General features: G+C 60.1%; 213 protein-coding genes, 7 tRNA genes and 2 pseudogenes (1 of these 222 cut by a window edge). 154 read left to right on the top strand and 68 right to left on the bottom strand.

The window, feature by feature from the left end:
* From ilvB to IPM27_04565, 7 genes are all read left to right on the top strand, one after another.
* A protein-coding gene (ilvB, locus tag IPM27_04595; protein MBK9160829.1) for a biosynthetic-type acetolactate synthase large subunit crosses the window boundary here: on the top strand, positions 1 to 128 show its 3' portion. It extends 1,582 nt beyond the left edge of the window; 128 of the gene's 1,710 nt are visible here — the last part of the coding sequence; the start codon falls outside the window, past its left edge; the stop codon is at positions 126 to 128.
* Between the two features lies 1 nt (position 129).
* Entirely contained in the window at positions 130 to 621 is a 492-nt protein-coding gene (ilvN, locus tag IPM27_04590; protein MBK9160828.1) for an acetolactate synthase small subunit, read from the top strand.
* A 37-nt stretch (positions 622 to 658) separates the two neighbouring features.
* Positions 659 to 1,675 carry a ketol-acid reductoisomerase gene (gene ilvC, locus IPM27_04585; protein MBK9160827.1) on the top strand — a complete coding sequence of 339 codons (1,017 nt, stop codon included), beginning with the start codon at positions 659 to 661 and terminating at the stop codon, positions 1,673 to 1,675.
* A gap of 88 nt (positions 1,676 to 1,763) precedes the next feature.
* Entirely contained in the window at positions 1,764 to 2,411 is a 648-nt protein-coding gene (locus IPM27_04580) for a phosphatidylserine decarboxylase (protein MBK9160826.1), read from the top strand.
* A gap of 12 nt (positions 2,412 to 2,423) precedes the next feature.
* A complete protein-coding gene (gene pssA, locus IPM27_04575; GenBank protein ID MBK9160825.1) occupies positions 2,424 to 3,167 on the top strand; it encodes a CDP-diacylglycerol--serine O-phosphatidyltransferase in 744 nt (247 codons plus the stop codon).
* A 191-nt stretch (positions 3,168 to 3,358) separates the two neighbouring features.
* Positions 3,359 to 4,894 carry a 2-isopropylmalate synthase gene (locus IPM27_04570; GenBank protein ID MBK9160824.1) on the top strand — a complete coding sequence of 512 codons (1,536 nt, stop codon included), beginning with the start codon at positions 3,359 to 3,361 and terminating at the stop codon, positions 4,892 to 4,894.
* 75 nt (positions 4,895 to 4,969) lie between these two features.
* Positions 4,970 to 6,016, top strand: coding sequence for a pentapeptide repeat-containing protein (locus IPM27_04565; GenBank protein MBK9160823.1), 1,047 nt, complete (start codon positions 4,970 to 4,972; stop codon positions 6,014 to 6,016).
* A 66-nt stretch (positions 6,017 to 6,082) separates the two neighbouring features.
* On the opposite strand, the gene IPM27_04560 is transcribed toward IPM27_04565, so the two are convergent.
* Both IPM27_04560 and wrbA read right to left on the bottom strand, forming a co-directional pair.
* Positions 6,083 to 6,775 carry a pyridoxamine 5'-phosphate oxidase family protein gene (locus IPM27_04560; protein MBK9160822.1) on the bottom strand — a complete coding sequence of 231 codons (693 nt, stop codon included), beginning with the start codon at positions 6,773 to 6,775 and terminating at the stop codon, positions 6,083 to 6,085.
* A 10-nt stretch (positions 6,776 to 6,785) separates the two neighbouring features.
* Positions 6,786 to 7,388: an NAD(P)H:quinone oxidoreductase gene (gene wrbA / locus IPM27_04555; GenBank protein MBK9160821.1), complete on the bottom strand. Its 603-nt coding sequence runs from the start codon at positions 7,386 to 7,388 to the stop codon at positions 6,786 to 6,788.
* A 29-nt stretch (positions 7,389 to 7,417) separates the two neighbouring features.
* Between wrbA and IPM27_04550 the strand changes: the two genes are divergently transcribed.
* The 3 genes from IPM27_04550 (at position 7,418) to IPM27_04540 (ending at position 9,726) form a co-directional block, all read left to right on the top strand.
* Positions 7,418 to 8,629, top strand: coding sequence for a YihY family inner membrane protein (locus IPM27_04550; protein ID MBK9160820.1), 1,212 nt, complete (start codon positions 7,418 to 7,420; stop codon positions 8,627 to 8,629).
* A gap of 66 nt (positions 8,630 to 8,695) precedes the next feature.
* Complete coding sequence (locus tag IPM27_04545) at positions 8,696 to 9,262, top strand: YqhA family protein (GenBank protein MBK9160819.1); 567 nt, start codon at positions 8,696 to 8,698, stop codon at positions 9,260 to 9,262.
* Positions 9,263 to 9,264: 2 nt separating this feature from the next.
* A complete protein-coding gene (locus IPM27_04540; protein MBK9160818.1) occupies positions 9,265 to 9,726 on the top strand; it encodes a TlpA family protein disulfide reductase in 462 nt (153 codons plus the stop codon).
* On the opposite strand, the gene IPM27_04535 is transcribed toward IPM27_04540, so the two are convergent.
* On the bottom strand, positions 9,719 to 10,309 hold the full coding sequence (locus IPM27_04535; protein ID MBK9160817.1) for a lytic transglycosylase domain-containing protein: 591 nt from the start codon (positions 10,307 to 10,309) through the stop codon (positions 9,719 to 9,721). The two genes, IPM27_04540 and IPM27_04535, sit on opposite strands and share 8 nt — an antisense overlap.
* A gap of 68 nt (positions 10,310 to 10,377) precedes the next feature.
* Positions 10,378 to 12,093 (bottom strand): proline--tRNA ligase, encoded by a 1,716-nt coding sequence (locus tag IPM27_04530; GenBank protein ID MBK9160816.1) that lies wholly within the window; start codon positions 12,091 to 12,093, stop codon positions 10,378 to 10,380.
* A 147-nt stretch (positions 12,094 to 12,240) separates the two neighbouring features.
* Here IPM27_04530 and IPM27_04525 point away from each other — a divergent pair, with 147 nt between their 5' ends.
* From IPM27_04525 to IPM27_04515, 3 genes are read left to right on the top strand one after another with little or no spacing between them, the layout of a single operon-like run.
* Complete coding sequence (locus IPM27_04525) at positions 12,241 to 12,753, top strand: RNA pyrophosphohydrolase (GenBank protein MBK9160815.1); 513 nt, start codon at positions 12,241 to 12,243, stop codon at positions 12,751 to 12,753.
* A gap of 27 nt (positions 12,754 to 12,780) precedes the next feature.
* Entirely contained in the window at positions 12,781 to 13,377 is a 597-nt protein-coding gene (locus tag IPM27_04520) for a CBS domain-containing protein (protein MBK9160814.1), read from the top strand.
* A 31-nt stretch (positions 13,378 to 13,408) separates the two neighbouring features.
* Positions 13,409 to 14,455, top strand: coding sequence for a PEGA domain-containing protein (locus tag IPM27_04515; protein MBK9160813.1), 1,047 nt, complete (start codon positions 13,409 to 13,411; stop codon positions 14,453 to 14,455).
* Positions 14,456 to 14,520: 65 nt separating this feature from the next.
* Here IPM27_04515 and dut read toward each other — a convergent pair whose 3' ends face one another.
* Together dut and coaBC are read right to left on the bottom strand one after the other, a co-directional pair.
* Positions 14,521 to 14,976, bottom strand: a complete 456-nt coding sequence (gene dut, locus IPM27_04510; GenBank protein ID MBK9160812.1) for a dUTP diphosphatase — start codon at positions 14,974 to 14,976, stop codon at positions 14,521 to 14,523.
* Positions 14,973 to 16,184 carry a bifunctional phosphopantothenoylcysteine decarboxylase/phosphopantothenate--cysteine ligase CoaBC gene (gene coaBC, locus IPM27_04505; GenBank protein ID MBK9160811.1) on the bottom strand — a complete coding sequence of 404 codons (1,212 nt, stop codon included), beginning with the start codon at positions 16,182 to 16,184 and terminating at the stop codon, positions 14,973 to 14,975. The genes dut and coaBC overlap by 4 nt, the downstream gene beginning before the upstream one ends.
* A gap of 453 nt (positions 16,185 to 16,637) precedes the next feature.
* Here coaBC and radC point away from each other — a divergent pair, with 453 nt between their 5' ends.
* The 3 genes from radC (at position 16,638) to IPM27_04490 (ending at position 30,630) form a co-directional block, all read left to right on the top strand.
* Positions 16,638 to 17,312, top strand: coding sequence for a DNA repair protein RadC (radC, locus tag IPM27_04500; GenBank protein MBK9160810.1), 675 nt, complete (start codon positions 16,638 to 16,640; stop codon positions 17,310 to 17,312).
* 128 nt (positions 17,313 to 17,440) lie between these two features.
* Positions 17,441 to 19,030 (top strand): DUF560 domain-containing protein, encoded by a 1,590-nt coding sequence (locus IPM27_04495; protein ID MBK9160809.1) that lies wholly within the window; start codon positions 17,441 to 17,443, stop codon positions 19,028 to 19,030.
* A 23-nt stretch (positions 19,031 to 19,053) separates the two neighbouring features.
* Positions 19,054 to 30,630 carry a FecR domain-containing protein gene (locus tag IPM27_04490; protein ID MBK9160808.1) on the top strand — a complete coding sequence of 3,859 codons (11,577 nt, stop codon included), beginning with the start codon at positions 19,054 to 19,056 and terminating at the stop codon, positions 30,628 to 30,630.
* Positions 30,631 to 30,714: 84 nt separating this feature from the next.
* On the opposite strand, the gene purB is transcribed toward IPM27_04490, so the two are convergent.
* From purB to IPM27_04470, 4 genes are all read right to left on the bottom strand, one after another.
* Positions 30,715 to 32,088 carry an adenylosuccinate lyase gene (purB, locus tag IPM27_04485; protein MBK9160807.1) on the bottom strand — a complete coding sequence of 458 codons (1,374 nt, stop codon included), beginning with the start codon at positions 32,086 to 32,088 and terminating at the stop codon, positions 30,715 to 30,717.
* Positions 32,089 to 32,128: 40 nt separating this feature from the next.
* The gene (mnmA, locus tag IPM27_04480) at positions 32,129 to 33,214 is read right to left on the bottom strand and encodes a tRNA 2-thiouridine(34) synthase MnmA (GenBank protein ID MBK9160806.1); all 1,086 of its coding nucleotides are present in this window, start codon (positions 33,212 to 33,214) and stop codon (positions 32,129 to 32,131) included.
* Complete coding sequence (locus IPM27_04475; GenBank protein MBK9160805.1) at positions 33,207 to 33,653, bottom strand: NUDIX hydrolase; 447 nt, start codon at positions 33,651 to 33,653, stop codon at positions 33,207 to 33,209. Before IPM27_04475 ends, mnmA begins: the two co-directional genes overlap by 8 nt.
* 48 nt (positions 33,654 to 33,701) lie before the next feature.
* Positions 33,702 to 33,788, bottom strand: a tRNA-Leu gene (locus IPM27_04470).
* 475 nt (positions 33,789 to 34,263) lie between these two features.
* Here IPM27_04470 and queA point away from each other — a divergent pair.
* From queA to IPM27_04435, 7 genes are all read left to right on the top strand, one after another.
* On the top strand, positions 34,264 to 35,286 hold the full coding sequence (gene queA / locus IPM27_04465; protein MBK9160804.1) for a tRNA preQ1(34) S-adenosylmethionine ribosyltransferase-isomerase QueA: 1,023 nt from the start codon (positions 34,264 to 34,266) through the stop codon (positions 35,284 to 35,286).
* 110 nt (positions 35,287 to 35,396) lie between these two features.
* Entirely contained in the window at positions 35,397 to 36,500 is a 1,104-nt protein-coding gene (gene tgt, locus IPM27_04460; GenBank protein ID MBK9160803.1) for a tRNA guanosine(34) transglycosylase Tgt, read from the top strand.
* 59 nt (positions 36,501 to 36,559) lie between these two features.
* Positions 36,560 to 36,886 (top strand): preprotein translocase subunit YajC, encoded by a 327-nt coding sequence (yajC, locus tag IPM27_04455; GenBank protein MBK9160802.1) that lies wholly within the window; start codon positions 36,560 to 36,562, stop codon positions 36,884 to 36,886.
* Positions 36,887 to 36,971: 85 nt separating this feature from the next.
* Positions 36,972 to 38,783, top strand: a complete 1,812-nt coding sequence (secD, locus tag IPM27_04450) for a protein translocase subunit SecD (protein MBK9160801.1) — start codon at positions 36,972 to 36,974, stop codon at positions 38,781 to 38,783.
* Positions 38,784 to 38,794: 11 nt separating this feature from the next.
* Complete coding sequence (secF, locus tag IPM27_04445; protein MBK9160800.1) at positions 38,795 to 39,727, top strand: protein translocase subunit SecF; 933 nt, start codon at positions 38,795 to 38,797, stop codon at positions 39,725 to 39,727.
* 3 nt (positions 39,728 to 39,730) lie between these two features.
* Positions 39,731 to 40,378, top strand: a complete 648-nt coding sequence (locus tag IPM27_04440; protein MBK9160799.1) for a DedA family protein — start codon at positions 39,731 to 39,733, stop codon at positions 40,376 to 40,378.
* 329 nt (positions 40,379 to 40,707) lie between these two features.
* Positions 40,708 to 41,229, top strand: coding sequence for a glycine zipper 2TM domain-containing protein (locus IPM27_04435; protein MBK9160798.1), 522 nt, complete (start codon positions 40,708 to 40,710; stop codon positions 41,227 to 41,229).
* A gap of 74 nt (positions 41,230 to 41,303) precedes the next feature.
* Here IPM27_04435 and pstB read toward each other — a convergent pair whose 3' ends face one another.
* From pstB to pstS, 4 genes are all read right to left on the bottom strand, one after another.
* Entirely contained in the window at positions 41,304 to 42,077 is a 774-nt protein-coding gene (gene pstB, locus IPM27_04430; GenBank protein ID MBK9160797.1) for a phosphate ABC transporter ATP-binding protein PstB, read from the bottom strand.
* Between the two features lie 15 nt (positions 42,078 to 42,092).
* On the bottom strand, positions 42,093 to 42,947 hold the full coding sequence (gene pstA / locus IPM27_04425; protein MBK9160796.1) for a phosphate ABC transporter permease PstA: 855 nt from the start codon (positions 42,945 to 42,947) through the stop codon (positions 42,093 to 42,095).
* Positions 42,944 to 43,906 carry a phosphate ABC transporter permease subunit PstC gene (gene pstC / locus IPM27_04420; protein MBK9160795.1) on the bottom strand — a complete coding sequence of 321 codons (963 nt, stop codon included), beginning with the start codon at positions 43,904 to 43,906 and terminating at the stop codon, positions 42,944 to 42,946. The genes pstA and pstC overlap by 4 nt, the downstream gene beginning before the upstream one ends.
* A gap of 71 nt (positions 43,907 to 43,977) precedes the next feature.
* Positions 43,978 to 45,021 (bottom strand): phosphate ABC transporter substrate-binding protein PstS, encoded by a 1,044-nt coding sequence (gene pstS, locus IPM27_04415; GenBank protein MBK9160794.1) that lies wholly within the window; start codon positions 45,019 to 45,021, stop codon positions 43,978 to 43,980.
* Positions 45,022 to 45,252: 231 nt separating this feature from the next.
* On the opposite strand from pstS, the gene rpmB reads away from it, so the two are divergent.
* Complete coding sequence (gene rpmB / locus IPM27_04410; protein MBK9160793.1) at positions 45,253 to 45,489, top strand: 50S ribosomal protein L28; 237 nt, start codon at positions 45,253 to 45,255, stop codon at positions 45,487 to 45,489.
* Between the two features lie 12 nt (positions 45,490 to 45,501).
* Positions 45,502 to 45,657 (top strand): 50S ribosomal protein L33, encoded by a 156-nt coding sequence (gene rpmG, locus IPM27_04405; protein MBK9160792.1) that lies wholly within the window; start codon positions 45,502 to 45,504, stop codon positions 45,655 to 45,657.
* Positions 45,658 to 45,724: 67 nt separating this feature from the next.
* On the opposite strand, the gene phoU is transcribed toward rpmG, so the two are convergent.
* A complete protein-coding gene (phoU, locus tag IPM27_04400) occupies positions 45,725 to 46,432 on the bottom strand; it encodes a phosphate signaling complex protein PhoU (GenBank protein ID MBK9160791.1) in 708 nt (235 codons plus the stop codon).
* Positions 46,433 to 46,585: 153 nt separating this feature from the next.
* On the opposite strand from phoU, the gene IPM27_04395 reads away from it, so the two are divergent.
* Positions 46,586 to 47,488 carry a zinc dependent phospholipase C family protein gene (locus tag IPM27_04395; protein ID MBK9160790.1) on the top strand — a complete coding sequence of 301 codons (903 nt, stop codon included), beginning with the start codon at positions 46,586 to 46,588 and terminating at the stop codon, positions 47,486 to 47,488.
* On the opposite strand, the gene IPM27_04390 is transcribed toward IPM27_04395, so the two are convergent.
* The 6 genes from IPM27_04390 to IPM27_04365 all read right to left on the bottom strand — a co-directional run bounded on the left by IPM27_04390 (position 47,419) and on the right by IPM27_04365 (position 51,961).
* Complete coding sequence (locus IPM27_04390; protein MBK9160789.1) at positions 47,419 to 47,949, bottom strand: phosphatase PAP2 family protein; 531 nt, start codon at positions 47,947 to 47,949, stop codon at positions 47,419 to 47,421. The genes IPM27_04395 and IPM27_04390 overlap by 70 nt on opposite strands.
* On the bottom strand, positions 47,915 to 49,129 hold the full coding sequence (locus tag IPM27_04385; protein MBK9160788.1) for a glycosyltransferase family 1 protein: 1,215 nt from the start codon (positions 49,127 to 49,129) through the stop codon (positions 47,915 to 47,917). The genes IPM27_04390 and IPM27_04385 overlap by 35 nt, the downstream gene beginning before the upstream one ends.
* 62 nt (positions 49,130 to 49,191) lie before the next feature.
* Positions 49,192 to 49,671, bottom strand: a complete 480-nt coding sequence (locus tag IPM27_04380; GenBank protein ID MBK9160787.1) for a diacylglycerol kinase — start codon at positions 49,669 to 49,671, stop codon at positions 49,192 to 49,194.
* Positions 49,640 to 49,987: an STAS/SEC14 domain-containing protein gene (locus tag IPM27_04375; GenBank protein MBK9160786.1), complete on the bottom strand. Its 348-nt coding sequence runs from the start codon at positions 49,985 to 49,987 to the stop codon at positions 49,640 to 49,642. Before IPM27_04375 ends, IPM27_04380 begins: the two co-directional genes overlap by 32 nt.
* On the bottom strand, positions 49,984 to 50,838 hold the full coding sequence (locus IPM27_04370) for a DMT family transporter (protein MBK9160785.1): 855 nt from the start codon (positions 50,836 to 50,838) through the stop codon (positions 49,984 to 49,986). Before IPM27_04370 ends, IPM27_04375 begins: the two co-directional genes overlap by 4 nt.
* Before the next feature lie 22 nt (positions 50,839 to 50,860).
* Positions 50,861 to 51,961, bottom strand: a complete 1,101-nt coding sequence (locus IPM27_04365; protein ID MBK9160784.1) for an aromatic ring-hydroxylating dioxygenase subunit alpha — start codon at positions 51,959 to 51,961, stop codon at positions 50,861 to 50,863.
* A gap of 139 nt (positions 51,962 to 52,100) precedes the next feature.
* Between IPM27_04365 and IPM27_04360 the strand changes: the two genes are divergently transcribed.
* From IPM27_04360 to IPM27_04165, 40 genes and pseudogenes are all read left to right on the top strand, one after another.
* Positions 52,101 to 52,361, top strand: a complete 261-nt coding sequence (locus IPM27_04360) for an exodeoxyribonuclease VII small subunit (protein MBK9160783.1) — start codon at positions 52,101 to 52,103, stop codon at positions 52,359 to 52,361.
* Positions 52,361 to 53,251, top strand: coding sequence for a polyprenyl synthetase family protein (locus IPM27_04355; GenBank protein MBK9160782.1), 891 nt, complete (start codon positions 52,361 to 52,363; stop codon positions 53,249 to 53,251). Before IPM27_04360 ends, IPM27_04355 begins: the two co-directional genes overlap by 1 nt.
* Positions 53,252 to 55,105, top strand: a complete 1,854-nt coding sequence (dxs, locus tag IPM27_04350) for a 1-deoxy-D-xylulose-5-phosphate synthase (protein ID MBK9160781.1) — start codon at positions 53,252 to 53,254, stop codon at positions 55,103 to 55,105.
* A 60-nt stretch (positions 55,106 to 55,165) separates the two neighbouring features.
* Complete coding sequence (locus IPM27_04345; GenBank protein ID MBK9160780.1) at positions 55,166 to 55,969, top strand: GTP cyclohydrolase I FolE2; 804 nt, start codon at positions 55,166 to 55,168, stop codon at positions 55,967 to 55,969.
* Between the two features lie 89 nt (positions 55,970 to 56,058).
* A complete protein-coding gene (locus IPM27_04340) occupies positions 56,059 to 56,766 on the top strand; it encodes a type 1 glutamine amidotransferase (GenBank protein ID MBK9160779.1) in 708 nt (235 codons plus the stop codon).
* A gap of 344 nt (positions 56,767 to 57,110) precedes the next feature.
* Entirely contained in the window at positions 57,111 to 57,425 is a 315-nt protein-coding gene (locus tag IPM27_04335; GenBank protein ID MBK9160778.1) for a PsiF repeat-containing protein, read from the top strand.
* Between the two features lie 124 nt (positions 57,426 to 57,549).
* A complete protein-coding gene (pcnB, locus tag IPM27_04330) occupies positions 57,550 to 58,899 on the top strand; it encodes a polynucleotide adenylyltransferase PcnB (GenBank protein MBK9160777.1) in 1,350 nt (449 codons plus the stop codon).
* On the top strand, positions 58,899 to 59,393 hold the full coding sequence (gene folK, locus IPM27_04325) for a 2-amino-4-hydroxy-6-hydroxymethyldihydropteridine diphosphokinase (protein MBK9160776.1): 495 nt from the start codon (positions 58,899 to 58,901) through the stop codon (positions 59,391 to 59,393). Before pcnB ends, folK begins: the two co-directional genes overlap by 1 nt.
* Positions 59,380 to 60,021: a deoxynucleoside kinase gene (locus IPM27_04320; GenBank protein MBK9160775.1), complete on the top strand. Its 642-nt coding sequence runs from the start codon at positions 59,380 to 59,382 to the stop codon at positions 60,019 to 60,021. Before folK ends, IPM27_04320 begins: the two co-directional genes overlap by 14 nt.
* Positions 60,021 to 60,815 (top strand): 3-methyl-2-oxobutanoate hydroxymethyltransferase, encoded by a 795-nt coding sequence (panB, locus tag IPM27_04315; protein MBK9160774.1) that lies wholly within the window; start codon positions 60,021 to 60,023, stop codon positions 60,813 to 60,815. Before IPM27_04320 ends, panB begins: the two co-directional genes overlap by 1 nt.
* Before the next feature lie 53 nt (positions 60,816 to 60,868).
* Positions 60,869 to 61,948 (top strand): DUF2157 domain-containing protein, encoded by a 1,080-nt coding sequence (locus tag IPM27_04310; GenBank protein ID MBK9160773.1) that lies wholly within the window; start codon positions 60,869 to 60,871, stop codon positions 61,946 to 61,948.
* Positions 61,945 to 62,772 carry a DUF4824 family protein gene (locus IPM27_04305; GenBank protein ID MBK9160772.1) on the top strand — a complete coding sequence of 276 codons (828 nt, stop codon included), beginning with the start codon at positions 61,945 to 61,947 and terminating at the stop codon, positions 62,770 to 62,772. Before IPM27_04310 ends, IPM27_04305 begins: the two co-directional genes overlap by 4 nt.
* A 12-nt stretch (positions 62,773 to 62,784) precedes the next feature.
* Positions 62,785 to 63,618: a pantoate--beta-alanine ligase gene (locus tag IPM27_04300; protein ID MBK9160771.1), complete on the top strand. Its 834-nt coding sequence runs from the start codon at positions 62,785 to 62,787 to the stop codon at positions 63,616 to 63,618.
* 41 nt (positions 63,619 to 63,659) lie between these two features.
* Entirely contained in the window at positions 63,660 to 64,040 is a 381-nt protein-coding gene (locus IPM27_04295) for an aspartate 1-decarboxylase (GenBank protein MBK9160770.1), read from the top strand.
* Between the two features lie 86 nt (positions 64,041 to 64,126).
* Positions 64,127 to 64,891 (top strand): triose-phosphate isomerase, encoded by a 765-nt coding sequence (locus IPM27_04290; GenBank protein MBK9160769.1) that lies wholly within the window; start codon positions 64,127 to 64,129, stop codon positions 64,889 to 64,891.
* 43 nt (positions 64,892 to 64,934) lie between these two features.
* Positions 64,935 to 65,279 carry a preprotein translocase subunit SecG gene (secG, locus tag IPM27_04285; protein MBK9160768.1) on the top strand — a complete coding sequence of 115 codons (345 nt, stop codon included), beginning with the start codon at positions 64,935 to 64,937 and terminating at the stop codon, positions 65,277 to 65,279.
* Between the two features lie 20 nt (positions 65,280 to 65,299).
* Positions 65,300 to 65,384: transfer RNA gene (locus IPM27_04280), tRNA-Leu, on the top strand.
* A 110-nt stretch (positions 65,385 to 65,494) separates the two neighbouring features.
* Positions 65,495 to 65,851, top strand: a complete 357-nt coding sequence (locus tag IPM27_04275) for an NADH-quinone oxidoreductase subunit A (protein MBK9160767.1) — start codon at positions 65,495 to 65,497, stop codon at positions 65,849 to 65,851.
* A complete protein-coding gene (locus IPM27_04270) occupies positions 65,842 to 66,318 on the top strand; it encodes an NADH-quinone oxidoreductase subunit B (GenBank protein ID MBK9160766.1) in 477 nt (158 codons plus the stop codon). The genes IPM27_04275 and IPM27_04270 overlap by 10 nt, the downstream gene beginning before the upstream one ends.
* Before the next feature lie 8 nt (positions 66,319 to 66,326).
* Entirely contained in the window at positions 66,327 to 66,926 is a 600-nt protein-coding gene (locus IPM27_04265) for an NADH-quinone oxidoreductase subunit C (protein MBK9160765.1), read from the top strand.
* Between the two features lie 3 nt (positions 66,927 to 66,929).
* Positions 66,930 to 68,183 (top strand): NADH-quinone oxidoreductase subunit D, encoded by a 1,254-nt coding sequence (locus tag IPM27_04260; GenBank protein ID MBK9160764.1) that lies wholly within the window; start codon positions 66,930 to 66,932, stop codon positions 68,181 to 68,183.
* Positions 68,183 to 68,662, top strand: a complete 480-nt coding sequence (gene nuoE, locus IPM27_04255; GenBank protein ID MBK9160763.1) for an NADH-quinone oxidoreductase subunit NuoE — start codon at positions 68,183 to 68,185, stop codon at positions 68,660 to 68,662. Before IPM27_04260 ends, nuoE begins: the two co-directional genes overlap by 1 nt.
* Positions 68,659 to 69,924: an NADH-quinone oxidoreductase subunit NuoF gene (gene nuoF, locus IPM27_04250; GenBank protein ID MBK9160762.1), complete on the top strand. Its 1,266-nt coding sequence runs from the start codon at positions 68,659 to 68,661 to the stop codon at positions 69,922 to 69,924. Before nuoE ends, nuoF begins: the two co-directional genes overlap by 4 nt.
* A gap of 21 nt (positions 69,925 to 69,945) precedes the next feature.
* Positions 69,946 to 72,282, top strand: coding sequence for an NADH-quinone oxidoreductase subunit G (locus IPM27_04245; protein ID MBK9160761.1), 2,337 nt, complete (start codon positions 69,946 to 69,948; stop codon positions 72,280 to 72,282).
* Positions 72,283 to 72,296: 14 nt separating this feature from the next.
* On the top strand, positions 72,297 to 73,319 hold the full coding sequence (gene nuoH / locus IPM27_04240) for an NADH-quinone oxidoreductase subunit NuoH (protein ID MBK9160760.1): 1,023 nt from the start codon (positions 72,297 to 72,299) through the stop codon (positions 73,317 to 73,319).
* A gap of 17 nt (positions 73,320 to 73,336) precedes the next feature.
* Entirely contained in the window at positions 73,337 to 73,825 is a 489-nt protein-coding gene (nuoI, locus tag IPM27_04235; protein ID MBK9160759.1) for an NADH-quinone oxidoreductase subunit NuoI, read from the top strand.
* A gap of 12 nt (positions 73,826 to 73,837) precedes the next feature.
* A complete protein-coding gene (locus IPM27_04230) occupies positions 73,838 to 74,449 on the top strand; it encodes an NADH-quinone oxidoreductase subunit J (protein MBK9160758.1) in 612 nt (203 codons plus the stop codon).
* 23 nt (positions 74,450 to 74,472) lie between these two features.
* Complete coding sequence (gene nuoK, locus IPM27_04225) at positions 74,473 to 74,778, top strand: NADH-quinone oxidoreductase subunit NuoK (protein MBK9160757.1); 306 nt, start codon at positions 74,473 to 74,475, stop codon at positions 74,776 to 74,778.
* 5 nt (positions 74,779 to 74,783) lie between these two features.
* The gene (nuoL, locus tag IPM27_04220; protein ID MBK9160756.1) at positions 74,784 to 76,802 is read left to right on the top strand and encodes an NADH-quinone oxidoreductase subunit L; all 2,019 of its coding nucleotides are present in this window, start codon (positions 74,784 to 74,786) and stop codon (positions 76,800 to 76,802) included.
* A gap of 11 nt (positions 76,803 to 76,813) precedes the next feature.
* Positions 76,814 to 78,304, top strand: coding sequence for an NADH-quinone oxidoreductase subunit M (locus tag IPM27_04215; GenBank protein MBK9160755.1), 1,491 nt, complete (start codon positions 76,814 to 76,816; stop codon positions 78,302 to 78,304).
* 25 nt (positions 78,305 to 78,329) lie between these two features.
* Positions 78,330 to 79,781 carry an NADH-quinone oxidoreductase subunit NuoN gene (nuoN, locus tag IPM27_04210; protein MBK9160754.1) on the top strand — a complete coding sequence of 484 codons (1,452 nt, stop codon included), beginning with the start codon at positions 78,330 to 78,332 and terminating at the stop codon, positions 79,779 to 79,781.
* 114 nt (positions 79,782 to 79,895) lie between these two features.
* A complete protein-coding gene (locus IPM27_04205) occupies positions 79,896 to 80,312 on the top strand; it encodes a hypothetical protein (protein MBK9160753.1) in 417 nt (138 codons plus the stop codon).
* Between the two features lie 35 nt (positions 80,313 to 80,347).
* Positions 80,348 to 81,253 carry an SPFH/Band 7/PHB domain protein gene (locus tag IPM27_04200; protein MBK9160752.1) on the top strand — a complete coding sequence of 302 codons (906 nt, stop codon included), beginning with the start codon at positions 80,348 to 80,350 and terminating at the stop codon, positions 81,251 to 81,253.
* Position 81,254: 1 nt separating this feature from the next.
* Complete coding sequence (locus IPM27_04195) at positions 81,255 to 81,800, top strand: NUDIX hydrolase (GenBank protein MBK9160751.1); 546 nt, start codon at positions 81,255 to 81,257, stop codon at positions 81,798 to 81,800.
* Between the two features lie 165 nt (positions 81,801 to 81,965).
* A complete protein-coding gene (locus IPM27_04190) occupies positions 81,966 to 83,183 on the top strand; it encodes an ammonium transporter (protein MBK9160750.1) in 1,218 nt (405 codons plus the stop codon).
* An 855-nt stretch (positions 83,184 to 84,038) separates the two neighbouring features.
* Positions 84,039 to 85,910: pseudogene (locus IPM27_04185) on the top strand (peptidase domain-containing ABC transporter).
* A 53-nt stretch (positions 85,911 to 85,963) separates the two neighbouring features.
* Positions 85,964 to 86,203, top strand: coding sequence for an AbrB/MazE/SpoVT family DNA-binding domain-containing protein (locus IPM27_04180; GenBank protein ID MBK9160749.1), 240 nt, complete (start codon positions 85,964 to 85,966; stop codon positions 86,201 to 86,203).
* Positions 86,200 to 86,595 carry a type II toxin-antitoxin system VapC family toxin gene (locus IPM27_04175; GenBank protein MBK9160748.1) on the top strand — a complete coding sequence of 132 codons (396 nt, stop codon included), beginning with the start codon at positions 86,200 to 86,202 and terminating at the stop codon, positions 86,593 to 86,595. The genes IPM27_04180 and IPM27_04175 overlap by 4 nt, the downstream gene beginning before the upstream one ends.
* Positions 86,596 to 87,151: 556 nt before the next feature.
* Entirely contained in the window at positions 87,152 to 88,519 is a 1,368-nt protein-coding gene (locus IPM27_04170; GenBank protein ID MBK9160747.1) for an HlyD family type I secretion periplasmic adaptor subunit, read from the top strand.
* A gap of 90 nt (positions 88,520 to 88,609) precedes the next feature.
* Positions 88,610 to 88,963: a hypothetical protein gene (locus tag IPM27_04165; protein ID MBK9160746.1), complete on the top strand. Its 354-nt coding sequence runs from the start codon at positions 88,610 to 88,612 to the stop codon at positions 88,961 to 88,963.
* Between the two features lie 24 nt (positions 88,964 to 88,987).
* Here the strand turns inward: IPM27_04165 and IPM27_04160 are convergent, their stop codons facing one another.
* Positions 88,988 to 90,157, bottom strand: coding sequence for an IS4 family transposase (locus IPM27_04160; GenBank protein MBK9160745.1), 1,170 nt, complete (start codon positions 90,155 to 90,157; stop codon positions 88,988 to 88,990).
* A gap of 191 nt (positions 90,158 to 90,348) precedes the next feature.
* On the opposite strand from IPM27_04160, the gene IPM27_04155 reads away from it, so the two are divergent.
* The 25 genes from IPM27_04155 (at position 90,349) to IPM27_04035 (ending at position 125,800) form a co-directional block, all read left to right on the top strand.
* Positions 90,349 to 90,729 (top strand): hypothetical protein, encoded by a 381-nt coding sequence (locus IPM27_04155; GenBank protein MBK9160744.1) that lies wholly within the window; start codon positions 90,349 to 90,351, stop codon positions 90,727 to 90,729.
* A 151-nt stretch (positions 90,730 to 90,880) separates the two neighbouring features.
* Positions 90,881 to 91,537: a hypothetical protein gene (locus tag IPM27_04150; GenBank protein ID MBK9160743.1), complete on the top strand. Its 657-nt coding sequence runs from the start codon at positions 90,881 to 90,883 to the stop codon at positions 91,535 to 91,537.
* Positions 91,538 to 91,558: 21 nt separating this feature from the next.
* Complete coding sequence (locus tag IPM27_04145; protein MBK9160742.1) at positions 91,559 to 91,816, top strand: hypothetical protein; 258 nt, start codon at positions 91,559 to 91,561, stop codon at positions 91,814 to 91,816.
* Between the two features lie 33 nt (positions 91,817 to 91,849).
* A complete protein-coding gene (locus IPM27_04140; GenBank protein MBK9160741.1) occupies positions 91,850 to 92,581 on the top strand; it encodes a transposase in 732 nt (243 codons plus the stop codon).
* 14 nt (positions 92,582 to 92,595) lie between these two features.
* On the top strand, positions 92,596 to 93,090 hold the full coding sequence (locus IPM27_04135; protein ID MBK9160740.1) for a hypothetical protein: 495 nt from the start codon (positions 92,596 to 92,598) through the stop codon (positions 93,088 to 93,090).
* Complete coding sequence (locus IPM27_04130) at positions 93,087 to 93,800, top strand: hypothetical protein (protein ID MBK9160739.1); 714 nt, start codon at positions 93,087 to 93,089, stop codon at positions 93,798 to 93,800. Before IPM27_04135 ends, IPM27_04130 begins: the two co-directional genes overlap by 4 nt.
* Positions 93,801 to 93,810: 10 nt before the next feature.
* Positions 93,811 to 95,004 carry a hypothetical protein gene (locus IPM27_04125; GenBank protein ID MBK9160738.1) on the top strand — a complete coding sequence of 398 codons (1,194 nt, stop codon included), beginning with the start codon at positions 93,811 to 93,813 and terminating at the stop codon, positions 95,002 to 95,004.
* Entirely contained in the window at positions 95,001 to 95,657 is a 657-nt protein-coding gene (locus IPM27_04120; protein ID MBK9160737.1) for a hypothetical protein, read from the top strand. Before IPM27_04125 ends, IPM27_04120 begins: the two co-directional genes overlap by 4 nt.
* Before the next feature lie 159 nt (positions 95,658 to 95,816).
* A complete protein-coding gene (locus tag IPM27_04115; protein ID MBK9160736.1) occupies positions 95,817 to 107,717 on the top strand; it encodes a tandem-95 repeat protein in 11,901 nt (3,966 codons plus the stop codon).
* Positions 107,718 to 107,970: 253 nt separating this feature from the next.
* Positions 107,971 to 108,726 (top strand): zinc-dependent peptidase, encoded by a 756-nt coding sequence (locus IPM27_04110; GenBank protein MBK9160735.1) that lies wholly within the window; start codon positions 107,971 to 107,973, stop codon positions 108,724 to 108,726.
* Positions 108,727 to 108,861: 135 nt separating this feature from the next.
* Positions 108,862 to 109,287 carry a nucleoside-diphosphate kinase gene (ndk, locus tag IPM27_04105; protein ID MBK9160734.1) on the top strand — a complete coding sequence of 142 codons (426 nt, stop codon included), beginning with the start codon at positions 108,862 to 108,864 and terminating at the stop codon, positions 109,285 to 109,287.
* A gap of 10 nt (positions 109,288 to 109,297) precedes the next feature.
* Entirely contained in the window at positions 109,298 to 110,473 is a 1,176-nt protein-coding gene (locus tag IPM27_04100) for a radical SAM protein (GenBank protein MBK9160733.1), read from the top strand.
* A 22-nt stretch (positions 110,474 to 110,495) separates the two neighbouring features.
* Entirely contained in the window at positions 110,496 to 111,263 is a 768-nt protein-coding gene (pilW, locus tag IPM27_04095; GenBank protein MBK9160732.1) for a type IV pilus biogenesis/stability protein PilW, read from the top strand.
* Positions 111,260 to 112,183: a helix-turn-helix domain-containing protein gene (locus IPM27_04090; GenBank protein MBK9160731.1), complete on the top strand. Its 924-nt coding sequence runs from the start codon at positions 111,260 to 111,262 to the stop codon at positions 112,181 to 112,183. Before pilW ends, IPM27_04090 begins: the two co-directional genes overlap by 4 nt.
* Positions 112,184 to 112,185: 2 nt before the next feature.
* Positions 112,186 to 113,430, top strand: a complete 1,245-nt coding sequence (ispG, locus tag IPM27_04085) for a flavodoxin-dependent (E)-4-hydroxy-3-methylbut-2-enyl-diphosphate synthase (protein ID MBK9160730.1) — start codon at positions 112,186 to 112,188, stop codon at positions 113,428 to 113,430.
* Positions 113,431 to 113,492: 62 nt separating this feature from the next.
* Positions 113,493 to 114,767: a histidine--tRNA ligase gene (hisS, locus tag IPM27_04080; protein ID MBK9160729.1), complete on the top strand. Its 1,275-nt coding sequence runs from the start codon at positions 113,493 to 113,495 to the stop codon at positions 114,765 to 114,767.
* A 3-nt stretch (positions 114,768 to 114,770) separates the two neighbouring features.
* Positions 114,771 to 115,409 carry a tetratricopeptide repeat protein gene (locus IPM27_04075; protein ID MBK9160728.1) on the top strand — a complete coding sequence of 213 codons (639 nt, stop codon included), beginning with the start codon at positions 114,771 to 114,773 and terminating at the stop codon, positions 115,407 to 115,409.
* Positions 115,406 to 116,557, top strand: a complete 1,152-nt coding sequence (gene bamB / locus IPM27_04070) for an outer membrane protein assembly factor BamB (protein MBK9160727.1) — start codon at positions 115,406 to 115,408, stop codon at positions 116,555 to 116,557. The genes IPM27_04075 and bamB overlap by 4 nt, the downstream gene beginning before the upstream one ends.
* A gap of 141 nt (positions 116,558 to 116,698) precedes the next feature.
* Positions 116,699 to 118,114 carry a ribosome biogenesis GTPase Der gene (der, locus tag IPM27_04065; GenBank protein ID MBK9160726.1) on the top strand — a complete coding sequence of 472 codons (1,416 nt, stop codon included), beginning with the start codon at positions 116,699 to 116,701 and terminating at the stop codon, positions 118,112 to 118,114.
* 33 nt (positions 118,115 to 118,147) lie between these two features.
* Positions 118,148 to 118,918: a SapC family protein gene (locus IPM27_04060; protein ID MBK9160725.1), complete on the top strand. Its 771-nt coding sequence runs from the start codon at positions 118,148 to 118,150 to the stop codon at positions 118,916 to 118,918.
* Between the two features lie 42 nt (positions 118,919 to 118,960).
* Positions 118,961 to 119,362, top strand: a complete 402-nt coding sequence (locus IPM27_04055; GenBank protein MBK9160724.1) for a DUF2946 domain-containing protein — start codon at positions 118,961 to 118,963, stop codon at positions 119,360 to 119,362.
* Positions 119,363 to 119,471: 109 nt separating this feature from the next.
* On the top strand, positions 119,472 to 120,704 hold the full coding sequence (locus tag IPM27_04050; GenBank protein MBK9160723.1) for a TolC family protein: 1,233 nt from the start codon (positions 119,472 to 119,474) through the stop codon (positions 120,702 to 120,704).
* On the top strand, positions 120,701 to 122,341 hold the full coding sequence (locus tag IPM27_04045; protein MBK9160722.1) for an efflux RND transporter periplasmic adaptor subunit: 1,641 nt from the start codon (positions 120,701 to 120,703) through the stop codon (positions 122,339 to 122,341). Before IPM27_04050 ends, IPM27_04045 begins: the two co-directional genes overlap by 4 nt.
* On the top strand, positions 122,322 to 125,639 hold the full coding sequence (locus IPM27_04040; protein MBK9160721.1) for an efflux RND transporter permease subunit: 3,318 nt from the start codon (positions 122,322 to 122,324) through the stop codon (positions 125,637 to 125,639). The genes IPM27_04045 and IPM27_04040 overlap by 20 nt, the downstream gene beginning before the upstream one ends.
* An 11-nt stretch (positions 125,640 to 125,650) precedes the next feature.
* Positions 125,651 to 125,800, top strand: coding sequence for a hypothetical protein (locus IPM27_04035; GenBank protein ID MBK9160720.1), 150 nt, complete (start codon positions 125,651 to 125,653; stop codon positions 125,798 to 125,800).
* A gap of 23 nt (positions 125,801 to 125,823) precedes the next feature.
* Here the strand turns inward: IPM27_04035 and IPM27_04030 are convergent, their stop codons facing one another.
* Complete coding sequence (locus IPM27_04030) at positions 125,824 to 126,321, bottom strand: cyclic nucleotide-binding domain-containing protein (GenBank protein ID MBK9160719.1); 498 nt, start codon at positions 126,319 to 126,321, stop codon at positions 125,824 to 125,826.
* A 101-nt stretch (positions 126,322 to 126,422) separates the two neighbouring features.
* Between IPM27_04030 and IPM27_04025 the strand changes: the two genes are divergently transcribed.
* Entirely contained in the window at positions 126,423 to 127,307 is an 885-nt protein-coding gene (locus tag IPM27_04025) for a DUF3025 domain-containing protein (GenBank protein MBK9160718.1), read from the top strand.
* On the opposite strand, the gene IPM27_04020 is transcribed toward IPM27_04025, so the two are convergent.
* The 11 genes from IPM27_04020 to IPM27_03970 form a co-directional block, all read right to left on the bottom strand.
* Positions 127,232 to 128,629 carry an FAD-dependent oxidoreductase gene (locus IPM27_04020; protein MBK9160717.1) on the bottom strand — a complete coding sequence of 466 codons (1,398 nt, stop codon included), beginning with the start codon at positions 128,627 to 128,629 and terminating at the stop codon, positions 127,232 to 127,234. The genes IPM27_04025 and IPM27_04020 overlap by 76 nt on opposite strands.
* A gap of 53 nt (positions 128,630 to 128,682) precedes the next feature.
* On the bottom strand, positions 128,683 to 129,048 hold the full coding sequence (locus tag IPM27_04015; protein ID MBK9160716.1) for a DUF559 domain-containing protein: 366 nt from the start codon (positions 129,046 to 129,048) through the stop codon (positions 128,683 to 128,685).
* Positions 129,049 to 129,098: 50 nt separating this feature from the next.
* On the bottom strand, positions 129,099 to 129,932 hold the full coding sequence (gene hpnD / locus IPM27_04010) for a presqualene diphosphate synthase HpnD (GenBank protein MBK9160715.1): 834 nt from the start codon (positions 129,930 to 129,932) through the stop codon (positions 129,099 to 129,101).
* Positions 129,933 to 129,938: 6 nt separating this feature from the next.
* Positions 129,939 to 130,751, bottom strand: a complete 813-nt coding sequence (gene hpnC, locus IPM27_04005; GenBank protein ID MBK9160714.1) for a squalene synthase HpnC — start codon at positions 130,749 to 130,751, stop codon at positions 129,939 to 129,941.
* The gene (gene prmB, locus IPM27_04000; GenBank protein MBK9160713.1) at positions 130,751 to 131,653 is read right to left on the bottom strand and encodes a 50S ribosomal protein L3 N(5)-glutamine methyltransferase; all 903 of its coding nucleotides are present in this window, start codon (positions 131,651 to 131,653) and stop codon (positions 130,751 to 130,753) included. Before prmB ends, hpnC begins: the two co-directional genes overlap by 1 nt.
* A complete protein-coding gene (locus tag IPM27_03995) occupies positions 131,653 to 131,850 on the bottom strand; it encodes a hypothetical protein (protein ID MBK9160712.1) in 198 nt (65 codons plus the stop codon). Before IPM27_03995 ends, prmB begins: the two co-directional genes overlap by 1 nt.
* Entirely contained in the window at positions 131,847 to 132,977 is a 1,131-nt protein-coding gene (gene dapE, locus IPM27_03990) for a succinyl-diaminopimelate desuccinylase (protein ID MBK9160711.1), read from the bottom strand. The genes IPM27_03995 and dapE overlap by 4 nt, the downstream gene beginning before the upstream one ends.
* The gene (locus IPM27_03985; protein ID MBK9160710.1) at positions 132,974 to 133,321 is read right to left on the bottom strand and encodes an ArsC family reductase; all 348 of its coding nucleotides are present in this window, start codon (positions 133,319 to 133,321) and stop codon (positions 132,974 to 132,976) included. The genes dapE and IPM27_03985 overlap by 4 nt, the downstream gene beginning before the upstream one ends.
* Positions 133,318 to 134,487 (bottom strand): PilT/PilU family type 4a pilus ATPase, encoded by a 1,170-nt coding sequence (locus IPM27_03980; GenBank protein MBK9160709.1) that lies wholly within the window; start codon positions 134,485 to 134,487, stop codon positions 133,318 to 133,320. Before IPM27_03980 ends, IPM27_03985 begins: the two co-directional genes overlap by 4 nt.
* Positions 134,488 to 134,563: 76 nt before the next feature.
* Positions 134,564 to 135,385, bottom strand: a complete 822-nt coding sequence (gene dapD / locus IPM27_03975; GenBank protein ID MBK9160708.1) for a 2,3,4,5-tetrahydropyridine-2,6-dicarboxylate N-succinyltransferase — start codon at positions 135,383 to 135,385, stop codon at positions 134,564 to 134,566.
* A 19-nt stretch (positions 135,386 to 135,404) separates the two neighbouring features.
* Positions 135,405 to 136,706: a pyridoxal phosphate-dependent aminotransferase gene (locus IPM27_03970; GenBank protein MBK9160707.1), complete on the bottom strand. Its 1,302-nt coding sequence runs from the start codon at positions 136,704 to 136,706 to the stop codon at positions 135,405 to 135,407.
* Between the two features lie 43 nt (positions 136,707 to 136,749).
* On the opposite strand from IPM27_03970, the gene IPM27_03965 reads away from it, so the two are divergent.
* Both IPM27_03965 and IPM27_03960 read left to right on the top strand, forming a co-directional pair.
* Positions 136,750 to 137,652, top strand: coding sequence for a DMT family transporter (locus tag IPM27_03965; GenBank protein ID MBK9160706.1), 903 nt, complete (start codon positions 136,750 to 136,752; stop codon positions 137,650 to 137,652).
* Positions 137,653 to 137,719: 67 nt separating this feature from the next.
* Positions 137,720 to 138,634: an HD domain-containing protein gene (locus IPM27_03960; GenBank protein ID MBK9160705.1), complete on the top strand. Its 915-nt coding sequence runs from the start codon at positions 137,720 to 137,722 to the stop codon at positions 138,632 to 138,634.
* Positions 138,635 to 138,656: 22 nt separating this feature from the next.
* On the opposite strand, the gene IPM27_03955 is transcribed toward IPM27_03960, so the two are convergent.
* The gene (locus IPM27_03955; GenBank protein ID MBK9160704.1) at positions 138,657 to 139,466 is read right to left on the bottom strand and encodes a GGDEF domain-containing protein; all 810 of its coding nucleotides are present in this window, start codon (positions 139,464 to 139,466) and stop codon (positions 138,657 to 138,659) included.
* 294 nt (positions 139,467 to 139,760) lie between these two features.
* On the opposite strand from IPM27_03955, the gene IPM27_03950 reads away from it, so the two are divergent.
* Complete coding sequence (locus tag IPM27_03950) at positions 139,761 to 140,045, top strand: acylphosphatase (protein MBK9160703.1); 285 nt, start codon at positions 139,761 to 139,763, stop codon at positions 140,043 to 140,045.
* 73 nt (positions 140,046 to 140,118) lie between these two features.
* Here IPM27_03950 and IPM27_03945 read toward each other — a convergent pair whose 3' ends face one another.
* Positions 140,119 to 140,913: a DUF3014 domain-containing protein gene (locus IPM27_03945; GenBank protein MBK9160702.1), complete on the bottom strand. Its 795-nt coding sequence runs from the start codon at positions 140,911 to 140,913 to the stop codon at positions 140,119 to 140,121.
* A 31-nt stretch (positions 140,914 to 140,944) separates the two neighbouring features.
* Positions 140,945 to 141,991, bottom strand: a complete 1,047-nt coding sequence (locus IPM27_03940; GenBank protein ID MBK9160701.1) for a class I fructose-bisphosphate aldolase — start codon at positions 141,989 to 141,991, stop codon at positions 140,945 to 140,947.
* A gap of 92 nt (positions 141,992 to 142,083) precedes the next feature.
* On the opposite strand from IPM27_03940, the gene purT reads away from it, so the two are divergent.
* Both purT and IPM27_03930 read left to right on the top strand, forming a co-directional pair.
* Entirely contained in the window at positions 142,084 to 143,352 is a 1,269-nt protein-coding gene (purT, locus tag IPM27_03935; GenBank protein MBK9160700.1) for a formate-dependent phosphoribosylglycinamide formyltransferase, read from the top strand.
* Positions 143,352 to 143,723, top strand: a complete 372-nt coding sequence (locus IPM27_03930) for a VOC family protein (GenBank protein MBK9160699.1) — start codon at positions 143,352 to 143,354, stop codon at positions 143,721 to 143,723. Before purT ends, IPM27_03930 begins: the two co-directional genes overlap by 1 nt.
* Here IPM27_03930 and IPM27_03925 read toward each other — a convergent pair.
* The 3 genes from IPM27_03925 to IPM27_03915 all read right to left on the bottom strand — a co-directional run bounded on the left by IPM27_03925 (position 143,720) and on the right by IPM27_03915 (position 146,966).
* Entirely contained in the window at positions 143,720 to 145,000 is a 1,281-nt protein-coding gene (locus IPM27_03925; GenBank protein MBK9160698.1) for a protein kinase, read from the bottom strand. The two genes, IPM27_03930 and IPM27_03925, sit on opposite strands and share 4 nt — an antisense overlap.
* A 141-nt stretch (positions 145,001 to 145,141) precedes the next feature.
* The gene (locus IPM27_03920; protein MBK9160697.1) at positions 145,142 to 145,930 is read right to left on the bottom strand and encodes an arylesterase; all 789 of its coding nucleotides are present in this window, start codon (positions 145,928 to 145,930) and stop codon (positions 145,142 to 145,144) included.
* A 1-nt stretch (position 145,931) separates the two neighbouring features.
* A complete protein-coding gene (locus IPM27_03915) occupies positions 145,932 to 146,966 on the bottom strand; it encodes an NADP(H)-dependent aldo-keto reductase (protein ID MBK9160696.1) in 1,035 nt (344 codons plus the stop codon).
* 73 nt (positions 146,967 to 147,039) lie between these two features.
* Here IPM27_03915 and IPM27_03910 point away from each other — a divergent pair, with 73 nt between their 5' ends.
* The 5 genes from IPM27_03910 to IPM27_03890 all read left to right on the top strand — a co-directional run bounded on the left by IPM27_03910 (position 147,040) and on the right by IPM27_03890 (position 151,113).
* Complete coding sequence (locus tag IPM27_03910) at positions 147,040 to 147,822, top strand: dioxygenase (protein ID MBK9160695.1); 783 nt, start codon at positions 147,040 to 147,042, stop codon at positions 147,820 to 147,822.
* Between the two features lie 148 nt (positions 147,823 to 147,970).
* Positions 147,971 to 149,419, top strand: a complete 1,449-nt coding sequence (locus tag IPM27_03905; protein MBK9160694.1) for a circularly permuted type 2 ATP-grasp protein — start codon at positions 147,971 to 147,973, stop codon at positions 149,417 to 149,419.
* Positions 149,416 to 150,408: an alpha-E domain-containing protein gene (locus tag IPM27_03900; GenBank protein MBK9160693.1), complete on the top strand. Its 993-nt coding sequence runs from the start codon at positions 149,416 to 149,418 to the stop codon at positions 150,406 to 150,408. The genes IPM27_03905 and IPM27_03900 overlap by 4 nt, the downstream gene beginning before the upstream one ends.
* 89 nt (positions 150,409 to 150,497) lie before the next feature.
* Positions 150,498 to 150,686, top strand: a complete 189-nt coding sequence (locus IPM27_03895) for a hypothetical protein (protein MBK9160692.1) — start codon at positions 150,498 to 150,500, stop codon at positions 150,684 to 150,686.
* On the top strand, positions 150,625 to 151,113 hold the full coding sequence (locus IPM27_03890) for a hypothetical protein (GenBank protein MBK9160691.1): 489 nt from the start codon (positions 150,625 to 150,627) through the stop codon (positions 151,111 to 151,113). Before IPM27_03895 ends, IPM27_03890 begins: the two co-directional genes overlap by 62 nt.
* A 318-nt stretch (positions 151,114 to 151,431) precedes the next feature.
* On the opposite strand, the gene IPM27_03885 is transcribed toward IPM27_03890, so the two are convergent.
* Positions 151,432 to 151,908, bottom strand: a complete 477-nt coding sequence (locus tag IPM27_03885) for a hypothetical protein (GenBank protein ID MBK9160690.1) — start codon at positions 151,906 to 151,908, stop codon at positions 151,432 to 151,434.
* Positions 151,909 to 152,140: 232 nt separating this feature from the next.
* Entirely contained in the window at positions 152,141 to 153,175 is a 1,035-nt protein-coding gene (mnmH, locus tag IPM27_03880; GenBank protein MBK9160689.1) for a tRNA 2-selenouridine(34) synthase MnmH, read from the bottom strand.
* Positions 153,176 to 153,195: 20 nt separating this feature from the next.
* Between mnmH and selD the strand changes: the two genes are divergently transcribed.
* Positions 153,196 to 154,236 carry a selenide, water dikinase SelD gene (selD, locus tag IPM27_03875; GenBank protein ID MBK9160688.1) on the top strand — a complete coding sequence of 347 codons (1,041 nt, stop codon included), beginning with the start codon at positions 153,196 to 153,198 and terminating at the stop codon, positions 154,234 to 154,236.
* A 47-nt stretch (positions 154,237 to 154,283) separates the two neighbouring features.
* On the opposite strand, the gene IPM27_03870 is transcribed toward selD, so the two are convergent.
* Together IPM27_03870 and IPM27_03865 are read right to left on the bottom strand one after the other, a co-directional pair.
* The gene (locus IPM27_03870; GenBank protein MBK9160687.1) at positions 154,284 to 154,661 is read right to left on the bottom strand and encodes a MarR family transcriptional regulator; all 378 of its coding nucleotides are present in this window, start codon (positions 154,659 to 154,661) and stop codon (positions 154,284 to 154,286) included.
* A 2-nt stretch (positions 154,662 to 154,663) separates the two neighbouring features.
* Positions 154,664 to 155,056, bottom strand: a complete 393-nt coding sequence (locus IPM27_03865; GenBank protein MBK9160686.1) for a hypothetical protein — start codon at positions 155,054 to 155,056, stop codon at positions 154,664 to 154,666.
* Between the two features lie 243 nt (positions 155,057 to 155,299).
* Here IPM27_03865 and IPM27_03860 point away from each other — a divergent pair, with 243 nt between their 5' ends.
* The 3 genes from IPM27_03860 to IPM27_03850 are packed head-to-tail and all read left to right on the top strand — an operon-like array spanning position 155,300 to position 158,877.
* Entirely contained in the window at positions 155,300 to 156,223 is a 924-nt protein-coding gene (locus IPM27_03860; protein MBK9160685.1) for a MoxR family ATPase, read from the top strand.
* A gap of 30 nt (positions 156,224 to 156,253) precedes the next feature.
* Positions 156,254 to 157,528: a DUF58 domain-containing protein gene (locus IPM27_03855; protein MBK9160684.1), complete on the top strand. Its 1,275-nt coding sequence runs from the start codon at positions 156,254 to 156,256 to the stop codon at positions 157,526 to 157,528.
* The gene (locus IPM27_03850) at positions 157,525 to 158,877 is read left to right on the top strand and encodes a hypothetical protein (protein ID MBK9160683.1); all 1,353 of its coding nucleotides are present in this window, start codon (positions 157,525 to 157,527) and stop codon (positions 158,875 to 158,877) included. Before IPM27_03855 ends, IPM27_03850 begins: the two co-directional genes overlap by 4 nt.
* A gap of 33 nt (positions 158,878 to 158,910) precedes the next feature.
* Here the strand turns inward: IPM27_03850 and IPM27_03845 are convergent, their stop codons facing one another.
* From IPM27_03845 to gloB, 5 genes are all read right to left on the bottom strand, one after another.
* Positions 158,911 to 159,840, bottom strand: coding sequence for a nucleotidyl transferase AbiEii/AbiGii toxin family protein (locus tag IPM27_03845; protein MBK9160682.1), 930 nt, complete (start codon positions 159,838 to 159,840; stop codon positions 158,911 to 158,913).
* Complete coding sequence (locus tag IPM27_03840) at positions 159,837 to 160,439, bottom strand: type IV toxin-antitoxin system AbiEi family antitoxin domain-containing protein (protein ID MBK9160681.1); 603 nt, start codon at positions 160,437 to 160,439, stop codon at positions 159,837 to 159,839. The genes IPM27_03845 and IPM27_03840 overlap by 4 nt, the downstream gene beginning before the upstream one ends.
* Positions 160,440 to 160,865: 426 nt before the next feature.
* Positions 160,866 to 161,915, bottom strand: coding sequence for a Fic family protein (locus tag IPM27_03835; GenBank protein ID MBK9160680.1), 1,050 nt, complete (start codon positions 161,913 to 161,915; stop codon positions 160,866 to 160,868).
* A gap of 442 nt (positions 161,916 to 162,357) precedes the next feature.
* Positions 162,358 to 162,448: transfer RNA gene (locus IPM27_03830), tRNA-Ser, on the bottom strand.
* Positions 162,449 to 162,698: 250 nt separating this feature from the next.
* Positions 162,699 to 163,460: a hydroxyacylglutathione hydrolase gene (gene gloB, locus IPM27_03825; protein MBK9160679.1), complete on the bottom strand. Its 762-nt coding sequence runs from the start codon at positions 163,458 to 163,460 to the stop codon at positions 162,699 to 162,701.
* A 23-nt stretch (positions 163,461 to 163,483) separates the two neighbouring features.
* Here gloB and IPM27_03820 point away from each other — a divergent pair, with 23 nt between their 5' ends.
* The 8 genes from IPM27_03820 to arsB all read left to right on the top strand — a co-directional run bounded on the left by IPM27_03820 (position 163,484) and on the right by arsB (position 170,248).
* Complete coding sequence (locus IPM27_03820) at positions 163,484 to 164,227, top strand: methyltransferase domain-containing protein (protein ID MBK9160678.1); 744 nt, start codon at positions 163,484 to 163,486, stop codon at positions 164,225 to 164,227.
* Between the two features lie 6 nt (positions 164,228 to 164,233).
* Positions 164,234 to 164,689, top strand: a complete 456-nt coding sequence (gene rnhA, locus IPM27_03815; protein ID MBK9160677.1) for a ribonuclease HI — start codon at positions 164,234 to 164,236, stop codon at positions 164,687 to 164,689.
* Positions 164,682 to 165,380 carry a DNA polymerase III subunit epsilon gene (gene dnaQ / locus IPM27_03810; protein ID MBK9160676.1) on the top strand — a complete coding sequence of 233 codons (699 nt, stop codon included), beginning with the start codon at positions 164,682 to 164,684 and terminating at the stop codon, positions 165,378 to 165,380. The genes rnhA and dnaQ overlap by 8 nt, the downstream gene beginning before the upstream one ends.
* 90 nt (positions 165,381 to 165,470) lie before the next feature.
* Positions 165,471 to 166,718, top strand: coding sequence for an NAD(P)/FAD-dependent oxidoreductase (locus tag IPM27_03805; GenBank protein MBK9160675.1), 1,248 nt, complete (start codon positions 165,471 to 165,473; stop codon positions 166,716 to 166,718).
* A gap of 66 nt (positions 166,719 to 166,784) precedes the next feature.
* Positions 166,785 to 168,299: a CHAD domain-containing protein gene (locus tag IPM27_03800; GenBank protein ID MBK9160674.1), complete on the top strand. Its 1,515-nt coding sequence runs from the start codon at positions 166,785 to 166,787 to the stop codon at positions 168,297 to 168,299.
* A gap of 85 nt (positions 168,300 to 168,384) precedes the next feature.
* Complete coding sequence (locus IPM27_03795) at positions 168,385 to 168,699, top strand: helix-turn-helix transcriptional regulator (GenBank protein ID MBK9160673.1); 315 nt, start codon at positions 168,385 to 168,387, stop codon at positions 168,697 to 168,699.
* A gap of 20 nt (positions 168,700 to 168,719) precedes the next feature.
* Positions 168,720 to 169,220: an arsenate reductase ArsC gene (locus tag IPM27_03790; protein MBK9160672.1), complete on the top strand. Its 501-nt coding sequence runs from the start codon at positions 168,720 to 168,722 to the stop codon at positions 169,218 to 169,220.
* 2 nt (positions 169,221 to 169,222) lie between these two features.
* Complete coding sequence (gene arsB, locus IPM27_03785) at positions 169,223 to 170,248, top strand: ACR3 family arsenite efflux transporter (GenBank protein MBK9160671.1); 1,026 nt, start codon at positions 169,223 to 169,225, stop codon at positions 170,246 to 170,248.
* 37 nt (positions 170,249 to 170,285) lie between these two features.
* On the opposite strand, the gene IPM27_03780 is transcribed toward arsB, so the two are convergent.
* Positions 170,286 to 170,360: transfer RNA gene (locus IPM27_03780), tRNA-Val, on the bottom strand.
* A gap of 114 nt (positions 170,361 to 170,474) precedes the next feature.
* Between IPM27_03780 and gltX the strand changes: the two genes are divergently transcribed.
* From gltX to hypB, 19 genes are all read left to right on the top strand, one after another.
* Positions 170,475 to 171,866 carry a glutamate--tRNA ligase gene (gltX, locus tag IPM27_03775; protein MBK9160670.1) on the top strand — a complete coding sequence of 464 codons (1,392 nt, stop codon included), beginning with the start codon at positions 170,475 to 170,477 and terminating at the stop codon, positions 171,864 to 171,866.
* 70 nt (positions 171,867 to 171,936) lie between these two features.
* A tRNA-Ala gene (locus IPM27_03770) sits at positions 171,937 to 172,012 on the top strand.
* Between the two features lie 20 nt (positions 172,013 to 172,032).
* Positions 172,033 to 172,108 (top strand) — tRNA-Glu (locus IPM27_03765).
* 111 nt (positions 172,109 to 172,219) lie between these two features.
* Positions 172,220 to 172,765, top strand: a complete 546-nt coding sequence (gene greB / locus IPM27_03760; protein ID MBK9160669.1) for a transcription elongation factor GreB — start codon at positions 172,220 to 172,222, stop codon at positions 172,763 to 172,765.
* Positions 172,766 to 172,870: 105 nt separating this feature from the next.
* Positions 172,871 to 173,749 carry an ankyrin repeat domain-containing protein gene (locus IPM27_03755; protein ID MBK9160668.1) on the top strand — a complete coding sequence of 293 codons (879 nt, stop codon included), beginning with the start codon at positions 172,871 to 172,873 and terminating at the stop codon, positions 173,747 to 173,749.
* Positions 173,750 to 173,833: 84 nt separating this feature from the next.
* Complete coding sequence (locus IPM27_03750) at positions 173,834 to 174,172, top strand: P-II family nitrogen regulator (protein ID MBK9160667.1); 339 nt, start codon at positions 173,834 to 173,836, stop codon at positions 174,170 to 174,172.
* A 90-nt stretch (positions 174,173 to 174,262) separates the two neighbouring features.
* Complete coding sequence (gene guaB / locus IPM27_03745) at positions 174,263 to 175,723, top strand: IMP dehydrogenase (protein ID MBK9160666.1); 1,461 nt, start codon at positions 174,263 to 174,265, stop codon at positions 175,721 to 175,723.
* Between the two features lie 82 nt (positions 175,724 to 175,805).
* Positions 175,806 to 177,389, top strand: a complete 1,584-nt coding sequence (guaA, locus tag IPM27_03740) for a glutamine-hydrolyzing GMP synthase (protein ID MBK9160665.1) — start codon at positions 175,806 to 175,808, stop codon at positions 177,387 to 177,389.
* Positions 177,390 to 177,545: 156 nt separating this feature from the next.
* Positions 177,546 to 179,348 (top strand): NAD(P)H-dependent oxidoreductase subunit E, encoded by a 1,803-nt coding sequence (locus tag IPM27_03735; protein ID MBK9160664.1) that lies wholly within the window; start codon positions 177,546 to 177,548, stop codon positions 179,346 to 179,348.
* On the top strand, positions 179,345 to 180,076 hold the full coding sequence (locus IPM27_03730) for a (2Fe-2S)-binding protein (protein MBK9160663.1): 732 nt from the start codon (positions 179,345 to 179,347) through the stop codon (positions 180,074 to 180,076). Before IPM27_03735 ends, IPM27_03730 begins: the two co-directional genes overlap by 4 nt.
* Before the next feature lie 140 nt (positions 180,077 to 180,216).
* Positions 180,217 to 180,762 (top strand): NADP oxidoreductase, encoded by a 546-nt coding sequence (locus IPM27_03725; GenBank protein ID MBK9160662.1) that lies wholly within the window; start codon positions 180,217 to 180,219, stop codon positions 180,760 to 180,762.
* A 150-nt stretch (positions 180,763 to 180,912) separates the two neighbouring features.
* Positions 180,913 to 182,409, top strand: coding sequence for a Ni/Fe hydrogenase subunit alpha (locus tag IPM27_03720; GenBank protein MBK9160661.1), 1,497 nt, complete (start codon positions 180,913 to 180,915; stop codon positions 182,407 to 182,409).
* Positions 182,409 to 182,864, top strand: coding sequence for a hydrogenase maturation protease (locus tag IPM27_03715; GenBank protein ID MBK9160660.1), 456 nt, complete (start codon positions 182,409 to 182,411; stop codon positions 182,862 to 182,864). The genes IPM27_03720 and IPM27_03715 overlap by 1 nt, the downstream gene beginning before the upstream one ends.
* A gap of 35 nt (positions 182,865 to 182,899) precedes the next feature.
* Positions 182,900 to 183,481, top strand: a complete 582-nt coding sequence (locus IPM27_03710; protein ID MBK9160659.1) for a 2-oxoacid:acceptor oxidoreductase family protein — start codon at positions 182,900 to 182,902, stop codon at positions 183,479 to 183,481.
* Positions 183,474 to 184,727: a pyruvate ferredoxin oxidoreductase gene (gene porA / locus IPM27_03705; GenBank protein ID MBK9160658.1), complete on the top strand. Its 1,254-nt coding sequence runs from the start codon at positions 183,474 to 183,476 to the stop codon at positions 184,725 to 184,727. Before IPM27_03710 ends, porA begins: the two co-directional genes overlap by 8 nt.
* Before the next feature lie 10 nt (positions 184,728 to 184,737).
* On the top strand, positions 184,738 to 185,739 hold the full coding sequence (locus tag IPM27_03700; GenBank protein ID MBK9160657.1) for a pyruvate ferredoxin oxidoreductase: 1,002 nt from the start codon (positions 184,738 to 184,740) through the stop codon (positions 185,737 to 185,739).
* 1 nt (position 185,740) lies between these two features.
* Positions 185,741 to 187,366, top strand: a complete 1,626-nt coding sequence (locus IPM27_03695) for an NAD(P)-binding protein (protein ID MBK9160656.1) — start codon at positions 185,741 to 185,743, stop codon at positions 187,364 to 187,366.
* 13 nt (positions 187,367 to 187,379) lie between these two features.
* Positions 187,380 to 187,721, top strand: a complete 342-nt coding sequence (gene hypA / locus IPM27_03690; GenBank protein ID MBK9160655.1) for a hydrogenase maturation nickel metallochaperone HypA — start codon at positions 187,380 to 187,382, stop codon at positions 187,719 to 187,721.
* Positions 187,721 to 188,677: a hydrogenase nickel incorporation protein HypB gene (gene hypB / locus IPM27_03685; protein ID MBK9160654.1), complete on the top strand. Its 957-nt coding sequence runs from the start codon at positions 187,721 to 187,723 to the stop codon at positions 188,675 to 188,677. Before hypA ends, hypB begins: the two co-directional genes overlap by 1 nt.
* 276 nt (positions 188,678 to 188,953) lie before the next feature.
* Here the strand turns inward: hypB and IPM27_03680 are convergent, their stop codons facing one another.
* Complete coding sequence (locus IPM27_03680; GenBank protein ID MBK9160653.1) at positions 188,954 to 191,635, bottom strand: bifunctional acetate--CoA ligase family protein/GNAT family N-acetyltransferase; 2,682 nt, start codon at positions 191,633 to 191,635, stop codon at positions 188,954 to 188,956.
* Between the two features lie 75 nt (positions 191,636 to 191,710).
* Here IPM27_03680 and IPM27_03675 point away from each other — a divergent pair, with 75 nt between their 5' ends.
* Positions 191,711 to 192,634 (top strand): histone deacetylase family protein, encoded by a 924-nt coding sequence (locus IPM27_03675; protein MBK9160652.1) that lies wholly within the window; start codon positions 191,711 to 191,713, stop codon positions 192,632 to 192,634.
* 56 nt (positions 192,635 to 192,690) lie between these two features.
* On the opposite strand, the gene IPM27_03670 is transcribed toward IPM27_03675, so the two are convergent.
* Both IPM27_03670 and map read right to left on the bottom strand, forming a co-directional pair.
* Positions 192,691 to 195,249: a [protein-PII] uridylyltransferase gene (locus IPM27_03670; protein MBK9160651.1), complete on the bottom strand. Its 2,559-nt coding sequence runs from the start codon at positions 195,247 to 195,249 to the stop codon at positions 192,691 to 192,693.
* On the bottom strand, positions 195,221 to 196,015 hold the full coding sequence (gene map / locus IPM27_03665) for a type I methionyl aminopeptidase (GenBank protein MBK9160650.1): 795 nt from the start codon (positions 196,013 to 196,015) through the stop codon (positions 195,221 to 195,223). Before map ends, IPM27_03670 begins: the two co-directional genes overlap by 29 nt.
* Before the next feature lie 199 nt (positions 196,016 to 196,214).
* On the opposite strand from map, the pseudogene IPM27_03660 reads away from it, so the two are divergent.
* A pseudogene (locus IPM27_03660) lies at positions 196,215 to 196,337 on the top strand (glycine zipper 2TM domain-containing protein).
* A gap of 253 nt (positions 196,338 to 196,590) precedes the next feature.
* On the opposite strand, the gene IPM27_03655 reads toward IPM27_03660, so the two are convergent.
* Positions 196,591 to 198,900, bottom strand: a complete 2,310-nt coding sequence (locus IPM27_03655) for a bacteriohemerythrin (protein MBK9160649.1) — start codon at positions 198,898 to 198,900, stop codon at positions 196,591 to 196,593.
* 144 nt (positions 198,901 to 199,044) lie between these two features.
* On the bottom strand, positions 199,045 to 202,449 hold the full coding sequence (mfd, locus tag IPM27_03650) for a transcription-repair coupling factor (GenBank protein MBK9160648.1): 3,405 nt from the start codon (positions 202,447 to 202,449) through the stop codon (positions 199,045 to 199,047).
* Between the two features lie 66 nt (positions 202,450 to 202,515).
* Here mfd and IPM27_03645 point away from each other — a divergent pair, with 66 nt between their 5' ends.
* The 5 genes from IPM27_03645 (at position 202,516) to IPM27_03625 (ending at position 205,800) form a co-directional block, all read left to right on the top strand.
* Positions 202,516 to 203,193 carry a 2-C-methyl-D-erythritol 4-phosphate cytidylyltransferase gene (locus IPM27_03645; protein MBK9160647.1) on the top strand — a complete coding sequence of 226 codons (678 nt, stop codon included), beginning with the start codon at positions 202,516 to 202,518 and terminating at the stop codon, positions 203,191 to 203,193.
* Positions 203,194 to 203,235: 42 nt separating this feature from the next.
* Entirely contained in the window at positions 203,236 to 203,712 is a 477-nt protein-coding gene (locus IPM27_03640) for a 2-C-methyl-D-erythritol 2,4-cyclodiphosphate synthase (GenBank protein MBK9160646.1), read from the top strand.
* 159 nt (positions 203,713 to 203,871) lie between these two features.
* Positions 203,872 to 204,570 carry a tRNA (adenosine(37)-N6)-threonylcarbamoyltransferase complex dimerization subunit type 1 TsaB gene (gene tsaB / locus IPM27_03635; GenBank protein ID MBK9160645.1) on the top strand — a complete coding sequence of 233 codons (699 nt, stop codon included), beginning with the start codon at positions 203,872 to 203,874 and terminating at the stop codon, positions 204,568 to 204,570.
* Positions 204,567 to 205,052 (top strand): ribosomal protein S18-alanine N-acetyltransferase, encoded by a 486-nt coding sequence (gene rimI / locus IPM27_03630; GenBank protein MBK9160644.1) that lies wholly within the window; start codon positions 204,567 to 204,569, stop codon positions 205,050 to 205,052. Before tsaB ends, rimI begins: the two co-directional genes overlap by 4 nt.
* A complete protein-coding gene (locus tag IPM27_03625) occupies positions 205,039 to 205,800 on the top strand; it encodes a uracil-DNA glycosylase (GenBank protein MBK9160643.1) in 762 nt (253 codons plus the stop codon). Before rimI ends, IPM27_03625 begins: the two co-directional genes overlap by 14 nt.
* A gap of 27 nt (positions 205,801 to 205,827) precedes the next feature.
* Here the strand turns inward: IPM27_03625 and IPM27_03620 are convergent, their stop codons facing one another.
* A complete protein-coding gene (locus tag IPM27_03620; GenBank protein ID MBK9160642.1) occupies positions 205,828 to 207,180 on the bottom strand; it encodes a TrpB-like pyridoxal phosphate-dependent enzyme in 1,353 nt (450 codons plus the stop codon).
* A gap of 51 nt (positions 207,181 to 207,231) precedes the next feature.
* Positions 207,232 to 208,458, bottom strand: a complete 1,227-nt coding sequence (gene lplT / locus IPM27_03615) for a lysophospholipid transporter LplT (protein MBK9160641.1) — start codon at positions 208,456 to 208,458, stop codon at positions 207,232 to 207,234.
* A 344-nt stretch (positions 208,459 to 208,802) separates the two neighbouring features.
* Here lplT and IPM27_03610 point away from each other — a divergent pair, with 344 nt between their 5' ends.
* The 8 genes from IPM27_03610 to IPM27_03575 all read left to right on the top strand — a co-directional run bounded on the left by IPM27_03610 (position 208,803) and on the right by IPM27_03575 (position 215,424).
* Positions 208,803 to 209,174 (top strand): GxxExxY protein, encoded by a 372-nt coding sequence (locus IPM27_03610; protein MBK9160640.1) that lies wholly within the window; start codon positions 208,803 to 208,805, stop codon positions 209,172 to 209,174.
* A gap of 65 nt (positions 209,175 to 209,239) precedes the next feature.
* The gene (gene alr, locus IPM27_03605; GenBank protein ID MBK9160639.1) at positions 209,240 to 210,304 is read left to right on the top strand and encodes an alanine racemase; all 1,065 of its coding nucleotides are present in this window, start codon (positions 209,240 to 209,242) and stop codon (positions 210,302 to 210,304) included.
* 8 nt (positions 210,305 to 210,312) lie between these two features.
* Positions 210,313 to 210,999 (top strand): flagellar brake protein, encoded by a 687-nt coding sequence (locus tag IPM27_03600; GenBank protein MBK9160638.1) that lies wholly within the window; start codon positions 210,313 to 210,315, stop codon positions 210,997 to 210,999.
* A 28-nt stretch (positions 211,000 to 211,027) separates the two neighbouring features.
* A complete protein-coding gene (locus IPM27_03595; GenBank protein MBK9160637.1) occupies positions 211,028 to 211,888 on the top strand; it encodes an S-methyl-5'-thioadenosine phosphorylase in 861 nt (286 codons plus the stop codon).
* A 118-nt stretch (positions 211,889 to 212,006) separates the two neighbouring features.
* The gene (locus IPM27_03590) at positions 212,007 to 212,534 is read left to right on the top strand and encodes an adenine phosphoribosyltransferase (protein ID MBK9160636.1); all 528 of its coding nucleotides are present in this window, start codon (positions 212,007 to 212,009) and stop codon (positions 212,532 to 212,534) included.
* Between the two features lie 5 nt (positions 212,535 to 212,539).
* Positions 212,540 to 213,517, top strand: coding sequence for a hypothetical protein (locus tag IPM27_03585; protein MBK9160635.1), 978 nt, complete (start codon positions 212,540 to 212,542; stop codon positions 213,515 to 213,517).
* On the top strand, positions 213,518 to 214,606 hold the full coding sequence (gene mtnA / locus IPM27_03580) for an S-methyl-5-thioribose-1-phosphate isomerase (GenBank protein ID MBK9160634.1): 1,089 nt from the start codon (positions 213,518 to 213,520) through the stop codon (positions 214,604 to 214,606).
* 176 nt (positions 214,607 to 214,782) lie between these two features.
* Positions 214,783 to 215,424, top strand: a complete 642-nt coding sequence (locus tag IPM27_03575) for a class II aldolase/adducin family protein (protein MBK9160633.1) — start codon at positions 214,783 to 214,785, stop codon at positions 215,422 to 215,424.
* A gap of 344 nt (positions 215,425 to 215,768) precedes the next feature.
* On the opposite strand, the gene IPM27_03570 is transcribed toward IPM27_03575, so the two are convergent.
* Positions 215,769 to 215,843, bottom strand: a tRNA-Arg gene (locus tag IPM27_03570).
* A gap of 103 nt (positions 215,844 to 215,946) precedes the next feature.
* Between IPM27_03570 and IPM27_03565 the strand changes: the two genes are divergently transcribed.
* From IPM27_03565 to IPM27_03550, 4 genes are all read left to right on the top strand, one after another.
* Positions 215,947 to 216,492, top strand: a complete 546-nt coding sequence (locus tag IPM27_03565; GenBank protein ID MBK9160632.1) for a peroxiredoxin — start codon at positions 215,947 to 215,949, stop codon at positions 216,490 to 216,492.
* On the top strand, positions 216,492 to 216,929 hold the full coding sequence (locus IPM27_03560) for a hypothetical protein (GenBank protein MBK9160631.1): 438 nt from the start codon (positions 216,492 to 216,494) through the stop codon (positions 216,927 to 216,929). The genes IPM27_03565 and IPM27_03560 overlap by 1 nt, the downstream gene beginning before the upstream one ends.
* 6 nt (positions 216,930 to 216,935) lie before the next feature.
* Positions 216,936 to 218,846, top strand: a complete 1,911-nt coding sequence (locus IPM27_03555) for an ATP-binding cassette domain-containing protein (GenBank protein MBK9160630.1) — start codon at positions 216,936 to 216,938, stop codon at positions 218,844 to 218,846.
* A gap of 100 nt (positions 218,847 to 218,946) precedes the next feature.
* Positions 218,947 to 219,513 (top strand): cytochrome b/b6 domain-containing protein, encoded by a 567-nt coding sequence (locus tag IPM27_03550; GenBank protein ID MBK9160629.1) that lies wholly within the window; start codon positions 218,947 to 218,949, stop codon positions 219,511 to 219,513.
* A 74-nt stretch (positions 219,514 to 219,587) separates the two neighbouring features.
* On the opposite strand, the gene folD is transcribed toward IPM27_03550, so the two are convergent.
* Together folD and ppa are read right to left on the bottom strand one after the other, a co-directional pair.
* Positions 219,588 to 220,445, bottom strand: a complete 858-nt coding sequence (folD, locus tag IPM27_03545) for a bifunctional methylenetetrahydrofolate dehydrogenase/methenyltetrahydrofolate cyclohydrolase FolD (protein MBK9160628.1) — start codon at positions 220,443 to 220,445, stop codon at positions 219,588 to 219,590.
* 16 nt (positions 220,446 to 220,461) lie between these two features.
* Positions 220,462 to 221,010 carry an inorganic diphosphatase gene (gene ppa / locus IPM27_03540; GenBank protein ID MBK9160627.1) on the bottom strand — a complete coding sequence of 183 codons (549 nt, stop codon included), beginning with the start codon at positions 221,008 to 221,010 and terminating at the stop codon, positions 220,462 to 220,464.
* Between the two features lie 119 nt (positions 221,011 to 221,129).
* Between ppa and IPM27_03535 the strand changes: the two genes are divergently transcribed.
* Complete coding sequence (locus tag IPM27_03535; GenBank protein MBK9160626.1) at positions 221,130 to 222,317, top strand: 6-phosphofructokinase; 1,188 nt, start codon at positions 221,130 to 221,132, stop codon at positions 222,315 to 222,317.
* Between the two features lie 122 nt (positions 222,318 to 222,439).
* On the opposite strand, the gene IPM27_03530 is transcribed toward IPM27_03535, so the two are convergent.
* On the bottom strand, positions 222,440 to 224,467 hold the full coding sequence (locus tag IPM27_03530; GenBank protein MBK9160625.1) for a sodium-translocating pyrophosphatase: 2,028 nt from the start codon (positions 224,465 to 224,467) through the stop codon (positions 222,440 to 222,442).
* A gap of 240 nt (positions 224,468 to 224,707) precedes the next feature.
* Here IPM27_03530 and IPM27_03525 point away from each other — a divergent pair, with 240 nt between their 5' ends.
* Positions 224,708 to 225,481 (top strand): FprA family A-type flavoprotein, encoded by a 774-nt coding sequence (locus IPM27_03525; GenBank protein ID MBK9160624.1) that lies wholly within the window; start codon positions 224,708 to 224,710, stop codon positions 225,479 to 225,481.
* 132 nt (positions 225,482 to 225,613) lie between these two features.
* Here the strand turns inward: IPM27_03525 and IPM27_03520 are convergent, their stop codons facing one another.
* From IPM27_03520 to IPM27_03490, 7 genes are read right to left on the bottom strand one after another with little or no spacing between them, the layout of a single operon-like run.
* On the bottom strand, positions 225,614 to 226,021 hold the full coding sequence (locus IPM27_03520) for a heme-binding protein (GenBank protein MBK9160623.1): 408 nt from the start codon (positions 226,019 to 226,021) through the stop codon (positions 225,614 to 225,616).
* Between the two features lie 2 nt (positions 226,022 to 226,023).
* Entirely contained in the window at positions 226,024 to 226,683 is a 660-nt protein-coding gene (adk, locus tag IPM27_03515) for an adenylate kinase (protein ID MBK9160622.1), read from the bottom strand.
* Positions 226,680 to 227,465, bottom strand: coding sequence for a 3-deoxy-manno-octulosonate cytidylyltransferase (gene kdsB / locus IPM27_03510; GenBank protein MBK9160621.1), 786 nt, complete (start codon positions 227,463 to 227,465; stop codon positions 226,680 to 226,682). Before kdsB ends, adk begins: the two co-directional genes overlap by 4 nt.
* On the bottom strand, positions 227,465 to 227,650 hold the full coding sequence (locus IPM27_03505; protein ID MBK9160620.1) for a Trm112 family protein: 186 nt from the start codon (positions 227,648 to 227,650) through the stop codon (positions 227,465 to 227,467). The genes kdsB and IPM27_03505 overlap by 1 nt, the downstream gene beginning before the upstream one ends.
* Complete coding sequence (locus IPM27_03500; protein MBK9160619.1) at positions 227,631 to 228,620, bottom strand: tetraacyldisaccharide 4'-kinase; 990 nt, start codon at positions 228,618 to 228,620, stop codon at positions 227,631 to 227,633. Before IPM27_03500 ends, IPM27_03505 begins: the two co-directional genes overlap by 20 nt.
* 4 nt (positions 228,621 to 228,624) lie before the next feature.
* Positions 228,625 to 229,044: a biopolymer transporter ExbD gene (locus IPM27_03495; protein MBK9160618.1), complete on the bottom strand. Its 420-nt coding sequence runs from the start codon at positions 229,042 to 229,044 to the stop codon at positions 228,625 to 228,627.
* 6 nt (positions 229,045 to 229,050) lie between these two features.
* Complete coding sequence (locus IPM27_03490; protein MBK9160617.1) at positions 229,051 to 229,659, bottom strand: MotA/TolQ/ExbB proton channel family protein; 609 nt, start codon at positions 229,657 to 229,659, stop codon at positions 229,051 to 229,053.
* Positions 229,660 to 229,885: the final 226 nt, after the last annotated feature.

The following is a 229,885-nucleotide window of genomic DNA, read 5'->3' as shown; positions in this document are numbered from 1 at the left end:
AAGAGGCCTTCGCGCGCAAAGACGATCTGGTGTTCATGGATTTCCGGACGGACCCGACGGAAAACGTGTTCCCCATGGTGCCGGGCGGCAAGGGGTTGTCGGAAGTCATTCTGGCGGAGGATCTCTAAAATGCGCCACATTATCTCTCTGCTGATGGAAAACGAATCCGGTGCGTTATCGCGTGTAGCCGGGCTGTTCTCGGCGCGCGGCTATAACATCGAGTCGCTGACCGTGGCTCCGACCGAGGATCCGACGCTGTCGCGCATGACCATCGTGACTCACGGTTCGGATGCCATCATCGAACAGATCAACAAGCAACTCAACAAACTGGTTGATGTTGCAGCGCTGATGGATTTGAGTGATGGCGAACACATCGAACGCGAATTGATGCTGGTCAAGGTCAGAGCGGAAGGTGATTCGCGAGAAGAGCTGAAACGCATGACAGATATTTTTCGTGGCCGCATCCTCGACGTATCCAGCCGCACCTACACGATCGAGCTGACTGGTTCGCGCGCCAAACTGGACAACTTCCTTGATGCGATTGGCCGCGATCTTATCCTTGAGACGGTACGCACCGGAGCTTCCGGCATCGGACGCGGCGACCGCATCCTGAAACTCTGAACAATTCCCTATTTCTGATTTTTTCGACGAGGCATATATGAAAGTTTATTACGACAAAGATGCAGATCTGTCCCTGATCAAGGGCAAGCAAGTGACCATCGTGGGATACGGCTCGCAAGGCCATGCCCATGCCCAGAACCTCAAGGATTCCGGCGTCAACGTGACCGTCGCCTTGCGCAAGGGTGGAGCCTCCTGGGCCAAGGCTGAAACTGCCGGCCACAAGGTCGCCGAGATCGCCGATGGCGTGAAGGGCGCTGACCTAGTCATGATTCTGCTACCGGATGAGACCATGCCGGAGGTGTATCACGCTGACATCGCGAAGAACCTGAAGGCTGGTGCTGCGCTGGCTTTCGCGCACGGCTTCAACATCCATTACAACCAGATCGTGCCGCCTGCTGACGTGGACGTCATCATGATCGCGCCCAAGGGGCCAGGCCACACCGTGCGTTCCGAATATCTGAAAGGCGGCGGCGTGCCGACCCTGATCGCCGTGTACCAGGACAAGACTGGCAAGGCCAAGGATGTTGCACTGTCCTACGCGGCAGCCAACGGTGGCACCAAGGGCGGCGTGATCGAGACCAACTTCCGCGAGGAGACCGAGACCGACCTGTTCGGCGAGCAAGCCGTGCTGTGCGGTGGCGCAGTTGAGCTTGTTAAGGCAGGTTTCGAGACGCTGACCGAAGCCGGATACGCGCCGGAGATGGCCTACTTCGAGTGTCTGCACGAACTGAAGCTGATTGTCGACCTGATGTACGAAGGCGGCATCGCCAACATGAACTACTCTATCTCCAACAACGCGGAGTACGGCGAGTATGTCACCGGTCCGCGCGTGATCTCCGATCAGGCCCGTGCCGCAATGAAGGAGTGTCTGACCAACATCCAGAACGGCTCCTACGCCAAGCAGTTCATCCTGGAAGGCCGCACCAACTATCCCGAGATGACCGCACGCCGTCGCCTGAATGCGGAGCACCCGATCGAGCAGGTTGGCGGCAAGCTGCGTGCGATGATGCCGTGGATCAGCAAGAACAAGCTGGTCGATCAGTCCAAGAACTAGGATTGAGGGCTGGGGATCGAGGATTGGGGGGATAACCCTTCATCCTCCCCCCGTTCCGCTAACTCATAATTCCAAAATCCTTAATCCAATGAATAACTACCCCCATCCCATCATCGCTCGAGAGGGCTGGCCATTTCTGGCGATCTCGCTGGTCGCGGCACTGCTGGTCAGCGCATGGTGCTTGGCGTGGTCCATCCCGTTCTGGATCATCTTCATGTTCGTGTTGCAGTTCTTCCGCGACCCGGCGCGCGAGATCCCACAGGAACCCGGTGCGGTGCTGGCGCCGGCCGACGGCCGCGTGATTAAGGTCGAACGCACTACCGATCCCTACGGTGAGCGCGAAGCCATCCTGGTCAGCGTGTTCATGAACGTGTTCAACGTGCATTCCAACCGTAGCCCGGTGGAAGGCACGATCCGGAAGGTGCAGTATTTCCCCGGCAAGTTCGTCAATGCCGACTTGGACAAGGCCTCGCTGGAGAACGAGCGCAACGCTATCGTGCTCAAGACCGATGGCGGGCAGACCGTGACCTTCGTGCAAGTGGCCGGACTGATCGCGCGCCGCATTCTGTGTTACGTCAAGGCGGGCGACCGGCTGGCGCGCGGCCAGCGCTACGGTTTCATCCGCTTCGGTTCGCGCGTGGATGTCTACTTGCCGCTTGATGCTGGCGTGAAAGTGAGTATCGGCGACAAGGTTTCGGCGACCACGACCATCTTGGCAGTTCTCGCGCAAAGCTGATAGTCTGGAACAATGGACGAATTCAATACTCGTAAGCCGATGAACCTGCGCAAGCGGGGCATCTACCTGTTGCCCAATCTGTTTACCACCGGTGCATTGTTTTCGGGTTTCTATGCCATCGTGCAATCGATGAACGGTCGCTTTGAATACGCTGCGGTGGCGATATTCATTGCGATGGTGCTGGATGGGCTGGATGGCCGCGTGGCACGCCTCACGCATACGCAGAGTGAATTCGGCGCGGAATATGACAGTCTGTCTGACATGGTGTCGTTCGGCGTTGCTCCTGCACTGGTGATCTACGAATGGGCTTTCAAGGGGCTGGGCAAATGGGGCTGGTTCGCCGCTTTTATTTATTGTGCGGCTACCGCGTTGCGTCTGGCGCGGTTCAATACCAACATCGATGTGGTTGACAAGCGTTACTTCCAAGGCTTGCCCAGTCCGGCAGCGGCCGCGTTGGTGGCCGGATTCGTCTGGGTGATGCTGGATTATGGTTTTAAAGGCAGCGAGTTGAGCTGGTATGCCGCAGCGCTGACGGTTTTCGCCGGGTTGAGCATGGTCAGCAACCTGCCGTTCTACAGTTTCAAGGATTTCAATATGCGCAGGAGCGTACCGTTCCTGGTGATTTTCATGATCGCGCTGTTTTTTATCCTGATCTCCAGTTATCCGCCGGGCGTGTTGTTCGCATTGTTTATGTGTTACGCCTTGTCGGGCTATGTGCTGTGGTTCCTGCGCCGACGCGCCAAGCCCGTTGCATGAGGCGATAAAACTGGTAATATTCGCCGCATGCACTTTTCCACACACATCGCGCTTCTACACTCCACATCCAGCCTGCTGGCTGCGCTGCTGCTGCGCGGCACGCGCTAACCTTTTTTTACACCACAATCAGAAAGAAAGTGCGCGGCCCTGAGAGGGTCCGCAGGTTTGATCCATTCCCACTGGAGTTAAGCATGACTGACAAATTGATCATATTCGATACCACCTTACGCGACGGCGAGCAGAGTCCCGGCGCATCCATGACCAAGGAAGAAAAGTTGCGCATCGCTCGCCAACTCGAGAAGCTGGGCGTGGATGTGATCGAGGCAGGCTTTGCTGCGGCCAGTCCGGGCGACTTTGAGGCGATCCGCTCCATTGCCGAAGCTATCAAGGATTCCACGGTCTGCTCCCTGGCCCGCGCCAATGAAAAGGATGTGCGTGCCGCGGGCGAAGCAATCAAACCCGCAAAGAGGGGGCGTATCCATACCTTCATCGCGACCTCGCCCATCCATATGCAGCACAAGTTGCGCATGACGGAAGACCAGGTGGTGGAGCGTGCGGTGCAGGCGGTGAAGTGGGCGCTGGAATATACCGATGATGTCGAGTTCTCGGCCGAGGATGCGGTGCGTTCCGAGTTGGACTTCCTGGTGCGTGTGTTCGACGCGGTGATCAAGGCCGGCGCCAAGACACTGAATGTGCCGGACACCGTGGGTTACAGCATTCCCGCCTTGTGGGGCGAGCGCTTCAAGGAATTGATCGCGCGCGTGCCGGACAGCGACAAGGTGGTCTGGTCCACGCACTGCCACAACGATCTGGGCATGGCGTCGGCCAATTCGCTATCCGCCGTGCTGAACGGTGCACGTCAGGTGGAATGCACCATCAACGGACTGGGCGAACGCGCGGGCAATGCGTCGCTGGAGGAGATCGTGATGGCGGTGCGCACGCGCCGCGATGTGTTCCTCTGTGACTGTCGCATCGACACCACGCAGATCGTGCCGACCTCGAAGCTGGTGTCCAGCATCACCGGTTATCCGGTGCAGCCGAACAAGGCAATTGTCGGGGCGAACGCCTTTGCGCATGAGTCCGGCATCCATCAGGACGGCGTGCTGAAGCACCGCGAGACCTACGAGATCATGCGTGCCGAAGACGTGGGCTGGGCGACCAACAAGTTGACCCTAGGTAAGTTGTCGGGGCGCAATGCCTTCCGCACACGCTTGCATGAACTGGGCATCGTATTGGATAGCGAGGATGCGCTGAATGCCGCGTTCGCGCGTTTCAAGGAATTGGCGGATCGCAAGAGCGAGATCTTCGACGAGGACATCCAGGCGCTGGTGAGCGATGAAGAGGTCACCCAGGTGAGTGAGCATTTCCGGTTGGTGGGGATGGGCGCACATTCCGAGACCGGTTCGATGCCGGTGGCACGAGTCATCCTCAGTGTGGGGGGCAAGGAGAATCAGGCCGATGCGCAGGGGGGCGGCCCGGTGGATGCGACCTTCAAGGCCATCGAGCAGATCGTGAACAGCGGTACCGAATTGTTGCTGTATTCGGTGAACAACATCACCAGCGGTACCGATGCGCAGGGCGAGGTGACGGTGCGTCTTGCCAGGGGCGGGCGTATCGTGAACGGACAGGGTGCGGATACCGATATCGTGGTGGCCTCGGCCAAGGCTTACCTGAATGCGCTCAATAAGTTGCATAGCTCCGGGGAGCGCGCGCATCCGCAGGTGTGAACTTTTTCAGGATTGCTTGTCTCATTCAGCGGACCGTGTCTCGTGCATTTTTTTAAATCACAATTGGAGGTTGTCTTGAAGAAAATTCTGTTGGGTAGCGCACTGTTGTTGGCCTCGTTCGCTGCCAATGCCGGCTGGGGCGAATGTTCACTCATCCCGCATTCTCAATGCCCGCATGCCCAATTGTCCGGCAAGAATGCGGTAGGCGCGAATATGCGCGAGGCACAATTGGTCGAGGGCGATCTGTCCAAGTCCGATTTTTCCAAGGCCAACCTCAAGGAAGCGAATATCTACCACGGCAACCTGTCGGGCGGCAATTTCACCGAGGCGGACATGAGCGGAGTAACGTTGTATAACGCCGACCTGACGGGTGCCAACTTTACCGGCACCAACCTGACGGGGGCCAAGCTCAAGGGGGCGAACCTGAGCGGTGCGAACCTGACCGACGCCGACCTGAGCGGAGCAGAGATCGAGAACGCCAAATTCGTCAAGACCACGTTCTGCCGCACGACGATGCCGAACGGCATTGTGAATAGCGGTCCGAACTGTTCCGCGAAGAAGGTCGCCGCCAAGCTGGAGCAGGAAGAGTCTGGCGAGGCGTCCATAAATGGCTGCGTCATTCAACCGCGCAGCGTGTGCCTGAATGCTTCTCTGGCGGAAGCGAACCTTGGCGCGGCCAATCTTGCCGGTGCGCAGCTCTATATGGGCAACCTGGCGCAGGCCAACCTGTTCAAGGCCAATCTCGGTAAGGCCAACCTGACCGAAGCCAACATGGCTCGTGCCAATCTGACACGCGCCAATCTTTCGCAGGCAAACCTGACCGATGCGAACCTGAACAAGGCCGTGCTGCGCGGCGCGCAGCTGGAACGCGCGAACCTGACCGGAGCGATCCTGCTGAATGCCGATCTGACCGATGCGGATCTGTCGGGTGCCAATACTGCCGACGCAACGATGACCGGCGCGACGTTCTGCAACACGGTGATGCCGAACGGTACGGTGAACAACAGCAGTTGCTGGCAACAAAATAAACCATCTGGTGCTGCCGAACCTGCGGCAAGCGAGTCTGTCGTGCAAAAGGCTGCACCACCGGCCAAACGAGCGACAAAATCCGGAACGCATTGATTCACTCGTTTCGGGAATGAAAAAGGCACGCAATTGCGTGCCTTTTTCATTGAGCGCCAGGGGAATTCAAGAAGTCCTGTCGGTGCATATCCGCGACAATTCAGCCAATGCGCTTTCGGCATCCGTGACATGACAGTCAAAGTCGAAACGCAGGATGCGACCGTCGGCATCGATATCAAAACCATCGCAATCGATGCCAATCATGCGCATTCGTTCGGCAGATAGACCGCGCCTGCCTAGGCAATCGCGCATTGTATCAAGGCTTGCAGCATTCACTTGTTCCAGTAAATCATTCTCCTGCGATATCAGCGGATAGGGCGGAACCGTGAAGTGGCTCATGATCCAGCGTGCCTGGCCGAAACCGGCAACGTGGCGCACGGCCCGTGGCACGATGCGAAAAAAAGAAAAGTCACCCAATTCGAAGAGTGGTTCCGTTTCCGGAAGGTAACGCAACCAGCGTCCGGTCAACGGTTCGCGACCGGCAATCGGCGTGGCTTCCCCCACCAGCGTCACGCGCCCTTGGGTCTGGATACGCGGGTCGTTCTGGTCATGTGTGATGAGGCTTACGCGCGCATCGTGCAGGATGTTCCTGGTGTGCTCTGCCAGCGCGGAAATGAATACCAGTACGCTGCCATCGTGGTCGGTCAGACAGGGCGTGATGGAGCCGAAGGGGTGGCCGTCGAATTTTTTCGACAAGGTGGACAACACACCATAACGATGGGCGCGTAACAGTTGTCTGGCTTCGCGTGCGTGGCTCATGAGATGCCCGTTACTGTGCCAGTTTCAACGCGGTTTGCGCCAGGCGCTTGCCCAGAGCCATGCAAAGTTTCTTTTCGTCATCCGTGATGGGGAGGTCGCTAGTAAGTCCTGCGACATGGCTTGCGCCATAGGGTGTGCCGCCGCTCTGCGTGGTGGCGAGATCCGGTTCCGAATAAGGCAGGCCGACAATGATCATGCCGTGATGCAGCAATGGCAGCATCATCGACAACAATGTGCTTTCCTGCCCGCCATGCATGCTACTGGAGGAAGTGAACAGTGCGGCCGGTTTGCCTGCCAGCGCATGTTTCATCCACAGGGTACTTGTGCCGTCCCAGAAGTATTTCAACGCGCCGGCCATGTTGCCGAAGCGCGTCGGGCTGCCCAGTGCCAGACCGATGCATTCCTCAAGGTCTTTCAATTCGGCGTAGGGCGCACCGCTATCGGGGATGCCCGGGGCGGAGGCTTCGCATAACGTGGAGATTTTCGGCACGGTGCGCAACCGCGCACGCATGCCATCAACCTGCTCGATGCCGCGCGCCACGAGTTGCGCCATCTGCCGCGTGGCGCCATGCTGGCTGTAATACAGCACCAGAATTTCTTTGTCGGTTATCATGTGGGCATTATTATGGAAACGAACTGGTCATGCAAAAGAATTGGCAGGACTTCTTGGCTTTCATGCGCTTTGTCGTCGGGCGCTTCAATCAGGATGGCTGCATGCAGATTGCGGCGAGCCTGACCTTTACCACGCTGCTCTCGCTGGTTCCGTTGCTTACCATTGCATTGACCGTGTTTTCGGCGTTTCCGGTATTCGATGACTTTTCCCGCCAGATCAAAGTCTATCTGCTTAACAATCTGATGCCGGATATGGCAGGCAAGGTCATCACGCAATACATGCAGCAGTTCACCGAGAGTGCGATGCGCCTGACGGCAGTTGGTATCGCGTTTCTGGCGGTGACAGCATTTATGATGATGCTGACCATCAGTCAGGCATTCAACACCATCTGGCGTGTCTCGCGCCCGCGTCCGTTGCTCAAGCGGTTGTTGGCTTACTGGGCCGTGTTGACGCTCGCGCCGTTGCTGATCGGCGCGAGCCTTTCGCTGACATCGTGGCTGGTCGGATTGTCGATGGGACATACCGAGCAGAGTTCGATATTCGGCGTGGGCGTACTGAAAGTATTGCCGGTGCTGTTTGCCACGCTGGCTTTTGCCATGATGTTCAGGATCGTGCCGAACCGTTATGTGCCGCGCACGCATGCGCTGATCGGTGCGATTGTGGCAGCACTTATTTTTGAGGTCATGAACCGCGCATTCGGTTATTACATCAGCCACTTTCCTACCTACAAACTGGTCTATGGCGCCTTTGCCAGTGTGCCGATTTTCCTGGTGTGGATTTATCTGTCCTGGGTGACTATCCTGATCGGGGCGGTGATTGCGGCATCGCTGTCGCATTGGCGAACTCCTGTGGAACGGCACCTGCAGCCTGCTGCCAAATTGCTGGACGCGTTGCACGTGCTGCAAGTCATGGCCGACGGCATGGTACGAGGCAAGGTCAGCACCTTCCCGGAATTGTCCAGGTCATTAAATATCGGATATGACGATCTGGAACAATTGCTTGAGACACTGGCAGATGCCGGTATGGTGCGTAAGACCGGAAAGCAAGGCTGGCTGATGATACGCGATGCTGCGCATATCAGGGTATCCGAGTTATTGCGCCTGTTCGTGATGGATTTCGCAACGTTGCCCGGCGGGCAGGACGACGAGCCGGTGCGGCAATGGCTGGTGGCTTGCGCGAAGCAGCTTGAACAGGACGCCGACCTGAGCCTGCAGGAACTCTTTGCCCGTCGCAGACGCTGACGCGCTTGCATTGCGACATGCATTTACGCTTTAATGCGCCACATTTTTCAATACTCGGAGTACGACATGGGATTGCTGGAAAAACTATTTGAAGGCGCATTATGGAACAGCCGCTTCATGATACTGGCGGCTGTGATCGGCAGTTTGCTGGCAGGCATCGCGATCTTCTATATGGCTACCGTGGATGTGGTGTATCTGTTCAACCATGCTTTGCACTATGCCGACAGTGGAATGACCGAAGAAGCGCGCAAAGCATTGCACGACAGCACGGTGTCGCACATCGTTGAGGTGGTGGATGGCTATCTGCTGGCAACGGTGATGCTGATTTTCTCGCTGGGACTGTATGAGCTGTTCATCAGCGATATCGATCAGGCGCACGGCAGCAAGGCGGCCAGCAAAATTCTGGTGATCAACAATCTGGATGACCTGAAATCCAAACTGGCCAAAGTGATCCTGATGATCATGATCGTCACCCTGTTCGAGGAGGCATTGAACATGCATCTGGCTACGCCGCTCGACCTGGTTTACCTTGGTGCGAGTATCGCGCTCATTGCGGTGGCATTGTATTTCACTCATGCATCCGAAGCGGGCGGGGCGCATGCAGAAAAGGGTAGCGGACAAGACGGGCATTGACAATGTCGCGAAGCTGGCTGGCCGGAATACTGCTGACATTGTCCTTGTTCGCCAGTGCGGAGGATTTTTCGCTGGAGGATATGCAGGGCAAGGTACACCGACTGGCGGATTATCGCGGCAAGTGGGTGCTGGTGAATTTCTGGGCGACCTGGTGTCCCCCCTGTCTGAGCGAGATTCCCGAGTTGAGTGCCCTGCATGACGCCCACAAGGACAGTGACCTGGTTGTGATCGGCATCGCGATGGACTATCGCTCCAGCAAATCGGTCGCAAACTTTGCACAGGCGCACGGTATCAGCTACCCGGTGGTGTTGGGCAATCGCAAGATCGCCGCGAAGATCGGAGAGCTGGAGGTGTTGCCGACCAGTTTCCTGTATGCCCCGAATGGCGAGCAGGTCAGTTATCAGCCCGGTGAAGTGACGCGCGAGAGCATCGAGGCTTACATCAAGGGCAAGAGATTCAACTAGCGGGCGCGAAGTCGGCGTTTACGGTGCGGCGCGGCAATGACCAGTGATTGTGCCATGCGGCACGTACCAGATTGGGATATTCCGGCCGTCCCAGACTGCCGTTGTAGCGGCCGAGTGCGCGGAACAAATCTCCTTTTTCGATATCCAGGTAGTGGCGCAGGATGGTGCAGCCGTAGCGCAGGTTGATGCGCAGATGGAACAGATTGTGTTCTTTGGCGCCGATCTCTTTTACCCAGAACGGCATCACCTGCATATAGCCGCGCGCGCCCACCCTGGAGACCGCATATTTCTTGAAACCGCTTTCCACCTCGATCAGTCCCAGCACCAGTTCCGGCTCAAGTCCGGCGCGAGTCGCTTCGTAGTGAACGGTACGCAACAGGTTGAGGCGATCCTTCGCGTCCGGAATACGGCTTTTCAGACGTCGTGACATTTCGTTCAACCATGAATCCGCCTCATACTGCGAGGCGAACGCCAGCTTGGGCGTGGCCCTGTCCGACACGCTGCGCTGCAATACCGCCCTGACGCTTGCAGAGAGCGGTGTATAGATCTGCGCACCTGCGAATGCGCCTGATACATATGACATCCCCGCGCAAAGCAGAACCGCTCCGGCAAACAGGGAGTGCCGGAAAGTGCGTGGAATCGATTGTTGAATCAGTCGCATAGCCTCGATTCTACGAACTCCAGCGCATTTTGCAAGGGAATGGTCTGCGCTGCCGCATCGCGCCGCCCCTGATATTCCAGCACGTTTTCCTTCAAACCGCGCTCGCCGATGACGATGCGATGGGGGATGCCGATCAGCTCCATGTCGGCAAACATCACGCCCGGGCGCTCGTCGCGGTCATCCAGCAATACCTCGATTCCCGCAGCGGAAAGTTCGGTGTACAGCCGTTCCGTTGCATTGCGCACGGCTTCGCTCTTGCCCATCCCGATCGGCACGATGGCGATCTGGAACGGTGCCATCGCGGCAGGCAGCGCAATGCCGCGTTCGTCATAGTTCTGCTCGATGCCGGCCGCAACGATGCGCGACACGCCGATGCCATAGCAGCCCATTTCCATGACTTGGGATTTCCCCTGGGTATCGAGGAAGGTCGCGTTCAGTGCCTCCGCGTATTTCTTGCGCAACTGGAAAATGTGTCCGACCTCGATGCCGCGACAGATCTCCAGCGCGCCCTTGCCGTCCGGTGAGGGGTCGCCCGAAACCACATTCCGGATGTCGGCGACCAGGTCGGGTTCCGGCAAGTCACGTCCCCAGTTCACGCCAGCAGTGTGGAACTTGGGGCGGTTCGCCCCCGTTACGAAATCGCTCATGGCCGCCACGGTATGGTCTGCAATGACCCGTATGGCCGCCCTGTCGATTCCGACCGGCCCCAGAAAACCGGGTGGGCAGTTGAAATGAGTACGAATCTCGTCTTCGGTGGCAAAGCGGAAATCGGTAAGGCCGGGCAATTTGCTTGCCTTGACTTCGTTCAGGCTGTGGTCGCCTCGTAAAAGCAGGATGTGGAGTTTGTTGTCGGCAACCAACGCGATCAGCTTGACGGTGCGTTGTAGCGGGATGCCCAGCAGTTCCGCCACCTGTTCGCAGGTTGTCTGTTTGGGGGTGTCTACATCGCGCAATGCCTCCGATGGCGCGGCGCGCGGTCTGGCAGGAGCGACCGCTTCGGCAAGCTCCACATTGGCCGCGTAATCGGAATCCGGGCAGTATGCCAGCGCGTCCTCGCCGGAATCGGCCAGCACATGGAATTCATGCGAGCCGCTACCGCCGATCGCACCTGTGTCTGCCGAAACAGCGCGGAATTGCAGGCCCAAGCGCGTGAAGATGCGGGTGTAGGTGTCATGCATCACACGGTAGGTCTGTTCCAGGCTCGCATAATCTGCATGGAACGAGTAGGCATCCTTCATCACGAACTCGCGGGCACGCATTACGCCGAAGCGGGGACGGACCTCGTCGCGGAACTTGGTCTGGATCTGGTAAAGGTTGACCGGCAACTGGCGGTAGCTGCGAATTTCGCGGCGTGCGATGTCGGTGATGACCTCCTCGTGCGTGGGGCCGAAGCAGAACAGGTTGTCGTGCCTGTCCCTTATTTTCAGCATCTGCGGGCCAAATACATCCCAGCGACCGGTCTCTTGCCACAATTCTGCGGGTTGCACGGCCGGCATCAGCAATTCGATGCCGCCGCTGCGATTCATTTCCTCGCGCACGACGGTTTCCACCTTGCGCAGCACGCGCAATCCGAGCGGCATCCAGGTATACAGGCCGCTGGCGAGCTTTTTGATGTAACCGGCACGCATCATCAGCCGGTGGCTGGGAAGTTCGGCCTCGGACGGTGCTTCTTTCAGGGTTGAGATGAAAAATTGTGAAACGCGCATGGCTTTAGGGAATCCGAGTAATGTAAACAGTGGGCGCGATTTTACAGGGAATGGTCCGTCTCCGGTAAGCGGGAGGGAGATTAGCTTTCCAATAAATGGGAAATGTGAAAGAATCCGCCCATTGAAATTAACCGAATTGAGTGACAAATGATCGACCGTGACGGCTATCGCCCGAATGTCGGCATCATTATCACGAATGACAGGAATCAGGTGTTCTGGGGTAAGCGGGTCCGGCAGCATGCATGGCAGTTCCCGCAAGGCGGCATCCAGTCCGGCGAAACGCCCGAGCAGGCGATGTACCGCGAGTTGCGCGAAGAGGTTGGATTGTTGCCGGAACATGTGAAGATATTGGGACGCACTCGCGACTGGATGCGTTACGAGGTTCCCCAGAGCTGGAGCAGGCGGGAGTCGCGCGGGGGCTATCGCGGACAGAAGCAGATCTGGTTCTTGTTGCGCCTGATTGGCCGTGATTGTGATGTCTGTCTGCGCGCCTGCGAACATCCGGAATTCGATGCGTGGCGCTGGAACGATTACTGGCTGGATATCAACGCTGTCATCGAGTTCAAGCGGGAGGTTTATACGATGGCGCTCAACGAACTGGTTCGATATCTTCCGCCGCCAAGGAAAGCAGCCTCGTTTTTGCATCATGCGCATAAATGAATATTGTGAATCTACAGGAGTAATAACATGATCAAGGAATACAAAGCACTGCAATCTTTACCATTGAAAGCGGGGGCGTCGTGTGTGCGACCTGTTCAGGTTCTTCCGGAGCGTGTCAAGTTGAGCGATCCTGCCGCGAACGTGATGACCGACCTGAGCAAGGTTTCCGTAGTGAGCGTGCGGGCGAAAACCTCGATGGACAGGGCCAATGCCAAGATGATCCGTTATGGCGTGCGCATGTTGCTGGTTCTGGACGACAACGAACAGGTGGCAGGTTTGTTGACAGCAACCGATGTGCTGGGCGAGAAGCCGATGCGCTTCCTGCAGAACATGGGCGGAACCCATGCGGATATCATGGTGCGCGACATCATGAGTACGCAGCGCGAACTAGAAGTATTGAAAATAGACGATGTCCGGAATGCCAAGGTCGGCGAAATCGTCGCCAGCCTGAAGAAATCCCACAGGCAGCACGCGCTGGTGGCCGCCGAAGGCGCGGACGGCAGACAGACAGTATGCGGGCTGTTCTCCATCACCCAGATCGCCCGCCAGTTGGGCGCACAAGTGCAGAGCTTCGAGTTGGCGCATACTTTTGCCGAAATAGATGCGGTAATCGCACACGATTGATTTGCGCTTGAAAATCCTTGAGGTGAAGTCCATGAGTTTTTTATTGCGGCGTATTGCGTTGCTTGTGCTGTTGTCGGCTGTTGCCGGTTGTTCGACGGTAAAGGATGCCAAGGATACGGTTGGAGGCTGGTTCGGCGGAGAAGACAGTGCGATCAGCACCGCGTCGATCAGGAAATCCGCTGAAACCGGCAGCAAGGGGCCATTGGTAAAGTATGCGGCAACGATACGGGTCGGCAAATACGTCGATCAGCGCAAGAATGGCAACCCTCGCTTGCTTGGAGTGACCAATCAGCGGATTGGTGGAGTAAGCGGGACGCAACTGATACTGGATCAGGAAATTGCCGGCATTGTGACGCTTGCAATCAAAAAACATTTCGACAAAGAAGGTTATGAGGTTCTGGAGGGAAGCGCTGCCAACAACGCCTTGTTCGAGGTGTCCGGGGTTATCAAGGATTTGACGCTGAACGTCAAGGAACGCGACACGATCAATATCGAGATTGAGACTACGCTCAAGGATATGACCAGTGGCAAGGTGGTGTGGTCGGGCCTGGTGGCGGAAAAGAACGATCGTTTCGCCGGCGTTGGCGGAAATGACAGGGATGGCGTGATTCGATTCCTCAACAAGGAACTGGGTATCGCAAGCACCAAGACGGTCGAGGCGATCAGTGCATCGCTGATGGCCTCGCGCCCCGAAATGTTTCACCTGACTGCCGGGACCAAGCCGATTCCGGGCGTGACGGTCTATGTTGCGCCCGAGGCTTCGAGGCCCGCCCCGGCGGCTCCTGCAGCCATGGTGCCGGGCTATGGGTACGGCGTGCCACCGGGCAGCACGGTTCCCCCGCCGGCCTATATGCCGCATGCCAGCGCCACCGCCGGATTGCTGCTGGTGAATACCAGTCCGCAGCGCGCCAAGGTGTATCTGGACGGCGTGTATTACGGCCTGTCGCCATTGCGTCTGGAGATGGAGCCGGGCATACACGCGATCGGCGTGAAGCTGGAAGGTTACAAGATGGTCACCGAGAAGGTGTCGGTGCGCAAGGGTGATAACACCGAGATGGAGTTGAATCTCGAGCGCTGATCGTCCGGCGAAGGTGGGGTGAACTCAGGAAATTAAAGCCCGGCAACGGGCTTTAATGTTTTTGGTCAGTGTTTTCCCGTACTGCCGAAACCGCCACTGCCGCGCTCGCTGAGCGGGAACTCTTCCACGATATTGAATTTCGCCTGCATCACCGGCACGACGACCAGTTGCGCCATGCGTTCCATCGGCATCAGCGTGAACGGGATCTGGCTACGGTTCCACAACGAAACGAATATCTGCCCCTGATAATCGGAATCGATCAATCCGACCAGGTTGCCGAGCACGATGCCATGCTTGTGCCCCAAGCCGGAGCGCGGCAGGATCATTGCCGCATAACCGGGGTCATTCAGGTGGATGGCGATGCCGCTGGGAATGAGTTCGCATTGCTTGGGCTGGATCACCATGTTGTGTCCGATGCATGCGCGCAGATCGATCCCGGCCGAACCGGCGGTCGCGTAGCCGGGCATGTTTTCGTGCAAACGAGAATCCAGAATCTTGACGTCCACCGGGATGTGCTTCATTTCCGTGCTCCTTGATAGCGTTGCGCGATATGCTGCATCAATGATCTTGCCAGCGTGAGCTTGTCGGCACGACCGAGGGTATGGTTGCCGCTGTCATCGAACAGGATCAGTTCGTTGTCGTCGCTGCCGATAGCCTGTTGTGCGAGATTGCCGACCATCAGCGGCAATTTTTTCGCGCGACGTTTCTGTTCGGCATATTCTGCAAGATTCTCGCTTTCGGCGGAAAATCCGACGCAGAACGGCGGGTTCGGCAGGTTGGCGACATGTGCCAGGATGTCCGGATTCTGGACCAGTTCCAGCGTAAGCGTTGCTGCGCCCTTCTTGATCTTCTGTTCGCTCGGTTGTGCGACGCGGTAATCCGCTACCGCTGCCACGCCGATGAAGATGTCGCAATCGTCGAGATGTTGTTGCACCGCGTCGAACATTTGCGCAGCACTTTGCACATCCACGGTTCGTGCGCCGCATGGTTTGGCCAGTGCGGTCGGCCCGGACACCAGCACCACCTCTGCGCCCTGTTCCAGCGCGGCCTGCGCGATGGCATAACCCATCTTGCCGGAACTGCGATTGGTGATGCCGCGCACCGTGTCGATCGATTCATAGGTCGGTCCGGCGGTGATCAGGATTTTCCTGCCGGACAATCGGCGCCCGGATTGCAGGAAGGCTGCGATGTCGCGTGCCAGCCGTTCCGCCTCCAGCATCCTTCCCATTCCTTCCTCGCCACATGCCTGCATGCCGCTGTCCGGGCCGAGCATCTGCACACCGTCGGCGACCAGTTGCGCAATGTTGCGTTGCGTGGCGGGGTGTTGCCACATCTCGCGGTTCATCGCTGGCGCGATGAGCAGCTGACAGTTGCGCGCCAGACACAAGGTGGACAGCAGGTCGTCGGCCAGGCCGTGCGCCAGCTTGGCGATGAAATCCGCTGTCGCCGGGGCGATCACGATCGCATCGGCAGCGCGGCTCAGGTTGATATGCGCCATGCCGTTCGGCTCGCTCATATCCCACTGGTCGGTGAAGACCGGCTTGCCGGACAATCCCTGCAATGTGGCGGGGGTGATGAAGTGGCCTGCCGCCTCGGTCATCACGACCTGTACCGTTATGCCCTGCTTGATCAGCAGGCGCAGCAATTCTGCCGCCTTGTAGGCCGCGATGCCGCCGGTGATGCCGAGCACGATGCGCTTTGCGGGTTCTTGTTCCATAATGCTGCGCATCTTACAAGAAAATGGCATCCACTTAACTACTGTGCTTGTAACCTTGTGTGGATGCATTTGGAAAGTTGCGTGGGTGATATGGCAATTACCGACTGGCCAGCCGGAGAGCGTCCCAGAGACAACACGCCGCGAAGCGGCTTGTTGCGGCGAAGGCTAACCTTCAGGTTATGCCGAAGCCAAAAGCTGCCACAGGAGAATCAGGCATGAGTATCACTGACTGGCCGGCCGGAGAACGTCCCAGAGACAACACGCCGCGAAGCGGCTTGTTGCGGCGAAGGCTAACCTACAGGTTATGCCGAAGCCAAAAGCTGCCACAGGAGAATCAGGCATGAGTATCACTGACTGGCCGGCCGGAGAACGTCCCAGAGACAACACGCCGCGAAGCGGCTTGTTGCGGCGAAGGCTAACCTTCAGGTTATGCCGAAGCCAAAAGCTGCCAAAGGAGAATCAGGTATGAGTATCACTGACTGGCCGGCCGGAGAACGTCCCAGAGAAAAGCTGCTGCAACGTGGCGCGGCAGCGCTTTCCGATGCCGAATTGCTGGCGATCTTCCTGCGCACCGGCGTGACAGGGAAGAGCGCAGTGGATCTGGCGCGCGAGTTGCTCACCCGTTTCGGCGGCCTTACGCAATTGTTCGCGGCCAGTGAAGCAGATTTTCGCAAGACCAAAGGCATGGGCCGTGCAAAATATGTGCAATTGCAGGCGGTGCTGGAGATGTCGCGGCGCGCACTCAAAGAGGAGGTGCTCCAGGGTGACGCACTCAATTCGCCGCGCGCGGTGCGCGATTACCTGAAGTTGTTGCTGGGTGGCAGGCAACAGGAGGTCTTTATGGTGTTGTTCCTCGACAGCCAGCACCGCGTGATCGCCTCGGAAGAATTGTTCCACGGCACGCTTGCCCAGACCAGCGTCTACCCGCGCGAAGTGGTCAAGCGTGCGCTGGCACACAATGCCGCCGCAGTCATCCTCGCGCACAATCATCCCTCCGGTGTCGCCGAGCCCAGCCAGGCCGATCGGCTTTTGACGGATGCGCTCCAGCAGGCCTTGAACCTGGTGGACGTGCGCGTGCTGGATCACTTCGTGGTGGCGGGGGAGCAACCCCTGTCATTCGCGGAAAAAGGGTTGATTTAAACGAAAATAGAGGTTGTAAATTGCCATGAATTGTGCCCCCGGATTAATAGGTTGGAGTCGATGTTGACGAGCTGTAAGAGGGGGAATACCATGCACCAAGCATGGTAAAAATCCCCAAGGTGGAATTAATGAAATTCGCATATTCGGCAGGTTGGGTGTTGTCAGGATTGTTGCTGGCAGCAAGTGGTGTGCACGCGCAGGAAATCGTCGATCAGGGTGCTGGCAATGCCAGAGTCGCGGTAAAGAAATCCGGAGTCAAATCGAAAAAGGCTGTGCGGCCGAACGCCGCTACCGAGCAGGCGCAGCGCGCTGCCGAGGCAAAGGCGAAAGCGGAACAGGAAGAAGCGCGCTTGCGCGCCGAAGCGGAGGCCGCGAAACAAGCCGAACTTGCAGCACGCGAAAAGCCGCTGCTCGATGCCGAAGAACTGCTCAAGAGCGGCAAGCCTGCCGATGCCTACGCCTTACTGGAACCTATGGAGTTCGAGCGTTCCGGCGAAGTCCGCTTCGATTACCTGCTGGGCATTTCCGCGCTGGACAGCGGCATGCCGGACAAGGCGACGCTGGCATTCGAGCGGGTGCTGGCGGTCAATCCCAATTTTGCCGGAGCGCGCCTGGATCTGGCGCGCGCCTACTATCAGCTCGGTGACCTGCTGCGCGCCAAGACCGAGTTCGAGAATGTGTTGAAGCAGAATCCGCCGGAAGCTGCGCGTGTCACCATTCAGAAATACCTTGACGCCATTGCCGCCTATGAGCAGGCCAAGCTGACGCGCATCAGCGGATATATCGAGGGCGTGGCGGGATATGACAGCAATATCGCGAACAGCAGCACGCAGACGTTCACTTTCGCTCCCACCTCGCCATGGAGCGGCCTGTTCCCGGGCAACCAGTTGCCGCCTGCCGCAAAACTGACCGGTGCCTACGAGGGCGTCAACGCGGGTGCAGAGATCAGCCATAGTCTGAATGCGAATTGGGGGATATTCGCCGGCGCCGACCTGCGCCAGCACGGCAACATGGTCCAGACCGCTTACGACTCGATCAGTACGGATGGGCGTATCGGCATGATGTACGGCGAAGAAAAGAACGTATACAAATTGACATTGAACGGCGGGCAGTCTTATACCGCCAATTCCATGCGCCGTGATTCATTCGGCGTGAGCGGCGAGTGGCAACATGCCTTCAGTCCCGCGAACCAGATGAGCACCTTCGCGCAGTATGGTCGTAGCCGTGCGACCGGTTTTCCGCCCACCTCGCCAGGCACCGATGCACGCATCGAGGGTAACACCGACCAGACGGTACTGGGTGCCGGCTGGGTGCATATCATGAACGATGGAAAGCAGGCGCTGTTCGGCAGTGTCTACATGGGCAAGGAACTGGATGTCGCGCCGGTCATTTCTCCCGGCCTGCCCAACGGCGGCCGTACCGACGGCAAGAAGCGTTTCAGCGGGCTGCGCGTCGGTGGTCAAACTGCCATCACCGAGCAACTGGACGGCATCGCCAGCCTGGGCTGGCAATCGGCCAATTACGGCAACCTGAACAACCTGGTCATGGCCAATCGCAGCGAAACCCAGTACGACTTGGCCATCGGGGCAAACTGGCGGCTGGGCAAGTTCTGGTCAGTCAAGCCGCAAATCGCATACTCGAAAAAGAGTTCCAATATTGCCTTGTATAGTTTCGATCGTAAGGATGTCTCGCTGACTATCCGTCGCGATTTCAGATAATCATCTTTGTGTGGGGTGTCATCATGAAAAACACTAACAGATTCCTTGCCCGCCTCGGGGTTGCTTTCGCCTGTCTGGCGTTCGTTTCTTCCGCGGCGTATGCGAACGTGGCCGGACATGTGCAGTTCGTCAGCGGCAACGTGCAGATCGTTGGTGCCAACGGACAGGCGCGTTCGGTGCAAAAGGGTGATGCGGTCAACGAGGGTGATACGCTGATCTCCGCGCAAAGATCCACGGCGCAGATCAAGATGCAGGACGGCGGATTCTTCGCGGTGCGCCCTGAAACCCGGATGAAATTCGACAAATTCGTGTTTTCAGGCAAGGCGGATGGCAGCGAACGGGGATTCTTCTCGCTACTCAAGGGCGGTTTCCGCGCAATCAGCGGCTTGATCGGTCGGGCCAACAAACAGAACTACAAGGTCAAGACCCCGGCGGCCACCATCGGGATCCGCGGCACGGACTATGAGGTCGTGTTTGTCGAGTCCAAACCGGTCAATGTAGCGGCTGCGGCCATGCTCATGACCCAGGTGGACTATATGGATGCCGATAGCATGCTGCTGGCCGAAGTCGGCGTCCCAACTCAAATGACTGCGGCGATCGTCAACAGTGGCGGGATTGACATGCAGACAAATGCCGGGCGGCAATCGCTTGATGCGGGGTCGAACAGCATGCTCGTTTCTCGCGGAATGGATCAACCGCCCATGGTGATGGCGATGGACAAGAATCTTTTCCCGGGTGCTGGTGCTCAGGACGGCGGCGCGCCCGGAAAAGGTAACGGGGAAGGTAACGGGGAAGGTAACGGGGAAGGTAACGGGGAAGGTAACGGGGAAGGTAACGGGGAAGGTAACGGGGAAGGTAACGGGGAAGGTAACGGGGAAGGTAACGGGGAAGGTAACGGGGAAGGTGGCGCAACCGGAGACGGCGGTACTACAGGAGACGGCGGCACGACCGGGGACGGCGGAACGACCGGAGATGGCGGAACGGCCGGAGATGGCGGAACGGCCGGAGATGGCGGAACGGCCGGAGATGCAGGGACTACGACTGGTGGTGGAACAACAAGTGGCGGAACGACCGGAGATGGCGGCGCGGCCGGAGGTGGCAGTACGACCAGCGATGCCGGGACTGCGACCGGCGGGGGTACAACGACCGGCGGGACGACGGACACCTCTATTCGCACGACGTCAGTCGTGGATGCTGCTCCTCCCGGCACTGGCGGTGCGCCGGCTGCCGGAACCACTACCACGCCGACGGTGACGACCACTACAGTGGTCACTCCGCCCCCGACGACAACTGTTGTGAATACTGCGCCTGTCGCGGGCGGGACAACGGTGAACCTGACTACCGGTACGGCGACGACCAACACCGGGCAAGTCCTTCCCGTCACGCAGGGTCTGATGGCATCACAGGCACAAACGGCTGCGACGGCAGCGGCACAGGCAGCGGCAGCGGCACAGGCTGCCGCGACCGCCGTGCAGACCGCCAACACGGCGCTGGCAGCGATGCTGCCGGTCGATACGGCTCCGGCGACCGCAGCCATTACTGCGGCAAGTCCTCTGGTGACCGGCGCGGCCACGACCTATGCGACGGCTGCGGCGATCACGCCGGTTGCCACCACGACAGCCGCCACTGCGGTGACGACTGCCACGACGAACGTCAATGCGGCCACCACCGCGGTGACCGCCGCGAACGGACTGGCGCCTGTGGCCATTGCTTCGGCTACCACTGCGGTGACGAGCGCCACGACGAACGTCAATGCGGCTGCGACCGCCGTGACCACGGTGACCGGACTGGCGCCGGTGGCGACCACGCCAGCCGACGCTATCATTGCGTCGGCCAATACCAACATTTCGGCGGCCACTCCCACAGTGGCTGCAGCTAACGCGCTGACGCCTGCGGATGCTGCGCTTGCCACGGCCAATGCGACCGCCGCACAAACAGCGGCGACGACAGCGTTGAACCAGGTGGCTGCGGCACAGACAGCCCTGACGGCCAATGGAGCATTTGCCGATGCGACAGCCGCGCCTGCGCTCACCACCGCGCAGACGGCCAATGCCTCATTACAGCCGGCCAGCACCGCCGTGCAGAACGCCGCGACTGCCGTCAGCACGAACAATGCCAGTCTGACTGCCGCGCAACTTGCGGCGCAGAACGCACTGATCACCGCGCAGGCCAACCTGACGGCGGCCAATGGCAATATAGCTGTTGTCAACACGCAGAATGCCAATTTGACGGCCGCACAGGCTGCCGCACAGGCAGCGCTGACCACGGCCCAGAACAACCTGACCCTGGCCAACAACAACCTGGCTACGGCGACCACCGCGAATGGCAACCTGACTGCCGCACAGGCCGCCGCACAGGCCGCGCTGACGAACGCGCAGGCCAACCTGGCCACGGCGACCACCAACCTGACCACGGCGACCAATCAGAATGCGGCCCTGACTGCGGCGCAAACTGCCGCACAGACTGCGCTGACTGCGGCTCAAACCAACCTGACCGCAGCCAATAACAACCTGGCTACGGCAACTGCCCAGAACACCACGATCGCCAACGCGCAGGCCACAGTACCCGCGCAACTGACCGCCGCACAAACCGCCGCCGTCGCCGCACAAAATGCCGCCGCCGCCGCACAGGCCGCCGCCGCACAGGCCGCCACGTTGCAGAATGCCGGTGATCTTGCCGGCGCGCAGGCGCAACTGGTGATCGCCCAGCAGCAACTGGTGATCGCCCAGCAGCAGCAAGCTGCCGCGACTGCCGCACAAACGGCGGCGTCGACGGCATTGACGAGCGCGCAGACCGCGTTGACGACCGGTCAGACCAGCGTAACGAATGCCGTTACCGCCGCGACTGCAGCGCAAACGTCCGCAGGAACTGTCACGACCCAGGCGGCACTGGTATCGCCGGCAGCCACGGCCGCGACCACTGCCGTGACGACCGCGACGGCTGCGGCGACCACCGCAGTGACCGACGCGGCCACCGCGCAGACCCAGGCCGGTACGGCACAGACTGCCGCCACGGCCGCGACCACTGCCGTGACGACCGCGACGACTGCGGCAAATACTGCGGCGACCGATGCGACCACCGCGCAGACCCAGGCTGGCACTGCCCAGACTGCGGTGACCACGGCGACGACTGCGGTGACGGACGCGACGACCGCGGCCAATACTGCCGCGACCGATGCGACCGCAGCACAAGCGCAGGCAACCGCCGCCCAGACGGCCAGTACCAATGCGAGTACCGCGCTGGCGGCTTCCAATGCCGACTTGGCGACGGTCAACAGCAATGCTGCTGTCGTGGCGACCAATGCCCCGGTCGCGGCCTACAACAATCCGGCCGTGGTCACGCCTGACCGCTTCATTGGTGCGCTAAAAACGGCAGTAGCGCCAAGTGCCGGCCAATATATCGAGGGTGGCGGGCCGGGGGACGCATTTGCCGGTACCGGCACGGCGAACACCAGCTTCGTGCTGGACGGCACAGGCAACCTCGTGGAAAGCCGCCATACCTGGTATGAGGAATCCGCCGCTTCAACGGTGACCACGCAAGTGCTGGTGCCGGATGCCAACGTGAAACGGACGGGCGGCGTTGCAGTGGAAAAGTTCAAGTTGCCGGATAACAGCATCTACGCCGGTCGCTGGCAGGGCGGTAGCCTCACCATCACCGATAACGCGGCTGTCGTTCCGCAGTTCACCCGCAACCTTGGCGCTACCAGCCAGCACTGGTCGATCATGCTGGTTCCGACTGCCGGCTATATACAGGCGCTGACCGGGACGACTGCCTACACTTTGGCGGGAGCGACCTCGCCGACCGATGGTTTGGGCAATGTCGGAACATTGAATTCCGCGACGCTGAGCGCGAACTTCACCAGCCAAGTGGTGAGTTCAACATTGAACCTGACTATTGCGGCCAAGACCCTGAACATCGCAGCACCTGGCATGCCAATCAATGGACCTGGCTTTGGTACTGGAGGCGCGATCAATCCTTCCTGTACCGGATGCGGTTCGCCCTATTACGCCTACATAGGCGGGATGTTCGCGGGCGATGCGGCTGCCAGCGTCGGCTTGAGCTACGCGTTGTGGACAGGAGCAGCGCCGGGCGCAACGACCGGGGCGACCGACCTGATACAAGGCATGGCGGCATTTACTACGGCAGTTGCGCCAACATTGGCGGCATTCGACGTCGCAGCTCAGGCGGCCGCTGATGCAGCCGCTGCGGCTGCTACGGCCGCGCTGGCGGCAGCGAGCACGGCGACGACCGACAACGCGGCTTTGACCGTAATTGCGCCAGTCAGTACCGTTCCGGCCACGGCTGCGATCGGGACGGCCAGCGCCAATATCGGCACGGCAACGACCGCCGTGACCGACGCGACCGCATTAACGCCTGCTGATACCGCTTCCGCATCTGCGGCAGTGACGAGCGCCACGACGAGCGTCAATACGGCGGCGACTGCCGTGACCACCGCGAACGGACTTGCTCCGGTGGCGACCACGCCGGCCGACACTGCCATTGCGACTGCAAACACCAACATTGGAACGGCCAGCCCGGCCGTGACCACGGCAACGGGACTGGCTCCGGTCAATGCGGCGACGGCGATTGCCAATGCGACCACCGCACAAACAGCAGCGACGACAGCCTTGAACCAAGTGACTGCGGCACAGACAGCTTTGACCGCCAGCGGCGCATTTGCCGATGTGACAGCCGCGCCCGCACTTACCGCCGCACAGACGGCCAATGCCACTGTGCAGTCGGCGAATGTCGCCGTGCAAGCTGCACCGACCACCATCGGCACGAACAACACCAACTTGACGGCGGCTCAGGCTGCCGCACTAGCTGCGCTGACCACGGCCCAGAACAACCTGACTGTTGCCAACAACAACCTGGCTGCGGCAACGACGGAGAACGCCAATCTGACCGCTGCGCAGACTGCCGCGCAAGCCGCGCTGACCACGGCCCAGAACAATCTGACTGTTGCCAACAACAACCTGGCTGCGGCAACGACGGAGAACGCCAATCTGACCGCCGCGCAGACTGCCGCGCAGGCCGCGCTGGCTACCGCCAACAACAATCTGGCCGTGGCCAACACAGAACTGACCAGTGCGAACACCGAGAACACCGTGATCACGACCGCGCAAAGTGCGGCGGCAACACAGCTGGCTGCGGCTCAGGCCGCTGCGACTGCGGCACAGACTGCGGCAGCGGCAGCACAAGCGGCAGCGGCACAGGCGGCTACCCTGCAGGGCTTGGGTGATTTCGCCGGCGCCCAGGCGCAGATGGTGATCGCGCAGCAGCAACTTGCGATCGCGCAGACCGAACAGGCCAATGCACAGGCCGCACAGGCGCAAGTGACCGCACAACTGTCCAGTGCGCAAATCTCTGTGGCGATCGCCGGCACTGCGGTGGCCAATGCGACCAATCTGGCCACCACCGCTGCCACTGATGCGACCGCCGCGCAATCGCAGGCAAGCGTGGCGCAGACCGCTGCGGCGAATGCCGGCCCGGCAGTTATCGCAGCGACCACCACGGCGAACGCTGCCGTGACCGATGCCGGAACAGCGCAAGCGCAGGCTGGAGCTGCGCAGACGGCTGCCTCCACGGCGACGACTGCCGTGACGGACGCGACGAACGCAGCCACTATTGCCGCGACCGATGCCACCACTGCGCAAACTCAGGCAGCTGCTGCCCAGACGGCCAACGACAATGCGAACCTTGCGCTCCTCTCTTCCAATACCGAGCTGACGACGGTCAACAACAATGCGGGTATCGTGGCGTCCAACGCCCCGGTCGCGGCCTACAACAATCCGGCCGTGGCGGGTAATTTCATCGCCGCAACGATGTTCCCGGAGGCAACGGTTGGCGGTTTCAATGAAGCCTTTGCGCCCAATAATCCGCTGCAACCCAATACGATGTACGTGCTGGACGGCAGCGGCAATCTGGTCGAGGCGCGCAACATCCCGTTCCAGGTGCAGACCAATCCGAACGGCACGGTACTTTCCCCGGTCATCACCGGCGCCAGCGGCGCGAACATGAAGTGGAGCGGTGGCACGGCGGCGGATACCTTCAAGCTTCCCGACAACAGTATCTATTTCGGACGCTGGATGAACGCCACGGTGACCGTGACGGACAATGCCATCCCCGCCAATGTCTACACCTATACGCCCGTGGCCAGCCTGTGGGCGGTTGTGTTGCCGCCGCCGGCCGGCTATGTGCCATCGCTGGTGGGAACGGCGACCTATACCCTGGCCGGGAATACCTTGCCGGTCGATGTGTCCGGCAATACCGGTGTCTTGAACAGTGCGACCCTGTTTGCCGATTTCACCGCCCAGGTGGTCAACGCGGCGGTGGACCTGACGATGGGTGCCGGCACGATGGCGGGTACGTTCAATGTATCGGGAACCAACATTCCGATCGATGCGGCGGGCGGATTTGGCGTTCCCAATTCCAGCTTCTTGACAACGACTTGTACCCTTGGCACCTGTGCTGCAGGAGCGGCTGGTTACAGCGCCGACCTTGGCGGTAGTTTTGCCGGAACGGCGGCGGCCAGCGCAGCGATGTCCTACAACATCTGGCCGACGACGATATCGCCCGGAGATCCGGCCACCGATTCGATCCGGGGGATGTTGGCCTTCACCGGCACCCCGCCGACTCCGCCTGCCGGCCCGTATTATCCTGCCGCAGGCAACTGGTCGGCATGGGCTCAACCTACTGTGGGCACTGTCGCCGCGTATCAAAGAGGGGTGCTCAGTACGCCGACTCCACAGGCCAATACCAATTTCATACTGGACGGAACGGGCAATCTGGTTACGTCGCTCCACGGCGCTTATCGGGAACAGGCTCTGTGGAATATTTCGCCAGCCACTTCTGTGTACGAGGATGCCACGATCACCTTCAGTGGTGGCACGCCCAATGATTACTATATGCTGCCGGATGGCACCCGCGCCATCGGACGCTGGACGGGCGGCAGCATGACTGTCACCGACAACTTTGGAGTGTTGCCCACCATTGTCAAGAATCTGGGATTGAGCAGCGCGATATGGACGATCGGCCAGCCGACTCCGGACAACTATATCCTGAACCTTGTTGGTACTACCACCTACACGCAACGCGGCGCCACCTTGCCAACCGATTCGTTCGGCAATGTCGGGACTGCGCCGGTGGCGACCTTGAGTGCCAACTTTACGACCATGACTGCGGATGCCAGCGTGGCCTTCAGCATCACCGATCGGAATATGAATGTGACGGCAACAGGCATGCCGATAGGCGTGAATGTGGTCAACCAGAACTATTCCCAGGGGTTCTACGCCCGCTCTGAGGATGGCAACGCGCCGAATGTGACTTGTACCGGTGCAGGATGTCTCGGCGGCGGATACCTGGCCCGCTTGATCGGGGGCTTCGATGGCGCGACGGCCACTGGCGCGGAATTCGATTACACCCTCTGGCCAACCGCGACTGCGGGTTCGCTGGTGGCCGATGTGATACAGGGCAAGGTCGTGTTCGATACCGCCCTCCCGCCGACGGCAGGTTTCAATCCGCCCGCAGGGACTTGGGTGAGCTTCAGCCATCTGCCCGTTGGGACGAGCGGAGCTTGGAAACGGGGAAGATTTAATGAGGGGGCCAATCCGCCCCAGTCGGAAGCCGGTTTCATTCTGGATGCAGCAGGCTATCTGGTGCGTTCGATGCACGTCAACTATAACGAACGAGCCGTATGGAATGGCGGGACATCGACCGCGAATGCGTATGGCGATGCGATGGTCAGCTATAGTGGAGGCGTGGCCAGTGATCGTTACGCAACTCCTGATGGCAGCCTAATCATTGGCCGTTGGACGGGTGGGCAGCTCACAGTATCCGACAATCTGGGAGTGTTGCCTGACTTGGTGAGGAATCTGGGTGTGACCAGTGCGTACTGGGGGATAACCTCTCCCTCGCCGGTCAATTACGTACCATCATTGATAGGCACGACTGTCTACACGCAGGGCGGCGCAACGTTGCCGACCGATTCCTTCGGCAATGTTGGCACGACACCGGTGGCGAGTTTGATCGCTAACTTTACCAACCAGACCATCGATGCCAGCGTGGCGTTCATCATCGCCAACCAGAATCTGACCATCGCGAATCCGGCCATCCCCATCGTTGCCGGTGCCAACTACTTCGATGCCATGCTCGAATTGGGTACCCAGCCGACCGTCAGCTGTACCGGTGCGGGATGCTCAGGAGGTGGCTATCAGGGCTTTATGACAGGCAGTTTCGCCGGGGCGCAGGCAACGAGCGTTGATTTGTCCTACAAGGCATGGCCGACCACAACAGCGGATGCATTGGTGACGGACATCATCCAGGGCGTGGTGGCGTTCTACACCAACACCCCGCCGACAGTAGGTGCGGCAACTAATCCCCCCGCCGGCAGTTATGGCGTTGGTTTCATGGTGCCCGTCCCGCTGGCCGGAGGCTATAACTCCGGTCTTTCCGGCGTTGCTCCGCCGATGGCCAATACCAGTATGCAACTGGATGGCGCCGGCAACCTGATCACGCTGCTCAGCACGACGTACAAGGAACCGGGCAGCTCGCCGTATGCGATACCACAGCTTCCACCGACGGTTGGGCTTGCGAGTGCGCAGGTTGACTGGACTGGTGGAGTTGCTTCGGATTATCACCAGTCGCTCAGCGGGGATGTCACGTTCGGTCGCTGGCAGGGCGGTACCGTGACGGTGACCGATCTGAACCCCGTCACACCACTCTCGCCGCTCTCGTACAACCTGAACCAGACCGGCGCCATGGTCGGCCCAACCAGCAGCCTGTGGGCATACGGCGTGGCGCCCGGCGCGGGCTACATCCAGTCGCTGACCGGTTCGACGGCCTATACCAAGACCGCGCAGAGCACGCCGTTCGATTCGATGGGCGGTATGGGCGTGTTGAACGGCGCGACCATGACCGCGGATTTCACCAACCAGTTGGTGAACATGGTATTGAACCTGACGATGAACAGCGGCCTGTTGGCGGGCGATACCTTCAACGTGTTCGGCGACATGGTGATCAATCCGCTTGTTGCGCCTGATTCGGCTGCGTTCAAGACGGTGGCCGCGCCGGCCGTGCTGTGCATGACGGGGCCCTGCACGTTGGCTGCGGGGGAGTCATTCGTGGCCGAGATGAAGGGCGCGTTCGCCGGCGCGACGGCAGTCGATGCCATCGTGTCGTATGCCGTCTGGCTTGAAACGCCCACCGTGCCGGCAGACATCATCTACGGGTACGTGGCGTTCAATACCGCAGTTGCGCCGACCGTGAACCCGGCCGGGCCGGTGGTGGCCTATGCCGGAGGCAAGACCTCGGTGGCTTACACCGGCGCTTACGGCGGAGCGTTCAACTTCATCGCCGCGCCGGGTGAGGTGTCACCACTGCCCAGCCCGACCATGTTCACCGATAATTATGGTGACGGTTTCGGCTTCAGAACCGACGTGCTGACCGGCGCGAGCACGGGCACGACGAATACCACGACGGCGAACGGCATCACCTTCGGCGTGTGGGACACGGTATCCAGCGTCAATGCGACCTCGCAAAATCCGATCATGCCGAACCCGGATGGCCCCGGAATGCTGCCCGTCTATATGTATGGCGAGGAAGGCTATCTCGATTCGGCGGTCGTGCCAAATACGAATACCGGGTCGTTTAGCAGCACGGTCAACTATACCGCGGTCGCCTCGACTTCCTTCGACAAGGGTACGTGGGCGACCGGCAGCGTGACCACGGCGACGATGAGCGCGAATTTCGTCAACCAGACGGTGGATGTCGCACTGGGCGGTACACTGGGTGCTACGCCTTGGACGCTGAGCAGCACGGCCATGCCGATCGCTTTCATGAGCATCGCCAACGGTTCGGGCACACGCTTCAATTCCTCCTCGGTGACGCTCACCGTGAACGGACTCAGCTCCTGCCTGCCGGATTGCGGCGGCAGTATCAACGGCACGTTCACCGGACAGAACTACACCGGTGCGATCGTGCAGTACTCGCTATGGGATGCATCCTCGGCGCAGGGGATGGAACTCGGCGGGCTGGTCGCGTTCAGCAATGACACTCCCGTGACGAACGGCGCTCCTGCGCCGACCGGCAATACCGTGGTGGTGAATTCATGGCAGATCCAGGATGCGCCGACCATCGCGACCGATGGCACAAATGTGCTGATCGGGTGGAGCGGGCCGGGCTGGAGCTCGACCGTGACCGCATCGTCGGGTTCGGCAGCGCAAACGGCACTTACGGTTGGCGGCAGCGGCACGATCAACTGGGGGCAGTGGGGAGAGGGGTCGGCCCTGAACGAGGCCTTCAGCTATGTGCCGGGCGCCGCGCAGTTGCACTGGATCACCGCGCCGGAACCTACGCCGGTCTATCTGGCCGAGGTGCTGACCGCGCCCAGTGCGGTCTACAACTATCTCGGCGGCGATGTCACCAGCCTCACCGGCGGTGTGCATGGCACGATTACCGGTGGCAGCACATCACTTACGGTGAACTTTACGATGCAGACTGTAGCGGTGAGCTTGGTCATGGCAGTGAACGGCCACAACTGGTCGGCCACTACCACGAATGCGCCGCTCATGTATCCGAACGGCAACGCCATGAACGCCTTCCAGGCCGACAGCTACCGTTCGCCAGGGCAGGCAGGCTACCTGACGGTAATGGTGGATGCAGCGCTTGCCAATGGCAGTCTGGCCGGGCAACTGGTCGGGGCGGCGATGGACGGTGCGTTCATCAAGTTCAACCTGGAAGGGCAGGTCACCACGCCGATAATGGACTACGAATGGGTGCAGGGCGTGGCGGCACTGGGCGCGGCCGTGCCCAACGATCCGGCGACGCAATACCGCATGGTCATGGCTACCTTGAGCGACCCGGGGGCAGCGGTGCCCACCGCGCTCATCATGGGCGCATACAACAACGTTTCGCGCGTGATCACGGATGGCGCCGGCAACCTGACGCAGTTCGACGATGGGCAAGGCTCCGTGATCCAGTATGCGGGTCCCGGCACCGGGGGCGGGATCGTCGATCAGGGCAGCGTCACGCTCGGCGGCGAGACCATCATTTGGGGCCGCTGGGATGCGGGTTCGCTGGTGAATGTTCAGGACCGGGTGAGCGGAACCTGGCAAAACGGCATCCCGCTGCCCGGCGGCGCGCATGCCATGGCCGGGCCCATCATGAACGGCCCGGTGGCCCTGCCGACCAGCGGAATCTATACTTACAACCATGTCGGCGGAACCACACCGACCACCGATACGGGCGTGACGGGCATACTTAACAGTGCCACGCTGCAGGCGAACTTCACCGCGCAGACCGTGGATGTCGGCGTGAATGTCATGGCTGGCGGCGCAACGCTGGATGCATTCGCCAGCAATGTGCCGATCCAGAACCGCAGCAATTTCATGACGGATAGCCGTATGGTCGGACCGGGCAATCTGGCGGTGACCTGTAGCGGAACCCCCTGCGGCACGACCAACCACGGCATGATCGCCGGCGGCTTCGGCGGCGCGGGCGGTGCGGGTGCGGCATTCAGCTACGGCTTCACGAAGGGTGGTGCCAATGCGGGCACAGTCAACGGCGTGGCGGTGTTCCAGCAGGCAACCACACCCCAGTAATCGCAGTTGGATGTCAGAAACGAACAAGCCCGCAATCGCGGGCTTGTTCGTTTCGTCTGACTGAAGAACAGTTGCGAGTCGTCGCTAGATCCGTTTGGCCAGCTCCGCCGCCTTGCCGATGTAGGTGTCGGGCGTCAGTTTCAGCAGGCGCTGTTTTTCCGCTTCGGGAATCTCCAGCGTTTCGATGAAGGCCTGCAAAGAAGCGCGGTTGATGCCGCTCTGGCCGCGCGTCAGTTCCTTGAGTTTATCGTAGGCGTTCTCGATGTTGTAACGGCGCATCACGGTCTGGATCGGTTCGGCCAGCACTTCCCAGCTTGCGTTCAGGTCGTCCGCCACCCGTTGCGGGTTGGCTTCCAGTTTGCCCAGCCCTTTCAGGCAGGATTCGTAAGCCAGCAGCGTATAGCCGAGCGCCACGCCCATGTTGCGCAATACCGTGGAATCGGTGAGGTCGCGCTGCCAGCGCGACACCGGCAGTTTTTCGGAAAGGTGGCGTAGCAGCGCATTGGCCAGTCCGAGGTTGCCTTCGGAGTTCTCGAAGTCTATCGGGTTGACCTTGTGCGGCATGGTCGAGGAGCCGACCTCGCCCTTGACCACTTTCTGCTTGAAGTAGCCGAGTGAGATATAACCCCAGATGTCGCGGTTCAGGTCGAGCAGGATGGTGTTGATGCGCGCATAGGCATCGAACAGTTCCGCCATGTAATCGTGCGGCTCGATCTGGATGGTGTACGGGTTGAAGGTGAGACCGCGCGCCGTGACGAAGCGCTGCGCAAAACCTTCCCAGTCCACGTTCGGGTAGGCGGCCTGGTGGGCGTTGTAGTTGCCCACCGCGCCGTTGATCTTGCCGAGGATATCGACGGCGGCGAGGCGTTGTTCGGCGCGTTGCAGGCGGTACACCACATTCGCCATCTCCTTGCCCAATGTGCTCGGTGTGGCGGTCTGGCCGTGGGTGCGGCACAGCATCGGCAGGTCGGCCAGCTGCAGCGCGATGTCTTTCAGGCGCGTGATCAAATCCTGCAGCGCGGGCAGCATCACCGTTTCGCGCGCACCCTTGAGCATCAACGCGTGGCTGAGGTTGTTGATGTCTTCCGAGGTGCAGGCGAAATGGATGAACTCCAGCGCCTTCGCGGTTTCCGGGTTCGTGGCCAGCTTTTCGCGCAGCCAGTATTCCACTGCCTTGACGTCGTGGTTGGTGATCTTCTCGATAGCCTTGATGGCGACCGCGTCCTCTTCGCAGAATGCGGCATTGATCGCATCCAGTTGCGCGACGGTATCGGCGGAGAACGGCGCGATCTCGGGAATGTCGACCTGTGCGCCGAGCGCCTTGAGCCACTCGATCTCGATCTGTACGCGGAAACGGATCAGGCCGAATTCACTGAAGTATTCGCGCAAGTGATCCACCTTGCCGTGGTAACGCCCGTCCAGCGGGGAAAGGGCGGTGAGTTTGCTGAGTTTGCTCATGGTCATACCCTGAATCTGTGGAGGGCGCATTTTACGCGAATCAGGACAGGGCTTGTTCGATGATTGCGCCGCCCAGGCATATCTCTCCGTCATACAGGACCACCGACTGTCCCGGCGTGACCGCCCATTGCGGTTCGGTAAAAGTGATTTCGCAGCGACCGTCGGAAAGCGGTGTGAAGCGGCATGCGGCGTCGGCCTGCCGATAGCGCGTCTTGGCGCCATACGGGTAGTCCGGTTGCGGTGCGGTGCCGCTGATCCAGTGTTCGTCCAGCGCGGCCAGACACGGCGCGAGCAGCGCGGGGTGGTCATGTCCCTGTACCACCATCAGGCGGTTGCCGCCCATATCCTTGTCTGCCACGAACCACGGTTCGCCGGAGGCGTCCTTGTCGCCGCCTATACCCAGCCCCTGGCGTTGCCCGATGGTGTAAAAGGACAGGCCAACGTGCCGGCCGACCACCTTGCCTTCGGGCGTGACCATGTCGCCGGGACGGGTGGGCAGGTAGCGGTTGAGGAATTCGCGGAACGGGCGTTCGCCGATGAAACAGATGCCGGTGCTGTCCTTCTTGGCATGGTTAGCCAAGCCATGCCGCGCGGCGATGGCGCGGACTTCGGATTTGACGATCCCGCCGAGCGGGAACATGGCTTTGGACAATTGCGCCTGGTTCAGGCGGTGCAGGAAATAGCTCTGGTCCTTGCTGCCGTCGGCAGCCTTGAGCAACTGGAACAGGCCGCCCGCTTCGCGCACCCGCGCGTAATGTCCGGTGGCGATGCAGTCGGCGCCGAGCTGGATGGCGTGATCGAGGAAGGCCTTGAACTTGATCTCGGAGTTGCACAGGATGTCCGGGTTGGGCGTGCGTCCGGCCTCGTATTCGCGCAGGAAGTAGCTGAACACGCGATCCTTGTATTCCTTCGCGAAATTCACTGCCTCGATCGGGATGCCGATGGTGTCGGCGACCGAGACCGCGTCGATCAGGTCCTGCCGTGAAGAGCAGTATTCGCTGTCGTCATCGTCCTCCCAGTTCTTCATGAACAGGCCGACGACATCGTAGCCCTGCTGTTTCAGCATCAGCGCGGCGACGGAGGAATCCACGCCGCCGGACATGCCGACGACGATCCTTCTACTCATAGTGCACCAGCAGGTCGAGCGGATAGCGTTTCCCCGCGAGGTAATCTTCCACGCAACGCAGGATCAGCGGGCTGCGGTGCCTCGCCTGGGTGGCGCGTATCTCGTCCGGCGTCAGCCACACCGCGCGGATGATCCCCTCGTCCAGCGCGCGTTCGGGCTCGTGGTCGGTGGCGGTGCCGGTGAAGGCGAAGCGCAGGTAGGTGACGTTCGAATGGCTGGAATGCCAGCGATAGATGCCAAGCAGGTGCTGCGGCGTGAAACGGTAAGCGGTTTCTTCCAGCACCTCGCGCGCGACGGCCTGCACCAGCGTTTCGTCCGGTTCCCAGTGGCCGGCGGGCTGATTGAACAGATGCCCCTGTTCCGTTTCCTCTTCCACCAGCAGGAAACGTCCATCGCGTTCGATGACTGCGGCTACGGTGACGTTCGGTTTCCAGATCATGTTAACGACCTCAGAAAGAATAAAGGCAGGAATACCTGCCCTTGAATTTGGTGCCGGGGGGGGGAATCGAACCCCCACGCCCTCTCGGGCACCGGATTTTGAGTCCGGCACGTCTACCAGTTCCATCACCCCGGCATGGGTGAAAACATTATTACTGTTCCGGATTTTGGCTCCGGCCACCGCTTGCGCGGTTTAACGTTCGCTATGCTCACATTAGCCTGCGCCGCAACTTTCGTTGTGGCTCCGGCCACCGCTTGCGCGGTTTAACGTTCGCTATGCTCACATTAGCCTGCGCCGCAACTTTCGTTGTGGCTCCGGCCACCGCTTGCGCGGTTTAACGTTCGCTATGCTCACATTAGCCTGCGCCGCAACTTTCGTTGTGGCTCCGGCCACCGCTTGCGCGGTTTAACGTTCGCTATGCTCACATTAGCCTGCGCCGCCATGTCCCGTAAACGAGCCATGGTGAGTCCGGCACGTCTACCAGTTCCATCACCCCGGCATGGGTGAAAACATTATTACTGTTCCGGCTTTTTGGAGCCGCGCATTATCCCTGAAAGGGAATGCGACATCAACTACAATCCCGCCTTTGCAGAATCCAGGCTGTTGCCAGATGCGTACCGAAGAATTCGATTTTGACCTGCCTGAGCGCCTGATCGCGCAGCACCCGCCGGCGCGGCGCGGCGATAGCCGCTTGTTGCATGTCGGAAAGGCAGGCGTGGAGGATCGCATGTTCGCCGATCTGCCGCAGTTCCTGCGCGCAGGGGATGTATTGGTGCTGAACGATACGCGCGTGCTGAAGGCGCGCCTGTTCGGCAGGAAGGAGACCGGCGGCCAGGTCGAGGTGATGGTCGAGCGGGCGCTGGATGCGCATGAGGTGCTGGCGCAGGTGCGAGCCAGCAAAACGCCCAGAGCGGGCAGCCGGTTCGTGCTTGCCGATGCGGTAGATGTCTCCGTGCTGGGACGGGAGGGCGAGTTCTTCCATCTGCGTTTCGAGTGCGATGAATCCGTGGACGAAGTGCTGGAGTGCTACGGCAAGCTGCCGTTGCCGCCTTACATTACCCATGCGGCCGACGCCGGGGATGAAGAACGTTACCAGACTGTGTTTGCGCGCGAGCAGGGCGCGGTCGCTGCACCGACGGCAGGGTTGCATTTTGACGGGGCGATGCTGGAGAGGCTGCGTGCCCAGGGCGTAACTATCGCTTATGTCACGCTGCATGTCGGGGCGGGAACCTTCCAGCCGGTGCGGGTGGAAAATATCGGCGACCATGTGATGCATAGCGAACGCTATACGATTTCGCAAGATACGGTGGAAGCGATCCGGCGGGCCGGGGCAGACGGTGGGCGGGTGATATCGGTCGGCACGACCAGCCTGCGTGCGCTGGAAAGCGCGGCGGCAGGCGGGGAGCTGAAGGCCGGGTCGGGCGAGACGCGCATCTTCATTACGCCGGGCTACCGGTTCAAGGCGGTGGACATGCTGCTGACCAACTTCCACCTGCCGCGCTCGACGCTGCTGATGCTGGTGTGCGCGTTCGGTGGCATGGAAAAGATGCTGGCTGCCTACCGTCATGCGGTGGACAGGGAATACCGCTTTTTCAGTTACGGCGACGCAATGTTTATTGAACGCTCGGAATGAAAAGGCGATTCATCCACTAAAAAAGACACGAAAATGTTGGCATGGTTTTGATCGGTTCGTGATTTTCGTGCCTTTCGTGGACAGACGGTTTTTGCATTGGGGTATGAAGTATGGAATTTAATCTGTTGAATACTTCCGGCATGGCGCGGCGCGGCACGCTGGAACTGGCGCACGGCAAGGTGGAGACGCCGGCCTTCATGCCGGTCGGCACCTACGGCACGGTGAAGGCGATGTCACCCGCCGAGCTGAAGGACATCGACGCACACATCGTGCTGGGCAACACTTTCCACCTGTGGCTGCGTCCGGGACTGGAAGTCATCGCCGCGCATGGTGGTTTGCATCGCTTCATGGGTTGGGGCGGCCCCATCCTGACCGACTCCGGCGGCTTCCAGGTATTCAGCCTGGGCGAGCTGCGCAAGATCACCGGCGGCGGGGTGGAGTTCCGTTCCCCGGTGAACGGCGACAAATGTTTCCTGTCGCCGGAAGAGTCGATGCGCATCCAGCGCGTGCTGAATTCCGACATCGTGATGATCTTCGACGAATGCACGCCGTATCCGGCGGACGAGCAGGTGGCTGGAGTGTCGATGCGCCTGTCGCTGGGCTGGGCAGAGCGTTCCAAGCGCGCACACGAGGGTAATCCGAACGCGCTTTTCGGCATCGTGCAGGGCGGCATGCACGAACACCTGCGCGACGAGTCGCTGGCCGGATTGAAGGGTATCGGCTTCGACGGGTTTGCCATCGGTGGCCTGTCCGTGGGCGAGCCCAAGGACGACATGCTGCGCATCCTGCGCCATACCGCGCCGCAGTTGCCTGCTGACAAGCCGCGCTACCTGATGGGCGTGGGTACGCCGGAAGATATCGTCGCGGCAGTGACGCAAGGCATCGACATGTTCGACTGCGTGATGCCGACGCGCAACGCGCGCAACGGACACCTGTTCACGCGGCATGGCGATGTGCGCATCAAGAACGCGCAATACCGCATGGACACGCGCCCGCTGGACGAGGAGTGCGGCTGCTACACCTGCCGCAACTTCAGCCGCGCCTACCTGCACCACCTGCACCGCCTCGGCGAGATCCTCGGCGCGCGCCTGAATACCATCCACAATCTGCATTACTACCAGGATCTGATGCGCGACATCCGCACCGCGATCGAGGCGGATGAATTCGATGCCTTCGTGGCAAGGTTTGAGCGGATGCGTGCCGGAGAGCGGTGATGTCTGGCTGCTTCGTGCTAAAATGCGCGCCTTTTGAATTGTTTCCGGAGGCTTGAATCATGTTTTTTATCAGTAATGCTTACGCTGAAGCGGGCGCACCGGCTGGCGGTGGTTTCATGGATTATCTGCCGCTGATCGCGCTGATCGCGGTGTTCTATTTCCTGATCCTGCGTCCGCAGCAGATACGCGCCAAGGAACACAAAGCGATGATCGAGGCGCTGCAAAAGGGCGATGAGATCGTTACGGTGGGCGGCCAGGTCGGGCACGTCAGCAAGATCTTCGAGCAGTATGTAAGCATGGAGATCGCGGAGAATACCGAGGTGATGGTGCAGAAAACCGCGATCCAGCAGGTGCTGCCCAAGGGAACCATCAAGGCCATCAAATAAGGTTTGAGCATCGTTCAGGTCGCGTGCCGCGTGGTTGGGCGGCCTTGACCGGTTTGTGTTGCTCGCAGGAATTCAAGAGGTTTCGATGAACCAATATCCGTTGTGGAAATATCTGCTGATACTGGCCACGTTGCTGGCCGGGTTGATCTATACCTTGCCTAATTTTTACGGTGAGTCGCCTGCCGTGCAGGTTTCGCCGTTGCGCACCAGCCTGAAGGCGGATGAGGCATTGCTTGCGCGGGTGAACGATGCGCTGAAGGCGGCCGGCCTCGATCCCCAGGTGGTCACTCTGGATGGCAACAGCGTCAAGGCGCGTTTTGCCGATACCGACAGCCAGATGAAGGCCAAGGATGTGCTGGTCGGACAGTTGGGCGATGATTACATGGTTGCGCTCAACCTGTTGTCGCGTTCGCCGCAATGGCTGACCGGCCTCAATGCGTTGCCGATGTATCTCGGCCTGGACTTGCGAGGCGGGGTGCATTTCCTGTTGCAGGTAAACATGAAGGCGGCTCTGGACAAGGCACTGGAGGCTGCCATCGGGGATATTCGCAGCACATTGCGCGAGCAGAACATCGCCTACTCCGGGGTGAGCCGCGACGGCAATGCGCTGGTGGTCAAGTTCCGCGATGCCGATGCGCGCGGCAAGGGGGAAGACGAGCTCAAGCAGCGTTTTTCGGATTATGTGCTGGCCGGGAAGGACGAGGGCGGCCAGTTCCTGTTGCGCGCGACGCTCAAGCCTGAAGCGGAGCGCCGCATCCAGGATTCGGCGGTACAGCAGAACCTGTTGACGTTGCGCAACCGCGTGAACGAACTGGGGGTTGCCGAGCCGGTGATCCAGCAGCAGGGCGCGGATCGCGTAGTGGTGCAACTGCCCGGCGTGCAGGATACCGCGCGCGCCAAGGACATCCTGGGGCGCACCGCCACGCTGGAAGTGCGCATGGTGGACGAAGAACACCCGTATGTCGAAGGGGCGGCGGCGCCGTTCGGCACCGAGATGTTCAAGGATCGTGCCGGCAGTGCGCTGCTGGTGAAGAAACAGGTGATCCTGACCGGCGAACGCATCAATGACGCGCAACCCGGTTTCGACAACCGCACCAATGAGCCGGCGGTACATATCAATCTGGATGGCGTGGGTGCACGCAGGTTCAAGGAGGCGACGCGCGAGAACGTCGGCAAGCGCATGGCCATCATCCTGTTCGAAAAAGGGCGCGGAGAGATCGTCACCGCGCCGGTGATCCGCGAGGAGATCGGTGGCGGGCGCGTGCAGATCAGCGGCCAGATGGATACCGTTGAAGCTCAGGACACCGCGCTGCTGCTGCGCGCAGGCGCACTGGCGGCGCCGATGGAGATCATCGAGGAACGCACCGTCGGCCCCAGCCTGGGTGCGGACAATATCAAGCGCGGCTTCGATTCGACCAAGATCGGTTTCATCATGGTCGGGCTGTTCATGATCGTTTACTACCTGATGTTCGGCACGATCTCCGTGCTGGCTCTGGGAGCGAACCTGCTGTTGCTGGTGGCGCTGCTATCCATGATGCAGGCCACGCTGACCCTGCCGGGCATGGCGGGTATCGCGCTGACGCTGGGCATGGCGATCGACGCGAACGTGCTGATCAACGAGCGGATCCGCGAGGAGTTGCGCAATGGCGTGACGCCGCAAGCGGCGATCCACGCCGGCTATGACCGTGCATTCGGCACGATCATCGACTCGAACGTCACCACGCTGATCGCGGGCGTCGCGTTGTTCATGTTCGGCTCCGGGCCGATCAAGGGGTTCGCCGTGGTGCTGTGCCTGGGCATCCTCACTTCGATGTTCAGCGCAGTGCTGGTTTCACGCGCGCTGGTGAATCTGATTTACGGGCGCAAGGCCAGACTGGCCAAAGTGGCCATCGGTTAAGGGAGAGCGATATGGAATTCTTCAAGATCGAACGCGATATCCCGTTCATGAGCTACGGGAAGATCACCACCAGCATCTCGCTGCTGACGTTCCTGCTCGCGGTATTCTTCCTGGCGACCAAGGGATTGAATTTCGGCGTGGACTTCACCGGCGGCACGGTGATCGAGGTGCACTACTCTCAGCCGGCGGAAGTCGCCAGGATACGCGAGCAACTGGGAGAGGCCGGTTTTCCGGACGCGCTGGTGCAGAATTTCGGTTCCAGCCAGGATGTGCTGATCCAGGTGCCGGTCCGGAAAGATATCAAAGGCGCGCAGTTGTCCGAACAGGTGATGGCGGGATTGAACCGGCACGATGCCACTATCGAGATGCGCAGGGTAGAGTTCGTCGGCCCGCAGGTCGGCAAGGATCTGGTGGAGAACGGTTCGATGGCGCTGTTGCTGGTCAGCCTGGGCATTGTCGGTTACCTGTGGATACGCTTCGAATGGAAGTTCGGTCTGTCCGCCATCATCGCCAACCTGCATGACGTGGTGATCATTCTCGGTTTCTTTTCCTTTTTCCAGTGGGAATTCTCATTGTCGGTACTGGCGGCGGTACTGGCGGTGCTGGGATACTCGGTGAACGAGTCCGTGGTGGTGTTCGACCGGATCCGCGAGAACTTCCGCTCCATGCGCAAGGCGCCGGTGACCGAGATCATCGATAACGCCATCACGCGCACCATGTCGCGCACCATCATCACGCACGGTTCGACGCAGATGATGGTGGGGGCGATGCTGTTCCTGGGCGGCGAGACACTGCACTATTTTGCGATGGCGCTGACCATCGGCATCCTGTTCAGCATCTACTCCTCGGTGTTGGTCGCCAGCCCGCTGCTGCTGCTGCTCGGCGTGTCGCGCGAAGATTTCATCAAGCCGGAGAAGCCGGAAGCCGAGGAAGTGTTGCCCTAAACGATGGAGTTGCTCACTTCCTTTATCGATATCGTCCTGCACCTCGATACACACCTGCTGGCGCTGGTGCAGGAATACGGCGTGTGGGTGTACGGCATCCTGTTCCTGATCATCTTCTGCGAGACCGGACTGGTGGTGACCCCCTTTCTGCCGGGAGATTCGCTGCTGTTCGTGATCGGCACCCTGTGCGGCATGGGGGCGCTGGAGTTGCAGGTGGCGATACCGCTGCTGATCCTGGCGGCCTTCATGGGTGACAACACCAACTACTGGATTGGCCGTCTGCTCGGGTTGCGCTTGCTGGAACGCGCCAGTCCGCGCTTCATCCGGCGTGAGCATCTGGAAAAGACCCATTCGTTCTACGAGAAGCACGGCGGCAAGACGGTGATCTTCGCGCGCTTCCTCCCGATCATCCGCACCTTTGCGCCATTCGTGGCCGGTATCGGTACCATGAACTACCGGTTGTACGTGATGTTCAGCATCGTCGGCGGGATAACCTGGATCGGCAGCCTGATCGTGGCGGGGTATCTGTTCGGCAACATCCCGGTCATCAAGGACAATCTTACCCTGATGATCCTCGTCATCATCTTCATTTCCTTTATCCCGGCGATCAGCGAATTCATCCGGCATCGCAAAAATAACCCGTCGGGGTAGGCCTCCTTATCTTGCGCCATGCAGTAGAATGCGCGGGCAATCCGGCTACATTTTGAAACATTTATCGCTGAACGCTGTGCTGTATCGGGAGTCGAAGTTGCGTCCCCGATGCGCGGGCATTTTATGGAGCGAATGGAAAAATGAAGAAAAGTTTATTGGTGTTGAGCCTGGTTTCCTTGTATGGAACCGCTTCTGCAGCCGACTTTACCGATACGGCACGCGTCATATCGAGCAAGCCGATCTATGAACAGGTCAGCGAGCCGCGCCGGGAATGCTGGACCGAGACCGTGCAGGTCGCGCCCAAGGAGCGTTCCCTCGGCGGTGCGTTGATCGGCGGGATAGCGGGCGGGTTGCTGGGCAGCCAGGTGGGCGGCGGTAGCGGCAATACGGCCGCGACCGGTGCGGGTGCCGTGGCCGGCGCGGTGATCGGTGATCGCGTCGCCAATCCGGACAGCAATCGTTCCGCGACTGGCGCGGTGGTCGGCGGTGTAGCCGGCGCGGTGCTGGGCAGCCAGGTCGGGGGCGGTTCCGGCAACAAGGCTGCGACTGCGGTGGGTGGTATCGCCGGGGCGGTGATCGGCGATCGCGTCGCCAATCCGGATCAACCGCGTACCGAGCAGGTGGAGCGCTGCCGTCAAGTGAATGAAGCGCGCGAAGTGGTGAAGGGTTATACGGTGGTTTATCGCTACAACGGCCAGGACATCACGACCACGCTGCCCTACAGGGTGGAACCGGGCACAAGGTTGCGCGTGGCTGTCAGCGTGCTGGGCGAGGAGCCGCAACAGCGCAACGACCGTCATGACGATCGCCGCCGCTATCGTGACGAGGAGCCGGGCAACCGCTATCGTTAAACGGGGGCGGTGACCAGAAAAACAAAAAACCGGCTGCAGGCCGGTTTTTTGTTTGTGCGCAGATGCATGGCAGATCAGCCAAATCGTCCAGTGATATAGTCTTCCGTTTCCCTGCGTTTCGGGTTGGTGAATACCGTGCTGGTATCGCCGAATTCGATCAGGTCGCCCAGATACATGTAGGCGGTGTAATCGGATACGCGTGCTGCCTGCTGCATGTTGTGGGTAACGATGACGATGGTGAAGTCCTCTTTCAGTTCGTCTATCAGTTTTTCGATATGCGCGGTCGAGATCGGGTCCAGCGCCGAGGTTGGTTCATCCAGTAATAGCACCTGCGGCTTGACCGCAATGGCGCGCGCGATGCATAACCGTTGTTGCTGTCCGCCGGAAAGTCCGGTGCCGCTTTGTTTCAGCTTATCCTTTACTTCTCCCCACAGGGCGGCTTTTTTCAGCGCCCATTCGACGCGTTCGTCCATGTCGTTCTTGCTGAGATTTTCGTAGAGCTTAACGCCGAATGCGATGTTGTCGTGGATCGACATCGGGAACGGGGTCGGTTTCTGGAATACCATGCCGATCTTGGCGCGCAGCATGTTCAGGTCTTGCTTGGCATCCAGGATGTTGTCGCCGTCGAGCAGGATCTGGCCGGTGGCCTTCTGTTTCGGGTAGAGCTGGTACATGCGGTTGAAGGTGCGCAGCAGCGTCGATTTTCCGCACCCGGATGGGCCGATGAAAGCGGTCACCATCTTTTCGGCGATATCCAGATTGATGTTCTTGAGCGCGAGGAATTTGCCGTAATAAAAGTTCAGATCCTTGACGATCACTTTCGGGTTGGCGATTTTTTCAGCGTTCATTTTCAAACCTTGGGGTCAGTGAGTGGTGGCGCTTTGACGGAACAATACGCGAGCCAGGATGTTGAGGGTCAGCACGCTCAGGGTGATCAGCAGCGCACCGGCCCAGGCAAGGTTTTGCCAATCCTCGTAGGGGCTCATGGCGAACTGGAAGATCACTACCGGCAGGTTGGCCATCGGTTGGTCCATGTCGCTGCTCCAGAACTGGTTATTCAGCGCGGTGAACAGCAGCGGGGCGGTTTCGCCGCTGATGCGCGCAATGGCCAGCATCACGCCGGTAATGATCCCCGCGCGCGCGGCGCGCAGGGTGACGAAACTGATGATCTTCCATTGCGGCGCGCCGAGGGCGGCGGCGGCTTCGCGTAACGTGCTGGGAACCAGACGCAGCATGTTCTCGGTGGTACGGATGACGATGGGGATGACGATGATGGCCAGTGCCAGTGCACCTGCCCAACCGGAAAAATGTTTGACGTGGACGACATAGACTTCGTACACGAACAGTCCGATGACGATGGAGGGCGCTGACAGCAATACGTCATTGATGAAGCGGGTGATCGGCGCGAGCCACCCGCGCTGTCCGAATTCGGCCAGATAGGTCCCCGCCAGTATGCCGACCGGGGTGCCGATCATGGTTCCGATCACGGTCATCATCAGGCTGCCGGCGATCGCGTTGAGCAGGCCGCCCGAGCTGCCGGGCGGCGGGGTCATCTGTGCGAATACAACCGGGCCGAGCGCGGGCAGGCCATGTTCCAGCAGGGTCCACAATATCCAGATCAACCAGAACAGGCCGAATGCCATGGCCAGCATGGATACGGTGAGCCCGATGGCGTTGACGATGCGGCGGCGCGTGTAAAGATTCAGGTTGATGCTCATGTCGTCTGCCCTTCACGTTTGCCGAGCTTGAACAGCATGTAGCGGGCCAGTGACAAGACTACGAAAGTGATGAAAAACAGGATCAGCCCGAGTTCGATCAGCGCGGAAGTGTAAAGCTCCCCATAGGCCTCGGTGAATTCGTTCGCCAGCGCTGACGCGATGCTGTTGCCGGGCATCAGCAGGGATTTGGTCAGTTCGTGCGCATTGCCGATGACGAAGGTGACCGCCATGGTCTCGCCCAGCGCGCGTCCCAGCCCCAGCATGATGCCGCCGACCACGCCGATCCTCGTGTAAGGCAGTACGACCTTCCAGACGACTTCCCAGGTTGTTGCGCCCAGGCCGTAGGCCGATTCTTTCAACAGCGTCGGGACCACCTCGAATACGTCGCGCATCACCGAGGAAATGAACGGTATCACCATGATGGACAGGATGATGCTGGCAGTCAGTATGCCGATACCCATCGGCGGGCCGGAGAAGAACGGCCCGATGTAGTCCAGCGTGCCGATATGATCGTTCATCCATGGTTCGACATGGTCGGCGAATAACGGCGCGAAGATGAACAATCCCCACATACCGTAGATGATGCTGGGAATGCCGGCCAGCAATTCGATGGCGATGCCGAGCGGGCGGCGCAGGAAGCGCGGCGAAAGTTCGGTCAGGAAAATGGCGATGCCGAAGCTTACCGGGATGGCGATCAGCAACGCGATGCCGGAAGTTACCAGCGTGCCGACAATGGGAATCAGCGCGCCGAACTGGTCGCCGACCGGGTCCCAGTCGGAACTGGTCAGGAAGCCGAAGCCGAATGCGCGGATCGCCGGCATGCTGCCCATGACCAGCGAGAAGATGATGGCGGCCAGCAGAATCAGGACGCCAAATGCGGAAACGCGGGTCAGGCTGCGGAACAGCAGGTCCAGAATGGTGTGCCGTTTGAGATGCGCTTCGTGTAATAACTTCGGCATGATTTTGGTATTGGTGGGTGATGATCAACGGGGGCCGCAAGCCCCCGCGATTATAGCGCAGTAATGCCTGCTTATTTCACCAGCGGTTTTCCTGATGCATCCTTGATCTGTGCCTTCCAGGCGGAGCGTATCAGTTTCACGACGTTTTCCGGCAAGGGCACGTAATCCAGGTCGGAAGCCAGCTTGCCGCCCTTGTCATAGGCCCAGCCGAAGAAATTCAGGACTTCCTTGCCGCTTTCGGGCTTGTCCTGCGTCTTGTGGATCAGGATGAAGGTCGCGCCGCTGATGGGCCAGCTTTCCTTGCCGGGCTCGTCAGTCAGTATCTTGTAGAAACCGGGAGCCTTGTCCCAAGCTGCGGATGCGGCAGCCGCCTTGAAGCTGACATCTTCCGGCTTGACGAACTGACCATCGCGGTTCTTCAACAGAACGAAATTCATCTTGTTTTGCAGCGCGTAAGCATATTCCACGTAACCGATGGAACCCTTGATGCGTTGCACGTAGGAGGCGACACCTTCGTTGCCTTTTCCGCCGGTGCCCGCTTTCCACGAAACCGCAGTACCTTCGCCGACTGCGGACTTCCAGTCCGCGCTGACCTTGGACAGGTAATTGGTGAAAATGAAGCTGGTGCCGGAGCCGTCCGAACGATGCACTACGGTGATGTTGTCATCGGGCAGCTTGATATCCTTGTTCAGCGCAACCAGTGCCGGGTCGTTCCACTTGGTGATCTTGCCCAGATAGATGTTGGCCAATGTCGCGCCATCCAGTTTCAGCGCGCCATTGGCGATGCCTTTCACATTGATGACGGGCACGACCCCGCCGATGACCGTCGGGAATTGCATCAGCCCGTTTTTGTCGAGTTGTTCCGGCGTGAGCGGCATGTCGGATGCGCCGAAATCGACGGTTTTGGCGGTGATCTGCTTGATGCCTCCACCGGAGCCGATGGACTGGTAATTCATGATTGTGCCGGTCTGTGCCTTGTATGCTTCGGCCCATTTGGCGTAGATCGGGTAAGGGAAGGTTGCTCCCGCCCCAGTGATGCCGGCGGCCATACTGAAGCTGGCGTAAAGCCCCGCTACGACAAGGGCGACGATCATTTGCATAAGTTTGTTGTTCATGTGAGTCTCCACCATAAAGATTGGCCAGATAATCCGGTTATCCTGCATAAGGCTCCCGTACTGGGCAGGCATTCGTTGGTACGAGAAAGCTACGTGGCGCATCCTATCCACCCTTTGTGACAATATTATTACAGGACTGCCTTGGTGGGTAGGGCAGGAAAATTCGGGTTGAACATTCTGGATTCCTTCTGTAGAATCCGCGCTCTTTTGGAAAACGGTTGGAGTATAACCATGGCACGTGTATGTCAAGTGACGGGAAAAGGCCCGATGAGCGGGAACAATATTTCCCACGCGAACAACAAAACCAAGCGTCGCTTCTTGCCTAATCTGCAGCGCCGCCGCTTCTGGGTTGAAAGTGAAAACCGCTGGGTAAGCCTGCGCCTGACCAATGCAGCGCTGCGTACCATCGACAAGAACGGCATCGACGCCGTGCTGTTCGAAATGCGCGCCCGTGGCGAAAACGTTTAAGGATCATAGAAAATGCGCGATAAAATCAAACTCGAATCCAGTGCCGGCACCGGTCATTTCTACACCACGACCAAGAACAAGAAGACCACGCCCGAAAAGCTCGAAATGAAGAAGTTCGATCCCAAGGCACGCAAGCACGTCATGTACAAGGAAACCAAGCTGAAATAATCCGGCTTGCCTGTCATGTTGTCCAAACAGAAAACCCGCGAAAGCGGGTTTTCTGCTTGTGGTGCTCCTATTCCTGTATCTTTTGTTCGATCTCTTCGATGCTGATGTGGCGTGCGTCTCGGCCCTTGACCATATAAACCATGTATTCGGCCATGTTTTGCGCATGGTCGCCTATGCGTTCGAGCGCCTTGGCGATGAAAAGTATCTCCAGTGCCGTGGAAATGGTGCGCGGGTCTTCCATCATGACGGTGACGAGATAGCGCAGGATAGTGCGGAATTCGTTGTCCACCAGGTCATCCTGGCGTACCACCTGTGCAACGGCGGCAAGGTCGAGCCGTGCAAATGAATCCAGGGACTTGCGCAGCATGTCCAGCACCAGTTGGGTGGCATGCCGGATCTCGGTATAACGCGCCACATGGATGTGCTCGCGTTGCAACAGTCGCTTGGCTATATAGGCGATCTTCTTGGCCTCGTCGCCGATACGTTCCAGATCGGTGATGGTCTTGATCACTGTCATTACGAGGCGCAAATCGTTCGCGGCGGGCTGGCGACGGGCAATGATCAGCACACATTGTTCGTCGATTTCCACTTCCAGCGCGTTGACGCGGTGATCATCGTTGATGATGCGGTTCATCAGCACAATGTCGTTGCTGGCGAGAGCTTCCAGTACGAGTCTGATCTGGCTTTCCACCAGATTTCCCATCAGTAGCACGCGCTCGCACACGGTCTGGAGCTCGGCATCGAATTGTGCCGATGTGTGTTTGCTGTTGCTCATCCGTTTTCTCCCCGCAGCGATTGACAAAACGCTTCATGCTACCCATGGAACATGAAGGAATTGTTACGTGCGGGGCTGATATGGCGCCGTGTTGTCACGGTAATTTCATTTGCCCGTCAACATAGTTTCACGGTGGGCGCAGAGACTGCGCGCATGCAGAATTCCTTCAAACACTGGCGCTGGTTTATCCCGCTATTGTTTTACAGCAGCGACGCGCTGGCATGGGGACTATACACACATGTGTATTTCGCCCAGCTGCTGTTGTGGGCCGTTCCGCTCACCGACCCGAATTTTCGCCGTGCCGTTGCCAGCTATCCCAGACTCGTTCTGGCCGGAGCCTGCCTGCCGGACCTGTCGCTGGTTGGCCGTTATTCAGGAATGGATGAGTTGGATGGGACGCACGACTGGGCGTGCGCACACAAGCTGATCGGACATGCCCGGAGCGATGAGGAACGCGCGCTGGCCGTGGGTTTCGCCAGCCATTTGCTGGTCGATGTGATTGCGCACAACCATTTCGTTCCGGCGCACGAGCGTATGTGGCTCGATTTTCCGATGCTGACGCATGCGGCAGTGGAGTGGGCGATGGACTCGCACATTCGCGGCCACATGTATGTAGCTCCTGCCGATCTGCTCGATCAGCACCGCCATGAATTGGCGGATTATGTGGCGCATCAGTTCGGCTGTCCGGTAGAGGCGGCATGGCGCAGCATGCACCTGCTGGCAAAGGCCGAATCGCTGCTGCGATCCAGCCGTCTGCCGCTGGTCTGTTATCGTGGCGCACTATTGCTGGATGAACGTTTGCTTCATCGTTTCAATTATTATCTGCGCGCAACGGCCGGAAAAATGGTCCAGATCAACCGGATCCTGTCCGGCGAGGCGCCACTATGGCATGCCGAGTTGCCTTGCATGGAAGCGACGCGGGAACGCATAGGTTTATGCGCGATGCATCAGGTACGGGGGTGGCTGCCGCTGCCGCAGGACTTGTTTCAGATCGACAGTGATGCCCAGGCAAGCATGGCACCGATCGCCGCGCCGGCCAGCACGTCGCTGGGGTAGTGCAGGCCCAGTATCGGGCGCGACAGGGCGACCAGCAGCGTGAACGGGGATACCAGCCAGAACAGGCCGGGGAAATAGGCGACGGCGACGATGCTGAACGCGACGGCATGCAACGTATGCCCGGAAGGGAAGCTGAACTGGTCTAATGCCTTGCCGGCGCAGACGATGCTGGGGTAGACCTTGAACGGACGCGGGCGCAGGGTCTTGCCCTTGATCAGTTTATAGAGCAGCGTGCCGGCCAGCGCAACGGCGAGCATATGCATCACGGCGGGTAACGCCGTAGCCTGGTAGCGCAGCAGCATGAGGGACATCAGGAAGTACCAGAAGACCCCGTCACCAAGCCGGCTGACAACGCGGAACAATTTGCGCACCAACAAGTAACGGCTTTGCCGGTTGCAGAACTGGCAAAGCCCGACATCCCACTGGCTAATCTGTTGCAGCGGAAAGCTCGGTCTGGACATTGTTCACCCCTTTGGTATGCACCATGTCGGCGAGCGCCGTCTCCATCTGTCCCATGATGTGCTCCCAAGTCAGCGATTCCACGGTCTGGCGGGCGCTGTTGCGGAGACGGTGGATGCGCCCGGTATCGGCGACCAGTCCGCTCGCCTGTGCGACGAAAGCCGCCGTATCGTCGAACGGCGCGAGCAAGCCGTTCACTTCATGGCGGATATGCTGGCGTGCGGCAGCGTAGTCATAGGCAATGGTAGCCAAGCCGCTGGCCATCGCCTCGACCGTCACGTTGCCATAGGTTTCGGTCAGGCTTGGGTAGAGGAAGATATCGCCCGAGGCATAATGCGCGGCAAGCTCTTCGCCGGTGCGCATGCCGGCGAAGATCACGTCAGGATGCTGCTTTTCCAGTGCGGCGCGGGCAGGCCCGTCGCCGACCATGACCAGCTTTGCGTCCGGCCGTATGGCGCGCATCTGTTCGAACGCCTGGATCACCACCGGCAGGTTTTTCTCCGCTGCCAGCCGGCTGACGATGATGGCCACAGGAGTGCCGTCCGTCGCGCCCCAGGTGTTGCGCAGTTCGATGCTGCGTTTGGCCGGGTGGAACAGCTCCGCATCCACGCCGCGCGACACCACCATCACATCGCGGTAGCCATCGTGCAGTAATTCCTGTTGCAGCGAAGTGGTCGGTACGAGCGTGCAGTCCGTACGGTTGTGGAAGTGGCGCAGATAGGAAGCGATCGGCTTGTTCATCCATCCCACGCCGTAGTGCCGGCTGTAATTGTGGAAGTTGGTGTGGAAGTCGGTGCTGACCGGAATGCCCAGCTTTCGGGCGGCGCTGCAGGCCGACCAGCCCAGCGGTCCTTCGGTGGCAACATGCACGATGTCCGGGCGCCGTTGCTGCCATAAACTCAATAGCAGGCCCTTTGCCGGGAGCCCGGCCTTGAGTTCTGGATAACCCGGGATCGGCATGCCTGAGACCAGCGTCTCACAGAGCAGGTGTTCCTGTTGCGGCGCGTCCCGTTTGTGCTGGCGCGGACGGATCAGGTGGATGAGATGTCCGCGTTTATTCAAGCCTTCCACCATACGACCGATGGTGATGGCAACGCCGTTCACTTCGGGCAGGTAGGTCTCGGTCACCAGTGCAATGTGCAGGGGCGCGGGGCGATTGAGGAGGTCATTTACTGTATTCATGCCGCGCATCCTGCCGCGCGAACATGAAGATTAAATGAAGTTTTCTTGAAGGATTGGTGAAATCAGGCGGTCAGCACCAGCGACCATACCGCCAGCACATTGATGAGGCTGACCAATACGGCGGCGCTGCCGATGTCCTTGGCGCGTTTGGCGAGGTTGTGGCTGTCCAGCGAGATGCGATCCACGGCAGCCTCGATGGCGGAGTTCAGCAGCTCGACGATCAATACCAATAATACGCTGGCGATCATCAGCGCCTTGCCGAGGCCGGCGACCGGCAGCCACAGCGCCAGCGGGATCAGCAGCGCGGAGAGCAGGACTTCCTGGCGAAAGGCGTCTTCATGCTGGTATGCGGCGCGGAATCCGGCGAGCGAATAACCGAATGCGTTATACACGCGGCGCAGACCGGTTTTCCCTTTGTATGGACTTTTCACTGAAAACTCCTGAAATGAATCGACCCGCGATTGTGCGGGTCGATTGTGACAATATTGTTGCCGCGTATCCTGCCATTCGTCAGGCAGAAACCCAGGCCATCGCCTCGTCATAGTCGGCAAACACGCAAATATCGGCGTCCACGAATATGCGCGACAGCCATGCCTGCCAGGCGATCCACTGGTCGCTGGTGACCACGGCGATCCTGCTGAAGTCGTGGTTGTGTTCGCTGCTGAAGAATTTGATTTCCTCCCACGCGACGTCCAGGGTGTAGTCGATCATCGCGCGCAGGTCGAACAACAGGTTCAGTTCGCCGGGCGATTTCAGCTTGAACAGCGACTGTTCCTCGAAAGCCTTGAAGTCGGCAAGCGTGAATTCGCCAAGCACGGCAGCGTTGACGAGGTTGTCGGTTTGCTCGATGGTGATCATGTTTCGCTCCCTAAATGGTTTGCTGGAAGGGGTTTCGGTGTCAGGCGCAAGCTTAACATGCCGCTGGCAATGATGAGTGCGATGCCGAGCCATGCGCTCAAGGCCAGCAACTCGTGCCAGAGCAGCACGCCGAACAACGCCGAGAACACGATGGTGCTATAGGCCAGGCTTCCGACCACCAGCGTCTGTCCGGTGCGGTAGGCGCGCGTCATGGCAATCTGCGCAAAGGTGGCCGATGCGCCAATGGCAATGAGCAGGGGCAGGTCGCCCGCGACGACCGGGTGCAGCGTGTCTTTCAGCATCCATGCGCCGCTTACGAGCGTGGCGATCAGGTTGAAATAGAACACCACGCGCATGCCGGGTTCGCCCAGCATGCCCAACTGGCGCACGTTGAGCAGCGCGACGCCGGCCAGCAGGCCGGAGATGAGGCCGAGCAGGCCGGGCAGCAACTGGTCCTGTTCCAGTGTCGGGTGCAGCAACAGGATCACGCCGAGGAAACCGAGCACCAATGCGCTGCTCAGCGGCAGGTGGAATTTGTCCTTCAGTACCAGCACGGTCAGCGCAGAGAGGAACAGCGAAGAGGTGTAGTTGAGCGTAACGGCGGTCGCCAGCGGCAACACGGTGAGGCAATAGAAGAACAGCATCATCGCGGCGGTTCCGGAAAGTCCGCGCCATAGATGGCCGCGCCGATGTGGCGTGGCAAGCGGGATGCGGGCGCGATGCACCATCGCGTACACGATGAGCAGGCCGAAGAAGGAGCGGTAGAACACCAGTTCGCTGCTGGAAAAGCGCGGCGCCCCGAACTTGATCAGTACGCCCATGCAGGCGAACAGCAGGCCCGCCACCAGCATCCACAAGGAACCCACGGTTCGGCTACTTCAGGTGCGGGGCAAGGTTGCGGCGCAGGTATTCGTGGAAGTGCAGCATGCCGTCCTCGGTGGGCGACTGGTACGGGCCGTGTTCCTCGATGCCGCGTTGATGCAGTGACTTGCGTCCCTGATGCATGCGCACGCAGATGACGTCATCCTCGACAGCCGTTTCGTTGTAGGCCTTCTGTTCGGCTTCGACGTAGTCGCGTTCGAACAGCACGATATCTTCCAGGTAATAGAACTCGACGATGTTGGTGCAGGCTTCCGGGCCGTTCGGCAACAGCGTGCTGATGACCAGCGTGCCGGGATACCATTCGACCATGATGTTGGGATAGTAGGTCAGCCAGATCGCGCCATATTTGGGCAGGTTGTCGCCGTAGTAGCGCAGTACCTGTTCCTGCCATTTGCCATAGACATGGCTGCCGGACTTGCGCAGCCCGTTGATGATGCCGACGGTCTGCACGCTGTATTGTTCCCCGAACTCCCACTTGAGGTCTTCGCAATCCACGAAATTGCCCAGGCCGGGATGGAACGGCACGACGTGGTAGTCCTCCAGGTACACTTCGATGAAGGTCTTCCAGTTGAACCTGTATTCGTCGATCTGCACGCGATCCAGCATGTAGCCCGAGAAATCCAGATCCTTCATCACGCCGACGTTGGCCAGATCCCTTGCGATGTCGCGCTTCCCGGCAAACAGCATGCCGTTCCAGTTCTGCAGCGGTGACTTGTTCAGGTGCAGGCAGGGGTTGGCAGGGAAGTGCGGCGCGCCGAGCAGTTTGCCGTTGGTCTCATAGGTCCAGCGGTGCAGCGGGCAAACGATGTTCTGCGCGTTGCCGCGACCCTGCAGCATGGTGGCCTGGCGGTGGCGGCAGATGTTGGACAGCAGTTCCACGCCGTTAGGGTTGCGTACCAGCATCTGCGCTTCGTCGCGCAGCACATGGTAATCGCCCAGGCTGGGCACCATCAGTTCGTGGCCGACATAACCCGGGCCCTGTTCGAACAGTACCTGCTGTTCGATCTCCAATACCTTGGGATCGAAATACCAGCTTAGCGGTGGTTGAACCTGTGCCGGGGTGAGTTGTTCAAGTTTCGCGATTTCAGACATACCCACGTCCTTCTTGGGAAAGGTGAATACGATAGCAGGAGCCCGGATTTTCCCCGAAATCGAAGTGCAGGGCAATAAAAATTGGCCCGTCAGGAGTGCGTTGGGTAAAATACGCACCTTTCCGAATCAGGGGCGGCGCATGACGGGCCAGGCTAAAAAGACAGGGCCACACAAAGAGGTTGATTTCGAATCGGCGATGGCAGAGATCGAGCGGATCGTCGCCGACATGGAAGCGGGCAGGCTATCGCTGGAAGATTCGCTGTCAGCCTACAAACGTGGCGCGGAATTGTTGACGCTCTGCCGCGCAAGACTGGAGGACGCGCAACAGCAGGTGCGCGTGCTGGAGGACGGTGTGCTGAAGGATTTCACGGTCGGCGGCGAGGCCGGGACGGGCAATTGATGCGCGCCGATTTCCAGAGCTGGGCGAGCGCCCACCAGTCCCGTTTCGAAGAAGTATTGCGCAGCTTGCTGCCGCAGCCGGATATCGCGCCGCAGCGCTTGCATCAGGCGATGCGCTATGCGGTGCTGGACGGCGGCAAGCGCGTGCGCCCGTTGCTGGCTTTCGCCGCGGGTGAACTGGGTGGTGCGGATGTCGCGCGCGTCGATATCGCGGCGGCAGCGGTCGAACTGATCCATGCCTATTCGCTGGTGCACGACGACATGCCGTGCATGGACGACGATGTGCTGCGCCGCGGCAAGCCGACCTGCCATGTGCAGTTCGACGAGGCAACCGCGCTGCTGGTCGGCGACAGCCTGCAAACGCTGGCGTTCCAGTTGCTTGCGGAGCACCGCCTGAGCGACGATGCGACGCGCCAACTGGAGATGGTCAAGCTGCTGGCGCAGGCTTCCGGTTCGCGCGGCATGGCGGGCGGCCAGGCGATAGACCTGGAAAGCGTCGGCAAGGCGCTGACCTTGCCGGAACTGGAAAACATGCATATCCACAAGACCGGCGCGCTGATCCGTGCGGCGATCCTGCTGGGCGCGCAATGCGCGATGCTTACCCGTGAACAACTGGACAGGCTGGATCATTTTGGCAAATGCATCGGGCTGGCCTTCCAGGTGGTGGACGATGTGCTGGACAGCGAAGCGGATACCGCCACGCTGGGCAAGACCGCCGGCAAGGACGCGGACAAAGACAAGCCGACCTATGTGACCCTGCTGGGCGTGCCGGCTGCGCGCGATATGGCCGGGCGGCTGCATCGCGAGGCGCTGGAAACGCTGGCGGGGTTCGGCGAACGCGCGCAACGCCTGCGCGAACTTGCCGATTTCATCGTATTGAGAAAGTTCTGAATGTATCCATTGCTCGACACCATCACCGGTACGGACGACCTGCGCAAGCTGGCACGCGAACAGTTGCCGCAACTGGCGCAAGAGTTGCGCGAATTCCTGGTCGAGTCGGTGAGCAAGACCGGCGGCCACCTGTCCTCCAACCTGGGCACGGTCGAACTGAGCATCGCCTTGCATTACATCTACGACACGCCCGAGGACAGGCTGGTCTGGGATGTCGGACACCAGACCTACGCGCACAAGATCCTCACCGGACGGCGCGAGGCGATGAACAAATTGCGCATGGCGGGCGGTATTGCCGGGTTCCCGAAGCGCGAGGAAAGTCCTTACGACACATTCGGTACCGGGCATTCCAGCACCTCGATCTCGGCGGCGCTGGGCATGGCGGTGGCTGCGCAACTGCAAGGCTCGGCACGACGCTCGGTGGCGATCATCGGCGACGGCGCGATGACCGGCGGCATGGCGTTCGAGGCGCTCAACAACGCCGGCGCGATGGACGCCAACCTGCTGGTGATCCTCAACGACAACGACATGTCCATCTCGCGCCCGGTCGGCGCGCTGAACAATTACCTCGCCAAGCTGATGTCGGGACGTTTCTACGCGGCGATGCGGCGCAGCAGCGAAAAGGTGCTGAAGGGCATGCCGCCGATGCTGGAGTTCGCCAAGCGTGCCGAGGAACATGTCAAGGGCATGGTGACGCCGAGTACATTGTTCGAGGAATTCGGCTTCAACTACATCGGCCCGATCGACGGGCACGACCTGGATGCGTTGCTGGATACCTTGAGTAACATCCGCGAATTGAGCGGCCCGCAGTTCCTGCACATCGTCACGCAGAAGGGCAAGGGCTACGCGCTCGCCGAGGAAGACTGCCTGCTGTACCACGGCGTCAGCAAGTTCGACAGCACCCAGGGCATCGTTGCCAGCAATGCGGAGGCCGCCGCCAGGCCGGCCTACACGCAGGTGTTCGGCCAGTGGCTGTGCGACATGGCGGCACGGGACGAACGGCTGGTCGGCATCACGCCGGCGATGTGCGAGGGTTCCGGACTGGCCGAATTCTCGAAACGATACCCGGCCCGCTATTTCGATGTGGGTATCGCCGAACAGCATGCGCTGACATTCGCGGCAGGCTTGGCCTGCGACGGTTACAAGCCGGTGGTGGCGATCTACTCGACATTCCTGCAGCGCGCCTACGATCAATTGATCCACGATATCGCCATCCAGAATCTGCCGGTGGTGCTGGCCATCGATCGCGGCGGCCTGGTCGGCGCGGACGGCGCAACCCACGCCGGTAGTTTCGACCTTTCCTATTTGCGCTGCATACCGAACATGACGGTGATGGCGCCGGCGGACGAGAACGAATGCCGCCAGATGCTGTACACCGCGATGCAGCTGGATGCGCCGAGCGCGGTGCGCTATCCGCGCGGCAAAGGGCCGGGGGCGGTCATCATCGATGAAATGAGCGCATTGCCGGTCGGCAAGGGCGAATTGCGCCGGGAAGGCAGGCGTGTGGCGATCCTCGCCTTCGGTTCCATGCTGGCTCCCGCGCTGGCCGCCGCCGAAAAACTCGATGCGACGGTGGCGAACATGCGTTTCGTCAAGCCGCTGGATGTCGAACTGGCATTGCGGCTGGCGCGCGAAAACGAGCTGCTGGTCACGGTGGAGGAGAACACCGTGCAGGGTGGCGCGGGCAGCGCCGTAGTGGAATGCCTGCTGCAACACGGCATCGCCACGCCCGTGTTGCAACTTGGCCTTCCGGACAGTTTCATCGAGCAGGGCGAGCATGGGCAGATGCTGGCAGACTGCGGTCTGGATGCCGCAGGACTGGCCGCCGCGATCCGCCGCAAATTGACCGAGTAAATCCATCGGGATTGTTTATAATCCCGATGGCAAGAAGTTCGATGGAGACTTTAACTATTTATGAACACCCGTAAATCCAACCATATCGCCGATGTGCAAAGTTCGGCCGATACGCGCCACCTGGCGATCAATCGCGTCGGGATCAAGGGGATCCGCCACCCGGTCAGGGTCAAGGACAAGAGTGTCGGCGTGCAGCACACTATCGCCACCTTCAACATGTACGTGCACCTGCCGCACAATTTCAAGGGCACGCACATGTCGCGCTTCGTCGAGATCCTCAACGAGCATGAGCGCGAGATCTCGGTGGAATCGTTCGGCAGCATCCTGAGCGGGATGGTGGAGCGCCTCGAGGCGGAGTCCGGCTACATCGAGATGAATTTCCCCTATTTCGTGAACAAGGCCGCGCCGGTCTCGGGCGTGCAAAGCCTGCTCGACTACGAAGTCAGTTTCATCGGCGAATGCAACGGCGGCGAACCGCGCTTCACCATGAAGGTGGTCGTGCCCGTCACCAGCCTGTGCCCCTGCTCGAAAAAGATCTCCGAGCGCGGTGCGCACAACCAGCGTTCGCATGTCACGCTCACCGTGCGCGCCAACGATTTCGTCTGGATCGAGGATTTGGTGCGCATCGCCGAGGAGCAAGCCTCGTGCGAACTGTACGGGCTGCTGAAACGTCCCGACGAGAAACACGTCACCGAACGCGCCTACGACAATCCAAAATTCGTCGAGGACATGGTGCGCGACATTGCGGCCATCCTGAACGCGGACGAGCGCATCGACAGCTACATCGTCGAGTCCGAGAACTTCGAGTCGATCCACAACCATTCCGCCTACGCGCTGATCGAGCGGGATAAGACGAAAGAATAGGATCGGGGGGCTGGATCTGGCCAACCCGCGCTTCCTCGCACACGAGCTACAAAATCCCAATTCCCGATTCCGGAATCCCCGGCTCAGACATGAAACCCGTCGCCATTTTTCGTCATGCACTCCCCGAAGGCCCCGGCTATCTCGCGGAATTTCTCGATGAGCGCAACATTCCCTGGCACCTGGTCCGCATCGACGCGGGCGATGCCGTGCCGCGCTCGGCAGAAGTGTATTCCGGGCTGGCGTTCATGGGCGGGCCGATGAGCGTCAACGACGGCCTGCCGTGGATAGCGGAAGTCGAGACGCTGATCCGTGATGCGGCCGCACGTGACGTCCCGTTGCTTGGCCATTGCCTCGGCGGACAACTGATGTCCAAGGCGCTGGGCGGCGTAGTGTCGGACAACCCGGTCAAGGAGATCGGTTGGGGCGCGGTGACGGTCGCGGACAACGGGACCGCTCGAGCGTGGTTCGGCGAGTTGCGGGGTTTCGTCGCCTTCCACTGGCACGGCGAGACCTTCACCTTGCCGCCCGATGCCGAGCGCCTGCTGTCCAGCGCATATTGTGCGAACCAGGCATGGGCCATGGGCAAGCACCTTGCGCTGCAATGCCATGTGGAGATGACTGCCGGGATGATCGCGGACTGGTGCGAGATCGGCGCGGAAGAGATCGACGCCAACCGGGCCGGCCCTGCCGTGCAGATGGCGGCAGAGATGCAGCGGCAAACGGAGGACAGACTGCCGCAGTTGCATGAAGTGGCGACACATCTTTATGCCAAATGGATAAACGGACTGCAACGATAGCCGGGTCTGCCAGACACAATTATCTAGGGATGCGCTGAACAAGTATGGTTTTGTCGTTCCCGCGACAGCGGGAACCCAGTTAAATCAACAAGCTGGATTCCCGCTTTGCGAGCAGCCGCTATGCGGCTTGCCTGCTTACCCCTTTGCGCGGGAATGACGACTTGATCAGCACATCCCTAGATCGGTTTCCCATACCTGTCAGAAATATCTATGCCGAATTATCTAGGCAATCCGGCATATTGACTGGATATGTGACGACTGGTTAAGTTGCGGCGCGGTCATGGTCGCTTCAATGTGTAGCCGGCCCCCGCTTTTCTGTCCTAACCAAACTATGGGAGATTTCCATGAAAAAACTGATTGCATTATGTTGTCTGGGTCTTGCGTTTTCCCTCTCCGCCCCGGCTTTTGCTGGCGCGCAGCATGAAAAGATGAAAGGCTGCAACAAGGAGGCAAAGGCGGATGGCTTGAAGGGGAAGGAACGCAAGGCGTTCATGAAGAAATGTCTGTCCAAGGATTATGAGCTGAAGTCCGGCGCGGCGGATGGGGCGCCTGCCGCCACGCAGCAGGACAAGATGAGGTCCTGCAACGACGAAGCCGGCGGCAAGGGGCTCAAGGGAGCGGATCGCAAGGCGTTCATGAGTGCCTGCCTCAAGGGGTGAGCATTGGCAGTATCCGCCGGGAACGCGCCGCAAGGCGCGTTTTTTATTGGTGATGAAAGCGTGCGGTGTATAATCCGCGCTCTTTCGCGCGGCCTTGCCGCGTTTTACGATTATCGAAGATTGCATGATCAGAAAACTCCTCAAGCGGGTGTTTCGCAGGCCCGCCAAAACCAGGGCAGCGGGTAATGCACAGGTGATTCCGTTCGGGTTGCACGGTGTGGCGCGCGAGCAGATCAGTTACGGTGCGCAAAAGGTGACCGACGGCCTGCAAGCGGCGGGTTACCAGGCGTATGTGGTGGGCGGGGCGGTACGCGACCTGCTGCTGGATCGTACGCCCAAGGATTTCGATGTGGCGACCGATGCCACGCCGGAAGAGGTGCGCCGTGTGTTTCGCCGCGCGCGCATCATCGGGCGGCGTTTCCGGCTGGTGCATGTGATGTTCGGCGAGGAGGTGGTCGAGGTGTCCACTTTCCGCAGCCTGATCGAAGCCGAGGATGCCCAGACCGACGAGCATGGCCGCCTGCTGCGCGACAACCAGTTCGGCGACCAGGAGCAGGATGCTGCGCGGCGCGACTTTACCGCGAATGCCCTGTTCTACGATCCTTCCACGCAGGAGATATTCGACTTCCATCGCGGCTATGAAGATACCCGCGGCCAGATGTTGCGCATGATCGGCGATCCGGCGGTGCGTTATCGCGAGGATCCGGTGCGCATGCTGCGTGCCGTGAGGTTGTCCGCCAAGCTTGGCATGAAACTGGATGCGGCGACCGCCGCGCCGATCGGCAGGATGAAGGATCTGCTCGACAACGTGCCGCAGGCGCGTCTGCTGGACGAGGTGTTGAAGATGCTGTTGTCCGGGCATTCCGTGGAGTGTATCCAGCAGTTGCGCAGGATGAACCTGCATCACGGCCTGTTGCCGTTGCTGGATGTGATCCTGGGGCAGCCGATGGGCGAGAAGTTCGTCATGCTGGCGTTGCGCAATACCGACGAGCGCATCCGTCAGGACAAGTCGGTGTCGCCCGCGTTCCTGTTTGCCGCTTTGTTGTGGCATGAGGTGCTGGCGGCATGGAGCGCGCGCGTGCAGCAGGGCGCGCGTCCGGTGGGCGCGATGCACGAGGCGATGGACGAGGTGTTGTCCAGGCAAAAGGCGCAGCTCGCGATTCCGCATCGCCACGATGCGGTGATGAAGGAGATCTGGCTGATGCAGCAACGCTTCGAGCAGCGCGGCGGGCAGCGTCCGTTCCGTTTGCTGGAACAGCCGCGCTTCCGTGCCGGATTCGATTTCCTGCTGTTGCGCTGTGCCAGCGGTGAGGTGGACGACAAGCTCGGGCTGTGGTGGGACGAGTTCCAGGACGCGAGCGCCGAGCGGCGGGCGGAGATGCTGCTGCCGGAAGAGGCGGGCGACAGGAAACGCCGCCGCCGCAAACCGCGCAGGAAACCGTCGGAGGCAACGGCAGAAGAGCCGGCCGCATAATGGAACACATCGCCTTCATCGGGCTGGGCAGCAATCTCGATGATCCGTGCAGCCAGTTGCAGCGAGCCCTTGCCGACCTCGGCCAGTTGCCGGACACTGAACTGCTGGCGCGATCTTCGCTGTACCGCAGCGCGCCGCTGGGCTATCTGGATCAGCCCGATTTCGTGAATGCGGTGGCCAAGATCGCTACGGGTCTGACGCCGCAAGCCCTGTTGCAAGCCTTGCTGGATATCGAGCATCGGCACGGGCGCGAGCGCACCTTTCGCAATGCGCCCCGCATACTCGACCTGGATGTGCTGCTGTACGACGAACTGCGATTGCATGAACACGGGCTGACCATCCCGCATCCGCAGATGCACATGCGTGCGTTCGTGTTGCGACCGTTGCTGGAGATCGCGCCGGATTGCGAGATACCCGGCATGGGTGCGGCTCGGCGCGCCCTGCTGGACTGTCAGGATCAGGCTCTGGAGCGGCTTGCCGATGTTGTTCGATAAGTATCGCTATGTGGTGGTGGAGGGGCCGATCGGGGTCGGCAAGACCAGTCTTGCGCAGCGCCTTGCGCAACATGTCGGCGCGACGACCCTGCTGGAAAAGCCCGGCGAGAATCCCTTTCTGGCTGATTTTTACCGCGATCCGGCGCGCTACGCGTTGGCGACGCAGCTTTTCTTCCTGTTCCAGCGCGGTAACGAGGTGCGCGAGCTGACCCAGATGGACCTGTTCCGTGTCAGCACCGTGGCGGATTACCTGTTCGACAAGGATACGCTGTTCGCGCGCCTGAACCTGGGCGAGGAGGAGTTCGCGCTGTATCAGCAGATCTATCACAGTCTGCAACTGCAAGCGCCCGTACCGGACCTGGTGATCTATTTGCAGGCATCGCCCGAGACGCTGATGGAACGCGTGCGCCGTCGCGCACAGTCTTATGAGCAGGGCATCGGCGATGCCTACTTGTTGCGTCTGGCACAAAGCTACAGCGATTTCTTCTATCATTACGACGCGGCGCCGGTATTGATGGTGAATAGCGAGAATCTGAACTTCGTCGACGGCGGCGAAGATTTCGAGCTGTTGCTGCAACGCATCGGTGAGATGCGCGGGCCACGGGAATTCTTCAGCAGGGGAGGGTGATGCGAACCACATTGACTGCGCTGCAAACGATGCGCGACACGGGTGAGAAGATCGCCGTGCTGACCTGTTACGACGCGAGCTTCGCGACCCTGCTCGAGACGCAGGGCGTAGACGTGCTGCTGGTGGGCGATTCGCTCGGCATGGTGCTGCAAGGGCGCGAGACCACGCTACCGGTGACGCTGGACAGCATGGCCTACCATACCGCATGCGTGGCAAGCGGCTCCGGCAAGGCATTCATCGTTGCCGACATGCCGTTCGGCACCTTCCAGGTCAGTCCGCGCGAGACTTATGCCAATGCCGTGCAGTTGATGGCGGCGGGCGCGCAGATGGTCAAGCTGGAAGGCGGGATCGAGATGGCGGAGACCGTGCGGTTCCTGACTTCGCGTGCCATCCCGGTATGCGGGCATATCGGCCTGACCCCGCAATCGGTACACCAGATGGGCGGTTATCGCGTGCAGGGCAGGGATTCGGCCGCCGCGCAGGCGCTGTTACAGGATGCGCTGGCCCTGCAGCAAGCCGGCGCGGGGATGCTGGTGCTGGAAGCGGTTCCCGCCACGCTGGCGACCGAGATCACTGCCGCACTTGCCATCCCCACCATCGGCATCGGTGCGGGGGCCGGATGTTCCGGCCAGGTGCTGGTGCTGTATGACATGCTGGACATCTATCCGCGCAAAAAGCCGCGTTTCGTGAAGAATTACATGCGGGGCGCAGACAGCATCGCGACAGCGGTGGCGCACTATGTGGCCGAAGTGAAGGCGGGTAAATTCCCCGCTGCAGAACACAGTTTCTCCTGATCCCGCAGGCGGCGCGGTTCGCCTGCTGCATCGCCAATGATTTGGGGTGATACATGAACATTCTTTCCCGATACGAGGCCCAGCAACGAGCGGACCAGATTCGCGTTTTCCAGAGCGAGATGGCGCTGCTGGAACGCGAGGGGATCGTCGCGCTGGACGAGGAACAGCGTCAGCGGGTGGATGAACACCATCGCCAGTTGTTGAGCCAGTATGCGCAGCACTTCGACATCGACCGCGACAAACATGCCAGCCAGTTGTCCCTGGGGATGCGTATTGCCTCGCTGTTCGGCGCGCTGGCGCTGTCGGCCAGCGTGTTCTTCCTGTTCTACCAGTTCTGGGGCTGGCTCTCGACGGTCGCGCAAGTGCTGATCCTGGTTGCCGCACCACTGCTGATGCTGGGCGTTACGCTGTTTCTCCGGCATAGGGATACTTCCGGCTATTTTGCCAAACTGGCCGCGCTGGTGACGTTCGCCTGCTTTGTATTGAACATCACGATGCTGGGCCAGATATTCAATATCACGCCTTCCGACAATGCGCTGTTGCCGTGGGCGGCGCTGGCCTTCCTGCTGGCCTATGCCTGCGACCTGCGTTTGCTGCTGGTGGCCGGTATCCTGTGCATGATTGCCTGGGTCGCCGCGCGCACCGGAACCTGGGGCGGGATGTACTGGCTCAGTTTCGGCGAGCGCCCGGAAAACTTTTTCCCTGCCGCCGCGATCCTGCTGGCGCTGCCGCATTTTGTCCGCCATACGCGCTTTGTGGATTTTCCGCCCATGTATCGCATCTTCGGCTTGCTTGCAGTCTTTCTGCCGGTGCTGGTGATGGGTAACTGGGGCAATTCCAGTTATCTCGACTGGGATGTGGATTTCATCGAGGGTTTCTATCAGGTGACGGGTTTTGTCGGCAGTTCGATAGCCGTCTGGTATGGCGTGCGCAGACAATGGCCGGAAGTGATCAACACCGGTGTTACGTTCTTCATCATCTTCCTGTACACGAAAATATTCGACTGGTGGTGGGAGAACATGCCCAAGTACCTGTTCTTCCTGGTGCTCGGCCTGGTTGCGGTGCTGTTCCTGATGGTGCTCAAGCGCTTGCGCGCAACCAGCTACAGGCTGTTCAAGGGAGAGTCGTCATGATGAAATGGTCGCGCACCCTGATTGCAGGCAGCGCCCTGATTCTGTTGACCAATGCCGTTGCTCTGGGGGGCGCCGGTTACAACCGAAGCGGAGACCCGGAAAGCCGCTTGCAACTGACGCAGCGCGAACTGCAACATTCGACCTGGCGTTCCGGAAAGGACAACAGCGGCATCACGTTGACGCTGAACTGGCGATTCGAGCAGGCGGAGGATGATAGTTACAATTACGGCGTGTATTCCAGTCGTTGGGGGATGCCGGTCTGGCTGGACAAGGCCAAGCTGGCCGAACTTGGCTTCGATGTGGAGGAGTTGGCCGGCACGGAAGAGGTTGGCCGCCGCAACAGGCGGGAGCAGTCGAAAGAAGTGATGCTGGTGCTGGAACTGGATGGCCAGTCATATCAACGCCATTTGCAGCGCGCCCGGGCATATGCAGAGGAGAGCAAGAAACTGTCGGCGGCTTCCCCCGGCAACACCGAGATGCAACGCAGGGCTGAGGGCGCCGAAAAAAGCTTCCGGCATGAACAAGACCAGGGTAGCCGCCTGTTCGTGATCGACGCCGGGCTCGATCTGCAAAAATTGCGTGCCGCCTATCCTGATCGCGTCCGCTATGCCATCGTGCGCGGCTTGATCCAGCCGACTGCGATATCTGAACAGGAAGAAACCCGTATCGCGGGTTATGTCAGGGAATTGCATGCCGAGCGCATCAACGTGCCGCTCGCTTATCGCGGGCTGTTTGGTAATTCGACGCCGTTTGAAGTTACGGTTGCGTTCGGAAAGCGTCTCGAGCCGTGGATCGTTGCGGGGGCCGGTGGTGCGACAAATTGACTGGAATGCATGATGCAGCTTATCCATACCGTTACTGAATTGCGTGCCCGCATGGCGGGCGAGCAGGACATCGCCTTCGTGCCGACCATGGGTAACCTGCACGAGGGGCATCTCGCGCTGGTCCGTCAGGCACGCGGGCATGGACGGTGCGTGGTGGTGAGTATTTTCGTCAACCCCCTGCAGTTTGGTCCCGGCGAGGATTTCGACCAGTACCCGCGCACGCTGGAAGCGGATTGCGACAGGCTGCGCGGGTTGGCGGACGTGGTGTTCGCGCCATCGGTCAGCGAGATGTACCCGGTGCGGCAGACGGTATTCGTCGAGCCGCCGCCGATTGCCAATGAGTTGTGCGGCGCGGCTCGTCCCGGTCATTTTCGCGGCATGGCGACGGTGGTGCTGAAACTGCTGAACATCGTGCAGCCGCAGGTTGCGCTGTTCGGCAAGAAGGATTATCAGCAGTTGCACATCATTCGCCAGCTCGTTTCACAATTGAATCTGCCGGTGCGCATCGTTGGCGGGGAGACGGTGCGTGCGCCGGACGGACTGGCGCTCAGTTCGCGCAATCAGTACCTGAGCGAGTCGGAGCGCACCGGGGCGGTCGCCTTGTACCGTACGCTGCAAGGGATGCGACAGGCCGTCCTGCAGGGCGAACGGGATTTCGGGCGATTGCAGCGCCAGGCGGCCGAGTCGCTCACTGCAAGCGGGTGGTCGGTGGATTATGTGATGGTGCGCAACCCGTCCGATTTGCAGCCGGCCGATCCGTCGCAACGCGCACTGGTCATTCTGGCGGCGGCAAGGCTGGGCAATACCCGCTTGCTGGATAATGTCGAATTTTGTCTTGACGGTTGATTGTTATATAATCCGCGCCCCGTTTGGAAGGGAGGTGTCCCATGCAAAGAATCATGCTTAAGGCCAAATTGCACCGGGCGCGCGTGACGCATTCCGAGTTGCACTACGAGGGCTCCTGCGCGATCGACGACGATTTGCTGGATGCCGCTGACATCAAGGAATACCAGCAGATCGAGATTTACAACGTCACCAACGGTGAGCGCTTCACCACCTATGCGATCCGTGCGCAACGCGGTTCCGGTGTGGTTTCCATCAATGGCGCGGCCGCACACAAGGCCAATCCCGGCGACATCATCATTATCGCCACCTATGCCATGTATTCCGAACTCGAATTGCAAAAATTCCATCCGCAGCTTGTCTACGTGGATGAGTTCAACCGTATCGTTGCCCGGCGCGACCAGATACCCGTGCAGGCCGCCTGACGGCCGATTTCGACAATTGTTTCATTGACCGCTTTTGCGTTCACGGGTAGGATTACGCACCTTAAATGCTGAACGGATTAATCAAGATGCGTCGGAAACTGGTTGTTGGGAACTGGAAGATGTATGGCAGTCTGGCGGGCAACAAGGCTTTGCTGGAAGGTGTCATACAGGGTGTCAGGGATTTGAACAATGCGGATTACGGTGTGTGTGTCCCGTACCCCTATCTTGCCCAGGCGCAATCGATGCTGCAGGGCAGTAATATCGCCTGGGGCGCGCAGAATCTGAGTCAGCATGAGCAAGGGGCGTTCACCGGCGCGGTCGCGCCGGGCATGTTGGCCGATTTCGGATGTCGCTATGTGATTATCGGGCATTCCGAGCGCCGTGCCCTGTTCCATGAGAGCAACGATATTGCAGCCGCAAAGTTCGACGCGGCGATCAAGTTCGGCCTTGCGCCGATCTTTTGTGTGGGCGAGACGCTGTCGGAACGTGAAGGCGGCATTACCGAACAAGTCGTTGCAAAGCAGTTGGAGGTCGTGCTGAATCACGCGGGCGTCGATGCTATCGCGAAATCGGTGATCGCGTATGAGCCGGTTTGGGCGATCGGTACCGGGAAAACGGCAACGCCGGATCAGGCGCAGGCGGTTCATGCTTTTATCCGTCAAAGGGTTGCGCAATTGGACGGGCGGGCAGCTGAGGGCTTGTGTATACTCTACGGCGGCAGCGTCAAGGCAAACAATGCTGATCAGTTATTTGCAATGCCTGATATAGATGGTGGTTTGATCGGTGGCGCATCGCTTGTTGCCGACGATTTTGTGGCAATCTGCCGCGCCGCGCATGCGGCAGCAAAGTGACTGGCGTCGGGCTGGGATCAAAAGGTATTTCGAGGTAGAGAGTGTGGAAACATTAGTTTGGGCGGTGCATGTTTTAACTGCGGTGGTGTTGATCGGACTGGTGCTGATGCAGCACGGCAAAGGCGCAGACATGGGTGCGGCATTCGGGTCCGGTTCGGCAGGCAGCTTATTCGGTTCCAGCGGTTCAGCGAATTTCCTCAGTCGTAGCACGGCAGTGGCCGCGACGCTGTTTTTCGTCACCAGTTTGTCCCTGACCTATCTCTATTCGCATCCTGCGCAACAGCAAGGTGTGATGGATAAAGTAAATGCGGCTGCGACAAAATCGGCTCCGGCGGTACCTTCGGTCGATCCTGCGGATAGTTCCAAGTCCAGGGAGATTCCGAAATAGTCATGTAGTGGTGTAGCATTGCCGATGTGGTGAAATTGGTAGACACGCTATCTTGAGGGGGTAGTGGCGCAAGCCGTAGCAGTTCGAGTCTGCTCATCGGCACCAAAATACAAGCGGGCACGCGGGTGTACATGCGAAAAAAACGATTAAAAATGATTCTGATTTAATTCTTCCGGATTAACTCACGAAGTCGCAAGCAGAGGGGGAAAGCTTACATGTTGGAAAACTATTTTCCGGTGTTGTTGTTCATCTGTGTCGGCCTTGCGATGGGCGTGATTCCTCTGGCGCTAGGCAAGCTGGTCTCCAGGAGCCATCCGGACAGCAAGAAAAATTCTCCCTACGAATGTGGTTTTGAGGCCTTTGAGGATGCGCGCATGAAGTTCGATGTGCGTTACTACCTGGTCGCCATCCTGTTCATCCTTTTCGATCTTGAAATCGCTTTCATGTTCCCCTGGGCCATTGTGCTCAAGGAGATCGGATTGTTCGGTTTCGTTTCCATGATGATTTTCCTGGCCGTCCTGGTGGTTGGCTTTATCTATGAGTGGATGAAAGGAGCCCTGGAATGGGAATAGAGGGCATTCTGGAAAAAGGCGTCGTGACCACGACGCTGGATACCGTCATCAATTACACGCGCACCGGTTCGTTATGGCCGATGACGTTCGGTTTGGCATGTTGCGCGGTGGAGATGATGCAGGCCGGCGCTTCGCGCTATGACCTGGATCGTTTCGGCATCGTGTTCCGCCCCAGTCCGCGTCAGTCCGATGTGATGATCGTCGCGGGGACGCTGTGCAACAAGATGGCTCCCGCATTGCGCAAGGTTTACGACCAGATGGCCGAGCCGCGCTGGGTGGTCTCGATGGGATCGTGTGCAAATGGCGGCGGTTACTATCATTATTCCTATTCGGTGGTGCGCGGCTGCGACCGCATCGTGCCGGTGGACATATATATACCCGGATGCCCGCCGACCGCGGAAGCGCTGCTGTACGGGCTGATCCAGTTGCAGAACAAGATCAAACGAACCAATACCATTGCGCGTTAGGATGAACCATGGCTGCTGATTTAGGCGTGTTGCGTACCAGTCTGGCCGAATTGCTTGGCGACAGTCTGGTTCATGTGGAAGAGAGGCTGGAAGAACTGACGATCGTGGTCAAGTCTGCCGGGATGCTGGATACACTCACGCGTCTGCGCGACGGGGCGGGTTTCGAGCAGATGATCGATCTGTGCGGCGTAGACTATTCCACCTACGGCGACGGCAACTGGGAGGGGCAGCGCTTTGCGGTGGTGTATCACCTGATTTCGGTAGCGAATAACGTCCGGGTGCGGGTGCGCATCTTTGCCGATGACGACGATTTCCCGGCACTCGAATCCGCGACCGTTATCTGGCCCTGCGCGAACTGGTACGAGCGCGAAGCTTTCGACCTGTACGGCATCGTGTTCACCGGGCATCCCGATCTGCGCCGCATCCTGACCGACTATGGTTTTGTCGGCAATCCGTTCCGCAAGGATTTCCCGTTGTCCGGACATGTGGAGATGCGCTACGACCCCGAGCAGCAGCGAGTGGTATATCAACCCGTTTCGATCGAGCCGCGCGAAGTTACGCCGCGCATCGTGCGTGAAGAAAATTACGCTAGCAACCCAGGGAAATAAGTGATGGCGGAGATCAAGAACTACACAATGAATTTTGGGCCGCAACACCCGTCGGCACACGGGGTGTTGCGTCTGGTGCTGGAGCTGGACGGCGAGGTCATCGAGCGCGCGGATCCGCATATCGGGCTGTTGCATCGTGCCACCGAAAAGCTCGCCGAGCACAAGACCTTCCTGCAGGCCTTGCCGTATATGGACCGGCTCGATTATGTCTCGATGATGAGCAACGAGCATGCCTATGTGATGGCGGTCGAAAAGCTGGCCGGGATCGAAGTGCCGTTGCGTGCCCAGTATATCCGCGTGATGTTCGACGAGATCACCCGCCTCCTGAACCATTTGCTGTGGCTGGGAGCGCACGCGCTGGATATCGGTGCGATGACCGTTTTCCTGTATTGCTTCCGCGAACGCGAAGACCTGATGGATGCTTATGAGGCGGTATCCGGCGCGCGCCTGCATGCAGCCTATTACCGGCCGGGCGGGGTGTACCGCGATCTGCCTGACAGCATGCCGCAGTACCAGGCATCTAAGATACACAATGCCGAGGCGGTCAAGCGTCTGAATGAAAACCGCCAGGGTTCGCTGCTCGACTTCCTGGAAGATTTCACCAGCCGTTTCCCGAAGTACGTGGACGAGTACGAAACATTGCTGACCGACAACCGTATCTGGAAGCAGCGTACCGTCGGCATCGGCGTGGTGACGCCAGAACGCGCTCTGGCGCTGGGATTTACCGGCCCGATGTTGCGTGGCTCCGGGGTGGAATGGGATTTGCGCAAGAAGCAACCCTACGAAGTCTATGACCGGATCGATTTCGACATCCCGGTCGGCACCAACGGCGATTCCTATGACCGTTATCTGGTGCGCGTCGAGGAGATGCGCCAGTCGAACCGCATCATCAAACAATGCATCGAGTGGCTGCGCGCCAATCCCGGCCCGGTGATGACGGACAACCTCAAGTTCGGTCCGCCGAAGCGCGAGGCCGTGAAGCAGAACATGGAAGAGTTGATCCACCATTTCAAACTGTTTACCGAGGGGATGCACGTGCCGGCCGGCGAAGCCTATGCGGCAGTGGAGCATCCCAAAGGCGAGTTCGGCATCTATCTGGTTTCGGATGGCGCGAACAAACCCTATCGCATGAAGATACGCGCCCCCGGTTTTGCACACATGGCCGGGCTGGACGAGATGTCCCGCGGCCACATGATTGCCGACGTGGTGACCATCATCGGCACGCAGGACATCGTTTTTGGTGAGGTGGATCGCTAATGTTATCCGAACAAATACAGGCTCAAATCAACCGCGAGCTGAAGAAATATCCGGCTGACCAGAAGCAATCGGCCGTGATGGCGGCGTTGCGCTTCGTGCAGGACGAGAAGGGATGGATCTCCACCGACGATATGGCCGATGTCGCTGTCTATCTGGGCATGCCGAAGATGGCGGTGTACGAAGTGGCGACCTTCTACCACATGTACAACCTTAAGCCGATGGGCAAGACCACCATCACTGTCTGCACCAACCTGTCCTGCACGCTGTGCGGCGCGGGTGACACGGTGGCCTATCTGGAGTCGAAGCTGGGCATCGGGCTGGGCGAGGTGACTGCGGACGGAAAATACGGTCTGCGCGAAGGCGAATGCATGGGCGCATGCAAGGATGCGCCGCTGTTCACCGTGAACAACAAGCGGCTTTGCGGGCGTTTGAGCAAAGAGAAGATCGATCAAATCTTGGCGGAATTGGATAAATCATGAGAGGCCCGGTTACCCAAACCACGATGGATTTCGACCAGCCATGGACGCTGGAAAATTACCTCAAGGTCGGCGGCTATCAGGCGCTGCGCAAGGTGCTGACCACGAAGATGTCCCCCGATGCGATCATCGCCGAAGTCAAGCTGTCGGCGTTGCGCGGACGCGGCGGCGCCGGCTTCCCGACCGGATTGAAATGGAGCTTCATGCCCAAGAATTATCAGGGCGACAAATACATTGTCTGCAACACCGACGAGGGTGAGCCGGGCACCTGCAAGGACTGGGATATCCTGCTCTACAACCCGCATCTGCTGATCGAGGGCATGGCGATCGCCGCCTATACCATGGGCGTGAAGACCGGCTATAACTATGTGCATGGCGAGATCTTCGAGGCATACCAGCGCATGGAAGAGGCGTGCGAGATCGCGCGCGAAGCCGGCTACCTTGGCAACAACATCATGGGTCTGGGATTCGATTTCGATCTGCACAATCATCTGGGCTACGGTGCATATATCTGTGGCGAGGAGACGGCGCTGCTCGAGTCCATCGAAGGCAAGAAAGGACAGCCGCGCTTCAAACCCCCGTTCCCGGCCACCTTCGGCCTGTACGGCAAGCCGACCACCATCAACAACACCGAGACCTTCGCCAGCATCCCGTACATCATCAACAATGGCGGCAAGAAGTTCCTCGAACTGGGCAAGCCGAACAATGGCGGTACCAAGCTGTTTTCCGTGTCCGGCCATGTGAATAATCCCGGCAATTTCGAGGTGGGGATGGGTACGCCGTTCAGCGAACTGCTGGAGATGGCGGGCGGCGTGCGCAACGGACACAAGCTCAAAGGAGTCATCCCGGGGGGCTCGTCGATGCCGGTGGTGCCCGGCGAGATCATGATGGATCTGACCATGGACTACGACTCGATCTCCAAGGCGGGTTCCGGTCTGGGCAGCGGCGCGGTCATCGTGATGGACGAGACCGTCTGCATGGTGCGCGCGCTTGAACGTCTGGCGTATTTCTACCATGAGGAATCGTGCGGACAGTGCACGCCGTGCCGTGAAGGCACCGGTTGGCTGTATCGCGTCGTGCATCGTATCGAGCACGGCGAAGGCCGCAAGGAGGATCTGGATCTGTTGTTGAGTGTCGGGGATAACATCGCCGGGCGCACCATCTGCGCGTTGGGCGAAGCGGCAGTGTGGCCGGTGCAGGGCATGCTCAGGCATTTCCGTGACGAATTTGAATATCACATCGAACACAAGCGCTGCTTGGTGTAAGTCTGACGGGTTAGGTGAGCAATGATCAACATTGAAATTGATGGCAAGCTGGTCGAGACGGAACACGGTTCCACGGTAATGGATGCCGCCCATAAGGCGGGCATCTATATTCCCCATTTTTGCTACCACAAAAAACTTTCGCTTTCGGCGAATTGCCGGATGTGCCTGGTGGAAGTGGAAAAAGTGCCCAAGCCGCTGCCTGCCTGTGCGACACCCGTCTCGGACGGAATGAAAGTCCATACGCATTCCAAAATGGCAGTCAAGGCGCAGCAGGGCGTGATGGAGTTCCTGTTGATCAATCACCCGCTGGATTGCCCGATCTGCGACCAGGGCGGTGAATGCCTGTTGCAGGATATCGCTGTCGGTTATGGGGACAGTGCTTCGCGCTATACCGAAGAGAAGCGTGTCGTGATGGGCAAGGATATCGGCGCGCTGGTATCCACCGAAGAAATGAGCCGCTGCATCCAGTGCACGCGCTGCGTGCGTTTCGGCCAGGAGATCGCCGGCATCATGGAGCTGGGGATGGCCAACCGCAGTGAGCATGCGGAGATCATGAGCTTTGTGAACAGCACGGTGGATTCCGAGCTGTCCGGCAACATGATCGATCTGTGTCCGGTCGGTGCGCTGACCAGCAAGCCGTTCCGTTATACCGCGCGTTCCTGGGAATTGTCGCGGCGCAAATCGGTCAGCCCGCATGATGGCCTGGGTTCGAATCTGGCCGTACATGTGAAGAATAACAAGGTGATGCGCGTCACGCCGATCGAGAATGAATCCATCAACGAATGCTGGATCTCCGACAGGGATCGCTTCAGTTATGAGGGGTTGAATGCGCCGGAACGGCTCACCAAGCCGATGGTCAAGCAGGACGGAAAATGGCTGGAAGTGGAATGGCAGATGGCACTTGAATATGTCGCCAACGCCCTGCGCCAGATCGCCAGCGATACGGGTGTCGATCAGGTTGCCGCACTGGCCACGCCGCATAGCACCGTGGAAGAGCTGTACCTGTTGCAGAAGCTCATGCGCGGCATCGGTAGCAGCAACATCGATTTCCGTTTGCGCCAGTCCGATTTCAGTGCCGACGGTAAACAGGCCGGCGCACCGTGGCTGGGCATGGCGGTCGCCGACATCAGTGGCTGTGACCGTTTCCTGATTGCCGGCAGTTTCCTGCGCAAGGATCATCCGGTGCTGGCGCAACGTATTCGCCAGACAGTCAAGGGGGGCGCGCAGGCCAATATCGTGCACGCCAGCGATGACGATTTGCTGATGCCGGTCGCCAACAAGGCCATCGTTGCGCCGAGCGAATTGCCGAACATGCTGGCGCAGATACTGAAGGCGCTTGCGGCCGAGAAGCAAACAACGGCGCAGGGCGTACAGGATATCGTTGCAGGCAGCGAGGCCACGGCCATTGCCAGAAGCCTGGCTGGTGGCGAACGCGTCGCAGTGCTGCTTGGCGATTTTGCGCAACAACATCCGCAGGCTGCGCAGTTCGCCATGCTGGCGGAACAGATCGCCGTACTGTGCGGCGGGCGGTTCGGCTTCCTCGGCGAAGCGGCGAACAGTGTCGGTGGCTACCTGGCGGGAGCCGTTCCGTTCGGTGCCGGCGCGCAGGGCATGAATGCCGCGCAGATGCTGGCATCCCCGCGCAAGGCCTATCTGTTGCTGAACGTCGAGGCGGAACTGGATATGCACGATCCACAGCAGGCTGCTGCGGCGATGAAGAACGCACTGGTCGTTGCGATGTCCGCATTCAAGCATGGCGCGACCGAGTATGCCGATGTGCTGCTGCCGATCGCGCCGTTCACCGAGACTTCCGGCACCTTCGTCAGTACCGAAGGGCGTGTGCAGAGTTTCAAGGGCGCGGTCAAGCCGCTCGGCGAAGCGCGTCCGGCATGGAAAGTGTTGCGTGTACTGGGCAATCTGCTCAATGTATCGGGATTCGATTACGCTTCCAGCGAAGCGGTGCGCGATGAAATAGCCGCGCTGCAGGATGTGCCTGGCAGGCTGAACAATCATATCGATGGCGTCGTGTCGCAAATCCCGACCGGCAAGGTCGATGGTCTGCAGCGCGTCAGCGATGTGCCCATCTACTCTACCGATGCGGTGGTTCGCCGTGCCGCTTCCCTGCAGAAAACCAGCGATGCGGCGGTTCCGTGCGTGATGATGCATGGCAGCGAATTGCAGAGACTGGGCGTGCAGCCCGGCGATACAGTCAAAGTCAGTCAGGGTAACGCCAGCGTGCGTCTGACCGTACAAGCGAACGACCACCTGCCGGCGCATACTGCGCGCGTGGCAGCGGGTCATCCAGCTACGGCGGAACTGGGCGCGATGTTTGGAACGATCACGGTGGAGCGCGCATGATGGAACTGTTGCAGATGCTACAACAAACCGGCCAGAATCTGCTCGGCCCGGCATGGCTGCCGGTCTGGACACTGGTGAAGATCATGGTCATCGTGTTGCCCATCATGGGCGCCGTCGCTTACCTGACCCTGGCCGAACGCAAAGTGATCGGCTACATGCAAATCCGCATCGGCCCGAATCGCGTCGGTTATTTCGGTCTGCTACAGCCGATCGCCGACGGCGTGAAACTGTTATTCAAGGAAATCATCGTTCCAACCGGCTCGAACAAGTTCCTGTTCGTGATAGCCCCGGTCATGGCATTGGCGCCGGCACTGGCCGCTTGGGCGGTCGTTCCATTCGACGACGGTGTGGTGCTGGCCGACGTCAACGCCGGGCTTCTGTACCTGCTGGCGATGACTTCGCTGGGCGTGTACGGCATCATCATCTCGGGTTGGGCGTCCAACTCGAAATATGCCTTCCTTGGCGCAGTGCGTTCCGCGGCGCAGATCGTTTCATACGAGATCGCGATGGGCTTTGCGCTGGTGTGCGTATTGATGGCCTCGCAGAGCATGAATCTGGGCGACATCGTGCGCGGGCAGCAGGGCAATTTCGGCCTGCTGAACTGGTATCTGATCCCGCTGTTCCCGATGTTCCTCGTGTACCTGATCTCTGGCGTGGCGGAAACCAACCGGGCACCTTTCGATATGGCCGAAGGCGAGTCCGAGATCGTGGCGGGCTTCCACGTGGAATATTCCGGCATGGCGTTCGCGCTGTTCTTCCTTGCCGAATACGCCAACATGATCCTGATCGCGTTCCTCACGTCGATCATGTTCATGGGCGGATGGTTGTCGCCGTTGCCGTTCCTGCCGGACAGCTTTATCTGGCTGCTGGGCAAGGTGTCGTTCATCCTGTTCCTGTTCCTGTGGTTCCGGGCGACCTTCCCGCGCTATCGCTATGACCAGTTGATGCGGCTGGGCTGGAAAATATTCATTCCGCTGACCATCATATGGGTGGTGGTGATTGCCGCCTGGATGCAGACCCCGCTCTGGGTTTGGTAAGGGCGGAGGAGACGACTATGCAAGCAATCAAGAAATTCTTCGAAACCTTCCTGCTCTACGAACTGGTGAAGGGCATGGCGCTGACCGGGCGCTATTTCTTCGCGCGCAAGATCACTGTGCAATACCCGGAAGAGAAGACACCGCAGAGCTTCCGTTTCCGCGGTTTGCACGCGCAACGCCGCTATGCCAACGGGGAAGAACGTTGCATCGCCTGCAAATTGTGCGAAGCGGTCTGCCCGGCGCTGGCGATCAAGATCGAGGTGGCGGAGCGGGATGACGGCACACGCCGCACCACGCAATACGACATCGATCTGACCAAATGCATCTTCTGCGGATTTTGCGAGGAATCCTGCCCGGTCGATGCGATCGTCGAAACCCGTGTGTTCGAGTACCACGGTGAAAAACGCGGCGACCTGTATTACACCAAGGCCATGTTGCTGGCGAATGGCGACAAGTACGAAGAACAGATCGCCAAGGATCGGGCAGCCGATGCCAAGTACCGATAAGAGGGTATGTCAATGAATTTCGAGACCGTCGTGTTTTATGTGTTTGCCGCGCTGACCATCTTTGCGGCCTTGCGCGTGATTACCGCACGCAACCCGGTGCATGCGGTACTGTTCCTGGTGCTGGCGTTCATCAGTTCGTCCGGCATATGGATACTGCTGGAAGCCGAGTTCCTCGCCATCACGCTGGTGCTGGTTTATGTGGGCGCGGTGATGGTGCTGTTCCTGTTCGTGGTGATGATGCTGGACATCAACCTGATCCGGTTGCGCGAAGATTTCTGGCGCTGGCTGCCATTCGGCGCGGCACTGGCGAGCCTGATGGCGATAGAGATGGTCTGGGTGCTGGGCTCTCCCGAGGCGACCGGCCGCGCGACGGCCATCAAGCATGCTGCGGATTACAGCAATACCAAGGAACTGGGCAGGCTGATCTACACCGACTATGTGTATCCGTTCGAGATCGCTGCCGTGATCCTGCTGGTGGCGATGGTGGCTGCCATCGCACTGACCCTGCGCCGCCGCAAGGATGCCAAGTCGCAGGTGGTGGGAGAACAGGTTGCAGTCAAGAAAGCGGACCGCCTGCGCATCGTGCCGATGAAGGCCGAGCGTAAAGACCAGGCGGCAAACTAATCCGAGGGAGCGAGAAAAGCCATATGTTGACCCTTTCACATTATCTGGTACTGAGTGCCTTGCTGTTCGCCATCAGCGTGGTCGGCATTTTCCTGAACCGCAAGAACCTGATCGTGCTGCTGATGGCGATCGAGATGATGCTGCTCGCAGTGAACACCAACTTCGTGGCGTTCTCGCATTACCTGAACGACACCGCCGGGCAGATCTTCGTATTCTTCATCCTGACCGTAGCTGCCGCCGAAGCGGCCATTGGTCTGGCAATACTGGTGGTGCTGTTCCGTAACCTGAACACCATCAACGTTGACGATCTGGACAGCCTGAAAGGGTAATAGGCATGACTATGCAGAATATGTATCTGTTGGTACCACTGGCTCCGCTGGTCGGCGCGATCGCTGCCGGATTGTTCGGCAATCTGCTGGGGCGCGTCTGGTCGCATCGCATCACCATCGCGCTGGTGGCGGTGTCCTTCTTCGCCTCGGTTGCCATCTATCAGGATGTGATGGCCGGCAATACCTTCAACGGCCCGGTCTATACCTGGCTGACTTCCGGCGACACCAGTTTCCAGGTCGGCTTCCTGATCGACCGCCTGACCGTGATGATGATGCTGGTGGTGACCTTCGTGTCACTGATGGTGCATATCTATACCATCGGCTACATGCAGGAAGACCCGGGCTACACCCGTTTCTTCAGCTACATCTCGCTGTTCACCTTCTCCATGCTGATGCTGGTGATGGCCAATAACTTCATGCAGCTGTTCTTCGGTTGGGAAGCGGTGGGCCTGGTGTCCTATCTGCTGATCGGTTTCTGGTACACCCGCCCGACCGCGATCTACGCCAACCTGAAGGCCTTCCTGGTCAACCGTGTCGGCGATTTCGGCTTCCTGCTCGGCATCGGCCTGGTGCTGATGGTTTTCGGTACACTGGATTACGCGGCGGTGTTCGCCACTGCAGCCAGCCATGCCGAAGATGTCGCGCCTATCCCCGGCGTGAGCTGGAACCTGCTCACCGCCATCTGCATCCTGCTGTTCATCGGTGCGATGGGCAAATCGGCACAGTTCCCGCTGCATGTCTGGTTGCCCGACTCGATGGAAGGCCCGACCCCGATCTCCGCACTGATCCATGCCGCGACCATGGTGACTGCCGGAATCTTCATGGTGGCCCGCATGTCGCCGCTGTACGAACTGTCCGATACGGCCCTGTCCGTGATCATGGTCATCGGTGCCATCACCGCCCTGTTCATGGGTTTCCTCGGCATCATCCAGAACGACATCAAGCGCGTGATCGCCTATTCCACGCTGTCCCAGCTCGGCTACATGACCGTGGCACTGGGTGCATCGGCCTATTCGGTGGCCATCTTCCACCTGATGACCCACGCTTTCTTCAAGGCCCTGCTGTTCCTGGCTGCCGGTAGCGTGATCATCGCCATGCACCACGACCAGGACATCCGCAACATGGGCGGTCTGCGCAAATACATGCCGATCACCTGGATCACCTCGCTAATCGGTTCACTTGCCCTGATTGGCACGCCGTTCTTCTCCGGCTTCTATTCCAAGGACAGCATCATCGAGGCGGTCGGGTTGTCACATCTGCCCGGTTCCGGCTTCGCCTATGCGGCGGTCGTGGCCGGCGTGTTCGTCACTGCGTTCTATTCCTTCCGCATGTACTTCCTCGTGTTCCACGGCGAGGAACGTTTCGGCAAGGATCATCACGACCACGAGGGCGACCATGACGATGAGGAAGTGTCGGCTGACCATCATCACGGTCTGGCGCCGGGACAGAAACCGCACGAGACCCCGTGGGTGGTCTGGTTGCCGCTGGTGTTGCTGGCCTTTCCGTCGGTGCTGATCGGATTCATCACCATCGAGCCGATGCTGTACGGCAGCTATTTCGGTGATGCGATCTTCATCTCCGAGGCGCATCCGACGATGCACGAATTGCACGAGGAATTCCACGGCGCCTTTGCCATGGCGCTGCATGCACTGACCACCCTGCCGTTCTGGCTGGCCGTGGCCGGCGTCGGCAGCTCGGCCTGGTTCTACCTGAAGCGTCCGGACATCCCGGCCGCGATCAAGAAACGCTTCCAGTTCATCTACACCGTGCTGGACGAAAAATACTACTTCGACCGCTTCAACGACTGGTTCTTCGCCGGAGGCGCACGCGGCGTGAGCAACGTATTGTGGAAGTTCGGCGACGTGAAACTGATCGACGGCTGGATCGTGAACGGGTCGGCAAGGCTGGTTGGCGCGTTCTCCGGCGTGATCCGCTATCTACAGTCCGGCTATATCTATCACTATGCGTTCTCGATGATCATCGGCGTGTTCGTGCTGCTGACCGTACGCAACTGGTTTGAATAAGGAATGACAGCATGATTTTCGGATTACCCATCATTAGCGTCGCAATCTGGTTGCCGATCATCTTCGGCGTTCTGGTGCTGGCCACCGGCGACGACAAGAACGCCCCGCTGGCGCGCATGCTGGCCATGGTCGGGTCGGTGCTCGGCTTCCTGGTCACCATCCCCTTGTATACCGGTTTCGTCACCAACACTTCGGAGATGCAGTTCGTCGAACTGCACGACTGGATCGCCCGTTTCAATATCCACTATTACCTTGGCGTGGACGGCATCTCGGTGCTGTTCATCCTGCTGACCGCCTTCTTCACCCCTCTCGTGGTACTGGCCGGCTGGCAGGTGATCGAGAAGCGCGTCGCACAATACATGGCGTCCTTCCTGATCATGTCCGGCATCATGATCGGCGTATTCGCGGCGCTGGACGCCGTACTGTTCTATGTGTTCTGGGAAGCGATGCTGATCCCGATGTTCCTGATCATCGGCGTGTGGGGCGGCGCGAACCGCGTGTATGCGGCAATCAAGTTCTTCCTGTATACCTTGCTCGGCTCGTTGCTGATGCTGGTCGCGCTGATCTACCTGTACAACCAGTCCGGCGGCAGTTTCTCCATCCTCGACTTCCATCAGGTCGAGATCCCGATGATGGCGCAGATCCTGATCTTCATCGCCTTCTTCTTCGCTTTCGCAGTCAAGGTGCCGATGTTCCCGGTGCACACCTGGTTGCCGGATGCGCACGTGGAAGCGCCGACCGGAGGCTCGGTGGTGCTGGCGGCGATCATGCTGAAGGTGGGCGCCTACGGCTTCCTGCGCTTCTCCATGCCGATCGTGCCGGATGCCAGTCACAAGCTGGCCTGGATGATGATCGCGCTGTCGCTGATCGCGGTGGTGTACATCGGCCTGGTAGCGCTGATGCAGAGCGACATGAAAAAGCTGGTTGCCTATTCTTCCATTTCGCACATGGGCTTCGTCACGCTGGGCTTCTTCATCTTCAACGCCTACGGCATGGAAGGTGCGTTGCTGCAGATGATCTCGCACGGTTTCGTATCCGGCGCGCTGTTCCTGTGCATCGGTGTGTTGTATGACCGCCTGCACTCCCGCCAGATCGCCGATTACGGCGGCGTAGTCAACAGCATGCCGGTGTTTGCGGCGTTCTTCATGCTGTTCGCGATGGCCAACAGCGGCTTGCCCGGTACCAGCGGTTTCGTCGGCGAATTCATGGTGATCCTCGGCGCGGTGAAAGCGAACTTCTGGTACGCGTTTGCTGCCGCGACCACGCTGATCTTCGGTGCGGCCTATACATTGTGGATGTACAAGCGCGTGATCTTCGGTGCGGTGGCGAACCCGCATGTCGCCGAGCTGACCGACTTGAACATGCGCGAAAAGGTGATCTTCGCGATCCTTGCGATCACCGTCCTGGGCATGGGGCTGTATCCCTTGCCGTTCAGCGAAATCATGCATGTGTCGGTGAACGATCTGCTGGTGCATGTGGCGCGTTCCAAATTACCGTTGTAGGCAGCGGATTTGAGGTGAAATGAATATGGACTTGACGATGAATTTGATGCCGGCCGCAGCGGAAATCTTCCTGCTGGTCATGGTGAGTGTGATCCTGATTGCCGACCTGATGATCAAGCAGAACGGCAGGCTGGTCACGTATATGCTGGTGCAGGTCACGTTGCTGGCCTGCTCGCTGATCACGGTCGGCACGCATCAGGATGGCGTGATCTATGCCTTCAATAACATGTTCGTGGACGACCTGATGTCCGACGTGCTGAAGATGCTGACCTACCTGTCGGTATCCATGATGCTGGTCTATTCGCGGCAATATCTCGCAGTGCGCGGGTTGTTCACCGGTGAATTCATGGTGTTGGCACTGTTTGCCACGCTGGGCATGATGGTGATGATCTCGGCCAACAATTTCCTCACGCTGTACCTCGGTCTGGAACTGCTCTCGCTGAGCCTGTATGCGATGGTCGCACTGCAACGCGATTCCGCTGTTGCCACCGAAGCCGCGATGAAATACTTCATCCTCGGCGCGCTGGCCTCGGGCCTGTTGCTGTACGGCATGTCCATGATCTACGGCGCGACCGGATCGCTGGAACTGGGCGTCATATCGAACGCGATCCAGTATGGCAACGCAAACCAGAATCTGCTGGTATTCGGCGTGGTGTTCGTGGTTTCCGGACTGGCGTTCAAACTGGGTGCCGTGCCGTTCCATATGTGGGTGCCGGACGTGTACCACGGCGCGCCTACCGCGATGACCATGCTGATCGGCTCCGCACCAAAACTGGCCGCCTTCGCCTTCGTCTCGCGCATCCTGGTCGAAGGCATGCAACCGCTGGTGCAGCACTGGTCGGGCATGCTGATCATCCTTGCGGTCGCATCGATGGCCATCGGCAACCTTGTCGCGATCGCACAAACCAACATCAAGCGCATGCTTGCCTACTCTACCATCGCGCACATGGGCTTCATGCTGCTCGGACTGTTGAGCGGGGGCATCGAGGGGTATGGCTCCGCGATGTTCTATGCCGTGATCTATGTGCTGATGTCGCTGGGCGCGTTCGGCATCATCATGCTGCTGTCCCGCGAGGGTTTCGAAGCCGACACGCTCGACGATTTCAAGGGGCTCAACCAGCGCAGTCCGTGGCTTGCCTTCATGATGTTGCTGCTGATGTTCTCCATGGCCGGCGTGCCGCCGACGGTGGGTTTCTACGCCAAGTTCTCGGTGCTGAATGCCGTCGTGCAGGCGGGCTACATCTGGCTGGCGGTCGTTGCGGTGCTGTTCTCGCTGATCGGTGCGTTCTATTACCTGCGCATCGTCAAACTGATGTATTTCGATGCGCCGGAAAGCCACGCTCCGATCAGTATCGGTGCGGACAACGCGCTGTTGCTGAGCGTCAATGGTCTGGCCGTGCTGGTGCTTGGCCTGCTGCCCAGCGCGCTGATGTCGGTCTGCGCCGTTTCGGTGCAACAGTCGCTGTTGCTGCATTAACGGTCATCCGGTATCGGCAGAACTCCCGCCCCGTGCGGGAGTTTTTGTTTTGTGCCCACGAATCGCCCTGCAAACATGGCAAAATAGACCCCTCGCAAAACCTGGGGGGGCGTGATGGAAGCATGGTGGGTCTGGTGGGTGGCAGCGGTGGTGCTGGTGATCGCCGAGATGGCCAGCGGTACGTTCTATCTGGTCGCCGTGTCGTTCGGCCTGATGGTCGCCGGCCTGGCCGCCTATCTCGGCATGGCATGGAGCGGGCAGGTCGCTGTTGCGGCGATCCTGTGTTCGGCCAGCGTGGCGTGGATCTACCGCTGGAGGCGGCGCAACGCACATCCGCATGAACAGGCCAACCTTGCCTACGATATCGGGCAGAGCGTGCATGTCGTGCACTGGACAGATGAGCGCCATGCGCGCGTCAGCTACCGCGGCGCGGAGTGGGATGCCGAACTGTCTGAAGCGGCGGCTGCGGACCGGACGCGCGAATCCTGGCGCATCAAGGAAATCTCGGGGTCACAGCTGGTCATCGAATAGCGATTTTCGGCAACAAAAACTTTCTGGAGAGAAGCATGGATACATTCGTCGTTGTGTTGGGGATTTTTGCAGCGTTCCTGGCGTTCAAGGCCGTCAAGATCGTTCCGCAGCAGAATGCCTGGGTCGTCGAGCGCCTCGGCAAGTACTACACGACGCTGGAACCCGGCCTCAGCATCGTCATCCCGTTCATCGACCGCATCGCCTATCGTCACCGGCTGACCGAGTTCCCCATCGACATCGCGCCGCAGGTCTGCATTACGCGCGACAACACCCAGGTGCAGGTCGACGGCGTGCTCTATTACCAGGTGACAGACGCCTCGCGCGCCAGCTACGGTACTTCCAACTACCTCGCCGCGATCACCATGCTGGCGCAAACCGCGCTGCGTTCGGAATGCGGCAAGCGCGACCTGGACAAGCTGCTGGAAGACCGCGAGGCGATCAACCGTACCGTGGTGTTCGCGCTGGACGAGGCCAGTCCGAACTGGGGCGTGAAGGTGCTGCGCTACGAGATCAAGGACATTACCCCGCCGCAACAGGTGCTGGCTGCGATGCAGAAACAGATCACTGCCGAGCGTGAGAAGCGCGCGTTGATCGCGCAGTCCGAGGGCAAGAAGCAGGAGGAGATCAATCTGGCCGAAGGCCTGATGACCGCTTCCATCCGCGAATCCGAGGGTACACGCCAGGCCGCCATCAACAACGCGCAGGGCGAGGCCGAGGCCTTGCTGCTGGTGGCCAACGCCACGGCGGAATCCATCCGCGTTGTGGCCAGCGCGATCCAGAGCGAGGGCGGCCTGAATGCCGTCAACCTCAAAGTGGCAGAGCGTTTCGTCGACGCCTTCGGCAACATCGCCAAACAGGGCAATACCATGATCCTGCCGGGCAACGCAGCTGACATCGCCGGCATGGTCGCCACCGCGATGCAGGTGATCAAGAAGACCTGACATGAGCCTGTCCGAAAAACAGATAGACAGCGCCCTGATGTACGAGGGCGATTTCATCACGGTGCGCAAGGACAAGGTGCTGTTGCCGGACGGCTCCACCAGTACCCGCGAATATCTCACCCATCCCGGTGCGGTCGCCGTGCTGGCGATGCTGGATAACGGCAATCTGGTGATGGAGCGGCAATTCCGTTATGCGCCGCAACGCGAATTCATCGAACTGCCGGCCGGAAAGATCGACCCCGGCGAGGATATCCTGGCTACCGCGCAGCGCGAGTTGCTGGAAGAGACCGGCTATGTGGCGGACGAATGGATCCATCTTGCCACGGCCTGGCCGTGCATCGGCTATGCCGACGAGCGCATGGAATATTTCCTGGCGCGCGGCCTGACTCACCGCGGGCGCAATCTGGACGACGGCGAATTCCTTGAAGTGTTCGAACTGTCCCTGCATAAGGCCATCGACTGGATACGCCAGGGCAGGATCAACGAAAGCAAGACCATCGTCGGGCTGTTCTGGCTGGAAAAGCACCTCAAGGACTGGCAGGCTTAATCTCTGCACCACTTCAGTGCGAAACGCCGGTGCGTCATCTGCAATATGCACCATTTCGGACTCATGGGCGTTCCGTCTGTTCGATGAATCCATATAAAATCATGTGCTTGAAAAAGTGGAACGTATCTTGCGGTCGATAAAAAGTTCGCACCAAAGGAGAGAGTTGTGGAAGACCTGAAAACTGCCAATGACGTATTGTTCGTTTTGCTCGGCGCCATCATGGTACTGGCGATGCACGCCGGTTTCGCCTTTCTGGAACTGGGCACGGTGCGCAAGAAGAACCAGGTCAATGCGCTGGTCAAGATACTCAGTGACCTTTCGGTTTCCACCATCGCCTATTTTTTCATCGGCTATGGCATCGCGTATGGCACGAGTTTCTTCGTGGGCGCGGAACAACTGGCAGAGAAGAACGGCTATGACCTGGTCAAATTCTTCTTCCTGATGACCTTCGCCGCCGCGATTCCCGCCATCGTCTCCGGTGGCATCGCCGAGCGTGCGCGCTTCAATCCGCAACTGGCTGCCACTTTCCTGCTGGTCGGCTTCGTCTATCCATTCTTCGAAGGCATCGCATGGAACGGCCATCTGGGCATACAAGACTGGCTGGCCACCACGTTTGGCGCGGGCTTCCACGACTTCGCCGGATCGGTGGTGGTGCATGCCGTGGGCGGCTGGATCGGGTTGGCGGCCGTGCTGCTGCTCGGCGCCCGGCGTGGTCGCTACACAAAAGAAGGACGCATCTCCGCGCATCCACCATCCAGCATCCCCTTTCTTGCGCTCGGAGCATGGATACTCACCGTTGGCTGGTTCGGCTTCAACGTCATGTCGGCACAGAACATCAGCGGCATCAGCGGCCTGGTCGCGGTCAACTCGCTGATGGCGATGGTCGGCGGTACGCTCACCGCACTGTGGCTGGGCAAGAACGACCCCGGCTTCGTGCATAACGGCCCGCTGGCCGGACTGGTTGCAGTATGTGCCGGATCGGACGTTTTCCACCCCATCGGCGCGCTTGTCGTCGGTGGCGTGGCGGGCGCACTGTTCGTCGTCATGTTCACGCTCACGCAGAACCGCTGGAAGATCGACGACGTGCTCGGTGTCTGGCCGCTGCACGGCCTGTGCGGCGCATGGGGTGGCATTGCCGTGGGTATCTTCGGCGCGCAGGCGTTGGGTGGTACCGGTGGCCTGGCATTCGGCGGGATCAGCTTCATGTCGCAACTGATCGGTACGCTGACGGGTATCGTCATTGCCTTTGCCGGAGGCTATCTGGTGTACGGCGCGATCAGGAAGATCGTCGGCATCCGCCTCGACCCTGAAGAAGAGTTCAACGGCGCCGACCTCTCCATCCACCGCATCACCGCCACCCCCGAACGCGAATCCGGCTGGTAATTTCACTTCTCTCAATTATTGATATTTCCATAATTAATGACATTCGCGCCGTCATTCCCGCGCAAGCGGGAATCCAGTGGGATTAATGAAAATGCATTTTTTCTTGCTGGATTCCCGCTTGCGCGGGAATGACGCGTTTTTTTCACTCGACTTCATTTCTGATCATCTTGTCCTGATTTATGGAAGGCTCAATAAGAACTAGACCGAATTGCCTATATATTTCGGTATATGGTTATGCGGCATTGTTTGCTGCAAAATCGCGCCATTGTTCCGGTTGCGGAAATAATCTGGCCGCGATTCGCATAATGTCCGGCTTACGCTCGACCGCACAAGTTTTTGGAGAGGGGAAAGATGCACTACACCGGCCAAGACATGCTATGGCTGATCGGCAGCCTGTCGCGCGTATTCCGCATTCCGTTCGACCCGCAGCTCATCCGCCAGCAATTCCCGCCGCCGTATTCCCGTACCGTTTTGCTCAACGCCCTGCAGGCGCTGGACTTCAAGGTCGGCGAGATGGAACTGGACGAAGAAGCCATCGCCACGCTGGCGCGCATCCCGTTTCCGGTCGTGGCATTTGTGAGGGCAGACGAACCGGTGGCGGAGGGTGGGACGCAAGAAGCTGCCCTCTCCCCCAACCCCTCCCCCGCGAGCGGGGGAGGGGAATATGATTTTGCCGTCCCGCATCCGGTTGATGTGCATGATGCCCCACCACCCGAACCCGCCGAGATTGAACAGGGCATTTCACAAACGCCCCCTCGCCCGACGGGATCAAACAGGGCTCTTCTCGATAGCCCCCTCTCCCGCGAGCGGGAGAGGGTTGGGGAGAGGGCTTTTCAGGGAGATGCCGGTGCATCACCCAAACCGGCAATCCCCGTGCTGCTGGTCAAGGCCGATGAAGAGCGCGTGCTGTTCTTCCGCGCCGGGGCCGAGCAGCCGGAAACCGTGCCGCTCGCCGAATTCACCCGGCATTTCCGCAGCGACATCCTGCTGGTTGCGCGCGACACTGCGCAGACCACCGCCGATCTCGAAGCAGAGCAGGCCGCCTCCACCCCCCAGCCTGCCGCGTCCGGCCATACCCCGTTCGGCTTCCGCTGGTTCATCCCGGAACTGCTGAAACACAAGCGCGTCTGGCGCGACATCCTGATCGCCTCGTTCGCCATCCAGCTGGTCGGTCTGGTCACCCCGCTGTTCACCCAGGTCATCATCGACAAGGTCATCGTCCACCAGACCCGCAGTACCCTGATCGCGCTGGCCGTCGGGCTGGTCATGTTCATGTTGTTCAACAGCGCCATGACCTGGCTGCGCCAGTATTTCGTGTTGCACACCGGCAACCGCATCGACGCCGTGCTCGGCAGCCAGGTGTTCCGCCACCTGTTGCACCTGCCGCTGCCGTACTTCGAGCATCGCCCTACCGGCACACTGGTCGCGCGCCTGCACGGGGTCGAGACGGTGCGCCAGTTCATCTCCGGCGCCGCCGTCAGCCTGTTGCTTGACCTGCCGTTCCTGTTCATCTTCATCGCCGTGATGTTCTGGTATAGCTGGCAGCTCACCCTGATCGCGCTATTGCTGCTGTCGCTGATCACCGCCATCAGCTTCGCCGTCACCCCGGCGCTGCGCGCCAAACTCGACCACCAGTTTCTGCTCGGCGCGAAGAACCAGGCCTTCGTTACCGAATACGTCGCCGGCGTGGAAACCGTCAAATCCCTGCAAATGGAACCGGTGCTGGAACAGAAATACGGCGACCTTCTTGCGCAATACCTCGCCGCCGGATTCGCCACCCGCCAGTTGTCCAACAGCTACAACGTTGCCGCCAACGCGCTGGAACAGATCATGACCCTGTCCATCCTGGTGGTGGGTGCGCTGCTGGTGATGCGCAACGAAGGCTTCACCATCGGCATGCTGATCGCCTTCCAGATGTTCGCTTCACGCATGAGCCAGCCGATGCTGCGCCTGGCCGGGCTATGGCAGGAATTCCAGCAGGCCGACGTCGCCGTCAAGCGCCTCGGCGACCTGATGGATGCGCCCGCCGAACCCCATGCGCTGGTGCCGGCACGCGCCCGTAGCGGAACGGGCGGCAAGGTCGAACTGAAGGACGTCAGCTTCCGCTACAGCGACAAGCATCCCTGGCTGTACCGCAACCTCAATCTCACCCTCGAATCCGGCAAACTCACCGTGCTGATGGGGCCGTCCGGCTGCGGCAAGAGCACGCTGGCCAAGCTGCTGCAAGGCTTCTACTGGCCCGATGACGGCAGCATCCTGCTCGACGGTTACGACATCCGCCACCTCGCTGCCAACGAACTGCGCGCCAACTTCGGCGTGGTGCCGCAGGAGACCCGGCTGTTCTCCGGCACCCTCTACGAGAACCTGCAACTGGCCAATCCGCACGCCGGCTTCGAAGAGATCGTCCATGCCTGCAAACTGGCCGAGATCCATGCCGTCATCGAACAGCTTCCGCAGGGCTACCAGACCCCGGTAGGCGAGAACGGCATCGGCCTGTCCGGCGGGCAGCGCCAGCGCATCGCTATCGCCCGCGCGCTACTCAAGCGGCCGCGCGTGCTGATCTTCGACGAAGCGGTCAGCAATCTCGACATCCAGACCGCCGAACACTTCGCGCACACCGTCAACAAGCTCAAGGGGCGCGTCACCATGCTGTTCATCACCCATCAGATACCCAGGGCATTGCAGGTGGATGAGATGATCGAGTTCGGCAGGCCGGAGGCGGGTTGACTTCCGGCGAGCAATCCTTACAATTTGGTAAGGATTAACCAAAAGGACTCGTCATGACTACCGCCGTACTAACCAGCAAAGGGCAGATCACCATTCCGCTTCCGGTGCGCAGCAAGCTCGGCGTGGAGGCGGGCGACCGGATCGAGTTCGTCGAATTGGGCAACGGGCAATTCGGCATCGTTGCCGCGACCGAAGATATCTCTTCGCTGAAAGGCATCGTCGGCAAGCCCAAGGCTCCCGTCACGATAGAGGATATGAATCGCGCCATCACCAAACGCGGGGCGGGCAAGTGATCGGGCTGGACACCAACGTGCTGGTGCGGTACCTGGCACAGGACGACAAGAACCAATCCGCATTGGCCAGCCGGCTGATCGAGCGCGAACTGACCCCGGAAAATCCGGGATTCGTTTCGCTGATCGTGCTGGTCGAAACGGTATGGGTGCTGGAGAGCTGCTACGGTTGCTCACGCGCGGATGTCGCCGCCGTCCTCGAACGGCTGCTGCGCGTCAAGCAACTCAAGATACAGGATGCCGAAACGGCATGGCGCGCATTGCGCCAGTTCGTTCCCGGCAAAGCGGACTTTTCCGATTGCCTGATCGAGCGTTTGGGGCATGCGCACGATTGCCTGTATACCGCCACCTTCGACAAGGCTGCCGCCAAATTCGCCGGAATGAAGCTGATATAGAACCGGCATGAAACAGGAGGGTATCCCACCCCCTGATATTCCGTCCATCTGACCGCCGAACACTTCGCGCATACCGTCAATAAACTCAAGGGCGCGTCACCATGCTATTCATCACCCACCAGGTACCCAGGGCATTGCAGGTGGACGAGATGATTGAGTTCGGCAGGCCGGAAGCGGGAGCAAGCTGACAGACCGGGCAGCGCATCACACTATCCGGCAACTGCCCTGACCGGCGCGAATCGCTATCGCATCATCCCGAATGAGAGCGGCAGCCTGCCAATCCTGACAGCTTGTATGGAACGCCCGCCGCATATAAGGTTTGACCGCAATAACAGCGGATAACCGGTTCGGCATGCACTCGCAAAGGATGGCGCCCGGCATGGGCAGGAAAACGATCGCCATTCCGGGGAAGCCTCATGGAACCCGAATACGGCTGGAATGACTAGTCCGGAATATATAGGCATTCGGCATATTGTTTAATACCCGCCATTGACTTATGGACATTGCCCGCAGGATAACGGTCGCGGGCAACGCCACAATCTTGATAAGGGAGCGCATGCGGGCCAAACGTTGGAAGAAGCAACTCACCGGCGTCGACCCGCTCGACTTCTCGCCCGGCTTGCTGCGCATTCAGGCACAACCGCCCACGCCGTTCGCACGCGCCCTGTTGTACACCCTGCTCATCCTGCTCGGACTGCTGTTGATCTGGGCCATCTTCGGCAAGCTTGATGTCGTCGCCTCTGCCTCCGGCAAACTCATCCCGCAAAGCTACCTCAAGATCGTCCAGCCCTCCGAACAGGGCGTCATCCGCGACATCCTGGTGAGCGAAGGCGAACTGGTCAAAGCCGGGCAAGTCCTGATGCGCATGGACACCACCCTGTCCGAGACCGACGTGGTCACACTCGAAACCGACGCGCACAGCAAACGCCTCGCCCTGCGCCGCATCGACGCCGAACTGGCGGGCCGCCCTTTTACCAAACAACCGGATGAACCCGACGATCTCTACAACCACGCCCACGCCCAGTACCAAGCCAACCGCATGGCCTACGAGAGCGCCTTGGCGCAGGAACGCAGCCTGCACGACAAGGCCCGTAGCGACCTGTCCGCCGCCGAAGAGATCCGCACCAAACTGCTCAAGACCCTGCCGCACTACCGCCAGCAGGACGAAGCCTACGACAAACTCGTCCAGAACGGCTTCGTCAGCCGCATCATGGCCAACGACAAGGCCCGCGAGCGTATCGAAAAAGAACAAGACCTCAAGTCGCAGGAATACCTGATCCAGAGCGCGCAGGCCAGCCTCACCCAATCAACCCGACGACTCGCCCAGATCGGCGCCGACTACCGCCGCCAGCTCCAGATCGAACGCGCCGACATCGAAGATAAACTCGACAAGTCCCAAGGCGAACTCACCAAACAGCAATACCGCCGCGACCTGCACGAACTCAAAGCCCCGCAGGCGGGCATCGTCAAAGACCTCGCCACCCACACCGCCGGCACCGTCATCAGCCCCGGCACCATCCTCATGACCCTGGTGCCCGCCGGCGAAATCCTGCGCGCCGAAGTCTGGGTCGGCAACCAGGATGTCGGCTTCATCCACACCGGCGAACCGGTCAAGATCAAATTCGCCGCCTACCAGTTCCAGAAATACGGCATGGTCGAAGGCAGGGTCGCCCACCTCTCCGCCGACGCCAGCGACAACAACCAACAGCAGCCCACCGGCGACAAGACCGGCAGCAACCTGCCGTACTCCTACCGCGCCCTGATCGATCTCAAGGCGCAACACCTCATCGCCGACGGCATGCGCCACAGCCTCACGCCCGGCATGCAGGTCACCGCCGAGATCCACCTCGGCACCCGCACCATCCTCGAATACCTGCTCTCACCGGTGACGGGCGCGTTCCAGGAAGCGGGGCGGGAGCGGTGAGCGTTAGGTTATGAGCGACATGAGCGAAAGACCGGAATTGAAGATACATAACAACAGCAATTACGCAATTCAACTTGAGAGGAACGCAGCATGAGAACCCATCAACTGTGGCTGAAGCAAATCGTGAAACTCGGATTGATCCTGATGATAGGGGTGAGCATGAGTGCATGTTCCGCAACGATGCGTTGGAAAGAAGAGGTGTTGTTGCACGACGGGCAGGTTATCGTTGCGGAACGTTTTTTTAACTTGGGTGGCTATCCCGGGCTTGAAAGCCACAATCGCATGGCATTGGATGAGACTGTGACATTTAACTTGCCCAACTCAAAACGCATTGTTTGGAAGACTGACTTCAGGAATACGGTGCCCGAGCCGAACAGCCTCAACCCTTTTCGCTTGAGCCAAAAGGTACTGAGCCAAAAGGTACCGGAGTCGATTTCTTTTTAACGAATTGAGATCACTAGTGTCCGGTTAAGAATCGAATAGATTCAGTTGGTTGTTGAAATCGGTGTTTTCTGGCTGCCCACCGATGCCCTGCAAGGCTTGCTGGATGGGCATTTTCTCGAACAGCGTGACCGATAGAATCTGTAGCAAAGTGTAGAGCGAAGCGTCCAGATTGAGGCGCTTTTTGATGATGGCGACGAGGACGTAGACCGAGACGGCGATCCAGATTTGCGCCTTCACCGCATTCTCGGACGTGCCATAGAAACGTTGGATACGAAGATGCTGCTTGACCCATTTGAAGAACAACTCCACCTGCCAGCGGCTCTTGTAGAGCGCGCAGATCGTTGCCGCCGGCAACGTGAAGTTGTTGGTGAGAAACACCAGCGTCTTGTTGGTTTCCGGGTCTTTGAAGCGGATGCGGCGCAACGGCTCCGGGTAATCCTGTCGGGTATAAAACCCGTCGAGCGCAATCGTCTGATCGCAGATGATGCCGAGGCTGCGGTCGGTTTTGGCAGAATACATCCGGTGCGCGTCGAGATTCGACTTGGCGCGGGTGACGAAGAACGCCCCGGCCAGATGCAGCCGATGCAAACGCACGAAATCGACGTAGCCCCGATCCATGACATAGATAGCACCCGGCTCCGGGATCAACAAGTCGAGGATGCGGGCGTCGTGCATCTTGCCATCGGAGACGTGGATGAAGCTGGGAATGCTGCCGCGCAAGTCCAGCAGCGTATGCATCTTCACCGCTGCCTTGGTCGTTCTGAAATGCGCCCATGGAAATACCGACAGGCACAGATCGATGGTGGTCGAATCCAGTGCGTACACTGTGTTGGTCAAATCCAAGCCCAAGTCTTCGCTGGCGTAAAGCGTTCTGGCTTGAGCAATCAAACGGTGAGCGAATTCGGCGTAGATGCGCCAGTCGCGCAGTTCGTTGGCATCGGCCAGTGTCGAACGGGATACCGTGCTTCTGATGCCCATGTGGTAGAGCTTGGCAGCCTGTGCCGAGAGGCAGGCCTCGATGTCGCGCAAACTCTCGCGATAGGTGAGTTGAGCGAAGGCCAGAATACGGAAGTGTTCGGCACAGGACAATGTCCTGACGCGATGATCGCCGCCATGCCGAGCCACGATGCGATGAAAGGTCTTCCATGGCAGGAAGTCCATGACTTGGGCGAACAAGGGCTTGCCAACGTACATCGCAGTCTCCAGCAGCAGGAAAGCTGCCAGACTGCACCAAGGCTGGTTCGCCGTTCAAGTCGGAGACACTATAAAAATCTCCGGATGCGGCATCAAATAAGGATTTCAGAGTCATGGAATCGTTTTTAACCGGACACTAGTGAGATGCAATATGAAAAAACTTAATGCGATGCTGACCCCTTTAGCTGTGCATGCGCTACATCGAACTCAACCCGGTGCGCGCCAACATGGTGAGCGACCCGGCGCAATATCGCTGGTCGAGTTATCGGCATAACGGACTGGGACAAACGGACGAACGCATTACCCCGCACCCGCTGTATCTGGCGTTGGGCAAGGAAGAGACTGAACGACTGGCTGAGTATCGTGGGCTGTTTCGCAGTGAACTGGATGATGCGGCGATAGCGGATATACGGCTTGCACTGGCACAGGGGCAACCGCTGGGAAGCGAACGGTTCATCGAGATGATGTGCACTGCAGTCGGTGTGCGGCGTGCGCAAAGAAAGCCGGGCAGGCCGGTGGTAAAGCGCGAGCAGAGTGGGCGGGTTGAAGATCAAAGTGATTTTGGGTTTTGAATTGGAGAATTGAGATGAGAAAACTTAATGCGAGGCTGACCCCTTTGATTCGGACCCCTTTGATTGAGGTTGTTTCTTCCAGCGTGACAGGTTCGCCTTTCAGCCCGGAGTGGCGAAAGGCGGCGAACGATGCGGAAGGGAGGGTGGCAGCATGAAGCTCTACATCACAGCCCCATCGGTATTTGTCCTGATCGTTTTTTACCTGCCCTTTGTGTTGTGGGTGTTGCGGCGAATATGGCGAAGTCCGCGATGGCGGGGGGCAGGAAAGGCGGGGCTGATGATGTTCACTCTGCTGCTGGCGTATGCCATACCGCTGGGCGATGTGACTTATAACTCGCTGGCGATGGCGAAGGTTTGTCCCAGTGCGGGGTTGCATATTTACAGGACGGTGGAGGTGGATGGATATGTTGATAGCGGTAGTGAAATCACATTACGCCAAAGCCTTTACAAATTCATCGAGTCACCTCAGCTCAAAGTCGATGGCAGCTACTACTGGGATCGTTACGAGAAACAATCTGACGGAACTATTTCTCGAATCCGTCTGGAACAGCCTACAGCAGCTAATGAAATTATTTATGAACAGTGGCATGTTGATAAAGAACGTGACATTGAAGCCAGCCGCTACGTTGTGCGCAATCGAATATCTGGGGAAACTCTTGCAGAGTGGAATTTGTTCAACCCACTACACGGATGGCTGGACAGGATGTTTGTTTATCGCTGGTTTGGTACTGGCGGGGACGTGGGTTGTCAAGGTGAGTCAACTTACAATTTTGAATCAAAGGTTTTAATTCCGAAGCAATCAAAATAATTGAATTGAAGGGGAACGAACATGAATATTCTGGAAACTTACTACACCTACGCAAAGCTGTCTCAGGCTGCCTATATCGACTTAAGTGCAGAGAAAATTAACAACGGAAATCCATTCGATATTGGCACGATTGTAAAGGCAGCAATTAGCCAAGAGCGCGTGCCAGAATTTTTGGCGAAGGATATTTTCGGTGTAACCAATCCCAACCCCGCCGACACCTGGATCCTGCTATCCCCCTACTACAAGACCGGCAGTTGGCTGGGTTCCAGCACTGATTAAAGGGGTCAGCATCACAATACTTTCTAAACAGCCATGCCACGTCGCCCGCGCATTAAGTTAGCCGATGTACCGCAGCACGTCGTGCAGCGCGGAATCAATCGCGAGCCGTGCTTCTTTGCCGAGGAGGACTATCACTGTTACCTCCACTGGCTAAAGAAATCGGCTGCCGATTGGCACTGTGCCATTCACGCCTATGTGCTGATGACCAACCATGTGCATTTGCTGCTGACTTCGGAAAAGCCGGACGGGATTGCCAAGCTGATGCAATCCATCGGGCGACGCTACGTGCAATACATCAACCGCAGCTATCACCGCACAGGCAGCTTGTGGGAAGGGCGATTCAAATCCGGTCTGGTCCAGGTAGAAGAATATCTGCTGACCTGTATGCGCTACATCGAACTCAATCCGGTGCGCGCAAACATGGTGAATGACCCGGCGCAGTATCGCTGGTCAAGCTATCGGCACAACGGTTTGGGGCAGGTGGATGAACGCATCGCGCCGCACCCGCTATACCTTGAGTTGGGAAAGAATGAAGGTGACAGGCTGGCTGCCTATCGCGCGCTGTTTCGCAGTGAACTGGATGATGAGGCATTAGCAGACATACGCCTCGCACTGGCACAGGGTCAGCCGCTGGGGAGTGAGCGGTTCAGCGAGATGATGTGTGCTGCTGTTGGCGTGAGGCGTGCGCAAAGAAGGCCGGGTAGGCCGATAGTCAAGCACGAGCAGAGTGAGCAAATTGAGGATCAATCTGATTTTGGATTTTGAACAGGAGACGAGAAATGCAAAAACATAATGTGATACTGACCCCTTTAATTGCTGTCACGGAATACGTCAACGAGGGCAGCGACAAGGTGCAAAGCTCGATCAGCTATACGCTGGGCAACCATGTCGAGAACCTCGTCCTGACCGGCACCGACAACATCGACGGCACCGGGAACGTGCTGGACAACTATATCCTCGGCAACGACGGCAACAATGTGCTGTCGGGCGGCGCGGGCGCGGGCAACGACCTGTTGCAAGGCAACCAGGACGGCGACATCCTCGCGGGCGGCGCGGGCAACGACATCATCCTAGGCGGAGCCGGCAACGACAAACTCTTTGGCGACTCGGACCAGATCGCACCCACCGCCCACGGCAACGACTACCTGGATGGTGGAGCCGGAGACGACTACCTCAGAGGCTACGAAGGCAATGACACCCTGATCGGTGGAGACGGCGCGGACCTTCTGCAAGGTGAAGCGGCGAATGATGCGGAAGGGAGGATGGCGGCATGAACTACCAGATTGGAATCGTTGGCGCGGGGATCATCGCCGTTTATTCGGCGCTGGTTCTGTTGCTCATCGTCTGGCCGCTGGGCAAGTTGTTGAAGCGTTTCAGTTGGCGATGGCGGGTGATCGGTCCTGTCGCATTTGTCTTGCTTGCCGCGCCTTGGGCGGAGGAATACTGGATTGCCCGCAACTTCGAGCTGGCCTGCAAGGACGCGGGAGTGCATGTGTACAAGAGGGTGGAGGTGGAGGGGTTTGTTGATGCAACCGGAACGTCCTCCAGGCCTGAAAAAAGTTCAGCAGAACCCAAGCTGCTTTACAACGATGCTCCCAGATTATTGGAGTGGGATAGGGACGGTTATGGATTTAAAGAATATTTGCTTTCCGATGGCAGGGCGTGGCATGTCGAGAGGCATCCAGACGGTGTTTACTACACCGTTCTTAACCGCCCCACCGCCCGCTACCACTACAAATACGCCTACCATCCCACGCCCTACAAGCAAGAGGAACGCATCGGCTGGAAACTGGAAAAGCTGGGAACTATTGTGGTTGATTCGGAAACCGGCGAAATCATTGCCAGAGACACTCAATATCGCCGCACCATCAATATTGCCGAAGGCTCATGGCGTCTGTTCTGGGGATTAGCCCAGACCTATTGTGATTTAGCGCCGACAGAACGTTTACCGCGTGCCGCATTTAAACCATTGACTCACAACTAGGGAGATCATCATGCCGAACGTACTCGATTACTATGAATATGCCAAACTCGCTACCGCCGCTTATGTTTTACTGGAAGGTGAGCCATCGCTAGCAGGGGATAGGATTGCCTTCCAAGCAAATGATCAGAAGCGTCTCCCTGAGAGACTGGCTAATCAAACATTTGATAGCAACTCACCTGATGCAGTTGGCAGCACCCCTTGGACCATCCCCGACTTTGGCCCCGACCGGAACGGCTACCACGGCAACGACCCCGAAGGTTTCGCCGCCACCTTGTTCCAGCGCACCAACATCGGCGGCGCAACAGAAAAAGTCCTCGCCATCCGCGGCACCGAACCGTTCGTCAGCGGCGGTCTCGACCTGCTCAAAGCCGACCTCGGCCAGATCGGATTCCTCGGACTCGCTATGGGCCAGACCGTCTCGATGATGAACTACATCCTGCAAATGCAGGCAGATACGACGAATACTCAGGTCAAGCAATACGCCCTGGAGTTTACGACAACGCAACCGGCGAATGGCCTATGCATCCCCCTGCAAGCCAGCCCCACCGACACGATCAAAGGCTATCTCTACCTAGCCGAATCCGCGATCACAGTGAACGGCCTCGGCCTGATCGCCCCCGGAGAAAAAATCACTGTCACCGGCCACAGCCTGGGCGGACATCTTGCCGCGATGGCGGCGCGGCTGTTTCCCGATTTGGTTAGCGATGCCTATACATATAACGCGCCGGGCTTTGACCCGACCACGGCAGATTTCGCTTCGCTGCTTGTTGGGCGATTGAACCCGGCATTGGGATTAGCGTCGTCCGCATTGGGCAACGCAGCACTGCAACTCACAGATGAATTCGTCAGCCTCGCGGGAAGCTATCTACCTAGCCCACCGGCGGCGACCTTTAACAGCGCCACTATCCACACGCTGGAAAGCGAAGATATCGACGGCTCCCCTGATGCCAATATCGTCCCCAGTGTTATCACGGGTGCGCAAGTCTTCGGCAGCGAAACCATGGTTACGGTCGAACGTAACAGTCACATGATCGAACCGCTCATGGACAGCCTTGCGTTGCAGGCATTGCTGTACCGCATGAACGATACTTTTACAACAAGCGGCAGTATCAAGGAACTATTCCAGAACGCATCGAACACAATTCCGGACACGATGGAGACGCTCGTGGCGGCGAACGACGCGGAAGGGAGGATGGCGGCATGAACTACCAGATTGGAATCGTTGGCGCGGGGATCATCGCCGTTTATTCGGCGCTGGTTCTGTTGCTCATCGTGTGGCCGCTGGGCAAGTTGCTGAAGCGGTTCCGATGGCGATGGGCTGCGGTTGGGCCTGTCGCTTTTGTCCTGCTTGCCGCACCGTGGGCGGAGGAATACTGGATCGCCAGAAACTTCGAGCTTGCCTGCAAGGATGCCGGGGTGCATGTGTACAAGAAGGTGGAGGTGGAGGGGTTTTATGACGACACCGGAAATGGTGGCTATGAATTGATAAAGCAGTACGGCTATCACTTTATGGAACATAAGGGCATGCAGGGAAATGTCGAGCATATTGAATTTGTTGATGGCCAATGGAAAGTAACTCCTCTTGACCGCCCCGCCGCCCGCTACCACTACAAATTTGCCTATCAACCTACGCCCTACAAAACAGAAGAACGCATAGGCTGGAAGATGGAGAAATTAGAGATGGTCGTGATTGATTCAGAAACCGGAGAAGCCATTGCGCGCGAGACAGATTACAGACGCACCATCAATGTTGCCGAAGGCTCCTGGCGATTATTTTGGGGGCTAGCCAAGACATATTGCGATGTCAGACCACCAGAACATCTACCAAATGCCGCACTGAAACCCGTAGCTCACTAACAGGAGATCATCATGTCGAACGTACTCGATTACTACGAATATGCCAAACTCGCTACCGCCGCTTATGTTCTGTTGGAAGAGGAGCCAACCCTTGCGGGAGATCGAATTGCATTTCAAGCGAATAAACAAGAGCGGCTTCCTCTCAAGTTGGCAGATCAGATGTTTAAGTTTGATGCGAGCGCCAATCCAAACCCATGGACCATCCCTCCAGGCGGCTATCACGGCAACGACGCCGAAGGCTTCGCCGCCACCTTGTTCCAGCGTACCGATGCCAATGGCGTAACGGAAAAAGTCCTCGCCATACGCGGTACCGAACCGAGTTTGTCGCTTAGCGGTGACCTGCTCAAAGCCGACCTAGGCCAGATCGGTTTTCTGGGGCTGGCGATGGGCCAGACCGTCTCGATGATGAACTACATTCTGCAAATGCAGGCGGATAAGACGGATTACCTGGTCAAGCAATACGTGCTGGAGTTTTCGGCGACGCAACCGGCGAGCGGGAACTACATACCCTTGCGGGCTAGTCCCAATGACCCGATCAAAGGCTATCTCTACCTGACCGAAACCGTGACCAGAGCGAACGGGCTCGGCCTCATCGCCCCCGGAGAAAAAATCACTGTCACCGGCCACAGCCTAGGCGGGCATCTGGCGGCGATGGCGGCGCGGCTGTTTCCCGATTTGGTTAGCGATGCCTATACATATAACGCGCCGGGCTTTGACCCGACCACGGCAGATTTCGCTTCGCTGCTTGTTGGGCGATTGAACCCGGCATTGGGATTAGCGTCGTCCGCATTGGGCAACGCAGCACTGCAACTCACAGATGAATTCGTCAGCCTCGCGGGAAGCTATCTACCTAGCCCACCGGCGGCGAGCTTTAACAGCGCCACTATCCATACGCTGGAAAGCGAAGACATCGACGGCTTTCCCGATGTCAATATCGTACCCAGCGTCATCACCGGGGCGCAGGCATTCGGTTACGAAACCATGATCGCCACCGAGCGCAACAGCCACATGATCGAACCGCTGATGGACAGTCTCGCATTGCATGCGTTGATCTACCGCATGAACGACACGTTCGTCGCCAGTGGCAACGTTAACCGCCTGCTCGAGAACGTATCGAACGCAATCCCGGACACGATGGAAACCCTTGTGGAGGAACTCTACAAGCTGTTTCAGGGTGGCGCCGTTGATCTCATCAACGTGGACGTTAAATACGACAACGCCTCCGGGCTGATCGGCATCGGCACGGGCAACATCGACGGACGGCGCGACTTTTACGACAAACTGATCGTGCTGGAAAATGCGGTCAAGGCTAATCCCGCATTGCATTTGGAAATGGTGAATGGCGCGAACATTCTTGGCCAGACCAAGGCCAGCACCGCAGATGCCGTCGCCTACCGCTATGCCCTCGTCAACGGCAACCCATTTGTTGTGACTGGTGTTGATTACAGCATCCATCACAACGTCAGCGGCGAACTCGACCTGTACGACGCGGCAACTGGCACCGGCAGCCTCACGGGCGAATACCTCGCCGACCGTGCCGCCTACCTCAACTGGAAAACAAACTACGACAGCGGCCAGCACGACGACAACGATGTGATCACCACTCTCGGCGACAAGCCCTACGCCGAGCAATGGGACAGCAACACGGTTTCCGGCAACTGGGACTACATCGACCACACCCTCAAAACCGCAGGCAATCCGCTCACCCTCGCCATCGACGGCAAGGGACTGAGCCTCTACGACCACCAGATCATCTTCGGCAGCCAGGCTGCCGACACCCTTGAAGGCAGCGGCGATACCGACCGCCTCTACGGCATGAACGGAAACGACACCCTGCAAGGCAACGGCGGAAACGACTACCTCGAAGGCGGCGCAGGCAGCGACACCTACGTCTGGAACAGCGACCTGTTGGGAACCGACGGGCTGGACACCATCCTCGACACCGACGGGCAAGGCAGCATCCAGATCAACGGCCAGACCCTGGGTGCGGGCGAAATGAAAGGCGACGGCAAGACCTACACCAGCACCGACGCGGCGGGCAACAAGCACAGCTACTCTGTGCTGTCCGGCGACATCAACGCGGCGGAAGGCGCGACATTGCTGGTGGACAACGCCTTCAAGATACTCAACTACCGGGCGGGCGATCTCGGCCTGACGCTGGGCGCCGCGCCTGTCGCACCCGCCCCTTCATCTACCACCACCATCACCGGCGACATCCTCCCCACCGATACCGACCCCGCCAAGGCGGGCATCCAGGCTGCGGTGGATGCCAACGGAAACCCCATAGGAACAGCCGGAGTCTACGAAGACATCCTCGGCGGCACTGCGGGCAACGACCACATCATGAGCGGCGAACTCAACGACGATGTCGGCGGTGGTGCGGGCGACGACCGGATTGAAGGTGGCACAGGTTCCGACTACCTGCACGGCGATGCCGGCAACGACCTCGTCGAAGGCGGCAGCGGCTCGGACATCGTTATCGGGGGAGGCGACAACGACCGCCTGTTCGCGGATGCCCAGATCGCCACCGACCAAGCCATCGCCAACGGCAACACCGATAGCGCAACCGGCCTCAAGGGCGACTGGCTCGCGGGCGGCACGGGCGACGACACCCTCGTCTCCGGAGCGGACAACGACGTGCTCTCCGGCGGCGAAGGCAGCGACCTGCTGATCGCGGGCGCGGGCGACGACCACATCCTCGGCGACGCCGACTACATCCCGCAATACATCCCCGAAGCCGACCCGCGCTATCAGATCGGCAGCGCCAACTGGTATCACAGCAGCGCCGAAACCTTCAACTGGAGCGTCACCCCCCAAGCCGACGGGGGCGCACTGTTCCAGCCCGTCATCCAATACGCCCCCGGCAACTCGCCCGCCGCCGGCAGCGACATCATCTACGCCGGAGCTGGCGCCGACCGCGTCTGGGCGGGATCGGGCAGCGACGTGGTGTACGGTGAAGGCGGCAACGACACGCTGGACGGAGAAGGCGGCAACGACATCATTTTCGGGGGAGCGGGCGACGACACCCTGTGGGGCGCGGAAGACGACGACTACCTCGACGGCGGAGACGGCAACGACACCCTGTGGGGCGGCAACGGCAACGATGTGCTTATCGGCGGCGCGGGCGCCGACAAGCTCTACGGCGAAGCGGGGGCGAACTATCTGGACGGCGGCGACGGCAACGACATCCTCAACAGCGGCGGCCCCGGCAGCGCGCTCCACGGCGGCGCGGGCAACGACGACATTTCCGCAGCGGGCGGCGGCAACACGCTGGACGGTGGCGCGGGCGACGACACCCTCGCGGCGGACGGCGGCGACAACACCCTGGTGGGCGGGGCGGGCAACGACAATCTTTCGGCATGGGGCGGCGGCAACACCCTCGATGCGGGCGACGGTACTAATATCCTGGAGGCGTCAGGCGGCAACAACGCCCTGTTCGCCGGAACCGGCAACGACGATCTTGCCGCATGGGGCGACGGCAATTATCTCGATGCGGGCGACGGCAACAACACCCTGTATGCAGAAGGCATCAACAACGAACTATATGCCGGGACGGGCGACGACACATTGCAGGCCACCGGCGGAAACAACACGCTGGACGGTGGGGACGGCGCGGACACCCTGATCGCCGACGGCGGCAACAACGAACTCTATGCGGGCGCGGGCAACGACACGCTCTCGGCGGCGGGGGGCAATAACTACCTGGACGGTGGAGACGGCGCGGATTATCTGGTCGCCGACAGCGGGAACAATGAGCTCCATGGCGGGGGCGGAAACGATATTCTGACTGCCGGGCTCGGCAGCGATATCCTCAATGGTGGAGTGGGCGACGATACGTTGGACGGCGGCGCGGGCGAAGACACCCTCATCGGCGGCGAGGGACTGGACACTTATCGCTTCGGCTTCGGCATGGGGCAGGACACGGTTATCGACGCATCGCTCGGCGGCAATGTCATTGAACTTCAGGCCGGCATGGCCTTCAACGACTTGCGCGCCACGCAAAGCGGCAACGACCTGCTGCTGACGATACGCGGCACGGATCAGGGCATGACGATCCGGGACTACTACACCGCACCGCAGGACTGGACGGTGCAGGACAGCGCAGGCGCGCAACAAACCATCGCAGACGTGCTCAATGCGACGAATCAGGACGAGTACAGCGCGCTACGGGACGACTTCTTCGCGGCTACCAAGACCAACATCGCCAGCGGTTACCTGGCGCAGGGATACCAATGGCAGGCGGACGGCACATTAAAAACATCTGCTGTCGGCTCCTCTGTAACCAAAACGATCTCGAACGGCACCAACATCATCACCACGACTTACACCGTCAACGGCATCAACACGACATTTGTGAACACCTATTCCAATCAGAACGCAACGTACAGCTGGAACGGACAGCCCCAGTTGCTCGACGGACGGGTAACCTTGCAGGACGACATCCTGAGCAGCGACGCGGCGACGATCAGCGCGACCCAGGGGTGGTCACAATCTTCTTCGACCCAAGCCGTCAAGGCACAGCTTTCCTGGTCGGGCCAGCCGTACAACGTTCAAACCGGCAGCACAGCCACGACAACCTACGGAACGATTACCGACAGTACCGGGCAGGTGATCGGCAGTACCGAGATCCTCAACGAATTCAGCAGCTATCAGGCATTGCAGGACGGACTCGTCCAGGCGGTCTACCCCTCTTGGCAGACGGTCAACGGGAGCGTGGATGCGAGCCTGTGGACGCGGAACGAGACTTATAACCTTCAGGAAATCATCGGCGGCATATCGGATAACACCATCACTGCATGGAATAACCAATACGCAGTAATTGACGGTGGCGCGGGCGACGACACGCTGAGTGGCGGCGGGATGCAGTTTGGCGGGGAGGGGAATGATGTGCTGAACGGTGGCATGGCCATGTATGGGGGCAATGGCAATGACACGCTCACGAACGGCAGCGTGCTGGTCGGCGGGGCGGGCAACGATACGATGGATGGAGCCAATGGCAACGACTATTGGATATATGATGATTTTGGTCATCTTGTATTGCGCTATGGGGATCGGGGCGCATCACGCTATTTGATCGACCCCGCGCAAACCGGTGTCGATCTGATCGGCGATACGGGCGATTCGGAAATCGCATACAAGGACTGGTATTACGGCTCGCGCGGAATTGCCGATTGGCAGGAGCGTGAAAACTATGGCGGGCAATATTTTTTGCCGGGCAACTTGTTTGATTCTTCTAGCGATGAAATGGTTGGTGCCGCCGTGGCGGATTGGCTGCGCGACCCACATTCGACGGTCGATACTTTTCCCGATCCGCAGTTGTACGACTGGGCACCTTGGGCGTGGCCGGATGCCAAAGCTGCGGTTCTGACAGATCCTTCAATCCTGCGTTACATTGCGCCATTGCCTCCGCTGGAGCGGCCCGCCGCCAACGACTACGCCGCTTTGCAGCCGCTTTACGATGCCGGAATGATTCCCGTGGATACGGTGGAATTTACAGCGGGAATTTCGCTGGCCGAGCTGACGCTGGCATGGGGGCAGGAGGCCGGACGTACCACGCTGGACTTGAGTTGGAACAATGGCGCGAGCCAGGTGCGGTTGGTGGTGCCGAATGCGGACGACCCGCTGGGTTTCGGGGTTGAGCAGATTAAATTCTCCGACGGTTCGGTGGTTGGTATGCAGGAGTTGATCGCGCTGGCGCCGCCGCTGGATATGTATCTTGAGGGAACAGAGGGTATAGACACGCTCGGCGGAAGAAACGGCAACGACACGCTGATCGGCTGGGGTGGCGACGATACGCTGTATGGCAGCGGCGGCAACGATGCCTTGAATGGCGGTGCGGGTGATGACGTGTTGCGCGGCGGCAGTGGCAACGATACTTACGTTTACAACCTGGGCGATGGTGTAGATCACATATTCGACAGTAATGCCAATGGCGATAGCAACACTTTGCTGTTCGGGGCTGGGATCAATGCTACGCAGATCACACTGGGGCTGGGTTCGCTCAAGCTCGACATGGGCAATGGGAACACCATCCATATCGAGGGTTTCGACCCTAATGATGTTTATGCCACTCCGATCATCGAGAGCTTCCAGTTTGCCGATGGCACAACGCTGAGCTACGCCCAGTTACTGGAGCGCGGCTTCGATATTGCGGGAACCGCAGCGGACGACAATCTGACGGGTACCAATACCAATGACCGGATCGACGGCGGGGCGGGCAATGATGTCCTGAACGGAGGCTCCGGCAATGATGTGCTGATGGGCGGCGCGGGCAGCGATACCTATGTGTTCGGTGCCAATGGCGGGCAGGATACGATCATGGAAACTTTCGATCCCGGATCGGTGGACAAGATCGTATTCGCATCCGGCATCGTCGCGGATGACCTCGTGACTTCGCGGTCGGGAGCGGACAACAACGACCTGACCATCGCCATCAGGGGAACGGATACCTCGCTGACGGTTCAGGGGTGGTTCAACCCGGAAGTTACGTCGAGCATCAGTTCGATGGAGTTTGCCGACGGGAGCGTCGTCGCCATCGATGCGATCATCAATCATGCGCCAACGGCGGATATCCCTTTGGCAGACCAGTCTGCAACGGCCGGGCAGGTGTACAGCTATACCTTGCCGGGCAGGAATATCGAAGATGGTTTCATGAACGATGCGAGCGACACCGGTACCGGCATCACCAATTTCCTGAATGGCGGTATTGGCGATGACATGCTAATCGGCGGCGATGGCAATGACAATTTGTACGGCGATGCGGGCAACGACACGCTGGACGGCGGCGCGGGTAACGATGTCCTTGAAGACGATCTGGGGAACGACACTTATATCTTCGGGCGCGGCTACGGGCAGGATGTCGTTTACGAATGGGACGGGACTCCGGGCAACGTCGATAAGGTGCAGTTTGCAGCGGATGTCTCACCCGGCGACATTACGGCGTACGAAGATCCTATGGGCGGACTGGTACTCGGCATTAACGGTACGAACGACAGCCTGAGAGTGAATTTCTGGTTCAATCACGATGCCGCGAAGGTCGAGCAGCTCGTGTTTGCAGACGGTACGGTATGGGGCGTGAATGACATTGTCGCCATGCTTACCCCCGCTCCGGCAGCCACACCGGGCGACGACGAAATTGACGGCACGGAAGGTAATGACACCATCAAGGCATTGGCCGGGGAAGACTGGGTGTCGGGTGATAGCGGCGACGATGTGCTGGTGGGCGGAACTGATGATGACTATCTGATCGGCGGCACGGGAAGCGATATTCTCAATGGCGGCAGCGGCTGGGACACCTTGTATGCGGACAGGAGCTATTCCGATTCCGGCAACGATCTGCTGGCGGGCGGGGCGGACGGCGATGGCCTCAATGCCTCGATCTCGAACGACTTGTTGATCGGCGGTGCGGGCAACGACGATGTGATCGGTGACGACGGCAACGACGTGGTGTTGTTCAATCGGGGCGACGGCAACGACTGGTACGGGTCGAATTATTCGGAAAACGGCGTAACGCTGGCGGAGCGTACCGATACGGTGTCGCTGGGCGGCGGAATCGCTTATGCGGATATGTCGTTTGAGCGCGATGCATGGGACGGCCTGATATTGAATCTGGGCAATGGCGAGTCCATCTACTTCGAAAGCTGGTTCGACGCTTCGTGGCAGGACAACAAGGCGATCAGCACGTTACAGGTCATCACCGAAGCGATGTCCGGCTTCGATCCCAATTCATCCGATCCGTTATTGAACAGGCGCGTCCAGCAGTTCGATTTTGTGGGGCTGGCGAACCGGTTCGAGGCTGCGCAGACAGCAGACCCGAGCATCACCAGTTGGCAGCTTGGGCCGCATCTGGCCGACTTCTCGCTGGGTGGTTCGGACACGGCGGCCATCGGCGGTGACATGGCGTATCTCTATGGCAAGAACGGCAATCTGGACGGCTTGAGCGAGACCGAGTTGCGCGCGCAGCTTAACGATGCGGGATTCGGCACGGCAAACCAGACGTTGACCAAAACAAACTCGATGGGTGTGTTCAATGACGTGGATTTCACCCACGGCGACAGCCTGACCTACAGCGCGACACTGGCCGATGGATCGCCGTTGCCGGGATGGCTGAGCTTCGATGCGGTAACCGCAACTTTCAGCGGCACGCCGGGGAACGGCGATGGCGGCGTGCTGAATGTGGCGGTGACCGCCACTGACACGGGCGGTTTGACGGCTACTGCCCTGTTCAATCTGGATGTGATCAGCTTGAATGCGGCACCAATCGCAGCGTCCGACATGATCGCCGTATCCGAGGATGACGGCATTGCTACCGTGGCCTTCGCCGATCTGCTGGCTAACGATACCGATCCCGATGCCGGCGATACCTTGTCCGTTTCCGCGTTCGATGCGGTCACGGCACAAGGCAATACGGTCATGCAGGATGCCAACGGCAATCTGGTGCTCGACATCGGCGACCGCTACCAGTCGCTGGGAGCAGGGCAGACCGCAAGCGACAGCTTCGGCTACACGGTGAGCGATGCGGCTGGATTGACTTCATCTGCTACGGTGGAGGTGACCATTGCCGGTGCGAACGATGCGCCGGTCGTCGCAAGCCCGGTTGCCGGCCAGCAGACCAACGAGGACGCGCCGTTCAGCTTTATCGTTCCAGCCGATACTTTCACCGACATCGACAACGGCGACGTACTCAGTTACAGCGCAACCCTGGCCGACGGCACCGCATTGCCAAGTTGGCTCAGTTTCGATGCCGCGACGCAGACCTTCAGCGGCGTACCAACCAACGCGGACGTGGGCAGCCTGAACGTGCTGGTGACGGCCACCGATACGGGCGGATTGAGTGCATCCAGCGCATTCAACCTGAACATCGCTAACGTCAACGATGCACCGACCGCCAGTGCCGATAGCGGTGCGGCGATTGAAGACGGCGGTGCGGTGCTGCTCGATGCCGCGACCCTGCTGGCCAACGACACCGATCCCGACTTCATCCACGGCGATATGCTCAACATTGTCGGCATCTCGCAGGCCGATTCCGGTGCGGCGGTATCGCTGCTGAACGGCGAGGTGCAATACGATGCGGGAACCCTGTTCCAGTCGCTGGGCCAAGGCCAGACCGCAACCGATAACTTCAGCTACACCGTGAGCGACATGGCGGGTGCGACCAGTACTGCACAGGTCAGTATGGCCATTGCGGGCATGAACGACGCGCCGGTAACGGAAGCGGACACGACCGCAGTGCAGGAAGATATGACACTGACCGCCACCGGCAACGTCCTGAGTAACGACACCGATGTCGATCAAGGCACGGTTCTCAGCGTGGCGAACGCCGGAACCTACCAAGGCAATTTCGGCGCGCTCACACTCAACGCCGATGGCAGCTATGCCTACGCTCTGGACAATGCCTCGCCCGGCGTACAGTCACTGGCGCAAGGTCAAGTGGTTACCGACACCTTCGACTACCAGACAAGCGATGGCATCACCTCTACACCATCGACCCTGACCGTGAGCATCACCGGTACCAACGATGCGCCAGTCGTAACTGCCGATACCGCAACTGTACAGGAAGACCTCAACATCACAGCAACGGGTAACGTGTTAGCCAACGATTCGGATGTGGATCAAGACACTTTGCTACAAGCTACGAATGCAGGTGTGTTTGCCGGACAGTACGGTCAGCTCACCTTGCAAGCGGACGGTAGTTACACCTACGCGCTGGACAACAGTTCACTCGCAGTCCAATCGCTGGCACAAGGCCAGGTCGTTACTGAAACATTCAGCTATGCAGCGACGGATGGCATCACCGCCACACCTTCGTCACTCACGGTCAGTATCACGGGAACCAATGATGCGCCAGTCGTGATTGCAGCCACGGCAGCCGTTCAAGAAGATATCAACATCACTGCTACAGGCAATGTGTTGGTCAACGACACAGATGTCGACCAAGGCACAGTGCTGAGCGTGGCGAATGCCGGCGTGTTCGCAGGCAGTTACGGTCAGCTCACACTGAATGTGGATGGTAGCTATTCTTACGCGCTGGACAACGCCTCGCCCGGCGTACAAGGCCTCGCACAAGGCCAGGCGGTCACCGATACGTTTGCTTATCAGACAACGGATGGCTTGGTATCCACGCCATCCATGCTGACCGTATCCATCACTGGAACGAACGACGCGCCGGTAGTTGCGGCAGATACCAATGCCGTTCAGGAAGACCTTGCCATCATCGCCACCGGCAACGTGCTGTCCAACGACACCGACGTGGACCAAGGCGCAGTGCTGAGCGTGGCGAATGCCGGAACATACCAAGGGAGTTACGGCAGTCTCTTGCTGAATACAGATGGCAGCTACACCTACTCTCTGGATAACGGTTCGCTGGGCGTCCAAAGCTTGGCGCAAGGTCAAGTGGTTACCGATACCTTCGACTACCAGACAAGCGATGGCATCACCTCAACGCCTTCTGCGTTGACCGTATCCATCACTGGAACGAACGATGCCCCGGTTGTGACCGCAGATGCGGCAGCCGTTCAGGAAGATGTCAGCCTCACCGCCACCGGCAACGTCCTGAGTAACGACACAGATGTCGACCAAGGCACAGTGCTGAGCGTGGCGAATGCCGGAATATACCAAGGGAGTTACGGTAGTCTCTTGCTGAATACCGATGGCAGCTATGCCTACGCTCTGGACAATGCATCCCTCGGCGTACAGTCCTTGGCACAAGGTCAAGTGGTTGCCGATACCTTCGACTACCAGACAAGCGACGGCATCACCTCAACGCCTTCTGCGTTGACCGTATCCATCACCGGCACCAACGATGCACCCGTCACCGTCGCAGACACTACCTCCGTACAGGAAGACCTCAACATCACCGCCACCGGTAACGTGCTGGGCAACGACACAGATGTCGATCAAGGCACGGTGCTGACGGTTGCCGATGCGGGTATCCGGCAAGGCAACTACGGCCAACTCGCCCTGAATGCCGACGGCAGCTACACCTACTCGCTCGATCCTTCGACAGGCTCAGGACAGGCGGCCTCAGCGGTTCAGTCGCTGGGGCGCGACGCGCGGGTCGCCGAACAGTTCGGCTACACCGCGACGGACGGCATCGTCGGTATCGCTTCTGTACTGGACGTATTCCTGAGCGGGACGAACGACGCGCCGATACTGGTCGCACCGCTGGCCGATCAGAACCTCAGGAGCGACAAGCACTTCTCCTGGCAGGTGCCGGCCGGGAGCTTTACCGACATCGACCAAGGCGACACGCTCGATTACACGGCGACGCTGGCCGACGGTTCGGCCTTGCCGGAGTGGCTCAACTTCGATGCCGCCACCCAAACCTTCTCGGGCGAGGCCCCGAAAAAGTCCGACGGTGTGGATGTGCAGGTGACTGCCACCGACAAGGTGGCCGCCACCGGCAGCACGGCCGGCAGCCTGTCCGCCTCGGCCGTCTTCCGCATCTCGGTCAGTCGCGGCAACGAAGGCGTGGGCAACGGCGAAGACGCGCCGCCGCCGGGCCACGACCACAACTCCAATGACGGCCACGGCACCTCGCCGGGACATCCGGGCAACCAGGGTGGCAACGGCCACTCTTCATCACCGTCGGATCATTCGAACGAGCAAGCGCAGGACGACCGCTTCCACGATTCACAAAAGAACAAGGACGGCGGCGCCTCGCAGGACAGCGGTAATTCCAACAGCCGCCGCAGCGAAGAATTGATCCGCGCCTGGTTCGAGGAGCAAAGCGCCAGCGAACGGTATGCGTCTTTCAGTACGCTGGATCGGCATGGTGCATCGGAAGGCCAGACCGACTGGCAGGTGAACCGGAATGTCGCCAAGGGCATCTCCGGGGATGCCAGCACGGAATGGGAGCGGATGAACGACCGGCTCAGCAAGCACCTGGCACAAGGCGGTGCAGACGATGGCATTGCGATGGAGTCCGGCATGGACTATGGAGCGTTCGGTCTTTACGGTTCGCAGGGTCAACAAGGCCTCTCCCAAGTGGGCATGGGTAGCGGCCAGCAGATGAAGGGGTTCTCAGGGCTGAAGGAAGGGCTGGAGAGGCTGGGCGGTTGATTCGATAGAGGCCACGTAAGCGTCCCCGTTAAGCCGCTTTGAGCGGCTCACAAACTAAAGCCCCCGGCTTTGCCGGGGGATATTCGAACCGGCCGACGCGGTGATGCATGCCGCGCCGGCCTTTTGCTTGTGTCCCCCCCAAACCTTTTTCCGGTCACGCGTCCGGCATATTGACCGCACAACGGGCGCGGGGTACGGTGCGCCCATGAGTCCATCAAACAAACATCAACCCGATCAGCGCACGCCTTTGGGCATGCTTGCCCGCCTGTTCGGCATGGGAAAGGACGCGGTCGCATTGGACGAGCGTGTCTGGCAGGCTGCCATGCAATTGCCCGTGTTTGAGGGGCTGACAGCGGAAGAAAATACTCGCCTGCGTGATTTGGCTACCAGCCTGCTGGCCGACAAGGCGTTCTCGGGTGCGGGCGGGGTGGAGATGGATGCCGGCATGGCTACTGCCATCGCAATCTTTGCCGCGTTGCCGGTGTTGAATCTGGGGTATGGCTGGTACGAGGGCTGGAAGGAGATCGTGGTCTATCCAGGGGAGTTCATCCATGACGGCGAGCAGATGGACGAGAATGGGGTCGTCCACCATGTCCGGCATGCGCGTAGCGGCGAGGCGTGGGAGGGCGGCCCGATGGTGTTGTCCTGGCAGGACGTGGCATGCTCGGGCGAAGGCGAGGGCTTCAACGTCGTGATCCATGAATTCGCCCACAAGCTGGACATGAGGAACGGCGATGCGAACGGCCGCCCGCCGCTGCATTCCGGGATGAGCCCCGACGAATGGGCGCGCGATTTTCAGGCTGCCTATGACGATTTCTGCCGCCGGGTGGATGGCGGGGAGGAAACCCCGATCGATCCCTATGCGTCGGATAGTCCGGCGGAGTTCTTTGCCGTTCTTTCCGAATATTTCTTCGAGATGCCCGATGTGCTCCGGGAGAATTATCCGGCGGTTTACGGGCAATTGGCGCGCTTCTATGTGCAGGATCCGCTGGTGCGGCTGAACGCGTAGGTGCGGTGTATCTATTGGGGAGAAAACAGGGGGGCGGAAGCGTCTCCGGCGGGGGTGGCCGGCTGCGACATCGCCGGCAAAGCCTGATAGAATGCCGGGTCCATTTTTTATCAACTCTAGTCTGGAGAATGTAGCATGGCTGTCGAACGTACCCTGTCCATTATCAAGCCCGATGCAATCGCGAAGAACGTCATCGGCCAAATCTATTCCCGTTTCGAGAACGCCGGCCTGAAGATCGTGGCCGCGCAGATGCGGCACCTGAACCGCAAGGAAGCCGAGGGTTTCTACGCGGTGCACAAGGAGCGTCCTTTCTTCAAGGATTTGGTCGATTTCATGATCTCCGGCCCGGTGATGATCCAGGTGCTGGAAGGCGAGAATGCCGTCCTGAAGAACCGTGACCTGATGGGCGCGACCGATCCGAAGAAGGCAGACAAGGGCACCATCCGTGCCGACTTCGCCGACAGCATCGATGCGAACGCGGTGCATGGCTCCGATTCCGCCGACAACGCGAAGATCGAGATCGCCTACTTCTTTGCCTCCAAGAACATCCACTCTCGTTGATTGCGGGTTGATGCAGAACCTCCTCGATCTTGATGTGCAGCAACTGACCGACTGGTTCGCGGAACAGGGCGAGAAGCCCTTTCGCGCCAAACAGGTGCTGCGCTGGATCTACAAGTCCGGGGAGTCCGATTTCGACGCGATGAGCGACCTGGCGGTCTCTCTTCGCGAAAAGCTCAAACAGACCGCCTGCATTCAAGTGCCCAGCGTGGTGCGCGAAGAGACCGCCACCGACGGCACGCGCAAATGGCTGCTGGATGTCGGCACCGGCAATGCGGTGGAGACCGTGTTCATTCCGGAAGAGGGCAGGGGTACCTTGTGCGTCTCCACGCAGGCAGGTTGTGCGCTGGATTGCGCGTTCTGCTCCACCGGCAAGCAGGGTTTCAACCGCAACCTGTCCACTGCCGAGATCATCGGCCAGGTGTGGTGGGCCAACCACGAACTGGGCAAAGACAACGCCTCCGACACGTTACCGCGTAGCGGCCGTTTGCGGGAGGAGGCGCAGGCGGCCCTTCCCGCACCTGACGGCTCCGCCGCACCGTGTCAGGGCCGCTACGGCAACTGGCCGGTCACCAATGTGGTGATGATGGGCATGGGCGAACCGTTGCTGAACTTCGACAATACGGTGGGCGCGTTGCGTCTGATGCTGGACGATCATGCCTATGGCCTGTCGCGCCGTCGCGTGACGGTGTCCACCTCCGGCGTGGTGCCGGCGATGGACCGGCTGCGCGACGAATGTCCGGTGGCGCTGGCGATCTCGTTGCATGCACCCAACGACGAGTTGCGCAACGAACTGGTGCCGATCAACCAGAAATATCCGCTGAAAGAACTGATGGCGGCGTGCCAGCGTTATCTGGAAAAGGCGCCGCGCGATTTCGTGACCTTCGAATATGTGATGCTGTCCGGCGTGAACGACCGCGAACAGGACGCGCGCGAGCTGATCCGCCTGGTGCGCGACGTGCCGTGCAAGTTCAACCTGATCCCGTTCAACCCGTTCCCGCAGGCGCCATACCGGCGTTCGGACATGCAGACGGTGTTGCGTTTCCGCGATATCCTGATGCAGGCCGGTATCGTTACCACCATTCGCAAGGTGCGCGGCGACGACATCGCGGCAGCGTGCGGTCAGTTGGCCGGGCAGGTGCAGGACAAGACCCGACGTACGTTGCTGCGTCCTGTCGGGACTTTATAGTTTGGATTATCGAGGTACCACGATGAAAAAAACGATTGTCATTTTGTTTGGCCTGTTGGCTCTGGCAGGATGCGGCACGCCGTCCGGCAGCCAGCGGAATACGCCCGACCAGCCCGTGAGCCAGGCTACTGCAAGCGCCAAGGTACATACCGCGCTGGCGGGGCTGTATTTTGAGCGCGGACAGATGGGGATAGCGCTGGACGAGATTGCAAAAGCCATGCAGGCCGACCGCAATTATGCGCCGGCCTATTCGGTGCGCGGCCTGATCCATATGGAGCTGCGCGAGGACAAGGAAGCCGAGGAGGATTTTCAGCAAAGCCTGCGCCTCGACAGGAACGATTCCGAGACGCATAACAATTACGGCTGGTTCCTGTGTCAGCGCGGCAAGGCCGGCGAGGCCATTCCGCATTTCATGGAGGCGCTGAAGAATCCGTTATACGAAACCCCGCATCGCGCATGGCTGAACGCCGGGCTATGTTCGCAGAAGGCGGGGAAAGACAAGGATGCCGAGACATTCCTGCAACGCGCGTTGCAGTTGCAGCCCGAACTGCCGCAGGCGCTGCTGGGGATGGCGGAACTGAGCTTCACTCATGGGGATTACTTTGCCGCAAAGCGTTATTTCGCGGGTTTTTCCGCAAGGACCGATACGCTGACGGCGGAGCAACTCTGGCTGGCGATCCGCATCGAGCGCAAGACCGGCGACCGCAATTCCGAGGCCAGTTATGGTTTGCAGTTGCGCAAGCGCTATCCGGATGCGCGCGAGACCCAATGGCTGCTGGACGGTAAATGATGGAGCAGCACCGCGAAGACAAGGCCGTGCAAGGCGAAGCCCCGGTTGTTGCGGAGCCTGTCCTGCCGGGACGGGTGATGCGCGAGGCGCGCGAGCGGCTCGGGCTGAGCGTGGCGGACGTGGCCGGGCAGACCAAGTTTGCGCCACGGCAGATCGAAGCGCTGGAGGCGGACGATTATCGACGGTTGCCGGAAATGCCTTTCGTGCGCGGATTCGTGCGCAGTTATGCCAGGATACTGCATCTGGATGCGGAGCCGTTGTTGGCAGCCTTGCCGCAGTCCGCGCCAGCAGCAGAGTCGATGCCCGCTTCGGTGGATGTGCCGTTCCCGGTTGCCTATTCGGCGCAGCAACAGAACCTGATCATGCTGGGAGCGGCACTGTTTCTGGCTGTGGCGGTGGTGACGTTCGCGGTATGGCATTTTACGACGCCGCAAAACAGAAGTGCGGCGGTGGACAAGGTTGATACGCCGGTCATATTGCCCGCCGAAATGCTAGTCATTGCGGCTTCGCCCGTTGCCGAAACGGCGGTGATTGCATCTTCTGTTCCTGCCGTAGCGCCGCTTCCTGCTCCGACGGAGATCGCCAAAGACGTTGTGCCGGCAGCGAAGCCCGTTGCTCCCCCGGCCGCGCAAGCCGCACCGGAAAAGCCTGTGGTTCCCCCTGTTCCGGCATCGCAAAATACTGTGTTGCAGTTGGCGTTCGGCGGGGAGTCATGGGTGGAGGTTCGGGATAAGAACGACAATCTGTTGTCGTCGCAGATCAACCCGGTCGGCAGTGAGCTGCGGCTGGGTGGTAACGCACCCTTCTCGCTGGTGATCGGCAAAGCCTCGATGGTACGTTTGCATTACCGCGGCAAGCAGGTCGATCTGGCGCCCTTCATCAATGACAGCAGCGATGTGGCGCGCCTGACACTGGAATAGACATGAGCGCAAACCTGATCAAGCGCCGCCCGTCGCAACGGGTACTGGTCGGCAAAGTCATGCTGGGCGGCGGCGCGCCGGTCGTTGTGCAATCCATGACCAACACCGATACCGCCGACATCGACGCTACCACCCGCCAGGTTGCCGAACTGGCCAAAGCGGGTTCGGAGCTGGTACGCATCACCGTGAACACGCCCGAGGCTGCCGCTGCCGTGCCGCATATCCGCAGGCGGCTGGATGCGCTGGGCTGTGATGTGCCGCTGGTCGGCGATTTCCATTACAACGGGCACCGTTTGCTGACCGAGTTTCCGGAATGTGCGCAGGTGCTGGCGAAATACCGCATCAATCCCGGCAATGTCGGGCGCAGCCGTGCCGAGGACGATCCGTTCACCATCATGATCCAGACCGCCATCCGGTATGACAAGCCGGTGCGCATCGGGGTGAACTGGGGCAGTCTCGACCAGAATCTGGTGGTGCGCATGATGGATGAGAACGCCGGGCTGCCGGAACCGCGCGACGTGGGCGAGGTGACCCGCGCTGCGCTGATCGCTTCCGCGCTGCAGAGTGCGCAGCGTGCCGAGCAACTGGGTATGGCGCACAACCGCATCGTGCTGTCCTGCAAGGTCAGCGAAGTGCAGGACCTGATCGCGGTGTATCGTGCGCTGACGCAGCAATGCGATTACGCGCTGCATCTCGGCTTGACCGAGGCAGGCATGGGTTCCAAGGGGATCGTGGCCTCGACGGCGGCGTTGGCGGTACTGTTGCAGGAAGGTATCGGTGACACGATACGAATTTCTTTGACGCCCGAGCCGGGCGGCGACCGCACCCAGGAGGTGCTGGTCGGGCAGGAGATCCTGCAGACCATGGGGCTGCGTGCATTCGCGCCGATGGTGACGGCTTGTCCGGGCTGCGGACGTACCACCAGCAGTTTCTTCCAGGAACTGGCGCAGAATATCCAGAAGCACCTGCGCAGCCAGATGCCGGTGTGGCGCGAACAATATGACGGGGTCGAGAACATGACTGTGGCGGTAATGGGTTGCGTGGTGAATGGCCCGGGCGAGAGCAAGCTGGCCAACATCGGCATCAGCCTGCCGGGCACCGGCGAAAGCCCCGCCGCACCGGTGTATATCGACGGTGAGAAGGCGCTGACTCTGCGCGGCGACTATATCGCGGCCGAGTTCACGCGCATCGTGGACGAGTATGTGGAACGGAAATACGTGAAGAAGGGAATGGGGAGTGGGGAGTAGGGAGTGGGAAGAAGGGAGGTTTTCCAACTTCCCGCTTTCCACTTCCGACTTCCCGGTTTGATATGAGCAACGAAACACTACAAGCCGTAAAAGGCATGAACGACATCCTGCCGGACGAGGCGGAATTATGGCTGTGGTTCGAGGAGGAAGTGCGCGACTGGCTGCGCAGCTACGGGTACCGCAACATCCGCATGCCGCTGGTGGAGCCGACGGCGCTGTTCAAGCGCGCCATCGGCGAAGTGACCGACATCGTCGAGAAGGAGATGTACAGCTTCGAGGATGCGCTGAACGGCGACCATCTGACGCTGCGTCCGGAAGGCACCGCCTCCTGCGTGCGTGCTGTGTTGCAGCACAATCTGCTGTATAACGCGCCGCAGCGTCTGTGGTACGGCGGCCAGATGTTCCGTCACGAACGCCCGCAGAAGGGGCGCTACCGCCAGTTCCACCAGATCGGCGTGGAGGCGCTGGGCTATGCCGGGCCGGACATCGACGCCGAACAGATCATGATGTGCGCGCGGCTGTGGAAGAAGCTGGGGCTGCGCGAGGTGGCGCTGGAATTGAACACGCTGGGCGACCCGGCTTCGCGGCACCGCCATCGCGCCAAACTGATCGCTTATTTCGAGCGGCACAAGGATGCGCTGGACGCGGACGCATCGCGCCGTTTGTACAGCAACCCGTTGCGCATCCTCGACAGCAAGAATCCGGCGATGCAGGAACTGGTTGCGGGCGCCCCAAGGTTGTCGGACGAACTGGAAGACGATGCGCTGCAGCATTTTGATACGTTGCAGGCGTTGCTCAGGCAATATGATGTACCGTTCAAGCTCAACCCGCGTCTGGTACGCGGGCTGGATTATTACAACCGCACCGTGTTCGAGTGGGTGACCACGCATCTCGGCGCGCAAGGCACGATCTGTGCGGGCGGTCGTTATGACGGACTGGTCGAGCAGATCGGCGGCAAGCCCGCGCCGGCGACCGGTTTTGCGATGGGTGTGGAGCGTCTGCTGGTGCTGTTGCAGGATGGCGGCATGGCATTGCCGAAAGCGGCCGTGGATGTGTATGTTGTGCATCAGGGTGAGTCGGCTGTCCGTCTGGCCGTGCAGGTTGCGGAGCAGTTGCGCGACGCCGGGTTGAACGTGCTGTTGCATTGCGGCGGCGGCAGTTTCAAGTCGCAGATGAAAAAGGCCGATGCCAGCGGTGCCGCCGTGGCGGCGGTGATCGGCGACGACGAGGCCCTGGCGAACGAAGTCGGTGTGAAGCCGATGCGGGGTGGCGAACAGGTACGGGTGGGTGCGCGCGACCTCATCCCGGCAATCAATCAAATCATCAGGCAGGAGTAGAGCATGGCAGCATTGGATTTGCAGGAACAGGAACAGATCGAGGCGCTCAAGGCGTGGTGGAAGGATAACGGCAACCTGATACTAGGCACCATTCTGGCGGTCGTCATCGCGATGGGCGGCTGGCGCGGCTGGCAATATTACCAGCACCAGCAAGCCACCGAAGCGGCGACCCTGTATGCGGCGTTCGCCATGCAGCTGGAAAGCAACGATGCCAAGCGCGTCAACGATGCCGCGACCGCGGTGATGGATAAATATACCGGCACCGCCTATGCGGCACACGCCGCATTGCTGTCGGCGCAGGTGAACGAACAGATCAACGACATGGCGCGGGCCAAGACGCAATTGCTATGGGTCATCGACCATTCCTCCGAGGATGAGTTGAAGGATGTTGCACGCCTGCGCCTGGCATCGGTGCTGCTGGACGAGGCCAAGTATGACGACGCGCTGAAGCTCCTTGAAGCGAAGCATCCTGCCGCATTCGACGGCTTGTATGCCGACCTGAAAGGCGATGTGCTGAATGCGCAAGGCAAGGCTGAAGAGGCCAGGGCAGCCTATCAGCAGGCTTACGATAAAACGGATGAGAAGAGCGCATATCGCAGCCTGATCCAGATGAAGCTGGACGCATCGGGGGCAGCGCGATGATCTCGCCACGCTTGCTGATCGGTTTGGTGCCGTTCCTGCTGGGCGGTTGTGCGGCTGTGGATACCGTGCAAGGCTGGATAGGCAAACCGGGTGCCATTGAACCGGCCAAGCTGGTGGAGTTCAGCGAGACGGCCAGGTTCGAGGTGCGCTGGCATGCCAATGTCGGCGATTCGGGGCAGAATGTGCTGCAACCTGCACAGACAGCGGACGCCGTCTATGGTGTGTCCGGGGATGGTGCGCTGACTCGCCTGGACCGCGCCACCGGAAAACAGGCATGGCGCATCGATACCGGTATCAGGGTATCCGGCGGGGTGGGCAGCGGCGGTGGGATGGTACTGATCGGCAGCGACAAAGGCGAGGTGCTGGCGTATGGCGAAGACGGCAAGTTGCGCTGGAAAAGCAAGGTCTCAAGCGAAGTGTTGAGCGCGCCGCAAGCGGTGAACGGGGTGGTCGTGGTGCGCAGCGGCGATGGCCGTATCGCAGGGCTGGATGCGGCGAACGGCAAACGCCTGTGGCTGTATGAGCGCAGCACGCCCGCGCTGGTGGTGCGCAGCCATGCGGGTGTGACGTTGCAGCACGGCATTGCATATGCCGGATTCGCCGGCGGCAAGCTGGTGGCGATCAACATTGGCGACGGTATGGTGCTGTGGGAAAACTCGGTATCACAGCCGCGCGGGGATACCGAACTGGAACGCATCAGTGACATCACCAGCAATCCGGTGGCGGATGACGAGCAGGTATGCGCCATCGCTTTCCAGGGGCGCGTGGCGTGTTATGGCGCCTCACAGGGCGGCCCGTTATGGAACCGCGACATCTCCAGCGACAAGGGCATGATGCTGCTGCGCAAATATCTTTATCTCAGCGATGCGGACGGGTCGGTCATCATGCTGGATAAGAACAGCGGCAGCACGGTATGGAAGAACGAGAGGTTGTTCATGCGCGACACCTCCACGCCGTATGCATTGGGCGATTTTGTCGTGGTCGGTGATTACGAGGGCTACCTGCATGGCTTGAACCGCGAGGACGGCAGCTTTGTGGCGCGCATCAAGCTGGATGGCAGCGCGATCGGCGCCGCGCCCGTCGGGATGGACAACGGTCTGCTGGTACAGACCCGCGACGGTGGACTGTATTCGCTGTCCGTTCATTGATTCTCAACCACAAAGAGCGCGAAGTTTTTTCCGGGTTCCGGAAGAATGGCGCGGGCCGATTACCGAAAAGCAAAACTGATTTTCTGGAATAACTGGACACCCTGCTCCGTGACGAGATGTTTTTAAGATTGATCCCCTGACATGCTATTACCTACACTTGTACTGGTCGGCCGTCCGAACGTGGGCAAGTCCACCCTGTTCAATCGCCTGACACGCAGCCGCGACGCGCTGGTCGCGGACCTGCCCGGCCTGACACGCGACCGCCATTACGGGCGCGGACGCGTGGGAGACAAGCCCTATCTGGTAGTGGATACCGGCGGGCTGGAACCGGTCGCCAAGGACGGCATCCTGCACGAGATGGCCAAACAAAGCCGCCAGGCCGTGGACGAGGCGGATGTGGTGCTGTTCCTGGTGGATGGACGGGCCGGCTGCACGCCGCAGGATGCCATCATCGCCGGGCAATTGCGCAAGACCGGGAAGCCCGTCCTGCTGCTGGTCAACAAGGCCGAGGGCATGCAGCGTGCAAGGGTGGCCGCCGAGTTCTTCGAACTGGGGCTGGGCGAACCGCTGCCGATCTCTTCCGCGCATGGCGACAACGTGAATGAAGTGGTAGAGATCGCACTGGAGGATTTCCAGGCTGGGGCGGAAGCGGAATCGGAAGAGGAAGTCAGCGTCGGGCACCCGCCGAAGATCGCCATCGTCGGCCGTCCCAACGTCGGAAAGTCCACGCTGGTGAACGCCATCCTCGGCGAGCAGCGCGTGATCGCATTCGACCAGCCTGGCACCACGCGCGACAGCATCCATATCGATTTCGAGCGCGATGGAAAGCAATACACCATCATCGACACAGCCGGCGTGCGGCGGCGCGGCAAGATCGAGGAAGCGGTGGAGAAGTTTTCCGTGGTCAAGACCATGCAGGCGATTGAGGACGCCAACGTGGTTGTACTGGTGGTGGATGCGCGCGACCAGATCACCGAGCAGGATGCTCATGTTGCCGATTTCGTGCTGCAGGCTGGGCGCGCACTGGTGCTGGCGGTCAACAAGTGGGACGGGCTGGATCAGTATCAGCGTGATCAGGTCAAGCGCGACATCGAACGCAAGCTGCATTTCCTGGCGTTTGCAAAGATGCATTACATCTCCGCGCTACACGGCAACGGCATACCTGGCGTATTGAAATCGGTGGACGAGGCTTATGCTGCGGCGATGGCGAAGCTGTCCACGCCGAAGCTCACCCGCGCGCTGATCGGCGCGCTGGAGAAACAGGCGCCGCCGAAGGGCGGGCGCTTCAAGCCGAAGATGCGCTATGCGCACCAGGGGGGCAGCAACCCGCCGCTGATCGTGATACACGGCAGCGGGCTGGACGATGTGCCGGCCAGTTACACGCGCTATCTCGAGCGTACCTTTTGCGAGATCTTCAAGTTACAGGGCACCCCGCTTAGGATACAATTCAACTCCAGCAGGAACCCGTTCGAAGGCAAAAAACCGAAGCCACTTACCGAGGCCGAGCAGCGCAAGGCGCATCGGGCGCGGATTCGCGGCCGCAAGCTGTACGGTTGACTGGCCATCCCTCAAATCATCAAGGAGAAATTAATGACTGAATTCGCTTTTTATCGCAAGGTCGTCGCACTGAACTCGGCGACACATCGCAATCTGAAGTTCGCGCCCCTGGAGGCCAATTTTTCCTTTGCCAGTGACACTACGGCAGTGCTGATCGCGGGCGTGGAATTCGCCGAGGCCGGTCGTGAATATCCCATCGTGTTCATTCGCGGCGCAGACCAGCAGATGCGGCCGGTCGCATTGCTCGGCGTGCGCAATGGAGAGAATCTGTTCGTCGACGAGCAGGGCAAGTGGGATGCGCGTTATATCCCCGCATTCGTGCGTCGCTATCCGTTTGTGATGGCCGAGGGCGGCGAAGCTGGTCGGCTGGTAGTTTGCATAGATGAGAGTTGTCCCGCGCTGAACGTCGAACATGGCGAACTTCTGATCAATGCCGAGGGCAAGCTCGAACCGCGCATGAACGAAGTGATGCAGTTCCTGCAGAATTTCCAGCAGGAATTCACGCGCACCGAGTTGCTCGTCAAACAGCTCGACGAACTGGGGCTGTTCGTGCAGCAGGGCGCTCGTTTCGACACGGCTGCCGGCGAGACCTTCCAGCTGAACGACTTCTACCTGATCGACGAGGCGAAATTCGGTCAGCTTGCCGACGACCAGCTTCCCCCCTTGTTCCGCAGCGGCGCGCTGGGGTTGGCCTACCTGCATCTGTCTTCCCTGGGGAATATGCGCAAGTTGCTGGATCGGATCGTGGGGCGTGCGGCAGCACAGAAGCAGGCGGCACCAGCCGCAGACACGCCGCTGCACTAGTCTGTGTTTGACAAGCGAGGCAAGTTTTGCCAAGCTGGGCTCATGTCCGATAGCTTCAGAAAACTTGTTGCCGTGATTCTGGCCATCTGGTTGCCGCTGTTCAGCGGCAACGCGATGGCCGTTTCTGCCGTCATGCAGGCGCAAGATGGCGACTGTCATCCCGCAGTTGCGCAACCCGGAAAGCACCCTGCTGAAGGTTCGTCGCAGCATGCGCACCACGCACTGGCTGCAACCGACGGGCTACCCGAAGGTGCTGGCGACCAGCACGATCCTTCCTGCGACAATTGCGGCGTCTGCCATATTGCCTGCACCGGCTATCTCGGTGTGCCTGCCGTTGCCATGGAGTTGTTCGATCCCGGTTCTCGGGTCGTGCATCCCATCGCCGTGAATTTTGTTTCGCATCTTTCCGCTCCGCTCGACCCGCCTCCTCTCGTTATCGCGTAACGCGGGACGAGTCCGTCTGCTGAACCCGTAGTTCCGACCCTCGTTCCGCTTCGTGCGGCAGCCGTTAGCGGTTGTCCGTTCGTACTCCAATTGCAACGGGATGCGGAACATGAAATCTCTATTAATCATCTTTACCGTGCTGCACGCGTTCTGGCCTGCGCCGGCTGGTGCTGCCACCGAACCATTGCCGGGCAGCGACCTCGATGGTCTGCTGGCCTATGCGCGCGAGCACAACCCCGAACTCGCCGCCGCGCAGCACGAGGCATTCGCCGCCGTGGCGCGCAGCAAGGCCGCCGGTACGCTGGCCGACCCGGTGCTGCGCATCGAGCCGATGGATGTGACCAACGGCAACCCTGCCACCAAGTTCACCCTGATGCAGAAGCTGCCCTGGTACGGCACGCGCGACCTGCGAAACGAGGTGGCGGACGCGCGCAGAGAGGAAGCGGCGGGCCGAGTTGCCGCCACTTGGGCCGACCTCGCGACGCGCATCAAGCAAGCCTATGCCCGTTACTACTACACCAAGGGCAGTGAGCAGCTCACGCAGCAGACGCTGGACCTGCTGAACGGACTGGAGCAGATCGCCCGGACGCGTTACGCCAACGGCCTTGGCCAGCAACAGGAGGTGATCCGCATCCAGCTGGAACAGACGCGTTTGCAGACCGAGTTGCTCGCCTTGCGGAATGCAAACCATCACAGCCATGTGCGCCTGAATACACTGCTGTCTCGCCCGGGCAATGCGCCGCTGGCGGAACCGGCGGCCCTGCGCACCATGCCGCCGCTCGCGCAACTGGACGAGACCGCCCTGCTCGAACGGCTGGAGGCGCTCAACCCGCAACTGCGCATGGCCGAGGCCAGCCTGCGCGCCGCCGACCGTCAGCGCGAACTGCAATATGCCGACCGCTACCCGGACGTGACGCTGGGCGTCGCACCGACACGCAACAACGGCAGCTTCTCGCGCTGGGATCTGATGCTGGAACTGAACATCCCCTTGCAGCAATCCGCGCGCCGCGACAAGGAGCGTGAAGCGGAAGCGATGCTAACCGCTGCCGATCACCGCAAGCGATCGGTGCTGGAGCAGAAACGTGCCGCACTGTCCGAAGCACTCTCCGCATTAGAGACCGCACGCCGCACCGAGCAACTGATCGCCACCCGCCTGCTGCCGCAGGCGCGACTGTCGCTGGACGCCACCATGGCTGCCTATGAGACCGGCAAGTCCGGTTTCGCCATGCTGATCCAGGCACAACAACAACTGCTGACCATCCGTCAGCAACGGCTGCGCGCGCAGACCGACATGCAACTCGCGCTGGCCGATATCGAAAACCTGCTGGGAGAATCACTATGAACGACAAGATCAAACTCGCACTGGGCGCACTACTGCTCGCCCTCGTCGCCGCTGGCAGTTACTGGTATGGACGTCAGGATGCAGGATCCGGGATTCAGGATTCCGTGAAAAGCGAAGCGCGCAAGCTGCTCTACTACCGCAACCCGATGGGACTGCCCGACACTTCGCCAGTGCCCAAAAAAGATTCGATGGGCATGGATTACATCCCGGTGTATGCGGGTGAAGAAACGGAAGACAAGGAAGGTTTCAGCATCAGCGCTGCCAAGGTGCAGAAACTGGGCGTGCAGAGCGAAGCCGCCGCGATGCGCGAACTGGGCCTCAGCCTGCGCCTGAACGCGCGCATAGCAACCGACGAGCAACGCCTGTACACCCTATCGCCCAAGTTCGAAGGCTGGGTCGAGAAGTTGTACGTCAACACCACCGGCCAGCGCGTGCGCAAGGGCGAACCGCTGTTCGAGGTGTACAGCCCGGAACTGGTGTCCGCCCTGCGCGAACTGGAACTGGCCAAACACGGACTGGCGGAACTCAAGGATGCGGATGCAGCGGCACAGCAGAGCATGCAGCGCTTGGTCGAAGCCAGCGCGGCACGCCTGAAGAACTGGGACGTCTCCGGTGCAAAACTGAACGGCGACCGCGTGACCTACCACGCGCCCGCCAACGGCATCGTGCTGGAAAAGATGGCGGTCGAAGGCATGCGCTTCATGCCGGGCGAGCAGTTGTACCGCATCGCCGACCTGTCCATGCTGTGGGCCATCGCCGACGTGGCGGAGCAGGACATCGGCGGCATCCGCTTGGGCAGTGATGCGCAGGTGACGGTGGACGCCCTGCCCGGCCGCACCTTCACCGGCAAGGTGGATTTCATCTACCCGACCCTGAACGAGATGACGCGCACGGTGCAGGTGCGCATCGTGCTGCCCAATGCGGACGGCGTGCTCAAGCCGGCCATGTATGCCCATGCCCAGATCGCGGCCGGAAAGCCATCCAAAGTACTGACCATACCGACCTCGGCAGTGATCGACAGCGGCATGCAGCAGACAGTGCTGGTGCGTCTGGACGAAGGACGCTTCACACCGCGCAAGGTGACGCTGGGCCAACGCAGTGACGACTATGTGGAAGTCAGCGACGGCCTGACGGAAGGTGAACAAGTGGTCACCCGCGCCAACTTCCTGCTCGATTCCGAGAGCAACCTGCAAGCGGCATTCAGCGGTTTCGGTAACGGCAATCCAGGGGCCGAAGAGAGACAAAACCTTGTTGAACCGTCGCGAGCGTCAGGAGTGCAAGGCGCGCGGAGCGCAGCGACCGAGACATACCATGAAGGTAGGCGAGAGAGCGAGCACCGCGCAACGCCGAAATCCGGACGCGCAGCAGGTACAGCAAGCGTTTTGGTCGGGCATACCGCGACCGGCGTTCTGGAGGAAGACTACGGCGACGGCAACGTGAGTATCACCCACGAACCCATCCCCTCGCTCAAGTGGCCGAGCATGACCATGGACTTCGCGCTGGCGAATCCGTCACTGGCGGCGAATCTGAAACCGGGCAGCGCCATCGAGTTCGAGATCGTCGAACGCGGGCAGGGCGAGTGGGTGATCACCAAGCTGAACGCGAAGGAGACGGCAGATGCTGAACACAATCATTGAGTGGTCGGCGAAGAACCGCTTTCTGGTTCTGCTCGCCACCCTGTTCATCACACTGTCCGGCATCTATGCGCTGGTGAAGACGCCACTGGACGCATTGCCCGATCTGTCCGACGTGCAGGTGATCGTCTACACCGAATATGCCGGGCAGGCCCCGCAGGTGGTCGAGGATCAGGTGACGTATCCGCTCACCACCGCGATGCTGGCCGTGCCGAAGTCGAAGGTGGTGCGCGGCTTCTCCTTCTTCGGCGCGTCCTTCGTGTACGTGATCTTCGAGGACGGCACCGACATCTACTGGGCGCGTTCGCGCGTGCTGGAATATCTGAATCAGGCGGCGGGCCGTCTGCCGCGCAGCGTGTCGCCGCAACTGGGGCCGGACGCGAGCGGTGTGGGCTGGGTGTACCAGTACGCGCTGCTCAGCGAGAAGCATGACCTCGCCCAACTTCGCACCATGCAGGACTGGTATCTGCGCTATCAACTGACCAAGGCGCAAGGCGTAGCCGAGGTGGCCAGCATCGGCGGGCAGGTGCAGCAATACCAGGTCACGGTCGATCCGGTGAAGCTGCGCGCCTACGGCATCCCGCTGAGCCGTGTGTCGCAGGTGATACGCGACGGCAACCGCGATGTCGGCGGACGCGTGCTGGAGATGGCCGAGACCGAGTACATGGTGCGCGGACGCGGCTATCTGCGCGGCAAGGCGGACATCGAGATGCTGGTGGTGAAAGCCGAGCGCGGCACGCCGGTGCTGCTGCGCGACATCGCTCGCATCGAGCTCGGGCCGGACAGTCGGCGCGGCATCGCGGAACTGGACGGTGAAGGCGAAGTGGTGTCCGGCATCGCCATGGCGCGTTACGGCCAGAACGCGCTGGAGGTGATCGCCAACATCAAGCAGAAGATCGCCGAGGTGTCCGCCGGTCTGCCGGACGGCGTGACGATCCGCGCGGTGTACGACCGCTCGGAGCTGATCCAGCGTGCCATCGCCACGCTCAAGCACACGCTGCTCGAAGAAGGATTGATCGTGGCACTGGTATGCATGGTGTTCCTGATGCATGCACGCAGCGCACTGGTCGCCATCGTCATGCTGCCCATCGGCGTGCTGATGGCCTTCATCGCCATGCGCGCGCTGGGCGTCAATTCCAACATCATGAGTCTGGGCGGCATCGCAATCGCCATCGGCGCGATGGTGGATGCGGCGATCGTGATGATAGAGAACGCGCACAAGCATCTGGAGCGGCTGCCGTCAGTCCCCTCCCCCGCTGGCGGGGGAGGGTTAGGGAGAGGGTTGGTCGGAGACAACGAAACCACCCTCTCCTCCAGCCCCTCTCCCGTAAACGGGCGAGGGGAGCCAAGTCTTGATGCGCGAGTGAGCGCCATCCTCGCCGCGTGTAAGGAGGTTGGCCCCTCCCTGTTCTTCTCGCTGCTCATCATCACAGTCTCCTTCCTGCCGGTGTTCACGCTGGAAGCGCAGGAAGGCAGACTGTTCGCGCCGCTGGCGTTCACCAAGACCTTCGCCATGGCCGCTGCGGCGCTGCTGTCGGTGACGCTGGTGCCGGTGCTGATGCTGCTGTTCATCAAGGGGCATATCCGGCCCGAGTCCGCGAACCCGCTCAACCGCTGGATGATCGCCGCCTATCGCCCGCTCATCCACTGGGTGCTGGCGAAGAAGAAAGCGACGCTGGTCATCGCAGTAGCGGTGATGGGCTTGAGCATCTATCCCGCGATGAAGCTGGGCAGCGAGTTCATGCCCACGCTGAACGAGGGCACGCTGTTCTACATGCCCACCGCGCTGCCCGGCCTGTCGGTGACCAAGGCCGCCGAGCTGCTACAGACGCAGAACAAGATCATCAAGAGTTTCCCCGAGGTGGCCTCGGTGTACGGCAAGGCGGGACGCGCGGGTACCGCCACCGACCCGGCACCGATGGAGATGTTCGAGACGGTGATCAACCTCAAACCGCAGGAGGAATGGCGCGACGGCATGGACACCGACAAGCTGATCGCCGAACTGGACAAGGCACTGCAGTTCCCCGGCGTGGCCAACTCGTGGACCATGCCGATCAAGGCGCGCATCGACATGCTCTCCACCGGCATCCGCACACCCATCGGCATCAAGGTGTTCGGCAAGGACCTGAATGAGATGGAGCGACTGGCCAAGCAGATCGAGTCCGTGGTGAAGACCATCCCCGGCACCAGCTCCGCCTATGCCGAACGTATCACCGGCGGCTACTACCTCGACATCACACCGGATCGTGCCGCGCTGGCACGCTACGGATTGAGCATGGGCACGGTGCAGGACGTGATCGCCTCGGCATTGGGCGGTGTGAACGTCACCACCACGGTGGAAGGACTGGAACGATTCGGCGTGAACGTGCGTTATCCGCGTGAACTACGCGACTCACCCGAGAAGATCACACGCGAAGTGCTGGTCACCACACCGGACGGCGCAATGATCCCGCTCGGCCAGCTCGCCAGCGTGCGCATCAGCAAGGGCGCGCCTTCCATCCGCACCGAGAACGCGCTGCTCTCCGCCTACATCTACGTCGATATCCGCGAGCGCGATATCGGCTCCTACGTGGCCGAGGCACGCCGTGCCGTGAACGAACAGGTCACCTTCCCGCCCGGTTACTACGCCACCTGGAGCGGCCAGTTCGAATACATGGAACGCGCCATCGCCAAGATGAAGATCGTGGTCCCGGTCACGCTGCTGCTCATCTTCCTGCTGCTGTATCTCAACTTCCGCCGCGTCACCGAATCGCTGGTGGTGATGCTGTCGGTGCCGTTCGCGCTGGTCGGCGGCGTGTGGTTGCTGTGGCTGCTGGATTACAACCTGAGCGTCGCGGTCGCGGTCGGCTTCATCGCGCTGGCCGGTGTGGCCGCAGAGACCGGCGTGGTGATGCTGATCTATCTGGAGAAGGCCTGGCAGGAGAAGCTGGCGGAGTGTGCGAATACACCTCCGGAAAATACTGGCCGCGATACTCATCCTGCCTTCCCCCACCCTAACCCTCCCCCGGAGGGAGAGGGGACGAACGTCTCGCGGCTGCCCAGCCGCGAGGATCTATATGACGCCATCATGGAAGGTGCAGTCGAACGTGTGCGCCCCAAGATGATGACCGTGGTCGCCATCATGGCCGGCCTGCTGCCCATCCTGTGGAGCAGCGGCACCGGCTCGGAAGTGATGCGCCGCATCGCCGCGCCCATGGTCGGCGGCATGGTGTCGTCCGCCGTGCTCACCCTGCTGGTGATCCCGGTCATCTACGCGCTCGTCAAGCAACACCAACTTTCCTCAACCCCACCAACCCACTAAAGGAGAACACCATGAAACAACTCACACTCGCTATCACCCTGCTGCACGGCATCAGGGTCGGCGATCATGTGCGCCTTGAAATAAGGCAGGGCGACAAGAAGCAGTGGATGATCGAACGGATCGGGAGAGAACAGGAGGGGAATGCCCTGCAGCAGCGCTGAAAGGCGCGGGCAGAGTCAGTCGATCAGTCGATCAGTTTGGCGATTAACTGATTGGCCAGTTGTAGTTTCCTGAACAGCGCCAGCAACAGCGCCTTGTCCATGTGGCGTCGAGCATCGCCCTGCAACTGGTCGATGCCCGACCGGGTCAGTTCGGCGGCGATGACCTGTCCGTCTGCCGTGACCGTCGCTGAGCGCGACACCTTTTCTTCGGAGAAGAATGCGCTTTCCCCGACACATTCCCCGCTGCGGATCGTGCCGAGGGTCTTGTTGTTGACCGACACGGTCGCGCTACCGAACACGATGATATAGAACGCATTCGTTTTCTCGCCCTCGACCGTGATTCGTTTCCCCGGGGCGAAAGTCTTCAGTTCGATTTGCCGCGCGATGCCGGCGAGCGATTCGCCCGGGACCGGATTGAAGAAGGAGCATTCGCGCAGTGCGTTGAATTTGTCCGAGGAGACCTCGTCGAAACGCCTGGTGAAACTGGCGAGACTGGCTTCGATGTCGTCGAATTCGTTCATGTCGGGCCTCCGGTTCAGTGGGTAAGCTCTTCGGGCGCGGATAAATTACCACAAGCGGCGGGCGGTGTGTTGTGCCGCGCGATTCGGCTAAACTGGCGGACATGGACAAGAGAATAGAATGGGACAGGGAATCGTTGCTGCGCTCGCCGCTGTTCCTGCCGCTGCATCCCGTGATCGCAAGCCTGGGCGGGAACGGCTTTCCCTCACTGCGTGATTTCAATGCGCTGCTGGATGCGCATCGGCCCGCCATCGCGGTACGCAGCGGGCAACCCCTGCGCTTCGTCGAGCAGCAATACGGCAAGCTGCCTTTCGAAGCGCAATACGAGCCGCGCTGCTACCTTGGGGGCGAGGTGCCGACGCGTCCGGACAACTGGCACGACCTGTTCAACGCGCTGGTATGGCTCGTTTTTCCCCAAGCCAAGGCGGCGATCAACGAACGCCATTACCGGGTGCTGACCGGCGCAGACGGTGTGGAGGCGGCGGCGCGCAGCCAGCGCGGCGCGACGCGCGACGCGATCACGTTGCTGGACGAGTCGGGCGTCATTGTTCCTTGTGCGGATGACGGACTGGCCGACCTGCTGCTCGGCTTTCAGTGGAAAGAGCTGTTCTGGCGGAGGCGCGCTTTGGTTCGTGAGAATATGGGCTTCTTCATCTTCGGTCATGGCCTTCATGAGAAGGCGCTGCATCCCTATGTGGGCATGACCGGGCAGGGGTTGCTGCTGCCCGTGGAGCCGAACTTCTTTGGCTGGCCGCTTATGGAACAGCTGGCGTATCTGGATGGCAGGCTGGCGGATTACCTGTCGGTGGCGGAGCATTGTCGCAGCACCCGCGAACTGACGCCGGTGCCGCTGCTCGGTGTGCCGGGCTGGGCGGCGGAGAATGCGCAGGAAACGTATTACGACAATACGGATTACTTCCGCGCAGGGAGGCAGAGCCGGGCGCAGCGCACTCCGCCGAGTACCGCGCCTTCCAGCGTCGCCGGATAATCGCCCGCAGTGTAGTCGCCGGCCAGCAGCAGGTTGGGGATGGCGGTCTGTTGCGCGGGGCGCTGCAGGTCGGGCGAGCAACAGAAGGTGGCGCGCTTCTCGGCGATGACCTTGTGCCATTGCGGCAGTTCGGCGATGCCGAATTCCTCGCGCAGTTCGGCGATCACTTTCTGCGCCAGTTCATCCTGCGGCAATTCCTGATGGATGCCTTCCGCGCTGATCACGGCGGCAATCAGCCCGTGTTGGCCGGCGATCCTTCCCTTGTCGAACAGCCACTGGCTGTAGCGCCGGTGCAGGCCGATCATCGGATGCGGCAGGGTGACTTCGGCGGGATATTGCAGATACACGGTGTAGATCGGCTGCTGCTCCAGAGCATCGATCTGCGCGACGCTGTCCGCCGTCGCGACGAGCGGGCGCAACAGTCTGGCCGCATTCACCGGCGGCGCGGCGCAGATGACATGGCTGAATGTATGCGTGCCGTTCGCGGTGACTATCTCGATGCCATCCTCTTTCGGATGGATGCTTTCCACGCCGCACGCCATGTGCACCTTGCCACCGTGTCGTTCGACGAAGGCGGCGGCCCGCTGCGGGAACAGCGCGGTGAAGTCGAGTCGGGGAAGCAGCATGTCGCTGTCGGCGCGCTTGCGGTTCAGCGCGTCACGCAGCACGTTCAGCAGCACCTGCGCGGAGGCCTTGTTGATTGGCGTGTTCAGCGCGGCGATGCACAGCGGCTCCCACAGTTTCAGCGTGAGGTCGGCATCCTGCCCATGCCGGGCGAGCAATTCGGCGACGGTCATGTCCTGTTTCAGCCGGAATCGCATGCCGCGCAAGGTGAGCATGAAGCGCGCGGCATTCATGCGTTCGCCCCAGGTCAGGCCTTGCGCGCCGAGCAGCGCGGCCAGCAGGTGCAGCGGTGCGGGCAGGCGCGGTGCTTGCAGGGAGAAATGTCCGTGCAGGTCGAGCTGCAAAGGCAGACGCAGGAAGTCATGTTCGATGTTGCCGCCGACCCGTTCGATCAGGCGCAGCGTCTCGCGGTAGCAGCCGAGCAGCAGGTGCTGGCCGTTGTCCAGAGTCAAATAATCCCCCGGCAGGGGACGGTCGCCCTCTCCCCCTCCGGGGGAGAGTTGGAGAGAGGGGGTGGCAAGATGTGTTTTCCGCCGTACCGGGTTTGGAAGACGCACGCCGCGCGCGCGGCCGCCGAGCTGTTGCGCGCTCTCGAATACGGTGACGGGAATACCGTGGGCCGCAAGTTCGACGGCGGCGGCCATGCCGGCGTAACCGCCGCCGATGATTCCAACTCTTATGTTTGAGGATACATCCATAGTTTTTTGTGCAGTTTATTGCTCTATATTCCCTCCCCCTGTCAGGGGGAGGGTTAGGGTGGGGGTAAATCCTTCAATTTTTCTGTAACCTTGAACAGCACTCCATCCAGATTATCCAGTACATCGGTATTCCAGAATCTCAATACCTGCCAACCTTGCATCTGCATGAATGCACTTCGTTGTTCATCGTAGCTTTGTTGAGCTTGATGCTGTCCTCCATCCAATTCGATCACAAGTCTTCCTTCGATACAGGCAAAGTCCGCTATATATTTTCCAATGGGATGTGGGCGGCGGAATTTGTATCCGCCTAGCTGTCCGCCGCGTAATGCCTGCCACAATGTGCGTTCGACATATGTCATGTCACTTCGCAGTGATCTGGCATTTTTCGTTGTGTATGTTTTGATTCTATGGGTGGTCATCAGATATTACCCCCATCCTAACCTTCCCCCTGGGAGGGGGAAGGAATCAATCAATTCGTGAGCCATGCCTTGAAGGCCAGCCACAACTTGTAGGTCGGCGTCAGCGAGACACGCTCCTTCAGCACATGGCAGCCGCTGCGTTCGACTTCGTCCAGCACAGCCTGGTAGATCTCCGCCATGATCAGTCCGGCGCGTTGAGCCTTGCGGTCGGCGGCGGGCAGATGGTCGAACGCCTGCGCGTAATAGCGCCGTGCGCGCCCGATCTGGAACGCCATCAGTTGGTGGAAACCCTCGGTCTCGCGTGCATTGAGGATGTCGGCGGCGGTGACGCCGAACTGCTGCATCTCGTCCATCGGCAGGTAGATGCGGTTGCGTCGCGCGTCCTCGCCCACGTCGCGGATGATGTTGGTGAGCTGGAAGGCGATGCCGAGGTCGTGCGCGTACTTCAATGTCTCGCGGTCGGTGTAGCCGAATATCTCGGCCGACAGCAGCCCGACCACCGACGCGACGCGATAGCAATACAGTTGCAGCGACTTGAAATCGGCATAGCGCGGCTGGTCGAGGTCCATCTCCATACCGTCGATGATCTCCAGCAGGTGTTCCTGCGGCAGGTTGAACTGCTGCACCACCGGAATCAGCGCCTGGCACACGGGGTGGGTCGGCTTGCCGTTGTATACCGCTGCGGCTTCGCTACGCCACCAGTTGAGGGTGGTGCGTGCCACGCCCGCGTCGGAGCATTCGTCCACCACATCGTCCACTTCGCGGCAGAAGGCATACAGTGCCGTCATCGCGCGGCGCTTGTCCTGCGGCAGGAAGCGGAAGCTGCCGGTGAAGCTGGAGCCGCTCTGGCGGCATTTGTCTTCGCAGTACTGGTTCGGATCCATGGATTCTCAGAAGGGTGCGGACTTCGCCAGCATAATAACCCAGTCGTATGGCTTCAATACCGGACGCCGGCGGAACATGTCGTAGTCGGCGGCCTCCAGTTTGTCGAGGATGCGCAGGCCACCCGCGATGATCATGCGCATCTCCAGCCCGATGCGCCCGCTCAGGATGGTGCCCAGCGGCTTGCCATACAACATCATCTCGCGCGCACGCTGTACCTCGAACTGCATCAGTGCACGCCAGTTGTCATCGCAGCGCCCTTCGGCGATCTGTGCTTCGCTGACGCTGTATCGCACCAGGTCGTCCTGCGGAAGATACACGCGGCCTATGCTCCAGTCCCTGGCCACGTCCTGCCAGAAGTTGATGAGCTGCAACGAGGTGCAGATCGCGTCGGAATAGGCGAGGTTAACCGGTGTGGCTTCGCCGTACAGGTGCAGCAGCAGGGTGCCGACCGGGTTGGCCGAGCGGCGGCAGTAGTCGAGCACTTCGTCGAAATCGGCATAACGTTTTTTCACCACGTCCTGCGAAAAGGCGACGAGCAGGTCATGGAAAGGCTGCATCGGCAGATGGTGGCGATGGATCTCGTCAGTCAGGTTGCGGAACAGCGGGGTGAGGGGTGTTTCGTCGTTGGCGATGTGCGTGAGCTCGTCGCGGAATTCGTCGAGCTGGCCCAGGCGTTCCCCGTTTGCCAGATCGCCTTCGTCGGCGATGTCATCCGCCGCGCGGGCGAAATGGTAGATCGCCGCGACCGGCCTGCGCAGCCGCCTGGGCATGAGGATGGAGGCAACGGGGAAGTTCTCGTAATGGCCGACCGATGACATCAGAGCAGATCGTTCCTGTGCAACAAAAACACGAACTGGTCGCCGGCGCTGACCTCCAGCCAGGTGAACGGCAGGTCGGGATAGGCGGCTTCCAGCGCGTCGCGGTTGTGGCCGATCTCGACGACCAGCAGCCCGTCCTCGGTGAGATGGTCGGCGGCATGTTCGAGGATGACGCGGGTGGCGTCCAGCCCGTCGCTGCCGCTGCCCAGCGCGAGTACCGGCTCGTGCAGGTATTCCTGCGGCAGCGCGGCGACCGAGCCGGCATCCACATAGGGCGGGTTGCTGATGATCAGGTCGTAACGCCTGCGGCTCAGCGTGGCGAACAGGTCGGACTCGATCAGGTTGATGCGGTCACTCAAGTCGTAGTCGGAAACATTGCGTTCCGCGACCGCCAGTGCGGCGGGCGACAGATCCACCGCATCCACCTCGGAACAAGGGAAGGCATGGGCGGCGAGGACGGCGAGACAGCCGCTGCCGGTACACAGATCCAGCACGCTGCCGATCCCGTCCGGATCGACGACCCACGGCGCGAGTCGTTCGCGCAGCAGTTCGGCGATGAAGGAGCGCGGCACGATGACGCGCTCATCGACATAGAAACTGAATTCGCCGAGGAAGGCCTGGTGGGTCAGGTAGGCAGCCGGGATGCGCTGCTCGACCCGTTTCTCGATGATGTTCAACACCTCGAACAGCTCGGTATGGGTGAGGGTGGCGTCCATGAACGGTTCCAGCCGGTCCAGTGGCAGGTGCAGCGCGTGCAGGATGAGATAGGCCGCTTCGTCGTAGGCGTCATCGCTGCCGTGCCCGAAGAACAATCCTGCCTGGTTGAACCGGCTGACCGCGAAACGCAGACAGTCGCGCACGGTACGAAGATGTTGCGCCGCTTCCGAAAAATAATTGCTCATCAGTCGCCTCCACCGCCGCCGCCATCGCCGCCGCCATCGCAGTCGCTGTTGTCTTTGCAACTTGCCCCGGGCTGACCGGTGTCGCTCGAACTGCCCGTACTCCCGTCATTATTTCGATTGTTCTGATTGCCGCGGGCACGGGAGATGAGCCACACCACGAAGATGATGATCAGCAGTATGAATATGAACTTGGTCATTTTGTCAGCAACTTGACCAGTGTCAGGTAATAGATATCCGAGAGTGCGTCGAGGTCGGCAACGGCCACGCATTCGTTGAGCTTGTGGATGGTGGCGTTGAGCGGGCCGAGTTCGAGGACCTGCGGGCAGATGTCGGCGATGAAGCGCCCGTCCGATGTGCCGCCGCTGGTGGAAAGTTCGGTGTCGACGCCCGCAACCTGTTTGATCGCCCCCTCGACCGCATCCACCAGGTCGCCGCGCGGGGTAAGGTAGGGCTTGCCGGACATCTCCCATTCCAGTTCGTAATCCAGCCCGTGTTTATCGAGGATGGCGTGGACGCGTTCCTTGAGATCATCCGTCGTGCTTGCCGTGGAGTGGCGGAAGTTGAACAGGATCTCCACCGTGCCGGGGACGACGTTGGTCGCGCCGGTGCCGGCGTGGATGTTGGATATCTGCCACGAGGTCGGCGGGAAATATTCGTTGCCCTTGTCCCATTCGGTCGCCGCCAGTTCGGCGATGGCGGGCGCGGCCAGATGGATCGGGTTCTTCACCAGATGGGGGTAGGCGATGTGGCCTTGCACACCCTTGACGGTGAGCGTGCCGGACAGCGAACCGCGCCGGCCGTTCTTGATGGTGTCGCCGAGCTTGCTGACGCAGGTCGGTTCGCCGACGATGCAGTAATCGAGTAGTTCGCCCCGTTCCTGCAAGGCTTCGACCACGCGCACCGTACCGTCCACTGCTACGCCTTCCTCGTCCGAGGTCAGCAACAGGGCGATGGAGCCGCGATGTTGCGGGTGTACGCCGACGAACTTCTCGATGGCGGTGACGAAGGCGGCCAGCGAGCCCTTCATGTCGGCCGCGCCGCGCCCGTACAGCATGCCGTCGCGCACCGTGGGCGTGAACGGGTCGCTGTCCCACCGGTTCACCGGGCCGGTCGGCACCACGTCGGTATGTCCGGCGAAACAGACCAGGGGCGATGCGTCGCCGCGCCGGGCCCACAGGTTGTCCACTTCGCTGTGGCGCATCTTCTCCAGGTTAAAACCAAGCGGTGCGAGACGCGCGCCGATGATGTCGAGACAGCCGTCGTCCATCGGCGTGAGGGATTTGCGCGAGATAAGCCGCTTGGCCAGTTCCAGTGTGTCGCTCATTGCTTCAAGTTCTCGTATTCTGTTTCGTTGAACCCGGTCGCCAGCACCTTGCCGTCGTGCTCCAGCACCGGACGCTTGATGACATTGGGTTGTTCCAGCATCAGCGCCAGCGCCGCCGCATCGTCCTTGACCGAGTCTTTGACCTCCTGCGGCAGTTTGCCCCAGGTCGGGCCGGTCTTCTTCAGCAGTTTTTGCCAGCCGACCTGTTTGAGCCAGCCGGAAAGCATGGGTTTCGTGACGCCGTGTTTCCTGAAGTCGTGGAACTCGTATTCGACACCCCGTTGGTCCAGCCAGGCACGCGCCTTCTTCACCGTGCCGCAGTTGGGGATGCCGTACAGCTTCATTTCGGATCGTCCAGGTTGAGTTTGATGCCGCTGAAATCGGAGGGCTCGGCCTTGGCTTGCTGTGCCTCCTGCTCGGGTTGGTATGCCGGTATCTTCATGGTGCTGGTGCGCTCGGAGAAATCGAGCAGGGTGGCCAGGTTGCTGGCCGAATCGGCGTTGCGCATCGCTTCTTCCTTGGTGATCTCCCCGTTCTTGAACAGTTTGTACAGCGCCTGCTCGAAGGTCTGCGAGCCGGCCGAGACGCTCTTGTCGATGGCCTCGCGGATCTTGTCGATCTCGTCGTTCTTGATATGGTCGGCGATCAGCGAAGTATTCAGCAGGATCTCCACGGCGGGTACCTGCTTGCCGTGCACGTTGCGCACCAGCCGTTGCGAGATGACCGCGCGCAGGCACATCGACAGGTCGGACAGCACGCTCTGGCGCGAATCGTAGGGGAAGAAGTTCACGATGCGGTTCAGCGCGTGATAGCTGTTGTTGGCATGCAGCGTGGTCAGGCACAGATGGCCGGTCTGCGCGAAGATCAGCGCGTGCTTGAGCGTGTCGCGGTCGCGCACCTCGCCGATCATCAGCACGTCCGGCGCTTCGCGCATCCCGCTGGACAGCGCCTGTTCATACGACAGCGTGTCGGTGCCGATCTCGCGCTGGTTCACGATGGACTTGCCGTGGCCGAAGATGTATTCGACCGGGTCCTCGATGGTCAGGATATGGCCGCTCCTGGTCGCGTTGCGATGCTCGATCATCGAGGCGAGCGTGGTGGATTTTCCCGAACCGGTCGCGCCGACCACCAGCACCAGGCCGCGCTTTTCCATGATCAGTTCATTGAGCACCCTGGGCAGTTTCAGGTTCTCCGCGTTTTCGATCTTGCCCTTGACGTGGCGGATCACGATGGCGATGTCGCCGCGCTGGCGGAACACGTTGACGCGGAAACTGCCGACGCCGTCACCGCGGAACGAGAAATTCATCTCCATCTCGGCTTCGAACACCGGGATGCGCTTCGGCCCCATCAATTCATAGGCGATGCGCTTGATGATATCGGCATCCAGTAACTGCGAGTTGACCGGCATGGCGACACCGTCAATCTTGATGTTGACCGGCGCGCCGACCGAGAAGAACAGATCGGAAGCTTGTTTTTCTGCGGCGAGTTGCAATAACGGTGTAACGATCATTTTGTCACCTCGATTTCAGGATGAAGGATTCAGGGCGAGCGGCTGTTTCCTGAATCCTGTATCCCATATCCCGGGTTTAGATTCCCCTCAACAGCTCGTTGATGCCGACCTTGGACAGCGTTTTTTCGTCAACCTTCTTTACGATCACCGCGCAGTACAGGCTGTACTTCCCGTCCTTGGAAGGCAGGCTGCCGCTTACCACCACCGAGCCGGCGGGGACCCGCCCATAAGTGACTTCACCGGTCTCGCGGTCATATATTTTGGTGCTCTGGCCGATGAATACGCCCATCGAGATCACCACGTTGTCTTCGACGATCACACCTTCGACCACTTCGGAGCGCGCGCCGATGAAACAGTTGTCGCCGATGATGGTCGGGTTGGCCTGCACCGGCTCCAGCACGCCGCCGATGCCGACGCCGCCGGACAGGTGCACGTTCTTGCCGATCTGTGCGCAGGAGCCGACCGTCGCCCAGGTGTCCACCATGGTGCCTTCATCGACGTACGCGCCGATGTTCACATAGGAAGGCATCAGCACCACGTTCTTGCCGATGAATGCGCCACGGCGCGCGGCAGCGGGAGGCACGACGCGGAAGCCGCCTTCGCGGAAATCGCGGCTGTTGTAATCGGCGAACTTGGAGGGCACCTTGTCGTAGTAATTGGTGAAGCCGCCCTTGATGAAGTTGTTGTCTTCCAGGCGGAACGACAGCAGCACGGCTTTCTTCAGCCACTGGTGGGTGACCCAGTCGCCATTGATCTTTTCCGCGACGCGCAGCTTGCCCTGGTCGAGCTGGGCGATGACGTTGTCGATCGTCTCCTTGAGTTGTGCGTCGGCATTGCGCGGTGTGATCTCGGCGCGGCGTTCAAAGGCGGTCTCTATGATTTGCTGCAATTGATCCATGATGGTTTCCAGTAAGGTATTAGTTGAGCGTTGAAACGAATTGTGCGATGCGTTGCGCGGCCTCCACCGTTTCGGCGACTTCGGCGACCAGCGCCAGGCGTACGAAATTCTCGCCGGGATTGATGCCGTTCGCGGAGCGGGCCAGATAGCTGCCCGGCAACACGGTCACATTATAGTCACGATACAGGGCTTGCGCGAAAGCGGTGTCTGGAACCGGCGTGCGTATCCACAGGTAGAAACCCGCGTCCGGCAACGCGACTGGAAGCGCCGGTTCCAGAATCTTTGTCACCCGGGAGAATTTCTCGGCATACAGGCGGCGGTTCTCAGCGACATGCGCCTCGTCGTTCCATGCGGCGAGGCTGGCGGCCTGCACCGCCGGGTTCATCGCGCAGCCGTGGTAGGTGCGGTACAGGGTGAATTTTCCGACGATGGCCGCATCGCCTGCGACGAAGCCGGAACGCAGGCCCGGCACATTGGAGCGCTTGGACAGGCTGGAGAATACGAGCAGGTTCTTGTAATCGTCGCGTCCGAGCTGGTGTGCGGCCTGCAATGCGCCGAGCGGCTTGCGCCCGCGAGAGATCATCAGGTCTTTGGCTTCAGGTGTGGCGGTTGCTGCGTCCATCTCCGGGGTCACATCCCCGCTGCGCGGGGCCCCTGCTCCGCCCTCCGATGGTGCCTCGCCAAAATAGATCTCGGAATAGCATTCGTCCGAGGCGATCACGAAGCCGTGGCGATCGCTCATCTCGAACAGCGCCTGCCATTCCGCCAGGGTCGTCACGCGTCCGGTCGGGTTGCCCGGCGAGCACACGTAAACCAGTTGCGTGCGCGACCACACGGTTTCCGGCAGTTGCGCAAGGTCCGGTGCATAACCGTTTTCCGGCAGGGCGTTGAGGAAATGCGGTGTCGCGCCGGCCAGCAGGGCCGCGCCTTCATAGATCTGGTAGAACGGGTTGGGGCAGACCACTGCCGGGTCGGGCCTGCTGCGGTCGATCACCGCCTGCGCGAAAGCGAACAGCGCCTCGCGGCTGCCGTTCACCGGCAATATCTGCGTCTTCGCATCCGGCGCGGGAATCCCGTAGCGGTTTGCCAGCCATTCGGCGATCGCGCTACGCAGCGCGTCGCTGCCGGCGGTTGTGGGATAATTCGCCAGCCCGTCGAGACCCGCGACCAGCGCATCCTTGATGAATTGCGGTGTGGCATGCTTCGGCTCGCCGATGGACAGCCGGATCGGTTTCAGGGCCGCGTTCGGCGTCACTTCACCGAACAGTCCGGCGAGTTTCTGGAAAGGATAGGGCTGCAGGCGCTGTAATTCCGGGTTCATTGTTTTTTGCGGTCCGATCGGTGGCGAAAACGTTGTGCATTATATAAGGGGCGGCAAGTTGCCATCAAAACAAAATGCGTTGCCGATCGTCGGGGTGTTGAGCGGCGCGCTGGTGTGGGGTCTGATCTGGTTTCCCTACCGCGCGTTGCAGGATGCCGGCGTGTCCGGCGCGATGGCGACGCTGATCACTTATCTGCTGGCGATGCTGTGCGGCGCGTTCATGCTGCCGCGTGTGTGGCGCGAACGCTCCGCTTTCGGCTGGTGGGCATTGCTGCTGGTATTGAGCGCGGGCTGGACGAACTTCGGCTATGTGCTGGCGGTGCTGCACGGCGAAGTGATGCGCGTGCTGCTGTTGTTCTATCTCGCGCCGTTGTGGACCATCCTGTTTTCCTACTGGCTGCTGGGCGAGCGTCTCAACTTTTATGGCTATCTGGTCATCCTGTCATCTTTTTTCGGAGCGCTCATCATGCTGTGGGAGCCGGAACTCGGGGTGCCGTTGCCCGGTAATTTTGCGGAGTGGGCGGGTTTGTCTGCGGGCATGGGGTTCGCGCTGTCCAATGTGGTGTCGCGGCGCGCCGAACACATGAGCACCGAAATGAAGTCATACAGTGTCTGGGCCGGTACGGTCGTGCTGACTGCGCCGCTGCTGATCTGGCAGGGCGGATGGCAGGACCGGATGCTGGCGATCGATGGACAGTCCTGGTTGTTGCTCGGCCTGCTCGGCATCGTGCTGTGCGCCATCAGTTTCGCCATGCAGTATGCCCTTGCGCGCCTGCCGGCCAATCGCGCCATCGTTTTCCTGCTGTTCGAGCTGGTGGTGGCTGCCGTGTCATCCTATTTTCTGGCCGGTGAGGAGATGGAGTTGCGCGAATGGGTGGGTGCGGCACTGATCGTCTCTGCCAGCCTGCTTTCGGGGAAGTTGTATTCCAATGTGAACGAGGAGTAGACTGAGAGCTTAAATTTATTGACGCAGGGGCTGCCGAAAATGTCCCGTGACGAGAGGGTTTTCAAGAATGGAACATAAACCGACGCCTGACGAGATCGATGGTCTGTTCGACAACGAGGAGCCGGCGATCGTATGGGGCAAGGCGCGTGACCTCGTCCGGCGCATGAGCCCCGATTACGATTTCACGCTCATCCAGAGCGTGTATGAGGATGTCCTGCGGCTGTTCGGGGGTGAATATCCGGGCTATGCTCCCATCGGGACGCCATACCACGACCTGCCGCATACGCTGGGGGCGTTGCTGTGCGCGGTGAGGATCATGCATGGCATGCATGTCTCCGGGAAGAAGCTGACGGACGGGGAGATCGCACTGGTGATCATCGCCATCCTGATGCACGATGTCGGCTATTCACAGCGCAGGGGAGAGGAAAGCGGAACCGGCGCGCAGTACACGCAGACACACGTCCAGCGCGGTATCGAGTTTGTGCGGCAATATTCCATCGACCACAAGCTGCCTTCCGACGTGGCCTCTCTGGCCGTCATGATCCTGGGAACCGAACATTTCCGTCCGTTCGATCAGATCGAATTCGTCAACGAACGGATGCGCATGCTGGGACGCATCGTGGTGACCGCCGACCTTACCGGGCAGATGGCCGACCGGATCTACCTGGAAAAGCTCCTGTTCCTGTATCTGGAGTTCAGGGAGGCCAAACTGGGCAACTACCGGAACATGCACGACCTGCTGTGCCAGACCAACCATTTCTACGAGATGGCGCGCCGTAAGCTGGACGGGCCGCTCGGGGGCATCTACAAGGAGTTGGTGTTCCACTTCAGGGATACGATGGGGGTCGACAACAACTATTACGTGGAATCCATCGAGAAGAACATGGCGTGCGTATCGAGAATCGCTGCGCGCGGCGAGGGCGAGTTCTTCAATATGCTCAAGCGCAGGGGGATAGCGGAAAAGGTGAAGTCGCTCATTTAATCTGCATCCCGGCAACGTGCGGTCATTGCGGGGCCGAATTTTTGTGAGCAATCTTGGCCGTATACATGATCTGGTCTGCTTCGCGCAATATCTCCTCGATGTTTCGATTGCGCCCGGTTTCGGATACGCAGCCGATCGAGACGGATATCGGCCAGCCGTGTTTTTCGAATTCCATGTGTGCGTCTTTCCTGATGCGATCCGAAACCGTCGTGCAACTGTCATGTTCCGTCTCGGGGAATAGCAGGACGAACTCGTCCCCGCCGATGCGGGCCAGGATATCGATCTTTCTGGAATTCTGTCTCAGGACATTGGCCAGCCGCTTGAGTGCCTTGTCGCCTGCGTCGTGACCGAACCGGTCGTTCAATGCCTTGAAATTATCGATATCGACGAACATCGCCGAGTAGGGCTTGCCGGTGCGTTCACTGCGGAGTTGCTCCACTTCGAATCGCTGCATGAACTCTGCCCGGTTGTTCAGTTTGGTCAGGTGATCGCTTATTCCGTATTCACGTTCTTTCCATAGTCTGGCTACAACCCTGGCGAGGACGGTGAAGGTGACGCTGCGGGAAAAAGCGTTCAGCAGAAAGGCGGAAAGCGGGAAATCCGGATGCATCATCGCTTCGGCCACGCTCCAGGTGACGCCGGTGAATATCGCGAAATACAGGGGAATCTGCGAGTCGGTCCTGCGCATGGCCTGGATGGAACCCAGACGCGCCGCCTGAATGACGGGCAGACAGTAAAAGACGTCCAGCGAGACAGGTGAGTTGACCACCGCATAATCGAGCACGGTGATGATCACAACTTCCACGACAACCAGAGCCAGATTCCAGAACATCGTTACTCCCTGCGCATGATACTTGGCCTTGCTTTGAGGCATTGCGAGTTTCAGGAACAGATAGCGGCGTCATTGCAGACACACGCTTTCGCCGGATACATCATACCCCCAACTTTTAAGCCGATGTTGAGCATGAACGGCGAGGAATCCATGTGCTGCTTGAGGTCTATTGTCATTCTGGGGCGGGCAGCAAGCTTTATCTTTCCGGCAACGCGTTGCATACTTCGAGCGTAATTGTGAATCGATATCGGGCTGTTTTGCCCGCATGGAACGCTGACAGGCAGGTGGCGAATAATGAATGGTGTCCACATCGGGAAAACGTTGCATCTTGTCATTCACGGACGCGTGCAAGGCGTGTTCTTCCGCGACTCGATGCGCCGCGAAGCGCAAAGATGCGGGGTTGCGGGCTGGGTGCGCAATCGCGGCGATGGCACGGTAGAGGCGATGGTGCAGGGCGGTGCCGATGCCGTGGAGTCCATGCTGGACTGGGCGCGCCATGGACCGTCGCAAGCTCGCGTGGATCGGGTCGAGGTTACGCAGGGTACCGGCAGCTACGCCAGCTTCGACGTTCTTGCGTGAGTGCGCCGGCAGTTCCAGTCAACCGGTAAGCTGAATAGCATCAGCCACGCACAGCAAGGGTCGCATCAACCGGTCATGCGGGGTTTTCCACCTTCTGCTCGTGCATGTGCAGCAAAAGTTCCTGTTTGATTTCCTGAAGCCGGTCCTTGATATTCGTCCGGTTATTGCCACCCATGCGCATCAGGATGCGCTGGCCGATGGAGCGGTTCTCCAGGTCGGGATCGGCGTACAGGTAAAACACCTTGGGTCGAACCAGTTTCACCGGTTCCGCGATGTCCGGTGCGGCGATCAGGTCGTCGAGCGCCACGATCAGGCGGTCGTTGAAATATCGCTTGGGGTAGCCCAGTTCTTCGTAGGCCTGCTGGAACAGCGGATAGAGGCGGATATAAAGCTCGACCAGTTGTTTTGCATCGACCGCTGCGGCGATCTTTACATAGGGCGCGTAGCGAACCGCATTGTTCGGGCCGATGCGCCAGTCGCCCTCCGTCCCGGCGACGATAAAACTGCCCGGCACCCGTTTGACCGGTATCACGCGCATCGAGACCTCCTTGCGCGGCAGGTTGTCCACGGTGGCGACGATGTTTCGGATGAGTCGCTCGGTGATCAGGTATTCCATCAGGGATGGATTGCCGATCAAGCCGGACAGGGCTTTGAGCAAATAAGAGTCGCTTTCGTCCAGCGTGGGCAGCGCGGGTGCTTCCGGAGGGGCTTCGAGCACCTGGCGTACTTCCGGTTCGGGCGGCAGGGGAGGGGGTGGAGCCTGCACCGGCGCAGGGCCTGGCTGACTGGCCTGCCAGTAGACGTAACCGGCGACACTGCACAGCAGGATGATGATTGCGGCGACTGTCATGCGGAGATTCATTTTCATCGGGTCGCTCCCTGAAGGAATGTTGTTGACGTTATGCGAGTGTCACTTTCTGGTCCAGATACACATCCTGGATCGAATTCAATAGCGCCACGCCATCCTGCATCGGCTTCTGGAACGCCTTGCGCCCCGAGATCAGCCCCATGCCGCCGGCGCGCTTGTTGATCACGGCCGTTCTGACCGCCTGCGCCAGATCGTTGCTGCCCGAGGCTCCGCCGGAATTGATCATGCCGACGCGTCCCATGTAGCAGTTCGCCACCTGATAGCGCACCAGATCGATGGGGTGGTCGCTGGTCAGTTCGCTGTACACCCTGGAGCTGGTCTTGCCGAATTTGATCGCGTTGTAGCCGCCGTTGTTCTCGGCCATCTTCTGTTTCACGATGTCGGCATTGATGGTGACGGCCAGGTGGTTGGCCTGGCCGGTGAGGTCGGCGGAGACGTGATAGTCCTTGTCGGTCTTGAAAGCCGGGTTGCGCAGGTAGGCCCACAGGATGGTTGCCATGCCGAGTTCGTGCGCATGTTCGAACGCTTCGGAGACTTCCAGTATCTGGCGGCGCGCATGCTCGGAACCGTAGAACACTGTGGCGCCGACTGCTACCGCGCCCATGTCGAAGGCCTGATCCACACTGGCGAACAATGTCTGGTCGAACTCGTTGGGATAGGTCAGCAGCTCGTTGTGGTTGATCTTCACGATGAACGGTATCTTGTGCGCGTAGCGGCGTGCCACCGAACCCAGCACGCCGAGCGTGGAGGCCACGCCGTTGCAGCCGCCCTCGATGGCGAGGCTGACGATGTTCTCCGGGTCGAAATACATCGGGTTGGGTGCGAACGAGGCACCGCCGGAATGTTCCACGCCCTGATCGACCGGCAGCAGCGACAGATAACCGGTGTTGGCGAGCCGCCCATGCCCGTAGAGTGCCTGCAGGCTGCGCAACACGCCGGTCGGTCGATCCTTGATGGCGACCACGCGATCCACATAATCGGGGCCGGGCGGGTGTAACGATTCTTTGGGGATGCCGGTACAGCGATGTGCAAGCAGGGATTCTGCTTCTTCCCCCAACAGCTTGATGATGTCGGTCATGATCGTTCTCCTTGTGTAGCTGGGAATGGCATGTTCATGTTACTCCCCTGTGTATAATTTTGCCCACCCCCGAAACTTCCATGGATATCGTCATGAACCCGATCATACTCGGCACGCCGCTTGCGGCATCGGCAACCAGAGTCATGCTGCTCGGCAGCGGCGAACTCGGCAAGGAGGTCATCATCGCGCTGCAACGGCTGGGCGTGGAAGTCATCGCGGTGGATCGTTATGCGAACGCGCCCGGCCACCAGGTGGCGCACCGCGCCCATGTCATCAACATGGCGGACGGCGCGGCACTGCGCGCGCTCATCGAAAAAGAACAGCCGCACCTCATCGTGCCGGAGATCGAGGCGATCGCCACGGACATGCTGGTGCAGATCGAGAAGGAAGGGCTGGCGCGCGTCATCCCGACCGCACGCGCGGCACAGCTCACCATGAACCGCGAAGGCATCCGCCGCCTGGCGGCCGAGACATTGGGATTGCCGACCTCGCCCTACAAGTTCGCTAACAGCCTGGACGAGTTGCAGGCTGCCATTGATGGCGGCTGCGGAGGGGTGAGTGCGGAGCACTCGGGCACCCACCGGCGTCCCCCTTGCGGGGGCATCGGTTATCCCTGCATCGTCAAGCCGGTGATGTCATCCTCGGGCAAGGGACAGTCGAAGATCGACAACGCGAGCGAGGTTCAAGCAGCTTGGGACTACGCGGCCAGTGGATCGCGCGTGAACCAGGGACGGGTCATCGTGGAGGGTTTCATCGCTTTCGATTACGAGATCACCCTGCTCACCGTGCGTGCGGTCGGCGCAGAGGGCAAGATCGAGACGCATTTCTGCGAACCTGTCGGTCACGTGCAGGTGCAGGGTGACTATGTGGAAAGCTGGCAGCCGATGGCGATGACACCCGCAGCCCTGCAACGTTCGCACGAGATCGCAAAGAAAGTGACCGACGATCTGGGCGGGCTGGGGCTGTTCGGTGTGGAGTTATTTGTGAAAGGTGATGATGTGTGGTTCAGCGAGGTCAGCCCGCGCCCGCATGACACCGGCATGGTAACTATGTGTACGCAGCGTCTGAGCGAATTCGAATTGCATGCGCGCGCTATCCTCGGTTTGCCGGTTGATACCACGCTATGCGCCACGGGGGCCTCTGCCGTCATCTACGGTGGTATGGAGGAGAAAGGCATCGCTTTCAGGGGAGTGGATGATGCCTTGCGTGTGCCGGAGGTGGACATCCGGTTATTCGGTAAGCCGGAATCGTTCATGCGTCGCCGCATGGGGGTAGCACTGGCGACCGGCAGCGATACCGATGAGGCGCGGGCACGGGCGAAGCTGGCAGCAGGCAAAGTCATTCCGGTCAAACCATCATGATGATCACGGGCATCCACCATGCGACGTTCCTGACCAGCGATCTGTCGCGTTCGCGCGCCTTTTACGAAGGCGTGCTCGGCTTGCGCCCCGATCCGTCCCGTCCGGCGATGAGCTTCGAGGGCGTGTGGTACGACGTCGGGCCGAGCCAGCAACTGCACCTGATGTTGCTACCCGATCCCGAGGCGGGTTTGCAGCGTCCGGCGCACGGCGGACGCGACCGCCATGTGGCGCTGGGCGTGCAGGATTTTTCGCAACTGACGGCGCGACTGGATGAGGCGGGAGTGGCTTATACCTTGAGCCAGTCCGGGCGCTGTGCATTGTTCTGCCGCGATCCGGACCGGAACGCGCTGGAATTCATCGAGATCCGTTAGCTCAACAGGCTGGCGAAACGGTCGTCGGCCACGCGCAACCGGTCGGCCATGATCTTCAGGAAAGCCTTGCTGAAGTGCAACTGGCAATGGTCCGACAGGCTGGACAGGTGATCGGGTGTTATTTTCATCGTGGTCACGGCGGTCGCGGCGGTGACCGTGGCCGAGCGCGGCGTGAGCTTCCCGGCCACATAGGCCATTTCGCCGAAACTTTCCCCTGCGCGCACGGTGTTCAACAGTCGCCCGGCTTTTGTGACTGTCGCCATGCCCTGGGTGAGGATGTAGAAGTTTTCGCCTGGCTCGCCTTCGCGCATCAGAATCGTCTTGGGAACATGATGCTGCCACTCGACGATGTGCAGTATTTCCCAGAGCTCCTCGTCGGTAAACTCGGCGAACAAATTCATCTCGCGAAGGCTGGTGAATCTTGCCGCCTCGCTGACGGCGGCCTCCTTCTTCTCGAAAGAACCCGCCGATGCCAGATCCGCGCCGAACTCTTTCCAGTCCTGATAGCGTTTCTTGCGGTCCTTCTGCATGGCCCTGAGCACGATCTCTTCCAGCGGGACGGGCAGGTCGGGGCGCAGTTTTCTCGGGAGGATGATCTCGGAGTCGGTGATCTGCTTGGTCAGGGTGGCCATATCCTTGGCCGTATAAGGTGATCGTCCGGTCAGCAGCCGGTACATCACCACGCCGAGCGAAAAGATGTCGGTCTGGTGCGTCAATGTTTCGCCGTTGATCTGTTCGGGCGACATGTATCCGGGAGACCCGATGTTGCCGATCTGGGTCTGATCCATGCTCGGAACGATCGCGGCGCCCAGATCGGACACCTTGATCTCTCCGGATTTGGCCAGAAGGATATTGGCCGGCTTGATGTCGCGGTGGATCACCCCGTTGAATTGCGCGTAGTTCAGGGCGCGGCAACATTTGAAGATGATCTCGACGACGCGCGCGATATCCAGCAACCCTTTCGGTTCGGCGTGCTTCTCGAGTGTTCCGCCCTCGACGTATTCCATCACGATATAGCTGGATTCATCGTCGATCACCGCATCATAGATCGCGACGATATGCGGATGGGACAGCCGCCCCGCCAGCGATGCCTCGGTATTCAGCTGGTGCCGGTAGACTTTCCCGGCGCGCGGATCGTTCAGAATCTTCTGGTCCAGCACCTTGATGGCAACATTCCTTTCCGCAAAGGGATCGTGCGCCAGGTAGACCGTGCTGGTCGCCCCCTGTCCGAGTTTGCGGATGACCTGATATTTGCCGATGGTTGTTGTAGGGTTCATGTTCGTCGTGAGCGTAACAAGTGGCAATTCCGGTATGGAGGCGGTTTGCATTGCCAGCGGTGCAAAAGGGGCTACATTGTTGCGCATATCCGCGGATTTTGCGAGTGCGCCGGCGATTCCAGATGACGCGGGAAGGCGCGATTACCGGGCATACCCGATCGACTGCAGGGCGTCGAACAGTTTTCCGGACAACAGTACATGGCCTTCGGCATTCGGGTGCAGCGGGTCGCCCTTCATTTTCGGATCGGACAGCACCTCGGCGACGGCATCCTCGATCAGCGGAACATGCTGCGCATCGGCCACTTGCCGGTAGAAATCGGGCGGCGACAGATTCTGGAAAACGGCGCCCGCGAGACTGGGCTTCGGCGTGGCCAGCAGTACCGGCTTCGCCCCGTGCTGCCGGACAAGCCCGATGATCTGTTCCAGGTTGGCGACGGTCTCTTCCTCGGGCAGATGGCGCAGCATGTCGTTCCCGCCCAGTGTCACCAATACCAACGCGGGGTCGTGCTGGTCGAGCAGCCCCGGCAGGCGCTTCAAGGCATCGCTGCTCGTGTTGCCGTTGATCCCGCCGTTGATGATGTCCCATCCCGTCCGGCTCGCCAGCAGGGCGGGCCATGCCTCTTCGGCAGACACGCCGGCCCCGGCGGTCAGGCTGTCACCCAGCGCCAGGACCGTGCTGCCGGCAGGGAGCGCGGTCTCGCCCGCCTTCTCGCCGCAGGCAACCGCCAGCAGGGCAAGGGCGGCCAACAGGAACCGCTGCCATGTCGACTTATGGGAACGCTGAACAAGTCTGTTTTTGTCGTTCCCGCGCAAAGGGGTAAGCAGGCAAGTCGCGTAGCGGCTGCTCGCAAAGCGGGAACCCAGTCGAATCAACAAGGTGGATTCCCGCTTTCGCGGGAATGACGACTTAATCAGCGCATCCTTATGCATATCAGGGTGCCGGGTTCGGATACCGTTGATGCACGGCCTCGATCTTTTCCATCATTTCCGCCGACAGCATCACTTCCGCACTGTCCAGATTCTCCTTCAACTGATCCAGGCTCGTCGCGCCGAGTATCACACTGGCGGTGAACCAGCGCGTGCGCGCAAAAGCCAGCGCCATCGTCGCAGGGCTCATCCCGGCCTCGCGGGCGATGCGCACGTACTCCCTGCTGGCGACCGGGACGTTGGGCTTGTTGTAGCGCTGGCCGAAACCGGGGAACAGCGTGACGCGTCCTTTGGCCTCCGGGGCATCCAGGTATTTCCCGGTGAGCCAGCCGAACGCCAGCGGACTGTAGGCGAGCAGGCCGACGTTCGCATGGCGGCAGACTTCCGCGAGGCCGTTCTCGTAGGTGCGGTTCATCAGGTGGTAGGCATTCTGGATCGAGACGATCTTCGGTAATCCCGCCTGTGCAGCGCAGCGCACGAACTCCGCCACGCCCCACGGCGTCTCGTTGGACAGACCGATGTGGCGCACCTTGCCGGCCCGTACTAATTCCGCCAGCACCTGCAACTGCCCGATGATCGGCGTACTGTCGTGTTCCTGCGCGATGTCGTAACTTGTGCCGCCGAACATCGGCACATAGCGGTCCGGCCAATGGATCTGGTAAAGATCGACGTAGTCGGTCTGCAAGCGCTTCAGGCTGGCGTCGATCGCGGCATTGATGTGTTCGCGGTTGATGCGCGGGCCGTTGCGTATCCAGCCGAAGCCGCGCGACGGGCCGGCGATCTTGGTCGCGATGACCAACCTGTCGCGCTGCTGGTGCTTCAGCCAGGTGCCGATATAGCTCTCGGTACGATGCACCGTCTCGCCGCGCGGCGGCACCGGGTACATCTCCGCGGTATCGATGAAATTCACGCCGCGCGACACCGCGTAATCGAGTTGCGCGTGCGCATCCGTTTCGCTGTTCTGTTCGCCGAACGTCATCGTACCGAGACATAGCGCGGAAACGCGCAAATCGCTTGTGCCCAGTTGTCTGAGTTCCATCTGAGTCCTCCATGGATTGACGCTGACATTCTAGTCCAGATACAGCGCGGCTTCATCGTGCTAGCATCCGCGCATGACCCTGCCTGTCCTGTTCGTCTCACACGGTGCCCCGACCCTGTCGCTCGATTCCGGCGAAACGGGCGCGGCCTGGCGGCAACTGGGCGAACGATTGCCCCGGCCATCGGCGATCCTGGTGATCTCCGCGCACTGGGAGACGCCAGTCCCGACCGTCAGCAGCGCGGTCGAACCGGAAACCATCCACGACTTCTACGGCTTCCCCGCCGAACTTTACGAACTGCATTATTTCGCACCCGGCGCACCGGCGCTGGCGCAAGCGGTAGTCGATGCGTTGCAACAGGCCGGGATAGCGGTGCAACGGGACGCGACGCGCGGGCTGGATCACGGCGCATGGGTGCCGCTGCGGCTCATGTTCCCCGAAGCGGACATCCCGGTCGCGCAACTCTCGTTGCAGCCGGAGCGCGATCCGGCCTGGCATATCGCGGTGGGCCGCGCGCTGCGCCCGCTGCGCGAGCAGGGCGTGCTGATCGTCGGCAGCGGTTCCATCACCCACAACCTGCGCGCCCTGTTCAACCACCCGCAAGGCGAACCCTCGCCGGAATGGGTGACGGAGTTCTGCGACTGGATCGCGGAAAAGATCGAAGCGGGCGACCTGGAAGCGCTAGTCGAATATCGCAGCCGCGCGCCGCATGCCGTGCAGAACCATCCCACCGACGAACACCTGCTGCCGCTGTTCGTCGCGCTCGGCGCTGCACACGACATCAGAAAATCACAGCGCCTGAACCGCGTGATGACCTACGGCATGCTGGCGATGGACATGTGGCAGTTCGATGGCTGAGGGTTTTGACTGCTTCAATGTGGAACTGTTGAAGTTTGGTTTTTACCAGAAGCCGCGCTAGGCCGAATTATCTAGGCAATTCTGCGTCACTGTTGTATTGGCACGCTATTCGCTTGATGCATTGTAAGGAAACCGACAGTGCACAGTTATGGAACTCGCCAGAGACGAATACGCAACACATACCGCCTATGATGAACTGCTGGATCGCGAGCTGAAACCGCGCTCGGCAGCTCAGCCCTTGTTCGACTACATGAATTCGTTGAACGAAGACGAGATCGTGAACCGTCGCCAAGCGGTGGATGCCACCATCATGGCCATGGGCATCACCTTCACCGTGTACAGCGAGGCGGGGAATATCGACCGCGTATGGCCGTTCGACCCCATCCCGCGCGTGATGGGACGCAAGGAATGGGAGGCCATACAGGCCGGACTCAAGCAGCGTCTGCGTGCGCTGAACCTGTTCATCAACGACCTGTACAACGAACAGCGCATCATCAAGGACGGCGTGTTTCCGGCCGAGGTGCTGGAAGGCTCGGGTAACTTCAGACCGCAATGCGTGGGCATCACGCCCCGCTTTGGCGTGTGGGCGCACATCTGTGGCACCGACTTGGTGCGTGACAAGGACGGCACCGTGTATGTGCTGGAAGACAATCTGCGCGTGCCATCCGGAGTTTCCTACATGTTGGAGAACCGCCAGATCATGAAGCGCATCTTCCCCGAGGTGTTTCGCACCACCACCATCATGCCGGTGGATGACTATCCGACCCGGCTCTACCAGATGCTGGCTTCGCTCTCGCCACGCGAAGGCACGCAGCCCGTTATCGCGGTACTCACACCCGGTATCTACAACTCCGCCTATTTCGAACACAGTTATCTGGCGCAACAGATGGGTGCGCTCCTGGTTGAAGGCAGCGACATGGTGGTGGGCGCGGACGACATCGTCTACATGAAGACCATCACCGGTCTGCAGCGCGTGGATGTGATCTACCGCCGCATCGACGACGCCTTCCTCGATCAAGAAGTATTCAACCCGGATTCGGTGCTGGGTACGCCGGGCTTGATGCGCGCCTGGCGCAAAGGCAATGTCGGCATCGCCAACGCGCCGGGTGCGGGCGTGGCGGACGACAAGGTGGTGTATTCATTCGTGCCGCAGATCATCAAATACTATCTGGACGAAGAACCCATCCTTGCCAACGTGCCCAGCTACCTGTGCATGATCGAAGAGCAGCGCGAGTATGTGCTGGCGAATCTGGACAAGCTGGTGGTGAAGCCTGCCAACGAATCGGGCGGCTACGGCATGCTGATCGGCCCGCGTGCGACGCCGGAAGAGCGCGCGCAGTTCGCCGAACTGATCCGAAGGGACCCGCGCAACTACATGGCGCAACCCACGCTGGAGATCTCCACCGCGCCGACACTGGTAGACGGCAAGCTTGCGCCGCGCCACCTCGACCTGCGGCCTTTCGTGCTGCAGTCCGACCAGCTATATGCCACCACCGGCGGCCTCACGCGCGTGGCCCTGCGCAAGGGGTCGCTGGTGGTCAACTCCTCGCAGGGGGGCGGCAGCAAAGACACCTGGATCGTGGAGGACGCAGCATGATGCTCGCCCGCGTTGCAGAGAACCTGTACTGGATGGCGCGCAATCTGGAGCGCGCCGAGAACACCGCACGCCTGATCAACAGCACCACCTATGTGCTGCTCGACCTGCCGCACGGCGCAACATTCGGCTGGAAGAATCTGGCTGAGATCGCCGGACTGGATGATCTGTTCGCCAAGACCTATCCCGAGGCGAACGAGGAATCCATCATGCGCTTCCTGATCGAGGACGAGAGCAACCCCAGCTCCATCTTTGCCTGCGTGAGATATGCGCGCGAGAACACACGCACCCTGCGTGAAGTATTACCCGCCGAAATGTGGGAGCGCATCAACAGTCTGTATCTGTATGTGCGCCAGAATGCACAGGCCGCCTGCCGTAACCGGCGCGAACGCTACATGGTGCTGAACGAGGTCATCCAGCGGCGGCATGCCATCGTCGGCCTGTTCTCCGGCACCATGCCGCACGATGACACCTACCAGTTGATCAAGCTCGGTCGCAACATCGAGCGCGCCGACATGACCACGCGCATCCTCGATCTGCATTCCGCCATCTGTTTTCCGGACGACAGCGTGGTGCGCGAAGCGTTGGTAGAGCGCATCTGGATGAGCACGCTCGAATCGTTGTCCGCCTACCAGACCTATCGCCGTCTGGTCTCCATGCATGTGCGCAGTGACGATGCAATCCGCTTCCTGTTGCAGGACATGCGCTTCCCGCGCAGCGTGTCGCATTGTCTGAGCGAGATGGAGACCTGCTTCCGGCTGATGCCAAAGTCTCAGCAGTTGCAACAGCTCACCGCGCTGTTGCGGCTCAAGATCGCTCAGCACGACACTTCCCAGCTTGATGCTGTGGCTTTGCACGAATATCTCGACCTGCTACAGAAGCAGTTGGGTGAGATACACGATGCGCTGATGCAGAACTATTTCCATGCCTGGCAAGACGGCGTTCCGCCGCCCGGTAAAGCACAGGGAGAAATCGAGTTTGCCCAGCAATGAATGGGCATGGTAGTGTTGCGCGTCCGAATGAAGCGTCGTCGTCGCAAGGCGACCTCCACAACCTGAAATGATCGTATCCCTATGACATATTGCCTGGCCATCAACACCGACGAAGGCGTGGTGTTCTGTTCCGATTCGCGCACCAACGCCGGATTCGACAACATCTCCACCTATACCAAGATGCATTCCTTCGTGTGGCCGGGCGAGCGATCTTTCGTGCTGCTGTCTGCGGGCAATCTGGCCACCACGCAGGCGGTGGTCAAGCGGCTATGGAGTGACATCGAAGAGGCTGCCCCGGTGAATCTGCGCAGCGTGCCGAGCATGCTTGCCGCCTCGGACTACATCGCCAGCATCAGTGCATCGGTGCAAAAGCAGCATACCGAACGCGATACCGCGAACACCAATTTCGAAGCCACCTTCATCTTCGGGGGGCAGGTCGGCAGCGGCAGACCCGAGACACTGCTCATCTACGCGCAGGGAAACTACATCCACGAATCGGACGATCACCCCTTCCTGCAGATCGGCGAGATGAAATACGGCAAGCCCATCTTGGCCGCCACCACAAACGTGGAACCCCACTCGGGCGGGCCGCCCACCGCGCGCGCGGTTGCCCATAACCCCACCCCCCCCCCCCACCCCCCCGCCGGCCCCCCATTGATCTGCTCATCCTCAGGAAAGATGCTCTCGATTTCGGTCAGCGCATGACGCTCACCGAGAACGATCCGTTCGCCAAGGAGTTGTCGGAATTGTCGGAATCAGGGTTGGGCAGGCGCGGTGGGGGACCGGCCCGGGTTCCTGGGGGGGGGTGGGGCTCGGTTCATGGCACTGGTGGCTAAAGGAGTCAGGGATAGCTAAATGGTGAAACAGCGCAATTACCTCTAAAACACTTAAAGGTACCGGAGTGAGCAGGTAAGTTTGAATTTTGAGGAGGGGGCGAAATGAATGGGTCTTCGTGCCCATGTCATTGCTGGAATTTGAAGCTGAAATAAAGGGAAAATTGGCTGGAAAGTCGGCTGAAAAGCGTCAACGTCTGGCGCTTTGGCACTCTGCCAGTGCACGGAACAGGCGGCCATTTTTGGGTGAGATGTATACGCCATCATAATTGGCGAACTTTCTCTGATTCAGCGCGCCGGGTACGACTGCAATACAGCCGCCATGTAAAACGGCGTAGTAGTCTTCATCCCAGTCGGAGTGTTGGAAGACGATGACTTCTTCACGGCCACCGACATCCCGAATGGAAAGCCAGAGTTTTTTGCCGACTTTGTATTCGCAAAACGTGCCGCTGTCGCGCGTTTGTTTGCAGATGCCACGCTCAATCACTTCGTTGAATAATTCGTCTTGCGGGGTGGGTGCCTGGACTGCTACGGCACGTCCGCCGAGAACACCCCGGAACACATTCAACAACAATTCTTCTTGATTGGGCTGCGCGGTGGTGTGGGTAGGAATGGCCATACCTGCAAGCAGCAATGTCAGATGCAACACCTTACGAAAGTAACTCATATGCAGCCTCAAGCAACGGTTATTGGGGTGTTTTCATTTTGATGTTTTTAAGCAGAAAAGCAAGCGAAAACTAAAGGAAACGGAGTCGATTCTTTCAAGTGAAAATCGAGTGACCACTTTTGTTGGCAAGAAGCGGAAATGGCACACCACTGTTCCGAATTTCCGCAATGGCCGGGGATGAGACCGTCGTGGGCCCAGCCCGGGCTTCCACCCGACGCGATAACCCGGCTTCCTACAGTTGTTTCGCAACCTCGCACAGGGCTGTGTGCGACAGGTCGTTCAGCGCCACGTTCTCTGCCTTGTCCAGTTGCGCATAGTGCCCGGTGATGGCGCGCAGGTAGCTCGGGTCATAGTGCAACGTGAGCAGTTCGGCGACCATCGCGTCCAGATCCCCGCCACGGATCATTTCGCTCCATTGCTCCATCTTTTTCGCACCGTGGAAACGGTGCAGCGGCTGGAGGTGTTCGATGAAGACTTCCGGGTTCTCCGCATAGTGGCGGTAATCCTCGAGCAGTCCGGTGACGCGGGCGGCAAGCGGCGTTTCCACCAGCAGGCAGGGGCTGGCATGCATCGCGTCGAACAGCGCGATGGGTAGCGCGATGCTGCCGATCTTCTTGCTTTCCGCCTCGACATACACCGGACGTGACGGGTCGAGTTGTTGCAGGCGCTGCAACAGGATGCTGTCGAACCATTTCTGCGCGGGCTGCGGCTGGTCGGGCAGGCGGCCCAGCACCGAGCCGCGATGACGTGCCAATCCTTCCAGGTCGAGCACCTGATGGCCGGTCTGCGCCAGCGCGGTCAGCAGGCGGCTCTTGCCGGAGCCGGTGGGGCCGCATACGACTTTGTAGGTATATCGTTGCGGCAAGGCTTCGAGCTGTTCCAGCACATGGTGGCGGTAAGTCTTGTAGCCGCCTTCCAGCTTGTGCGCCGCCCAGCCGACCTGCGCGAGGACGATGCTCATCGCGCCGCTGCGCTGGCCGCCGCGCCAGCAGTAGACCAGCGGTTTCCAGGATTTGGGATGCGCGTGGAAGCGCGTTTCCAGATGGTTGGCGATGTTCTTCGCGACCAGTGCCGCGCCGACCTTGCGCGCCTCGAACGGCGACGCCTGCTTGTACAGCGTGCCGACGGTGATGCGCTCTTCGTCGCTCAGCACCGGGCAGTTGATCGCGCCGGGGATGTGGTCTTCGGCGAATTCCGCCGGCGTGCGCACGTCGATAATTTCGTCAAACTCACCGAGCTGTGATAGGTTCGCGGTTCTGAATAACATCGTCAAAAGAGGAAAAGTTCGTGTCCGAAGTGAAGTTGACCCAATTGTCGCACGGTGGCGGTTGCGGCTGCAAAATCGCACCAGCGTTGCTGCGCTCCATTATGGTGGCGGCCAAGGAAAGGCTGCCGTTCCCCGATCTGCTGGTCGGCACCGAGACCAGCGACGACGCGGCGGTATACCGCCTCAACGACCGGCAGGCGATCATCGCCACCACCGATTTCTTCATGCCCATCGTCGACGATCCGTTCGACTTCGGGCGCATCGCCGCGACCAACGCGCTGTCCGACGTGTATGCGATGGGCGGGAAGCCGATCATGGCGCTGGCCATCGTCGGCATGCCGATCAACAAGCTGCCGGTCGAGACCATCCGTTCCATCCTGCAGGGCGGCGAAGCGGTGTGCGAAGCGGCCGGCATCCCGCTGGCGGGCGGGCATTCGATCGATTCCGTCGAACCGATCTACGGCCTCGTGGCGCTGGGCGTCGTGCATCCCGGCCGGTTGAAGAAGAACAGCGGCGCGCAGGCGGACGACGTGTTGATCCTCGGCAAGGGCATTGGCGTGGGCGTACTGGCGGCCGCGTTGAAGAAGGAACTGCTGTCCGCCGAGGGGTACGCGCAGATGATCGCCACCACCACCCGGCTCAACACGGTGGGCAGCGATCTGTCGGCACTGGAGGGTGTGCACGCGATCACCGACGTGACCGGCTTCGGGTTGCTCGGCCACCTGCTGGAGATCTGCCGTGGCTCGGCACTGGGCGCGGAGATCGTGTTCGGCCAAGTGCCTGTCTTGTCCGAGGCCTTGCCGCTGGCGCAGCAGGGCATCGGCCCCGGCGCGATCGACCGCAATCTCGCGAGCTACGGGCACGAAGTGGATTTCGCCGCGCAACTGGCAACCTGGCAGCAGCGCCTGCTGGCCGATGCGCAGACCAGCGGCGGCCTGCTGGTGAGTGTCGCGCCGGAAGCGGCGGACGAAGTGCTGGCATGTTTCAGGAGCGCCGGGTTCGAGCAGGCGGCGGTGATCGGGACGATGAAGGCAGGCGCGGCGCGAGTATCGGTAATCTGAAGAGGGTCGAGCAGGCAAGTCGCGAATAAGCTGTCGTGGGGGCGGACTTAAGCAACCGCCACTCTGTCTTGCTGCGCGCAGATGTCCATGTCTACCGTCAGACGATGGATTGCAACCTCTGGTATCTTGATTTTCCCGGCGCCTTGGCGCAGACGCACAAAGCCCAAAGCTTCGAGCTTGCCCAATGTGCGGCTGACATTGGATTCTGCGCGCTGCACCAGCTTTGCCAGATCAGCCACGGAAGCGGGTTTCTTCTGGTCTATGGTGGCGAGCAGGAAGCGGTTCTCGGGAGTCAGCAGCCGAATCACGGCCTCTACAGATTCAAAAGAAACCTGGGCCGCATCGGCAGGAGCTTTGCGCTCACCGCGAGCGACAGACAGCATTTCCTTTCTCAGGTCTTGCATAGACTGGATTTTCATTTTCATAATCATCTCTCCTTGTCGTCCACAACCTCGGTCGATATGCCTTGCGCTTCGCAAAACTTCTCAACCTCGGCAAAAAAATCTTCCAGCAACTGCGCTGCCGATACGAAGGAATACGGGCGACCTTCGTCATTAACCGTTCTATGCCAGTGATCGGCATCCGGCTTGGCCTTCACAAACCTTCCGCCAGCATGCGGCGCCGGATGCGCATTGTCGAACCCCAGCAACCTTGTTCCATCCGGGTCATGAAAGGTAAGGGAATAGGCGATGCCGTGCGGCACTTGGGCAGACTGCGCAACCAGCCTGATCTCGAATTTCAGAAAATGGCCGCTGGCGAAAAAGTGCCGCCTTCCATCGTAATCAAGCAGCCACTTCAAAGTGTGTTCAGGCGTTCCCATGGCGCATCATATACCCACAGGATAGGATAATCAACGCCGCCTGGAATGGGTTTTGGAAAGGGAAAGTAGCGAAATCGTCCGCATCCCCGTCAGGCAGGTGAAGCGCTGAGGAGAGGATGGCATATTCCAACGTTTGGGCGCGGAAATTATATAGGCCGTCGAGACAGTTGCCGGAGGGTGCTCCCTGATGGTATTAAGCGGCCTGCGACCTGTATTCCCGATCCATTTCCGATAAAAAAGACCATGCAATCCATTCAAGCCCTGATCGACAATGTCGAAAAAGTCATCGTTGGAAAACGACCGGTGATAGATCTGGCGGTGATCTCGCTGCTCTGCCGCGGCCATGTGCTGCTGGAGGACGTACCCGGCACCGGCAAGACCATGTTGGCGCGGGCGTTGGCGCGTTCAGTGGCGGTGGACATGAAGCGGCTGCAATGCACGCCCGATCTGTTGCCGTCGGATATCACCGGCGTGCCGATCTACAACCAGAAGACCGGCGATTTCGAATTCCGCCCCGGCCCGGTGTTCACCCATATCCTGCTGGCCGACGAGATCAACCGCGCCACGCCGCGCGCGCAATCGGCGCTGCTGGAGTGCATGGAGGAGTTCCGTGTCAGCATGGACGGCGTGACCTATGACCTGCCGCCGATGTTCATGGTGCTGGCCACCCAGAATCCCATCGACATGGCCGGCACGCATGTGCTGCCCGAGGCCCAGCTCGACCGTTTCTTCGTGCGCCTCAACGTGGGTTATCCGACGCTGGAAGAGGAGGTCAGAATCCTCGGCGCGCAGGCGCTGGTCCATCCCATCGAACAACTGCAGGCGGTGACCACGGAGGCCGAGGTCATCGCCGCACGCGAGGCGACCAAACAGATCCGCATCAGTCCGGAGGTGACCGAATATATCGTCCGCATCGCCGCGGCCACGCGCCAGCACGCCGACCTGCGGCTGGGCGCCAGCCCGCGCGGTACGCTGGCGCTGGCGCGGGGCGCACGCGGCCTGGCCTTCCTGCGCGGACGGGACTACGTGACCCCAGATATGGTCAAGCTCATGTCCGGCCCCGTGCTGGAACATCGCCTCATCGTGCGTCCGCAGGCTGCCGCCCTGGGCAAGACGGCAAGCCATATCCTGAAAGAGATCGTGGACCAAGTGCCGCCGCCGGCGTGAGGCGGGACACGCAGAGTCGATTGCCAGCCGATGGCCCTGTCCCTTCCTTCATGGAATCCGCGTCATCTCAAGCCGCTGGTGCTGGCGAGCCTTGTGCTGGTGGCTTATGCGGCGGCCATCAACCGCGAGCAGACATTCCCCTGGGTCATTGCGGCGCTGTTGCTGGCGACCCTGGTTACCGGGATCACCTGGCCGCACTGGCTGGTGAAGCGCATGTCGGTGACGCGTTCCGGGCCGCAACGGGCCGAGGAAGGCGAGACCGTCCATTTCCATGTGACCGTACACAATCGCGGCTGGCTGCCGCGCTTCTTGGTGGAGGCCGTGGATCACCTGCCTTTCGTCGGTGCCGCGCAGGGCCGGGTGGCAGCGGGGGGCACGGTGCTGGGCGTGGTGGCCTACATCGGCGGCAATGCGACGCGGAGTTTCGATGTGCCGCTGCTGTGCGAAAAGCGCGGTTTCTACCGGCTCGGCCCCGCAGGATTGGCGACCAGCTTTCCGCTCGGCCTGGCCGAGGCGCGCCAGGAGAAGAACGGCGGGGTGCAGACGCTGACCATCTATCCGGACGTGTTCCCCATCGTTTCGCTGCCGCTGTTCGGCACGCCCAGCGAGATCCATCGCGGCGGCTTCCTGCTGCCGGAGGGCGCGGGCACGGCCGAGTTTTCCGGGTTGCGCGAGTACCAGCGCGGCGACAATCCGCGCCATGTACACTGGCCCACCACGGCGCGTCTGAACGAGCTGATGGTGAAGGAGTTCGAGCCGCTGGCGTCCGCCTGCCTGTATATCGCCCTGGATATGTCGGCGGATGCCAATGTCGGCAGCGGCAAGCATTCCAGTTTTGAGTATGCCGTGCGGATCGCCGCGTCCATCGGCCGCTATGCATGCGCCAACGGCATGCCCATCCGGCTGCACGGCGAAGGGACGCGCAGCCTTGCCATCGGCCTGGGGTCGGGCGAAGCGCATTTCCGGGACATGCTCGATGCGCTGGCGGTAGTGGATGCGGATGGCGCGACACCTTATGCCAAGGCGTTGCAGACCGTTGCGATGAACTGTCGTCACGGGCAGACGGTGGTGGTGTTCCTTTCCGAGCCGGAAGCGCGCGTCTCCGACACGGTGCAGATGATCGCGCTGTTGCGCGCGCGCGGCGCCAATGTGCTGGCGATCGCGTTCGAGCGCGAGTCGTTCCTGTCGCAAACGGCACTGCCGCCCGGGTCGCGGCCATCGCCCTGGGCCGGGTTGCTCGATCTGGGCATAGCCTGCCTGACGTTGCGCAAGGGCGACGATCTGGTGAGGGTGTTCAATCCATGAGCCCGCCGCTGAATTATTTCCCGGCCTATCTGGGGCTGTTCGCCGCACAAATCCTGGCGCTGGCTTGTAACGCATTTCTCGACATCCAGTATGGCGTGTTTGCGACGGAGGTCTCGCTATGGGCTGTCGCCTTTGCCGTCACCCTGTGGGTGGGCTGGCGGCAAGGAGGGGAGATCAACGATACCGGCAAAAGCTGGATGCGGCGTTCACTGATATTCGGCGCGTTGATCACCGTGCTGGTGTTCATCCCCATGTGGGGATTCCCGCGTGCCGGGTTGTACCTGCTGGCGATGATGCAGGTCTCGTACAACTGCGTCACCACCACCCGGCGGCATCTGCATCTGGGGCTGCTCATCTCGGTCGTGATGGTGCTGTTCGCCTCGTCGCACTATCGCGCGGATTGGACCATGCTGTTCTATCTCGTGCCTTATGTGGTCGCCGCAGTATTCACCCTGGTGGCGGAACAGATCAACCGCAAGACCGGCGAACTGCGCCAGCAGAGCCTCGGGAAACAGGTGGTGGGCGCGCAATGGACGGCGATCGCCGCGGCGACTGCGGTCATCCTTGCACTCGGCCTGTTGTTCTATGCGCTCACCCCGCAAGCGACATGGCTGTCCATATCGTCGCGCTGGGGGCAGCCGGGCGTCGTGGTTGGCAATGGCGGCAACGTGCCTTCCGGCGGCGGCATGCAGCCGGGCAAAAGTGGCGGCGGAACCGGTAGCGGGGCCGGCAGCGGTTCTGGCGCGGGAGCCGGTGGCGCAAGCTGGTGGCCGGCCACCGGCGAGATGCGCAAAGCGGCCGCGCGGCCGGGCATGCCGGAATGGCAGCGCGATGCGATCAATGGCATGGCGGATCTGGCCGATGGTGTGGGCAAGGTGATGCAACCGGTCATGCAAAGTTGTGTGGATATCTGGGAGTCGATAAAAGAATGGCTCAAGAAGAATCGCGACAAAGTGATCGCGCTGCTGGCCATTCTCGGTGTGCTGGCACTGCTTTACGCCATGTGGCGGCTGATGCGCGAGGCCAGGGTGGCCACCTGGATGCGTACGCGATTCGACTATATGCGCCTGGTCTTGTTCGGCTCGTACAGCGGCGATGAACATGGCGCCCGGGTCTGTTATGAGGCGATGGCACGGCTGTTCGAGTTGCACGACATCAAGCGGGACGCGCGCGAAAATACGCTGGAATACCTGGCCGAGATCAATTTGTATTACCGTCATTTGAGCCGGGAGGCCGGGGAGATGACGCGTATCTACGAGGATGCCCGCTACGGTGGCAGGGCGGGGTCCATGCAGGTCGATCGCATGCGGGAGCTATATCGCCGGATTTTCCGGGTCATGGCGGATTAGCCTGGATGTTTGATCCGGACGGTGAGGCCGGATTTATTCCGCCTTGCTTTGCCACGAACCACCAGCAGGCCAGTTGGCATTGAATGCCAAACCTTTGGCAGATGCCAGCGTCGGCGGCATCAGGAAATCATGCAAGGCTGTGATGATGTCGGGGAACGTCAGGTCATCCACCGGCAATGCGTTCTTGCGCAGAAACGCTTTCCACTGGGTCTGCTTTGCCGCATCGTTGGCAAATGCCTGGGTCAAGGCCAAAGGGGCTTCGGTCGGCAAGGGTGTCTGGCGACGCGCAAAGGTAGCTTCGATTGCTTCGCCTAGAATGTGTCCCTCAAACGGAAACTTCTGCATGATGATCCAGATGTCGTAGAAATCCTTCATGCGGCTATTGGCTATTCCAAGCCATACCATGGCCTGGAATTTTTCCGCGACCACGGAGTAGATCGGATAGGCGCGCAGCTTGGGGGCGGCAAAATCCAGCACGGTGGGGTAGGTAATGTCATCCGGCGCGGGTGTCACGGCATCGCCGTAGCCAATATCAATCTGAATCGGGATAACGGCATTTCCCAAGCGCGCTTCAAATGACACGCGCACGCCTTGGTACTCCTGATCCTCGCGGATTTCAATGGCACGCATGGTGTCGGGGAGAAACTCCAGCCCATCCGGCTCCACGGACACTTGGCAAATGTTCTGAAAAATCTGCACCACCTGCGGCAACTCGCTCGACCCGAATCCCAGCAGGTCAATATCACGGGTAGGGCGGTGCGATTCACCGCCCCACACGGCAAACAGCATCGCCCCCTTGAGCAGAAACTGGCCGTGGTATTGGGACTGCCCCAAGCGATACAAGAGGCGTTCCAGAGCATAGCGCGTCAACACCAGATCGAATGCCTCACCATCGCGTTTGGCGATATTGAGCAGCCGCTGGCGCACGGAGGCGGGGAGGTTACTTGGTTGATCTATGCTCATGTCAGTGTTTCCAGATAGGGGCGCATCACATTGGATACCCGGCAAACCGCCGCGTAACGCCAGAGCTCGTCCATGGTGCATCTGCGCGCGCGCCAGCTCTCTCTCAGCGCTTCCACGGCCACATCCAGTCCGATCTTGTTCCGGTACTTGAAACAATCGGCGATGGTCTTGGCGAGCGAGTAAATTTGGGTCGGCACACCGTCTATCACATGTGTCTCTATGCCGGACTCTAGTGCATTGCCTGAAAACCGGACAACTCGCAGCGGCGTTTCTTTGGCTGCTGGCGCGCGCGCTTTGTTTTCAATCGCCATCCAGACTTCGAATGGAGCCTGTGTGGTGACCCCATGAAACCTTAGAGCCGAGAGCAGGCAGATCACGCCATGGGGCACACGCTTTGCGGCCTCGCCCAGACTATGATTGGTAGTGATGGCGCTATCGGTCAGCATATAAAGGCCGCGCCCAAGGCGTTGAAGCTTGCCCGCTTCGCATAGGCGGGCAAGATAGGTGCGGGGTATGTTGTGCGGTTCCAGGTCTCGGGCGCGAATTACGCCTGCCTGCTTGGCGAGACTCAGAACCTGCGTGATTTTTGAGGTTTCCATGACTGATACATATCGTCGGTAGTTGCTAATATTTACCGACATTCAGTATCATGTCAACATGTAGTGCATCGGCTGATTAAAGGGATTAAAGGGGGCAGCATCACAATACTTTCTAAACAGCCATGCCACGTCGCCCGCGCATTAAGTTAGCCGATGTACCGAAGCACGTCGTAGGGTAAAAGGTACCGGAGTCGAATTGTTTTGAAAGGTTCGCATACGTGAACAATAAATCGACTCCGGTACCTTTCATCTGGTATTTCATCTGAATTAATGTAACAGCAAGGCTAATCGTGGCGAACCCAATTACGGCCCTATCTGAGCAGGGCTAATTTTCTGTTTGGCCTGAATCACGACTGGCGGGAATTTCATAACGAACCTGTTTGTTTTCGATCTACACAGATCAAGGACACGTTGGGTGCAGGGGGCTTAGCGCATGTCGTACCAAACCCCTCGGCCACTGCCATGCTGGTTCAGCGTACCGCGTTCGACCAGGGTGCGGAAATGCTGCTTGAGCGTATTCCGACTAGCCCCGGTCAGCTTAATGGCATCGCCAATGGTGACACGACCATGTTCGCGGGCAAACTCGACGATCTGTAGCTGCAACTCAGGCATGGCCGCCAGCACGATCTTCTCGCGCTCGACCTTCTTCTCCAGACGCCGCATCTGCTCGGCCAGAGAACGCAGAAAGAACACCAACCACGGCTGCCAGTTCGGGGATTCCGTGCGGATCGTGCCCTGCGTCTGGCGCAGTGCCAGGTAGTAGGCTTCCTTGCTGTGTTCAATCACGCTTTCCAACGAACTGTACGGCACATAGGCATACCCGGCCTGCAGCAGCAGGAACGTGGTGAGCACCCGGGAGAGGCGCCCGTTGCCGTCCTGGAAGGGATGGATCTCCAAGAAAACGACGACGCACAGGGCGATGATTAGCAGTGGATGCAGCCGGGCAGTCTCGCGCTCCTGATTCACCCAGGCCACCAACTCCGTCATCAAGCGAGGTGTATCGAAAGGTGACGCGGTCTGAAACACGATGCCGATCTGCGCGCCGGTTTCGTCGAAAGCAGCGACGCTGTTCGAGTTGGTTTTGTAATTGCCGCGATGCCACGTGTCCTTCTCGCTGTGACGCAGCAAGATCTGATGCAACTGTTTGATTTGATTCTCGGTGAACGGGATGTCCTGCCAAGATGAGAACACCAAGTCCATCAGCTCGGCATAGCCAGCCACTTCCTGCTCATCGCGGGTGGCGAAGGATTTGATCTCCAGATTCGACAGGAGCTGTTCCACCTCCCGGTCGGACAGCTTGCTGCCCTCGATGCGGGTGGAGGAACCGATGCTCTCGATGGTGGCCACGCGGCGCAAGGCCGACAGGCGAGCGGGGGCGAGCGTGCCCAAGGCGCGCCAAGCGCCTTTGAACTCGTCGATCCTGGCAATCAGACTGAGGATCTCCGGGGTGATCTGAATGGAGTCAATTTTCAGCATGAGCCAATACTACACCCATTTACACCCAAAAAATGGCCAATTTTCGGCGCGCACCAACACTGAGGATTTTCAAGGCTACTTAGAAAACCCCTCAGAAATCTGGCACAGTTGGCGCAAATTTGGCACAGCGAAAACCTAGTTTTTAGGTAGGTTCAGGTATGAAGAAGTAGGGTTAAGTACCCCTAAGTCTTTGATATGGCGGAGAGGGCGGGATTGTTCAGTTTTCGCGTTGCCTGCGCGAAAGCTTCATCCCTCGTTGCACTCGGGACTGCCTTCGGCATCCTGCGCGAGCTGCTGGTGGCTTCGGCCGTGCTGCCGCACTTAACGTTCGCAAGCTTCACGTTAGCCTGCGCCGCAACAAGCCGCTGCGCGGCGTGTTGTCGAACCCGTACCCTCCCGTTCAACCAAATAAAAAACCACCCACAAGGGGCGGTTTTGTATTTGGCGGAGAGGGAGGGATTCGAACCCTCGGTGGGGTATTACCCCACACACGCTTTCCAGGCGTGCGACTTAAACCGCTCATCCACCTCTCCAGATGGTACTGCTGTGTTACTTTTCGGGCACGCTTTGGCTACGGCCGCAGCTTCGCAGCTTAACGTTTGCTGCGCTCACGTTAGCCTACGCCGCAACAAGCCGCTACGCAGCGTGTTGTCCAGGCGTGCGACTTAAACCGCTCATCCACCTCTGGTGGAGCTACTAGCCATTCGACTAGGCGGCAAAGCCGCCAAGTCGCTGGTTATCCGAAAGGGCGCGCAGGATAAACCAGAATGCCTTTTGCCGCAATCAGAAGTGGTTCTTCCATTCGCGCAGGGCAGTAAATACGCCGAGTTCGCTGTGGTCGTCCAGGCCGTTCTGTTGCAGGGTGCGGAGGATTTCCGGCTGTGCGCAGCGCAGGAAGGGGTTGGTGGCCTTTTCCAGTTCGATGGTGGAGGGCAGGGTCGGCAGGTTGGCGGCGCGCAGCCGTTCGGTTTCGGCGATGCGTTGCCGTACGTCGGGGTTGTCCGGTTCGCAGGCGAGGGCGAAGCGCAGGTTGGCGGCGGTGTACTCGTGGGCGCAGTACACGCGGGTGCTGTCGGGCAGTGCGGCCAGGCGTTGCAGCGAATGGTGCAACTGCGCGAGGCTGCCCTCGAAGTTCCTGCCGCAGCCCGCGCCGAACAGGACGTCGCCGCAGAACAGTATGTCCGGCGCAAGGTAGGCGATGTGGTCGTCGAGGTGGCCGGGGATCTCGATGATGTCGAGCGCGAGGCCGGGCGCGTCGAGTTCGATGCGGTCGCCTTCGCGCAGGTCGCGGGTGACGTGCGGATTGTTCGCATGCCGCCGTCCGCACACCGGCACGTTGTATACTTCGCGCAGTTCCGCGATGCCGCCGATGTGGTCGGCATGCCGGTGGGTACACAGGATGGCGACGGGCTGCAGGCCGTTCCCGCGCAGGAAGGCGAATACCGGGGCGGCCTCGCCGGGGTCGACCACGACGGCATGACGGTCGTTGTGGATCGCCCAGATGTAGTTGTCCTTGAGGGCGGGTATGGCGGTGATCTGGAACATGGATGATTCACGGAACGAAGGCGATGCCGAATTGTAAGTTAACCGCGCAGAGTTTGAGCGAATGGTTTGCCACCGAGCAGGGCAGCTATGTGCTGGCGCGGGAGTATGCGTTCTTCGACCACGCCGTGAGCGATATCTTCGGTTATAACGCGGTGCAGATGGGTTCGCCGGAACAGGATTTCCTGCGCGGCAGCCGCGTGCCGCTGCGCTTCAGTGCCGGCAGCCAGGCCGGCAATGCGGTGCGGTTGTGCTGTACGGAGTTGCCGTTCGCGAGTGCCAGCATGGATATGGTGCTGTTGCCGCACACGCTCGATTTTGCCGAACATCCGCACCAGATCTTGCGCGAGGTGGAGCGGGTGATGATGCCGGAAGGCAGTCTGGTCATCAGCGGTTTCAATCCGCGCAGTCTGTGGGGGCTGCACCGCGCGCTGGGCAGGCGGCAGGGTTATCCGTGGTGCGGGCGGTTCATTGCGCTGTCGCGCCTCAAGGACTGGCTGGCCTTGCTGGGTTTCGAGGTGGTGGGGGGGCGTTTCGCGGCCTATGCGCCGCCGTTCCACCAGGCCAAATGGCTGGAGCGCTGCGCGTTCATGGAGGCGGCAGGGGACCGCTGGTGGGCGGTGAGCGGCGGGGTGTATTTTCTGCATGCGGTGAAACGCGTGCACGGGATGCGGCTGATCAAGCCGCAATGGAACGAGGGGCTGGTGAGCAAACTGTTGCCAGGTCTCGCCGAAACTGAACAACAGGATTTCGCAACGCAGCGAGGCTGATCCGCAATGAACAAGGACGTGGTCGAGATATTCACGGATGGCGCATGCAAGGGGAACCCCGGCGTGGGCGGATGGGGCGCGCTGTTGCGCAGCAAGGGCAAGGAGCGCGAGATGTTCGGCGGCGAGGCGCACACCACCAACAACCGCATGGAGCTGCTGGCGGCGATCTCCGCGCTGGAAGCCCTGAAGCGGCATTGCCGCGTGAAGCTGCATACCGACTCGAAGTATGTGCAACAGGGCATCAGCGAATGGGTGCATGGCTGGAAGCTGCGCGGCTGGAAGACGGCGGACAAGAAGCCGGTGAAGAACGAGGACTTGTGGCGCAGGCTGGACGCGCTGGCGGCGCAGCACGAGATCGAATGGATCTGGGTCAAGGGACATGCCGGGCATGACGGCAACGAGCGCGCCGACGAGTTGGCGAACCGGGGCGTGGAGTCCGTGCGGGAGAATGAAGATGCGTAAAATTGTGCTGGATACCGAGACCACCGGACTGGACCCCCGGCAGGGGCACCGCATCATCGAACTGGCGGCGATCGAGCTGGACGGACGCAAGGTGTCGCAGAGCCGTTTTCATCGCTACCTCAATCCGGAACGCGAGATCGAGGAGGATGCGGTGAGGATCCACGGGCTGACCTATGAACGCCTGCAGAACGAGCCGAAATTCTCCGACATCGCGACCGGCTTCCTGGAGTTCATCGAGGACGCGGAGCTCATCATCCATAACGCGCCGTTCGACCTGTCCTTCCTGAATCACGAACTGGAACGGGCCGGCTTGCCGCCGTTGCGGAACGAGGTGGTGGATACGCTCAAGCTCGCGCGCGAAATGCATCCCGGCAAGAAGAACAGTCTGGATGCGCTGTGCAGCCGCTATGAGATAGACAATACCCATCGCACGCTGCATGGTGCGCTGCTGGATACCGAATTGCTCGCCGAGGTGTATTTCGCGATGACGCGCGGACAGGAAAGCCTGCTCGGCGACGATCCCGTATCCGGGCGCCAACTGGCTGCGTTGGGCACGGATGCATCCTGTCCCAGGCCGAGGGTGTTGCCGCCGAGCGCGGAGGAATTGGCGGGGCATGCGCAACAACTGGACGATATCGACAAGGCGAGCAAGGGCGCGTGTTTGTGGAAACGGATCGAAGGCGTGGCCTGAAGTCCGGTAGTTCTTTCGTGTTTTTCGCGGACGGTTTTTTGTCCGTACTCAACTTCAATCAACGCGCCCTCGCGGGCGCAGGAATCCGACATGAAAACAGATGTGGTCATCATCGGCGCGGGCGCGGCAGGCCTGATGTGCGCCTTGCAGGCCGGCCAGCGCGGCCGTTCCGTGGTGTTGCTCGACCATGCGAAGAAGCTCGCCGAGAAGATACGCATTTCCGGCGGCGGGCATTGCAATTTCACCAACCTCGGCAGCGGGCCGGAAAATTTCATTTCCGGCAACCCGGATTTCTGCCGGTCGGCGCTGGCGCGCTACGCGCCGCAGGATTTCATTGCGCTGCTGCACAAGCACGGCATCGGATACCACGAAAAGGAACTCGGGCAGTTATTCTGCGATGAAGGCTCGGACGCGATCATCGCGATGCTGCGCGGGGAATGCGATGCGGCGGGCGTGAAGCGTTTCATGAATTGCGAGGTCGGCGAGGTCAAGTATTACCCGTCTCCCGAAGGCGGATCGCTGGACGATGGGCGCGGCGGGCAGGGCGCGGCTGGGAAGGTGGAACACAAGTTCTACGTCGATACGACACGCGGCGAATTCGATGCCGCCTCGCTGGTGATCGCGACCGGCGGCCTGTCCATCCCCAAGGCCGGCGCGACCCCGTTCGGTTACCGCATCGCGGAACAGTTCGGCATCCCCATCGTCAAGCTCAAGCCCGGTCTGGTGCCGCTGACCTTTGCCCCGGACGACTGGAAGCCTTTTGCCGACCTGACCGGCGTCTCCGTCGATACGGTGGTGAGCTTCGGCAGGCAATCGTTCCGCGGGAACCTGCTGGTCACGCATCGCGGCTTGAGCGGTCCGGCGATACTGCAGATCTCTTCCTATTGGCAGCATGGCAAGCCGTTGCATATCGACTTGCTGCCGGGACGCGATATGGCGGCTGTGCTCGACGAACAGAAGGGCAGCAAGAAACTGCTCGGCAATTTCCTGGCGCAATGGCTGCCGAAGAGCTTTGCCGATGTCTGGTGCGCGCAGCTTGCCGATCAGGCCGGGATCGATAACCAGCCGCTGAACCAGTACAACGACAAACAGCGCAAACGGATCGCCGAACGGCTGCACGACTGGGAAGTGTTGCCATCCGGCACGGCAGGCTATGGCAAGGCCGAGGTGACCTGCGGCGGGGTCGACACGCGCGCGCTGTCGTCAAAGACGATGGAATGCATCCAGGTGTCCGGGCTGTATTTCATCGGCGAGGTGGTGGACGTCACCGGGCAACTGGGCGGCTATAACTTCCAGTGGGCATGGGCTTCGGGTCATGCGGCGGGGCAGGTGGTATGATTCCACCAACATTCCATCGGCGGATGCGCCGGGCATGAGGAACGGGATGCGCAAACGGGGAGCGTGATGGCCATCGAATCCGAACTGAAGCTGCGCCTCGCACCGGAACAGCTTGCACGGCTGAAACGGCATCCCCTGTTGCGCACGTACCAGCTCGCACGACCGGTCACCCGACACCTCCACAATATCTATTACGACACCCCGTCGCTGGCTCTGAACAAAGCCAGGATGGCATTGCGCCTGCGCCGTGCCGGGAGGCAATGGCTGCAAACCCTGAAGGGCGGCGGAACGCTCAAGGGCGGCCTGCATGAACGCCACGAGTGGGAGGTGCCGGTAAGCCGGGCGGCGCTGGACTTTTCCATGCCGGAAGCGGCGGAATGGGACACGCTGTTGCCGCTGTCGTGGCGCGATGAATTGCAGCCGGTGTTCGTCACCGATTTCTTCCGTTCCAGCCGTTTGCTGGATTGGCAGGGCTCGTCGATCGAGGTCTGCATGGATCACGGCGAGGCGCGCACCGAGCAGCACAGTGTCCCGATCTGCGAACTGGAACTGGAGTTGAAATCCGGCGACCCGCGCCACCTGTTCGAGCTGGCGCTGGCGATACTCGAGGTCGTGCCGTTCGAACTCGAAACGGTCAACAAGGCGGAGCGGGGTTACCGGCTGCTGTCCGGGTTCGTCGAGCAACCAGTCAAGGCCGTCGCGCCCGGTCTTTCCGGAACCGGCAGGCTGGCGGATGCGTTGCAGACGCTGGCCTGGTCCTGCCTGACCCATCTGCAAGGCAATCTGCACGGGGCGATGTGGAGCGACGATGCGGAATATCTGCATCAGGTTCGCGTTGCGTTGCGCCGCCTGCGCGTGGTGTTGCGCATGGCCGGGAAGATACGGGCCGACGACGGGCTTGCCGCACTGTCCGGCGAGGTGGCGGCGATGTGCGTCGACCTGGGGCGGATACGCGAGTGGGACGTGTTCATCGACCAGACGATCCGGCCGATGTGCGCGCGCATGGCGGGGCATGGCGGCCTGCAGGCGCTGTTGGCCCATAGCGAGCGGCAGCGCGACGGTTGCTACGCCGCGTTGCGCGGGGAGGCGCGCGCGCGCGCGATGCAGCGGCTGATGCTGCGTTTTGCCATCTGGATGAACGGCCCGTACTGGCAGAATGAAGGCGCTGCCCTGCAGGTGGATGACTTCTCGATGCGGCATTTGCGCAGGCTGGACAAACGGTTCGCCCGCTCCATGCGGCACCTGAATACCCTTGATGCGGAGCGGTTGCACGCGATGCGCATTCTCGCGAAGAAACTGAGGTATAGCGCCGAATTCTTTTCCGGCATATATGGCAGGAAGAAAAGCCGCGCCTTCCTTGCGGCGCTCAGCGAGGTGCAGGAGGTGCTCGGCCAGATCAACGATATTGCGGTCGCGCATCGTTTGTTGGACGAATCTGCGGCTGACCGGAGCCTGTCGGCGCATCAGGAGGCGATCGTGCTGGCCCGAGGGTGGATCGCCCACGATCTGTCCGGCCAGTTCGCCTCGTTGCACAAGATTGTGCGGCGTTTTGCCAGGCAACGCCCTTTCTGGGAGAAGTAATTCACCGGCTTTGCGCATGTCTGTCCTTTGCAGTAACATTGCGCCAGATATTTTAATAATTGTTTAACAATGGAAATGTAAAATGATGAAACCGGCTCAAGTGGTAAAGGCGCTGGCTGCATTGGCGCAGCCGACCCGGCTGGCGATCTACCGGTTGCTGGTTGCGTGCGGCCCGGAAGGGTTGGCGGCGGGGCAGGTGGCCGAGAAGCTGAAAGTCTCGCCGGCGACACTGTCGTTCCACTTCAGGACCATGAGTCATGCCGGGCTGGTGGATAGCAGACAGGAAGGGCGCTTCATCTATTACGCAGCAAACTTTACGGCGATGAACGGGATCGTGGCGTACCTGACCGAGAACTGTTGCGGTGGCGATGCGGCTGCCTGTCAGCCGAAGACAAAATAATCAAATCATCCATGGAGGATATCTTGCAGGACAAAACCTATAACGTGCTGGTGTTGTGTACCGGCAATTCCGCGCGCAGCATTCTCGGCGAAGTGTTGTTCAACGAACTGGGCAGGGGACGGTTCAGGGCATGGAGCGCGGGCAGCAAGCCGGCCGGCCGCGTCAATCCGGGCGCGCTGGAATGGTTGCAAACACAGGGATACAGCCTCGAAGGCCTGCGCAGCAAAAGCTGGGACGAATTCGCCGCGCCCGGTGCGCCGGAATTCGATTTCATCTTTACCGTCTGCGACAACGCGGCGGGCGAGGTCTGTCCGGTCTGGCCGGGCAAACCGACCACGGCACACTGGGGCATCCCCGACCCGGCGCATATCGAGGGCGACGAAGCGCGCCGTGCCGCATTCAATAAGGCGGCCGGGCAACTGGCACGCCGCATCCAGTTATTCATGAGCCTGCCCATCGAGAAGCTGGATGGACTCACACTGAAAGAGAGACTGGCCGAGATCGGTCGCATCAAGGATTGACCATGAACCTGTTCGAGCGTTATCTGACCCTGTGGGTCGCGTCATGCATTTTTATCGGCGTGCTGCTCGGCGAGTTATTGCCAGAGGCGTTCCATGCCATTGCCGCGCTGGAAGTCGCCAAAGTGAACATTCCGGTCGGCGTGCTGGTGTGGGTGATGATCATCCCGATGTTGCTGAAAATCGATTTCGGCGCATTGCATCAGGTCAGGGCGCATGTGCGCGGCATCGGCGTCACGCTGTTCGTCAACTGGGCGGTCAAACCGTTCTCGATGGCCTTCCTCGGCTGGCTGTTCATCCGCCATGTGTTTGCCGATTACCTGCCGCAGGATCAGCTCGACAGCTACATCGCCGGCCTGATCCTGCTTGCCGCAGCACCGTGTACCGCGATGGTGTTCGTGTGGAGCAACCTGGTGAAAGGCGACCCGTATTTCACGCTGTCCCAGGTGGCGCTCAACGACACCATCATGATCTTCGCTTTCGCGCCGCTGGTGGGACTGCTGCTTGGCATTGCCAGCATCGCGGTGCCATGGGACACGCTGTTCGTTTCGGTGGTGTTCTACATCGTGATCCCGGTCATCATCGCGCAATTGTTGCGCCACCGCTTGCTGGCGAAGGGCGAGAAGACGTTCGCGAGTGCGATGGCGCATATCGCCCCGTATTCGATGGGCGCGCTGCTGGTGACACTGGTGCTGCTGTTCGCGTTGCAGGGTAGCGCCATCGTTGCGCAGCCGCTGGTGATCGCGATGCTGGCCGTGCCGATCCTGATCCAGGTGCTGTTCAATTCCGGGCTGGCCTACTGGTTGAACCGCCGCCTGGGTGTGGTGCACTGCGTCGCGGCACCCTCGGCGCTGATCGGTGCGAGCAATTTCTTCGAGCTGGCGGTGGCTACTGCCATCAGCCTGTTCGGTTTCCAGTCCGGTGCGGCGCTGGCGACCGTGGTCGGCGTGCTGATCGAGGTTCCAGTGATGCTGATGGTGGTGAAGGTCGCCAATGCGAGTCAGGGCTGGTACGGGCAGGCGAATAAATAAAAAGGACCCGGGCTTGCGACCGAGTCCTTGGCTGTAATGGTGGGCGATACTGGGTTCGAACCAGTGACCCCTGCCGTGTGAAGGCAGTGCTCTACCGCTGAGCTAACCGCCCTTTTCGAGGGCGCGGATTAAAGCATAAGGCCGCGCGCGCCGTCAATTTCTTTGTGCGCACGCCGGGCAAAGCCCGTAAAATGCGCGCCTCGTTTTTTGCTTTCCTGTCCAAGTCATGACTGTACGTACCCGTTTCGCCCCCAGCCCCACCGGTTATCTGCATATCGGTGGCGCACGCACGGCCCTGTTCTCATGGGCGTATGCCCGCAAGCACGGCGGCGCTTTCATCCTGCGCATTGAAGATACCGATGTGGAACGGTCCACCCCGGAGGCGGTGCAGGCCATCCTGGACGGCATGGCATGGCTCAGGCTGGACTGCGACGAAGGTCCGTTCTACCAGATGCGCCGCATGGACCGCTACAAAGAGGTGATCCGGCAGATGCTGGACGAGGGTTCTGCCTATTATTGCTACACCTCACCGGAAGAGCTGGAAGCGATGCGCGAGGAACAGCGCGCGCGCGGCGATAAGCCGCGTTATGACGGTCGCTGGCGGCCCGAGCCGGGCAAGGTGCTGCCGGCCCCGCCCGATGGGGTCAAGCCGGTGGTGCGTTTCAGGAACCCGCACCACGGCGTGGCGGCGTGGGACGACCTGGTCAAGGGCAGGATCGTGTTCGAGAACAGCGAACTGGACGACCTGATCATCGCCCGTTCGGATGGCACGCCGACTTATAACTTCTGCGTCGTGGTGGATGACTGGGACATGAAGATCACGCATGTGATCCGTGGCGACGACCATGTCAACAATACGCCGCGCCAGATCAACATCCTGAAGGCGCTGGGGGCGACCTTGCCGCAGTATGCGCACTTGTCGATGATACTCGGCGATGACGGTACCAAGCTTTCCAAGCGCCACGGTGCGGTCAGCGTGATGCAGTATGACGAGGACGGTTACCTGCCGGAAGCGGTGGTTAATTATCTGGCCCGGTTGGGCTGGTCGCACGGCGACGAGGAGGTCTTTTCGGTGGAGCAATTCTGCCAGTGGTTCGACCTCGATCACATCACGGCATCCGCCGCGCAGTTCAATACCGAGAAGCTGAACTGGCTCAACCAGCATTACCTGAAGCAGGCCGACAGCGCGCGCCTGGCAGCGCTGGTGCGTCCGCGCCTGGAAGCACGCGGGCTGACCGTGGGGGAAGCTCCGGCGCTGGAGTCGGTGATCGCGCTGTACAAGGAGCGTGTCGCTACGCTCAACGAACTGGCCGATGCGGCGGAAGTGTTCTATATCGAAGTCCGTCCGTCGCAGGAATTGCTGGATGCGCATCTGGTTCCGGAGGTGTTGCCCGCGTTGCGCGAGCTCGCCGAACGTTTTGCCGACGTTGTGTGGGAAGCGCCGGTTCTTGCGGCCCTGATAAAAGAGTCGCTGGCCAAACACAATCTCAAAATGCCCAGGCTGGCGATGCCGCTGCGCGTGATGCTGGTCGGCCAGACCCATACGCCATCGGTCGATGCGGTGCTTGCCCTGTTCCCGCGCGAGACCGTGCTGGCGCGCCTGAAACGGTACTTGTGATTTTTCCGGGAAGCCTGCTTTACAAGCGCGGGTCGCATCACTATAATGCGCGCTCTTTTTGGGGTGCAACGGGGGTATAGCTCAGCTGGGAGAGCGCTTGCATGGCATGCAAGAGGTCAGCGGTTCGATCCCGCTTATCTCCACCAAAGAAGCTGAAAGTAACAACGTCCCTATCGTCTAGAGGCCTAGGACATCGCCCTTTCACGGCGGTAACACGAGTTCGAATCTCGTTGGGGACGCCAAATTATCGAAGGGCTGGAGCGATCCAGCCCTTTTCCATTTTTTGCGACGAAATTGCCAGTGCAGCCGCCACCTGACTTTCTGCCGTTGCTGTTGCTGTACACTTCCCGATCATGAGCAAGGCGTTACGACACAATGAGGATGACGAGGCGGGCGGAGTCGACCGATTGCCTGCAGGCGTAAAGAATTACATCACGCCGGGCGGATACCGCAAGCTGCAGGATGAGCTCGATCATCTGTGGAAGGTGGAACGTCCGGCATTGGTGAAGACCATTACCTGGGCGGCTTCCAATGGGGACCGCTCCGAGAACGGGGACTATATCTACGGCAAGAAGCGCCTGCGCGAGATCGACCGGCGCGTGCGTTTCCTGCGCAAGCGTCTGGATCAAGCGGAGGTGGTCGATCCGGCGCAACGCGGCGGGTGCGAACAGGTGTTCTTCGGCGCGACGGTGACGGTATGCAACGATGACGGGTGCGAGAGTACTTATTGCATTGTCGGCGTCGACGAGGCCGAAGCGGGACGTGGCCGGATCAGTTGGGTCTCCCCGTTGGCGAGAGCGCTGCTCAAGTTGCGTGAAGGCGATGTGGCGAGATTGCAGACCCCGGCAGGTATCAATGAGCTCGAAGTGCTGTCGGTGGTTTATCGCGAGCTGGATTGAGCGCGTTAGCCCGTGTTCCTTTGCGCTTGCCGGGAAGTTTGTTATGTTGGGAGCCGGGGAGGGCTGGCGACCGTACTGCGATTGATTGCCGCGAACCAATAGACCATGGATGCAAGACTATTACAGATACTGAATAACCGTCCGCAGAATTACCCGCATGCGCTCGCGGAGAAATATCCGCGCGTGCTCAACAGGATCATGGAGTTATGGGACAAGACGGAGATCGATGCCTATTTCGTCGAGCTGATGGTCAGCAACCGCCCGGACCGGCAGGGTTTCCCCAAGGATGTGGCGGCAGACATCGTGTACCTGAGCATGGTGCATGCGCGGCAGCGTAACCGCGAAGAGGTCAATCCGTGGGCATCCTTTGCCAAGGAAGTGCGACATGAGATCGAGCAGCGGGGCGTATCCTGTTCGCCGGAAGGGATGATCAAATCCGCCGAATCCGGCAAGAATGACGTCATGTCCATGTTCATCGGTGCCGGGATGGATGTTGACACTTTCGACGAGCGACGCTGGACGCCGCTGATGATCTCGGCCTCCAACGGCAATGTCGAGATGGCGGAGATGATGATCCTGGCCGGAGCGAATATCCATCACAAGGACTCTGCCGGATATACCCCGTTGCACTGGGCGGCATTCAATGGTTCCGGCGAGGTGGTGAGGCTGCTGCTGGACAAGGGGGTCGACGTCAATGCGCGCAGCAACCACGGCTGGACACCGCTCTTGCAGGCGGCGACGCGCGGCAATCTGACGGTCACTTCCATCCTCATCGAACGCGGCGCGGATCTGAACATGCCATCGAATGACGGGTGGACAGCCTTGCATAAGGCTGCCGGAAACGGCCATCTGGCGGAAGTCTCACTGTTGCTGAGCAAGGGCGCGGATGCGCGTGCGAAACTTGACGACGGGTCGACCGCGCTTGATATTGCCGGCAAGAACAAGCACGAGCAGGTCGTCGCCTTGTTAAGCACGCGAAGTTGATGGCGTACCGATGCCCTCAACTTGATACAATCAGCATCCCCCGCAGGGGAATTACCGATCAACCAATGCAACAGGAAGCCTGCCATGAAAAAAATCGAAGCCGTGATCAAGCCGTTCAAGCTGGATGAAGTACGCGAGGCGCTGTCCGAACTGGGCGTGAGCGGATTGACGGTTACCGAAGTGAAGGGCTTCGGCCGGCAAAAGGGGCATACCGAGCTGTACCGTGGTGCCGAGTATGTTGTGGATTTCCTGCCCAAGATCAAGGTGGAGGTTGTGGTCTCGTCCGATTTGCTCGATACGGCGGTTGAAGCGATCATCAAGGCCGCTCATACCGGCAAGATCGGCGACGGCAAGATATTCGTCTCGACCGTGGAGCAGGTCATCCGTATCCGTACCGGAGAAACCGACGAGACCGCGCTGTAGGCGGGTTGCCGTCCGTTTTGCATGGATCGTCGGCTTCATGGCTGCGGTCCGACTTTGATATAATCCGCACTTTGCCGGGGGCAGTTTCATATGCGCATCATCCAGAAAGCTCTAACCTTTGACGACGTTCTGCTCGTCCCAGCCTATTCCAACGTATTGCCGCGCGATGTCAGCTTGCGCACCCAGCTCAGCCGCAATATCAGCCTGAACATCCCGCTGTTGTCTGCAGCGATGGATACCGTCACCGAATCCCGCCTGGCGATTGCGCTGGCGCAGGAAGGCGGGATCGGCATCGTGCACAAGAATATGTCGGCTTCCGCGCAAGCGGCCAAGGTCGCCAAGGTCAAACGCTTCGAGAGCGGCGTGGTCAAGGATCCCATTACCATCACCCCCGACATGTCGGTGCGAAACGTGCTGGATCTGACCCGCCAGCACAAGATATCCGGTCTGCCGGTGGTGCGGGGCAAGCAGGTGGTCGGCATCGTCACCAATCGCGACCTTCGTTTCGAGAACAATCTGGACCAGCCGATCAGCAACATCATGACGCCGCGCGAGCGTTTGATCACCGTCAGGGAGAACGCCAGCCTCGACGAGGCGCGCAGCCTGATGCACAAGCATCGCATCGAGCGCGTGCTGGTGGTTGACGATGCGTTTGAGTTGCGCGGCCTGATGACGGTAAAGGACATCCTGAAAGCCAGCGAACATCCGCTGGCCTGCAAAGACAGCCTGGGCCGTTTGCGGGTCGGTGCGGCAGTCGGGGTGGGTGCGGGCACGGAAGAACGGGTCACGCTGCTGGCCGAGGCCGGCGTCGACGTGATCGTGGTCGATACCGCCCACGGTCACTCGCAGGGCGTGCTGGACCGCGTCAAGTGGGTCAAGACGCACTTCCCGCAGGTCGAGGTGATCGGCGGCAATATCGCCACCGGTGTGGCGGCGCAAGCCTTGCTGGATCACGGCGCGGACGGTGTGAAGGTCGGCATCGGCCCCGGTTCGATCTGCACCACGCGTATCGTCGCGGGTGTCGGGGTACCGCAGATCGCCGCGATCCAGAACGTGGCGAAAGCATTGCAGGGGACGGGCGTGCCCTTGATCGCCGACGGAGGCATCCGTTTCTCGGGAGACATCGCCAAGGCCATCGCTGCCGGCGCACATGCCGTGATGCTGGGCGGATTGTTTGCTGGAACCGAAGAATCGCCCGGCGAGATCGAACTGTTCCAGGGGCGTTCCTACAAGTCTTACCGCGGCATGGGCAGCCTGGGTGCGATGCAGCAGGGCTCCAGCGACCGTTATTTTCAGGACGGCGAGAGCAATCAGGACAAGTATGTCCCGGAGGGCGTGGAAGGACGTGTGCCGTACAAGGGCAGCGTGCTGGCGGTAATCCATCAGCTGATGGGTGGATTGCGTTCCAGCATGGGTTACCTCGGTTGCGCCGATATCGCCGCCATGCACACCAAGGCCGAATTCGTCGAGATCACCTCGTCCGGGATCCGCGAGTCGCACGTGCATGACGTGCAGATCACCAAGGAAGCGCCGAACTATCACATCGACTAGGATTTTTTGGGATGTAGGATTGAGTAGAAGCCATTCTGCGACCCTTCCTGAATCCTCATTCCCAATTCCTGAATTCTGAGAAATCATGCATAAAAAAATCCTCATCCTCGACTTCGGCTCCCAGTACACGCAACTGATCGCCCGCCGCGTGCGCGAGACGCATGTCTATTGCGAACTGCATCCGTGGGACATGACGGAAGCGGACATCCGCGCGTTCGCACCGAGCGGCATCATCCTGTCGGGCGGGCCGAATTCCGTCTATGAGGATGAAACCCCGAAGGCACCGCAGGCGGTGTTCGAGATGGGGATCCCGGTGCTGGGCATCTGTTACGGCATGCAGACCATGGCAGCGCAACTGGGCGGCAAGGTCGAGTCCGGCCATGTGCGCGAATTCGGTTATGCCGAGATCCGTGCGCAGGGGCACTCGAAACTGTTCGACGGTATCCAGGACAAGACCAATGCGCAGGGACACGGCCTGCTGGAGGTGTGGATGAGCCACGGCGACAAGGTCGCCGCCTTGCCGCCGGGATTCTCCGTGATCGCGTCCAACGAGGCGACGCCGTTTGCCGCGATGGCGGATGAAACGCGCCGTTTCTATGCGGTGCAGTTCCATCCGGAAGTCACGCACACCCATCAGGGCAAGGCCATCCTGGCGCGCTTCGTGCACGACATTTGCGGCTGCGGGCAGGACTGGAACATGCCGGATTACATTGCCGAGGCGGTAGAGAAGATACGCAGCCAGGTCGGTGACGAAGAGGTGATCCTGGGGCTGTCCGGCGGCGTGGATTCGTCAGTCGCGGCGGCGCTGATCCATCGAGCCATCGGCGACCAGTTGACCTGCGTGTTCGTGGACAACGGATTGCTGCGACTGGATGAAGGCAAGCAGGTAATGGAAACGTTTGGCGATCACCTGCACATGAAGATCATCCATGTGGATGCCAGCGACGAATTCATGAAGCACCTGACCGGCGTCTCTGATCCGGAGCAGAAGCGCAAGATCATCGGGCGCGAATTCGTCGAGGTGTTCCAGCGCGAATCTGCCAGGCTGAAGAGCGCAAGGTGGCTGGCGCAGGGCACCATTTATCCCGACGTGATCGAGTCGGCCAGTGCCAAGACCAAGAAGGCACATACCATCAAATCGCATCATAACGTCGGCGGCCTGCCGGAGTCGCTGCATCTCCAGTTGCTGGAGCCGCTGCGCGAACTGTTCAAGGATGAAGTGCGCGAACTGGGTGTCGCACTCGGTCTGCCGAACGACATGGTGTACCGCCACCCTTTTCCCGGCCCCGGACTGGGCGTGCGCATCCTGGGAGAAGTGAAGCGCGAATATGCCGAATTGTTGCGCCGTGCCGATGCCATCTATATCGAGGAATTGCGCAATACCAGAGATGCCGACGGCAAGAGCTGGTACGACAAGACCTCGCAGGCGTTCACCGTGTTCCTGCCGGTGAAGTCGGTCGGCGTGATGGGCGACGGCCGCACCTACGAATGGGTGGTCTCCTTGCGTGCGGTCGTCACGAGCGATTTCATGACCGCGCACTGGGCGCACCTGCCGTACGAACTGCTGGGCAGGGTGTCCAACCGCATCATCAACGAAGTACGCGGCATCAACCGCGTCGTCTACGACATCTCCGGAAAACCGCCTGCGACCATCGAGTGGGAGTAGCATGCTTTCACGAGGCGAACGCCCGTGAGCAATCAATTGGTCGGGTATTTAATGACTGTGTAACACAATGAGCGTAGAATCTTGCGCGTGACAGAATTTTAAAGAAGGCTTGTAAAGAAGATTTGCCAGTCTTCAATCAATACCCGAAAGCTTTTCATGGCAACTCGAAGTGAAGTGCAAGCAGGCTGTCTGGATACCATCCTGACTCGGCACGGTTATGATTCATCCGCCTTGCTGCAGATTCTGCGTGAAGTCCAGGAATGTTCCGGTCATATCGATCACGACACGATCAGTTCCCTCGCTAACAAACTTCGCATTCCGCGTTCACGCATCGAGAGCGTGGCCTCGTTCTATTCTTTCCTGCACCTGAAGCCGCAAGGCGAATATCGCGTATTGTTTTCGGACAATATCACCGACCGCATGCTGGGCAGCAAGGCCCTGATGGAGCGCATGTGCCAGCAATTGTGGCTCCAGCCCGGCAAGATGTCGGAAGACGGGCTGGTCAGTATCGGCACCACCTCCTGTACCGGCATGTGCGACCAGGGCCCGGCGATGCTGGTGAACGGATACGCGATCACGCGCCTGTCGCATCAGCGGGTACAGGAGATCGGCCAGTTGATCCGCAATCGCACGCCGCTTGAAGCATGGCCGTCCGGTTTATTCCATGTCGAAGACAACATCCGGCGTAGCGGCCTGCTGCTGGACAATCGGCTCGAACCGGGAGAAGTGTTGCGGGCGGCGTTTGCGCTGGGTGCGGACAAGATCGCCGGGGCGATCACGATGTCCGGGCTGCGCGGTCGCGGTGGCGCGGGATACCCCACCGGCCTGAAATGGGAAGCGTGCCGCAACGCGCAGGGCGCAGAACATTATGTGGTATGCAATGCCGATGAGGGCGAGCCCGGCACGTTCAAGGATCGCGTGTTGCTGACCCGCCAGGCTGATCTGGTGTTCGAGGGCATGACGCTGTGCGCGCTGTCGGTCGGCGCGCGCAAAGGTTTCCTCTATCTGCGCGGCGAGTACCTGCATTTGCTGGAGCCACTGAAAGCGGTATTGCAGCGCCGTCGCGATGCGAACCTGCTGGGCGACGGCATCCTGGGGCAGACCGGATTCGATTTCGATATCGATATCCACCTTGGCGCCGGAGCCTATATCTGCGGCGAGGAATCGGCGCTGATCGAATCGCTGGAAGGCAAGCGTGGTGTGCCGCGCAGTCGTCCTCCGTTCCCGGTTACGCATGGCTATCTGCAGCAGCCGACCGCCGTGGACAACGTGGAGACTTTCTGCCAGGCGGCGCTGGCACTGCATATGGGGGCCGAACACTATCGCGCCATCGGCACGGAAAAATCCACCGGCAGCAAGCTCATCTCGGTATCCGGCGATTGCCCGCGCCCGGGCATCTACGAATATCCTTTCGGTGTTTCGGTGCGGGAAGTACTGCACGACTGCGGAGCGGTGAACACACTGGCGGTACAGGTCAGCGGCCCTTCCGGGGTATGCGTCGCCGAAAGAGAATTCGACCGGAAACTGGGATTCGAAGACCTGCCTACCGCCGGCGCCTTCATGGTGTTCGACGACAGCCGCGATATTTTCGAGGTGGCGCGCAACTTTGTGCATTTCTTCGCGCACGAGAGCTGCGGCTTCTGCACGCCATGCCGTGTCGGCACCTCGATGCTGAAGCAGACCATGGACAAGATCGCGGCCGGACACGGCACGCGCCATGACCTGAACGAGATCGAGAATCTCGATCGTGTGCTGCAGACCAGTTCGCATTGCGGGCTGGGGCGTACCGCCTGCAATCCGGTGTTACATACCCTCAGGCATTTTCGCCCCGCCTACGAGAACAGACTGAAGTCGCTGGATTTCGAGCCTGCATTCGACCTCGATGGCGCACTGGCACGTGCCAGGCAGATGACCGGACGCGACGATGCGGGGGCGCATTTGAGGACAGAAGAGACATGAGCGATACCTTCCAGCTCGACGGTGCGACCGTCCCTTTCGAAAAAGGGCAGACCGTACTGCAAGCCGCACTGGCGGCCGGGCAATATATCCCGCACCTGTGCTATCACCCGGAATTCAAGCCGCACGGCAGTTGCAAGCTATGCACGGTCAAGGTGAGCGGGCGCACCACGGCCTCCTGCACCATGCCTGCCGAGGCCGGGCTGGAGATCGAAAGCGATATCGAAGAACTGAATGCGCTGCGCCGCACGCTGGTGCAGATGCTGTTCGCCGAAGGCAACCATTTCTGCCCGTCGTGCGAAAAGAGCGGCAATTGCATGCTGCAGGCGCTGGGTTACGATCTCGAGGTGCATACGGCAGGCTTCCGCCACATGTACCCTGACCGTCCGGTGGACGCATCGCATCCCGATATCCTGCTGGACTTCAACCGCTGCATCCTGTGCGAACTGTGCGTGCGCGCTTCCAGCGAAGTGGACGGCAAGAACGTATTCGCGCTGGCGGGACGCGGCATTACCAAGCACCTGATCGTCAATGCGGAATCCGGCCTGCTCAAGGACACCGACATCGAGCTGGCCGACAAGGCGATGCAGGTCTGCCCGGTCGGTGTGATCCTGAAAAAAGGCGTGGGTTTCAGCCAGCCTATCGGTGAGCGTCGCTACGACCAGCGTCCGATCAGCGCTCAAGCCTTGGATGATGCACCGCGTCCTCCATCGGGAGCGAAGCATGAATAGGAATTGCGAAGCAACCACATGGTTCCTTCCCCCATGCAGGGGGAAGGCTAGGATGGGGGTAGAAATTAGGAGACCCAACAAGTCTACCCCCTCCCTAACCCTCCCCCTGCATGGGGGAGGGGATGAGTTTGGAGGTACGCATGACTGAGAAGAAGAAACTGCGCATCGCCACCACCTCGCTCGCGGGATGTTTCGGTTGCCACATGTCTTTCCTCGACATCGACGAGCGCATCCTGCTTTTGCTGGAACTGGTCGAATTCGACCGCTCGCCGATCACCGACATCAAGCATTGCGGGCCATGCGACATCGGCATCGTCGAGGGCGGCATCTGCAACGCGGAGAATGTGCATGTGCTGCGCGAGTTCCGCAAGAACTGCAAGACCCTCATCGCGATCGGTGCCTGCGCGATCAACGGTGGCCTGCCCGCGCAACGCAATCACCTCGACCTGGGCAGTTGCCTGACCGAGGTGTATCTCACCGAGCCGGGGTTGGTGCACGGCCACATCCCGGACGATCCGGAACTGCCGCTGCCGCTGGACAAGGTGCACCCGCTGCACGAGGTGGTGAAGATCGATTACTTCATCCCCGGCTGCCCGCCCTCCGGCGATGCCATCTGGAAATTCCTCACCGACCTCATTGCGGGCAAGACGCCCGAGCTGGGACATGGTTTGATCAAATATGACTAAAACCTATCCCAAAATTACTGCGCTCGTCATCTTGCGTCCCGGCGGTGCTCGGAATCCTCATGTATTGCCACATACACTCCGGTTCCTGCGCTCCGGCGGAACGCAACCTGACTTCGCTCGCTACATTTTGAGATAGGTTCCCCCAGAATCATGACTAACGAATCCAACAATCTGGAAACTGCCACCCATCCCGAGAACCTGCGCCGCGTCGCCATCGATCCGGTATCGCGTGTGGAAGGACACGGCAAGGTCACGTTGCTGCTGGACGAGAACGACCGCATCCATCAGGTGCGGTTGCACATCGTGGAGTTTCGCGGCTTCGAGAAATTCATCCAGGGCCGCCCGTATTGGGAAGCGCCGGTCATGGTGCAGCGGCTGTGCGGCATCTGCCCGGTGAGCCACCATCTTGCCGCCAGTAAAGCGATGGATATGATCGTCGGCGCGACGCTGACGCCGACGGCAGAAAAAGTGCGGCGGCTGATGCACTATGGCCAGATGTTGCAGTCGCATGCGCTGCATTTCTTCCACCTGTGTTCGCCCGATCTGCTGTTCGGTTTCGATTCCGATGTCGCCAAGCGCAACATCGTCGGCGTGATAGGCGCCTATCCGGATATCGCCAAACAGGGTGTGCTGTTGCGCAAATACGGGCAGGAGGTGATCCGTGTCACGTCGGGCAAGCGGGTGCATGGCACCGGTTCCATCCCCGGCGGTGTGAACAAGAACGTCAGCATCGAGGAGCGCGACTATCTGCTCAAGGACGTCGATCAGATCGTGGCGTGGAGCGCGGACGCGGTCGGCATCGCGCGCAAGCTGTTCGAGCAGAACCTCGACCTGTACAACGAGTTCGGCACCTTCAGGGCGCACACGCTGAATCTGGTGCGCGCCGACGGCGGGATGGATCTGTATCACGGCGGACTGCGTGCGCGCAGCATGGACGGCGAGACACTGTTCGACAATTTTGATTACAGCCGTTACTGGGACGTGATCTTCGAAGACGTGAAACCGTGGTCGTACATGAAGTTCCCGTTCTTGCGCAGCATCGGTCCGGAACAGGGCTGGTATCGTGTCGGGCCGCTCACGCGGGTCGCCCAGAGTGACTTCATCCCTTCGTCACTGGCCAACCAGGCACGCAAGGTATTCATGGCGTTCAACGGTGGCTCGGCGGCCAAGGCCACGCTGGGTACGCATTGGGCACGCATGATCGAGATGTTGCATTCCGCCGAAATGATCCGCGAGTTGCTGCATGATCCCGATCTGCAAGGGAATGACCTCGTAGCGAAAGGCGAACGCCAGGAACGTGGCGTCGGCGTGATCGAAGCGCCGCGCGGCACGCTTATCCATCACTACAAGGTGGACGAGAGCGACCAGATCGTGCGCTGCAACCTGATCGTCTCTACCACGCACAACAACCAGGCGATGAACGAAGCGATCCGCCAGGTGGCACGACAATATCTGGATGGCAAGAAGCTCACCGAGGGCTTGCTCAACCACATCGAAGTCGCGATCCGGGCATTTGACCCCTGTCTTTCCTGCGCCACCCATGCGCTCGGCAAGATGCCGCTGGAGGTGGAATTGCTGGATGCGGATGAGTCGCGGATCGATGTGCTGGCACGTTCATCGGAAGGGTCTTTCTGCACGCCCGGGTGATGACGGCGCCGATACTGGTTCTGGCGGTGGGTAACGAGTCGCGTGGTGACGATGCGTTGGCGCCGTTGCTGGTGCGCCGGATCCAGGGCGAGGTTCCGGACAAGGCAGAGTTCATCGAGGACTATCAATTGCAGGTCGAGCATGTCGTCGATCTGGTCGGGCGCGGTGCGGTGCTGTTCGTCGATGCCGATGTCTCCTGTGATGCGCCGTTCTGCTTTTCGCAGATTTTCGCCACGCACGACAACAGCTATACCAGTCATGCGATGAGTCCGGCAGCCCTGTTGCATGCCTACCGGCAGGTTTACGGGGCTGATGCGCCGCCCGCTTTCCTGTTGCGTGTGCGCGGCTATGGTTTCGAACTGGGGGAAGGGTTGAGCGATGAGGCTTCCGCCAATCTGGAACGTGCGACAGAAAAGATTCGGGGTTGGTTGGCTGACTTTCCAGCTTTGGGGTAGTAAGCTTCGTTACTGAGGATTCGAGAGGAATAAACATGTTTCAGATACGTATACACGGACGCGGCGGCCAGGGTGTGGTGACGGCCACGGAGATGCTGTCGGTCGCCGCATTTGAGGAAGGGCGCCATGCGCAAGCCTTCCCCAGTTTCGGATCGGAACGTACCGGTGCGCCGGTCGTATCGTTCTGTCGCATCGACGACAAGGAGATCCGGTTGCGCGAACAGATCATGGAGCCGGATGCGCTGATCATCCAGGATCCGACCCTGCTGCACCAGATCGACGTCTTTTCCGGATTGAAACCGGACGGGTATGTGCTGCTCAATACCAGCCACACTTTCGAAGTGCTCGGTCTGGGCGACGTACTCAAGGGGCGCAAGGCCGAACGTTTCTGCACGCTGCCTGCTACAGAACTGGGGCTCAAGCATGTTGGTCGACCCATCCCCAACGTGCCGCTGATCGCCGGATTCGCCGCGCTGTCCGGCATCATCAAACTGGAATCCGTCATCAAGGCGATCAATGAGAAGTTCTCCGGCAAGGTCGCTGAGGGCAACATCGCTGCTGCCACGGAAGCCTATAACCTGGTGAAAGAGCAAATGAAGGAGCATGCCCATGCTTAAACAGACAGAAGGTTCCAAGGCGGTCGCCGAAGCCATCGCGCTGTGCCGGCCGGAAGTGATCTGTGCCTACCCGATCTCGCCGCAGACGCACATCGTCGAAGCGCTGGGCGAGATGGTGAAAGCGGGCGAACTGCAACCTTGCGAGTTCATCAACGTGGAGAGCGAGTTCGCCGCGATGTCGGTGGCCATCGGTTCCTCGGCAGCGGGTGCGCGTTCTTACACTGCCACCGCTTCGCAGGGACTGCTGTTCATGGTGGAGGCGGTCTATAACGCTTCCGGCCTTGGTCTGCCCATCGTGATGACCGTGGCGAACCGAGCCATCGGCGCGCCGATCAACATCTGGAACGACCATTCCGACTCGCTGTCGCAGCGCGACTCCGGCTGGATGCAGTTGTTCGCCGAGACCAACCAGGAAGCGGTGGACCTGCACATCCAGGCGTTCCGCCTTGCGGAAGAGCTGTCGATGCCGGTGATGGTGTGCATGGACGGCTTCATTCTGACGCATGCTTTCGAGCGCGTGGACATCCCGTCGCAGGAGCAGGTGGATGCCTATCTGCCGCCGTTCGAACCGCGCCAGGTACTCGATCCGAATGATCCGATCTCCATCGGCGCGATGGTCGGCCCCGAGGCGTTCATGGAAGTGCGCTATCTTGCCCACGCCAAGCAGATGCAGGCGCTGGAGCTGATCCCGAAACTGGCGGGCGAGTTCAAGAAGCAGTTCGGACGCGACAGCGGCGGACTGATCCGTACCTATTGCATCGAGGATGCCGAGACGGTGGTCATCGCGATGGGCTCGGTACTTGGCACCATCAAGGATGTGGTGGACGACATGCGCGAGGCCGGACACAAGATCGGCGTGCTGGGCATCATCAGTTTCCGTCCTTTCCCCTTGCAGGAAGTACGCGAAGCACTGATCCACTGCAAGCGATTCCTGGTCCTGGAAAAGAGCCTGGCAGTCGGACTCGGAGGCATCGTCGCCACCAATGTGCGCATGGCGGTGACCGGCACAGGCCTCAAGGGTTTCACCGCCGTCGCCGGGCTGGGCGGCCGTTCCATCCCCAAGGCCTCGCTGCACAAGCTGTTCCTCGAGGCGGAGCAGGAGGCGCTGGAACCGGTGAGCTTCGTCGACCTGGATTGGGATGCGGTCAACAAGCAACTGGAGCGCGAGAAGCAGACACGCCGTTCCGGCCCTATCGCCGAGAACATCCTGCACGACAAAGGCATCGTGTCGGCCAAGTTCGGTTGAGGAGAAGAAGATGAGTTTTCAGCCAGTGAAGTTCTACCAGACCGGCACACTGACGGTCGGCAATCGCCTGCTTGCGCCAGATGAGCGCAGCGTGCAGGCCAACCAGATGCGCAGCAACTCCATCAACTCCGGGCATCGCGCCTGCCAGGGGTGTGGCGAGGCGCTCGGCGCGCGCTATGCCATCGACGCGGCGATGGCCGAGAGCAACGGGCAGTTGATCGCGGCCAACGCGACCGGCTGCCTGGAAGTGTTCTCCACGCCGTATCCGGAATCGTCCTGGCAGGTGCCATGGGTCCACTCGCTGTTCGGCAATGCGCCGGCAGTGGCGACCGGCATCGCGGCGGCGATGAAGGTCAAGGGCCGCCATGATGTGCGCGTGGTGGCGCAGGGTGGCGATGGCGGCACCACCGACATCGGCTTTGGCTGCCTGTCCGGCATGTTCGAGCGTAACGACGATGTGCTCTACATCTGCTACGACAACGAGGCCTACATGAACACCGGCGTGCAGCGCTCTTCCGCCACGCCGCCGACCGCACGCACCGCGACCACCATGCCGGTGGGCAAGGAGCCGGGCAACGTGTTCGGCCAGGGCAAGAACGTGCCCGAGATCGCGATGGCGCACAACATCCCTTACGTGGCCACCGCCACCGTGGCGGATCTGCGTGACCTGGAATACAAGGTACGCAAGGCGATGAACATCCGTGGTGCCCGCTATATCCACCTGTTCGTTCCCTGTCCGCTGGGCTGGGGTTCGGCTTCGCATGACACCATCCGCCTTGCGCGCCTTGCCAAGGAGTGCGGCATGTTCCCGGTGTTCGAGGCCGAGCACGGCGAAGTGACCGGGGTGCTGAAGATACGCCACAAGGTTCCGGTCGAGGAATACCTCAAACCGCAGAAACGTTTCGCGCACCTGTTTGGCAAGAACGCCCATCCCGATATGGTGGCGCACCTGCAGGCCATCGCCGACCGCAACATCCGCAAATACGGCCTTCTCGACGAGGAGGTGAAATAAAATGCCAAACAAACCTTTTGCCATCACCCTGAAACCGGGCACTTCACTGAACAACCTGACCGGAACCTGGCGCACCTCGCGCCCGGTGTATCTGGATCGACTGCCACCCTGCAACAATGCATGTCCGGCGGGCGAGAACATCCAGGGCTGGCTGTTCCATGCCGAGAGCGGCGACTACGAGCAGGCTTGGCGCGTGCTGGTGCAGGACAATCCTTTGCCTGCCGCGATGGGGCGCGTGTGCTACCACCCGTGCGAAACCGCGTGCAACCGCGGCCAACTGGACAGTGCGGTCGGCATCAACTCGGTGGAGCGGTTCCTCGGAGACGAGGCGATCAAGCAAGGCTGGAAGTTCGATGCGCCCGCTACCGCGACCGGCAAGAAGGTGCTGGTGGTCGGCGCCGGTCCCTCGGGCCTGTCCGCCGCCTATCATCTGGCACGCATGGGCCACAAGGTCGAGATCCGCGAGGCCGGCCCGCTGGCCGGTGGCATGATGCGTTTCGGCATCCCCAAATACCGCCTGCCGCGTGAAGTGCTGGATGCCGAGGTGCAGCGCATCGTCGATCTGGGCGTGACCCTGAAGTTCAACAGCAAGGTGGAGAACATCCAGCAAAGCATGAAGGAGGGCGGTTTCGACGCGGCCTTCCTCGCGGTCGGTGCGCACATCGGCAAGCGCGCGATGATCCCCGCCGGCGACGCCTCGCACATCGTGGATGCGGTGTCGGTGTTGCGCTCGATGGAAGGCGAGGACAAGCCCATGCTGGGGCGCAAGGTCGTGGTGTACGGCGGCGGGAATACCGCCATCGATGTGGCGCGTACCGTGAAACGCATGGGGGCGGAGCCGATCATCGTCTATCGCCGCACGCGCGACAAAGCACCGGCGCATGACTTCGAGATCGAGGAAGCGCTGCAGGAAGGCGTGATGATCAAGTGGCTGTCCACCATCAAGCAAGCTGGCGCGGGTGAGATCACTGTCGAGAAGATGGAGCTGGACGAGAAGGGCTTCCCGCAGCCGACCGGCGAGTTCGAGAAACTGGAAGCGGATTCGGTGGTGCTGGCGCTGGGGCAGGATGTGGATCTGTCCCTGCTCGACGGCGTGCCCGGCCTGGAGGTGAAGGACGGCGTAGTAAAGGTCGCCACCAACATGATGACGGGCTTCCCCGGCATCTTCGCCGGCGGCGACATGGTGCCGTCCGAGCGCACCGTCACGGTGGCGGTGGGTCACGGCAAGAAAGCGGCGCGCAACATCGACGCCTGGTTGCGCGGCGAGACCTACGAACCGGCCCCCAAGCATGAGATCGCCGAATCGAAGAATCTGAACTCCTGGTATTACTCCGACGCGCACAAGACAGTGCGGCCGATGCTGGACATCATCCGCCGCCAGTCTACATTCGAGGAAGTGCAAGGCGGGCTGGACGAGAGCAATGCGCTGTTCGAGGCGCGGCGGTGCCTTTCCTGCGGCAATTGTTTCGAGTGCGATAACTGTTACGGCGTGTGCCCGGACAATGCGGTGATCAAGCTCGGCCCCGGCAAGCGCTTCGAGTTCAAGTACGACTACTGCAAGGGTTGCGGCATCTGCGTGGAAGAGTGCCCGTGCGGCGCGATCAAGATGGTGCCGGAGGATATTTGACAGGGGATAATTGATGCACGAGATGTCGCTTGCCGAAGGCGCCTTGCAGATCATCGAGGACGCTGCGGGCAAGCAGGGCTTCAAACGCGTCAAGACGGTATGGCTGGAGATCGGCAAACTATCCTGTGTCGAACCTGAAGCCATGCGCTTCTGTTTCGATGCGGTGACCCGGGACAGTATCGCAAACGGTGCGCGGCTGGAGATCGTCGAGACGCCGGGACAGGGCAGATGCCCGCACTGCGGCCACGAGATGCCGATCTCTACGCTGTACGACGCCTGTCCAGCATGCGGCGGTTATGGCGTGCAAGTCATCGCAGGTGATGCCATGCGGGTGAAAGAACTGGAGGTGGAGTGATGTGCCTGACTTGCGGATGCGGGACGAACGAAGTGTTCATTCGCGGAAGACAGCCCCATCGTGCCGGCAAGGCGAGTGCGCCCGCCCGCTTCCGTCCTCACGTCACTGAGGCGACAGTCAGCGATGCAAGTCATATTGCACTCTCGCATGTGAACGAATCTCCACTCGAATTTCCCCATGAAAATCAAAAGCACACCCTCCCTTCCGGAAGGAGGGGTGAGTTGGAGGGCGACCCCCCCTCCAACCCTCCCCCAGGGGAGGGAGTTGGCGAATCATTTGAATTCAAGATTGGCGACGAAGATGCTTCACGCATCGTCAAGCTGGAACAGGACATCCTCGCGAAGAACGACGCCCATGCGACGACCAACCGCAATCTGTTTGCCGAAGCCGGCATCCTCGCGCTCAACCTGGTGTCCAGTCCCGGTTCCGGCAAGACCACGCTGCTGGTGCGTACCCTTGAGATGCTCAAGGGAAGATTGCCGGTGGCAGTGGTCGAGGGCGACCAGCAGACCGAAAACGATGCCGAGCGCATCCGTGCCACCGGCGTCGAGGCGATCCAGATCAACACCGGCAAGGGCTGCCATCTCGACGCGCAAATGATCGAACACGCGCTGCAACAGATGGCGATGCCGCAGGGTGGCGTATTGTTCATCGAGAACGTCGGCAACCTGGTCTGCCCGTCCGCATTCGACCTGGGCGAAGCCGCCAAGGTGGTGGTACTTTCCGTCACCGAAGGCGAGGACAAGCCGCTCAAATACCCGGACATGTTCCGCGCCGCAAAACTGATGCTGCTCAACAAATGCGATTTGCTCCCGCACCTTTCTTTCGACGTGGCGCGTGTCGAGGAATACGCCAGACGCGTCAACCCGGACATCGTGATCATCCGCCTCTCGGCCACCACCGGAGAGGGCTTGGGCGACTGGCTGGCGTGGCTGGACGCGCAACGGGCGGTTTAGTTGGCTGACTGCACAACAAACCCTGCAGGAGCGCAATTTCACCTCGAAGGTAACCAATGACTTGCCCAGCGTCTTTTGCCGGGCTAGTCAGATGGCTAGTAGTTCAATCAGGTTCTCGTGTCCTGAGGGTGTTACGCGATCAGGTCGTAAATCGGGGAGCCATCGCCCGGTAAGTCGGACTCCTGCACCTGAAATAAAAAGCCCGGCGATTCCGGGCTTTTCGTTTTGGAGGAACGGGATGTCGTACAACTGCCCGATGAGTTGGGCGGTCAGGACTTACAGCGACTTGCCGACTTTCATGATGCCGTGGTCTTCGTTGCTGACTTTGCAGGTGAAGCCGAGTCGGTTCATCAGCTTGAGCATGTTGTGGTTGTTGCTCAACACTTCGCCCTCGATGGTTTGCAGGCCCTTTGCGCGCGCAGCTTCCATTAGCGAGACCATGAGTTTCTGCCCCAGTCCCTTGCCGGTGATGTTGTCGGCCACAGCCAGTGCGAATTCGCAGGAGTCGCCGTCCGGATTGATGGCATAGCGCGCCACGCCGAGTTCGACTTCGCTGCCCGGTTCGCCGGTCACGGCGATCAGTGCCATCTCGCGGTTGTAGTCGATCTGCGTCAGCTTTGCCAGCATGGTCTCGGTGAGTTCCTGCATGCTGTTCATGAAGCGGAAGTATTTGGATTCTTCCGACAGGTCGCGCACGAATTGCTGCACCAGTTCCGCATCTTCCGGCCGGATCGGCCGGATGGTGATGTCAGTGCCGTCGGCAAGCTGCCATTCGCTGACCAGTTGCGTGGGGTAGGGATGGATGGCCATGTGCGCGTAGTGGTCGGCACTCGGCTGGCGATATTCCAGTACCAAGCGAGCATCTGCCGCCAGTGCGCCGTGCTCGTCGAGGATCAGCGGATTGATGTCCATCTCCTTGAGCAGCGGCAGTTCGCAGACCATCTCGGAGACGCGCAGCAGCACGTCTTCCAGCGCGGCCATGTCAGCCGGCGCCATGTGGCGGAACGCACCCAGCATCTTGGAGACATGGGTGCCCTGGATCAGGTCTTTGACCAGGAACTTGTTCAGTGGTGGCAGTGCGACGGCGCGGTCACCCATGATCTCGACGGTGGTGCCGCCCGCACCGAAAGTGATCACCGGGCCGAACACCGGGTCGCTGGTCACGCCGATCATCAGTTCGCGGCCGTTCGGCTTGACGATCATCGGCTCGATCGAGATGCCGTCAACCTTCGCGTTGGGTCGGTTGCGCTTGATGTTGTCCTGGATATGCTGGTAGGCGGCGCGGACCTCGTGCGCGTTGCCCAGATTGAGCATCACGCCGCCGGCGTCGCTCTTGTGCGTGATGTCGTGCGAGTTGACCTTCATCGCCACCGGGAAACCCAATTGCTGCGCGATCAGCAACGCTTCGTTGGGCGAATGCGCGATCATCGTCTTGGCGACCGGGATGTGGAAGGCGGACAGTACCGCTTTCGATTCCATCTCGGTCAGCACCTTGCGGTGTTCCTGCATCGCGCCCTCGATGATCAGGCGCGCGCTTTCCACGTCCGGCTCGATATGGTGTTGCGACAGCGGTCCGGGCATCTGCATCAGCAGCTTCTGGTTGCGGTAATAGGCAGACAGGTGGGAGAACACCTCGACGGCGGGTTCCGGTGTGCGGAAGTGCGGCCGGTGTGCCTTGGCAAACGCATTGCGCGCCTCGGACACCTGTCCCTCGCCCATCCAGCAGGTCAGTAGCGGCTTGCTGTGGGTGTTGGAGAGCTCGATCAGCGCCTGTGCGGATTCCAGCGGCTTGGTCATCGCCTGCGGTGTGAGGATGGCCAGCACACCGTCCACGTTGTCATCTTCGAGGCAGGCTTTCACCGCATGGTGGTAACGGTCCGCCTGCGCGTCGCCGATGATGTCCACCGGGTTGCTGTGCGGCCAGTTCGGCGGCAGATGCTGGTTGAGATAATCGACGGTGGTATCCGACAGGGTCGCCAGCGTCAGGCCGAGGTCGGACGCGCGGTCGGTCGCCATCACGCCGGGCCCGCCGCCGTTGGTGACGATGGCGAGCCGGTCACCGACCGGACGGAAGCCGCAGGACAGCGCCTTGGCGGCAGTGAACAGCTGCGTGATGGTCTGTACGCGCACCACACCGGCACGGCTGACCGCCGCGTCGAACACGTCGTCAGCGCCGACCAGCGAGGCAGTATGGGACATCGCCGCCTTGGAGCCTGCCGCATGGCGGCCGACCTTTACCAGGATCACCGGTTTGATGCGCGCGGCGGCGCGCAGTGCGCTCATGAAACTGCGCGCGTTGCGGATGCCTTCGATGTACATCAGGATGCTGTGGGTGTTCGGGTCGGATACCAGGTAATCGAGGATCTCGCCGAAGTCCACGTCGGTGGACGAGCCCATCGACACCACGCTGGAAAATCCCACGTCATTGTTGTGCGCCCAGTCCAGGATCGCGGTGCAGAGCGCGCCGGACTGTGAAACGAAGGCGATGTTGCCGGTATTGGCGCCGCCCTTGTTGAAGGTGGCATTCAGGCCGATGGACGGGCGCATGATGCCAAGGCAGTTCGGGCCGATCAGGCGGATGTCGTAGCGGTGCGCGGCCTCGATGAATTGCTTTTCCAGTGCGGCGCCCGCAGGGCCCGTTTCGCTGAAGCCCGCGGTGATGATGACCGCCGCCTTCACGCCGTGCAGGCCGCATTCCTCGATGATGCCGGGTACCGTCTTCGGTGGCGTGGCGACCACCACCAGTTCCACCTGTTCGCCGATGTCGGCGATGGAGGCATAGGCGCGTTTTCCCTGCACTTCCGGGTTCTTGGGGTTGATCGGATAGAGATTCCCCTTGAAGCCGCTTTCCAGCATGTTCTGGAACACGATCTGGCCGACCGAATCGGGACGGTCGCTGGCGCCGAATACGGCGACGGACTTGGGTGCGAAAAGGGTGTTGAGGTAATGCTTGCCCATGATTTGTTCTTTTGGTGGTTTGAATAGCCCGCTATTATAGCACCTGCACGTTGCCAGACCGTTACGGAGAACCGCTTGCAGACCGCCTATATCAGCCACCCGCTCAGCGTGAAACACGACATGGGGGCCCATCACCCGGAGTGTCCGGCACGCATCCACGCCATCGAGGACCAGTTGATCGCGGCCGGGCTGATGGACTACCTGCAACGTCATGAAGCGCCTTCCGTGACGCGGGAACAGTTGCTGCGTGTGCATGATGCGGACTATGTCGACTGGGTCGCGTCCTGTTCGCCCGCGCACGGCATCGTGCAACTCGACGGCGATACCGCGATGAACCCGTTCAGCTATCAGGCGGCACTGCATGCAGCCGGCGCCGCGGTGCTGGGCGTCGATCTGGTGATGGCAGGCAAGGCCGAGAACGCCTTCTGTAATATCCGCCCGCCCGGCCATCACGCCGAGCGGAGACGTGCGATGGGCTTCTGCATCTTCAACAATGTTGCGGTCGGCGCCGCACATGCGCTGGCTCAGCACGGCTTGCAGCGGGTCGCGATCGCTGATTTCGACGTGCATCACGGCAACGGCACCGAGGATATTTTCCGCAATGAGCCGCGCGTGATGCTGTGCTCCACCTTCCAGCATCCGTTCTACCCGTATTGCGGCGCCGACAGCGGCAACGAGCACATCATCAACGTGCCGCTGCCGGCCGGAACCGGTAGTGACGGGTTCCGTTTCACGGTGATGCAGCAATGGCTGCCCGCACTGGAGCGATTCCAGCCCGAATTACTGCTGGTCTCGGCGGGATTCGACGCACACCGCGACGACGACATGGCGATGCTGGGTCTGACCGACGCGGATTATGCGTGGGTGACAACGGAGTTGAAGCGTATCGCGGAAAAGTACGCGCAACGCCGCATCGTGTCGGTGCTGGAGGGCGGCTATGAACTGGCCGCGCTGGGGCGCAGCGCACTGGCGCATGTCAAGGTGCTCAGCGGAAATTAAGTCGATTTCCGGCGGCGGGCGATATTCGCGATTCCGGCTTGCGATACACGCAGTCCCTAGAATTTTTCCTTCAGTTCATCGAGTAATGCAGCGATCTGTTCCGGCTTCTCAAGCATTGCGCCGCTGACCCAGAATACGTCCTCGGCGCGGCTGCCGAGGGTGTTGATCTTGGCGCGATGCAGGCGAATGTCGTGATGGTCCAGAATCAGCGCGATGCGCGCCAGCAGTCCCGGCCGGTCGCCGGCGGTCAGCGATAACACATGGATCCCCTTGTGGTCCGGTTCGAGCCGGACTTCGGTGGGAATGGGGAAGTGCTTGAGTTGCCGGTTGATGCGCCCCGATGTGGCAGGTGCGACCGGCTTGGCCTGTGCGACCTGCCCGGCCAGTTCGAATTCGATGTAATTCATGATGTCGCGGTATGCGGTGTCGCTACGTACCGCCTCCATGATCTGGAAGCTGTTCAGCGCGTAGCCGTGGCGGGTAGTGTGGATCCTGGCTTCGACGATGGTGTAGTTCATCCGTGCGAAGAAGTCGCAGATGCGCGCGAACAATGCACGCTGGTCTGGGCAATAGACCATCACCTGCAGGCCTTCCCCGGCACGACTGAGGCGCGACTTGACGATGGCCGCGCCGGGATCGACCCTGGATGCGAGCAGGCGTGTGTGCCAGGCGATCTCATGCGCTTCGTGATCGAGGAAGTAGTTGTCGTCCAGTTGTGCCCACAGCAGACGGTAATTTTCCGGAGTGAGCGCGTACAGGTTCAGCACTTCTGCGGCTTCGCTGCGGATCACGCCGAGCCGATCGTCGATATGGCCGTCGCTGAGATAGCGGCGCGTCTGCCGGAACAGGTCTTCCATCAATTTGGCTTTCCATGCGTTCCATACCTTGGGACTGGTGCCGCGCACGTCAGCGACGGTGAGCAGGTACAGCGCGACCAGGTAACGGTCGTCCGGGATCCTTGCGGCAAAGTTCGCGACGACTTCAGGGTCGGAGATGTCCTGTTTTTGCGCGGTGGCGGACAGCGTCAGGTGTTGCTCGACCAGCCATACGACCAGTTCGGTGTCGTCGCGGCTGAGCCGGTGCGCTTTGCAGAATGCGCGCGCGTCCGTCTTGCCGAGCTCGGCATGGTCGCCGCCACGCCCCTTGGCGATGTCGTGGAACAGCCCGGCGATATAAAGCACTTCGGCCCGCGCGAATTCATTGATCAACTTGCTGCATAGCGGATGTTCGTGCGCGAACTCGGGCGCAAGGAAGCGGCGCAGGTTGCGCACCACCATCAGGATGTGCTCGTCCACGGTGTAGACGTGGAACAGGTCGTGCTGCATCTGCCCGACAATTCGGCCGAATGCGGGAAGGTAGGCGCCGAGGATGCCGTACTGGTTCATGCGCCGCAGCGCGTGCAGCACACCATGCGGCTGGCGCAGGATCTCCATGAAACGGACGCGGTTCTGCGGGTCGCGGCGGAATTTCGTGTCGATGTGGTGCTGCGCGCGCCACAGTGCGCGCAGGGTCGGCGCAGTCAGGTCGGTCAGCGCGGGATGTTGTTGCAGGATCAGGAACAGTTCGAAGATCGCGCCGGGCGTGTGTTCGAAAAGGTGCTCGTCGCGGATCTCCAGCAAGGTGCCGACCGTCCTGAAGCGTTCGTTCAGGGCCTGTACCGGCGGTGCTTCGCGGAACAGGTGGTCATGCAGGTTCTGCAACAGGATGGTGTTGAACTGGCGCACTGCACGTTTGGTCTTGTAGTAGTGCTGCATCAAGTGTTCGCTGGCACGGCGGTGCGCCGAGGCGGGCACACCCATCTGATCGGCCAGCAACGTCTGGAAGTCAAATATCAGACGGTCCTCGCGGCGTTTGGCGAGGTAATGCAGGCGGATGCGCAAGGTCTGCAGCAACTTGTCGTGCCGGGTTATCTGGCGCGCTTCAGAGGGGGTGATCAGCCCGGCTGAGGCCAGTTTCGTCCAGTGAGTACCCAGTCCGGCCGCGCGCGCGATCCAGTTTATGGTCTGCAGGTCGCGCAGCCCGCCGGGACTTTCCTTGAGGTTGGGCTCCAGGTTGAAGTCGGCATCGAGGAAACGCGCGTGGCGCTGCTGTTGTTCCTGCAGCTTGGCGAGGAAGAATTGGCGCGGGTCGAGGTGCCGGTGCACGGCCGTATCCAGCGTCCTGAACAGTTGCGCGTCGCCGGTCAGCAACCGAGTCTCGAGCAGGTTGGTCTGCACGGTGATGTCGGCCGATTCGGACAGGCATTGTTCGACGGTGCGGGTGCTGTGGCCGACTTCCAGGCCGATGTCCCAAAGCGTGCCGATCAACTGGCGCAACTTCTGCTCCAGGTCTTCGTCCGGCTCGGCATCGAGCAGGATCAGCAGGTCGATGTCGGATCTCGGATACAGTTCGCCGCGCCCGTAACCACCGACCGCGATCAGCGCGATATGTGCCGGCATGTCCAGCATCTGCCAGACACGGCGCAGGTAACGGTCGATGAGCCGGCTGTGCGCCCGCAACAGGGAAGTCGCCCTGCCGTTCTGCAGGAAATCCCGTTCGAGCACAGCCCGGTCGGTGCGCAGGGATACGCGCAGGGAGGCTGTCTGGTCAGGGGGTTGGAGGGGGAGGGCAGCCATCGGAAACGGTCAATACCTCGAAGCCGGTGTCGGTGACGAGAATGGTGTGCTCGTATTGCGCCGACAGGCTGTGATCCTTGGTGACGACGGTCCAACCGTCGCCCAACTGTTTGATTTCCTTCTTCCCGGCGTTGATCATCGGCTCGATGGTGAAGGTCATGCCCGGCTCGATGCGCAAGCCGGTTTTGGGGCGGCCGTAATGCAGCACCTGGGGTTCTTCGTGGAAACGCTGGCCGATACCGTGTCCGCAGAACTCCCGCACCACGCTGTAGCCCAGCGGTTCGACGAAGCTCTGGATGGCATGGCCGATGTCGCCCAGATAAGCGCCCGGCCTGACTGCACGGATGCCGCGCCACAGGGCCAGCCAGGTGGTCTCGCACAGGCGCTTTGCCTGGATGGACGGTTCGCCGACGTAGAACATGCGGCTACTGTCGCCGTGATAGCCGTCCTTGATGACGGTGATGTCCAGGTTGACGATGTCGCCGTTCTTCAACACCTTATTGCCGGGCACGCCATGGCACACCTGATGGTTGATCGAGGTGCAGATGGATTTCGGGTACGGCGTATGTCCGCCGGGAGCGTAATTGAGCGGGGCGGGGATGCCGTGCTGCACATTGACGATCAGGTCGTGGCACAGGCTGTCCAGTTCGCCGGTGGTTACGCCGGCCTTGACGAACGGGCCGATGTAATCGAGCACTTCGCTGGTCAGGCGACCGGCGACGCGCATCTTCTCGATTTCCGGCAGGGTTTTGATGGGAACAGGCATGATGATCTGGATGACTTTCTGGTGCCCGAGAATAGCACGCGAGAAAGATTGCCGACAAATCAGTTTAGGAACTACACTCGCGTGGCGCCGGGCAGGCCGGTGCGTTAACTTTCAGGCAATTCATTCGGGAGAAAATATGAAAAAATCGTTAGCCATCATCCTGTTGCTTTCCGGTTGCGCCAATGACCCGCAGGGTGGCGCGGTCGTGGGTGGTGCGGTCGGCGGCGCAGCGGGTGCTGCGGTCGGTTACGAGATGGGGGGGCGCGACGGTGCCGTAGTCGGCGGCGCGATCGGTGCAGCAGCCGGGGCTGCCATCGGCAGTGACGCCAGCCAGCCAGCCCAGCCTGCGGCTCGCACCACGGTTCCTGCGGCAAGCAAGAAGCAACGCGGGCACGATGAGGAGAAACATCGCGAGCACCGCAAGAAAGGCCATGATCACGATGACGATGAAAGGGACGATTGATTCGTTGCTTTCTGCCCGTGCCGGTTCCGGCACGATGATGCCATTCCGTTAGTTTATTGCCGGTGCAGCGCGATCCGCAGTGGGCGCGCTGCGGGCACCGATCCCTTCTGGATTATCCGGGATTGCCGGAAGACGGGTTGAAATGGCGATTGAATTCGGTGATCGGCATCGGTTTTCCGAACAGGAATCCCTGGAACTTGGTGCAGCCTTTTTGCAGCAGCAGCGCTTTTTGTTCTTCGGTTTCCACGCCCTCGGCGATGACATCGAAATCCATACTGACCGCCATGGCGATGATCGCACGCGTGAGCGCCCGGTCGTTGCTGTCCGAGACGAGATCGCGCACGAAGATCTGGTCGATCTTGATCTGGTCGAACGGAAGACGCTTGATGTATTGCAGCGAAGAAAAGCCCGTGCCGAAATCGTCCAGCGAGAAACGGATGCCGATCTTCTTCAGCGCGCCTATCGTGGCGATGGTTTCTTCGATGTCGTCCAGCAGGATGCTTTCGGTCAATTCCAGTTTCAGCGATTCGGGGCGGATGTCGTGGCGCCGGATGGCATCGTTCACCTTGTCCGCCAGCCCGACCTGTCGGAACTGTCTGGCGCTCACGTTCACCGAGAGCGTGAAATCTGCGGTGGAGCCGTTGTGCCGCCAGTCCGCGAGTTGGGCGCAAGCCATGTCGAGCACCCAATCCCCGATGGCCAGTATCGATCCGGTCTCTTCCGCCACGGAGATGAACTCGTCCGGGAAAACCAGTCCTCTCTCCGGGTGCTGCCAGCGTACCAGTGCCTCCGCGCCTAACGGGCGACCCTGCTCGTCCACCTGTATCTGGTAATGCAAACGGAATTGATTTTCCTTGATCGCCATATCCAGCTCATGTTCCAGCATGATCTTGGCGTTGAGCGCTTGCTGCATCTCGCGGTCGAACAGGCATACCGTATTGCGCCCGGCACGCTTGGCCTGGTACATGGCGATGTCCGACTGTTTGAGCAGTTCGTCCAGCGGCTGTTCGACAATACCGAACAGTGTGATGCCGATGCTGGAGGTGATGTGGTATTCGACATCCTTGAGCTGGTAGTTCCGGTTGAGGGCCTGGGTTATCTTTTCGCAGATCGTTTCGGCCTGTATCGCGGCCGTGAGGGGGATGCTGCTCAGGCTTTCCAGCACCACCACGAATTCGTCCCCTCCCAGCCGTGCGACGGTATCCCCGTCGCGCACGCAAGTCTCCAGGCGTTGCGCGACCTGTTGCAGCAACAGGTCGCCGATCTCGTGTCCGAGCGTGTCGTTGAGTTTCTTGAATTCGTCCAGGTCGATGAACAGCAACGCGCCCAGCCTGCCACTGCGCAGGCTGGAGACCTGTGCTTGCGACAGGCGATCCATCAGCAATCGCCGGTTGGGAAGTTTTGTGAGCGGGCAGTAGAACGCCAGGTGCTCGATCTGCTCCATCGCCATCTTGCGGTCGCTGATGTCGCTGAGGTAGGCGATGATGAACAGGTCGCCGTTATGTTCGTAGGACGAGAACGATAGCTCGACGGGGAACTCTTTGCCGTTCGCGCGCAGGCCGGTGGATTCCATCGGCTTGTCCGGGTGCTTGCGTTTCCCGGTCTCGATGAAGCGTGCCATGCCATCCCGATGTGCCTCGCGCAACTGTTTGGGAACGATCAGCTCTTCTATCCTGTGCCCGATCGCGTCCTTCGCCGGGTAACCGAATATCCTTTCGGCCTGCCTGTTCCAGTCGATCACCGCGCCCTTGCCGTCCACGCTGACGATCGCGCCCAGCGACGAATCCAGGAACGACTGGATGCGCGCGTTGCGTTCCTTCATGGCCCCGAGTAGTTCCGTGAGCGTCTGCGCGGTCTGCTTGTGCCGGGTGATCTCGGCTATGAGGTGCAGGGTGTTGTCGGCCATGCTGTTATAGGTGGACAGGATCAGATCGATCAGCACCTTGGTCGAACCGCGCATCTGTTCGTCTGCGTATTCCTTGGCGGCGTCCATCGGCATGCCATCCTGCAGGGCAAGCACGATCTTGGCCATGTGGCGGTCGGTCTCGAGTATGTGCGAAGCCAGCCAGCGCGTCAGGAAGGACAATATCTCGGCGATGATGACCTCTGCCGGTTTGTTGTCCTTGTTGTTCTTCAGTCTCAGCACGGTCGTCGAGAAACTGTCGTGGATTTCGAGGTGCTCGTCCTTCAGCTGTTCCTCGCCGAAATGCTCGTGCCAGATCGCCTCCTCGGTCTGGAAGTGGTAGACGGCGTAATCCGCCAGCTCGTCGAAGATGGCATCCAGTTCGAGGTTGTCGGATTTGTAGGCGACGTGGCTCGATAGCCGGTTCAGCAACTGTGCCAGCCGTTCGTGCTGTTCGTCAATGATGGCGATGCCCGTGTTGAAATTCTCATCCCACGGGAATATCTCGATCGAGTCCATTCGCCCCCCCCGAATATCAATTTACAGGCTCATTGCTACCGTACGCTTGCATCGTAAATTATTTTTCCGCCTGTGTCTGTGTTGACTTGCGACCTTACACTATGTCCATGCCAGGGTTTTGGTGTGTGTGAGGCTTGCCCGGAATCACCCCAGTTCGCAGAGGAGATTGCGGACTGCCTGCACACGCATCCGCAGGTCGTCATGCTTCAAATCGATGCGCAACTTGTCCGGTCCGCTCATCCTGACGTAGCGACGGGTCTGGATCATCGTGATGATCTTCATCGGGTCGATGGGCGGGTTGGGGATGAACTGGATGACGATGGCCTCGGATGACGCATCCAGCTTGCTGATGCCTAGCGGCTTGGCGAGGATGCGCAGGCGGTGGCAGTCGAACAAAGATTGCGTCGCGTCCGGCAGCAGGCCGAAGCGGTCGATCAGTTCCTGCTGCATGTCATCCAGGTCTTCGCCGGTATCGCAGTTGGCGAGGCGCTTGTAGATCACCAGCCGCTGGTGGATGTCGCCGCAATAGTCGTTCGGCAGCAGGGCGGGGGTGTGCAGGTTGATCTCGGTGGTCACGCCCAGCGGGTGCGCCATGTCCGGTTCGTGGCCTGCCTTGAGCGACTTGATGGCGGCGTTCAGCATGTCGTTGTAAAGACTGAAACCGATCTCCTGCATCTCGCCGCTCTGCGATTCGCCCAGCACTTCGCCCGCGCCGCGTATCTCCAGGTCGTGCATCGCGAGGTAGAAACCGCTGCCCAGTTGCTCCATCGCCTGAATGGCTTCCAGTCGTTTCTTCGCCTGCGCGGTGAGACCGTCCATGCTGTCCACCAGCAGGTAGGCATAGGCCTGGTGATGCGAGCGTCCGACGCGGCCGCGCAACTGGTGCAACTGCGCGAGGCCGAAACGGTCGGCGCGGTTCATGATGATGGTGTTGGCGGTGGGCACGTCGATGCCGGTCTCGATGATGGTGGAGCACAGCAGCACATTGAAGCGCTGGTGGTGGAAGTCGCGCATCACGGCTTCCAGTTCGCGTTCGCCCATCTGGCCGTGCGCCATGCGGATGCGCGCCTCGGGCAGCAGCGTCTCCAGCTTCTCCAGCATATTGGGCATGGTGTCCACTTCGTTGTGCAGGAAGTACACCTGCCCGCCGCGCTTGAGTTCGCGCAGCACGGCCTCGCGGATCACGCCCTGGCTGAAACTGCTGACGAAGGTCTTGATCGACAGGCGGCGCTGCGGCGCGGTGGCGATCACCGAGAAATCGCGCAGGCCTTCCAGCGACATGGCCAAGGTTCTTGGGATGGGTGTGGCGGTGAGCGTGAGCACATCCACCTCGGCGCGCAATGCCTTGAGGCGCTCTTTCTGCTGCACGCCGAAACGGTGTTCTTCGTCGAGGATGACCAGGCCCAGATTGTGGAACTTCACGTCTTTCTGGATCAGCTTGTGTGTGCCGATGACGATGTCCAGTCTGCCATCTGCCAGATCCTTCAGCGCCTGCGTGGTCTCCTTGGCGGAACGGAAGCGCGACAGTTCGGCGAGCTTGATCGGGAAGTCGGCGAAGCGGTTGGAGAAGTTCTGGAAGTGCTGTTCGACCAGCAGCGTGGTCGGTGCCAGGACCGCGACCTGCTTGCCTTCGCTGGCCGCAACGAAGGCGGCGCGCAGCGCCACCTCGGTCTTGCCGAAACCCACGTCGCCGCAGATCAGCCGGTCCATCGGCTTGCCGGATTGCAGGTCGAGGATCACCGCTTCGATGGCGGCGGCCTGGTCGGCGGTCTCCTCGAAATCGAAGCCGGCGCAGAACGCCTCGTAATCGTGCCAGGTCAGCTTGAATGCATGGCCCTTGCGCAGTGCGCGTTGTGCATAGAGGTTCAGCAGTTCGGCCGCAGTATCGCGCACCTGCTGCATCGCGCGGCGCTTGGCCTTGTCCCATGCGCCGCTGCCCAGCTTGTGCAACGGGGCGGCTTCCGCCGCGCCGCCGCTGTAGCGGCTGATCACATGCAGTTGCGAGACGGGTACATAGAGTTTGTCCTCACCCGCGTATTCCAGCAGCAGGAATTCATTCTCGCCTTCGCCGAGGTCGAGGTTGACCAGTCCCCGGTAACGCGCGATGCCGTGCTGTTCATGCACCACCGGGTCGCCGGGCTTGAGCTCGGACAGGTCGCGCAGCATGCCCTCGACGTTGCTCTTCTTCGCGGCGCGGGCGGCACGGGCACGGGGTTGCGATGCGTAGAGCTCGGTTTCCGTCACCAGTGCAACGTGTTCATCATCGAGGATGAAACCGTTCTGCACCGGGCCGACGCCGAGCATGAACTTCTCTTTGCAGGCGAGGAAGGCTGCGTAGTCGTCGCACACGGCGGGCGTGAGGTCGTATTCCTTCAGGTAGCCGGACACGATCTCGCGCCGCCCCAGGCTGTCGGCCAGCAGCAGCACGCGTCCCGCGTAACCGCGCAGGAAGTCGGCGAATTTCTGTGTCGGTACTTCGGCGCGGCGGTCTACCGCGACAGGCGGGATGGTGGCGGTGGGACAGGGCGTCAGCGATGCGCCCGTTTCTTCGGCGACGATGTCGATCCGCCCGAACTCTTTCGCCTTGATGAAGAACTGCTCCGCATCGAGGAACAGTTCCTTCGGTTCCAGCAGGGGCCGCTGCGGGTCGCCGCGCAACAGGTTGTAGCGCGAGGCAGTGTCCACGGCGAACTGCTGTATCGCGGCATCCACGTCGTGGTGCAGGCACAGCGTCGCCTGTTCAGGCAGGTAGTCGAACAAGGTCGCGGTCTGTTCGAAGAACAGCGGCAGGTAATACTCGATGCCGGACGATGCAATGCCTTTGCTCACATCCTTGTAGATGCGCGACCGGGACGGATCGCCCTCGAACCTTTCCCTGAAGTGCTGGCGGAAGGTGGCCTGGCCTTTCTCGTCCAGAGGGAACTCGCGCGCGGGCAGCAGGCGGATCTCCGGCACCGGATACAAGGTGCGCTGGCTGTCCACGTCGAAGGTGGTGAGGGTCTCGATCTCGTCGTCGAACAGATCGAGGCGATAAGGCAGCACACTGCCCATCGGGTACAGGTCGATGATGCCGCCGCGCACACAGTATTCGCCGGGGGTGAGCACCTGCTGCACATGGGTGTAGCCGGCCAGCGTCATCTGGCTGCGGAAGGCATCAAGGTCGAGCGTCTCGCCTTTCTTCAGGAAGAAGGTGTAGGCGGCCATGTAGCCCACGGGCGGCAGCGGGTAGAGCGCCGTGGTGACAGGTACGATCGCGATGTCGAATGCCTGTGTACGGATGTGGTGCAGCGTGGCGAGGCGTTCGGATACCAGATCCTGGTGCGGCGAGAAGTGGTCGTAGGGCAGCGTCTCCCAGTCCGGCAACAGATGCACTTTCAACGATGGAGCGAAGAAAGGGATCTCTTCCACCAGCCGCTGCGCTTCAAGCGCATCGGCGGCGATGATCACCAGGGGCGACTTTTTCGAGGCGAATTGTGCCAGGCCGAGCGCATCGGACGAACCTTGCAGATTGGCGTAGCGAGGACGGGTGTGTTTGGAGGCGAACAGCATGGAAACGGTCTGCAACAAAGGCGTGCATTATAAGCCAAGCAGATGGGTTTCCTTTACAATCACGCCATGCCTGAATTCCACGCTTTGGTCCCCGCCGCCGGTTTCGGCGCGCGCATGGGCAATGAAATGCCCAAGCAATACCTGCCGCTCGCCGGCAGGCCGATGATCGCGCATGCGCTCGGCACGCTGTGCGCCTGCCCGGACATTGCGACGGTGTTCGTGGTGCTGTCGCCGGGCGATACGCTGTTCGCTTCCTTCGACTGGTCGCACTGCGGCGACAAGTTACAGCCACTGTATTGCGGCGGCGAGACGCGCGCCGGGAGCGTGGCGAACGGACTGCTGGCCTCCGAACTGGAGCCGGACGACTGGGTGCTGGTGCACGATGCGGCACGCCCGTGCCTGACGCAGGCCCATCTGGCAAAACTCATTGACGAATTGCGCGGCGATGCGGTGGGCGGCATCCTTGCCGTACCGGTAGCCGACACGCTGAAGCGTGCAGACGATGCAGGGCGCATCGAATTCACCGAGCCGCGTGAGCGGCTATGGCAGGCGCAGACGCCGCAGATGTTCCGTGCCGGCCTGCTGGCGCAGGCGTTGCAGCAATGCAGCAGCGTCACCGACGAGGCATCGGCGATCGAGGCGCTGGGGCTACAGCCGAAACTGGTGGCGGGCGACAACAGCAACTTCAAGGTGACCTATCCGCAGGATATTGTGCTGGCGGAGTCGTTTCTTCAACGGAAATAAATCCCCTCTCCCGCTCGCGGGAGAGGGGCTGGGGAGAGGGTAATGCGCATTGGACAAGGCTTTGATGTTCACCAGCTGGTGGAAGGGCGCAAGCTGATCATCGGCGGCGTGGACATCCCGTACGAAAAGGGGTTGCTCGGCCATTCCGACGCCGATGTGCTGCTGCACGCGATCTGCGACGCGCTGCTCGGCGCGGCGGGACTGGGCGACATCGGCAGGCACTTTGCCGATACCGACGCGAAATACAGGAACATCGACAGCCGCATCCTGTTGCGCGAATCGCTGCATCTGGTGCGCGAAGCGGGCTGGCGTGTGGCCAACGTGGATGCCACCATCATCGCGCAGGCGCCGAAGATGGCGCCGCACATCGCGCACATGGTGGCGCACATCGCATCCGATCTGCGCGTCGAGAAAAGCGCGGTGAACATCAAGGCGACCACCACCGAGCAACTCGGCTACACCGGTCGCGGCGAGGGCATCGCGGCACAGGCGGTGGTATTGCTGCTGGCGGATGATTGAACTCGCATAAACCGATTCACCACGAAGGGCACAGAGCGCGCGAAGAATATCTGGTGATAAACCGCAGGATGTACTTGAACAACAAGGGGTGTGTGGTAATGATTTTATTTACTTCGTGTCATTCGTGCGCTTCGTGGTGCAAATAGGATTTCCAGTCTGATGAACATCCTCGCGCTCGAAACTTCCACCGAATACTGCTCGGTCGCGCTATGGCGGGACGGCGAAGTCACCGCGCGTTGCGAGCTGGCCGGGCAGGGGCATTCCGGGATGCTGATGCCGATGCTGGACGGGCTGCTCAATGAGGCGGGAACGAAACTTGCCGAACTCGACGGCATCGCGTTCGGCAAGGGGCCGGGCTCGTTCACCGGCATACGCATCGCCTGCGGTGTGACGCAGGGGCTGGCGCTGGGAGCGAACCTGCCGGTGGTGGGCATCTGCACACTGGAAGCCCTGGCCGAGGGCTCCGGCAGACAGAATGTCATCGCGGTGTTGGATGCGCGCATGGGCGAGGTCTATCACGCGGCGTATGAAAGGACAGGAAGCGGCTGGACAGCCGTGAGCGAACCCCGCCTGTGCAAGCCGGAAGATGCGCCCGCCGTGTCCGGAGATGGCTGGTTCGGTGCGGGCAGCGGGTTCGCCGCACATGGCGCAAGGTTGCAGGAAAGATATGTCGGGCAGTTGCAGGCGGTGGATGGCGCGGCGATTCCGCAGGCTGCCATGATCGCCGTGCTGGGAGCGGCGCAGTTCGCCCGGGGCGGCGGCGTGGATGCGGCGCTGGCCTTGCCGCTGTATCTGCGCGACAAGGTGGCATTGAAGACGTCGGAGCGGGAAAAGCACGACGAACGCGGAAAAAAATGATCAGGCCGATGACCGGGGCAGACATCGATGCCGTGCTGGCCATCGAGCAGGAAGTGCAGCCTTATCCCTGGACGCGGGGCAATTTCGAGGATGCGCTGAACAGCGGCTACCTGTGCCGGGTGGAATCGGAAGAAGTGGAGCCTGGCCATCTGGATGCGGGTATCGAGATACGCGGTTATGCGATCCTGAGGATGGTGGCCGACGAGGCCGAGTTGCTGACCATAGGCGTGGCTGCCGGGCAGCAGCGCAAAGGCCTGGGGCGGAAGATGCTGCGCGCGATGCTGGAGGCGGCGCGCGCGCGGGACATGCGCTGCATGTTCCTCGAAGTGCGCGCTTCCAATGCTGCGGCGCTGGCACTGTACCGCAGCGAGGGCTTCCTGCAGATCGGCGTGCGGCGCGACTATTACCGGAACGGCGACCATACCGACGACGCCATCACGATGGCGCGCGAATTGAAGGACGATGGACATGGACAGGAATGAAGCGATATTGCGTGAACTGAACCTGTACCCGCTGTGGGTGCGCAGGGACATGCCCGCGCCTGCCACGACGGAACCTGCATCCGCTGTTGCGGAGCAACCGGTTGCCGAGCATCATGCGGCAACGGGCGCGGAGCCGGTTGAAAGAATGGAGCCTTCCTTCGTGCCGTCATCCGCAAGCGGGGAACTCGACTGGCCGCAACTCAAGCAAAAGGTACGCGACTGTACCGCCTGCAAACTGCGCGCCGGATGTACGCAGACGGTGTTTGGTGTCGGCGACGAGCGGGCCGAGTGGCTGTTCGTCGGCGAAGGTCCGGGTGCGGACGAGGATGCGCTGGGCGAGCCGTTCGTCGGGCAGGCGGGCAAGTTGCTGGACAACATGCTGCTGGCGATCCGGCTCAAGCGCGGCGACAACGCGTACATCGCCAACATCGTCAAGTGCCGACCGCCCGGCAACCGCAATCCCGAACCCGACGAGATCGCCAGCTGTCTGCCCTATCTGCAGCGCCAGATCGAACTGATCCGGCCGAAGATCATCGTCGCACTGGGCAAGGTCGCGTCGAATGCGCTGCTGGGCAAGGATGCGACGATGGCCAGCCTGCGCGGCACGCTGCACGATTATCGCGGTATCCCCATGGTCGTCACCTACCATCCCGCCTATCTGTTGCGCAGTCCGTCCGAGAAAGCCAAAGCCTGGCAGGACCTGTGCATGGCGGTGCAGACACTAAAGGATGCGGACACGATACGGTGAGGCTCAGCCCCACCGTACCTTACGGGATCAACCCACCTTGGGCAGGTGGGCCAGCGATTCCCTGATCGCTTCTTCCGGATAGTTGTAGTTCTCCAGTTGTCCGGAGAAGTACTTGTCGTATGAGGCCATGTCGAAATGCCCGTGGCCGGACAGGTTGAAGAACAGCGTCTTCTTTTCGCCGCTCTCCTTGCATTTCAGCGCTTCGTCGATGCAGGCGCGGATGGCGTGGTTGGACTCGGGTGCCGGGATGATGCCTTCGGCGCGCGCGAACTGCACCCCTGCCTCGAACGTACCCAGTTGCGGCACGGCTACCGCTTCGATCAACCCCTCGTTGTAGAGCTGTGATACCAGCGGCGAATCGCCGTGGTAGCGCAGGCCACCGGCGTGGATGCTGGGCGGCATGAAATCGTGTCCCAGCGTGTACATCTTCATCAGCGGCGTGAAACCGGCGGTGTCGCCGAAGTCGTAGGCATACACGCCCTTGGTCAGCGTCGGACACGAACTCGGCTCGACCGCGACCAGTCGGATATTCTTGCCGGCCGCCTTGTCGGCGAAGAACGGGAAGGCTACGCCGCCGAAATTGGAGCCGCCGCCGCAGGGCGCGAACACCATGTCCGGGTAGTCGCCGACCTTCTCGAACTGCTTCTTCGCCTCCAGCCCGATCACGGTCTGGTGCAGCAATACATGGTTCAGCACCGAGCCCAGCGTGTAGTTGGTGTCCGGGCGCGAAGCGGCTTCCTCTATCGCTTCCGAGATGGCCAAGCCGAGCGAGCCGGGATTGTTCGGGTCCTTCTCTAAAGCAGTGCGACCGGTGTTGGTCTCCATGCTCGGGCTGGCGAACACCTGCGCACCCCAGGTCTGCATCATCGAGCGGCGGAACGGTTTCTGCTCGTAGCTCACCTTGACCATGAACACGCGCACGTCCAGACCGAACATCTGTCCGGCCAATGCGATGGAGGAGCCCCACTGCCCGGCGCCGGTCTCGGTGGTGAGGCGCTTGATGCCGGACAGCTTGTTGTAATACGCCTGCGGGATGGCGGTGTTGACCTTGTGCGAACCGGCTGGCGAGACACCTTCATATTTGTAGTAGATCCTGGCCGGAGTACCCAGTGCGGCTTCCAGCCGGTGGGCACGGAACAGCGGTGAAGGACGATAGGCGTTCAGCGCCTCGCGTACCGGGTCGGGGATCTTGATCCAGCGTTCTGCGGAGACTTCCTGTTCGATCAATGCCATCGGGAAGATCGCGGTCAGGGCTTCCGGGCCGATGGGCTTGCCGTCCGGACCCAGCGGCGGGGTCGGCGGGTTTGGCATGTCGGCGACGACGTTGTACCAGTGCGTCGGGATGTCCGACTCGTCCAGCAATATCTTGGTTTGCGGCATTTGATTCTCCTCCCTGTCGGTTGTTATTGATGATTCCGCTTGTGGCGCCCTTTATATGTTGCCGCCATCCTGATCGTGTGCGTGCCGTTTATATATCGCGGTCATGATGCCGGACAGCAACAGGCCGAACACCGCGATGATGAGGTAGATGCTGAATTCCAGTTTTTCCATCACGGCGTATAACGCCAGCATGGCGAAGATGCTGAGGTTCTCGTTGAAGTTCTGTACCGCGATGGAGCTGCCCGCGCCCATCAGCAGGTGGCCGCGATGTTGCAACAGCGCATTCATCGGCACCACGAAATAGCCGCCCATCGCGCCGATCACGATCAGCAGCAGGATCGCCAGCGTGCTGTTGGTCACCGGGATCATGGCCAGTACCGCCACGCCCATCGCGATGCCGACCGGCAGCACTTTTACCGAGCGCTCCAGCTGGACGAACTTTGCCGCCAGTACCGAGCCGATGGCGATGCCGATCGCGACCCATGCGGTCAGCTTGGCGGCCGTGCCGATGTCGTAATTCAGCGCGACGGCCGCCCAGCCGAGTATCAGCAGGCGCAGCGTGGCGCCCGCGCCCCAGAACAGGGTCGTCACGGCCAGCGATACCTGTCCGAGCGGGTCTTTCCACAGTAACCGGAAGCAGTGCCAGAATTCTTTGACCAGGAAGATCGGACTGCGGCTGAGCGGCTTGTGGTCGATGGCGACCAGCGGGATGTAGAGGTTGAATATGGCCGCAATGATGTAGACGATCGCGATGATCGCGATGGCCAGTTCCGCCACGCTGCCGATGAACGGAATGTGGAGGGCGTGAACCAGCGGGGCGAAGGTTCGCTCGTTGATGAGGATGCCGCCCACGACCGCGCCGAGCACGATGGCGATGACCGTCAGTCCCTCCATCCAGCTGTTCGCCTTGACCAGTTGGCTGGGAGGGAGATATTCGGTGAGGATGCCGTATTTGGCGGGCGAATAGGCTGCCGCACCCAGTCCCACCAGGCCGTAGGCAAGCAGGGGATGGACGCCGACCAGCATGGCGAAGCAGCCGAGGAGCTTGATGTTGTTGCTGACGAACATCACGCGCCCCTTGGGCAGCGAATCGGCGAAGGCGCCGACGAAGGGCGCCAGCACGATGTAGGAGACGATGAACGCCTGTTGCAATACCGGGGTGTGCCAGGCCGGCGAATCGAGTTCCATCAGCAGCGCAATGGCGGCGAACAACAAGGCATTGTCGGCGAGCGCGGAAAAGAACTGCGCTGCAAGGATGATGTAGAAGCCGAGATTCATATTCTTTCGGCGGAGGCTAATGTGCGAGGCACGTTAAAGACGGCAACGCCGTCTGGCCGTAGCCAAAAGAACTGCGCTGCAAGGATGATGTAGAAGCCGAGATTCATACTCTTTTGGCGGAGGCCGATGCACGCAGCGCGTTAAAAAAGGATTCGCGATCTGGCAGTGGCCGAAAGAAATGTGCCGCGAGGATGAGGTGGAAGCCGGGATTCATCAATCTGGAATAATCTTTAATCGGACTGTTTCTTTTATCAGGCCGTTTTATAACACGAAAGCATTGCCCCTGCTATCATTGGCGCGTCTGAACGCAAGCATTCACCACGAAGCACACAAAGGGCACGAAGATGGAGTTTGATCAGCTTTCCAATCAGGTTATTGGATATGCGATAGAGGTGCATCGGGAGCTGGGTCCGGGTTTGCTGGAGTCGACTTATGAAAGGTGCCTGGCTCATGAGCTGGCGGTGCATGGAATTGAGTGTGTGACTCAAATGTCGTTACCGGTTGAATATAAAGGTCTTCATCTGGATTGCGGGTATCGGGCCGATATAGTGGTAAATGGAAAGTTGATCGTTGAGTTGAAGAGTGTCGATGCTCTTCAGCGTATCCATGAGGCGCAATTGCTGACTTATATGAAACTCGCGAATTTCAGGACGGGATTGCTGATCAATTTCAATACGAGCCTGTTGAAAAATGGCATTAAGCGCCTTGTGCTGTAGTTCTTTTGCCTTCGTGTCCTCGGTGAGCTTCGTGGTGAATAGTCGTTCTTGAGTTGAGAAATCTTATGCTTCGTCCTATACAAGCACACATCAACCTGGGCGCTCTGGAGAACAATCTCCGGGTGGCGCGTTTCGCCATATCATCCTCGCGCATCATGGCGGTCATCAAGGCGGACGGTTATGGCCACGGCCTGTTGCGCGTGGCCGATGCCCTGTCCGGCGCGGAAGGTTTTGCGCTGCTCGGTGTGCGCGACGCGGTGCTGCTGCGCGAAGCGGGCTGCCGCCAGACCATCCTGTTGCTGGAGGGATACTTCAGCGAGGAGGAGTTGCCGCTGATCGCGCAACACGGCCTGACCGTGGTGATCCACAGCGACTGGCAGATCGCCATGCTGGATGCCTTTCCGAAGCGCGCGGCGCTGGACGTCTGGCTCAAGGTCAACAGCGGCATGAACCGCCTGGGTTTTGCGCCGCAACATGTGGCGCAGGCGATGGAGCGGTTGCGTCGCCACTCCGCAGTGCGCGATATCACGCTGATGACGCATTTCGCCAATGCCGACGGTGCGCGCGGCGTGGCCGGACAACTTGCGCTGTTCAACGATGTCGCGGCCGCGTATCGCGTGCCGCGCTCACTGGCGAATTCCGCCGCATTGCTGCGCTATCCGGAAACGCACGGCGACTGGGTGCGCCCCGGCATCATGTTGTACGGTTCGTCGCCGTTCGCCGACACGAGCGCGCAACAACTCGGGCTGAAACCGGTGATGACGTTCTCCAGTCGCATCATCGCCACGCAGGAATTACGCGCCGGAGACGAGGTTGGTTACGGCGCGACGTTCCGTGCCGAACAGGCGATGCGCATCGGCATCGTTGCCTGCGGCTATGCCGACGGCTACCCGCGCCATGCGCCGACCGGCACGCCGATACTGGTGGACGGGCAGCGCACCAGAATACTGGGGCGGGTTTCGATGGACATGCTGTGCGTGGATCTGGGCGCGTTGCCGCAGGCCGGTATCGGCAGCAGCGTCGTGCTGTGGGGAGAAGGCATGCCGATCGATGAAGTGGCGCGTGCTGCGGATACCATCGGCTACGAATTGATGTGCGGGCTGACCGCGCGCGTGCCGGTCAGGTATTAGGGGGCGCCATGGACGGGGATATATTGCCGGGCAAGCGGATCGAGACGGGCGATTTGACTTCGGTGAAGATTGGCATCGGCGACGCGTTGCAATTGCAGGATTCTTCCCCGGGCAAACAGCGCCACTACGTGAAACTCATCGGCTACCTGAACCGGAAGAGCGTGCTGGTCTCGCATCCGGTGCAGGACGAAAAGTTGCTCGCCGTCCGGGAAGGGCAGCGTTTCATGGTGCGCGGATTTTCCGCCGCCAAGACTTACGAATTTGCCGCCAGCGTGACCGGCGTCTGTCAGTCGCCCTATCCTTATCTGCACCTCTCCTTTCCGGACGAGGTGCTCACCATCAACATGCGCAGCGCGTTGCGCATCCGGCTCAGCCTGCCCTGTTCGGTCGGATCGCCGTCCGCCGGGGACGGCATGCAGGCGACCATCGAGGATATGAGCGTCTCCGGCGCGCGCGTCCAGGCGCGGTCGGCATTCGGGCGGGTGGATGACGAGGTGAAGGTGGGTTTCCGCCTGCCCGTCGACGGCGCTGAGCAGGCATTCGTCGTGCCGGCGATCATCCGCAATGTGCGCGACGATGCAGACAATGGCGGCGGGGGCAAGCTGGTCATGCACGGACTGGAATTCATCCAGCCGGAAGGCAGGGAGCGCTCCGCGTTGCAGAATTTCATCTATAAGACCATTGCGGAAAGTTAGGAAGGCGAACATGACAACAGGGAACGGGATGCTGGCCGTTATCGGTGGTAGCGGCGTATACAACATCGAAGGACTGGAAAACACGCGCTGGGTGAAGGTCGAATCTCCGTTCGGCGAGCCGTCGGACGAGGTACTGGTGGGCGAGCTGGACGGCCAGCCCATCGCTTTCCTGCCGCGCCACGGGCGCGGGCACCGGCTGTCTCCCACCGACATCAACTTCCGCGCCAACATCGATGCGCTGAAACGCCTCGGCGTGACCGACGTCGTCTCGGTCAGCGCGGTCGGCTCGCTGCGTGAGCACCTTGCTCCCGGCACCTTCGTCATCGTCGACCAGTTCATCGACCGCACCTTCGCGCGCGAGAAGAGCTTCTTCGGCAACGGCCTGGTCGCGCATGTGTCGATGGCTCATCCGGTATGCAAACGCTTGGGCGACCACCTGCACGCGGCCGCGCAGGAAGCCGGCATACAGGTGTCGCGTGGCGGCACCTACCTGGTGATGGAAGGCCCCCAGTTCTCAAGCCTGGCCGAGTCCGAACTCTACCGCTCGTGGAATTGCGATGTGATCGGCATGACCAACATGCCCGAGGCCAAACTCGCGCGCGAGGCCGAGCTCTGCTACGCGACGGTCGCGATGGTCACCGACTACGACTGCTGGCACCCCAACCACGACGATGTCACCGTGGACGCCATCGTCAAGGTGCTGCTGGAGAACGCCGATCGTGCGCGCGTACTGGTGAAGACCGTCGCGCCGCTGGTGGGCAACGACGCGCAAGCCTGCGACTGCGGCTGCCGCAGCGCGCTGCAATACGCCATCATCACCGCACCCGAAACGCGCGATGCGAAGATGATCGCGAAACTGTCTGCCGTGGCCGGGCGGATGTTGAAATAGCAAATATCTTTACCACGAAGGACACAGAGGGCACGAAGAAATCCGGTTTCAGTTTCTCCTTGTACTTCGCGTGCTTCGTGATTAACGGGTTTTTATTCAGAGCCAGAGGAAGAGAAATATGCCTATCAAATCCAGAATCCGCACCGTTCCCCACTATCCCAAACAGGGCATCCAGTTCCGCGATATCACCACGCTGCTCAAGGACCCCATCGGGTTCAAGGTCACCATCGACGAACTGGTGCGCCGCTACAAGGATCAGAAGATCGACAAGATCGCCGGCATCGAATCGCGCGGCTTCATCCTCGGCGCACCGCTGGCCTTCGCGCTGGGCAAGGGCTTCGTCCCGATCCGCAAGAAAGGCAAGCTGCCCGCCGAGACCATCGGCCACGACTACGAGCTTGAATACGGCACCGACCGCATCGAGATCCACACCGACGCTGTTTCAAAAGGCGAGCGGATATTGCTGGTGGACGACCTGATCGCCACCGGCGGCACCGCCGAAGCCGCCTGCAAGCTGATCGAGAAGATGGGCGGCCAGATCGTTGAATGCTGCTTCGTCATCGACCTGCCGGACATAGGCGGACGGACAAGGCTGGAGAAGATGGGGCAGAAGGTTTTTGCGTTGTGCGAATTTGAGGGCGACTAAACGTAATGACTCTGCAAAATACAATTATCGTTGTCAATGAAGAGCCTTATTGTATTTGGGAGGTCGATTTAGAAAAAAGGAACTTGGAATTTATTGAAGGCATTGATGTTGACTACTTTGAATACCTGCTGAATTTACATTTGAATGCGGAGGACGAAAAAAGAGCATCAATAGCTCTCAGAACAACGTTGCATCATGCGGTAGAAACATTCTTCTCTTTGCTCGGCGCATATATTCAAGCACCTAATTGTGCGTACGCATGGGTGGCGAAATGCCATACAGAAGAACTTCGTTCTCTAATCCAAAAAATTGCGGATGGGAATCAAAAAACTTTCACGAAGTTAAATATTGATAAAGTATCGCTGAATTCAGTGGCTGAATTGATTTTTTATGGATATATGCCGAATACCGAACGGGCGGATTCTACAAAAAAACTTTTTGCCAAATTTTGGGGGATGCTCGCTAACGAGTTTTTGGATGACAAGAATATTGATGAGTACAACAGTTTGAAGCATGGGTTCAGGGTGCGATCTGGTGGTTTCTCTATGTCGGTAGGAATAGAGCATGAATATGGCGTGCCGCCCCCAGAAGAAGAGATGAAATCACTTGGTAGTTCTGAGCATGGCACAAAGTTTCTTAGATTAGAGCCAATCGCAGGAATAAAGAAAAATAGAAATTTAAGATCGAGAAAAGTTTCCTTGAATTGGAGAGTGGAGAGGGTGGCCTTGCAACTACAGTTGGTTTGCATGTCCATCAATAACATAATCTCCGCGCTTAAGATCGCAAACGGAATTGGAGCCGGGAAATGTAAATTTGTTCGGCCAACTGAAGATAGCGACTTTGAAAAACCTTGGTCTTTCTCTCCTGGCATTATGAATTTGAGTATGGATTTCGTGATAGATGAAGCTCAAATCGGTTTGGCTACTAGAGGCGAGTTGAATGGCATATTGAAGGCGCACGAAGAAGGGAATACGAGTAAATAAATGAAAATCAACGGCACCCCCTATCGCACCATCTGGTCCACTGCCGACAATGCGGCAGTGGACATCATCGACCAGACGAAACTCCCGCATATCTTCGAGACGCTACGGCTGGAAACGATGCGCGATGCCGAACGTGCGATCAAGGACATGCAGGTGCGCGGCGCGCCGCTGATCGGGGTGACGGCGGCGTATGGCGTGGCGCTGTCGATGAAAGATCATGCCTCGGACGCGGCGCTGAAGGCGAGCTGCGACAAGTTGTTGCTGGCGCGACCGACGGCGGTGAACCTGCGCTGGGGTGTGGAGCGGATGCGCGCATTTTTAGCTCCCTTGCCGGAAGCCGAGCGCGCTGCGGCAGCATGGCAGGAAGCGGCACGTATCGCCGACGAGGATGTGGCGATCTGTTCCAGTTTGGGTGAGCATGGCTGCGAACTGATCCGCGCGATGCATGACAAGAAAAAAGCAACGGTGAATATATTGACTCACTGCAATGCCGGCTGGCTGGCGACAGTGGACTGGGGCACGGCGCTGGCGCCGATCTACAAGGCGTTCGACGCGGGCATACCTTTGCATGTGTGGGTGGACGAGACCCGCCCGCGCAACCAGGGCGCCAGCCTGACCGCGTGGGAGCTGGGGCAGCACGGAGTGCCGCATACGGTGATCGCGGACAACACCGGCGGGCATTTGATGCAGCACGGCATGGTGGACATGGCCATCGTCGGCACCGACCGCGTCACCGCGCGCGGCGATGTGTGCAACAAGATTGGCACTTACCTGAAGGCGCTGGCCGCGCATGACAACGGCGTGCCGTTCTACGTCGCGCTGCCCACGCCGACGATAGACTGGACGATACAGGACGGGGTGAAGGAGATCCCCATCGAGGAGCGCGCGCAAGAAGAGGTGACGCATATCGCCGGGCTGTGCGACGACGGGCAGGTGCGCAGCGTGCAGTTGACCCCAAGGGGTTCAAGTGCGGCCAATTACGGTTTCGACGTGACGCCGGCGCGGCTGGTGACGGGACTGATCACCGAGCGCGGCGTGGTGGCCGCGAACGCGGAGGCGATGCGGGCTCTGCACGAGGACGTGAGATGAATCCAGATCACCCGTTATATCCTGTCATTCCCGCCTGCGCGGGAATCCAGCGAAACAATGATTCCGCGAAGCGACAAGATATTGATTCTGTCCCGCTACGCGGGGATTTTTTCGATTAACTGGATTCCCGCCTGCGCGGGAATGACGCTGTTTTTGATTTGAATGGACGATTCGAGATGAACGAATATGAACTGCGCGACGAACTGGTGCGCATCGCGAAGAAACTGGACGTGCAAGGGCTCAACCGTGGCACGGCCGGCAACCTGTCGGCGCGGCATGGCAGCGGCTTTCTGGTCACGCCCTCCGGAATGGATGCGGAAGAACTGACGGCGGACGATATCGTGTTCGTGGATTTCGACGGCAGTACGCAGGGGCGCTGGCGTCCGTCCAGCGAATGGTTGTTCCACCGCGACATACTGATGCAGCGCCCGGAGTTCGGTGCGGTCGTCCATACGCATTCCGTCGCGGCCAGCACGCTGGCCTGCCTGCGCAAGGACATCCCGCCGTTCCATTACATGATCGCACTGGCGGGCGGCGATACCATCCGCTGCGCGGACTATGCGACCTTCGGCACACAGGCGCTGTCCGATAATGCGCTGATCGCGATGAAGGATCGCAAGGCTTGCCTGCTGGCGAACCACGGCATGATCGCGGCGGGCAAAAACCTCGCCGAAGCGTTCAAGATCGCGGTGGAAGTGGAAAACCTGTGCGAGCTATACCTGCGCGCCTCGCAGCTCGGACACCCGTACCTGCTGACCGCCGAACAATTCCGGCAGGCGCAGGAAAAATTCGCCGATTACGGCAAACCGAAGCAATAGGGGATATGGAAAAGGCGCCGTCCCGGCACGCGACCGGGACGGGCTATGGGATTACACGGAGGCGCTGAACGAAACGTAGGTGGGGAGGGCGACGACGAACGACACGACGCCTGCGACGACCCAACGCACAAACCTGGCAATAGCGGAATAAGCTTTTTTCATTTCTACACCTCTTTCATTGATTGGAACTTCTCACCCGTTTCGTTCCATCGCGATCGCAGTTTCAATCGCATCGATATAACGACGGGCATGCTTCAGACGGGGTTTTGGCAAAAGAGTTCCCTGATGGCGTGCGATAGGAGCGGGAGATCACAGTGGCGGGAGTGCCGGATGATGCGGATATATGGCGTCCTCGACAGGAATCGAACCTGTAATTGACCCTTAGGAGGGGCCGGTTATATCCATTTAACTACGAGGACAACTGGAACAAGGCGCGCATTCTAACGGAAACGCGCGGTAATCAAAACCGCCCGCTGGTATTATGCGCGCCTTGCATGAGTCGAACGCGAACAAGGAGAACAGATGAAGTGGTTGGTGCTGATTGCCATGGTGGTCGTATTTGCGGCTCTGTTCGTTGCCCGTGCCGCGCGGGCGGGTGAACTGCCGCAGGTAGGCGGCCCCGCGCCGGATTTCAACCTGCCGGACCAGAGCGGCAGTCAGCATGCGCTGAAGGATTTTCGCGGCAAATGGCTGGTGCTGTACTTCTACCCGAAGGACGATACGCCGGGTTGCACAAAGGAGGCCTGCGCGTTCCGCGACGACCTGAACCAGATCGCCGAACTGGGTGCGCAGGTGGTGGGTGTCAGCGTGGACGATACCGCGAGTCATGCGGAATTCGCGAAGAAATACCACTTGCCGTTCCCGTTGCTGGCGGATGAGACGACTGAAACGGCCGAACGTTACGGGGCATTGCTGAATCTGGGAATCCTGAAAGTCGCACGCCGCTATACTTTCCTGATCGACCCGCAGGGCAAGGTGGCGAAGATTTACCTGGCCGTGGAAACTTCTCGGCACTCGAAAGATATCATCAACGATTTGCAGCAACTGACCAAAGGGAGCAGGCAGTAATGAAGTACAAGGCGAATTTGTTCATGGCATGGTTCTTCATCCCGATGACGCTGGTGATGGGCTGGGTGGCCTTTGTCGGGCGCATGGTGCTGGAACTGCTCGGCATCAATACTTTCGAGGGAGACATTCCCGGCCGTATCGTGGGGGCATTGTTGCTGTTCGGAGCGGTGTATCTGGTGTTGCATTTTCGCGGCTCGCTGCCGCCGGAGGGTAAGCAAGGTGGCAGCGGTTTCGGCTTCGGCCACCGCGTGGTGCTGGCAGCCAATCTGTTGGCGACCTTGTTCATCATCTTCCAGCTCACTCACCCCCTGATCGAGAATCCCGATATGCGGCTGGTACTGGATCGTTTCACTTATGCGTTCGGTCTGTTGGCGACCGGCTGCTGGGTGGTCGGATTCTCTTTCCTCTACCAATCCTCCCTGCCACCGAAGCAGTAGGCCGCCATGCCATTCATCACTCTGGACAAGGCATGTCTTTCGTTCGGCCATGTCGCGTTGCTGGACCATGCGGATTTTCAGCTCGACGAGGGCGAGCGCGTCGGCCTGATCGGGCGCAACGGCGGCGGCAAGTCCAGCATGATGCGCGTGTTGGCGGGGCAGGGCACACTCGATGACGGGGTGGTGTGGCGTGCGCCGACCGCCCGCATCTGTCATGTCAGTCAGGAGCCGGTGCTGGATGCCGACGATACGGTGTTCGACGCGGTGGCGAAAGGCATGGGTAAGTTGCAGAAACTGCTGCACGACTATCATCTGGTGTCCCACCAGCTTTCCGAGCCGGACGCGGATTACGACAAGCTGCTGGAGGATATGCAGCATCTGCAGACGCAACTCGAAGCACAGGACGGCTGGTCGGTGCAGGCACGTATAGAGACTGCGATCAGCAAGTTGGAATTGGATGCGGACAAGCAAGTCGGCAAACTGTCCGGCGGTCAGCGCAAGCGCGTCGCTCTGGCTCAGGCGCTGGTGGCGGAGCCAGATGTGCTGATCCTCGACGAGCCGACCAATCATCTGGATTTCGCTTCCATCGAATGGCTGGAAGGGTTGCTCAACGACTTCAAGGGTGCAGTGCTGTTCGTCACCCATGACCGTCGTTTTCTGGACAATGTGGCGACGCGCATCGTCGAACTGGATCGCGGCAGGCTGACGAGTTTCCCGGGAAATTTTTCCGCCTATCAGGCGATCAAGGAACGCATGCTGGCGGACGAGGCGGTGGTGAATGCCAAGTTCGATAAGGTGCTGGCGCAGGAGGAGGTGTGGATACGCCAGGGCATCAAGGCGCGCCGTACCCGCAACGAGGGTCGCGTGTTGCGCCTTGAGCAGTTGCGCCGCGAGCGTGCCGCGCGCCGCGAGAAGATCGGCAAGGTCGAGATGAGCGTGGATAGCGGGGAGCGTTCCGGCAAGCTGGTCGCGGAGCTGACCAATGTCAGCAAATCGTATGGCGAACGCAAACTCATCGACGATTTCTCCTGCCGCATCCAGCGCGGCGACAAGATCGGCCTGCTCGGGCCGAACGGTGCGGGCAAAAGCACATTACTCAAGATCATCCTCGGCGAATTGTCGCCGGACAGCGGCAGCGTGAAGCTGGGCACCAAGATCGCGGTGGCCTATTTTGACCAGCTGCGCGCACAGCTTGACGACGAAGCGACGCTGGCCGACACCATCAGCCAGGGCTCGGATTACATCGAGATCGGTGGACAGAAGAAGCATGTCATCAGCTATCTCGGCGACTTCCTGTTCGCGCCGGAACGCGCGCGGTCTCCGGTGAAGAGTTGTTCCGGTGGCGAACGCAACCGCCTGCTGCTGGCACGGTTGTTTACCCAACCGGCCAACGTGCTGGTGCTGGACGAACCGACCAACGACCTCGACATCGAGACGCTGGAGCTGCTGGAGGAGTTGCTGGCGAACTATGACGGTACGCTGTTTCTGGTCAGCCATGATCGCGCCTTTCTCGACAATGTCGTCACGCAGGTGATCGCGTTCGAGGGTGACGGCAAGCTGATCGAATATGTCGGCGGTTACGAGGACTGGGTGCGCGTCAAGCAATACCAGGCCGGCATCGCCGCCGGAAAGCCATCTGTCCCGACGCCGGCAAAGGAGAAGATTGTGCCGGTCGAGAAGCCGAAGCCTGCCGGGAAGATCGGTTTCAAGGATCAGCGCGAACTTGATGAATTGCCCAAACGTATCGAGGCGCTGGAACAGGAACAGATCGACATTACCGCGCATCTGGCCGATGGTTCCATCTACCGGGACGACACGAAACGCGCGAGGCAGTTGCAGGCACGCAACGAGGAGATCGAGGCGGAGATCATGGCTGCGATGGCGCGCTGGGAAGAGCTTGAGAGGCGCAAGGGGTAAGTTGTGTTTTGATTTTGCAGTGACTTTATTAATCGTGTTGTAACGGAACTTTGGTTGGATATACCTGTCCCACCGGGTCACGAAATTTCAGGAGGAAGATATGACGCAATATAGCAATCGCATGGTAATAATTCATTGGCTGACTCTGGCCTTGTTGATCGCTGCCTGGTTCCTGGGCGAATCGGTAAATGAGGCGCGTCACGACGGCGTTGCAACCATTTCGGGTTACATGGTGCATTCGCTGGTGGGCGGCGTGATCCTGTTGCTGACAGTGACGCGCCTGTTCTTCCGTAGCGGGGATGGCGTTCCTCCCGCGCTGGGCGATACGCCGATGGACAAGGTGGCCAAGGGCATCCACCATCTGTTGTATGCCGTTTTGATCCTGTTGCCGGTGAGCGGCATCGTTCAGGTGTTGACCAGTGATGTGAGTAAGGCCTTATTGTCCGGAGATGCGGCCCTGTTGCCTGCAAAGTTCGACGGTGTGCCGGCACACGAGGTTCATGAAGTGCTGGTGACGGTGCTGATCGTGCTGGTTGTCGTGCATGTGCTTGGTGCGCTGAAGCACCAGTTCGTGATGAAGGACAACATCATGCACCGCATGTCGCTGTGCCGGGGTTCGTGTGACGAAGGCAAAGGGAATGATGCTTCCGGAACAAAGCAGGACTGATCTCCAGGGTGCCGGATAGTCAAATGGCCACAGCGGGAGCTGTGGCCATTTTCATTTCTTCCGGGTGTCGGCTGCTAACTGGAGCTGGAAAGGCGTTCCGCTGCCTGAACCGTATTGGCGACCAGCATGGTGATGGTCATCGGTCCGACGCCGCCGGGAACCGGTGTGATCCAGCCGGCCACTTCTTTCGCTGAATCGAAGTCCACGTCGCCGCACAGCTTGCCGTTGTCCATGCGGTTGATGCCGACGTCGATTACCGCAGCGCCGGGCTTGATCATGTCGCCGGTGATCATTTTCGCCCGGCCGGTGGCTACGACGAGGATGTCGGCATCGCGCGTGTGCCTGGCAAGATCAACGGTCTTCGATGTGCAGATCGTTACGGTCGCATTGGCCTGCAGCAGCAGCAGCGCCATCGGCTTGCCGACGATGTTGCTGCGGCCGACCACGACGGCATGCTTGCCTTCGATGCGGACACCGCTCTTTTCCAGGAGCTTCATCGCGCCGTACGGCGTGCAGGGCGCATAGCGCATGTTGCCGGTGGCGAGGGCGCCGACGTTCACCGGATGGAACCCGTCCACATCCTTTTCCGGATTGATGGCGTTGAGCACCTTGTCGCTGTCGATGTGTTTCGGGACCGGCAGTTGAACCAGGATACCGTGGATCTTCGGGTCGGTATTGAGTTCGGCGATCTTGTCCAGCAGCGTCGCTTCCGGTATGTCGGCAGGCATGGCGATATGTTCGGAATGCAGGCCGAGTTCGGCGCAGGCCTTAACCTTGTTCGCGACATAGACCCTGGATGCCGGGTCTTCGCCAACGAGGATCACCGCCAGTCCCGGCGTGACGCCGCGCGCCTTCAACGCATCGGCGCGTATCTTCCATTCGGCGCGCACTTCCTGCGCGATGGCCTTGCCGTCAATGATACGTGCTGTCATCGTGCTCTCCGCAAGATTAGAAACTGGGTTTTTCGGGCGCGTTCTGGTAATTCGTCACGCCGTCGAGGATTTCCTTGCGTGCCGCGTCGATACCTTCCCAGCCGCCGATCTTGACCCATTTGTTGGGCTCGAGGTCCTTGTAGTGAGCGAAGAAATGTTCGATCTGCTTGAGCACTACGGGAGATAATTCCGAGTAATCCTTGAGTCCGCGATACATGGTGGAGAGTTTGTCTACGGGAACCGCCAGAACCTTGGCGTCGAAGCCGGACTCGTCTTCCATTTTCAGCACAGCCAGCGGGCGGCAACGTACCACCACGCCGGTGTTCAGAGGGACCGGGGTGATGACCAGTACATCGACGGGGTCGCCATCGTCCGACAGAGTGTGGGGGATGTAGCCATAGTTACAGGGGTAGTGCATCGCGGTGTTCATGAAACGGTCCACAAAGATGGCGCCGGATTCCTTGTCCACTTCGTATTTCACGGGTTCGCCGTGTTGCGGGATTTCGATGATGACGTTGAAATCGTCGGGGAGGTTGCTGCCGGAGGGGACTTTGTTCAGGCTCATGTTTTTCCTTTGGGTGGGGATGTTAAGTGGAAATCGCTGCGGAATTATAAGCGATAGCAGGTGAAGTCGCAGGGAGCTTTCGGCTAGAATGACGCCTTGATTAATCTGTGGAGGCGGCAATGGCAGCAAATCTGGTTGGAAAAATGGTTATCGGTCAGTCCGGCGGACCGACGGCAGTTATCAATCAATCCCTGGTTGGCGCGGTACTGGCAGCGCGCAAACAGCCAAATATCACCGGTATCCTCGGTGCGCGGCACGGCATTGCCGGCATCATGAAGGAAGATTTCATCGACCTGACCACGCAGAGCGCCGAACAACTCGAACTGGTTGCGACGACACCCGCTGCGGCACTGGGTTCGGTGCGCCTCAAGCCCGGCAAGGCGGAGTGCGAAAAGGTGTTCGAGGTGTTCAGAAGGAACGATGTGCGTTACTTCTTTTACATCGGCGGCAACGATTCCGCCGAGACCGCGCACATCATTGCCGAGATGGCGAAAGAAGCGAACTACGATTTCTGCACCGTGCATATTCCCAAGACCATCGACAACGACCTGAAGGTCACCGATCATTGTCCGGGATTTGCTTCAGCGGCGCGTTTCGTGGCGCTGGCGTTCATGGGCGACGACCGCGACAACAGGGCGCTGGCGGGCATCAAGGTCAACGTGGTGATGGGGCGCAGCGCCGGTTTCCTGACTGCGGCATCCGCGCTGGCGCGCCAGGCGGAAGGCGATGGCCCGCACCTGATCTACCTGCCGGAACGCGTGTTCGACGTGGAAAGATTCAAGCAGGATGTGCGCGACACAATGGCGAAACATGGCCGTTGCGTGATTGCCGCATCCGAAGGTATCACCGACAAGGACGGCAACCCGATCTCGACCAGCGGTGAGCGCGATTCGCACGGCAATATCCAGTTGTCCGGCAGCGGCGCATTGGGCGATACATTGGCGGCGCTGGTGAAAGAGGCTTTTGCCGGGCAGAAGGTGCGCGTGCGTGCCGATACCTTTGGCTACTTGCAACGCTCGTTTCCGACCATCGTTTCCCCGATCGATGCGAAGGAAGCACGCGAGGTCGGTACGGTTGCAGTGAACCATGCGGTCAGCACCGGACAGCCGGGTTCGGTCTCGATCCGTCGCTTGAGCAGCAAGCCGTACGCCAGCGAATGTTTCATCACGCCGCTTTCTTCTGTGGCGCGCGAGGCTACCGAGATGAAAGACGAATACATCAATGCGGACGGCAATGACGTGACGCAAGCATGGATCGACTATGTGACACCACTGGTGGGTGAACTGCCGAAAATGGGCCGTCTGTAAACGTAGCAATAAATCTACTACTTAAGTCGTTGGTTATGCGCGAACCGGTGTCAGGATCGCGCAGATAAAAAACCGGGCGGGAATACAACCCGCCCGGTTTTTTTATTGCCGCAGAGATATTCCTACAACAACGGCACGATCAGGAGTGCGACGATGTTGATGATCTTGATCAGCGGATTCACGGCAGGGCCGGCTGTGTCCTTGTAGGGGTCGCCCACGGTGTCGCCGGTGACGGCCGCCTTGTGCGCTTCCGAGCCCTTGCCGCCGTAGTTGCCTTCCTCGATGTATTTCTTTGCGTTATCCCACGCGCCACCGCCGGTGGTCATCGAGATCGCGACGAAGATGCCGGTGATGATGGTGCCGACCAGCACACCGCCGAGCGCTTGGGGGCCGAGCGTCAGGCCGACCACGATGGGGACGGCAACGGGCAGCAATGAAGGAACAATCATCTCGCGGATCGCAGCTTTGGTCAGCATGTCCACGCAAGTGCCATATTCCGGCTTGCCGGTGCCTTCCATGATGCCGGGGATCTCCTTGAACTGGCGGCGTACTTCGACCACCACGCTGCCTGCGGCACGGCCGACTGCTTCCATGCCCATCGCGGCGAACAGGTAGGGCACCATGCCGCCGATGAACAGGCCGATGATGACCATGTGGTTGGACAGGTCGAAGGTCAGTTCATGGCCGCTGGCAGAAAGTGCATGGGTGTAGTCGGCGAACAGCACCAGTGCGGCGAGTCCGGCTGAACCGATGGCATAGCCCTTGGTGACGGCCTTGGTGGTATTGCCTACAGCATCCAGTTCGTCGGTGATGACGCGCACGTTGTCCGGCAGGTGCGACATTTCGGCGATGCCGCCCGCGTTGTCGGTGATCGGGCCGTATGCATCCAGCGCCACGATGATGCCGGTCATGGATAGCATGGAAGTGGCTGCGATGGCGATGCCATACAGGCCGGCCAGTTCATATGCGCCATAGATGGCGAGGCAAACTGTGAGGACAGGCGCAGCCGTTGCTTTCATCGATACGCCCAGGCCGGCGATGATGTTGGTGCCGTGCCCGGTAGTGGAGGCTTGCGCGATGTGGCGTACGGGTGCGAATTCGGTCGCGGTGTAATACTCTGTGATCCATACCAGTGCGGCTGTCAGCACCAGTCCGATGACCGAAGCGAGATACAGATTCATCTGGCTGCCGGGAGCGCCCAAGGCATCGTCGGGAATCAACATGGTGGTGATCGGGTAGAAAGCGACAAGTGCGAGCACAGCGGAAACAGCGAGTCCGCGATACAGTGCGTTCATGATTTTGCCGCCTTCGCGAGCCTTGACGAAGAAGGTGCCGACGATGGAGGCGATGATTGAGAAGCCACCCAGCACCAGCGGATAGATCACCGCATTCGATCCGATATTGGCCAGTAGCAGGCCGCCAAGCAGCATGGTGGCGATGATGGTGACCGCATAGGTCTCGAACAGGTCGGCCGCCATACCGGCACAGTCGCCGACGTTGTCACCGACGTTGTCGGCGATCACCGCCGGGTTGCGCGGGTCGTCCTCGGGAATGCCAGCTTCCACCTTGCCTACCAGGTCGGCTCCGACATCGGCGCCCTTGGTGAAGATGCCGCCGCCCAGACGGGCGAAGATGGAGATCAGTGAACCGCCGAAGCCCAAGCCTACCAATGCGTGGGTCGCTTCGCCCGACGTTGCACCCATGCTGGTGAGGAATACGTAATAGCCCGCCACGCCTAGCAGGCCAAGACCAACCACCAGCATGCCGGTAATCGCGCCGCCCTTGAAGGAGATGTTGAGCGCCGCATTGAGACTTTCCTTGGCCGCTTCGGCGGTACGCACGTTGGCGCGTACCGAAACGTTCATGCCGATGAATCCGGCCGCACCAGAGAGGATCGCGCCGATGGCGAAGCCGACCGCAGTTTGCCAGCCGAGCGCGAAGAGGATGACGAAGAACAGCGCTGCCCCTACCCATGCAATGGTGGTGTACTGGCGGTTCAGGTAGGCAGAGGCGCCTTCCTGGACGGCGGATGCGATTTCACGCATTCGCTCGCTACCTGTCGATTTGCCCAATATCCATTTGATGGAAAATATGCCATACAGAATTGCAGCAATGGCGCAGAACAGCGCGAATCCGAGACCACCCGACATAATTTTCTCTCCCTATAGTTGATCCGTAAATTGAACGCTGCGAAGTCAGTAATTCCGCTGACCTGCGAATAATAACAGCATCCTATGCATAACTTGTGCACCATAATATTACGGCCAGTTAATATTCGGTTGCATTTGATTCGTGCCAAATGTAATGTACGGAAAAATGTACAAATGCATCGCGCAAGATGCGTTTTGCGAACCATAATAATAGCTGCAACTTTAAATAAGGAGGGGAAAATGGCTGTCGAATTATTCAATAACGGCAAACACCTGTGCCTGATGTTCGACGATCTGGTGAATGATGATAACAGCGCGGCGGTTCAGGCGAACCAGTTCCTGATTGTGGATAACGGGAACGGAGCGTTGCTCGATCCAGGCGGCAATATGACCTATAACGGCCTGTTGATGGCGATGCACAATTATTTTCCTCCCAAGAGGCTGAAGTACATCTTGGCTTCGCATGCCGATCCGGACATCATCGCCTCGGTGAACAAGTGGATGATCCACTCGGAATGCAAGGTGGTCATTTCCAATTTGTGGACACGCTTTGTCCCGCATTTTTGTAGTGTGGGGAACGTAGAAGGACGGGTGGATGGCATCCCTGACGAGGGCATGAACCTGCCGCTCGGCGAATCTTTCATCAAAGCGATCCCAGCACACTTCATGCATTCTGAAGGGAATTTCCAGTTTTACGATCCGATCAGCAAGATCCTGTTTACGGGAGACATGGGCGCTTCCATCGTGTCGCATACGGAGGCGGATGCGCCGGTGGAGGATTTCAATGCGCACCTCAAATACATGGAAGGTTTCCACAAACGCTACATGATCTCCAACAAGATATGCCGCTACTGGGTGAACATGGTGCGCCAGATGGACGTGGAATGGATCGTGCCGCAACACGGCAAGTCGTTCAAGGGCAAGAAGATGGTGAACCAGTTCCTTGACTGGATCGAGCAACTGCCTTGCGGAGTGGATCTGATGACACAGGACAATTACCGCATCCCACCCTGACCGGACTTTAACCGATCATAGCGATCGGTCGGGGCTCGGAAATTACGCCACATTGCATATCGATGTGGCGTTTTTTGTGGGGTACGCCTCCCGTTTTCAGCGCGGTGCGAAAGCGGTAACGATCAGGTTCGGTCAGTTTCTGGCGAGTGCGGCAACTCCTGCCGCCGCGATTTGACCATCCTGAACCGAGCGTACACCGCTGATCCCCAGTCCGCCGACAGCAACACCTTCCAGTATGAGTGGCACGCCGCCTTCGGCGGGGATCACGCCGGGCAGTGCGAGGTGGATTAGACGGCCGCTCAGGACGGCCTCTTCGGAGGTCTTGGTTGGGCGCTGGAAGGCTGCTGCTGCACGTGCCTTGAAGATTGCCGTTTCGACACTGCCAAACTGGGTGTCATGGTTGCGTTGCAGATACAGCAGGTGGCCACCGTCATCCACTACGGCAATGGTTACGCGCCAGCCGTTGTTCTGCGCCTCGGTTTCAGCAGCGGCAGCGACACGTTTGGCGGCCTCCAGGGTGAGGACCGGTTTGCTGGCCATGTCTATTTGCCGTCCAGTGCCGCGAAGATCTGGTCGCGTATGTTTTCCACGCTACCGATGCCGGGCACGTTGATGCACTTCGGGGCGTTTGCATCACCGGATTTTTCCCATTCTGTGTAGTACTCGACCAGTGGTCGGGTCTGCTCGTGGTAGACGGCGAGGCGTTTGATGACGGTATTTTCCAGATCGTCGGGCCGCTGCACCAAGTCCTCGCCGGTAATATCGTCCTTACCTTCCACTTTGGGCGGGTTGAAAATCACATGATAAGTGCGGCCCGAGGCCAGATGCACGCGGCGACCGCTCATGCGCTTGATGATTTCGCCGTCCTGCACTTCGATCTCCACTACGAAGTCGATATTGATGCCGGCATCCTTCATGGCTTGAGCCTGTGGAATGGTGCGCGGGAAGCCGTCGAACAGGAAGCCATTGGCGCAATCAGGCTCCGTGATGCGTTCCTTGACCAGGTTGATGATGGTGTCGTCGGAGATCAGTCCGCCTGCGTCCATGATTTTCTTTGCGGCGATGCCCAGCGGGGTGCCGGCCTTGATTGCCGCGCGCAACATGTCGCCGGTGGAGATCTGCGGGATAGCGTATTTTTCCTTGATGTAATTGGCTTGCGTGCCTTTGCCTGCCCCCGGTGCGCCCAGTAGTATCATCTTCATTTCTGGTTCTCCCTCTGTCTGTTTTGTGTGTCGAAAAGTTGCCTTGCAGCGTGCAGATCCTGTTCGGTGTCCACGCCGCTTGGCGGAGCCTGCTCGGTGATGACAACTCCGATTCTGTACCCATAATGCAGCGCACGCAATTGTTCCAGTGCCTCGAAATGCTCCAGGGCGGTCGGGGCGAGTTGTCCGAAGGCGCGCAAGAATCCTGCGCGGTAAGCATATATGCCGATATGTCTTAGCACCGGAAGGTCTGCCGGAAGCGGTTGCTGGCGGGCAAACGCATCGCGCGGATAGGGTATCGGAGCGCGGCTGAAATACAGCGCGTTGCCGTGCTGATCGAGTACCGCCTTGACGATATTCGGATTGCGCAGCGAGGCCTCATCGTGGATCGCGTGGCAGGCGGTGGCAATCGCGCATTCCGGATGGGAATGCAGATGTTCAGCGACGGCCCGGATCAAGGCGGGTGGCATCAGCGGTTCGTCGCCTTGCACGTTGACCACGATGGTGTCGTCCGGCCAGCCCTGTTGCATCACCACTTCGGCGATGCGATCCGTTCCGCTGGTGTGTGTCTCGCTGGTCAGGCAGGCCTTGAAGCCGTGCTCATGCGCCACGTTGGCGATTGCATGATGGTCGGTGGCGATCCATATCTGTTGTGCACCGCTCGATGCCGCCTGTTCCGCGACCCTCACCACCATGGGTTTCCCGGCAATCGGCAGAAGCGGCTTGCCGTGCAGGCGGGTCGAGGCGTGGCGCGCCGGAATGACGACGTGGAAACCGGTCATCAGAGCGCTTCGATTTCTTCCGGGGTGAGCTTGCGCGCTTCGTCGGCCAGCATGACCGGGATGCCGTCGTCGATCCTGAAGGCCAGGCGATCAGCCTTGCAGATCAGTTCCTGTTCGGCCTTCCGGTAAACCAGCGGGGCCTTGCACAGCGGGCAGACGAGGATATCAAGCAGTTTGGCGTCCATGGGTTTGGATCTTTCTCTGTAGGTGTTCGAGCAGGGCCGGATCGATTCGGGCATCCACGCGCAATACCCAGTATGTTTCATCGGCGAATGCGGCGCATTTTACCGCATCTTTTTCGGTGAGGAGTATGGCGTCGCAATCCGCGAAATCCAGTTCGGCGGCAACATAGGGATGATGGTCGGGAAAGGGGTGCGGCGTAAAGGTGAACCCTAATGTTTCCAGATGCCGGAAGTAACGTTGCGGATGTCCGATGCCTGCCACGGCATGGCAACGCAGCTTGCTGAATTCAGGGGCGGTGGCAGTCTTGTCCGGATCGAGCAAATTGTAGAACCGGTCCCCGGACAGGCTCATGGCATACTGGCCCGGTGCGGCAGTGCAGCCGTTTACGACCACGGCATCCACCGTCTGCAGGCGTGCTGCCGGTTCGCGCAGCGGCCCGGCAGGGATCAGCCAGCCATTGCCGAAGCCGCGCTCGCCATCGACGACCGCAATCTCGAAATCGCGCTGCAATCGGTAATGCTGCAAACCGTCGTCGCACAATATGACATCGCATTGCGGATGGGCATGCAAGGCTGCCCGCGCGGTGGCGACACGATCAATGCCCACCCAGACCGGACAGAGATTGCGTTGCGCCATCAGCAGGGGCTCGTCGCCGACTTGCGCGGCGGTGCTGTCCGGCGATACGGGATGTTGCTGTGCGATACCACCATGACCGCGACTGACGATCAGCGGATGCCAGCCGAGTTCGATGAGTTGTTGCGCCAGTGCCAGTGTCAGGGGGGTCTTCCCGGTACCGCCGATGCTGATATTGCCGACCACAACGACCGGTACGGTCAGGCGGTGGCTGTCCAGGATGCGGCAACGATACAGCCAGCGGCGCAAAGCAGAGAATAAATGGAACAACCAGCTGACGGGAAGCAGGAACAGGTGCAGCGGCGTGTGTCGGTACCAGTGGCGTTCCAGGCCGGTCATGCCGTTATTTGGGAGGATTCTGGGTGGTGAAGGTGATGCGTCCGTAGCCCGCCCGGCGGGCAGCCTCCATCACGTTGACGACAGCCTGGTGTGGCGTCCTGGCATCGGCGTTGATGACGATGGTGGGATCGGGTTGGTCGCCCGCCGCATTTTTCAGCGATGCCGCCAATGCGTCCACGCCGGTGTAGGAGACCCCATGATTGTTGATGGCATAGTGCTCGGAGGCATCCACTGCCACGTTGACCGGCCGCTCTTCCGTTTTACTGGCCTGTCCGCCTGCTTGCGGCAGATTGATCTCCAGTTCGGAAAATTTGGCATAGCTGGTGGTTACCATCAGGAAGATCAGGATGACCAGCAGCACGTCTATCATCGGGATTAGGTTGATTTCCGGCTCTTCGCGGCTACGCCCCCGTTGGAAGTTCATTGTTGCTTAACCCTTGCGCTGGCCGTGTACGATTTCTACCAGTTTGATAGCCTGTTGTTCCATTTCGATGGTCAGGCTGTCCACCTGGGAACGGAAATGGCGGTAGGCAATCATGCTGGGCACGGCGACGATCAGCCCGAATGCCGTGTTATACAAGGCGACCGAGATGCCGTGCGCCAGGGTGGCGGGACTATTCCCGGTGGCGGTTTGTGAGCCGAAGATTTCGATCATGCCTACCACCGTGCCGAACAATCCCAGCAACGGGCTGATGGTGGCGATGGTACCCAGCGTGGTCAGGAAACGTTCCAAGTCGTGAGTGACGGCGCGTCCTGCTTCTTCGATGGACTCCTTCATCACCTCGGGCGAGCTTTTGATGTTCTTCAGGCCGGCCGAAAAAATGCGTCCCAGCGGCGATCCTTCCGCCAGTTTGGCCAGCATGCTGTCGCTGACGCCACGTTGTTTGAGTTCGTTGACTACTTCGTCCAGCAAGGTTTGTGGTGCAATCCGGTTGCTGCGCAGATATGCCAGCCTCTCTGCGATCAGACCTACGGCGATGACGGAAGCAAGGATCAAAAACCAAATCGGCCAGCCGGCCGCTTCAACGATTGCGAACACGCGGATTCTCCAAATGTGCTTAAATCAAATCGTGCCGATAATTAAATCGTGCCGATGATTGCTGGGCGCAACTGTAGCGTGTCACACCGAGTTGAGCAACATTTCTCAGGATTTACTTTATCAATATTTTGCTAACCCGCCATTTGAAAAGAGTATTTTCGTTTGCCCACAAAACCTGTGGATAACTTTGTGGAAGAAACTTGGCAAGGGGGCTTTAAGGTGGCGT

It is taken from the genome of Nitrosomonadales bacterium (assembly GCA_016716325.1).
Taxonomy (GTDB): Bacteria; Pseudomonadota; Gammaproteobacteria; order Burkholderiales; family Gallionellaceae; genus Gallionella.
This window is presented reverse-complemented; position numbering and strand designations above follow the sequence as displayed.

What these genes read in the sequence shown, in the direction of transcription:
- ilvN (MBK9160828.1), top strand. Translation starts at nt 130, where the DNA reads ATGCGCCACATTATCTCTCTGCTGATGGAAAACGAATCCGGTGCGTTA.
- ilvC (MBK9160827.1), top strand. Translation starts at nt 659, where the DNA reads ATGAAAGTTTATTACGACAAAGATGCAGATCTGTCCCTGATCAAGGGC.
- IPM27_04580 (MBK9160826.1), top strand. Translation starts at nt 1,764, where the DNA reads ATGAATAACTACCCCCATCCCATCATCGCTCGAGAGGGCTGGCCATTT.
- pssA (MBK9160825.1), top strand. Translation starts at nt 2,424, where the DNA reads ATGGACGAATTCAATACTCGTAAGCCGATGAACCTGCGCAAGCGGGGC.
- IPM27_04570 (MBK9160824.1), top strand. Translation starts at nt 3,359, where the DNA reads ATGACTGACAAATTGATCATATTCGATACCACCTTACGCGACGGCGAG.
- IPM27_04560 (MBK9160822.1), bottom strand. Translation starts at nt 6,775, where the DNA reads ATGAGCCACGCACGCGAAGCCAGACAACTGTTACGCGCCCATCGTTAT.
- wrbA (MBK9160821.1), bottom strand. Translation starts at nt 7,388, where the DNA reads ATGATAACCGACAAAGAAATTCTGGTGCTGTATTACAGCCAGCATGGC.
- IPM27_04550 (MBK9160820.1), top strand. Translation starts at nt 7,418, where the DNA reads ATGCAAAAGAATTGGCAGGACTTCTTGGCTTTCATGCGCTTTGTCGTC.
- IPM27_04545 (MBK9160819.1), top strand. Translation starts at nt 8,696, where the DNA reads ATGGGATTGCTGGAAAAACTATTTGAAGGCGCATTATGGAACAGCCGC.
- IPM27_04540 (MBK9160818.1), top strand. Translation starts at nt 9,265, where the DNA reads ATGTCGCGAAGCTGGCTGGCCGGAATACTGCTGACATTGTCCTTGTTC.
- IPM27_04535 (MBK9160817.1), bottom strand. Translation starts at nt 10,309, where the DNA reads ATGTCATATGTATCAGGCGCATTCGCAGGTGCGCAGATCTATACACCG.
- IPM27_04530 (MBK9160816.1), bottom strand. Translation starts at nt 12,093, where the DNA reads ATGCGCGTTTCACAATTTTTCATCTCAACCCTGAAAGAAGCACCGTCC.
- IPM27_04525 (MBK9160815.1), top strand. Translation starts at nt 12,241, where the DNA reads ATGATCGACCGTGACGGCTATCGCCCGAATGTCGGCATCATTATCACG.
- IPM27_04520 (MBK9160814.1), top strand. Translation starts at nt 12,781, where the DNA reads ATGATCAAGGAATACAAAGCACTGCAATCTTTACCATTGAAAGCGGGG.
- IPM27_04515 (MBK9160813.1), top strand. Translation starts at nt 13,409, where the DNA reads ATGAGTTTTTTATTGCGGCGTATTGCGTTGCTTGTGCTGTTGTCGGCT.
- dut (MBK9160812.1), bottom strand. Translation starts at nt 14,976, where the DNA reads ATGAAGCACATCCCGGTGGACGTCAAGATTCTGGATTCTCGTTTGCAC.
- coaBC (MBK9160811.1), bottom strand. Translation starts at nt 16,184, where the DNA reads ATGCGCAGCATTATGGAACAAGAACCCGCAAAGCGCATCGTGCTCGGC.
- radC (MBK9160810.1), top strand. Translation starts at nt 16,638, where the DNA reads ATGAGTATCACTGACTGGCCGGCCGGAGAACGTCCCAGAGAAAAGCTG.
- IPM27_04495 (MBK9160809.1), top strand. Translation starts at nt 17,441, where the DNA reads ATGAAATTCGCATATTCGGCAGGTTGGGTGTTGTCAGGATTGTTGCTG.
- IPM27_04490 (MBK9160808.1), top strand. Translation starts at nt 19,054, where the DNA reads ATGAAAAACACTAACAGATTCCTTGCCCGCCTCGGGGTTGCTTTCGCC.
- purB (MBK9160807.1), bottom strand. Translation starts at nt 32,088, where the DNA reads ATGAGCAAACTCAGCAAACTCACCGCCCTTTCCCCGCTGGACGGGCGT.
- mnmA (MBK9160806.1), bottom strand. Translation starts at nt 33,214, where the DNA reads ATGAGTAGAAGGATCGTCGTCGGCATGTCCGGCGGCGTGGATTCCTCC.
- IPM27_04475 (MBK9160805.1), bottom strand. Translation starts at nt 33,653, where the DNA reads ATGATCTGGAAACCGAACGTCACCGTAGCCGCAGTCATCGAACGCGAT.
- queA (MBK9160804.1), top strand. Translation starts at nt 34,264, where the DNA reads ATGCGTACCGAAGAATTCGATTTTGACCTGCCTGAGCGCCTGATCGCG.
- tgt (MBK9160803.1), top strand. Translation starts at nt 35,397, where the DNA reads ATGGAATTTAATCTGTTGAATACTTCCGGCATGGCGCGGCGCGGCACG.
- yajC (MBK9160802.1), top strand. Translation starts at nt 36,560, where the DNA reads ATGTTTTTTATCAGTAATGCTTACGCTGAAGCGGGCGCACCGGCTGGC.
- secD (MBK9160801.1), top strand. Translation starts at nt 36,972, where the DNA reads ATGAACCAATATCCGTTGTGGAAATATCTGCTGATACTGGCCACGTTG.
- secF (MBK9160800.1), top strand. Translation starts at nt 38,795, where the DNA reads ATGGAATTCTTCAAGATCGAACGCGATATCCCGTTCATGAGCTACGGG.
- IPM27_04440 (MBK9160799.1), top strand. Translation starts at nt 39,731, where the DNA reads ATGGAGTTGCTCACTTCCTTTATCGATATCGTCCTGCACCTCGATACA.
- pstB (MBK9160797.1), bottom strand. Translation starts at nt 42,077, where the DNA reads ATGAACGCTGAAAAAATCGCCAACCCGAAAGTGATCGTCAAGGATCTG.
- pstA (MBK9160796.1), bottom strand. Translation starts at nt 42,947, where the DNA reads ATGAGCATCAACCTGAATCTTTACACGCGCCGCCGCATCGTCAACGCC.
- pstC (MBK9160795.1), bottom strand. Translation starts at nt 43,906, where the DNA reads ATGCCGAAGTTATTACACGAAGCGCATCTCAAACGGCACACCATTCTG.
- pstS (MBK9160794.1), bottom strand. Translation starts at nt 45,021, where the DNA reads ATGAACAACAAACTTATGCAAATGATCGTCGCCCTTGTCGTAGCGGGG.
- rpmB (MBK9160793.1), top strand. Translation starts at nt 45,253, where the DNA reads ATGGCACGTGTATGTCAAGTGACGGGAAAAGGCCCGATGAGCGGGAAC.
- rpmG (MBK9160792.1), top strand. Translation starts at nt 45,502, where the DNA reads ATGCGCGATAAAATCAAACTCGAATCCAGTGCCGGCACCGGTCATTTC.
- phoU (MBK9160791.1), bottom strand. Translation starts at nt 46,432, where the DNA reads ATGAGCAACAGCAAACACACATCGGCACAATTCGATGCCGAGCTCCAG.
- IPM27_04395 (MBK9160790.1), top strand. Translation starts at nt 46,586, where the DNA reads ATGCAGAATTCCTTCAAACACTGGCGCTGGTTTATCCCGCTATTGTTT.
- IPM27_04390 (MBK9160789.1), bottom strand. Translation starts at nt 47,949, where the DNA reads ATGTCCAGACCGAGCTTTCCGCTGCAACAGATTAGCCAGTGGGATGTC.
- IPM27_04385 (MBK9160788.1), bottom strand. Translation starts at nt 49,129, where the DNA reads ATGAATACAGTAAATGACCTCCTCAATCGCCCCGCGCCCCTGCACATT.
- IPM27_04380 (MBK9160787.1), bottom strand. Translation starts at nt 49,671, where the DNA reads ATGACGAGGCGATGGCCTGGGTTTCTGCCTGACGAATGGCAGGATACG.
- IPM27_04375 (MBK9160786.1), bottom strand. Translation starts at nt 49,987, where the DNA reads ATGATCACCATCGAGCAAACCGACAACCTCGTCAACGCTGCCGTGCTT.
- IPM27_04370 (MBK9160785.1), bottom strand. Translation starts at nt 50,838, where the DNA reads ATGCTGGTGGCGGGCCTGCTGTTCGCCTGCATGGGCGTACTGATCAAG.
- IPM27_04365 (MBK9160784.1), bottom strand. Translation starts at nt 51,961, where the DNA reads ATGTCTGAAATCGCGAAACTTGAACAACTCACCCCGGCACAGGTTCAA.
- IPM27_04360 (MBK9160783.1), top strand. Translation starts at nt 52,101, where the DNA reads ATGACGGGCCAGGCTAAAAAGACAGGGCCACACAAAGAGGTTGATTTC.
- IPM27_04355 (MBK9160782.1), top strand. Translation starts at nt 52,361, where the DNA reads ATGCGCGCCGATTTCCAGAGCTGGGCGAGCGCCCACCAGTCCCGTTTC.
- dxs (MBK9160781.1), top strand. Translation starts at nt 53,252, where the DNA reads ATGTATCCATTGCTCGACACCATCACCGGTACGGACGACCTGCGCAAG.
- IPM27_04345 (MBK9160780.1), top strand. Translation starts at nt 55,166, where the DNA reads ATGAACACCCGTAAATCCAACCATATCGCCGATGTGCAAAGTTCGGCC.
- IPM27_04340 (MBK9160779.1), top strand. Translation starts at nt 56,059, where the DNA reads ATGAAACCCGTCGCCATTTTTCGTCATGCACTCCCCGAAGGCCCCGGC.
- IPM27_04335 (MBK9160778.1), top strand. Translation starts at nt 57,111, where the DNA reads ATGAAAAAACTGATTGCATTATGTTGTCTGGGTCTTGCGTTTTCCCTC.
- pcnB (MBK9160777.1), top strand. Translation starts at nt 57,550, where the DNA reads ATGATCAGAAAACTCCTCAAGCGGGTGTTTCGCAGGCCCGCCAAAACC.
- folK (MBK9160776.1), top strand. Translation starts at nt 58,899, where the DNA reads ATGGAACACATCGCCTTCATCGGGCTGGGCAGCAATCTCGATGATCCG.
- IPM27_04320 (MBK9160775.1), top strand. Translation starts at nt 59,380, where the DNA reads ATGTTGTTCGATAAGTATCGCTATGTGGTGGTGGAGGGGCCGATCGGG.
- panB (MBK9160774.1), top strand. Translation starts at nt 60,021, where the DNA reads ATGCGAACCACATTGACTGCGCTGCAAACGATGCGCGACACGGGTGAG.
- IPM27_04310 (MBK9160773.1), top strand. Translation starts at nt 60,869, where the DNA reads ATGAACATTCTTTCCCGATACGAGGCCCAGCAACGAGCGGACCAGATT.
- IPM27_04305 (MBK9160772.1), top strand. Translation starts at nt 61,945, where the DNA reads ATGATGAAATGGTCGCGCACCCTGATTGCAGGCAGCGCCCTGATTCTG.
- IPM27_04300 (MBK9160771.1), top strand. Translation starts at nt 62,785, where the DNA reads ATGCAGCTTATCCATACCGTTACTGAATTGCGTGCCCGCATGGCGGGC.
- IPM27_04295 (MBK9160770.1), top strand. Translation starts at nt 63,660, where the DNA reads ATGCAAAGAATCATGCTTAAGGCCAAATTGCACCGGGCGCGCGTGACG.
- IPM27_04290 (MBK9160769.1), top strand. Translation starts at nt 64,127, where the DNA reads ATGCGTCGGAAACTGGTTGTTGGGAACTGGAAGATGTATGGCAGTCTG.
- IPM27_04275 (MBK9160767.1), top strand. Translation starts at nt 65,495, where the DNA reads ATGTTGGAAAACTATTTTCCGGTGTTGTTGTTCATCTGTGTCGGCCTT.
- IPM27_04270 (MBK9160766.1), top strand. Translation starts at nt 65,842, where the DNA reads ATGGGAATAGAGGGCATTCTGGAAAAAGGCGTCGTGACCACGACGCTG.
- IPM27_04265 (MBK9160765.1), top strand. Translation starts at nt 66,327, where the DNA reads ATGGCTGCTGATTTAGGCGTGTTGCGTACCAGTCTGGCCGAATTGCTT.
- IPM27_04260 (MBK9160764.1), top strand. Translation starts at nt 66,930, where the DNA reads ATGGCGGAGATCAAGAACTACACAATGAATTTTGGGCCGCAACACCCG.
- nuoE (MBK9160763.1), top strand. Translation starts at nt 68,183, where the DNA reads ATGTTATCCGAACAAATACAGGCTCAAATCAACCGCGAGCTGAAGAAA.
- nuoF (MBK9160762.1), top strand. Translation starts at nt 68,659, where the DNA reads ATGAGAGGCCCGGTTACCCAAACCACGATGGATTTCGACCAGCCATGG.
- IPM27_04245 (MBK9160761.1), top strand. Translation starts at nt 69,946, where the DNA reads ATGATCAACATTGAAATTGATGGCAAGCTGGTCGAGACGGAACACGGT.
- nuoH (MBK9160760.1), top strand. Translation starts at nt 72,297, where the DNA reads ATGCTACAACAAACCGGCCAGAATCTGCTCGGCCCGGCATGGCTGCCG.
- nuoI (MBK9160759.1), top strand. Translation starts at nt 73,337, where the DNA reads ATGCAAGCAATCAAGAAATTCTTCGAAACCTTCCTGCTCTACGAACTG.
- IPM27_04230 (MBK9160758.1), top strand. Translation starts at nt 73,838, where the DNA reads ATGAATTTCGAGACCGTCGTGTTTTATGTGTTTGCCGCGCTGACCATC.
- nuoK (MBK9160757.1), top strand. Translation starts at nt 74,473, where the DNA reads ATGTTGACCCTTTCACATTATCTGGTACTGAGTGCCTTGCTGTTCGCC.
- nuoL (MBK9160756.1), top strand. Translation starts at nt 74,784, where the DNA reads ATGACTATGCAGAATATGTATCTGTTGGTACCACTGGCTCCGCTGGTC.
- IPM27_04215 (MBK9160755.1), top strand. Translation starts at nt 76,814, where the DNA reads ATGATTTTCGGATTACCCATCATTAGCGTCGCAATCTGGTTGCCGATC.
- nuoN (MBK9160754.1), top strand. Translation starts at nt 78,330, where the DNA reads ATGGACTTGACGATGAATTTGATGCCGGCCGCAGCGGAAATCTTCCTG.
- IPM27_04205 (MBK9160753.1), top strand. Translation starts at nt 79,896, where the DNA reads ATGGAAGCATGGTGGGTCTGGTGGGTGGCAGCGGTGGTGCTGGTGATC.
- IPM27_04200 (MBK9160752.1), top strand. Translation starts at nt 80,348, where the DNA reads ATGGATACATTCGTCGTTGTGTTGGGGATTTTTGCAGCGTTCCTGGCG.
- IPM27_04195 (MBK9160751.1), top strand. Translation starts at nt 81,255, where the DNA reads ATGAGCCTGTCCGAAAAACAGATAGACAGCGCCCTGATGTACGAGGGC.
- IPM27_04180 (MBK9160749.1), top strand. Translation starts at nt 85,964, where the DNA reads ATGACTACCGCCGTACTAACCAGCAAAGGGCAGATCACCATTCCGCTT.
- IPM27_04170 (MBK9160747.1), top strand. Translation starts at nt 87,152, where the DNA reads ATGCGGGCCAAACGTTGGAAGAAGCAACTCACCGGCGTCGACCCGCTC.
- IPM27_04165 (MBK9160746.1), top strand. Translation starts at nt 88,610, where the DNA reads ATGAGAACCCATCAACTGTGGCTGAAGCAAATCGTGAAACTCGGATTG.
- IPM27_04160 (MBK9160745.1), bottom strand. Translation starts at nt 90,157, where the DNA reads ATGTACGTTGGCAAGCCCTTGTTCGCCCAAGTCATGGACTTCCTGCCA.
- IPM27_04155 (MBK9160744.1), top strand. Translation starts at nt 90,349, where the DNA reads ATGCGCTACATCGAACTCAACCCGGTGCGCGCCAACATGGTGAGCGAC.
- IPM27_04150 (MBK9160743.1), top strand. Translation starts at nt 90,881, where the DNA reads ATGAAGCTCTACATCACAGCCCCATCGGTATTTGTCCTGATCGTTTTT.
- IPM27_04145 (MBK9160742.1), top strand. Translation starts at nt 91,559, where the DNA reads ATGAATATTCTGGAAACTTACTACACCTACGCAAAGCTGTCTCAGGCT.
- IPM27_04140 (MBK9160741.1), top strand. Translation starts at nt 91,850, where the DNA reads ATGCCACGTCGCCCGCGCATTAAGTTAGCCGATGTACCGCAGCACGTC.
- IPM27_04135 (MBK9160740.1), top strand. Translation starts at nt 92,596, where the DNA reads ATGCAAAAACATAATGTGATACTGACCCCTTTAATTGCTGTCACGGAA.
- IPM27_04130 (MBK9160739.1), top strand. Translation starts at nt 93,087, where the DNA reads ATGAACTACCAGATTGGAATCGTTGGCGCGGGGATCATCGCCGTTTAT.
- IPM27_04125 (MBK9160738.1), top strand. Translation starts at nt 93,811, where the DNA reads ATGCCGAACGTACTCGATTACTATGAATATGCCAAACTCGCTACCGCC.
- IPM27_04120 (MBK9160737.1), top strand. Translation starts at nt 95,001, where the DNA reads ATGAACTACCAGATTGGAATCGTTGGCGCGGGGATCATCGCCGTTTAT.
- IPM27_04115 (MBK9160736.1), top strand. Translation starts at nt 95,817, where the DNA reads ATGTTTAAGTTTGATGCGAGCGCCAATCCAAACCCATGGACCATCCCT.
- IPM27_04110 (MBK9160735.1), top strand. Translation starts at nt 107,971, where the DNA reads ATGCTTGCCCGCCTGTTCGGCATGGGAAAGGACGCGGTCGCATTGGAC.
- ndk (MBK9160734.1), top strand. Translation starts at nt 108,862, where the DNA reads ATGGCTGTCGAACGTACCCTGTCCATTATCAAGCCCGATGCAATCGCG.
- IPM27_04100 (MBK9160733.1), top strand. Translation starts at nt 109,298, where the DNA reads ATGCAGAACCTCCTCGATCTTGATGTGCAGCAACTGACCGACTGGTTC.
- pilW (MBK9160732.1), top strand. Translation starts at nt 110,496, where the DNA reads ATGAAAAAAACGATTGTCATTTTGTTTGGCCTGTTGGCTCTGGCAGGA.
- IPM27_04090 (MBK9160731.1), top strand. Translation starts at nt 111,260, where the DNA reads ATGATGGAGCAGCACCGCGAAGACAAGGCCGTGCAAGGCGAAGCCCCG.
- ispG (MBK9160730.1), top strand. Translation starts at nt 112,186, where the DNA reads ATGAGCGCAAACCTGATCAAGCGCCGCCCGTCGCAACGGGTACTGGTC.
- hisS (MBK9160729.1), top strand. Translation starts at nt 113,493, where the DNA reads ATGAGCAACGAAACACTACAAGCCGTAAAAGGCATGAACGACATCCTG.
- IPM27_04075 (MBK9160728.1), top strand. Translation starts at nt 114,771, where the DNA reads ATGGCAGCATTGGATTTGCAGGAACAGGAACAGATCGAGGCGCTCAAG.
- bamB (MBK9160727.1), top strand. Translation starts at nt 115,406, where the DNA reads ATGATCTCGCCACGCTTGCTGATCGGTTTGGTGCCGTTCCTGCTGGGC.
- der (MBK9160726.1), top strand. Translation starts at nt 116,699, where the DNA reads ATGCTATTACCTACACTTGTACTGGTCGGCCGTCCGAACGTGGGCAAG.
- IPM27_04060 (MBK9160725.1), top strand. Translation starts at nt 118,148, where the DNA reads ATGACTGAATTCGCTTTTTATCGCAAGGTCGTCGCACTGAACTCGGCG.
- IPM27_04055 (MBK9160724.1), top strand. Translation starts at nt 118,961, where the DNA reads ATGTCCGATAGCTTCAGAAAACTTGTTGCCGTGATTCTGGCCATCTGG.
- IPM27_04050 (MBK9160723.1), top strand. Translation starts at nt 119,472, where the DNA reads ATGAAATCTCTATTAATCATCTTTACCGTGCTGCACGCGTTCTGGCCT.
- IPM27_04045 (MBK9160722.1), top strand. Translation starts at nt 120,701, where the DNA reads ATGAACGACAAGATCAAACTCGCACTGGGCGCACTACTGCTCGCCCTC.
- IPM27_04040 (MBK9160721.1), top strand. Translation starts at nt 122,322, where the DNA reads ATGCTGAACACAATCATTGAGTGGTCGGCGAAGAACCGCTTTCTGGTT.
- IPM27_04035 (MBK9160720.1), top strand. Translation starts at nt 125,651, where the DNA reads ATGAAACAACTCACACTCGCTATCACCCTGCTGCACGGCATCAGGGTC.
- IPM27_04030 (MBK9160719.1), bottom strand. Translation starts at nt 126,321, where the DNA reads ATGAACGAATTCGACGACATCGAAGCCAGTCTCGCCAGTTTCACCAGG.
- IPM27_04025 (MBK9160718.1), top strand. Translation starts at nt 126,423, where the DNA reads ATGGACAAGAGAATAGAATGGGACAGGGAATCGTTGCTGCGCTCGCCG.
- IPM27_04020 (MBK9160717.1), bottom strand. Translation starts at nt 128,629, where the DNA reads ATGGATGTATCCTCAAACATAAGAGTTGGAATCATCGGCGGCGGTTAC.
- IPM27_04015 (MBK9160716.1), bottom strand. Translation starts at nt 129,048, where the DNA reads ATGACCACCCATAGAATCAAAACATACACAACGAAAAATGCCAGATCA.
- hpnD (MBK9160715.1), bottom strand. Translation starts at nt 129,932, where the DNA reads ATGGATCCGAACCAGTACTGCGAAGACAAATGCCGCCAGAGCGGCTCC.
- hpnC (MBK9160714.1), bottom strand. Translation starts at nt 130,751, where the DNA reads ATGTCATCGGTCGGCCATTACGAGAACTTCCCCGTTGCCTCCATCCTC.
- prmB (MBK9160713.1), bottom strand. Translation starts at nt 131,653, where the DNA reads ATGAGCAATTATTTTTCGGAAGCGGCGCAACATCTTCGTACCGTGCGC.
- IPM27_03995 (MBK9160712.1), bottom strand. Translation starts at nt 131,850, where the DNA reads ATGACCAAGTTCATATTCATACTGCTGATCATCATCTTCGTGGTGTGG.
- dapE (MBK9160711.1), bottom strand. Translation starts at nt 132,977, where the DNA reads ATGAGCGACACACTGGAACTGGCCAAGCGGCTTATCTCGCGCAAATCC.
- IPM27_03985 (MBK9160710.1), bottom strand. Translation starts at nt 133,321, where the DNA reads ATGAAGCTGTACGGCATCCCCAACTGCGGCACGGTGAAGAAGGCGCGT.
- IPM27_03980 (MBK9160709.1), bottom strand. Translation starts at nt 134,487, where the DNA reads ATGATCGTTACACCGTTATTGCAACTCGCCGCAGAAAAACAAGCTTCC.
- dapD (MBK9160708.1), bottom strand. Translation starts at nt 135,385, where the DNA reads ATGGATCAATTGCAGCAAATCATAGAGACCGCCTTTGAACGCCGCGCC.
- IPM27_03970 (MBK9160707.1), bottom strand. Translation starts at nt 136,706, where the DNA reads ATGAACCCGGAATTACAGCGCCTGCAGCCCTATCCTTTCCAGAAACTC.
- IPM27_03960 (MBK9160705.1), top strand. Translation starts at nt 137,720, where the DNA reads ATGGAACATAAACCGACGCCTGACGAGATCGATGGTCTGTTCGACAAC.
- IPM27_03955 (MBK9160704.1), bottom strand. Translation starts at nt 139,466, where the DNA reads ATGTTCTGGAATCTGGCTCTGGTTGTCGTGGAAGTTGTGATCATCACC.
- IPM27_03950 (MBK9160703.1), top strand. Translation starts at nt 139,761, where the DNA reads ATGAATGGTGTCCACATCGGGAAAACGTTGCATCTTGTCATTCACGGA.
- IPM27_03945 (MBK9160702.1), bottom strand. Translation starts at nt 140,913, where the DNA reads ATGAAAATGAATCTCCGCATGACAGTCGCCGCAATCATCATCCTGCTG.
- IPM27_03940 (MBK9160701.1), bottom strand. Translation starts at nt 141,991, where the DNA reads ATGACCGACATCATCAAGCTGTTGGGGGAAGAAGCAGAATCCCTGCTT.
- purT (MBK9160700.1), top strand. Translation starts at nt 142,084, where the DNA reads ATGAACCCGATCATACTCGGCACGCCGCTTGCGGCATCGGCAACCAGA.
- IPM27_03930 (MBK9160699.1), top strand. Translation starts at nt 143,352, where the DNA reads ATGATCACGGGCATCCACCATGCGACGTTCCTGACCAGCGATCTGTCG.
- IPM27_03925 (MBK9160698.1), bottom strand. Translation starts at nt 145,000, where the DNA reads ATGAACCCTACAACAACCATCGGCAAATATCAGGTCATCCGCAAACTC.
- IPM27_03920 (MBK9160697.1), bottom strand. Translation starts at nt 145,930, where the DNA reads ATGCATAAGGATGCGCTGATTAAGTCGTCATTCCCGCGAAAGCGGGAA.
- IPM27_03915 (MBK9160696.1), bottom strand. Translation starts at nt 146,966, where the DNA reads ATGGAACTCAGACAACTGGGCACAAGCGATTTGCGCGTTTCCGCGCTA.
- IPM27_03910 (MBK9160695.1), top strand. Translation starts at nt 147,040, where the DNA reads ATGACCCTGCCTGTCCTGTTCGTCTCACACGGTGCCCCGACCCTGTCG.
- IPM27_03905 (MBK9160694.1), top strand. Translation starts at nt 147,971, where the DNA reads ATGGAACTCGCCAGAGACGAATACGCAACACATACCGCCTATGATGAA.
- IPM27_03900 (MBK9160693.1), top strand. Translation starts at nt 149,416, where the DNA reads ATGATGCTCGCCCGCGTTGCAGAGAACCTGTACTGGATGGCGCGCAAT.
- IPM27_03885 (MBK9160690.1), bottom strand. Translation starts at nt 151,908, where the DNA reads ATGAGTTACTTTCGTAAGGTGTTGCATCTGACATTGCTGCTTGCAGGT.
- mnmH (MBK9160689.1), bottom strand. Translation starts at nt 153,175, where the DNA reads ATGTTATTCAGAACCGCGAACCTATCACAGCTCGGTGAGTTTGACGAA.
- IPM27_03870 (MBK9160687.1), bottom strand. Translation starts at nt 154,661, where the DNA reads ATGAAAATGAAAATCCAGTCTATGCAAGACCTGAGAAAGGAAATGCTG.
- IPM27_03865 (MBK9160686.1), bottom strand. Translation starts at nt 155,056, where the DNA reads ATGGGAACGCCTGAACACACTTTGAAGTGGCTGCTTGATTACGATGGA.
- IPM27_03860 (MBK9160685.1), top strand. Translation starts at nt 155,300, where the DNA reads ATGCAATCCATTCAAGCCCTGATCGACAATGTCGAAAAAGTCATCGTT.
- IPM27_03855 (MBK9160684.1), top strand. Translation starts at nt 156,254, where the DNA reads ATGGCCCTGTCCCTTCCTTCATGGAATCCGCGTCATCTCAAGCCGCTG.
- IPM27_03850 (MBK9160683.1), top strand. Translation starts at nt 157,525, where the DNA reads ATGAGCCCGCCGCTGAATTATTTCCCGGCCTATCTGGGGCTGTTCGCC.
- IPM27_03845 (MBK9160682.1), bottom strand. Translation starts at nt 159,840, where the DNA reads ATGAGCATAGATCAACCAAGTAACCTCCCCGCCTCCGTGCGCCAGCGG.
- IPM27_03840 (MBK9160681.1), bottom strand. Translation starts at nt 160,439, where the DNA reads ATGGAAACCTCAAAAATCACGCAGGTTCTGAGTCTCGCCAAGCAGGCA.
- IPM27_03835 (MBK9160680.1), bottom strand. Translation starts at nt 161,915, where the DNA reads ATGCTGAAAATTGACTCCATTCAGATCACCCCGGAGATCCTCAGTCTG.
- gloB (MBK9160679.1), bottom strand. Translation starts at nt 163,460, where the DNA reads ATGTTCCAGATCACCGCCATACCCGCCCTCAAGGACAACTACATCTGG.
- IPM27_03820 (MBK9160678.1), top strand. Translation starts at nt 163,484, where the DNA reads ATGCCGAATTGTAAGTTAACCGCGCAGAGTTTGAGCGAATGGTTTGCC.
- rnhA (MBK9160677.1), top strand. Translation starts at nt 164,234, where the DNA reads ATGAACAAGGACGTGGTCGAGATATTCACGGATGGCGCATGCAAGGGG.
- dnaQ (MBK9160676.1), top strand. Translation starts at nt 164,682, where the DNA reads ATGCGTAAAATTGTGCTGGATACCGAGACCACCGGACTGGACCCCCGG.
- IPM27_03805 (MBK9160675.1), top strand. Translation starts at nt 165,471, where the DNA reads ATGAAAACAGATGTGGTCATCATCGGCGCGGGCGCGGCAGGCCTGATG.
- IPM27_03800 (MBK9160674.1), top strand. Translation starts at nt 166,785, where the DNA reads ATGGCCATCGAATCCGAACTGAAGCTGCGCCTCGCACCGGAACAGCTT.
- IPM27_03795 (MBK9160673.1), top strand. Translation starts at nt 168,385, where the DNA reads ATGAAACCGGCTCAAGTGGTAAAGGCGCTGGCTGCATTGGCGCAGCCG.
- arsB (MBK9160671.1), top strand. Translation starts at nt 169,223, where the DNA reads ATGAACCTGTTCGAGCGTTATCTGACCCTGTGGGTCGCGTCATGCATT.
- gltX (MBK9160670.1), top strand. Translation starts at nt 170,475, where the DNA reads ATGACTGTACGTACCCGTTTCGCCCCCAGCCCCACCGGTTATCTGCAT.
- greB (MBK9160669.1), top strand. Translation starts at nt 172,220, where the DNA reads ATGAGCAAGGCGTTACGACACAATGAGGATGACGAGGCGGGCGGAGTC.
- IPM27_03755 (MBK9160668.1), top strand. Translation starts at nt 172,871, where the DNA reads ATGGATGCAAGACTATTACAGATACTGAATAACCGTCCGCAGAATTAC.
- IPM27_03750 (MBK9160667.1), top strand. Translation starts at nt 173,834, where the DNA reads ATGAAAAAAATCGAAGCCGTGATCAAGCCGTTCAAGCTGGATGAAGTA.
- guaB (MBK9160666.1), top strand. Translation starts at nt 174,263, where the DNA reads ATGCGCATCATCCAGAAAGCTCTAACCTTTGACGACGTTCTGCTCGTC.
- IPM27_03735 (MBK9160664.1), top strand. Translation starts at nt 177,546, where the DNA reads ATGGCAACTCGAAGTGAAGTGCAAGCAGGCTGTCTGGATACCATCCTG.
- IPM27_03730 (MBK9160663.1), top strand. Translation starts at nt 179,345, where the DNA reads ATGAGCGATACCTTCCAGCTCGACGGTGCGACCGTCCCTTTCGAAAAA.
- IPM27_03725 (MBK9160662.1), top strand. Translation starts at nt 180,217, where the DNA reads ATGACTGAGAAGAAGAAACTGCGCATCGCCACCACCTCGCTCGCGGGA.
- IPM27_03720 (MBK9160661.1), top strand. Translation starts at nt 180,913, where the DNA reads ATGACTAACGAATCCAACAATCTGGAAACTGCCACCCATCCCGAGAAC.
- IPM27_03715 (MBK9160660.1), top strand. Translation starts at nt 182,409, where the DNA reads ATGACGGCGCCGATACTGGTTCTGGCGGTGGGTAACGAGTCGCGTGGT.
- IPM27_03710 (MBK9160659.1), top strand. Translation starts at nt 182,900, where the DNA reads ATGTTTCAGATACGTATACACGGACGCGGCGGCCAGGGTGTGGTGACG.
- porA (MBK9160658.1), top strand. Translation starts at nt 183,474, where the DNA reads ATGCTTAAACAGACAGAAGGTTCCAAGGCGGTCGCCGAAGCCATCGCG.
- IPM27_03700 (MBK9160657.1), top strand. Translation starts at nt 184,738, where the DNA reads ATGAGTTTTCAGCCAGTGAAGTTCTACCAGACCGGCACACTGACGGTC.
- IPM27_03695 (MBK9160656.1), top strand. Translation starts at nt 185,741, where the DNA reads ATGCCAAACAAACCTTTTGCCATCACCCTGAAACCGGGCACTTCACTG.
- hypA (MBK9160655.1), top strand. Translation starts at nt 187,380, where the DNA reads ATGCACGAGATGTCGCTTGCCGAAGGCGCCTTGCAGATCATCGAGGAC.
- hypB (MBK9160654.1), top strand. Translation starts at nt 187,721, where the DNA reads ATGTGCCTGACTTGCGGATGCGGGACGAACGAAGTGTTCATTCGCGGA.
- IPM27_03680 (MBK9160653.1), bottom strand. Translation starts at nt 191,635, where the DNA reads ATGGGCAAGCATTACCTCAACACCCTTTTCGCACCCAAGTCCGTCGCC.
- IPM27_03670 (MBK9160651.1), bottom strand. Translation starts at nt 195,249, where the DNA reads ATGGCTGCCCTCCCCCTCCAACCCCCTGACCAGACAGCCTCCCTGCGC.
- map (MBK9160650.1), bottom strand. Translation starts at nt 196,015, where the DNA reads ATGCCTGTTCCCATCAAAACCCTGCCGGAAATCGAGAAGATGCGCGTC.
- IPM27_03655 (MBK9160649.1), bottom strand. Translation starts at nt 198,900, where the DNA reads ATGGACTCGATCGAGATATTCCCGTGGGATGAGAATTTCAACACGGGC.
- mfd (MBK9160648.1), bottom strand. Translation starts at nt 202,449, where the DNA reads ATGCTGTTCGCCTCCAAACACACCCGTCCTCGCTACGCCAATCTGCAA.
- IPM27_03645 (MBK9160647.1), top strand. Translation starts at nt 202,516, where the DNA reads ATGCCTGAATTCCACGCTTTGGTCCCCGCCGCCGGTTTCGGCGCGCGC.
- IPM27_03640 (MBK9160646.1), top strand. Translation starts at nt 203,236, where the DNA reads ATGCGCATTGGACAAGGCTTTGATGTTCACCAGCTGGTGGAAGGGCGC.
- tsaB (MBK9160645.1), top strand. Translation starts at nt 203,872, where the DNA reads ATGAACATCCTCGCGCTCGAAACTTCCACCGAATACTGCTCGGTCGCG.
- rimI (MBK9160644.1), top strand. Translation starts at nt 204,567, where the DNA reads ATGATCAGGCCGATGACCGGGGCAGACATCGATGCCGTGCTGGCCATC.
- IPM27_03625 (MBK9160643.1), top strand. Translation starts at nt 205,039, where the DNA reads ATGGACAGGAATGAAGCGATATTGCGTGAACTGAACCTGTACCCGCTG.
- IPM27_03620 (MBK9160642.1), bottom strand. Translation starts at nt 207,180, where the DNA reads ATGCCGCAAACCAAGATATTGCTGGACGAGTCGGACATCCCGACGCAC.
- lplT (MBK9160641.1), bottom strand. Translation starts at nt 208,458, where the DNA reads ATGAATCTCGGCTTCTACATCATCCTTGCAGCGCAGTTCTTTTCCGCG.
- IPM27_03610 (MBK9160640.1), top strand. Translation starts at nt 208,803, where the DNA reads ATGGAGTTTGATCAGCTTTCCAATCAGGTTATTGGATATGCGATAGAG.
- alr (MBK9160639.1), top strand. Translation starts at nt 209,240, where the DNA reads ATGCTTCGTCCTATACAAGCACACATCAACCTGGGCGCTCTGGAGAAC.
- IPM27_03600 (MBK9160638.1), top strand. Translation starts at nt 210,313, where the DNA reads ATGGACGGGGATATATTGCCGGGCAAGCGGATCGAGACGGGCGATTTG.
- IPM27_03595 (MBK9160637.1), top strand. Translation starts at nt 211,028, where the DNA reads ATGCTGGCCGTTATCGGTGGTAGCGGCGTATACAACATCGAAGGACTG.
- IPM27_03590 (MBK9160636.1), top strand. Translation starts at nt 212,007, where the DNA reads ATGCCTATCAAATCCAGAATCCGCACCGTTCCCCACTATCCCAAACAG.
- IPM27_03585 (MBK9160635.1), top strand. Translation starts at nt 212,540, where the DNA reads ATGACTCTGCAAAATACAATTATCGTTGTCAATGAAGAGCCTTATTGT.
- mtnA (MBK9160634.1), top strand. Translation starts at nt 213,518, where the DNA reads ATGAAAATCAACGGCACCCCCTATCGCACCATCTGGTCCACTGCCGAC.
- IPM27_03575 (MBK9160633.1), top strand. Translation starts at nt 214,783, where the DNA reads ATGAACGAATATGAACTGCGCGACGAACTGGTGCGCATCGCGAAGAAA.
- IPM27_03565 (MBK9160632.1), top strand. Translation starts at nt 215,947, where the DNA reads ATGAAGTGGTTGGTGCTGATTGCCATGGTGGTCGTATTTGCGGCTCTG.
- IPM27_03560 (MBK9160631.1), top strand. Translation starts at nt 216,492, where the DNA reads ATGAAGTACAAGGCGAATTTGTTCATGGCATGGTTCTTCATCCCGATG.
- IPM27_03555 (MBK9160630.1), top strand. Translation starts at nt 216,936, where the DNA reads ATGCCATTCATCACTCTGGACAAGGCATGTCTTTCGTTCGGCCATGTC.
- IPM27_03550 (MBK9160629.1), top strand. Translation starts at nt 218,947, where the DNA reads ATGACGCAATATAGCAATCGCATGGTAATAATTCATTGGCTGACTCTG.
- folD (MBK9160628.1), bottom strand. Translation starts at nt 220,445, where the DNA reads ATGACAGCACGTATCATTGACGGCAAGGCCATCGCGCAGGAAGTGCGC.
- ppa (MBK9160627.1), bottom strand. Translation starts at nt 221,010, where the DNA reads ATGAGCCTGAACAAAGTCCCCTCCGGCAGCAACCTCCCCGACGATTTC.
- IPM27_03535 (MBK9160626.1), top strand. Translation starts at nt 221,130, where the DNA reads ATGGCAGCAAATCTGGTTGGAAAAATGGTTATCGGTCAGTCCGGCGGA.
- IPM27_03530 (MBK9160625.1), bottom strand. Translation starts at nt 224,467, where the DNA reads ATGTCGGGTGGTCTCGGATTCGCGCTGTTCTGCGCCATTGCTGCAATT.
- IPM27_03525 (MBK9160624.1), top strand. Translation starts at nt 224,708, where the DNA reads ATGGCTGTCGAATTATTCAATAACGGCAAACACCTGTGCCTGATGTTC.
- IPM27_03520 (MBK9160623.1), bottom strand. Translation starts at nt 226,021, where the DNA reads ATGGCCAGCAAACCGGTCCTCACCCTGGAGGCCGCCAAACGTGTCGCT.
- adk (MBK9160622.1), bottom strand. Translation starts at nt 226,683, where the DNA reads ATGAAGATGATACTACTGGGCGCACCGGGGGCAGGCAAAGGCACGCAA.
- kdsB (MBK9160621.1), bottom strand. Translation starts at nt 227,465, where the DNA reads ATGACCGGTTTCCACGTCGTCATTCCGGCGCGCCACGCCTCGACCCGC.
- IPM27_03505 (MBK9160620.1), bottom strand. Translation starts at nt 227,650, where the DNA reads ATGGACGCCAAACTGCTTGATATCCTCGTCTGCCCGCTGTGCAAGGCC.
- IPM27_03500 (MBK9160619.1), bottom strand. Translation starts at nt 228,620, where the DNA reads ATGACCGGCCTGGAACGCCACTGGTACCGACACACGCCGCTGCACCTG.
- IPM27_03495 (MBK9160618.1), bottom strand. Translation starts at nt 229,044, where the DNA reads ATGAACTTCCAACGGGGGCGTAGCCGCGAAGAGCCGGAAATCAACCTA.